216 protein-coding genes, 3 pseudogenes and 1 riboswitch (1 of these 220 cut by a window edge) are annotated in these 230686 nt (G+C 51.8%); of the genes and pseudogenes, 103 read left to right on the top strand and 116 right to left on the bottom strand.

Features of this window, described 5'->3' with window-relative positions; all coding sequences use genetic code 11:
• The 3 genes from NDA02_RS03045 to NDA02_RS03035 form a co-directional block, all read left to right on the top strand.
• Nucleotides 1–736 carry the 3' portion of a metallophosphoesterase gene (locus NDA02_RS03045; RefSeq protein ID WP_190790594.1) on the top strand. The gene continues 839 nt to the left of window position 1, outside the view, so only the last 736 of its 1575 coding nucleotides appear in the window; the start codon falls outside the window, past its left edge; it ends in the stop codon at nt 734–736.
• Nucleotides 737–928: 192 nt separating this feature from the next.
• Nucleotides 929–1723, top strand: coding sequence for a histidine kinase (locus tag NDA02_RS03040; protein WP_190790595.1), 795 nt, complete (start codon nt 929–931; stop codon nt 1721–1723).
• A 304-nt stretch (nt 1724–2027) separates the two neighbouring features.
• Nucleotides 2028–2429, top strand: a complete 402-nt coding sequence (locus tag NDA02_RS03035; RefSeq protein WP_348247222.1) for a Fur family transcriptional regulator — start codon at nt 2028–2030, stop codon at nt 2427–2429.
• Between the two features lie 37 nt (nt 2430–2466).
• Here the strand turns inward: NDA02_RS03035 and NDA02_RS03030 are convergent, their stop codons facing one another.
• Nucleotides 2467–2976, bottom strand: coding sequence for a hypothetical protein (locus tag NDA02_RS03030; RefSeq protein WP_348247223.1), 510 nt, complete (start codon nt 2974–2976; stop codon nt 2467–2469).
• A 167-nt stretch (nt 2977–3143) separates the two neighbouring features.
• Nucleotides 3144–3842, bottom strand: coding sequence for a hypothetical protein (locus tag NDA02_RS03025; RefSeq protein ID WP_348254381.1), 699 nt, complete (start codon nt 3840–3842; stop codon nt 3144–3146).
• Between the two features lie 183 nt (nt 3843–4025).
• Between NDA02_RS03025 and NDA02_RS03020 the strand changes: the two genes are divergently transcribed.
• The 3 genes from NDA02_RS03020 (at nt 4026) to NDA02_RS03010 (ending at nt 6667) form a co-directional block, all read left to right on the top strand.
• The gene (locus NDA02_RS03020; RefSeq protein WP_190790433.1) at nt 4026–4643 is read left to right on the top strand and encodes a class I SAM-dependent methyltransferase; all 618 of its coding nucleotides are present in this window, start codon (nt 4026–4028) and stop codon (nt 4641–4643) included.
• A 205-nt stretch (nt 4644–4848) separates the two neighbouring features.
• Complete coding sequence (locus NDA02_RS03015) at nt 4849–5955, top strand: Gfo/Idh/MocA family oxidoreductase (protein WP_190790432.1); 1107 nt, start codon at nt 4849–4851, stop codon at nt 5953–5955.
• Nucleotides 5956–5959: 4 nt separating this feature from the next.
• The gene (locus tag NDA02_RS03010) at nt 5960–6667 is read left to right on the top strand and encodes an HAD family phosphatase (RefSeq protein WP_190790431.1); all 708 of its coding nucleotides are present in this window, start codon (nt 5960–5962) and stop codon (nt 6665–6667) included.
• Nucleotides 6668–6720: 53 nt separating this feature from the next.
• Here NDA02_RS03010 and NDA02_RS03005 read toward each other — a convergent pair whose 3' ends face one another.
• Nucleotides 6721–7077, bottom strand: a complete 357-nt coding sequence (locus tag NDA02_RS03005) for a signal peptidase I (protein WP_190790430.1) — start codon at nt 7075–7077, stop codon at nt 6721–6723.
• 469 nt (nt 7078–7546) lie between these two features.
• Between NDA02_RS03005 and NDA02_RS03000 the strand changes: the two genes are divergently transcribed.
• The 4 genes from NDA02_RS03000 (at nt 7547) to galK (ending at nt 13358) form a co-directional block, all read left to right on the top strand.
• Complete coding sequence (locus NDA02_RS03000) at nt 7547–9505, top strand: glycoside hydrolase family 2 TIM barrel-domain containing protein (protein WP_242067160.1); 1959 nt, start codon at nt 7547–7549, stop codon at nt 9503–9505.
• Nucleotides 9506–9802: 297 nt separating this feature from the next.
• On the top strand, nt 9803–10906 hold the full coding sequence (gene galT, locus NDA02_RS02995) for a galactose-1-phosphate uridylyltransferase (RefSeq protein ID WP_348247283.1): 1104 nt from the start codon (nt 9803–9805) through the stop codon (nt 10904–10906).
• A gap of 199 nt (nt 10907–11105) precedes the next feature.
• Nucleotides 11106–12236 (top strand): M24 family metallopeptidase, encoded by a 1131-nt coding sequence (locus tag NDA02_RS02990; protein ID WP_190790429.1) that lies wholly within the window; start codon nt 11106–11108, stop codon nt 12234–12236.
• A 39-nt stretch (nt 12237–12275) separates the two neighbouring features.
• On the top strand, nt 12276–13358 hold the full coding sequence (gene galK / locus NDA02_RS02985) for a galactokinase (RefSeq protein WP_348247229.1): 1083 nt from the start codon (nt 12276–12278) through the stop codon (nt 13356–13358).
• A 130-nt stretch (nt 13359–13488) separates the two neighbouring features.
• Here the strand turns inward: galK and NDA02_RS02980 are convergent, their stop codons facing one another.
• Nucleotides 13489–14334, bottom strand: a complete 846-nt coding sequence (locus NDA02_RS02980) for a basic amino acid ABC transporter substrate-binding protein (RefSeq protein WP_348254378.1) — start codon at nt 14332–14334, stop codon at nt 13489–13491.
• Between the two features lie 706 nt (nt 14335–15040).
• Nucleotides 15041–15970 (bottom strand): allantoinase PuuE, encoded by a 930-nt coding sequence (gene puuE, locus NDA02_RS02975; RefSeq protein ID WP_190794389.1) that lies wholly within the window; start codon nt 15968–15970, stop codon nt 15041–15043.
• Nucleotides 15971–16156: 186 nt separating this feature from the next.
• Here puuE and NDA02_RS02970 point away from each other — a divergent pair, with 186 nt between their 5' ends.
• Nucleotides 16157–17071: a hypothetical protein gene (locus NDA02_RS02970; protein ID WP_190794390.1), complete on the top strand. Its 915-nt coding sequence runs from the start codon at nt 16157–16159 to the stop codon at nt 17069–17071.
• Nucleotides 17072–17319: 248 nt separating this feature from the next.
• Here the strand turns inward: NDA02_RS02970 and NDA02_RS02965 are convergent, their stop codons facing one another.
• Nucleotides 17320–18348, bottom strand: coding sequence for a glycosyltransferase (locus NDA02_RS02965; protein ID WP_190794391.1), 1029 nt, complete (start codon nt 18346–18348; stop codon nt 17320–17322).
• A 357-nt stretch (nt 18349–18705) separates the two neighbouring features.
• Entirely contained in the window at nt 18706–20334 is a 1629-nt protein-coding gene (locus tag NDA02_RS02960; protein ID WP_347277929.1) for a radical SAM protein, read from the bottom strand.
• A gap of 351 nt (nt 20335–20685) precedes the next feature.
• Here NDA02_RS02960 and NDA02_RS02955 point away from each other — a divergent pair, with 351 nt between their 5' ends.
• Entirely contained in the window at nt 20686–21726 is a 1041-nt protein-coding gene (locus NDA02_RS02955) for a tetratricopeptide repeat protein (protein ID WP_190794393.1), read from the top strand.
• Between the two features lie 23 nt (nt 21727–21749).
• On the opposite strand, the gene NDA02_RS02950 is transcribed toward NDA02_RS02955, so the two are convergent.
• On the bottom strand, nt 21750–22400 hold the full coding sequence (locus NDA02_RS02950; RefSeq protein WP_190794394.1) for a YqiA/YcfP family alpha/beta fold hydrolase: 651 nt from the start codon (nt 22398–22400) through the stop codon (nt 21750–21752).
• Nucleotides 22401–22592: 192 nt separating this feature from the next.
• On the opposite strand from NDA02_RS02950, the gene NDA02_RS02945 reads away from it, so the two are divergent.
• A complete protein-coding gene (locus NDA02_RS02945) occupies nt 22593–23495 on the top strand; it encodes an SDR family oxidoreductase (RefSeq protein ID WP_190791594.1) in 903 nt (300 codons plus the stop codon).
• Nucleotides 23496–23653: 158 nt separating this feature from the next.
• A complete protein-coding gene (locus NDA02_RS02940) occupies nt 23654–24151 on the top strand; it encodes an ureidoglycolate lyase (RefSeq protein WP_190791595.1) in 498 nt (165 codons plus the stop codon).
• A gap of 22 nt (nt 24152–24173) precedes the next feature.
• On the opposite strand, the gene NDA02_RS02935 is transcribed toward NDA02_RS02940, so the two are convergent.
• Together NDA02_RS02935 and NDA02_RS02930 are read right to left on the bottom strand one after the other, a co-directional pair.
• Nucleotides 24174–24539 carry a hypothetical protein gene (locus NDA02_RS02935; protein WP_190791596.1) on the bottom strand — a complete coding sequence of 122 codons (366 nt, stop codon included), beginning with the start codon at nt 24537–24539 and terminating at the stop codon, nt 24174–24176.
• 664 nt (nt 24540–25203) lie between these two features.
• Entirely contained in the window at nt 25204–26184 is a 981-nt protein-coding gene (locus tag NDA02_RS02930; RefSeq protein ID WP_242067290.1) for a pentapeptide repeat-containing protein, read from the bottom strand.
• 400 nt (nt 26185–26584) lie between these two features.
• Here NDA02_RS02930 and ilvB point away from each other — a divergent pair, with 400 nt between their 5' ends.
• Nucleotides 26585–28474 (top strand): biosynthetic-type acetolactate synthase large subunit, encoded by a 1890-nt coding sequence (gene ilvB / locus NDA02_RS02925; RefSeq protein WP_190791597.1) that lies wholly within the window; start codon nt 26585–26587, stop codon nt 28472–28474.
• A 154-nt stretch (nt 28475–28628) separates the two neighbouring features.
• On the opposite strand, the gene NDA02_RS02920 is transcribed toward ilvB, so the two are convergent.
• Both NDA02_RS02920 and hisC read right to left on the bottom strand, forming a co-directional pair.
• Nucleotides 28629–29492, bottom strand: a complete 864-nt coding sequence (locus tag NDA02_RS02920) for a sugar ABC transporter permease (protein WP_190791598.1) — start codon at nt 29490–29492, stop codon at nt 28629–28631.
• Nucleotides 29493–29648: 156 nt separating this feature from the next.
• Nucleotides 29649–30710 carry a histidinol-phosphate transaminase gene (gene hisC / locus NDA02_RS02915; RefSeq protein WP_190791599.1) on the bottom strand — a complete coding sequence of 354 codons (1062 nt, stop codon included), beginning with the start codon at nt 30708–30710 and terminating at the stop codon, nt 29649–29651.
• 516 nt (nt 30711–31226) lie between these two features.
• Between hisC and polA the strand changes: the two genes are divergently transcribed.
• From polA to NDA02_RS02895, 4 genes are all read left to right on the top strand, one after another.
• Nucleotides 31227–34187 (top strand): DNA polymerase I, encoded by a 2961-nt coding sequence (polA, locus tag NDA02_RS02910; protein WP_348247243.1) that lies wholly within the window; start codon nt 31227–31229, stop codon nt 34185–34187.
• Between the two features lie 121 nt (nt 34188–34308).
• The gene (locus NDA02_RS02905; RefSeq protein WP_190790630.1) at nt 34309–34665 is read left to right on the top strand and encodes a hypothetical protein; all 357 of its coding nucleotides are present in this window, start codon (nt 34309–34311) and stop codon (nt 34663–34665) included.
• Between the two features lie 374 nt (nt 34666–35039).
• Nucleotides 35040–36149 (top strand): glycosyltransferase, encoded by a 1110-nt coding sequence (locus NDA02_RS02900; RefSeq protein WP_348254375.1) that lies wholly within the window; start codon nt 35040–35042, stop codon nt 36147–36149.
• A gap of 247 nt (nt 36150–36396) precedes the next feature.
• Nucleotides 36397–36888 (top strand): SRPBCC family protein, encoded by a 492-nt coding sequence (locus tag NDA02_RS02895; protein WP_348247245.1) that lies wholly within the window; start codon nt 36397–36399, stop codon nt 36886–36888.
• Nucleotides 36889–36902: 14 nt separating this feature from the next.
• Here the strand turns inward: NDA02_RS02895 and NDA02_RS02890 are convergent, their stop codons facing one another.
• The 4 genes from NDA02_RS02890 to NDA02_RS02875 form a co-directional block, all read right to left on the bottom strand.
• Complete coding sequence (locus tag NDA02_RS02890) at nt 36903–37526, bottom strand: TenA family transcriptional regulator (protein WP_190792674.1); 624 nt, start codon at nt 37524–37526, stop codon at nt 36903–36905.
• A 136-nt stretch (nt 37527–37662) separates the two neighbouring features.
• Complete coding sequence (locus tag NDA02_RS02885; RefSeq protein ID WP_190792675.1) at nt 37663–39021, bottom strand: trypsin-like peptidase domain-containing protein; 1359 nt, start codon at nt 39019–39021, stop codon at nt 37663–37665.
• Nucleotides 39022–39123: 102 nt separating this feature from the next.
• Nucleotides 39124–40062, bottom strand: a complete 939-nt coding sequence (locus NDA02_RS02880; RefSeq protein ID WP_347277890.1) for a glycosyltransferase — start codon at nt 40060–40062, stop codon at nt 39124–39126.
• 209 nt (nt 40063–40271) lie between these two features.
• Entirely contained in the window at nt 40272–40883 is a 612-nt protein-coding gene (locus NDA02_RS02875) for a hypothetical protein (protein ID WP_190792677.1), read from the bottom strand.
• Between the two features lie 211 nt (nt 40884–41094).
• Between NDA02_RS02875 and argG the strand changes: the two genes are divergently transcribed.
• Nucleotides 41095–42339 (top strand): argininosuccinate synthase, encoded by a 1245-nt coding sequence (gene argG, locus NDA02_RS02870; protein ID WP_190792678.1) that lies wholly within the window; start codon nt 41095–41097, stop codon nt 42337–42339.
• Nucleotides 42340–42545: 206 nt separating this feature from the next.
• Here argG and NDA02_RS02865 read toward each other — a convergent pair whose 3' ends face one another.
• From NDA02_RS02865 to NDA02_RS02830, 8 genes are all read right to left on the bottom strand, one after another.
• Nucleotides 42546–43181 carry a VTT domain-containing protein gene (locus NDA02_RS02865; RefSeq protein WP_190792692.1) on the bottom strand — a complete coding sequence of 212 codons (636 nt, stop codon included), beginning with the start codon at nt 43179–43181 and terminating at the stop codon, nt 42546–42548.
• Nucleotides 43182–43305: 124 nt separating this feature from the next.
• Nucleotides 43306–43962: a hypothetical protein gene (locus tag NDA02_RS02860; RefSeq protein ID WP_190792679.1), complete on the bottom strand. Its 657-nt coding sequence runs from the start codon at nt 43960–43962 to the stop codon at nt 43306–43308.
• A 190-nt stretch (nt 43963–44152) separates the two neighbouring features.
• Nucleotides 44153–44698, bottom strand: a complete 546-nt coding sequence (locus NDA02_RS02855; RefSeq protein ID WP_190792680.1) for an Npun_F5560 family protein — start codon at nt 44696–44698, stop codon at nt 44153–44155.
• 30 nt (nt 44699–44728) lie between these two features.
• Entirely contained in the window at nt 44729–45742 is a 1014-nt protein-coding gene (locus NDA02_RS02850) for an NAD(P)/FAD-dependent oxidoreductase (protein WP_190792681.1), read from the bottom strand.
• A 204-nt stretch (nt 45743–45946) separates the two neighbouring features.
• Nucleotides 45947–46600 carry a Uma2 family endonuclease gene (locus NDA02_RS02845; RefSeq protein ID WP_348254374.1) on the bottom strand — a complete coding sequence of 218 codons (654 nt, stop codon included), beginning with the start codon at nt 46598–46600 and terminating at the stop codon, nt 45947–45949.
• A gap of 25 nt (nt 46601–46625) precedes the next feature.
• Nucleotides 46626–47801 (bottom strand): tetratricopeptide repeat protein, encoded by a 1176-nt coding sequence (locus NDA02_RS02840; RefSeq protein ID WP_190792683.1) that lies wholly within the window; start codon nt 47799–47801, stop codon nt 46626–46628.
• A gap of 9 nt (nt 47802–47810) precedes the next feature.
• Nucleotides 47811–49148, bottom strand: a complete 1338-nt coding sequence (locus NDA02_RS02835) for an ATP-binding protein (protein ID WP_199296636.1) — start codon at nt 49146–49148, stop codon at nt 47811–47813.
• A gap of 414 nt (nt 49149–49562) precedes the next feature.
• Nucleotides 49563–51602, bottom strand: coding sequence for a hypothetical protein (locus tag NDA02_RS02830; RefSeq protein WP_190792684.1), 2040 nt, complete (start codon nt 51600–51602; stop codon nt 49563–49565).
• A 397-nt stretch (nt 51603–51999) separates the two neighbouring features.
• Between NDA02_RS02830 and NDA02_RS02825 the strand changes: the two genes are divergently transcribed.
• Entirely contained in the window at nt 52000–52143 is a 144-nt protein-coding gene (locus NDA02_RS02825) for a hypothetical protein (protein ID WP_190792685.1), read from the top strand.
• Nucleotides 52144–52377: 234 nt separating this feature from the next.
• Here the strand turns inward: NDA02_RS02825 and NDA02_RS02820 are convergent, their stop codons facing one another.
• From NDA02_RS02820 to NDA02_RS02810, 3 genes are all read right to left on the bottom strand, one after another.
• Nucleotides 52378–53535 carry a metallophosphoesterase gene (locus NDA02_RS02820; protein ID WP_190792686.1) on the bottom strand — a complete coding sequence of 386 codons (1158 nt, stop codon included), beginning with the start codon at nt 53533–53535 and terminating at the stop codon, nt 52378–52380.
• Nucleotides 53536–53622: 87 nt separating this feature from the next.
• Nucleotides 53623–53838: a hypothetical protein gene (locus NDA02_RS02815; protein WP_190792687.1), complete on the bottom strand. Its 216-nt coding sequence runs from the start codon at nt 53836–53838 to the stop codon at nt 53623–53625.
• Between the two features lie 95 nt (nt 53839–53933).
• Nucleotides 53934–54512 (bottom strand): GAF domain-containing protein, encoded by a 579-nt coding sequence (locus NDA02_RS02810; RefSeq protein WP_190792688.1) that lies wholly within the window; start codon nt 54510–54512, stop codon nt 53934–53936.
• A gap of 410 nt (nt 54513–54922) precedes the next feature.
• On the opposite strand from NDA02_RS02810, the gene NDA02_RS02805 reads away from it, so the two are divergent.
• Together NDA02_RS02805 and NDA02_RS02800 are read left to right on the top strand one after the other, a co-directional pair.
• Nucleotides 54923–55120 (top strand): hypothetical protein, encoded by a 198-nt coding sequence (locus NDA02_RS02805; RefSeq protein WP_190792689.1) that lies wholly within the window; start codon nt 54923–54925, stop codon nt 55118–55120.
• Nucleotides 55121–55261: 141 nt separating this feature from the next.
• Nucleotides 55262–55741: a Tic20 family protein gene (locus NDA02_RS02800; RefSeq protein WP_190792690.1), complete on the top strand. Its 480-nt coding sequence runs from the start codon at nt 55262–55264 to the stop codon at nt 55739–55741.
• Nucleotides 55742–55834: 93 nt separating this feature from the next.
• On the opposite strand, the gene NDA02_RS02795 is transcribed toward NDA02_RS02800, so the two are convergent.
• Nucleotides 55835–56650, bottom strand: a complete 816-nt coding sequence (locus NDA02_RS02795) for a fumarylacetoacetate hydrolase family protein (protein ID WP_190792691.1) — start codon at nt 56648–56650, stop codon at nt 55835–55837.
• Between the two features lie 179 nt (nt 56651–56829).
• On the opposite strand from NDA02_RS02795, the gene rpsF reads away from it, so the two are divergent.
• Nucleotides 56830–57147 carry a 30S ribosomal protein S6 gene (gene rpsF, locus NDA02_RS02790; RefSeq protein WP_348247258.1) on the top strand — a complete coding sequence of 106 codons (318 nt, stop codon included), beginning with the start codon at nt 56830–56832 and terminating at the stop codon, nt 57145–57147.
• A 76-nt stretch (nt 57148–57223) separates the two neighbouring features.
• Here rpsF and NDA02_RS02785 read toward each other — a convergent pair whose 3' ends face one another.
• On the bottom strand, nt 57224–58081 hold the full coding sequence (locus NDA02_RS02785) for a neutral zinc metallopeptidase (RefSeq protein WP_348254370.1): 858 nt from the start codon (nt 58079–58081) through the stop codon (nt 57224–57226).
• 449 nt (nt 58082–58530) lie between these two features.
• Nucleotides 58531–59808, bottom strand: a complete 1278-nt coding sequence (gene eno, locus NDA02_RS02780; protein ID WP_190791854.1) for a phosphopyruvate hydratase — start codon at nt 59806–59808, stop codon at nt 58531–58533.
• 748 nt (nt 59809–60556) lie between these two features.
• On the opposite strand from eno, the gene NDA02_RS02775 reads away from it, so the two are divergent.
• A complete protein-coding gene (locus tag NDA02_RS02775; protein ID WP_190791855.1) occupies nt 60557–61189 on the top strand; it encodes an HPF/RaiA family ribosome-associated protein in 633 nt (210 codons plus the stop codon).
• 506 nt (nt 61190–61695) lie between these two features.
• Nucleotides 61696–61974: a hypothetical protein gene (locus NDA02_RS02770; protein ID WP_190791856.1), complete on the top strand. Its 279-nt coding sequence runs from the start codon at nt 61696–61698 to the stop codon at nt 61972–61974.
• 203 nt (nt 61975–62177) lie between these two features.
• Here the strand turns inward: NDA02_RS02770 and NDA02_RS02765 are convergent, their stop codons facing one another.
• On the bottom strand, nt 62178–62549 hold the full coding sequence (locus NDA02_RS02765) for a lysozyme inhibitor LprI family protein (protein ID WP_190791857.1): 372 nt from the start codon (nt 62547–62549) through the stop codon (nt 62178–62180).
• A gap of 294 nt (nt 62550–62843) precedes the next feature.
• Between NDA02_RS02765 and NDA02_RS02760 the strand changes: the two genes are divergently transcribed.
• From NDA02_RS02760 to NDA02_RS02730, 7 genes are all read left to right on the top strand, one after another.
• Complete coding sequence (locus tag NDA02_RS02760; RefSeq protein ID WP_190791858.1) at nt 62844–64034, top strand: NAD(P)/FAD-dependent oxidoreductase; 1191 nt, start codon at nt 62844–62846, stop codon at nt 64032–64034.
• Nucleotides 64035–64040: 6 nt separating this feature from the next.
• Nucleotides 64041–64718, top strand: a complete 678-nt coding sequence (locus NDA02_RS02755; protein WP_190791859.1) for an HAD-IA family hydrolase — start codon at nt 64041–64043, stop codon at nt 64716–64718.
• A 155-nt stretch (nt 64719–64873) separates the two neighbouring features.
• Entirely contained in the window at nt 64874–66106 is a 1233-nt protein-coding gene (gene ispG, locus NDA02_RS02750) for a (E)-4-hydroxy-3-methylbut-2-enyl-diphosphate synthase (protein WP_190791860.1), read from the top strand.
• A gap of 144 nt (nt 66107–66250) precedes the next feature.
• Entirely contained in the window at nt 66251–67549 is a 1299-nt protein-coding gene (ctpC, locus tag NDA02_RS02745; protein WP_190792043.1) for a carboxyl-terminal processing protease CtpC, read from the top strand.
• Between the two features lie 616 nt (nt 67550–68165).
• On the top strand, nt 68166–68993 hold the full coding sequence (locus NDA02_RS02740) for a protein-glutamate O-methyltransferase CheR (RefSeq protein ID WP_348247265.1): 828 nt from the start codon (nt 68166–68168) through the stop codon (nt 68991–68993).
• The gene (locus tag NDA02_RS02735; protein WP_190793856.1) at nt 68993–69556 is read left to right on the top strand and encodes a chemotaxis protein CheB; all 564 of its coding nucleotides are present in this window, start codon (nt 68993–68995) and stop codon (nt 69554–69556) included. The genes NDA02_RS02740 and NDA02_RS02735 overlap by 1 nt, the downstream gene beginning before the upstream one ends.
• 13 nt (nt 69557–69569) lie before the next feature.
• Entirely contained in the window at nt 69570–71726 is a 2157-nt protein-coding gene (locus NDA02_RS02730; protein ID WP_348254368.1) for a response regulator, read from the top strand.
• 4 nt (nt 71727–71730) lie between these two features.
• On the opposite strand, the pseudogene NDA02_RS02725 reads toward NDA02_RS02730, so the two are convergent.
• The 3 genes and pseudogenes from NDA02_RS02725 to NDA02_RS02715 form a co-directional block, all read right to left on the bottom strand.
• A pseudogene (locus NDA02_RS02725) lies at nt 71731–72072 on the bottom strand (FKBP-type peptidyl-prolyl cis-trans isomerase); the annotation flags it as partial.
• A 1029-nt stretch (nt 72073–73101) separates the two neighbouring features.
• Complete coding sequence (locus tag NDA02_RS02720) at nt 73102–73488, bottom strand: four helix bundle protein (protein WP_190793635.1); 387 nt, start codon at nt 73486–73488, stop codon at nt 73102–73104.
• Nucleotides 73489–73534: 46 nt separating this feature from the next.
• A complete protein-coding gene (locus NDA02_RS02715; protein ID WP_348247268.1) occupies nt 73535–74449 on the bottom strand; it encodes a branched-chain amino acid transaminase in 915 nt (304 codons plus the stop codon).
• A 329-nt stretch (nt 74450–74778) separates the two neighbouring features.
• Here NDA02_RS02715 and NDA02_RS02710 point away from each other — a divergent pair, with 329 nt between their 5' ends.
• The 3 genes from NDA02_RS02710 to NDA02_RS02700 all read left to right on the top strand — a co-directional run bounded on the left by NDA02_RS02710 (nt 74779) and on the right by NDA02_RS02700 (nt 77934).
• Nucleotides 74779–76515, top strand: a complete 1737-nt coding sequence (locus NDA02_RS02710; protein ID WP_190792542.1) for a SpoIIE family protein phosphatase — start codon at nt 74779–74781, stop codon at nt 76513–76515.
• Nucleotides 76516–76518: 3 nt separating this feature from the next.
• Complete coding sequence (locus NDA02_RS02705) at nt 76519–76959, top strand: anti-sigma regulatory factor (protein ID WP_190792541.1); 441 nt, start codon at nt 76519–76521, stop codon at nt 76957–76959.
• Between the two features lie 108 nt (nt 76960–77067).
• Nucleotides 77068–77934, top strand: coding sequence for a hypothetical protein (locus NDA02_RS02700; protein WP_348254366.1), 867 nt, complete (start codon nt 77068–77070; stop codon nt 77932–77934).
• A gap of 313 nt (nt 77935–78247) precedes the next feature.
• On the opposite strand, the gene nblB is transcribed toward NDA02_RS02700, so the two are convergent.
• From nblB to NDA02_RS02635, 13 genes are all read right to left on the bottom strand, one after another.
• Nucleotides 78248–78910, bottom strand: coding sequence for a phycobilisome degradation protein NblB (nblB, locus tag NDA02_RS02695; RefSeq protein ID WP_190792539.1), 663 nt, complete (start codon nt 78908–78910; stop codon nt 78248–78250).
• 28 nt (nt 78911–78938) lie between these two features.
• Entirely contained in the window at nt 78939–79415 is a 477-nt protein-coding gene (locus tag NDA02_RS02690; RefSeq protein WP_190792538.1) for a CBS domain-containing protein, read from the bottom strand.
• Between the two features lie 126 nt (nt 79416–79541).
• Complete coding sequence (locus NDA02_RS02685) at nt 79542–80600, bottom strand: M42 family peptidase (protein ID WP_190792537.1); 1059 nt, start codon at nt 80598–80600, stop codon at nt 79542–79544.
• A gap of 1 nt (nt 80601) precedes the next feature.
• Nucleotides 80602–81786: an aspartate aminotransferase gene (locus NDA02_RS02680; RefSeq protein ID WP_190792536.1), complete on the bottom strand. Its 1185-nt coding sequence runs from the start codon at nt 81784–81786 to the stop codon at nt 80602–80604.
• Nucleotides 81783–82985 (bottom strand): iron-containing alcohol dehydrogenase family protein, encoded by a 1203-nt coding sequence (locus tag NDA02_RS02675; protein WP_190792535.1) that lies wholly within the window; start codon nt 82983–82985, stop codon nt 81783–81785. Before NDA02_RS02675 ends, NDA02_RS02680 begins: the two co-directional genes overlap by 4 nt.
• A gap of 102 nt (nt 82986–83087) precedes the next feature.
• The gene (locus tag NDA02_RS02670) at nt 83088–83618 is read right to left on the bottom strand and encodes a Ycf51 family protein (RefSeq protein WP_190792534.1); all 531 of its coding nucleotides are present in this window, start codon (nt 83616–83618) and stop codon (nt 83088–83090) included.
• 57 nt (nt 83619–83675) lie between these two features.
• A complete protein-coding gene (gene sufU, locus NDA02_RS02665; protein ID WP_190792533.1) occupies nt 83676–84146 on the bottom strand; it encodes a Fe-S cluster assembly sulfur transfer protein SufU in 471 nt (156 codons plus the stop codon).
• Between the two features lie 114 nt (nt 84147–84260).
• Nucleotides 84261–84662: a hypothetical protein gene (locus tag NDA02_RS02660; RefSeq protein WP_348247274.1), complete on the bottom strand. Its 402-nt coding sequence runs from the start codon at nt 84660–84662 to the stop codon at nt 84261–84263.
• 201 nt (nt 84663–84863) lie between these two features.
• Nucleotides 84864–85925, bottom strand: coding sequence for a uroporphyrinogen decarboxylase (gene hemE / locus NDA02_RS02655; RefSeq protein WP_190792531.1), 1062 nt, complete (start codon nt 85923–85925; stop codon nt 84864–84866).
• A 157-nt stretch (nt 85926–86082) separates the two neighbouring features.
• Entirely contained in the window at nt 86083–86550 is a 468-nt protein-coding gene (locus tag NDA02_RS02650) for a hypothetical protein (RefSeq protein ID WP_348254364.1), read from the bottom strand.
• 112 nt (nt 86551–86662) lie between these two features.
• On the bottom strand, nt 86663–87595 hold the full coding sequence (locus NDA02_RS02645; RefSeq protein WP_190792725.1) for a retroviral-like aspartic protease family protein: 933 nt from the start codon (nt 87593–87595) through the stop codon (nt 86663–86665).
• A 95-nt stretch (nt 87596–87690) separates the two neighbouring features.
• Nucleotides 87691–88407: a 5'/3'-nucleotidase SurE gene (surE, locus tag NDA02_RS02640; protein ID WP_190792724.1), complete on the bottom strand. Its 717-nt coding sequence runs from the start codon at nt 88405–88407 to the stop codon at nt 87691–87693.
• A gap of 28 nt (nt 88408–88435) precedes the next feature.
• Nucleotides 88436–89032 carry an SRPBCC family protein gene (locus NDA02_RS02635; protein ID WP_242067416.1) on the bottom strand — a complete coding sequence of 199 codons (597 nt, stop codon included), beginning with the start codon at nt 89030–89032 and terminating at the stop codon, nt 88436–88438.
• Between the two features lie 319 nt (nt 89033–89351).
• On the opposite strand from NDA02_RS02635, the gene NDA02_RS02630 reads away from it, so the two are divergent.
• The 5 genes from NDA02_RS02630 to NDA02_RS02610 all read left to right on the top strand — a co-directional run bounded on the left by NDA02_RS02630 (nt 89352) and on the right by NDA02_RS02610 (nt 92234).
• Nucleotides 89352–89534 carry a hypothetical protein gene (locus NDA02_RS02630; RefSeq protein WP_190792723.1) on the top strand — a complete coding sequence of 61 codons (183 nt, stop codon included), beginning with the start codon at nt 89352–89354 and terminating at the stop codon, nt 89532–89534.
• 99 nt (nt 89535–89633) lie between these two features.
• Entirely contained in the window at nt 89634–89816 is a 183-nt protein-coding gene (locus NDA02_RS02625; protein WP_190792722.1) for a hypothetical protein, read from the top strand.
• Nucleotides 89817–89881: 65 nt separating this feature from the next.
• Nucleotides 89882–90256 carry a hypothetical protein gene (locus NDA02_RS02620; RefSeq protein ID WP_190792721.1) on the top strand — a complete coding sequence of 125 codons (375 nt, stop codon included), beginning with the start codon at nt 89882–89884 and terminating at the stop codon, nt 90254–90256.
• A gap of 126 nt (nt 90257–90382) precedes the next feature.
• Nucleotides 90383–90679, top strand: a complete 297-nt coding sequence (locus NDA02_RS02615; RefSeq protein WP_190792720.1) for an acylphosphatase — start codon at nt 90383–90385, stop codon at nt 90677–90679.
• A 184-nt stretch (nt 90680–90863) separates the two neighbouring features.
• Nucleotides 90864–92234 carry an HlyD family type I secretion periplasmic adaptor subunit gene (locus NDA02_RS02610; RefSeq protein ID WP_190792719.1) on the top strand — a complete coding sequence of 457 codons (1371 nt, stop codon included), beginning with the start codon at nt 90864–90866 and terminating at the stop codon, nt 92232–92234.
• 20 nt (nt 92235–92254) lie between these two features.
• Here NDA02_RS02610 and NDA02_RS02605 read toward each other — a convergent pair whose 3' ends face one another.
• The 3 genes from NDA02_RS02605 to NDA02_RS02595 all read right to left on the bottom strand — a co-directional run bounded on the left by NDA02_RS02605 (nt 92255) and on the right by NDA02_RS02595 (nt 95913).
• Nucleotides 92255–92572 carry a hypothetical protein gene (locus NDA02_RS02605; RefSeq protein ID WP_190792718.1) on the bottom strand — a complete coding sequence of 106 codons (318 nt, stop codon included), beginning with the start codon at nt 92570–92572 and terminating at the stop codon, nt 92255–92257.
• Between the two features lie 215 nt (nt 92573–92787).
• A complete protein-coding gene (gene mutS / locus NDA02_RS02600; protein WP_348254362.1) occupies nt 92788–95493 on the bottom strand; it encodes a DNA mismatch repair protein MutS in 2706 nt (901 codons plus the stop codon).
• Between the two features lie 252 nt (nt 95494–95745).
• The gene (locus tag NDA02_RS02595) at nt 95746–95913 is read right to left on the bottom strand and encodes a hypothetical protein (RefSeq protein WP_190792716.1); all 168 of its coding nucleotides are present in this window, start codon (nt 95911–95913) and stop codon (nt 95746–95748) included.
• Nucleotides 95914–96289: 376 nt separating this feature from the next.
• Here NDA02_RS02595 and bchB point away from each other — a divergent pair, with 376 nt between their 5' ends.
• Both bchB and NDA02_RS02585 read left to right on the top strand, forming a co-directional pair.
• On the top strand, nt 96290–97816 hold the full coding sequence (bchB, locus tag NDA02_RS02590; protein ID WP_348254360.1) for a ferredoxin:protochlorophyllide reductase (ATP-dependent) subunit B: 1527 nt from the start codon (nt 96290–96292) through the stop codon (nt 97814–97816).
• An 86-nt stretch (nt 97817–97902) separates the two neighbouring features.
• On the top strand, nt 97903–98178 hold the full coding sequence (locus NDA02_RS02585; protein WP_190792714.1) for a hypothetical protein: 276 nt from the start codon (nt 97903–97905) through the stop codon (nt 98176–98178).
• 2 nt (nt 98179–98180) lie between these two features.
• Here NDA02_RS02585 and NDA02_RS02580 read toward each other — a convergent pair whose 3' ends face one another.
• The 13 genes and pseudogenes from NDA02_RS02580 to NDA02_RS02520 all read right to left on the bottom strand — a co-directional run bounded on the left by NDA02_RS02580 (nt 98181) and on the right by NDA02_RS02520 (nt 111360).
• Nucleotides 98181–98543, bottom strand: coding sequence for a VOC family protein (locus NDA02_RS02580; protein ID WP_190792713.1), 363 nt, complete (start codon nt 98541–98543; stop codon nt 98181–98183).
• 33 nt (nt 98544–98576) lie between these two features.
• A complete protein-coding gene (locus tag NDA02_RS02575) occupies nt 98577–99578 on the bottom strand; it encodes an aromatic ring-hydroxylating dioxygenase subunit alpha (protein WP_190792712.1) in 1002 nt (333 codons plus the stop codon).
• 24 nt (nt 99579–99602) lie between these two features.
• Nucleotides 99603–100595, bottom strand: a complete 993-nt coding sequence (locus tag NDA02_RS02570) for an ABC transporter permease (RefSeq protein WP_348254358.1) — start codon at nt 100593–100595, stop codon at nt 99603–99605.
• A gap of 120 nt (nt 100596–100715) precedes the next feature.
• Nucleotides 100716–101759 carry an ABC transporter permease gene (locus NDA02_RS02565; protein ID WP_190792710.1) on the bottom strand — a complete coding sequence of 348 codons (1044 nt, stop codon included), beginning with the start codon at nt 101757–101759 and terminating at the stop codon, nt 100716–100718.
• 17 nt (nt 101760–101776) lie between these two features.
• Entirely contained in the window at nt 101777–103321 is a 1545-nt protein-coding gene (locus NDA02_RS02560; protein WP_348254356.1) for an ATP-binding cassette domain-containing protein, read from the bottom strand.
• Nucleotides 103322–103418: 97 nt separating this feature from the next.
• Nucleotides 103419–104711 (bottom strand): BMP family ABC transporter substrate-binding protein, encoded by a 1293-nt coding sequence (locus tag NDA02_RS02555; RefSeq protein WP_242067415.1) that lies wholly within the window; start codon nt 104709–104711, stop codon nt 103419–103421.
• 803 nt (nt 104712–105514) lie between these two features.
• Nucleotides 105515–106069 carry a DNA starvation/stationary phase protection protein gene (locus tag NDA02_RS02550; RefSeq protein WP_190792708.1) on the bottom strand — a complete coding sequence of 185 codons (555 nt, stop codon included), beginning with the start codon at nt 106067–106069 and terminating at the stop codon, nt 105515–105517.
• Nucleotides 106070–106345: 276 nt separating this feature from the next.
• Nucleotides 106346–107305: a bestrophin family ion channel gene (locus tag NDA02_RS02545; protein WP_348245959.1), complete on the bottom strand. Its 960-nt coding sequence runs from the start codon at nt 107303–107305 to the stop codon at nt 106346–106348.
• A gap of 37 nt (nt 107306–107342) precedes the next feature.
• Nucleotides 107343–108500 (bottom strand): glutamine-hydrolyzing carbamoyl-phosphate synthase small subunit, encoded by a 1158-nt coding sequence (carA, locus tag NDA02_RS02540; RefSeq protein WP_348254354.1) that lies wholly within the window; start codon nt 108498–108500, stop codon nt 107343–107345.
• A gap of 250 nt (nt 108501–108750) precedes the next feature.
• Nucleotides 108751–109485: pseudogene (locus NDA02_RS02535) on the bottom strand (class I SAM-dependent methyltransferase).
• A 225-nt stretch (nt 109486–109710) separates the two neighbouring features.
• Entirely contained in the window at nt 109711–110031 is a 321-nt protein-coding gene (locus NDA02_RS02530) for a hypothetical protein (protein ID WP_348254352.1), read from the bottom strand.
• 127 nt (nt 110032–110158) lie between these two features.
• Complete coding sequence (locus NDA02_RS02525) at nt 110159–111013, bottom strand: DNA-formamidopyrimidine glycosylase (RefSeq protein WP_190789732.1); 855 nt, start codon at nt 111011–111013, stop codon at nt 110159–110161.
• Nucleotides 111014–111111: 98 nt separating this feature from the next.
• Nucleotides 111112–111360, bottom strand: coding sequence for a photosystem I reaction center subunit IV (locus tag NDA02_RS02520; RefSeq protein ID WP_190789733.1), 249 nt, complete (start codon nt 111358–111360; stop codon nt 111112–111114).
• A 505-nt stretch (nt 111361–111865) separates the two neighbouring features.
• Between NDA02_RS02520 and NDA02_RS02515 the strand changes: the two genes are divergently transcribed.
• Nucleotides 111866–113329 carry a hypothetical protein gene (locus NDA02_RS02515; protein WP_348254350.1) on the top strand — a complete coding sequence of 488 codons (1464 nt, stop codon included), beginning with the start codon at nt 111866–111868 and terminating at the stop codon, nt 113327–113329.
• A gap of 37 nt (nt 113330–113366) precedes the next feature.
• Here NDA02_RS02515 and queA read toward each other — a convergent pair whose 3' ends face one another.
• A complete protein-coding gene (gene queA, locus NDA02_RS02510) occupies nt 113367–114512 on the bottom strand; it encodes a tRNA preQ1(34) S-adenosylmethionine ribosyltransferase-isomerase QueA (RefSeq protein WP_190789622.1) in 1146 nt (381 codons plus the stop codon).
• A 155-nt stretch (nt 114513–114667) separates the two neighbouring features.
• On the opposite strand from queA, the gene NDA02_RS02505 reads away from it, so the two are divergent.
• Both NDA02_RS02505 and NDA02_RS02500 read left to right on the top strand, forming a co-directional pair.
• Complete coding sequence (locus tag NDA02_RS02505) at nt 114668–115057, top strand: hypothetical protein (RefSeq protein WP_190789621.1); 390 nt, start codon at nt 114668–114670, stop codon at nt 115055–115057.
• A gap of 275 nt (nt 115058–115332) precedes the next feature.
• Nucleotides 115333–116802: a phospholipid carrier-dependent glycosyltransferase gene (locus NDA02_RS02500; protein ID WP_348245946.1), complete on the top strand. Its 1470-nt coding sequence runs from the start codon at nt 115333–115335 to the stop codon at nt 116800–116802.
• On the opposite strand, the gene trmB is transcribed toward NDA02_RS02500, so the two are convergent.
• On the bottom strand, nt 116799–117437 hold the full coding sequence (gene trmB / locus NDA02_RS02495) for a tRNA (guanosine(46)-N7)-methyltransferase TrmB (protein ID WP_190790283.1): 639 nt from the start codon (nt 117435–117437) through the stop codon (nt 116799–116801). The genes NDA02_RS02500 and trmB overlap by 4 nt on opposite strands.
• A 419-nt stretch (nt 117438–117856) precedes the next feature.
• Here trmB and NDA02_RS02490 point away from each other — a divergent pair, with 419 nt between their 5' ends.
• The 7 genes from NDA02_RS02490 (at nt 117857) to NDA02_RS02460 (ending at nt 125478) form a co-directional block, all read left to right on the top strand.
• Nucleotides 117857–119020, top strand: coding sequence for a metallophosphoesterase (locus NDA02_RS02490; RefSeq protein WP_348254348.1), 1164 nt, complete (start codon nt 117857–117859; stop codon nt 119018–119020).
• Between the two features lie 216 nt (nt 119021–119236).
• Entirely contained in the window at nt 119237–119620 is a 384-nt protein-coding gene (rpsL, locus tag NDA02_RS02485; RefSeq protein ID WP_190790286.1) for a 30S ribosomal protein S12, read from the top strand.
• 332 nt (nt 119621–119952) lie between these two features.
• On the top strand, nt 119953–120423 hold the full coding sequence (rpsG, locus tag NDA02_RS02480; protein WP_190790287.1) for a 30S ribosomal protein S7: 471 nt from the start codon (nt 119953–119955) through the stop codon (nt 120421–120423).
• Between the two features lie 263 nt (nt 120424–120686).
• Complete coding sequence (gene fusA / locus NDA02_RS02475; protein ID WP_348245939.1) at nt 120687–122807, top strand: elongation factor G; 2121 nt, start codon at nt 120687–120689, stop codon at nt 122805–122807.
• A gap of 25 nt (nt 122808–122832) precedes the next feature.
• The gene (gene tuf, locus NDA02_RS02470; RefSeq protein ID WP_190791333.1) at nt 122833–124062 is read left to right on the top strand and encodes an elongation factor Tu; all 1230 of its coding nucleotides are present in this window, start codon (nt 122833–122835) and stop codon (nt 124060–124062) included.
• 292 nt (nt 124063–124354) lie between these two features.
• Nucleotides 124355–124672 (top strand): 30S ribosomal protein S10, encoded by a 318-nt coding sequence (rpsJ, locus tag NDA02_RS02465; RefSeq protein ID WP_058882368.1) that lies wholly within the window; start codon nt 124355–124357, stop codon nt 124670–124672.
• A 164-nt stretch (nt 124673–124836) separates the two neighbouring features.
• Nucleotides 124837–125478: an LON peptidase substrate-binding domain-containing protein gene (locus NDA02_RS02460; RefSeq protein WP_190791332.1), complete on the top strand. Its 642-nt coding sequence runs from the start codon at nt 124837–124839 to the stop codon at nt 125476–125478.
• A gap of 178 nt (nt 125479–125656) precedes the next feature.
• Here NDA02_RS02460 and pheA read toward each other — a convergent pair whose 3' ends face one another.
• The 3 genes from pheA to NDA02_RS02445 all read right to left on the bottom strand — a co-directional run bounded on the left by pheA (nt 125657) and on the right by NDA02_RS02445 (nt 129057).
• On the bottom strand, nt 125657–126517 hold the full coding sequence (gene pheA, locus NDA02_RS02455) for a prephenate dehydratase (RefSeq protein ID WP_190791331.1): 861 nt from the start codon (nt 126515–126517) through the stop codon (nt 125657–125659).
• A 195-nt stretch (nt 126518–126712) separates the two neighbouring features.
• Entirely contained in the window at nt 126713–128101 is a 1389-nt protein-coding gene (gene mnmE, locus NDA02_RS02450; RefSeq protein WP_190791330.1) for a tRNA uridine-5-carboxymethylaminomethyl(34) synthesis GTPase MnmE, read from the bottom strand.
• Nucleotides 128102–128388: 287 nt separating this feature from the next.
• Nucleotides 128389–129057, bottom strand: a complete 669-nt coding sequence (locus tag NDA02_RS02445) for a hypothetical protein (RefSeq protein ID WP_348254346.1) — start codon at nt 129055–129057, stop codon at nt 128389–128391.
• A gap of 219 nt (nt 129058–129276) precedes the next feature.
• On the opposite strand from NDA02_RS02445, the gene rbsK reads away from it, so the two are divergent.
• From rbsK to NDA02_RS02425, 4 genes are all read left to right on the top strand, one after another.
• Nucleotides 129277–130200, top strand: coding sequence for a ribokinase (gene rbsK, locus NDA02_RS02440; protein WP_190791328.1), 924 nt, complete (start codon nt 129277–129279; stop codon nt 130198–130200).
• 66 nt (nt 130201–130266) lie between these two features.
• Nucleotides 130267–130923 carry a DUF938 domain-containing protein gene (locus tag NDA02_RS02435; protein WP_190791327.1) on the top strand — a complete coding sequence of 219 codons (657 nt, stop codon included), beginning with the start codon at nt 130267–130269 and terminating at the stop codon, nt 130921–130923.
• Between the two features lie 140 nt (nt 130924–131063).
• Complete coding sequence (locus NDA02_RS02430; protein ID WP_190791336.1) at nt 131064–131210, top strand: hypothetical protein; 147 nt, start codon at nt 131064–131066, stop codon at nt 131208–131210.
• A gap of 83 nt (nt 131211–131293) precedes the next feature.
• The gene (locus tag NDA02_RS02425; RefSeq protein WP_190791335.1) at nt 131294–133060 is read left to right on the top strand and encodes an ABC transporter ATP-binding protein; all 1767 of its coding nucleotides are present in this window, start codon (nt 131294–131296) and stop codon (nt 133058–133060) included.
• 98 nt (nt 133061–133158) lie between these two features.
• Here NDA02_RS02425 and NDA02_RS02420 read toward each other — a convergent pair whose 3' ends face one another.
• The 8 genes and pseudogenes from NDA02_RS02420 to NDA02_RS02385 form a co-directional block, all read right to left on the bottom strand.
• On the bottom strand, nt 133159–133335 hold the full coding sequence (locus NDA02_RS02420) for a chlorophyll a/b-binding protein (protein WP_190791326.1): 177 nt from the start codon (nt 133333–133335) through the stop codon (nt 133159–133161).
• A gap of 161 nt (nt 133336–133496) precedes the next feature.
• On the bottom strand, nt 133497–133841 hold the full coding sequence (locus tag NDA02_RS02415) for a hypothetical protein (protein WP_190791325.1): 345 nt from the start codon (nt 133839–133841) through the stop codon (nt 133497–133499).
• Between the two features lie 736 nt (nt 133842–134577).
• A complete protein-coding gene (locus NDA02_RS02410; RefSeq protein WP_190791324.1) occupies nt 134578–135354 on the bottom strand; it encodes a hypothetical protein in 777 nt (258 codons plus the stop codon).
• Between the two features lie 844 nt (nt 135355–136198).
• A pseudogene (locus NDA02_RS02405) lies at nt 136199–136651 on the bottom strand (ferritin family protein); the annotation flags it as partial.
• 61 nt (nt 136652–136712) lie between these two features.
• Nucleotides 136713–137552 carry a M56 family metallopeptidase gene (locus NDA02_RS02400; RefSeq protein ID WP_190790795.1) on the bottom strand — a complete coding sequence of 280 codons (840 nt, stop codon included), beginning with the start codon at nt 137550–137552 and terminating at the stop codon, nt 136713–136715.
• The gene (locus NDA02_RS02395; RefSeq protein ID WP_190790796.1) at nt 137552–137971 is read right to left on the bottom strand and encodes a BlaI/MecI/CopY family transcriptional regulator; all 420 of its coding nucleotides are present in this window, start codon (nt 137969–137971) and stop codon (nt 137552–137554) included. Before NDA02_RS02395 ends, NDA02_RS02400 begins: the two co-directional genes overlap by 1 nt.
• 74 nt (nt 137972–138045) lie before the next feature.
• Nucleotides 138046–139428 (bottom strand): tRNA (N6-isopentenyl adenosine(37)-C2)-methylthiotransferase MiaB, encoded by a 1383-nt coding sequence (gene miaB, locus NDA02_RS02390; RefSeq protein ID WP_190790797.1) that lies wholly within the window; start codon nt 139426–139428, stop codon nt 138046–138048.
• Nucleotides 139429–139566: 138 nt separating this feature from the next.
• Nucleotides 139567–139722 carry a hypothetical protein gene (locus tag NDA02_RS02385; protein WP_190790798.1) on the bottom strand — a complete coding sequence of 52 codons (156 nt, stop codon included), beginning with the start codon at nt 139720–139722 and terminating at the stop codon, nt 139567–139569.
• A 594-nt stretch (nt 139723–140316) separates the two neighbouring features.
• Here NDA02_RS02385 and NDA02_RS02380 point away from each other — a divergent pair.
• The 4 genes from NDA02_RS02380 (at nt 140317) to accD (ending at nt 143022) form a co-directional block, all read left to right on the top strand.
• Nucleotides 140317–140835, top strand: a complete 519-nt coding sequence (locus NDA02_RS02380; RefSeq protein ID WP_190790799.1) for an orange carotenoid protein N-terminal domain-containing protein — start codon at nt 140317–140319, stop codon at nt 140833–140835.
• Nucleotides 140836–141181: 346 nt separating this feature from the next.
• Nucleotides 141182–141685 (top strand): nuclear transport factor 2 family protein, encoded by a 504-nt coding sequence (locus NDA02_RS02375; protein WP_242067200.1) that lies wholly within the window; start codon nt 141182–141184, stop codon nt 141683–141685.
• 171 nt (nt 141686–141856) lie between these two features.
• Nucleotides 141857–142078 (top strand): hypothetical protein, encoded by a 222-nt coding sequence (locus NDA02_RS02370; RefSeq protein WP_190790800.1) that lies wholly within the window; start codon nt 141857–141859, stop codon nt 142076–142078.
• Nucleotides 142079–142086: 8 nt separating this feature from the next.
• Nucleotides 142087–143022: an acetyl-CoA carboxylase, carboxyltransferase subunit beta gene (accD, locus tag NDA02_RS02365; protein WP_190790801.1), complete on the top strand. Its 936-nt coding sequence runs from the start codon at nt 142087–142089 to the stop codon at nt 143020–143022.
• 174 nt (nt 143023–143196) lie between these two features.
• Here accD and NDA02_RS02360 read toward each other — a convergent pair whose 3' ends face one another.
• Nucleotides 143197–143817 carry a DUF305 domain-containing protein gene (locus NDA02_RS02360; RefSeq protein WP_190790802.1) on the bottom strand — a complete coding sequence of 207 codons (621 nt, stop codon included), beginning with the start codon at nt 143815–143817 and terminating at the stop codon, nt 143197–143199.
• Here NDA02_RS02360 and NDA02_RS02355 point away from each other — a divergent pair.
• Nucleotides 143816–144028 (top strand): hypothetical protein, encoded by a 213-nt coding sequence (locus tag NDA02_RS02355; RefSeq protein ID WP_190790803.1) that lies wholly within the window; start codon nt 143816–143818, stop codon nt 144026–144028. The two genes, NDA02_RS02360 and NDA02_RS02355, sit on opposite strands and share 2 nt — an antisense overlap.
• Before the next feature lie 137 nt (nt 144029–144165).
• Here the strand turns inward: NDA02_RS02355 and NDA02_RS02350 are convergent, their stop codons facing one another.
• Nucleotides 144166–144360 (bottom strand): heavy-metal-associated domain-containing protein, encoded by a 195-nt coding sequence (locus NDA02_RS02350; protein WP_190790804.1) that lies wholly within the window; start codon nt 144358–144360, stop codon nt 144166–144168.
• Between the two features lie 373 nt (nt 144361–144733).
• Here NDA02_RS02350 and NDA02_RS02345 point away from each other — a divergent pair, with 373 nt between their 5' ends.
• A complete protein-coding gene (locus NDA02_RS02345; protein WP_190790805.1) occupies nt 144734–145450 on the top strand; it encodes a DUF2993 domain-containing protein in 717 nt (238 codons plus the stop codon).
• A gap of 63 nt (nt 145451–145513) precedes the next feature.
• Nucleotides 145514–146845, top strand: a complete 1332-nt coding sequence (locus NDA02_RS02340; RefSeq protein WP_190790806.1) for a nucleotide disphospho-sugar-binding domain-containing protein — start codon at nt 145514–145516, stop codon at nt 146843–146845.
• Between the two features lie 13 nt (nt 146846–146858).
• On the opposite strand, the gene NDA02_RS02335 is transcribed toward NDA02_RS02340, so the two are convergent.
• Complete coding sequence (locus tag NDA02_RS02335) at nt 146859–148358, bottom strand: glycosyl hydrolase family 57 (RefSeq protein WP_190790807.1); 1500 nt, start codon at nt 148356–148358, stop codon at nt 146859–146861.
• Between the two features lie 310 nt (nt 148359–148668).
• Entirely contained in the window at nt 148669–149775 is a 1107-nt protein-coding gene (locus NDA02_RS02330) for a pentapeptide repeat-containing protein (protein ID WP_347277835.1), read from the bottom strand.
• Between the two features lie 12 nt (nt 149776–149787).
• Here NDA02_RS02330 and NDA02_RS02325 point away from each other — a divergent pair, with 12 nt between their 5' ends.
• Together NDA02_RS02325 and NDA02_RS02320 are read left to right on the top strand one after the other, a co-directional pair.
• Nucleotides 149788–149910, top strand: a complete 123-nt coding sequence (locus NDA02_RS02325; protein WP_277879056.1) for a hypothetical protein — start codon at nt 149788–149790, stop codon at nt 149908–149910.
• Nucleotides 149911–149986: 76 nt separating this feature from the next.
• Complete coding sequence (locus NDA02_RS02320; RefSeq protein ID WP_190790808.1) at nt 149987–150976, top strand: CHAD domain-containing protein; 990 nt, start codon at nt 149987–149989, stop codon at nt 150974–150976.
• A gap of 108 nt (nt 150977–151084) precedes the next feature.
• Here the strand turns inward: NDA02_RS02320 and NDA02_RS02315 are convergent, their stop codons facing one another.
• Together NDA02_RS02315 and NDA02_RS02310 are read right to left on the bottom strand one after the other, a co-directional pair.
• Nucleotides 151085–151834, bottom strand: coding sequence for a GNAT family N-acetyltransferase (locus tag NDA02_RS02315; protein ID WP_190790809.1), 750 nt, complete (start codon nt 151832–151834; stop codon nt 151085–151087).
• Between the two features lie 158 nt (nt 151835–151992).
• Nucleotides 151993–152196, bottom strand: a complete 204-nt coding sequence (locus NDA02_RS02310) for an ATP-binding protein (protein ID WP_348254570.1) — start codon at nt 152194–152196, stop codon at nt 151993–151995.
• Between NDA02_RS02310 and NDA02_RS02305 the strand changes: the two genes are divergently transcribed.
• Nucleotides 152095–152478, top strand: a complete 384-nt coding sequence (locus NDA02_RS02305) for a hypothetical protein (RefSeq protein ID WP_348254341.1) — start codon at nt 152095–152097, stop codon at nt 152476–152478. The genes NDA02_RS02310 and NDA02_RS02305 overlap by 102 nt on opposite strands.
• 84 nt (nt 152479–152562) lie before the next feature.
• Here the strand turns inward: NDA02_RS02305 and NDA02_RS02300 are convergent, their stop codons facing one another.
• Nucleotides 152563–152898, bottom strand: a complete 336-nt coding sequence (locus NDA02_RS02300; RefSeq protein WP_190790810.1) for a DUF4278 domain-containing protein — start codon at nt 152896–152898, stop codon at nt 152563–152565.
• Nucleotides 152899–152940: 42 nt separating this feature from the next.
• Nucleotides 152941–153118: riboswitch (Glutamine riboswitch) on the bottom strand.
• A gap of 72 nt (nt 153119–153190) precedes the next feature.
• A complete protein-coding gene (locus NDA02_RS02295) occupies nt 153191–153742 on the bottom strand; it encodes a 2'-5' RNA ligase family protein (protein WP_190790392.1) in 552 nt (183 codons plus the stop codon).
• A 100-nt stretch (nt 153743–153842) separates the two neighbouring features.
• On the opposite strand from NDA02_RS02295, the gene NDA02_RS02290 reads away from it, so the two are divergent.
• On the top strand, nt 153843–154667 hold the full coding sequence (locus NDA02_RS02290) for a pentapeptide repeat-containing protein (protein ID WP_190790391.1): 825 nt from the start codon (nt 153843–153845) through the stop codon (nt 154665–154667).
• A 2-nt stretch (nt 154668–154669) separates the two neighbouring features.
• Here the strand turns inward: NDA02_RS02290 and NDA02_RS02285 are convergent, their stop codons facing one another.
• Nucleotides 154670–155503 carry an ABC transporter permease gene (locus NDA02_RS02285; RefSeq protein ID WP_190790390.1) on the bottom strand — a complete coding sequence of 278 codons (834 nt, stop codon included), beginning with the start codon at nt 155501–155503 and terminating at the stop codon, nt 154670–154672.
• Between the two features lie 85 nt (nt 155504–155588).
• On the opposite strand from NDA02_RS02285, the gene NDA02_RS02280 reads away from it, so the two are divergent.
• The 4 genes from NDA02_RS02280 to NDA02_RS02265 all read left to right on the top strand — a co-directional run bounded on the left by NDA02_RS02280 (nt 155589) and on the right by NDA02_RS02265 (nt 159170).
• Entirely contained in the window at nt 155589–155711 is a 123-nt protein-coding gene (locus NDA02_RS02280) for a hypothetical protein (protein WP_277879035.1), read from the top strand.
• Between the two features lie 6 nt (nt 155712–155717).
• The gene (locus tag NDA02_RS02275) at nt 155718–156620 is read left to right on the top strand and encodes a MoxR family ATPase (RefSeq protein WP_190790389.1); all 903 of its coding nucleotides are present in this window, start codon (nt 155718–155720) and stop codon (nt 156618–156620) included.
• A 93-nt stretch (nt 156621–156713) separates the two neighbouring features.
• The gene (locus tag NDA02_RS02270; RefSeq protein ID WP_190790388.1) at nt 156714–157202 is read left to right on the top strand and encodes a DUF2062 domain-containing protein; all 489 of its coding nucleotides are present in this window, start codon (nt 156714–156716) and stop codon (nt 157200–157202) included.
• 258 nt (nt 157203–157460) lie between these two features.
• Nucleotides 157461–159170 carry a metallophosphoesterase family protein gene (locus NDA02_RS02265; RefSeq protein WP_348254568.1) on the top strand — a complete coding sequence of 570 codons (1710 nt, stop codon included), beginning with the start codon at nt 157461–157463 and terminating at the stop codon, nt 159168–159170.
• 97 nt (nt 159171–159267) lie between these two features.
• On the opposite strand, the gene NDA02_RS02260 is transcribed toward NDA02_RS02265, so the two are convergent.
• Together NDA02_RS02260 and NDA02_RS02255 are read right to left on the bottom strand one after the other, a co-directional pair.
• Nucleotides 159268–160401, bottom strand: coding sequence for a geranylgeranyl reductase family protein (locus tag NDA02_RS02260; protein WP_190790386.1), 1134 nt, complete (start codon nt 160399–160401; stop codon nt 159268–159270).
• 406 nt (nt 160402–160807) lie between these two features.
• Nucleotides 160808–161449 carry a glutathione S-transferase family protein gene (locus tag NDA02_RS02255; protein WP_348254566.1) on the bottom strand — a complete coding sequence of 214 codons (642 nt, stop codon included), beginning with the start codon at nt 161447–161449 and terminating at the stop codon, nt 160808–160810.
• 236 nt (nt 161450–161685) lie between these two features.
• Here NDA02_RS02255 and NDA02_RS02250 point away from each other — a divergent pair, with 236 nt between their 5' ends.
• On the top strand, nt 161686–162261 hold the full coding sequence (locus tag NDA02_RS02250) for a hypothetical protein (protein WP_348254340.1): 576 nt from the start codon (nt 161686–161688) through the stop codon (nt 162259–162261).
• Nucleotides 162262–162290: 29 nt separating this feature from the next.
• Here the strand turns inward: NDA02_RS02250 and NDA02_RS02245 are convergent, their stop codons facing one another.
• A complete protein-coding gene (locus tag NDA02_RS02245) occupies nt 162291–162638 on the bottom strand; it encodes a DUF2203 domain-containing protein (protein WP_190790383.1) in 348 nt (115 codons plus the stop codon).
• A gap of 122 nt (nt 162639–162760) precedes the next feature.
• Here NDA02_RS02245 and NDA02_RS02240 point away from each other — a divergent pair, with 122 nt between their 5' ends.
• From NDA02_RS02240 to NDA02_RS02210, 7 genes are all read left to right on the top strand, one after another.
• A complete protein-coding gene (locus tag NDA02_RS02240; protein WP_348254338.1) occupies nt 162761–163093 on the top strand; it encodes a DUF6439 family protein in 333 nt (110 codons plus the stop codon).
• A gap of 73 nt (nt 163094–163166) precedes the next feature.
• Nucleotides 163167–163853, top strand: a complete 687-nt coding sequence (locus tag NDA02_RS02235) for a hypothetical protein (RefSeq protein ID WP_190790382.1) — start codon at nt 163167–163169, stop codon at nt 163851–163853.
• A gap of 40 nt (nt 163854–163893) precedes the next feature.
• Nucleotides 163894–164712 (top strand): glucosamine-6-phosphate deaminase, encoded by an 819-nt coding sequence (gene nagB, locus NDA02_RS02230; protein ID WP_348254337.1) that lies wholly within the window; start codon nt 163894–163896, stop codon nt 164710–164712.
• A gap of 490 nt (nt 164713–165202) precedes the next feature.
• Nucleotides 165203–165580 carry a hypothetical protein gene (locus NDA02_RS02225; protein WP_190793804.1) on the top strand — a complete coding sequence of 126 codons (378 nt, stop codon included), beginning with the start codon at nt 165203–165205 and terminating at the stop codon, nt 165578–165580.
• 407 nt (nt 165581–165987) lie between these two features.
• A complete protein-coding gene (gene nagA, locus NDA02_RS02220) occupies nt 165988–167130 on the top strand; it encodes an N-acetylglucosamine-6-phosphate deacetylase (RefSeq protein WP_190793803.1) in 1143 nt (380 codons plus the stop codon).
• A gap of 10 nt (nt 167131–167140) precedes the next feature.
• Nucleotides 167141–168022: an MnmC family methyltransferase gene (locus NDA02_RS02215; RefSeq protein ID WP_190793802.1), complete on the top strand. Its 882-nt coding sequence runs from the start codon at nt 167141–167143 to the stop codon at nt 168020–168022.
• An 18-nt stretch (nt 168023–168040) separates the two neighbouring features.
• Nucleotides 168041–168982, top strand: coding sequence for an alpha/beta hydrolase (locus NDA02_RS02210; protein WP_348254335.1), 942 nt, complete (start codon nt 168041–168043; stop codon nt 168980–168982).
• On the opposite strand, the gene mtnC is transcribed toward NDA02_RS02210, so the two are convergent.
• The 5 genes from mtnC to NDA02_RS02185 all read right to left on the bottom strand — a co-directional run bounded on the left by mtnC (nt 168979) and on the right by NDA02_RS02185 (nt 173782).
• Nucleotides 168979–169746, bottom strand: coding sequence for an acireductone synthase (gene mtnC, locus NDA02_RS02205; protein ID WP_190793800.1), 768 nt, complete (start codon nt 169744–169746; stop codon nt 168979–168981). The two genes, NDA02_RS02210 and mtnC, sit on opposite strands and share 4 nt — an antisense overlap.
• A gap of 121 nt (nt 169747–169867) precedes the next feature.
• Entirely contained in the window at nt 169868–170422 is a 555-nt protein-coding gene (locus tag NDA02_RS02200) for a cupin domain-containing protein (protein WP_190793799.1), read from the bottom strand.
• A gap of 36 nt (nt 170423–170458) precedes the next feature.
• Nucleotides 170459–171076 (bottom strand): methylthioribulose 1-phosphate dehydratase, encoded by a 618-nt coding sequence (mtnB, locus tag NDA02_RS02195; protein ID WP_190793798.1) that lies wholly within the window; start codon nt 171074–171076, stop codon nt 170459–170461.
• 185 nt (nt 171077–171261) lie between these two features.
• Complete coding sequence (locus NDA02_RS02190; RefSeq protein ID WP_199296760.1) at nt 171262–171450, bottom strand: S8 family serine peptidase; 189 nt, start codon at nt 171448–171450, stop codon at nt 171262–171264.
• Nucleotides 171451–171841: 391 nt separating this feature from the next.
• The gene (locus NDA02_RS02185) at nt 171842–173782 is read right to left on the bottom strand and encodes an ABC transporter ATP-binding protein (protein ID WP_190793797.1); all 1941 of its coding nucleotides are present in this window, start codon (nt 173780–173782) and stop codon (nt 171842–171844) included.
• 279 nt (nt 173783–174061) lie between these two features.
• Here NDA02_RS02185 and NDA02_RS02180 point away from each other — a divergent pair, with 279 nt between their 5' ends.
• Together NDA02_RS02180 and NDA02_RS02175 are read left to right on the top strand one after the other, a co-directional pair.
• A complete protein-coding gene (locus tag NDA02_RS02180; RefSeq protein ID WP_190793796.1) occupies nt 174062–174343 on the top strand; it encodes a YiaA/YiaB family inner membrane protein in 282 nt (93 codons plus the stop codon).
• Between the two features lie 445 nt (nt 174344–174788).
• On the top strand, nt 174789–174980 hold the full coding sequence (locus NDA02_RS02175) for a hypothetical protein (protein ID WP_190793795.1): 192 nt from the start codon (nt 174789–174791) through the stop codon (nt 174978–174980).
• A 54-nt stretch (nt 174981–175034) separates the two neighbouring features.
• On the opposite strand, the gene NDA02_RS02170 is transcribed toward NDA02_RS02175, so the two are convergent.
• Entirely contained in the window at nt 175035–176627 is a 1593-nt protein-coding gene (locus NDA02_RS02170; protein WP_348245873.1) for a glycoside hydrolase family 57 protein, read from the bottom strand.
• Nucleotides 176628–176797: 170 nt separating this feature from the next.
• Here NDA02_RS02170 and NDA02_RS02165 point away from each other — a divergent pair, with 170 nt between their 5' ends.
• On the top strand, nt 176798–181261 hold the full coding sequence (locus tag NDA02_RS02165) for a hypothetical protein (protein WP_348254334.1): 4464 nt from the start codon (nt 176798–176800) through the stop codon (nt 181259–181261).
• 241 nt (nt 181262–181502) lie between these two features.
• On the opposite strand, the gene hemJ is transcribed toward NDA02_RS02165, so the two are convergent.
• The 3 genes from hemJ to NDA02_RS02150 form a co-directional block, all read right to left on the bottom strand.
• Nucleotides 181503–182105, bottom strand: coding sequence for a protoporphyrinogen oxidase HemJ (hemJ, locus tag NDA02_RS02160; protein WP_190790627.1), 603 nt, complete (start codon nt 182103–182105; stop codon nt 181503–181505).
• A gap of 232 nt (nt 182106–182337) precedes the next feature.
• Nucleotides 182338–182562 (bottom strand): DUF2811 domain-containing protein, encoded by a 225-nt coding sequence (locus tag NDA02_RS02155; protein ID WP_190790626.1) that lies wholly within the window; start codon nt 182560–182562, stop codon nt 182338–182340.
• Nucleotides 182563–182892: 330 nt separating this feature from the next.
• Nucleotides 182893–183186: a hypothetical protein gene (locus tag NDA02_RS02150; RefSeq protein WP_206755038.1), complete on the bottom strand. Its 294-nt coding sequence runs from the start codon at nt 183184–183186 to the stop codon at nt 182893–182895.
• A gap of 221 nt (nt 183187–183407) precedes the next feature.
• Between NDA02_RS02150 and NDA02_RS02145 the strand changes: the two genes are divergently transcribed.
• The 3 genes from NDA02_RS02145 to NDA02_RS02135 all read left to right on the top strand — a co-directional run bounded on the left by NDA02_RS02145 (nt 183408) and on the right by NDA02_RS02135 (nt 185667).
• A complete protein-coding gene (locus tag NDA02_RS02145; RefSeq protein ID WP_190790625.1) occupies nt 183408–184130 on the top strand; it encodes a pyridoxine 5'-phosphate synthase in 723 nt (240 codons plus the stop codon).
• A gap of 246 nt (nt 184131–184376) precedes the next feature.
• On the top strand, nt 184377–184706 hold the full coding sequence (locus tag NDA02_RS02140; protein ID WP_348245864.1) for an MgPME-cyclase complex family protein: 330 nt from the start codon (nt 184377–184379) through the stop codon (nt 184704–184706).
• Between the two features lie 139 nt (nt 184707–184845).
• On the top strand, nt 184846–185667 hold the full coding sequence (locus NDA02_RS02135) for a hypothetical protein (RefSeq protein ID WP_348254331.1): 822 nt from the start codon (nt 184846–184848) through the stop codon (nt 185665–185667).
• Nucleotides 185668–185709: 42 nt separating this feature from the next.
• Here NDA02_RS02135 and NDA02_RS02130 read toward each other — a convergent pair whose 3' ends face one another.
• From NDA02_RS02130 to folD, 4 genes are all read right to left on the bottom strand, one after another.
• Entirely contained in the window at nt 185710–186270 is a 561-nt protein-coding gene (locus NDA02_RS02130; RefSeq protein WP_348254329.1) for a dihydrofolate reductase family protein, read from the bottom strand.
• Nucleotides 186271–186297: 27 nt separating this feature from the next.
• Nucleotides 186298–186753: a divergent PAP2 family protein gene (locus NDA02_RS02125; RefSeq protein ID WP_190793290.1), complete on the bottom strand. Its 456-nt coding sequence runs from the start codon at nt 186751–186753 to the stop codon at nt 186298–186300.
• A 30-nt stretch (nt 186754–186783) separates the two neighbouring features.
• Nucleotides 186784–187698: a geranylgeranyl diphosphate synthase CrtE gene (gene crtE, locus NDA02_RS02120; protein WP_190793289.1), complete on the bottom strand. Its 915-nt coding sequence runs from the start codon at nt 187696–187698 to the stop codon at nt 186784–186786.
• A 115-nt stretch (nt 187699–187813) separates the two neighbouring features.
• Nucleotides 187814–188677, bottom strand: a complete 864-nt coding sequence (folD, locus tag NDA02_RS02115) for a bifunctional methylenetetrahydrofolate dehydrogenase/methenyltetrahydrofolate cyclohydrolase FolD (RefSeq protein ID WP_190793288.1) — start codon at nt 188675–188677, stop codon at nt 187814–187816.
• Nucleotides 188678–188917: 240 nt separating this feature from the next.
• Between folD and NDA02_RS02110 the strand changes: the two genes are divergently transcribed.
• The 5 genes from NDA02_RS02110 (at nt 188918) to NDA02_RS02090 (ending at nt 194040) form a co-directional block, all read left to right on the top strand.
• Nucleotides 188918–189352 carry a hypothetical protein gene (locus tag NDA02_RS02110; RefSeq protein ID WP_190793287.1) on the top strand — a complete coding sequence of 145 codons (435 nt, stop codon included), beginning with the start codon at nt 188918–188920 and terminating at the stop codon, nt 189350–189352.
• Entirely contained in the window at nt 189349–189852 is a 504-nt protein-coding gene (locus NDA02_RS02105; RefSeq protein WP_190793286.1) for an NUDIX hydrolase, read from the top strand. The genes NDA02_RS02110 and NDA02_RS02105 overlap by 4 nt, the downstream gene beginning before the upstream one ends.
• On the top strand, nt 189852–190598 hold the full coding sequence (locus NDA02_RS02100) for a SprT family zinc-dependent metalloprotease (RefSeq protein WP_190793285.1): 747 nt from the start codon (nt 189852–189854) through the stop codon (nt 190596–190598). Before NDA02_RS02105 ends, NDA02_RS02100 begins: the two co-directional genes overlap by 1 nt.
• A 267-nt stretch (nt 190599–190865) precedes the next feature.
• Nucleotides 190866–191870 (top strand): GTPase Era, encoded by a 1005-nt coding sequence (era, locus tag NDA02_RS02095; RefSeq protein ID WP_190793284.1) that lies wholly within the window; start codon nt 190866–190868, stop codon nt 191868–191870.
• 259 nt (nt 191871–192129) lie between these two features.
• Nucleotides 192130–194040 carry a GAF domain-containing sensor histidine kinase gene (locus NDA02_RS02090; RefSeq protein WP_190793283.1) on the top strand — a complete coding sequence of 637 codons (1911 nt, stop codon included), beginning with the start codon at nt 192130–192132 and terminating at the stop codon, nt 194038–194040.
• A 5-nt stretch (nt 194041–194045) separates the two neighbouring features.
• On the opposite strand, the gene NDA02_RS02085 is transcribed toward NDA02_RS02090, so the two are convergent.
• Nucleotides 194046–194981 carry a serine hydrolase gene (locus NDA02_RS02085; RefSeq protein WP_190793282.1) on the bottom strand — a complete coding sequence of 312 codons (936 nt, stop codon included), beginning with the start codon at nt 194979–194981 and terminating at the stop codon, nt 194046–194048.
• A gap of 161 nt (nt 194982–195142) precedes the next feature.
• Between NDA02_RS02085 and NDA02_RS02080 the strand changes: the two genes are divergently transcribed.
• Complete coding sequence (locus NDA02_RS02080) at nt 195143–195886, top strand: C40 family peptidase (protein ID WP_190793295.1); 744 nt, start codon at nt 195143–195145, stop codon at nt 195884–195886.
• Between the two features lie 653 nt (nt 195887–196539).
• On the opposite strand, the gene NDA02_RS02075 is transcribed toward NDA02_RS02080, so the two are convergent.
• Entirely contained in the window at nt 196540–197511 is a 972-nt protein-coding gene (locus NDA02_RS02075; RefSeq protein WP_190793281.1) for a hypothetical protein, read from the bottom strand.
• A 283-nt stretch (nt 197512–197794) separates the two neighbouring features.
• Between NDA02_RS02075 and NDA02_RS02070 the strand changes: the two genes are divergently transcribed.
• On the top strand, nt 197795–198487 hold the full coding sequence (locus tag NDA02_RS02070) for a Crp/Fnr family transcriptional regulator (protein ID WP_190793280.1): 693 nt from the start codon (nt 197795–197797) through the stop codon (nt 198485–198487).
• A gap of 45 nt (nt 198488–198532) precedes the next feature.
• Here NDA02_RS02070 and NDA02_RS02065 read toward each other — a convergent pair whose 3' ends face one another.
• From NDA02_RS02065 to NDA02_RS02055, 3 genes are all read right to left on the bottom strand, one after another.
• Complete coding sequence (locus NDA02_RS02065; RefSeq protein WP_242067471.1) at nt 198533–199294, bottom strand: lecithin retinol acyltransferase family protein; 762 nt, start codon at nt 199292–199294, stop codon at nt 198533–198535.
• A 103-nt stretch (nt 199295–199397) separates the two neighbouring features.
• On the bottom strand, nt 199398–201551 hold the full coding sequence (locus NDA02_RS02060) for a PPC domain-containing protein (RefSeq protein WP_190793279.1): 2154 nt from the start codon (nt 201549–201551) through the stop codon (nt 199398–199400).
• Between the two features lie 177 nt (nt 201552–201728).
• On the bottom strand, nt 201729–204176 hold the full coding sequence (locus NDA02_RS02055; RefSeq protein WP_190793278.1) for a GH116 family glycosyl hydrolase: 2448 nt from the start codon (nt 204174–204176) through the stop codon (nt 201729–201731).
• A 166-nt stretch (nt 204177–204342) separates the two neighbouring features.
• On the opposite strand from NDA02_RS02055, the gene NDA02_RS02050 reads away from it, so the two are divergent.
• Nucleotides 204343–204891 carry a gamma-glutamylcyclotransferase gene (locus NDA02_RS02050; RefSeq protein WP_190793277.1) on the top strand — a complete coding sequence of 183 codons (549 nt, stop codon included), beginning with the start codon at nt 204343–204345 and terminating at the stop codon, nt 204889–204891.
• 666 nt (nt 204892–205557) lie between these two features.
• Nucleotides 205558–207051, top strand: a complete 1494-nt coding sequence (locus NDA02_RS02045; RefSeq protein ID WP_190793276.1) for a GAF domain-containing sensor histidine kinase — start codon at nt 205558–205560, stop codon at nt 207049–207051.
• A 193-nt stretch (nt 207052–207244) separates the two neighbouring features.
• Here NDA02_RS02045 and ilvD read toward each other — a convergent pair whose 3' ends face one another.
• A complete protein-coding gene (ilvD, locus tag NDA02_RS02040) occupies nt 207245–208930 on the bottom strand; it encodes a dihydroxy-acid dehydratase (protein WP_190793275.1) in 1686 nt (561 codons plus the stop codon).
• A 474-nt stretch (nt 208931–209404) separates the two neighbouring features.
• Between ilvD and NDA02_RS02035 the strand changes: the two genes are divergently transcribed.
• From NDA02_RS02035 to NDA02_RS02015, 5 genes are all read left to right on the top strand, one after another.
• Nucleotides 209405–210244: a pentapeptide repeat-containing protein gene (locus NDA02_RS02035; RefSeq protein ID WP_190793274.1), complete on the top strand. Its 840-nt coding sequence runs from the start codon at nt 209405–209407 to the stop codon at nt 210242–210244.
• Between the two features lie 66 nt (nt 210245–210310).
• A complete protein-coding gene (locus NDA02_RS02030; protein WP_190793293.1) occupies nt 210311–211393 on the top strand; it encodes a low specificity L-threonine aldolase in 1083 nt (360 codons plus the stop codon).
• A gap of 158 nt (nt 211394–211551) precedes the next feature.
• Nucleotides 211552–211893, top strand: a complete 342-nt coding sequence (locus tag NDA02_RS02025) for a DUF4870 domain-containing protein (protein ID WP_190793273.1) — start codon at nt 211552–211554, stop codon at nt 211891–211893.
• Nucleotides 211894–212199: 306 nt separating this feature from the next.
• On the top strand, nt 212200–212481 hold the full coding sequence (locus NDA02_RS02020; RefSeq protein WP_190793272.1) for a YkvA family protein: 282 nt from the start codon (nt 212200–212202) through the stop codon (nt 212479–212481).
• A gap of 143 nt (nt 212482–212624) precedes the next feature.
• Nucleotides 212625–214412: an ABC transporter ATP-binding protein gene (locus NDA02_RS02015; RefSeq protein ID WP_190793271.1), complete on the top strand. Its 1788-nt coding sequence runs from the start codon at nt 212625–212627 to the stop codon at nt 214410–214412.
• A 30-nt stretch (nt 214413–214442) separates the two neighbouring features.
• Here the strand turns inward: NDA02_RS02015 and NDA02_RS02010 are convergent, their stop codons facing one another.
• The 4 genes from NDA02_RS02010 to NDA02_RS01995 form a co-directional block, all read right to left on the bottom strand.
• Nucleotides 214443–215765, bottom strand: coding sequence for an MFS transporter (locus NDA02_RS02010; RefSeq protein ID WP_190793270.1), 1323 nt, complete (start codon nt 215763–215765; stop codon nt 214443–214445).
• Between the two features lie 360 nt (nt 215766–216125).
• Nucleotides 216126–216287, bottom strand: a complete 162-nt coding sequence (locus tag NDA02_RS02005; RefSeq protein ID WP_190793269.1) for a PsaJ protein — start codon at nt 216285–216287, stop codon at nt 216126–216128.
• 112 nt (nt 216288–216399) lie between these two features.
• Complete coding sequence (locus tag NDA02_RS02000) at nt 216400–217140, bottom strand: gamma-glutamyl-gamma-aminobutyrate hydrolase family protein (protein ID WP_190793292.1); 741 nt, start codon at nt 217138–217140, stop codon at nt 216400–216402.
• Between the two features lie 70 nt (nt 217141–217210).
• A complete protein-coding gene (locus NDA02_RS01995; protein WP_348254325.1) occupies nt 217211–217378 on the bottom strand; it encodes a hypothetical protein in 168 nt (55 codons plus the stop codon).
• Nucleotides 217379–217460: 82 nt separating this feature from the next.
• Between NDA02_RS01995 and NDA02_RS01990 the strand changes: the two genes are divergently transcribed.
• Nucleotides 217461–218267 carry a bacteriorhodopsin gene (locus NDA02_RS01990; RefSeq protein WP_190793268.1) on the top strand — a complete coding sequence of 269 codons (807 nt, stop codon included), beginning with the start codon at nt 217461–217463 and terminating at the stop codon, nt 218265–218267.
• A 92-nt stretch (nt 218268–218359) separates the two neighbouring features.
• Here NDA02_RS01990 and NDA02_RS01985 read toward each other — a convergent pair whose 3' ends face one another.
• The 3 genes from NDA02_RS01985 to NDA02_RS01975 all read right to left on the bottom strand — a co-directional run bounded on the left by NDA02_RS01985 (nt 218360) and on the right by NDA02_RS01975 (nt 224024).
• Entirely contained in the window at nt 218360–219133 is a 774-nt protein-coding gene (locus NDA02_RS01985) for a glucose 1-dehydrogenase (RefSeq protein ID WP_190793267.1), read from the bottom strand.
• A gap of 88 nt (nt 219134–219221) precedes the next feature.
• Nucleotides 219222–220658 (bottom strand): aldehyde dehydrogenase family protein, encoded by a 1437-nt coding sequence (locus tag NDA02_RS01980; protein ID WP_348245837.1) that lies wholly within the window; start codon nt 220656–220658, stop codon nt 219222–219224.
• Nucleotides 220659–221171: 513 nt separating this feature from the next.
• Nucleotides 221172–224024 carry a response regulator gene (locus tag NDA02_RS01975; RefSeq protein ID WP_190789687.1) on the bottom strand — a complete coding sequence of 951 codons (2853 nt, stop codon included), beginning with the start codon at nt 224022–224024 and terminating at the stop codon, nt 221172–221174.
• Nucleotides 224025–224848: 824 nt separating this feature from the next.
• Here NDA02_RS01975 and NDA02_RS01970 point away from each other — a divergent pair.
• Nucleotides 224849–225337, top strand: a complete 489-nt coding sequence (locus NDA02_RS01970) for a response regulator (protein ID WP_190789585.1) — start codon at nt 224849–224851, stop codon at nt 225335–225337.
• A gap of 299 nt (nt 225338–225636) precedes the next feature.
• Nucleotides 225637–227961 carry an ATP-binding protein gene (locus NDA02_RS01965; RefSeq protein ID WP_348254323.1) on the top strand — a complete coding sequence of 775 codons (2325 nt, stop codon included), beginning with the start codon at nt 225637–225639 and terminating at the stop codon, nt 227959–227961.
• A 216-nt stretch (nt 227962–228177) separates the two neighbouring features.
• Here NDA02_RS01965 and NDA02_RS01960 read toward each other — a convergent pair whose 3' ends face one another.
• On the bottom strand, nt 228178–228558 hold the full coding sequence (locus NDA02_RS01960; RefSeq protein ID WP_190794359.1) for a response regulator: 381 nt from the start codon (nt 228556–228558) through the stop codon (nt 228178–228180).
• A 200-nt stretch (nt 228559–228758) separates the two neighbouring features.
• Nucleotides 228759–230537, bottom strand: a complete 1779-nt coding sequence (locus NDA02_RS01955; protein WP_190794360.1) for an ATP-binding protein — start codon at nt 230535–230537, stop codon at nt 228759–228761.
• Nucleotides 230538–230686: the final 149 nt, after the last annotated feature.

The raw sequence follows: 230686 nt of genomic DNA, 5'->3' as shown, positions 1-230686 counted from the left end.
GATGATTGTTGAACGGCTTTCAGGCTTTCGCGCCGATCTGCCCCATGATTCCGAACTGATCGACGACCAGCGCACTAAATTAGAGCAGCTTGAAGAAGTCGAACGCGATATTGATCAACAGCTTGAAACCCGCACCCCGCCGCTGGTGGATGACGAGCAATTAAAGTGGCTTGAGCAAGGCTTGATCGAATCCTGGAATACCGATGACGTGCGAGGAAGAGTGCTGTTCTTTCACCATCCGCCCTATGTCACTGAAGCCACAAAATGGCATCAAGCGCAAACGCTAGCAGTGCGTCAACGAATGCGGCAGGTGTTTGAAAATGTGGCAAAATCAATCGCAGAACGAGCGGCAAATCGATCGATTGTGGATTTAATTCTGAACGGACACGCCCACTGTTTAGAACATTTGAAAACCGAATCAAACGGGCTGGCAGACGCAGGAATTAACTGCATTGTGTGCGGCGGCAGCGGCTACAGCCTACGGCGGCAGCGCATTGAAGGCACGATGCTTAACGAAACTCTGGTGGTGGATGGCAAAGTTAAAAATTTGAACGTTGCCCAATCGCATCTCTATGTCGGACGCACCGGGCAGGGTTTAGAAAAGCGTCGCCCGTATTCTTTCCTCCGAATTGATGTGCAGGAGGGCAATCCGCCGCGCTTTGTGGTTCGTCCTTTTGTCGCGGAGCGATATCGCAAACAGTGGGAAAGTTACCCGCTTCAGCCGTTTACGATCTAACCTGCAAAAGTCTTTCCTGCGAAGGGTGTCGATCGCCTGGCAACTCTTAACAATAGAAATTAGAGACAGTAGAAAAATTAGGTAATCATTGCAGTTTAAAATCTGCCCTCTGCTTTGAATTGAGCGGAGGAATTCTGGTATTTTAGCCAATCAAAAGTTTCGACAATTAATTTGGATTCTGGAGTAGAAACAATGCCGAACTCGGTAGAACAGAACAATATTAAAGAACAAATTAAGGCAGATCTGGACAAAGCACGGCAGGAAGGACAGCTTAGAAGCGATCGCATTCGAGAAATTGTGCGAAATGCGGTTGTGGAAATGCGCCAGGAAGTAAAAGCCGGATCGGGAGAAGCTCGATCGCTGATCAAAGATGTAATTTCAACCGTGTTTGAAAGCCTGCAAAGCAGAGGCAAAGAAGTCAAAGAAGAAGTTACTGCGTCGATCGAAGGCGTAATTGACGGCATTAGCGAAAGTCGCCGCGCTGCCATTGCAAAAACAGAAGCGGAGATTCAAAAGCTGCAAGCCCAGGTTTCTCAAGAAGAAAACGAACTGCACACCGACGTTGAACAAACGCTGCAAGAAATTGAAACGACCAGCAAGAGCAGTCCGGGTATGCTGCAAGAAGCCGTGAATACGGCAGTGAACGCACTCAAGAACACGGAAGAAGGCGAAATGCTGCAAAAGCGATACGCTCAGCTTCAAGCACAGTTGGCGATCGTAAAAGCCAATCTTGCAGCGCGGTATGGCGATCAATTTGATGAAGTGCAAAAGCATCTCGATAATGCAAAAGAATGGTACGAAAGCGCACGCGAATCGCAGCCCGAAGGCACAACACTGGTTCAGCAAAAACAGTCCGACGTTGAAGAAAAACTGGGCGAAGCGGGGTCTGCCCTGGCACGCGGCGAAAAGCGAGTGAAACAACTGTTGCGCGAACTGCTGCATACCGCAACGACTGCTTTTGAAGAGCGATCGAATCGCTCGAAGTAAAAGAACCCTTGCGGAATCGCGATCGTGACTTGAACTGTCTTCCTAAGAGGTGTTTTGAAACTGAACTCCTCAAAGTCGCTCCTAAGCAGGATCGATCGCGAACTCCAGAAGACTAAAACTGGGGTAGGGCATCTTCACCCTGCCCCTTTTGAGTGCATGGCATTTTGAGTGAATGACCTTTTTAATAGCAAATGACATTCGTTGACCCAGCTTAAATGACAAATCTTTTTCTGCTCATCACAGCCGTTTTGACCGAACGGCATTCCCTCCAGATAAGCTAGAGAAACAGGTTTGTCTTGAGACTATGAAATCCCACCGGACCCGCAACCAGGACAAGATTCTAGACTTGCTTAAAGCACTGAATCGGTCAGTTTCCGCACAAGATCTCTACATCGAGCTGCGAAGTCGCAGTCACAGTATGGGACTGGCAACTGTTTATCGATCGCTTGAGGCATTGAAACTCGAAGGCGTGATACAGGTGCGAACCCTGGCAAATGGCGAATCGCTCTACAGCTTGGCCCAGGAAGACCGTCATCACCTGACCTGCCTTCAGTGCGGCACTTCGATCGCGATCGACGAATGCCCGGTACATGAGCTAGAAGCAGAGCTGCACCAGTCCTATCGGTTCAAAATTTTTTATCACACGCTGGAGTTTTTCGGACTCTGCGATCGCTGTCAGTTGCCCCAGGCAGCCGGACAGGAATAAGCCAAGGTTCAAAAATCTAGAAGTTTCTAAAAAGTTTCTAAGCCCTTCTGCCAAACCGGTCTCGCAGCCTCACCCGACTGGCAATGTAAATTGGAATCTGGTAATGCTCTGCCAGCAGCCAGCTCACCATCAGTAAATGAATTCCAAACGTGCAGCCCAGCCACGCGCCCGGCAACCACTCCCAGCGACTTCCCGGCAGCGGCGGAAACACATAGGTAGAGAGCCAAACGATTCCGGTGGGCAGCGTCACCAGCACCATACCAATTAGCCAGACCACAAGCGTCAAACTTGGATCGTCGTGATAGGCAGTCTGCCAGTTGCGCCCTGTCCATTTCCAGGTCATCAGCTGGGAGCTATCGACTACCTGCACGGTTCGCATTGCCAGGTTTGCAGTGAAAATATGCCGACAGAAATTGCAGGCAAAGGCATCCATCAGGGGCAGCCCGGTAATTTGCCCGTGACGACAAATCGGACAAAGATAGCTCTCTTGATAGCTAAGGTTGTGAGGTTCTAGCAGGGGTGGATTTTTACGATCGGGCTGCATCATGGACGTTTCGGGGCACTTTCGCGGTAGAGGCACGATGAGACATGGGACAAAGTGTATCGCCAATCGGAGAAGAACTGTTCCCGCTCATGGTAGATTCGAGTGCCCTTTAGCGAATCGCCAGACTATAGATTAAGCAGATGCAATCCAGCAGGCTTAGAGCAGCCCCATCAGCGTACCCGAACCACCGATCGCGTCACTTCTCTGCCATTTTGCTCCAGCACAACAATCGGCTCCATACCCATCTCGACCCGCTTGACTCGCACTTGTCCGTTTGCCAGAGAGTCACCCACTCGTACCGATCGACTGGTTCCCTCCTCTGGAACTTTCACAATAATATTGGTCTTGCCGCCAACCTCCAGCACGCCACTAATTTCGATCGCTTCTGCCAGTCCAGTTGGAGAAACAGGACGAGGCGCAGGTGGCACAAGCAAAGGACCAGGCATCGCAGGCTGGACGATCGGCAAAGGTGGGGCAATGGTCACAGGAGGTAAAGGAATCACCGTGGCAGGCGCATTGGCGGCTACCGTCGCAGGTGGAGCTGACTCTGCTGGGGTGGCTTTGGAAATCAGCGTCGGTGTTACAGGCAGCGCAGCAAAGGGATCAGAACGTCCGACTTCAATCTGCGGCAATCGCTGAATACCAGCCGTGGGCGGAATCAGTTCAGGGACAGGAATCGGCGCAAGCCCTTTTGCAGCAGCCTGAGCGTTTGCGGGAGCGTTTGGCGCAGTTTGAGACGTTGCGATCGGGGCTGTCCCTACTTCTGGGACGTTGGGCGATGGCAGCGTTGCGCTAGGGGTCTGACGATCGCAGGCAGTTGTTCCGCCGATTGCACTAATCAGCAGCAGCATGAACCAATGAATTTTCATACACTCACTCCTCAGTAAAACCTCACATTGCGTTCAACATTGCGTTCAATCGTTGTTCTTAACGATTGTGTTTTCAACGATTCTGTTCAAGCGCTCAATTCATGCCATGCCCGATACTCAATCATACTGAGCCTTACTGGAAATGAGATAGAAATTTTGATAGACAAGGAGAGATTAATCAGAATGGGATTTTATTCGCGCCGAATTTTGCCTTACCTGCTGGATTGGTCAATGTCCTCGACAGAGCTAGCCCAGTATCGACAATCGGTTTTAGCCGAAGTGACCGGAACCGTGCTAGAAATCGGGTTTGGCACAGGCTTAAATCTGTCCTACTACCCGGAAGCGATTCAGCAGCTTGTGGCGATCGATGCCAATCCGGGCGTTCATGCCCTGGCAGAAAAACGGATCGCAGCATCCTCAATCACTGTAGACCATCGGGTCTTAAACGGTGAACGACTGCCAATGGCGGATCAAACCTTTGATAGTGTGGTGAGCACCTGGACACTGTGCAGCATTGCCAATGTAGAACAGGCACTCGCGGAGATTCATCGAGTCCTGAAACCAGGCGGCAAGTTCTTTTTTGTGGAGCATGGTCTGAGCCGCGATGCCGCCGTGCAGGTCTGGCAAAATCGGCTGACCCCTCTGCAAAAGGTAATTGCTGATGGCTGTCATCTCAATCGCAATATTCGACAGCTGGTTGAGCAACGGTTTGGCGAAGTTCGCATCGAAGAATTTTACGGCGAGGGACTGCCAAAGCCCCTGGGGTATCTCTACAAAGGCAAGGCAACGCGATCGTCTTAACCACTGATCAAAATCGCGATTGGCTCAGGCGACAACACTGCCGCCCAAAAATTGTACGAGTCGCGAGGCTACGTCAAAGACACCGAGCAGCAATGCCGAAAAAGCACATCCGCAATCCAAACACCCCAGACCAGAAAATCGCTTCCCCCAATCCAGTAAAATCACTTTGAGCGATTTATTCTGAGGGGAATTCCGGGGCGGGCTTATGACAAAAGCATCGATCGGCGTAGCGGTCATTGGCACGGGGTTCGGGCAAAAAATTCATATTCCCGGACTGCAAATTTATCACCGAACCGACGTGAAAGCGGTCTATCATCGCGAGCGAGACAAAGCTCAGTCGATAGCCCAGACCTTTGAAATTCCCCAGGCTTGCGGCACGATCGATGAAGTCTTATCTCGATCAGACGTGCAGGCAGTCACGATCGCCACGCCGCCTTTTTTGCACTACGAAACGGCAAAGCAAGTCTTGCAGGCGGGAAAGCATCTGCTGCTAGAAAAGCCAACGACGTTGACCGTTCAAGAGGCGATCGAGCTGTATCATCTGGCGCGATCGAACCATTTGACCGTGACGATGGACTTTGAGTTTCGGTTTATTCCCGCCTGGCAGCGATTGGCAGAGCTTTTGGCAGAAGGCTATGTCGGCGAAAAGCGATTGATCAAAGTAGACTGGCTGGCATCGAGTCGGGCAGATGCGTCGCGTCCCTGGAACTGGTATGCCCAAAAGGAATTGGGCGGTGGTGCGCTGGGGTCGATCGGTTCTCATTTGTTTGATTACCTATTCTGGCTATTTCCGCCCGTGACGCGGCTTTGCGGCTGGTTGACCACTTCGATTCCGCAGCGTCCTGACCCCGTCAGCGGTAACCTTAAGCCCGTCGATGCGGATGACACCTGTTCGCTAATGCTGGAGCTGGCAGACGGAACTCCCTGTCAGGCAGTGCTGAGCGCAGTCACCCCCCAGGGACGGGGACATTTTGTGGAGATCTATGGCGATCGCGGCACCCTGATTTTGGGCAACGACAACCAGAAAGACTATATCCACGGCTTCAAGCTGTGGGGCAGTCAAAACGGTGCGCCCCTGACCGAACTGGAAATTCCCGATCGCCTCGCGTTTCCCACGACCTATCCTGATGGGCGACTGGCTCCGTTTTTGCGAGTGATCGATCGCTGGGTGCAGGGCATCGATCAGGGCGAATCGCTCACTCCCTCGCTTTACGAAGGCGTGTATGCCCAGCTTTTAATGGATTTAGCGCACCAGTCCAACGAAACCGGAACCTGGATCACGGTTCCCCGCCTGGAAAGCGTTTTAGGATAAGACAATGCTAAAAGCCGTTCTCTTTGACTTTAACGGAGTCATCATCAACGATGAGCCGCTGCACGATCGCCTGCTGGAACAAGTTCTGCTGGAAGAGAACCTGCGAATCAAGCCAGAAGAATATCGTGAAGTGTGCTTGGGACGAAGCGATCGAGTTTGCCTAAGCGATTTGCTGGCGCGGCGGGGTCGAGTTCCTGGCGATGACTATCTCGATAAACTGGTTGCCCGGAAATCAAGCCTGTATCAGCTTCAAATTCAATCGATGGAGAAGCTGCCCATTTATCCCGGCTTGAACGATCTGCTATTTCAAATTCGGGCTGCCAGGTTGCCTCTCGCCGTTGTCAGCGGTGCAGTGCGGGCAGAAATTGAGCAGGTGCTAAAGCAGGCAGACCTGGCACAGTATTTTTCCGTGATTGTTGCCGGAGACGAAATCAAAACCAGCAAGCCCGACCCAGAAGGTTATCTGCTCGCAGTCGATTGTCTCAATCAGCAGTTTTCCGAACTCCAACTTCAGCCGCAGAATTGTTTGGCGATCGAAGATACATTTGCCGGGATTGAAGCCGCCAAAAAAGCAGGAATGCAGGTTGTGGGCGTCGCCAATTCATACCCGTTTCATATGATGCAGCGATGCTCCAATTGGGCAGTAGATTATTTGAATGATTTGGAATTTGATCGAGTGAAGGAAGTGTTTGCGAAAAAGCAGGTGGGGTAGCGTATTAATCAACCTGATCAGCTTGATCACCCCTGATCACCCCTAATCACCACTTAGGGCGATGGCATAGAGGGAAAGCGAACTGTCAAAATAGTAGTATCTGCTTCAGCTTCCCACCAGTGTTCAACGCCAGGGAGCCACATCGCATAATCGCCCTGCTGCGCCAGAAGCACTGACCGTTCCGAAAACTCCAGCCGAAAGCGTCCACTGATCAGAATTGAAAGACTGGTGACTCGAGTGTCCTTTGTCCAGTCCTCTCGACGATCGCCCTGCCGATGCGTTCCCCACTTCAGTTCCACAGTGTTGGTCGATCGAGGGTCACTGGAGGGAGAGATAAAGTGTCCCATAAACCAGCCTTGGTAATCTTTTCCTTCTGCAATGGAATTTCCAATAATGACGCCTGAAGACATGATTTAATCCTCTAGAGGGATAGACTGCTGGTATATCGCCTGTACGGGTGATTTAAATTACAGGCGGAAGTGTTTTCAACAAACTAATATCTCTTCAACGCCTGATTTAAACCCGTTAGAAAGCCATTTCAGCGATACGTGTAGTTTTATTTGCTGAAGAAAATACTGTGTAAATTCATTTATGAAATCTCCCAGTATTTGAGGTTGTCATCTAACTTAAGAATGATTCAGTATGAAGAGGTTAAGGGCAGATTCGTTTTTGCTGAGAGTCTGTTTTTAGAAGCGGATTAATTGCAAGAAACTGTCGCGGTCTCTCTTCTTTTCGTTTCGTTAAAGAAATCACCCCCAGATCTTCTTTTTCTCCCAACGCACAGCAGATCTTTAGAGTTACTAGGATTCAAGTTTGATGCAATTACTGGGTAGAGATTTAGAGAATCAGCACCCCTCTGGTTCCGTTCCGATATCATCAATGTTCCGACAGCTTGAAACGGGGTATCCGCGTCCACAGCTCCAGCGCTCGAATTGGATTAACCTGAATGGTACCTGGCGATTCGCCTTTGATGATACCGGACAGTGGCACAAGCCCGAAGATGTGACCGAGTGGACGCACGCGATCGAGGTGCCTTTTGCGCCCGAAGCTCCGCAGAGCGGCATTGGCGATACGGGCTTTCATCCTAACTGCTGGTATGAGCGCGAGTTTGCTGTCGTCATTCAAGAACACTGCGATATTCCAGAGCAAGGGTCTGATCAGAATCATCAGCCTGCCTGCCTGACCCTTCGCCCCGGTGGTCGGGTGCTGCTGCACCTTGGTGCAGTAGACTATTACACCCGCGTCTGGGTGAACGGTCACTACATGGGCGAACACGAAGGCGGACACACTCCCTTTAGCTTTGACATCACTGCAGTTCTGAATCCGGGAGAGATTCAGCGCGTCACCGTTTGGGCACAAGATGATCCGCATGAGCTGGCAAAGCCTAGAGGCAAGCAGGACTGGCTGCTGGATGCACACAGCATTTGGTATCCCCGCACCAGCGGTATCTGGCAAACCGTCTGGCTAGAGAGCCTGCCGGAAACCTATGTCAAGCAGCTTCGCTGGACGCCTCACTTTGAACGCTGGGAGATTGGGTTTGAAGCATTCCTGGCAGGCACGATTCAGGAAAATCTTCAGCTCAAGGTGCGGCTGACCGTAGACAATCGCCTGCTGGTGAATGACATCTATGAGGTGATTAACAGCGAAGTGCATCGCCGCATTGCCCTGTCTGATCCGGGAATTGACGACTATCGCAACGCGCTGCTGTGGAGTCCTGAAAAGCCGACGCTGATCGATGCTCAGGTGCAGCTCTGGCATAACGGCGAAATGATCGATGAGGTCAAGTCCTACACGGCAATGCGAACAGTGGGCATTCAGCGCGATCGTTTCATGCTGAACGGGCATCCCTACTATCTGCGGCTCGTTCTGGATCAGGGCTACTGGACCGAAACACTAATGACCCCGCCCTCGGACGAAGCCTTGCGTCGTGATATTGAACTGACCAAGCGCATGGGCTTCAACGGCGTTCGAAAGCACCAGAAAATCGAGGACCCGCGTTTTCTCTACTGGGCAGACGTGATGGGACTGCTGGTGTGGGAAGAAATGCCGAGTGCTTATCGCTTTACCCAAAAGGCAGTCGAGCGAATCACCAAAGAATGGATCGAAGTGATTGAGCGCGACAGTAGCCATCCCTGTATTGTGGCGTGGGTTCCGATCAACGAATCCTGGGGCGTGCCGAACCTGACCGAAAACGCTGCTCATCGCTACTACGTGCAGGCACTCTACTACCTGACCAAAACCCTTGATCCGACTCGTCCGGTGATTGGCAACGACGGTTGGGAAAGTGCAACGACGGATATTCTGGCAATTCACGACTACGACAATCAGCCGCAGCGACTCGCCAACCGATATGGCTCGGATGTCAAACTGTCCGATTTGTTTCAAAATCAGCGTCCGGGTGGGCGAATCCTGACCCTCGACGGCTACCCGCATCAGGGACAGCCCATTATGCTGACTGAGTTTGGCGGCATTGCCTACACGCGCCCCGAAGAGTCTGCTCATACCTGGGGCTACGCCCGGTCGCAGGATGCCTCGGAACTGCAAGTGCAATACACTGCGCTACTTTCAGCGGTCAACCGCACCGAGATGTTTGCTGGATTCTGCTACACCCAGCTCACCGACACTTTCCAGGAAGCCAACGGTTTGCTGTACACCGATCGCACCCCTAAGTTTCCGCTAGAGGCGATCGCGGCGGCAACCCTGGCAAGAGAAGAACTCCCGGTTGCAGGGATGATTTCCTCTAATTCCGATGGATACGGCGGCACTCCTAGCTGGCAAGACCCGAATCAGGTTCAGCAAGCCCCGCACTGTAGCGGACATCCGGGGCAGCCCTGGTAGGAAATCATCTGGAATTTGGAATTCGCACTGATGGGTTGGGGGCGAAAGTCCCCTTCTTTGTGCTGTTGCCAGGAGACAGGAACCCTACCTATTTACCCAGTGCCAGCACCAGATCAATGCTTCAGATAAATGCTTCAAGACGATCGTTCAGCTTTCAAAATTGCGAATTCTGAATTCGTATTACGCTTGCCTCTTTAGATAGGGGCTTCGATTCCCTGCTGAACGTTATGCTCTGGCTATCTGCTCAACCAACAGACATATCTTCCGGGGTTGTAGACGCAGCGCATGGCTCCTCAAATGTATTCCCAAGAGTTCACGAAGCCCGACGGTCGCAGGTTGACCCTTTACAGTCGTCAGCCCATCGATGCAGGAATTCAAGCCCCCAGTCCGGGCAATGATCCGATTCAGGCAAATCCTCATCTGCGCTGGCATCCTTTGCGGGGTGAGTGGGTGGCGTATGCGAGCCATCGTCAAGGACGCACCTTTATGCCGCCGCCGGAATATAATCCGCTCGCGCCGACGATCGATCCCAGCGTGCCCACCGAGCTGCCCCAGGGACACTATGACGTGGCGGTATTTGAAAATCGCTTTCCGTCGATGGCTCCCTCGGCACATGATGCCCCCCCAGCGATCGTCGAAACGGTGCCTGCGAACGGGGCCTGCGAGGTCGTTGTGTTTACCCAAGACCCCAATACCTCGCTGAGTCAGTTACCGCTTGATCACCTTGATCTGCTGCTGCAAGTGTGGGGCGATCGAACTCGGGCCTTGGGCGATCAGGCTCAGATTCAGTATGTGCTGCCGTTTGAGAATAAGGGCGTGGAAGTTGGGGTAACGCTGCACCATCCCCACGGACAAATTTATGCGTATCCATTTGTGCCGCCTGTTCCAGCTCGCATGCTAGAGCAGCAGCAGCTTTACTACCAGAAGCATCAGCGTGGCTTGCTGCAAGATCTGATTCAAACCGAAATTGAAGATGCTCAGCGCATTCTTTATCAGGATCAAGCAGCCGTTGCGTTTGTCCCGGTGTGTGCCCGCTATCCCTACGAGGTCTGGGTTGCGCCAATTCAGCCCGTGGCAACCTTTATGGATCTGTCGCCCTCACAGCGATCGAGTCTGGCAAAAGCTCTCAAAACCGTAACGCTTAAGTTTGACGGGCTGTGGCAGCGTCCTTTCCCGTATCTAATGGCGTGGTTTCAGGCTCCGACCGATGGGCGATCGCACCCAGAAGCACACCTGCACGCTGAGTTTTATCCGCCCTACCGCACCCGCGACAGGCTTAAATATCTGGCAGGAACCGAACTCGCCGCCGGAATGTTTGCCAACGATGCCTTGCCCGAAGAGAAAGCCAAAGACCTGCAAGCCGTTGTAGTGACGCTGGAAGAACCGAGCCTCAGCGTATAGCAAGGGGTTTCCACTGGTAGATGCGTTCCGTGCAGGGTAATACGTGCTTTCAGGGATTGATGCATTGCCGCTCTGCCTAACCTATCCTGCGATCTCCAGTCGTTTCCTGCGACCTACAGTTATTTGATTGATTAGGCTATCTGATTGACCAAGCTCGTTTCAGAAATGCTTTTAGAAATTCTTATTTGAGGACAGTCTGATGGTGACAGCACTCCCCTCGGCGATCGATCAACATGCAGCAACGGCTTCAGAAATTGCTGATAAATTGGGTAAACTGCGGCAGGCTTTGCAGGAAAAGGGCGCGTCGGGCGTTCGCTTGCGGGGCACAGACTGGTTTGCCTGGGCGACAGCGGGAGGTTCCCATACCGTTTTACTGGCGGCAGAAGCGGGTGTTGCGGATGTGCTGATCACGCAAAATGGCGCGTACATTCTCACCAACGAAATTGAAGCGCAGCGACTCAAAGACGAGGAACTGTCTGGAAATATCTACCAGGTTGAGGCAAGTCCCTGGGCAGATGAGGAACCGCAAAAAGCCTTTATCCAGGAGGTGACTGGAGGCGGCAAAGTTATTAGCGATTGTCCCGCGTCGGGCGAGTTTCCCTTACCCCATTCCCTGATTCAGCAAAAGCGGATTTTATTGCCCGGTGAGATCGATCGCTATCGTCAAGTCGGACGACTCGCCAGCGAAGCGATGACCGAAGCAATGCAGCAGGCACAGCCCGACTGGACTGAGTATGAATTAGCAGGCGCAGGCGCAAAAGCAATGTGGGCAAGAGGACTTCACCCCACCCTGACGCTGGTTGCCGGAGAGCGACGCTTGCCGCTGTATCGCCATGCCGTTCCCACCGGAGAAGCGATCGGACACCGGGCAATGATGGTTTTTTGTGCGCGAGGCTTTGGGCTATACGCCAACCTCACCCGCTTTATTTCCTTCGGAAAACTATCTGAGGAAGAGCAAAACCGCCATCGCCAAGTGCGCGAAATTGAAGCTGTCGCCCTCGATCTGTCTAAGCCCGAGACCCCTCTGAATCAGGTTTACCAGACGCTCAAGCAAACCTACGAACAGCACGGCTATCCCGACGGTATTTTGAAACACCACCAGGGCGGCACCACAGGCTATCTCTCCCGCGAAGTTGTCGCCACCCCAACGACTACTGACCAACTCGCTGCCAATATGACGATCGCCTGGAACCCAAGCCTCCCTGCTGCCAAAGTCGAAGACACCTTCCTGATCCACCCTGATGGAACTCTGGAAAACCTCACCCTTGACCCTCGCTGGGTAAGCATCCCAGTCCACGATCGCTCCAGACCCCTTCCCTTAGAACTCTAACCCCCTTATCCCCTCACCCATCCCCTCATCCACCCCTCCATGTCCGATTTCAAATCCATTTTCTCTACCCCTCTTGAAGTCGAAGCGGCTGCCCCCGGACGAGTCAACCTGCTGGGAGAGCATACTGACTATAACGATGGCTTTGTCCTGCCGACGGCAATCCCGCAGCAGACGATCGTGCAGTTAGGATACAGCGCAGACCAGGCGTTTCATTTTTATTCTCATGAGCTGAAAGAGCAGGTTGATTGGCAGCCTTCAGGCACGACGCCTGCTGAATTTGCTCGCTATCTGGTGGGTTGTATTCGATCGCTCGAAGAAACCGGAATCTCCGTGCCGCCGCTCAATGTGTTTGTTGCCTCGGATGTGCCGATCGGCTCTGGACTTTCTAGCAGTGCGGCTTTGGAAGTAGCGATGCTGCGCGGACTGCGATCGCTCCTGAATCTGAAACTCGATGACGTGCAAATTGCCCAGCTCGGCCAGCAAGCCGAAATTCACTATGCCGGGGTGCAATGCGGCATTATGGATCAAATGGCGTCCAGCCTTGCCGATCCGGTTCACATGCTGTTTCTGGATACGCGCAGCCTCGATCGCCAGATTCTCGATTTACCCGAAAACAGCGAAATCCTGGTAATCGATAGCGGCATTCCCCGAACGCTAGCAGGCAGCGGCTACAATCAGCGACGGGCAGAATGCGAAGCAGCGGCTAAACAGCTTGGTGTTAAAGCACTCCGCGATATTAGCGACCCCGCAACTGTAGAATCCTTACCAGAACCGCTGCGCCGTCGTGCCCGCCATGTGGTGACGGAAAACAATCGCGTTCTGGAAGCTAAACAGGGTGTTTCTGCCGATCGCTTTGGAGAACTGATGAATGCCTCTCACGCCAGTTTGCGGGATGACTACGAGGTGTCGGTTCCGGGACTGGATCAGCTTGTGGCAATCCTTCAGCAAACGCCAGGAGTTTTTGGTGCACGTCTGACTGGAGCCGGATTTGGCGGAGCCTGTGTTGCCCTGGTGCAGCCGGGACAGGCTGAGACGATCGCTCACCAAACCCTCGAAAAATACCAGCAGCAGGGATTTCAAGGAAAGATCCTGGTTCCTGAAAGCGATCGATCGATTCGGTAATGGAATGCAGGCGACTACGCAGATGTCTGTTCAACAGATAAGTTTAAGAGATTAAGTTCAACAGATAAACAGAGCTGTCTATCACCTTAGAGCACGGCTAGGACAGCTCTGGAAAAAGCTCGAGCCTCGCTTAGATAGGAGCAGCTTCGGGCAAGGTTGGCGGCTCGCTGCCGAACCACTTCTGGTAGATCTCGTTGTACTTACCGTTTGTAAGCAACGTGTTCAGTGCCGTATTTATCTTTTCTGCGTTAGGCGAGTTTTTGGGCAAAGCAATGCCGTAATACTCCTCAGTCAGCAGCGTACCTGCGACCTTGATACCGGGAATATTGCCGCTCTTGATCGCGTATAGGGTGACTGGCGCATCGTTGATCACTGCATCTACGTTTCCGTTTGCAAGTTCCTGAAGGGCAAGCGGAGCAGAGTCAAAGCTGCGAACCTGTGCGCCCTCAATCTTTTGTGCCTCCTGTGCGCCCGTTGTGCCGAGCTGAACTGCAATTTTCTTATTGCGAAGTGAATCAAGCGAAGTGACATCGCTGCTATCGTCTTGAACTGCGATCGCCAGCCCTGCCTTAAAGTAGGGACGCGAGAAAGAAATTGCCTGCGCCCGTTCTGCAGTAATGGTCATTGAGCTAATGGCAGCATCAATGGTTCCTGCTTGCAGTGCCGGAACTAGCCCGTCAAAAGGAAGGCTTTGAAACTCTACCTGAACGCCTGCTTCCTCGGCGACTGCATTCATCAGGTCGATCGAGAATCCTTCCAGGTTGCCATCGGTTCCCTGAGACTCAAATGGAGGAAAGGCTGGCTCCGTGCCAACGCGCAGGGTGGTTGCTGCTTCCCCTGTTCCGCCTGCTGGATTGCCCACCGTTGCCGTTGGTGATTCGCCGCCGCAAGCTGCAAAGGTCAGGGCACAAACCAAGCCTAAAATGCTCAGAGTAAGCTGTCGCAAAAAACGTGATCGCGTAATGCGTACTATCATCAAATTTTCTCCTAAACCCGAACTGATGAGAATGAAAAGAATTCAGGGAATTGAATGCCGGAACTATCGCTAAGTCAATTGTTTACCAAGCGATACATTCGATAAGAACAAAAGTGTATCGACTTTGTTGAAATTGGGCGACCAGCAATCGGGGGATTATTAAAAATATCAACCTTTTGGTAGAGCTTTAGTCTATCTTTGGTAATAGAAATTCGGCTGTTTGATCTTTATCCTGGTAACTGCATTCGATCGCTTTTAGTAGCTAATCATGCTGTTCTGAGCATTCAATTGTGCTGCTTATTCCGTACAGTACTCTCTACAGCTTTGACGAACCGAAAAATAAATTGCTGCTTTAGAAAAGGTTTGCAAACAGAATTTTTCGCTGCTTTTTGAGAGGAGAAAAATTTTGTAAACTGCTTACATTGTGTGTCAGAAGATGTGAGTTAGCAAGGTAGAGCGTCTACTGGCAGAAGCTTGGATAAAGCTTAAATAAAGTTTGATATTCTGCTTATTTTGGATGCAGTGTCACTTCAACTTCACTTCTTGTTTGCGCTTCGTGGGGAGAGAAGTGCTTGCCACCCTGCGACAGCGACCCGAAGCAGGCATGACGATGGTAATGATAACGCGAGGCAGGGCTCAGGTGCATGAGTTTTGCTAACGCCTGAGCCGCGCTTTCTATCCTGGTGATTTTTCCTAAGGCTGAATTCTAAAGCTGAGTCGGCGGATGGTGCTGATGCCAGTGACGCGCAATCTCGATGCGACGACAAATCCAGACGCGATCGTGCTTTTGCACATAGTCCAGGAATCTTGCCAGCGCAGCCGCCCGTCCGGGCCTACCGACCAATCGACAGTGAAGCCCAACGCTCATCATTTTGGGAGCAGTTTCGCCTTCAGCATAAAGGGTGTCAAAGGCATCGCGCAGGTAGGCAAAAAACTGATCGCCAGAATTAAAACCCTGATACGTCCCAAACCGCATATCGTTGGCATCCAACGTGTAGGGAATAACCAGATGCGATTTGCCGTAGTCATTGTTCCAGTAGGGCAAATCGTCGGCGTAGCTGTCTGCATCGTAGAGAAAACCGCCTTCTTCCACGACGAGTCGGCGTGTGTTGGGGCTGATGCGACCCGTGTACCAGCCGAGAGGACGACTGCCTGTGACGCGAGTATGAATCTCGATCGCCTTTTTGAGATGTTCTCGCTCGGTTTCCTCGCCAAAATACTGATAGTCGATCCAGCGATAGCCGTGGCTGGCAATTTCCCAGTCTGCTTCCAGCATTGCCGCAACCGCTTCGGGATTTCGCTCCAGTGCCATTGCCACTCCATAAACCGTGACCGGAAGCTGGCGATCGGTAAATAGCCGATGCAGCCGCCAAAAGCCCGCCCGACTGCCGTACTCATAGACCGACTCCATATTCAGATTGCGAACTCCCATCAGCGGTGTTGCGCCGATCGTTTCAGACAGAAAGGCTTCTGAAGCTGGATCGCCGTGCAAAATGCAGTTTTCGCCGCCTTCTTCGTAGTTGATCACAAACTGAACGGCAATTCGCGCCTGATTTTGCCATTGGGGATGGGGAGGAGTGCGCCCGTAACCCACCATATCTCTGGGATAGGAGTCGCTGGGATAAAAATTTTGCATATCGAGTCAGGCAATCCCTTGAGTGATGTCTTGAGCCGTTTACTGTTACGCCGATCCGAAGATACTTTGGCAGTCTTTCAACTGCAAGAGAACCAAATTTCCTCGTCATCAAAAAGCAATAATTCGACCCCCTGGGCAACGTGATAGACTTCCAGCAGATTTTCTGTGTTAGAGGAGTGTATTAAAATGCGCTTGACGAAAAAAACCTTCAGAAGAGCCGGGATTGTGCTTTCGCTTGCTGCCACCGGAGGACTCACTGCTCCAGTTGCCCAGGCAACAACGATCGAGCTAGGTAGCGTTACTCCAGCAGCGGTCAGCTCTGTTCCAGCCAGTGAAGCGACGATCGCTCAGACTTCTACTCCGGCTCCCACTCCGGTTCCTGCCCCAGCTCCGGCTCCTGCCCCGGCTCAAACTCCCGCTCCGGCTCAAACCCGCCCTGCCCCGGCTCCCGCTCCGGCTCAAACTCCCGCTCCGGCTCAAACTCGTCCGGCTCCCGCTCAGGCTCCGGCTCCAACCCCATCTCCGGCTCCAGTAGCCCCCGCAGCAGCTCCCCGTGCAGGCGAACCTCAGCTTTATGAGCGTGCCAGTTTCATTGGAGTTTGTCGATCGAGCGGTTCCCAACCGATCAATCTCTCTGCGGACGTGACCCGCAATACGTTTGTCAGAACAATTCAACCCTTTACCCGAATTACGCTCACAGGAGTTATTGCTTACAACAGTTCCGGAGGAGTACAGTATGTGCAGATTAGCGCACCCCAGCTTGGCTACGTGCCAACCTCAACTCTATTAACCGACTGTAATGCGGGTCCGTCTCCCAGCCCCACCCCGACTCCCACCGGACGTTCCTACCGGGTTGTACCGTCTACAGGTTTGGCTGCCCGCACATCTCCAGGCGGAGAATTTCAGACGATAAACGGTCAAATAGATGGTCCAGCAGGGGGTTCAACCGTTACAGATGTCGCCCCACCTCGCCAGCAGAACTTTAACACTCGCTCTTGGCGGCTAGTGCGCTACACCAGCATTAACGGCTCGCCCCGCGAAGGCTGGGTAACAGAAACCGGGGCAAACTTCCAGGGACAGAACCTCCTTCCGTTGCCTTAACCAGCGCATCTGGTAAAAGTCGATTAAAAGTCGATCGGGAGTTTGGCTGGATTTCCTCAGGCAGTTCCTAAAACAAGGGCAAGTTTGCTTGCTGCGGTTAGGAAACGCCTCAGAATTTTGGCAGGGCGATCACGCCGAGGAGATGTTGAATGTCGGATTTATGAGATCCATCTTCACGAATGCTCAGTCTGCCAAGGAACCAGAACGCCTCCGATCGACCGCTCCTATTCACCTATCTACCGACCTCTTTACACCTCTGCCTGATACTTCGCCACCTGTGGGGCAGCCTTGTACTCAATCAGCGTTGCCTGTTTCCCCTGCCACCGTTGCAGCCAGTACTTGAATTGCCCGATCGCCTGAGGAAACTTGGACAGCACACAGAACCTGCTATAGATTCGCGCTGCCGCGGGTTGATCTCCAAAATTGCGCCGATAGCGATAAATGCGCCACATCTGGTAGGGGTAGCCCAGCAGCAGCATGAGACTAAAGCCCTGCGTGATAGGAACAAGCCCGATCGCCAGACTCGGCACAATTGCGCCCCAGAGCCAGCCACTACGGCATTCTTTGACTCGGAACTTTTCTGGTGAGCGACCGTGCATGGCTGCCCCCGCTGCTGCCGCCCAGCCTCCCCGCACCGATCGCTTCCACCACTGGCTAAAGCGGGTCATCGCCGCATCGTGCAGCGTCATCTTCACATCAATCCGCCAGATTTTCCATCCCTTTTGCCGCAGCCGCATACACATATCCGGCTCTTCTCCGGCAATCAGGCTTTCGTTATAGCCATTCACTTCTCGAATTGCACTGGCTCGCGCCAGAATATCGCCGCCGCATTCAGTTGCTTCCCCGACGGGTGTATTCCACTCCAGATCTGCCAGCAGGTTATAAATCGAAGCTTCTGGATATCGCTCTATCCGCCGTCCTGTGACGATCGCGAGCTGCGGATTGCTATCGAGAAAAGAAACGGCTTGCTCGATCCAGCCTTCGATCAGTTCGCAGTCACCGTCAATAAACTGCACGTACTGAATCTCAGGACAGTGCTCGATCAAATAGCGAAATCCAGCATTGCGCCCGCGTGCCATCGTGAAGGGAATCGTCATATCCAGTTCGACCACCTGCACGCCCAGAGCTTGAGCGGCTGCTACACTGCCGTCTGTAGAACCTGAGTCAACATAGACGATCGGCGTGCCTGCGGGAAGTTGGGCAATCAAGGAATTGAGACAGCGTATCAGCCGTTCTCCCTCATTACGACCGATCGCCACAACGCCAATACTGTTCATGTGCGCCTGATCCTGCTGCATTTAAGCGGAAAATTCCACTGAAATTGTAAGCATCTCTACTGAAAATTCGTGATGTGATCGATCCGGACTCGTCGAGTCTTTACGGAGTGGCGCGGGTTGATTAAGATTCGCTGAGGGTCAGGGAATCTCTATCGATCGGCTCATGCATGGAAGTAGAAGGCAGAAAAGGGAAGTCAGGAGTTTGAAGGTGGTTTGAGCAGTGGCAAAACTCCAAACACCTGCTCAGGAACTGATAGGTACTAATAACCAATGGGTACCAATAACCCGAATTGAAGAGTCAGGGGTGGTTTCAGGGGGTCAATACAGACTTTCAAACATCCTTTTCAATCTTTTCAATTAAGCAGGCTGAAGGAAGGGTAAACCTGCTGCCTCGATCGCGCTTTCTCGGTGCTTGATTAGCGTTGCCAGCGGAAGCGGACCCTGAAGATGCTGCCAGGGAAGGATCTGCTCAGTTGACCAATCTGCATGAACGTAGAAACTCAAGTCGGGCAACTGTCCTTTCATTTCCTTAAACACCCGTCGGTAGCTGCCCAGAGAATCACCATAGTGCCGCACTCGCTCCAGCAAGCCCGATAGCCGCCGATCGCCTCTTGAAATCAGAGCTTGAATTACTGACCAGTTATAGCTTTCAGGACGAAAATCAATCCCGTGAGGACGAAGCTGTTTTTGCAGCAGTTTGAGCCGCTTTTCTGCATCGGGATTTACCCCATGCCACTGAAACGGCGTGTGCGACTTGGGCACAAAGGTACTGCATCCCAGGGTGAGCCGCAATCCGGGCGTGGATTTTTGCAGGGTTCGCATCAGGGAAACGGTCTGCTCCAGGTCTTCGGGTTCCTCCGTGGGAATGCCGACCATGCCGTAAAGCTTCATTGCGCTCAGTCCTCCAGCTTTGGCGTTTTGCGCCGCCTGAAGAATCTCGTCGGTTTCTAGCTTTTTGTTGATCACGCGTCGAATACGATCGCTGCCGCTTTCGACGGCAATGGTGATCGAGCGCGTATCGTGCTTCACCAGGGCTTGTGCCAATTTGGGTGTCACCGTATTCGTACGCACCGAGGAAATGCTGACCCGTACCGAATCATACTGAGGCTGATCCAGGTGGTTTAACAACGCTTCAAATTCGGGGTGCTGTGTGACTGAGGCTCCCAGTAAGCCCAGACGATCGGTGACTTGTAGCCCACGATCGATCGCCGGAATCAGAGATTCTTCCAGATTTGCCGTTCGGAAGGGCAGGGTTAAATAGCTGGCAAGGCAGAAGCGGCACATCTCCGGGCAACTCCGCACCACTTCCACCATGTAGATATTTTCCCAGGCGGCTTTCTCAGTAACGATCGTTGAGGCAGACAGTGTATTGCCCCGATAAGTCTGCTTCTGGACGATTGACGGAATATCAGCGGCAATTGGCTCGATCGCTTGAATCAGTCCATCTGGAGACTCATAGGTGACGTGATACAGGCTAGGAACGTAAATTCCCGGAACCTGCGCCAAATGACGTAACTGGGTAGCGCGATCGGCAGTACGGACTTGCTGATAGGCATCGATAAACGCCTCTAGCAACAGCTCTCCATCGCCCAGCAGCACCACATCAAAAAAGTCAGCAAAGGGTTCTGGGTTCGCAGTTAGCACGGGTCCGCCGCCAAAAATCAGCGGATCGGCATCGGTGCGATCGGCAGCGCGAATCGGAACTTGCAGCGACTCCAGCAGCCCTAGAATATTCACATAATCTAGCTCCCAGGATACTGAGAATCCTAGCAGTTCTGGGTCAGTGGGCAGGGGTTCGTGCAGGTCGGTAAATAGCCGCGCCACTGCCAGATCAGAACGCGCTGCCAGTGTTGCCCAGACCACCTGATAGCCCAGGCTGGTGATACCAACACTATATTCGTTTGGAAAAGCAAAAATGAGCGGAATCGCATCCAGGGCAGGAGCCGCAGGCGTAAACAGGAGCCGTTCAGCAGCAAAAACAGTCACAGGTTGATTTGACAATGGGGCATTAGTTCCTTTCAGCCTAGCATTTCAGCCGAGTCGATCGCTTTCATCCGTATTTATGCTTAGCCCAATTCCTCCGCTTCATGAAAGAGGACGGGAAATTCAGAACATCCACCGTGGGTTTTTTGAGGTCTTCTTATTTAGATCAAAGATAGTTGTGAGTTGTGCAAGATCATCCTTTCAAGCCGTTCTGCTGACAGGATCTCTGCTAAACCCTCTTGCGGACAATCTTCTGTTCCCTGGCTCTGTTTTAGTCTTTGCTGCATCTACGAGCGACAGGTTGTTTATTTCGGCAGTGAATCTGCTATCTCTTGAGCGTGAAGGGCAATTTCAATGAAACCATTTGATGAGCAGCACGGGACTTACGTTCCCTTATCCGAACGGGTTTTAAACGTTCAGTCAACATTTGCCCAATCGCTTGACTCGTGTAAAACCGGAGCCGACTGCCTGCTTGAAAAAGGCATCGAGCAATACCAGCTTCGCGAGTTTCAGCCAGCCCTCAAAACCTTCCAGCAAGCTCTGGGGATGTATCGTGCTCTTCAAGATCTCCAGGGAGAAGGGCGCGTATTGGGAGGCATGGGCTTGACCTATTACGGACTCAGCAACTATCCAGAGGCGATCGCCTGTTCCCACCAGAGCTTAGCCATTGCTCGCCAGATCGAAGACCGCCCGACGGAGCGGCAAGCACTTGCAAGCCTCGGAAACGCTTACCGCCACCTGGAAGACTATAGCAGAGCGATTTTCTACAAGCATCAAAGCCTGGATGTCGCGAAAGAAATCGGCGATCGGCGCGGCGAAATGGCAGCCCTGAACAATCTCGGTATGGCATACAAAGCGGCGGGGGACTATGCTCGCGCCATCGACTCCTACGAGCAGGGCTTAGCGATCGCCCGCGAGCTTCAGGATTTGCAGGTCGAAGGACAGGTACTCCGCAACATGGGCAATGCCCACCATGCCGTTGGCAACTTTGTGGAAACCGTCATTTGCTACGAGCATTTACTCACGATCGCCCGCCAGCTTCCCAATCGCCATACCGAAGCGCAAATTCTTCGCAATCTTGCCAGTGCCTGCTACCGCATGGGCGATGCTCTCAAAGCGATTGCTTATCATCATCAGCGGCTTGCGATCGCCCGCAGCCTGAGCGATTTAGATCTCGAAGAGCAAACCCTTGATAGTCTTGCCATTATTCATGACAGCCTGGGACATCATCGCCTCGCGATCGAGTTTTATGAGCAGCGCATCACCGTTTTAGGAGTGCTGAAAAATAGCCGCCAGCAGCAGCAGGCCATTCTCAGCTTGAAAGCCGCCTGTCAGGCGATCGGGGATTATGAAAAAGCAAACCGCTATCCTAACGCTACCCTTCTAGCTCCTTAGCGACGGTTCAAACCCGTGACGGCTCAAACACTCGCTGAGGGCAACTGGCAAAATCCACAGATTGCCTTCCAGATCTCGTCGGTCACATTGCCCAGGCCATGGTCGCTGTCCAGTTCGATCAGCCGCACTTTCGATCGCCTTTTGGCATAGTCTCGGCTTGCCTGAATCGAAATCACGTCGTCCTGGGTTCCGTGCAGGAGCAGAGTGGGAACCGATCGCTGAAGCTGAGCATCGTCATACTGTTTGAGATCGGCAACAAACGAATACGTTAGGGGCAGCATTTTTTGTTCGGCATGGTGGTAGACCCCGAGGAAATTCTGCGCCTGCCACTGCTGCACGGTAGACTCGCCTAGTTGGGGAAGCCACTGCGCCAAAAACTGAAACGCTGGAGCCAGCAAAATTAACCGCTCAATCTGCGGATGTCGCTCGGCAAGCCAGACAGCCGTAAGTCCACCAAAGCTGGAACCAATGATTGTGACGGGCTGATCGATCGGCAAAAGGGCGGCAACCTGCTCAAGCTGGCGGCTCAGGGTAAGCTGGGCAAAGTCAGGCTGATTCAGGTCAGGTGTGATCAGCGCAATGCCAAATGCCTGAAATCGATCGCGCAAATCCTGAGCCTTTGCCGATCGGGGACTGGATGCAAAACCATGCAAGTAAATAAAGGGACTGCTCACGCGATCGTTTCTTCCTGGTTGTTTTGCTGATTGTGATTTTGCGAATCGTTATTTTGCTTATGACGATGGGCTTATATCAGTTGAAAGACGGTTTTTAAAGCTTCAGCGGCTATAGTCAATTAATCTCATTTTTGATTCCTTTTGTTTCATTTTTGATTTCTGCCTTTTATTTCTTTATTTATCATCCCTACCATGACTTCTCCTCTCGCCCAACAAGTTGTCCTGATTACTGGTGCGTCGGCTGGCATTGGTGCAGCTCTGGCGATCGTCCTGGCAGAGAGACATCCGGGAATTCGTCTGGCGATCGCAGCTCGCAGTAAAGACAAGCTGGAGGAAGTTGCCGATCGTGGTCGAGCTGCAGGCGCAGAAGTGCTAACCGTTCCAACCGACATTCAGGTAACCGAGCAAGTCACTGCATTAGCCGAAACGGTACTGGCTCACTATGGACGAGTGGATGCGCTGGTCAACAATGCCGGATATGGACAAATGGGACCGAGCGAGCTAATTCCGGCAGCAGCAGCCAAGCGACAGTTTGAGGTCAATGTTCTCGGTCCTCTGGCACTGACCCGAACGCTGATTCCCACGATGCGCGAGCAGGGCGGCGGCAGAATTGTGAATATCAGCTCCCTTGGCGGACGCATTACCTTTCCCTTTGGTGGGCTCTATAGCGCATCAAAATTTGCTCTGGAGGCATTGAGCGACGCGCTGCGAATGGAACTGGAGCCGTTTAATATTCAGGTCAGCGTAGTTGAGCCTGGACCCGTTCGCACTGAGTTTTTTGGCGTGATTAATCAGGGCGTGCTGGAAACGATCGCTAACCCGCTCGACACCCCCTACCGTGCGGCTTTTCAGAAACTCGAACAGCTCGATCAGCAGGTCGATCGTCGTGCCTGGACTTCCGAACAGGTTGCCGAAGTAATTATTCGTGCGCTGACCGATCGCCAGCCCCAGCCCCGCTACATTGCCGCTACGGGCGGTCACTTTCTGGTGAACCTGATGACTAAGGTGCTGTCTACGAAGCAGGTCGATCGCTTCTGGCAGCGGTTTTATGGCATCGACCAAGTGGCGAGGGACTGGCAGAATCGGAGTCGGTAGGGGTGCGAACCACTTTTCTTTACAGGACAATTTATAGGACGATTTCCAGGTCGCTTGCCCCTGGGGAAACTGCAAAGCGATCGAGCTTTGAAATTTTGCTGAGATTGGCGTACTGTGAAAATTATGCTGTCGTAGCCTGTTAAAGCAGTGCCTGAGCCATGTCTTCATCGGTTTCCCTGGAATCTCTGATTGCTCAACCTATTACTGCCGAAGCATTTCGACCCTATGGTCAGGTAATTTTTGCCAGCCAGGACGGAAACGCGTACGACGCAGCAGATGCTCAGCTTCAGCTCGATCGGGGAATTCCTCGGTTTTACATTATGCGGCTACAGCAGCGGGGACGAAAGTTTTCTCGCATTACCCGCCACCAACAATGTACCCAATGCCTTGGCTCGCTCGAAGGTAAACCCTGGCTGATTGCGGTCGCGTCACCAGGTTCAGCCACCTGCCCCTTGCCGGAAGCGATCGCTGCCTTTCACATTCCGGGAAACTGCTTTATCAAGCTGAACGTGGGAACCTGGCACGCCGGCCCCTATTTCGACCCAGAGTGGATTGATTTTTACAATCTGGAACTCAGCGACACCAACCTTGTGGATCACGATACCTGCGACCTTAAAGCCGCCTACGGGCTGGAGTTCCTGATTGCTAATTCCTGATTTGCTTAAAAGGCTACAAAGGCTAAAGGGAATGGTTCATCGCGCCAACGAGCTTTCCCAATCCGGCGCGTGAAGGTTTGACCTCCAGGTAATACCGCAGGCTATACCCAACGCTGACGCCATTAACTTCCACGTCCGCTGCTCCGCTCACACCCATTGCTACCCGAACCAGGCGGATGAGAAGCCACTGATTGACGATCGCGCCCAGAATGACGACAACTGCGCCCCGCTGCGTGACCCGAAGCCCCTGAATTTCGTCCAATTCAAAGTGTTGCTTCAGGGTAGCGGTGACTCGCTTTGCTAAACCGTGGTAGTCGTACTCGCCACTGATTCCAATCCGTTCAGGCGGAATGGTGCTGAACAGCAGATTTGAGGTAGGTTGACCCATGGAAATCTTGTCACGCTCCACAATGTCCATCCCTGATTCAAAAGGGACAAGAGTTGACAGAAAATGCCGCCAAATACTGCCGCTTTCGCGATTGGCGATTACACCCTAATAAAATCCATTCATGCACCCTGCCCTGCCATTCACCGATCGCTCACACCTGTCAATAAGTCGCTGGTGCAATCAGACAAGGGATAGCTTCCAGAGTAGCGGGAGTAGTTCTGCTCGCTAGGGCTTTACCCCAAACTCTTGGCTTACCTCGCGGTGAATGCAAACCACCGACCTAAAACCTGGACCGTAAACTTTTGATGAGACAAGTTTCAAATATAGTTAAATTACCATAAAGTTCCTGCAAACGCATTACTAAATATTGCAGCTTCGCAAAGATTTAGAGTCAGGCAAGCAAACACTCCGAACCAGAGAACCAAAGCTAAAGAACGGCTGCAATTGCCTGCGGACTTCGGAGAAACTGCCTTTCATCCTGGCTTCAAAGCCCCCTAAAGCCAATCAGCCTCAGTGACCTAACGGCCGTGTAGAGCCAGGACTGCTGACGCAAATGTTCTTGCGTCTCTTGTGCATCTCTTGTTAAGTGCGCCTCTTAAATAAATAAATGCGCTCTTGAATAAGGGTGTCTCTTAAATAATCCGGGTTTCTAAATTTTGCAGTATCAGGAACGAACCGTGCCATCTGGCATTGTTGCGCCCTGAAGCCGGGTTCCGGTGAGCTTTACCATCAGGCGATCGGAGACGGCGATTTTAGCTCCTCGCAAATTTGCCCCGCTCAAGTCTGCCCCGCTGAGGTCTGCCCCGATCAAGTTCGCGCCTTCCAGGTTGGCGTTAGTCAAGTCTGCCTCTAGCAGGTTTGCCCGAAACAAATTTGCGCCGCTGAGGTTTGCGCCTGACAGGTTAATCCGGTGCAGAAACGCATCGCTGAGATTTGCGCCGCTGAGATTTGCCCGGCTCAAATTGCGCCCAGCCAGATCCTTTTCTTTCAGATCTGCCCCGCTCAAATCGGTTCCGCTCAGGTCCGGAGACTGGGAACGCGGCTGCGATCGAGGCGGTGACTGATAGCTTGATGAGGGTGGGGGCGGTGTCGCAGGACGAGACGGCTGATAGGAGCGATAGGACTGCGGATTAGGCGGATAGCCGCTCGGACGATAGGTTTGCTGATGAGATTGCTGATGCGGCGACTGATGCGACTGTGGCGGCTGATGGGATTGCGGCGGCTGATGCGACTGTGGATTCGATCGGTGTGACTGAGAATCCGATCGGGCTGAACTTGAACTATTGCTTGCTGCCGGATTGGCATGAGGACGGGGCGGCGGCTGGTAGTAATAGTAGCGAGGTGGAGCCGACTGGGCAGAAGGCTTGGGCGGAGAAGGGGGGCGAGCAGGCGAGGACTTGGGCTGGGCTTTGTCGTTCTGTCGCTCATTCTGCCGTTGGGAACGCAGCAAATCCCGCGCCTGGTTAATTTCTTTAATTTTCTCCTGTGCCTTTTCCTGGAGTCGAGGATTGTCTTTGGGAATGCGATCGGGATGCCAAATGAAGACCAGATCTCGATAAGCCTGGTTCACCTCTTCTAGAGACGCGCCAGGCTCCAATTCAAGAACTCTATAGTAGCGATCCAGGTCACCCATTCCTTTCAACATCACTCTTACTGGTTTAGCGGCTGCGCTGTTTTGTCTTCGACAAGCTGCGCTGTTTTGTCTTCGACAAAGGGACGCTCTGATAAAGTTACGCTCGGACGGTGACCCTCACGCTCCAAAGAGTCACTCTCTGCCAGTGTATCGACTCTAGCGATTGAATGGATTTATCAAGGAGTAAATCTTCTTATCCAGTCTAGAGCCATGTCCTTGCTTGCGTTATCAAATCCTGACCGATTACCCAGCGACCGATCTGCGGCAGAGGCCTGTAGGCTTGACAATTCCTGCAATTGCGCCAATCTAGCATAAATTTATTCTGCTGCTGGAGCCTCGACAGGAATCCCCTTTCGGAATTAGACTAAATTAATTATTCCTAATTGCAACAGCAGATACAGAATTCATCTTTATGGGTAAAGTTCTCCCTGTACCCTCTCAAGCCGCCACGATCGCTCAAACGATCCGTTCCGCCGCTCAAACCAAGCCTATTGAAGCCACTGGAGCCTTTGCGCTGATTGACAGCCTCAGACGACAAGGCGTGAGCCACATTTTCGGTTATCCCGGTGGGGCGATTCTGCCAATTTATGACGAGCTATATCGGGCAGAAACTGCCGGACATGTGCAGCATATTCTGGTTCGTCACGAGCAGGGGGCTGCTCACGCGGCAGATGGCTATGCCCGCGCCACAGGCAAAGTCGGCGTTTGTTTTGCGACATCGGGACCGGGAGCAACGAACCTAGTGACTGGGATCGCGACTGCTCAAATGGATTCGATTCCACTGGTGGTTATCACGGGGCAGGTTCCGCTGAGCGCGATCGGGACAGATGCGTTTCAGGAAACCGATATCTACGGAATTACGCTGCCGATCGTCAAGCATTCCTATGTGGTGCGCGATCCGGCAGATATGGGGCGCATTATCGCTGAAGCTTTTCACATTGCCAGTACGGGTCGTCCGGGTCCGGTGCTGGTGGATGTGCCGAAAGATGTGGCACTCATGAAGTTCGACTATGTTCCGATTGATCCGAGCGATGTGAGGCTGCCGGGCTATCGTCCGACGGTGAAGGGCAACCCGCGCCAAGTCAATCAAGCATTAAGGCTAATTCGGGAAGCGCGTCGTCCGCTGTTGTATGTCGGGGGTGGGGCAATCGCCTCTGGTGCCCACGGAGAAATCAAGGAACTGGCAGAACGCTACAGCATCCCAGTTACCACAACGCTGATGGGCATTGGCGCATTTGACGAGCATCACCCGCTCTCAGTGGGAATGCTGGGAATGCACGGCACTGCCTACGCAAACTTTGCCGTGACAGAGTGTGATCTGCTGATTGCGGTAGGGGCACGGTTTGACGATCGCGTTACGGGCAAGCTCGATGAATTTGCCTCCCGGGCGAAAGTGATCCACATTGACATTGACCCAGCAGAGGTGGGCAAAAACCGCATTCCTGATGTGCCGATCGTGGGCGATGTGCGAACGGTTTTGCTTGACCTGCTTCAGCGCGGCAGCGAAGACGGCACTCCGGCAAACTCGAATCAAACCCAGGAATGGCTACACCGAATCGATCGCTGGCGGCAGGACTATCCGCTGATCGTGCCTTCCTACCCAGAGGCAATCTCGCCCCAGGAAGTGATCGCTGAAGTCGGGCGGCAGGCTCCTGATGCTTACTACACCACCGACGTGGGGCAGCATCAAATGTGGGCGGCTCAGTTTCTCAAGAACGGTCCACGCCGCTGGATTTCGAGTGCAGGTTTGGGCACGATGGGCTTTGGAATGCCGGCGGCAATGGGGGCGAAAGTAGCACTGCCCAACGAGCAGGTCATTTGCATCAGCGGCGATGCTAGCTTCCAGATGAATTGTCAGGAACTGGGAACACTGGCGCAGTTTGGCATTGCCGTGAAAACGGTGATCATCAACAACGGCTGGCAGGGCATGGTGCGGCAGTGGCAGGAAGCCTTTTACGGCGAGCGGTACTCTTCGTCGGATATGCAGCCGGGAATGCCCGATTTCGTCAAGCTGGCAGAAGCCTTTGGCGTGAAAGGCATGATCATTCGCGATCGATCTGAGCTAGAGGATGGAATTGCCGCGATGCTGGCATATCCGGGGCCGGTACTGCTCGATGTGCGAGTCAAGCGCGACGAAAACTGCTACCCGATGGTGGCTCCGGGCAAGAGCAATGCTCAGATGGTAGGTTTACCCAAGCCTGCCCCCTCTGAACAGCAAGCTGAGCCAACGCTCTGTGTCAACTGCGGTACGAAGAATCTGCCCGATAGCAAATTCTGCCCGGAGTGCGGCACAAAGATTTAGGCTAAAGGGCACATTACGGTGCTGCGTCGCCTCCTAAATCTCCCAATCTTGGGAAACTTTGAAAGTCCAAAAGAAGGTAAAATTTAGGGCTTTTCAAACATCTGATCCCCGATTTCTTACAGGAGTCGGGGGTCTTTGTTTTATCAGTCAGTGATTACTCGCTCGCCTGCGAGCCACGTACCTGAAAATAAACTAGCCCCAGCGTCACCAGCAGTAACCCGATCGTGATTGCGGCGGCGTAGCCAAAATCAAACTGAGCAAATGCTTGCTCGTACAAATAAAACACCAGCAGATTTGTGGAATTAAGTGGACCGCCACCGGTCATGATGTAGGGCTGCTCGAAGCTGCGGAGCGTAAAAATCACGGTGGTGGTGGCAGCAAAAATCAGGGTCGATCGCAGTCCGGGCAGGGTGATATACCAGAACTGCTGCCAGTCGTTTGCGCCATCCAGCTCGGCGGCTTCGTAGCGACTCTGAGGAATGTTTTGCAGCCCTGCCAGAAATACCACCAGATTAAAGCCAATCTGCTTCCAAACGCTTAGGAGAATCAGCACGGGCATTGCCCAAACCGGACTGCTCAGCCAGGGTACGGCATTGATGCCAAACCAGCCCAGAAAGTGATTCACTGCTCCATCGGTCTGAAATAGCCAGCGAAATCCCAATCCAACTGCGGCGATCGACGTTACCGAGGGAATGAAATAAGCCGTTCGCAGCGCATCCCGCAAACCTATAGGCATCAGGCGATTGAGCAGCACTGCCAGTCCTAAAGGAAGCACCAGGCTGGGAATGACAGTGGCGATCGTAAAGTAAACCGTGTTGCCGACGATCTGCCAGAAATCAGAATCAGTGATCAGCCTTGCGTAGTTCTGCACTCCAACCCAGTGAACCCCTGCCCGCGTGAAGCTGCCCGTCGTAAAGCTGAGATAGACCAGATAGGCGATCGGATATAGGACAAAAATACCGAGCAGCAGCAGGGCAGGAGCCAAAAACAGCCAGGGGATAATTTGCTCATTCCGCATGAGCCACCGGAACTTGGGAAGGGGTGGGAGGAGTGTTCGAGCGATTGCATTGCTCCCTAAATCCCGCCGAATTGAGGAACTTTAAGGAGAGGAACTTTGAGGATTGGAGAAGGCTCCGTTTCATATCATGAGGCTCCCTGAATTCCTGAATTCTTGCTATTTCAGTAGACTAATCAGGGCTTCAATGAGCGTTTGGTTTTGCTCGTCGGTTCCGATCGTGATCCTCAGTTTGTCTTCCAATCCGGGCTGCTTAAAGTAGCGCACCAGAATGCCTCGCGCCTTGAGTGCCAGATAAAGCTGTTCGGCGTTGGTTTGCGGTGAAGTGGGCGGCGTTGCCAGGACAAAGTTTGCCTGGGAGTCCAGCACGGTGAAGCCGAGATGCTTTAAGTCGGTTGTGAGCTGAGCGCGAGAAGCTTTTACCTTTTCGGCACAGGCATTTTTGTAAGCCTGATCGCGCATTGCGGCAGCTCCGACGATCGTGGCAATGGCATCAATGTTGTAGCTGTCTTTAATTTTGAAGAGTCCTTTTAAAAGCGACGGTTGGGCAATGCCAAATCCCATTCGCAATCCTGCCAACGAGTAGCCCTTCGATAGGGTACGGAGAACCAATACATTGTCAAACTCCGACACAAGCGGCAGCGCAGAAGATTCTGCAAAATCCACATACGCCTCATCCACGACCAGCACCCCAGAAACCTGCTGAGCTAGCTTCCGCAAATCATCCAGCGGCACAGTATGACCCGACGGACTATTGGGCGACGCGATAAACGTGATGGCTCCCTTTGCTTCTGCTAAAGCCTCGATCGGCAGCGAAAAGTCTTCAGGATAGGGAACTTCGACCACTGCCGCAGGCTGCATTGCCGCCAAAGTTTGATAGAGCACATAGGTGGGCATTGGGTAAATGACTTTGCGATCGCCCCCCTCGGCACAGGCACGAATCAGCACGTTCAAAATCTCGTCACTGCCGTTGCCCACAATCACCCAGTCTGGCGGCACACTCAGAGCTTCACTCACTGCCCGACAAAACTCTTTCGCAAACGGATCAGGATAGCGGCGCAGCCATTCACCGTCGAGTTGACGCAGAGCCTCGATCGCCTGAGGAGAAGGGGGATAGGGGTTTTCATTGGTGTTGAGTTTAATAATGGGCGTACCGGGTTTGGGTTGTTCACCGGGAATGTAGCCCGTCATCTGGTCAACGGCAGTGCGAAAGTAGCTCATGGTCTGTTCGGCAGTAGAGGAAATGGGGAATAGGGAAGGCGATCGCAAAACTTTTATTGTAAAGCACACCAGGTTTGAGTAGAAATTAGCGCGTATCGCTGGTTCTGATTTACCCAAGTTTGACGTTTATGCGATCGGTCAGGCACAAAGCGGTGATTGGTTGAGTGTCTCAACAACTGTGATTGGGACATAGGACTCAGATCCTGAGGGAATCAGGTAATTGTCCAATCACCCTTCAATACCCTGAAATCCCTGACCAGTTTCGCTATTCTGAATACAGAACATTTGTATTATTGGCGTAGGACTGATCTCACCTGATCGCCTCCTGCAAAACTTGAGACTTTCGATACTGGGCAAACGCGATCGAACTCACCAAAGTAAAATCTAGGCAGCATTAAGAAGCCTCGAAAAAAGAAAAACTTCGTCCACCCTGACTCAATCTGATAAACTCACGATCGCCCTTCTGTCCTTCTCACTCCCTGCTTCCCTGCTCCCCACATCCGACCCGCCCTCATCATGTCTTCTGCCACCTCCCAGCCCAAAATTATTCTGATTGACGGACATTCCCTCGCGTTTCGCGCCTATTTTGCCCATGCCAAAGGGCGAGATGGTGGCTTGCGAACTTCGACCGGAATTCCGACCAGCGTGTCCTACGGCTTTCTGAAAGCTCTGATGGATACGATCGAGGCAGAAAAGCCAGATCACATTGCAGTTGCCTTTGACCTGGGCGATCCGACCTTTCGGCATGAGGCAGACGAAACCTATAAGGCAGGCAGACCAGACACGCCCGAAGATTTTATTCCTGATATGCACAATCTGCGGGAACTGTTGACGGCAATGAATCTGCCGATCGTCACTGCACCGGGCTACGAAGCAGATGATGTGATTGGGACGCTGGCGCGACGGGCGGCTTCAGAAGGGTGGCGGGTGAAGATTTTGTCGGGCGATCGCGATTTATTTCAGTTGGTTGACCCCGCTCAGTCGGTGACGGTGCTGTATCTGAGTACCACGTTTGGCAAAGGTACGCCACCGCCAAAGGAATTTGGGGTGGATCAGGTGAAGGATAAGATGGGGATTTTGCCCTCGCAGATTGTGGACTTTAAGGCACTCTGCGGCGATCCTTCAGACAACATTCCAGGCGTGAAGGGCATTGGTGAAAAGACGGCTGCCAGTTTGCTAGGTACCTATGGTTCGCTCGATCGCATTTATGCCTCGCTAGACGAGATTAAAGGCGCAACGAAAAAGAAATTAGAAGAAGGCAGAGATGCCGCGCTGCACTCGCAGTATATGGCGCAGATTCACCTGGACGTGCCGCTCGATGTCTCGCTGGAAGATTTCAAGCTGCACGGGTTTGAGCCAGAGGCGATCGTCCCCATATTGGAAAAGCTGGAGTTCCGTCAATTTCTCGGCAATCTAAATAAGATTCAGCGACTTCTCAACGATCCAACTGCGGAGAATACTGATCCCGCCAATCGCCATTCTGCTGATCCAGAAATTGCAAACGCCAGGCTTGCTCCCGGCAAAGGTAACTCTAGCCTGTTTGATGCACCCGAAACTGATGATATGTGGTTCTTTAGCGCAGAAGAAACCGCTGAAAGCCAGCAAATGAAATCGGCGATCGTGCAACCGCACATCATCGATACCCCAGAAAAATTAAAATCGCTGGTCGATCGCCTCCAACAATTCACCAATCCAAATCAGTTCGTTGCTTGGGACACGGAAACAACCGCAATCGATCCGCTGGATTCCGAGCTGGTCGGGATTGGCTGCTGCTGGGGCGAAAAGGCGGACGATGTTGCCTACATTCCGCTGGGGCATCGATCGGGAGGAAATCTCGACCAAAAATTGGCTCTAGAGTCGCTGCGATCGATTTTGGAAAATACAGACTATCCCAAGGTGCTTCAGAACACGAAGTACGATCGCCTTGTGCTGCGAAAACAGGGCATCGAGCTTCGAGGCGTGGTGTTTGACACGATGCTAGCAAGCTATGTAATTAACCCGGAGCAGAGCCATAAACTGAGCGACCTGGGGATTCGCTACTTGAGCTTGACGTCTCTGGGATACGAGGATTTAGTTCCAAAGGGCAAGAACATTGCTGATTTAGAAGTAGAGCCAGTTGCAGACTATTGCGGCACAGACGCTTACATCACTTATCAACTTGTGTCTAAACTGCGCGCCGAACTGCACGACTACCCCGAACTCGATCGCCTATTACGCGAAGTAGAAGTGCCGCTCGAACCCGTGCTGGCAGACATGGAATGGACAGGTATTCGCATCGATACGGACTATCTAAAACAGTTTTCCGAAAAGCTCGAAACCGACCTGGCAGCGATCGAACTGCGTGCCTATGAAGCGGCAGGACAAAAGTTTAGCCTCGGTTCACCCAAGCAGCTCAGCGATCTGCTGTTTAATGGGCTGGGACTCGATCGCAAAAAGTCGCGCAAAACTAAAACGGGCTACTCTACCGACGCTGCTACGCTGGAAAAACTTCAGGGCGATCACCCCGTTGTCGATGCCATGATCGAACACCGGACTTTAACGAAGCTGAAGTCTACCTACGTGGATTCGCTGCCGACGCTGGTGCATCCCAGTACGGGCAGGGTGCACACCGATTTTAATCAGGCAGTTACCACCACCGGACGACTTTCTTCTTCCAATCCCAACCTGCAAAACATCCCCATTCGCACTGCCTTTAGCCGCCAAATTCGCGCCGCCTTTATTCCCGAACCGAACTGGCTGATGGTTGCTGCTGACTATTCCCAGATCGAACTGCGAATTCTGGCACACCTGAGCCGCGAACCCGTGCTGCTAGAGACGTATCAAAACGATCGCGACGTTCACACTCTGACAGCCCAGCTTCTATTCGAGAAAGATGACATCACCCCCGAAGAACGACGGCTGGCAAAGGTGATCAACTTCGGCGTGATCTACGGCATGGGTGCCTCACGATTTGCGCGAGAATCCGGTTTCTCGACCAGCGATGCGCGGGTGTTTATCGATCGCTTTAACCAGCGGTATCCCAAAGTGTTTGCCTATTTGCAGCAAATGCAGCAGGAGGCGATCGGGCGAGGCTACGTCACCACGATCAAGGGTCGTCGCCGCTACTTCAACTTCGGCAGCGATAGCCTGAAGCGATTAAAAGGCAAAGATCCGGCAAAGATCGACCTGGAGCAAATCCGGCTGCGCGATCAGTACGATGCTCAGCTGATGCGGGCGGCTGCGAATGCCCCAATTCAAGGATCGAGTGCAGACATTATCAAAATCGCAATGGTCAAGCTGCACGACTTGCTGCGTGGCTATCAAGACAAAGCACACCTGCTGCTGCAAGTTCACGACGAACTGGTGTTTGAAATTCACCCCGATACCTGGGAAGAACTTCAGCCTCAGATTAAAGACACGATGGAATCCGCGGTGCAGCTCGATGTGCCGTTGCGCGTTGAAGTAAAAGCAGGAAAAAACTGGATGGATGCAAAATAACCTTCAAAATCCCGTGTAAACCACTACCTGAAATGCCGTAAAACCCGCTTCTACTCTTGATCCTATCGATTCTGTAAATTGTCTACCATAGAGAGTAGAGGTAGCAGTAGGCACAAGCAGTATGAAGATTCAATCATCCGTATTGGTGCATTTAGGGTTTGGGAAGTATGTGCGATCGGATCAGGTGACATCGCTTCAGCCCGTGGAAGAGGAGCGTGGACCCGGACGGCGGACGTTTGTTTATCTCGAAGGGCAGCCTGACCCGATTGTGGCATCTCGTGCCGAAGATACGATCGTCCGCGATCTGGTACAGGAGCCGCGTGAAGTGATTCAGTCTCGCCAGCAGCAGGAGATCCTGACTGACCTGTTGCAGGATTTGTCGAAGGTCAATTCTACGGTTCGGCGAATTAGCCGCGACGAAGGCGGACTCGATCTCGACCAGCTTGAGCGTCGGATTCAGCGTGTGCTGGAAGCATAGTTTCGGATCGGGCAGTTGAGCAGTATTTGCGGGGTGTGAATTTCAATAATTCTGAATTTCAACAATCGCTAAAGCCATTGCTAGAGCAGGGGTTCCTGAGGCAAAGCCTCGCCCCTTTTTTTGTGGAGCAGGAGTAGGCGTTGAGGGGAATTCGTCCACAGAAGTCGAACGATCCCAGGTACATTCCCTCGCCTGAGCCGGGCAAGGGTTAATTTTTTAGCCTACTCAACCGACATCCATTTGAGCGACTACCGTTTGGTGCAATTCGATCTACCGTTCCGCTCAGATTTTCCTTATAAAAAATTCTCTTAAGCTTCATAGGCTGCTCATTAAAATTCCCTTAAGCTATGCGTGGTTCCCCGGGGTTCTTTACCATGAAATCTGTGTTATTCGTTGGTTATACAAACGACAAGATTGTTACGGCTCAGCAAGAACCTTTTCTCTATCACAAACGTGAATTAAGACAAGAGTTAGGGTTAGAGGTTGCTGTTAAAAATGTTCCAACCTTGAACGAAGCAGTGAATTTGTGCTTGGGCGATCGCTCAGACATTTTCTTTCTGATGCCAAGCTGGCGAGAACAACCCGAAGTCGTTGAAACCCTTATCCGAACCCTACGTCAGCAAAAGCCCCACGCAAAACTTTTCTTTGTTGATCCATTTGCCCAAGCAAGTAGCCGCTTTCTGAGCGTATTGCCCTATGTAGACGGGTTTGTTAAACGTCAGCGGTATCAGGATCAGTCCCTTTATACCCAAGACCTGATAGGTGGCTCAGTTCTCACGCAATATCTGGTACAGCAGCAGCATTACGAGCTAGGAAACTGGCACGTCGGCTCAATTGCACCTCGGGGATATGCATCTCAGATCAAGACAGGCTGGAGTTTAGGAACATCCAAATCGTTTAAGAGACTCCTCCAACGTCCCCGATGGCTCTTTCGACCTAAAGCGAAAACAATGGATATTTTCTGCCGGATGTCCCTCAGCCCTGAAAAAGATAGCTGGTATTACAAGTATCGCTTATCGGCATTGGCTGCTCTCGCTCCTCTGTCTGCTGATTATCGTGTTGCAAGCAATGGCGGCAGTGATAAAAGTAAAGAAGTGTCCCAACGCCAATATTTCCGCGAGCTCCAGCAAAGCCGGATTGTCTTCAGTCCCTTTGGCTGGGGAGAGTCCTGCTGGCGAGATTTTGAAGCCATTTGCTATGACTGCCTGCTGCTCAAACCCTCGATGGAGCATCTTGATGTTCAGCCGAACCTATTTATTCCTGGAGAAACCTATGTGGCGATCGCGTGGGATTTTTCTGATCTAGAGCATCAGTGTCGATATTATTTGCAAAACCCAGAAGCAGCAGCACGAATCGTTAGTAATGCTCGGGAAGCTTACCTGGAATACTTTAAAACCAGGTCATTTGTAGCGCAGATGAAACAGCTCATTCAGGGAGCATCCAGAACTGCGCGTCTGGAACCGGGGACAATGACGCTGTCCTGAAGCTCAGGTATCTCTATCCGAAATCATTCCGTATCTTGTGGAAAGCGATGCGAGAGTACCTTTCAGGAATACCTTTTGGGGGGTACGTCTCAGGAGCACGTTTCAGCAGTACCCCTAAAGTAAGAGGCTTCAGATTGGCAGGCTCTTTAGGATCGAGGCGTATTGGGTTCAGGCATTGATTTTATGGAAGCATTGGCTTCATTCGCTTCGCAATGCCCGAACTGTTCTGATCCTGAGTGGAAGAGCTATGACTTCAAGCAATCCTCGCACCGTTCGCACCACCGAGTTTGAGCAGTCTACGACAATCGCCGCTCCCGCCGATAATGTGTTTGATTTTATGGCAGACGTGAACAATCTGCCGAAGTATTTGCCCACCGTTCGCAGTGCCCAACCCCAGGAAGGCGAGCGCGTTCGCACTCAGGGACAGGCAGGTGGACATTCCTATGACTCCGATGGCCATTTCCGCATCGATCGCCTCAGTAAACGAATTGAATGGGGTTCAGATGGCGAGAATGACTACGGCGGCTGGATGGAAGTTGACGGAGACCGTGAACAGTGCAAGGTCACAGTGCATATTCACTACGCACCTCCCGCAGAGATGGCGCAGAAGATGGCAGAACAATCGCCCGAAGGCAGTTTTGAATCTGCAATCAATGAAGGAATCGGGAAAGCTCTCGAATCGATTAAAAATATCTGTGAGGGCAAAGGCGGTAAACAGGAAATTGAAGCTAACCAGTAATACTTAAATCGCCTCTAGACTGCTGCAAATGCCATTTGCCAAAAGTCCTTTTCAAGCTGTGCGACTTTGATAAATGCGAGTTCTGCCTGCTGCTGCACTTCTTCAGATGCCGATCGCAGCATTTCGTCTGCCTGGTGTTCCAGCAGTTTTACATATTCCGTAAAGCCCGGATTGCCCCAGCGATCGGCAAATTCAGTATAAGGTTCGGGCATTTTGCCGGGGAGCTGCCACCCCTGGTTATACGCCAGTTCGATCGCCCAGAAAGCCGTTGCCATTGCCGCATAGGGAGCCGTTCCCATGTTGACCATAAAGGCGCAGTAGGTCTGACAAGTGGGCTGCCTAGGCGTATCCAGATTGAGCTGACGCTCTGAAGCCTTTTTGCGAAACCAATTTAGCTCGTCTTGCAGTACCGTTAGACCGCTTAGCAATACGTCGAAGTGAGCGATCGGTGACCAGGTAATTAGCGTCGCCGCGAACCGCGTGAACTCCAGCACAAACAAATAATCCTGTACCAGCCAGGTGTTGAATTGATGCGGCTGAATTTCTCCTGTTTGGCACTGCATCAGGAATGGATGAACGGTTGCATCTCGCCAAAGATCGGGATACTTCTGAAGAAGTTGCTGGCAGGAAAGGGACATAAAAGCTTTAAACGCAGGTAGACAAAACAATGAACGAAGTAGAGACGATCGATTATGTCATAAATAAAGCCCCTCGCCCAGGCTGGGAAAGGGGTTGAAATCAGGGCGATTCATAGCTTTGACCTTGTTACTGTCGTTACTGCGGTATCTGATTGACAGCCAGCATCGTTGAACTCCCGCAGGAATTCAGGGCTGTTTGAGTGGGGTGAATTTTGACATTGAGGCGATCGAGCGATTCGGCGATCGGGAGCGCAAATCCTAACCCTTCAATGCCACGACTGGCAATTTTTTCAGTGACAATGCCAATCACCGCACCGTATCGGTTTAGCAAGGGACCACCGCTGTTGCCGGGATTAACTGCTGCATCGGTCTGGATCAAATGGTGCGCTTTGCGGGTGCGAATGCCGCTGACCACGCCCTGCGTCACGCTGTTGGAGAGTGCTAGCGGATTGCCGATGGCCACCACGTCTTCCCCTACTTTGACCGACACAGGGCACACAGGCAAACTCATCAAATCTGCGGCATCTGCTTCCAAACGCAGCAACGCGACATCCAGAGCTGCATCTCGCTTGATCACCTGTGCTTTATGGGTTGAACCGTCATACAGGTCGGCTTGCACCGTATGGGCAGACCCAACAACATGATGATTGGTCATGATCAAGCCGGAAGCATCAACTACAAAACCCGTTCCCCGTCCTTCTGGGGTGCGAATTTGCACGATCGAGGGAATCGATCGACTGACAATCTGTTCTGTGGAAAGGGGCGTTTCTGAGCTAGAAACTGCCGCAATTTCGTAGCGGGTAGGAACCGTTATGGGTAGATTGGCGATCGTGGGCTGAGACAGGAAATCGGCAAGATCAGCCTGGGTCAGCAACCCCTTAAAACTGTTGCGAATTGCTTCATAGGTGGCGGCAGGGTTGTCTACGCCTTCTGCCTCGGCGCGTCCGGTCACGGTCTGACGGTAGATTACTTTTCCGGCAGTGCGATCGAACAGTTCCCAGCGAATGGTGCGCTCGTCCTGCGTTTTTTCGCCCAGCAGTGAACTGTAGGAATTGAGCTTAACTTCGGTAATTGTACCGCCGATCAAAAATTGTCCCGGTTCCGGGTTATCGACAAGCTGATCTGCAAAGGGCGATCGGCTCGAACTGGCAGCGACAGGATAGCCTGCCTGCATGAGTTCGTCTTCGATGAGCGATCGGGCAGCATTTTCCAGGCGGGTGTCGATTTCTCCGCTTGCTGTGTATCGATCCTGCAACAGGTTCAAAATTCCGTCATAGCGTCCACCCAAAATCACACCAGGCATAATCGCCGATCGAATCCGGGCAACTTCAATGCGGGGTTGAGGGGTCGTAAAAGCTGTGTCATCCGGCAGAAAATGGTTTTTTGCCGCAGCCACGACCTCAAAGGGCGGTGGAGTGGACATCGGAGCAGCAAAAGCAGGATAGGGCAGCAGCAGCCACAGCAGCACCGCCTGCACCAAAAAAGCTCTGATCATAGATTAAAAGCATCACAGCGAAATCGTAGATTTCACCAATCTGCGGAATTTATTCCTGTATGTAAAGGGGAGATTTACATAAGTTATGAGCAGGTTAAATTTTTAACTTTGCTGCATCTCCGCATAGGCAGCATACACGCCGCGTACGTTGTACCAGTTAAGAAAAATCCGGGCGATTTCCAGAGCAAGCTGAGGCTTACCGCGATCGATCAGCCATTGCAGCAGGGGAGCCATTGTTTTTTCGTTCAGTGTGCCACCCAGAGACAGCAAACCCCACAACAGCCGATGAATCCAGGTCATCTGAATCATCATTCGCACTTCCCAGGTCGGATGCTTTTGGTAAAACAACACCCCCATCCGTCCCCGCTGAATTTCCTTGTCTATCAAATTGGGCAACTGGCTCAAGCTAAACGGCGGATGCCAGTGATAGCCTGCCGCTTCAGGACACTTGATCAGCTTTAGCCCCAGCTGTTTTAGCCGAACGCCCAGCTCCAAATCTTCCCAGCCGTAAAGCTGAAAGCGCGTGTCAAACAGTCCAGCTTCTTCCAGCCATTTTCGGTCGATCGCCACATTCCCGGTTGCAAAATACGCCGCCGAAAAGTCCGTAATCTTGAATGGCTCTGAAGTCGGATCGTCGAAATCGCAGGTGTTGATCACGCTGCCATAGGTAAAGACGCGATCGGTTCCCAGGTTTTTCTCTGCCTCAGTGAGGGCAATGGCATGAGCTTGAAGAAATCCTTCCAGCACTACCAGATCGCTGTCAATAAAAATAATCGTGTCGCCCTTTGCCTCACGAACACCCAGATTTCTCGCGGCAGACGGTCCCTGATGATTTTGCTGAAATAGCCGCACATGGGGCAGCTCTGCCTGATGGGTTTGCAGCCATTCCACAGTGCGATCGGTTGAGCCATCATCCACGACGACGATTTCATAGCCAGCGATCGGACTATCAGCCGGAATCATCTGATTTTCCAGTGCCCACAGGCATTTCTCCAGAATCGGCAGACGGTTATAAGTGGGAATGACAACGCTAAAAAACACGGCAGCAATCTTTTTGAACGATATTTTTGAACAATCTGGGGGTTGATGCGCTTTAGAACACTTTCCGTCGAGGACGGTTTTTTTAAGCATCCAGAATGAGCAGTGCTCTGACTGCATCCTATCGTTGACCCGCTTAACCGTCAAAAAGTTCTCTGTAGAGGTGTGGACGGGTGAGTGAATAGACAAACCAAATTATGAAATTGGAGTGATTAGATCGAGCTTAAGTGTTTGGGAAGTGCAAACTCTCTTGTCCAGCCACAATCGAGTAGCGAACCTCCCTTTAGAGGAATGATTGCAGCAGCCAGGCTATGAGCAAAGCTAGCTACATCTACTTGAGTTCGTTTAAAGACCTTGTCAGCAATGAAGTGAAGTTCTGGCCCCCACTTCATCCAATAATTACCCTCGCCTCTTTGAGTAATTGTATTTTCATTGTGATTGACGATTGTTGGCGGAAACGATCCTCGATTAAATGAGTGCGTTAGGAAAGGGTAGGGTTCAGGATTTCGCGTTGAAAGCAACAACTCTGCAAGCTCGACGTTTTGGTGATGATTAAGGAGATAAATAAAGACTTGCTCGAATGCTGAGTACCCTTCATCCCAACTTATCGCGGACTTGACTGTCGCAACCAAGTGATTCTCAGTTTGAGGTGTTAGTGCGGCATACACTTTATGTTGATAGAGTGCTACGCGATTCCAAGAGTCTTTCTGAGAAGGTGGCACCTTGACCGGAGTAAACCCTCCAGTAGCGAGACCATCGCGAAGCATCTTAGCCGCAATTTCAGGTGCAGTATTGTGAAACCAGGCTTCTACTACAAATCCCATAAAGTCTAATAGAAGAAATTGTCCATCTAACTACAGTTCAAGCAGCCTAAAAAGCCCTACTTACCCACTCACCTACCTCCTCTCATGCCATCATTCTCTAACAATCGGTTGTCCCCGAACAAAATGGGAACCATTCAGCCGATAATATGATGTTTGCCCGATCGGGGTTTTGTTCTCCCGGTCTGGAGGTTGGCTGAGAGAGAAAAACGACATGAAAGCGCAAGACTTACAGGGAAAGACGATCGCCTTTGCAGGATCAGGTGGACTCGATAGCTGCACGATTACGCGATGGCTGACGGATCAGGGCGTGAACGTGGTTTGCTTTACGGCCGATTTGGGACAGCCCGACGAGGATAATCCGGCGGATATTGAAAAGCGAATGCTGGCAGCGGGAGCTTCAGAATTTGTGCTGCTGCCTTGCCGAGAAGGAATTGCCGAAGCGGGGCTTCAGGTAATCCAGGCGCAGGCGTGCTACGAGGGACGCTACTGGAACACTACAGGTATCGCTCGCTGTGTGCTGACCGAAGCGATGATTCGCGAAATGAAGCAGCGTGGACTGACGATCTTTAGCCACGGCGCAACCGGACGCGGTAACGATCAGGTGCGGTTCCAACTGATTACAAATATGCTGGCTCCTGAGTTTGAGGTGTATGCGCCTTGGCGAGACGAATCTTTCCTGGCACGCTTCCCTGGACGCAGCGAAATGATCGATTTCTGTCAGGATAACGGGTTGAGCGTAACTGCTACTAAAGACAAGCCCTATTCCACCGATGCTAACCTGCTGGGGCTGACTCACGAATCGGGAATGCTGGAATCGCTCACGACTCCGGCTCAGTTTGTCAAGCCGATTATGGGCTGCTATCCGATCGCTGCTCTCGATCAGCCCGAAGAATTCACAGTGCGGTTTGAGGCGGGTCGTCCGGTGTCTATTAACGGTCAGTCGGTCAATCTGGTGGAAGCCTTCCTTCGGGCAAACGCGATCGGCGGCAAGCACGGCATTGGCATCGGTACGCACTTGGTGGAAAACCGCTTTGTCGGCATCAAGTCTCGCGGTGTGTACGAAAGCCCTGGCGTTGAGATTCTAGGAACCTGCTATGCCTATCTGTTGCAGCTTATTCTCGACCGCCGCGCCCGCGAATTTTACGATCAGCTTTCGCTCCTGGTTGCCAGACAGATCTACCAAGGCTACTGGTTCGATCTCGCGACCCAGATGGCACAGCAAGCGCTCGATCGCACCGCTGCTCTGGCAACCGGAACTATCACCGTCTCCCTTTACAAAGGAACGCTCTCTTTCATCGCCGCAACCGACACGCCCCACTCCCTATACTCCGAAGAAAATGCCTCAATGGAAGGCGTGGGTGACTACAACCACTCCGACTCCGAAGGACTGCTGCGCGTCTTTGGCGTGAGTGCGCGGGTGCTGGCAACGACGGGGCAAGTAAAGCTTGAAGGGTAGATGAGTGGATGGGGGGATGGGTAGGTGAGTGATGGGTAAGTGGGTAGAAGGAGGTAGGTTTGTTCGTTAAGGTGAGCGATCGTTGAATGAACAGAAAGGAACTCCTGTCACTTAGACATCAGCGAGACGCTTACCAGTCAGTGTAGTTTGGATAGAGCAATCATCCTGCTCTCATCCCCTATCTCCTTATCCCCTATCCGCTCACCTCAATCCTGCTGCTCCAGACCTTTGCCAAACTTGCGATGCTCCAGCCAGTAGGAGAGGGCAAACCAGGCAACGACGATCGCCACGACGACAGCGGCAAACTGAGACATCCACTGCACCAGGGTTTCCAGGGCAATTAGCCTTCCGGCAAAGTAGGCGGCGGTAATGGTGACACCTGCCCAGATGCTTGCACCAACGAGGTTGCAGAGAAGAAACTGCGCATAGGGCATTCTTACCGTTCCTGCTAAGGGTCCGGCAAAGATGCGAAGCAGTGCGACAAATCGACCAAAAATTACAGCTTTGGCAGCGTTCTGAGCAAACTGATCGCGGACGCTGATAAGCTGTTCTTCCTTGATGCGGAACAGTCTACCCACACGAGTTACAAGCGACCAGCCGCCGTAATACCCAACCCAGTAGCCAAAGTTGTCGCCGAGGATCGCTCCGCCTAGCGCACTTGCCAGCACCAGCCAAAAATCCAGCTCACCGCTGCCTGCCAGAAAGCCGCCGACGAGAGTAATCGTTTCACCGGGAATAGGAATCCCTGTATTTTCGAGGAGAATGCCGCCGAACACTGCCCAGTAGCCGTATTCGTGAGCGATGTTCTGGATGGTTTCCAGGGGAATCAGTTCCACGGTAATGAGTAACCTTAGAAATAGGACTTTACAAAGATTTGTGACAGCCTTTAATGATTCCCATCTTGACGTAATATCAGCGATCGTGTCAATTCGCGAAGGGCGATTACTCCTACGAGAGAAGTGCTTCTCATCGCCACACCACATTCCCTGGAATGTACACATCGAAAATTGGCTGAGACGTTAAGCATTGCCAGTGACAGGCAAAAAGATCTGGGGTTTGAACCTTCAGACTAGCAATCGCCGCTTCTGCCGGAAAGGGATACAGGCGATCGAAGCCAATCTGCCCATCTGTCCAACCAAACTGAAGCAGGTAAACCGACGGCGGCGCGTTCAGTTCCTGCAAAAGGCGATGGGCGAGGCGATAAAGAGCCTGACGGTGCAGATCGGGCAAATGGAGCGGCTGATAGTAGCGAGAATTTTCACGACAGATGGCTTCGGCGTAAAGTGCGCCTTTTGCCGTCAGGACGATCGGCAACCAGAATTCTCCTGTCGCGATCGGAACCAGAAGTGCCTGCTGGACGCGATCGCGTAATCCCTCTACGTCTCGACAGACTTTATAAATTGCCTGACCCTTCCAGTCCAGGGAATCCGGTAGGTTGAGCGTTAGCGGACAGAGCAGATCTGCGGGTTGAAGTGCGATCGGCTGATCGCTACAAACGATCGAAACTGAAGACTCCGTAGAAACGGGAAATTGTTCGATCGCCTGTTCGATCGCAGAAATAGACTGGGCCTGCAAATCATCCTGATCAGCAGGCAGCGGATCGATTATGAGCAGGACATGCACCAATTTCTAAGCTGAGAAACTATCCGTTTATCGTTTGTCTTCTTGTGTACGGCCTGTCTTTTTGTGGGATGGAGGTCTTCGCTCGCTCAGACCAGCAGACGGGCTATCTTCCGCGCCAGAAGTTCTGATGCCATCCCACAAGAGAGGGGTAATCCACAGAGGTAACTCACAGTTCTGGAGGGAACTGGAATTAGACGTTGCTCAGATCAGGCAGCGTTGCGCCCATCCGAGGGAAGCTCGGCAAATCTAAATGACTCACACGACGACTTCTGACCGCAAGGCGATAGCTGACGCTCTGAAGTTCGGCGTGCAGGCGACGGTTCTCCTGCTGAATCAGCGCGACTTTTTCCTTAATCGGCGCGAGACGCTGCTCAAACTTCTCTTTGTAAATCCGGGGCAGTTCTTCGACCACCTGTTCCAGCATTCGGGCGCGATCGGTCATTTCACGACCGGACTGCCGCAACTGATAAATCTCCGTATCTTTGGCGGAAAGCTGCTCCTGGTAGAACATTGCCTGCTGCTCAAAGCCCTGCACCTGTTCACGAAGGGCGCGGATTTCGGCTTGCTGCCGCTCAGAAACAGCGGGAGTCGGAGTCGTTGCAGCATTCCCTTTTACCAAGCGGAAAAGTTCTTGTGAAAGCTGCTGCACAAGCTGGTCGCGCATCTGGAGTTCATCGCGCAGATGGGCAACTTCCGATTGCAGTTCGGGAATGGTGAGGGTATCAGTTCGTGTCACAGTCTTGCTCCAAATCAGATCGCGTTGTTATTAGGTCGTCTCAACCATGGGGTTTTCCCCAACCAAGTGTTCTTCCCAGCGACGCGGCGGAGCAGCCCTGCGAATGTCCCGCCAGATTGCTGTTGCCGCTAATGTACCATCTGCGACGGCAATTGACACTTGATTGATGCCTTCTTTAAGATCGCCTATCGCAAACAGACGCGGATGGGAGGTGCGGCACATGGAATCTGTTACCAGATTGCTGCCTTTCCACTCCAGGTCGAGTCCCTTGAGGTACTCATTATAGTAATGCGATCCCATTGCGACCAGCCCTGTTTCAAGCGGAATGATCTTCCCGTCTTCTAGCTCAACCCCGGTCATTTCGTGGTCGTGCCCCAAAAGCTGTGTGATTGGCGTTTCAACGAGCGGAAAGCCATGTTCCTTCAGCTTGTGCCGCATCTCGTCGCCCACTTCAAACAAACCGTTGGTAAAGACGGTGACATAAGGCGTAAACCAGTTCAGCACAAATGCGGTATTGATTGCTCCTTCAGTGCCCACGAAGAGACCACACTGCTTATCTGCCATTTCGTAGCCATCGCAGATCAGGCAGACGTGCAGATTATAGCCCGCGAAATCAAAGACATTTTGCATCTTCTCCAGCTTTGGCAAATGATCCATAATGCCGCTCGCGGCGATGACATACTTCGATCGAAACACAGGGTAGATACTGTCTTCCTTGCCCACCCTGACCTTCACGGTAAAGGTTTCGCCTTCATCGCGCACTTCCTCCACAAAGCCACGCAAATGATCTGCCCCCAGCATCAGGGCGTGTTCCTGCCCGTGCTGAATCACGTCGCGTCCGGGGGTTTCCGGCGGCAAACCAAGATAGTTTCGCAGTTCTTGCATCCAGAACGATCGCCCTTTGCCCTTTTCGATAATCAGACAGGAGAGGCGATATCGCTGAAGATAGATTGCTGCGGAGAGTCCGCCCATGCCACCGCCGACAATAATTACGTCGTAGAGATGATCGAGCCGCTGATCTAGATTCTTCTTTGATAGTTTCATCAGTCCTGTTTCCCTGCCCGGAGTCCTCTTCTTTCTCTATTATCGCGATTCTAGGAATTTGGGAGGAAGTTTGAGAAATCGTAAAAGCCCTACAACGCCCCCGTTAGCTGAGGCTCACGTCAAAGCCTTTATTTCTCGCTTAGGGACACTTTGAGTGATTGAGAAGCGAGAACTTGGTATAAGGGCGAAGGGCGATCGACCCAATCACTGCGTCAGCAGCCCAAGAAACCATCGGCTCACCGCACCATCGTCTTCGGTCTGGGCACGTTTCAGGGCAGAATCGACCCAATCAATTTCTAGTCCAGGTAAAACCTGCGATCGGCGGAGTTGGGTTGCCTTGCTAGGCTCAACGGCAATCACCTGGCTCACATTCACATCCACCACCCAATATTCTCGAATGCCTGCTCGCTGATAAAGTGGCTGTTTGCGCGTGCAGTCGTCTTCTAGCGAAGAGGCAACAATTTCAATCACCAGTGAGGGCGGGTCAAATTCGTTGAGGTCTACTGCAGCGTTCGATCGGGCTGGAAACGTCACAGCCTCGCCAGGTTCACCTATATAAAACGCCAGATCAGGCTGGAATTCCCGCAGTCCTGCTTTCCGAAACGTCGTATTGATGAAGCTTTTGATCGGAATCGCTTTGACCGTGGCATAGAGATTAACGACTGTGAGAACGATCGAATTATCCTGACCGTGCGCCGAACCCAATGGACTCATCTCAATCCTCATCTCACCCTGGTCGTAATAAAACCTGCCGCCCACCAGCGTCGGATCATCTGCAAAGGTCAAAAAGTCTTCCCAGGCAGCCGGAATCCAGGTTTCAAGCGCGATCGTTTGCAGGATTGGAACGGGGTTAACCATCGTGAATTCTCCTTAGTCGATCGCCTCACTCTGAATCGGAATCTTCGATTAGTGCTTTGAATCGATCGTCCGATCGAATGTTGTCAAAGTCTGAATCTGTTTTAGCCATTTCCCGATATTTAGGATTAAGCTCGATCGCTTGTTGTAGAGATTCGATCGCCTTATCCACTTGATTCCACAACGAATAACAACAGGCTTTGTTGTTCCAGGCTTTGTGATAGTCCGGTTTGAGTTTGAGTGCTTTGTTCCAGGAGTCGATCGCTTCCTCATAGCGTTCTAGATTCACCAGGGCAATGCCTCGGTTGTACCAGGCTTCGTAAGAGTCCGGTTTGAATTCGATTGCTTTGCCCCAGGAACCAATTGCTTCTTCATAGCGTCCTAATTTAGCGAGGGCAAGCCCTCGGTTGCTCCAAGCTACACCTAAATCGGGTTTGAGTCTTAATACCTCATCCCATGTGTGAAGAACACTTTTGTGTTCTCCGGCTGCTTGAGAAAGCACAGCTAGTTCAGAAAGTAGATTTACTTTCCCATCTAGAGGGAGTTGTGGTTCTTCCAGGAGGTTTTGGATTTCGGCAAGTTTGCGATAGCGTTGAGCATCTGTCCAGATAAGGTAGTCATTGTAATCTCCTTCCAACCAGACCCGATAGACCTCTCGATCGAGCGTGTCCTTCTCCATCGGAAACTCGAAGATGCCTGATCGCCAATCATAGAAATCAGGGGCGCGATGGATCAGGTATTTGATGGCAAAGAGAGGTAACAGGAAAACGAAGCAGATTTTGAAGTCATCGCGGAATCGATCGCGCTGTTGATTCAGGTTGGCAAGAATTTTTGGGACACCCTTCCAGCTATAGGAATGAGTTTCATCAGCCCTCCAGCGTAAGATCTGCTTGGTTTGTTCATAGGCGTAGAGGGAGTGTTTCAGTCCACGTACAAACAGGATGTTGGTTTGCTTGTAGTTGGGCAGGCTTTCTACTGCTTCATAAAAGTTCGTGCTGTCTGCAGTGAGCTGCAATTGATCGATCGTTTTATGGGGCAGGTCTGCTTTTACCTGACGAATCAGGCTTTCCTCATCAGCATCGTTGCAGCGCACGAAAATAATGCCGAAACCCTCGATTCTACGAAGTGCCCGGACGAGTGCTTGATATTCTTCTGCTGGAGTGCTGGGTAAATCCTCGTCCCAATCGATCGAATTTGCAGTCATAGGGTTTCTCTACTGCTTTACTTTTTGAAGTGCCGACTTAAACTCGTCAATGCCTTTAATTAGAGGGTGAACATCGTACCAGCACTGCATCTCGTCGTCATCATCAAAGTAGCGATATTCCAGGATGCAGCGTGAATACAACAGCTCTCGATATGCCTCATCATGGGGGCATCGATAATTTACCGCTACATTTGCAAGCAATGCCCACTGGTTGCTTTGAACTGTCCGTCGATACGTGTCTCGCACTACGGTAATTGCTCTTCGCGCTGCTTTTGCCGTAATGGGTAGTTCATCAACATTGTTGCTTGCCTCTTTACACAAGCGAACTAATTCTCGAATATGCCCACCGCTCATCAAGCACAGTTGCTCGATTACCTCCGCACTTTCAAGGATTTCTTGGTCAATAGAGGCTTGCTCATATGTTGTCCCTGCTGTTGCTGCCCGAATCCGTCGAACAATCACCTCTTTTATTTTCTCAAATCCAGACGGGTGAATGGATCCCTCCTTTGTTCTCACCATAATCATGGGCAGCACTTGAGCATTGCCATAGGTGTCTTTCAAGTCGTTAGCTCGACTGGAATAGAACATCGAGATTGGAACGGTGTAGATTAAATGGCACTTCAACGCTTTGAGCTGTCCGCTGCGCTCCAAGAAGATGTGATCGTGATTCGTGCGTCCAGTAGCGTCAGGAATTGGCACAATCCGATCGAGGTTATCCGCAATCACCACAAGCTGCGTTTTTCCATTTGGCAGTTTCTTCTTCGCGTCGGCAATAAACTGATTCAGCGCATCAATCAGTGATGGAGTATGAGGATTAACCTGCTGCCGGATCTTCTGTCGCTCTGTGGGCGTTGCCCGAATTGCGGTGCTGAGTTTACCAAACTGGCTTAACTGCGCCTCTGCCTTCAGCTCATCAAAAGAAATTTCGGTGAGCATCAGGTCTTCTAACGATCGCCATCGATCGCGCAACCAGCTTCGTAGAGGCTGAGCGTCCGCAGCTTTTAATTCCTCTAGCAAATGGCGCGTACAGGCGAGCAAAACATCCACGTATTCTGCATCTTCCGGGTCAACGTCCTCCGCATCCGCCGCGAAATACACGACAAAGCAGCCCTTCTCTTCAAGATCTTGCTTCAACCGCAGTAATTCAGTAGACTTTCCCGCCCCCCGATGCCCCACATAAAGCTGACAGGTTGCTTTGTCCTCCGATCGTCGGATGCCATTTCCCAAATCCTTCAAAATGTTATTCTCGCCGCGCACCTCGCCACACTCGACATAGGCTGGATCATTTGCAGGCAAAGGATTATCTGGATCAAACGAGTTATAAATTCGGGTTAGTACGTCGCTCATGGTCAGCAGCCTCGATCGTTCCTTAATCCTACTGAGAAACTAATAAAGGCTGCTATGTTGATGCTTCGAGCATCAGAGCCAATACGCCAGGCTCAGGAAGCAAAGAATCGAGTGCAAATCACAATGTATTGCCTTGCAGAAGCAATGGATCGGGTGCAATTAGCAATGCGTCGAGCGACAAAGGCAATGGATCGGGTCACAGAAGCAATGCATTGAGTGCAACTGGCAATGAATCGGGTGCAAGAAGCAATGTATTGACTCATATCGCCAATGTATCCAGTGCCAATGGCGATCGTTCATATCCAGATCAGAAAATGTCGAGTGCCAAAGGCGATCGGTTGAGTTTAGAAGGCAAATTTTGGGGGTTAGAAGGCGATCGGTCTACCTCAAACCCTCAAAAACTAGCCCCTCCTTTCAAAGTCCCCCATTCGTCGCGACGATCGGCTCTCCCTCTTTGGTAGGGAGAACTGCCGGATCATCATCGATCGCCAGCATAAACTGCACGATCGCGGTTTGGTCTTCGGGTGTGAATCCGGCTTTGCGATCGACCCAGTAGTTATGTCCGCTGCCGTCGGAGTGAATGTTTTGCAAGGCTTCATTCTTGCGGTTTGCCTGCACTGCTGCCTCGCGCAGGTTGCGATCGACCAGCACCCGCAGACTGGCTTCCGGGTCGGGTTCAACACGCCGCATCCAGGTTCCTGCCAGTCCCATTTCTTCTGGTTCTACCACCTGATACCAGCCGTCTTCGTTAGGGGCGATCGCTGCCTGGGTTGCAGCCACGCCACCGTCATGCAGATAGGGCGCACTCAAATACAGCCCGATCAGGTGTTGCACTTTGTAGCCGCCTGCCGGATTGTTTTGGGCAAAGGCAAGCTCGCGATCGGCTAATGGCGCAATCTCGGTTGGCACTTTCAGCACGGGCGGATCGGCAGGTAGGGGAACTCTGAGGCTCGGCGGGTAGGTTTTTGGCTCGGTGAAAATCCCCGGTATTTTTGCCAGCGCTTTAGCGCGAGACGGTTGACCCTTGATTTCAATTTCACCAATCACTTGATGATTATTAAAGTAGCGTCCGCTGTGGCAGCTAATGCAACCCGCCTCGGTAAAGACTTTTGCGCCTCGTTGCAGGGTTTCGCTATCTGCATCAGATTCGTGAGGGGGTGGAGCCAGCGTATTTTGATAAGCCGACATTCCGTTGAGCTGCTCACCTACAGGTAGACCCGGCGAGCTTGCCATCAATCCATCGATCGCAAACAGCGAACCTTTTGGAAATCCCGGCATCCGAATCACCTGATTCATCCCCGGTTCGCCTGGAGTCGGGTCAATTTGATCGAAAAATTCAGAGGGCTTTGCTCCTTTTGGCAACCGAAACTTTGGGTTCGCGGCATTTTGCAGCATCGAGCCAAGATAGGTTTCTTTATCAATGCCCAGCAGCGGTAAACTGGCTTCGAGAGCCGTAGACGGGTCGGAATTTGTCGCGTGAACATTGTTATTCAGCGTCGTCAGTCCGTGGAACCAGCCGATCGATGAAAAGCCGCTCCAGCCATAGGGATACGCCTCGTGGGTATAAGACGAGGGATTCTGTGCCGGGTTGTCGACGTTATCGGGCGAAGAGTCAAAGTTACCGGGTGCCCAGGAAAGAAAGTCTGCGTCTACGGCATCTTCAAAGGCTTTTGCGTCCACTAGCTTCGCTGTTTTGCCTGCGGCATTGATGTAGGTATGCTCTCCGCCGGGCAGTTTGAGTGGATTCACTCCCGTTTGCCGAAACATTGCCGCTGAGTTGGTCGCAAACGCCAGCAGCAGTCCCGAATCTAGATCGATGTTGGGTGCACCCTCAATCACTAAGCCCGATCGCTGATCAACCGCCGCATGGCAAGCTGCACAAGTAATGCCAACCTGAACTTTGCCTCCTTTTTTATGAATTTCCATTCCAACTGGAATCAGCGACCCTGCCGGAACATCCAGACCTGTATTCAGCACTGTGCCTTTGGGAAAGGCTCTGCCACCCACGGTGTAATCGCGATCGAGCTTGACTTGAAGATTCGTGGTTGCCTTGCCGCCCAGCGCGACGATTGCCCGACTGAGATTCACCAGGTTAATGCCGCCGTCGATTGCCCCCATCACGTCGGTAAAGAAATACTCGTTGCCAAAAGTTTCCGTGTAAAACGCCTTGCGTCCCAGGTCGATCAAATCCTGCGTAACTTCGATCGCGCCATTTTCGCGGCTGAGCTGCTGCTGACCTGCCTCGGTTTGCAAAAGCTGTTCGGCTTCCGGGCGATCGACCACGATTCCCAGCACATCATAAGAGCCAATTCCAGCAGGAGCCAGGGTTGTAATCGGCGTGAGTGTTTTATTCAAACTGGGACCCCTGCGCGGCAGCGATAACTCCACCCCGTACCCCAGCAGTCCGATTAACCCAATGAAAGACAGTAAAACTGCAATTCGACCCAGCCGCATAATAACGATCGCCTGCGTAAAAATAACCCAAACAGTCTAGCGACCGGGCGGTCGGTCAACATCTATCACGTGAAGGGAATTGGGGATGCGCAGCCGTGTGATCCTGGTTCACCGGGTACGTGTAATAAATCACATCGTCATGATTTGCAGACCCCTGTGACATTCGCTTTATGAAGTTCAAGTTAAACCCAGTGGAAATTACGCAAGGGGCTTTCGCATCCCTCAAAACACTGAAAATCCGCTTAAAATCGTCTATGGGGAGGATTCGCAATCCCTATCATTTCCTTTAAGTTTCTGTAACGGTAGATACGGAACTTTTTGACTTCTGCAGAAGGTCATCTAGAATCGTGAGTGACGCGATTGACCCTATTAATCAGTGTTTCTGGAGATAGCCCATATGAAAGCCCATTTAAATTCCTCGCAGTCGTCTTCTCAAGCTGCTACCCCTGCAAACGGCGAATTTGACTTCGATCAGTGGGCAAAGCTTGTGCGCCAGCAGATGATTGCCTCGCTTCGCAAGCGTCAGGCTGAGATTGAGTAGAATTGCACTTTAAGCGATCAAGCTCCTCAAGCAATAGAGATCCCCGTAATCTCCCTGCAAAAGGGAACGTTGAGCCGTCAGGACTTCCGGTTGCAAAAGGACTACCTACAACGATTCGGTTTTCCCTTTTAGGAGGTCGGGGAATCTTAGAGGCTTCTCATACCTACCTTTTCACTGATACTTACCTTTCCACTGGCAGATTTTTGCTGACCAGTTTCTACTGATAAACCTTCTCTAAGACCTCGGCGCATACCGACTCGCCCTTTCCGCCCCAGACAAATCAGCCCACTGCACATCTCGCCTCAGAATCTTTGCAGTTGGACTATCAATGAGTCGGGGCAGGCGATGCTGATCGACGACCTGCATTGTTTTCGCATCATAAGTCGTGTAGGTGGTCTCAGCCTGATTTAGATTGACGTCGATGACCGTGACCGTCTTGATCATGGGCGAGTTGCCGTTTAACAATTGCCGCGCTCCGCTTCCTAATAACCCGCTGTGGAGCGTTTGCAGCTTGCCCACATAGCCCGGAAAGTAAGCGTGGTTGTGTCCGCTGATATAGGTATGGACGCCATATCTTTCCAGCATTGTTCGCAGGCGATCGGCTCCATCCAGATACTCACCCGGTCGATCGCGCCCGATCGCCACCGCATACAGGGGCAGATGCCCGACCGCAATTCTTAGCTTCGCCGCTTGAGACTGACTCGATGCCAAACTGCGCTCTGCCCAGGTCAGCTGATCGTCAGGAATCTGGGACGTAGAAGCATCCCAGACCAGAAAGAAAATGTCGTTTTGCTGAAAGGAATAGTAGAACGGGTATCTGGCGCGATCGACAAACTGAAGTCCAGGATTGTGGCGCGGATTATTCCAGTATGCTGCCGCCAGATCGCGCTCTTGAGCAAACAAAAAGTTTCCGTTCGATCGGGCTCCAGAGGCGTCGTGGTTGCCGATCGTAAAGCCAAAGGGAATGTTTGCTTGCCGCAGGGGGGCGCTGACGTGCTGATCAAACGCATTCCACATCGCCTGAATTTGCGATCGAGTGAGTGAAGCTTTTTGTCCTGCCACCATATCGCCGCCGCACAGCACCAGATCCGGCTGCCAGTCAGGAGCAAGGGCAATCACGCGATCGACTTCTGGCTCATAGTCCGTTGAGCCATATTGACTGTTCAAATCGCTGATCACCAAAATTCGAGTATCCCCGCGTGGAGGGGCAAAAATACCCTGCTGGGTCAGGCGACGCACCGCCGTTTCTCCTAAAGTTGGGGAAGCCGTGGGCGGAGCAGAGGGTGTAGGCTCAGGAAGTTGACTGGTCGCCGCCTGCTGAATACAGGCAGAAATTCCGCTAATTCCAGCTAAACCCAGCAGTCGTAACGTGTTTCGACGAGTGAAAGGCATTCCACAACTGTCCTCAGGAGTCAACGCTTTGTTGAGCTACGGGTATTGTAGCTGGACAGTGAGGAATCGTACGGCAAAGCAGTTTGATTACGCAGTCTGACCTGAAAAGACCGGAGCCAGCAGACGGCGAACCGTGGCAACCCTCTTGTAAATGACAGAGGGTAGGCAAATAAACCAGAGCAGGGAACCGACCAGGACAACAATCCAGGAAGAAAGGTCTGAATTTGAGGTGGACTCATCTTTCAGGAATGCGCTAAGCAGCAGACCAAAGGTGAGCGTAGCTCCAATCAGATAAAAGACCATGCTGATTCCTCTGAAAGTACTAGTCCCTAATACGGAGGCTTCTGTAAACTTCCGGTAAATTTTATGACTAAAGATCGTTTTTTTTTGCGAATTCTTCAGAACTTCTTCACATCGCTACTGTTAATCGCCTGTGGAGCAGCAGCTTTCACAGATTCTACCACGATCGGAATAAGCATTTCGACAACTCGATCGATTGTCTCGCGATCGGCTTTGCTCCACATTCTGGGATGCCCAAACACCGCAGGCTGTAAAATGCCCCAAAGCTGCTGATTCTGACAAACGTGGGCGTGAACCAAGGCACGATGCCCAAGATACTGCCGCTCAAAGTCGCGGTTCAGGCGATCGGGGCTTGCCGTCTCAATATCCTCGATAAAAATACTGGGCTGAGTTGCCAGTGCCGCTGCAAACATCGGATCGTCCTTTTCCCATTCATCTTCGGGCTGCCAGCCATCAGTACTGGTATCCGGCAGGTTTGGATCGCGCCGCCAGCAAATCACCCGATGAATGCGCGTATCGGGATTGCGAAGCAGCAAAAAGCAGCGATCGACGTTTAGCACCTCGCACAAAGCAGGCAACAGGGCAACAAAAACTGCTTCTGGCTCCGGTTCTGCAAATGCCCGCAGAATTGCATTTGGGAGGGTTTGAGCATCATTCGTTTGCGGATCATTTGACATAGAAATTCCTTACAGGGTCGCCTGCACATCATATTCAGACGGGCTAAGGATTCCTACGGTGGTAGGGATGAGTTTTGATTTTGCAAAGAATTGACCCAAAGTCAAAAGGTGAGGGGATGGCTCAAAAATGCTGCTTTTCACGAACTGCCCCCTGACAGGATGATTCTGGGGGAAACTTCGCTTGCTTTAGGGAATTCAAAGGCCCCCAAGGCTGCGGGATTTAAGGGGTAAGGCCGCACTTTCTGATCCTTTTCAAACCTCTTCTTAAAACGGTTAGTTTAAAAAAATGTTGAAATTAATGAAACTCCTTCACAAGGCGTATCAATTGCTATAGCAATCCGGGAAGCCTGACATAGAATAAAGCTACCGTGCATACTCACGGGCAAAGCTCAGCCTGTGGAGGAAGTCCTATGCTAGTCATCCTCATGGAAAATCAGCTCGTTTCGCCCCAGCAGGTTTGTCCGACTTGCTTGATGGCAGATCAGGGCGGACAACCACGCTGGCAGCAGGGAAAGCTCCGATGTGGTTGGGCAGTTGGTAAACAAGAGCAGGGACAGCCCAATCAATACGAATGCCAGATGGGATTTCGGATTGCTGATATTCACTAGCGGCTTAATGATCTGCCTGCCAAAGTAGAAGGTCGCCCCAACCCAGGAGTGAGAGCGTCGCCAGGGGAATTACGCTATTCTATGCTTATCAAATGTTGCATAGAACCCCCCATCCTGGGAAAAAATATTGGGAGAAATATCATGAGCTGGCGCAGTTCCACGAGTCCAACCGATCGCATTTTTGCCTGCTTACCTTACCTGCTGCCGCTGATTGAAGCCCTGGCTTTTGGAGTGCCTTTTTTCACTCAGTTTCCTGCACTTAGCGTTGTTCTAGTGCCGCTCTTGCCGATCGTCAGTTTGTATGGCGCGATTCCCTTTGCGGGGCTGATCGTGTTCTTTGGGCTTTACTTTGGCGTGGTGCGGAATGAGAACATCAATCACTTTATCCGCTTCAACGCAATGCAGGCAATCTTGATCGACATCGTGCTGATCCTGTGCAGCATCGTGATTCAATATCTGCTGCAACCTGTGCTGGGCGGCGGACTGATTCTGGAAACCCTGTTTAACGTGATCTTCCTGGGCGCGATGGCAGCCGTTATCTTTTCTGTAGTGCAGACCGCTCTGGGACGATATGCCGAAATTCCGTCGCTGTCGAACGCAGTTCATATGCAGGTTCGCTAGCTACAGAGTTGGTAAGCCGATTGAGGGTGAACACCTCTCTAAAATTCTGCCCGGCAATTCGGCTCGGTAATTCGGCTCACTAACTCGTCTCGGCTATTCCTGGAGTTGCTGAGCTTTCGCCCCAATCGGAGCAGGCTCTCGGACGGCAACCTTGTTTTCAAGAGAGCCAATGCCTTCAATCTCAATCCTTACCCGATCGCCGGATTGCAAAGCCCCCACCCCTTCGGGCGTTCCGGTCAAGATCACGTCGCCTGGCAGCAGCGTCATCACCTGACTGATATAAGACACCAGCACTTCTGGCGCAAACACCATCTCGGCAACCGTCGCCGACTGAACGGGCGTTTCGCTGTCGTTGAGGAATGTCTGGAGCCGCGCCGCGCCGCTCAGTTCCCGCACAATCCACGGACCTAAGGGACAAAACGTATCAAATCCCTTTGCCCGGGTCCACTGTCCATCTTTTCGCTGCAAGTCGCGGGCAGTTACATCATTGGCGATCGTATAGCCCCAAATCTTGCTGCGGGCTTCTTCGGGAGTGCAGTAAAAACACCGATCGCCGACCACCAGAGCGAGTTCTCCTTCGTAATCGACTCTTTGCGACTGAGGCGGGTAGTAAATCATGCCGTCGGGTGCGGTGAGCGTGGTCGAAGGCTTGAGAAACAGCAGTGGCTCTTTCGGAACTTCTCCGCCCATTTCGGCAGCATGCTTCTGGTAATTTTTTCCAACCGCTACAATTTTGGAAGGAGCGCAGGGAGCCAGCAAAATATAGGTTTCAGGTTCAAGCTCCTGGTCAGTCGGTTGCCCTTTCAGCCAGGGAGGAGCATCTAAAACCTGCACCCGGCGATCGAGATGCAGCAAACCGTAATAAAGCTGCCCAGTCGTTGTTTGAACCCGGACGAAGCGTTGTGCCATAATAGGAGACTGTTCTTAACTGGTATATGATTGTAAATCCTTGCTTCTGATTGCAATACCCGATCGGTGAAGTTGAAAAGATTTTCTTCCGTTTCAGCTCCATCGTCGCCAATCTAGGTCGCCATGCGATTAGAGGGTTTTGCAGCAGCAGCCATTGTCCATAAGGAGACTTTCTTGTCATGAATTACTACGAAACGATGTACATCCTCCGGTCTGATCTGGGAGATGAAGTGGTCGATCAGGCGATCGCCAGATATCAAGGAATTTTGACCGAGCAGGGCGCACAAGGTCTGGACACCCAGCATCGCGGCAAGCGCCGTTTGGCATACCCGATCAATAAGCAGCGTGAGGGAGTTTATGTGCAAATGAACTATAGCAGCAGTGGAGCCGCCGTTGCTGCTATGGAGCGAGCCATGCGCCTGAGCGATGAAGTGGTACGCTTCCTGACCATCAAAGTAGATGCCCCTGTCGTCGAGTCTGAAGCGGTCGAAGCGTAAGGCTAGCTCACCCTGATATAAAGATACAAATCTGTGAGGTGGGTCATTCCCACCTTTTTTTGTGTTTGATCTAGATTTACGGGTTTGCCACCTCAAACGTATTGCACTGGTCGGGCTCACCCGTTTGCAAGCCTTGTTCAAACCAGCGGACACGCTGTGCTGAGCTGCCGTGGGTAAAAGAGTCTGGAACCGAGTAGCCTCTTGATCGCTCTTGCAGGTGATCGTCGCCGATCGCGCTGGCGGCATTTAATCCTTCTTCGATGTCACCCTGTTCGAGGGCAATGCCAATCTGATTGCGATCGGCGTGGTGTGCCCAAACTCCGGCAAAGCAGTCTGCCTGAAGCTCTTGCCGCACCGAAAGTTGATTTGCCTCTCGTTCTCCGACCTGCTGCTGGAGGCTCCGTATTTGATTGGAAATCCCAAGCAAGTTCTGCACATGATGCCCCACCTCGTGCGCGATGACATACGCCTGAGCAAAGTCACCGGGCGCACCTAGACGAGTTCGCATCTCGTTGAAAAAGCTTAAATCAATATAAACCGACTGGTCACGCGGACAGTAAAACGGACCCATTGCCGATTCTGCTGTGCCGCAGGCAGATCGAACCGCATCATTAAACAGCACGAGCTTTGGCTCAACATACTGTTCACCCGATTGCTGAAACAACGCGCCCCAGGTGTCTTCAGTGCTGGCTAATACTACAGAGGTAAACTCAGCCTGCTGATCCTGTCCGGGCTCGAGGGGTCGATTGGTTTGAACGGTGCTTGGGCTCTGAGCCTGCTCAAAAATCGCGCTCGGATCGCCACCCAGCAAAGCAACCACCAATGCCAGCAGCACTGCACCAATACCGCCTCCTACGATCGGTACACCTGCACCCCCTCCTATTCCGCGCCGATCCTCTACATTTCGGCTTCGCCGACCAAAATCCCAACGCATAATTTATCTCCGCAATTCAGCAGGGCAACTACAACCAATCGGTTCAATCAAAATTTACTATAGGTAAAAGAAAAATTTGATTAAACCTATTGTGCGATCGTCCAACGCGGAAGAAATCTATATCAGGAAGCAAAATTAGGCGGAGTGTGTCCTTCTAGAAGGGTGTTTTGTGGGGCTGCCAGGGAATTATGTGGATGCTAGGGAACAACGACCGCTCTTAGCCTGCTAATTCTGAGCTTTGTTTCAGTCCTTGCAGTTCCTTAACTCCCCCAACTTTTAACCTGCCGCTCTAAAAGAGCAAGAGGGGACCTTGAACAGGTTTAGTTTCCTGGAGGCTATGGGTGGTTCGTCAGGTACGACTGAGCAAACTCGATTACCACCCTGGGGAAACTGCTTCACATCGCTTGTTTCTACACCGTAGCTAACCCTATCAAAACACCCCCAAACTCCTACAGAAACGCGCTCCGACCCGCAAACCGGGCAGATTTACCAAGCTGACGCTCAATACGAAGCAGTTGATTGAACTTGGCGACGCGCTCACTACGGCAGCCCGACCCAGTTTTGATCTGTCCTGACGTGGTTGCCACTGCCAGGTCTGCGATCGTCGTATCTTCGCTTTCGCCGGAGCGGTGAGAGACAAAGCACTTGTATTTGTTTTGCTTGGCAAGCTCGATCGTGTCCAGGGTTTCGGTGAGCGTGCCGATCTGGTTTAACTTGATCAGGATTGCGTTGGCAACGCCTTTGTCAATTCCTTCTTTCAAAATGCTGGCATTGGTGCAGAACAGGTCATCGCCGACAAGTTCAACCCGATCACCGATTGTCTCGGTCAGCATTTTCCAGCCATTCCAGTCGTTTTCGCCCATGCCGTCTTCCAGTGAGACGATCGGATACTGGGTTGCCCAGGAGTGCCAGAGCTGCACCATTTCCTCGGAGGTTTTGGCGGGCGCGTTGGACTTAAAAAAGACATATTTGCCGTCCTGCCACATTTCGCTGGAGGCGGGATCAAGACAAATCGAGATGTCGTCTCCGGGTTTGTAGCCTGCTTTTTCGATCGCCTGCAAAATCACCTCGATCGCTTCCTCGTTGGATTTCAGGTCAGGAGCAAATCCGCCTTCGTCGCCGATCCCAGTGCTGTAGCCCTTGCCCTTTAGGAGCGATCGCAGCGCATGAAAAGTTTCTACACCCATGCGGATTGCCTCGGTAAAGGAAGGAGCATTGTGCGGCGCGATCATGAATTCCTGAAAGTCCACCGTGTTATCTGCGTGTTTGCCGCCGTTGATCACGTTCAGGCAGGGCACGGGCAGCACGCAAGCATTGGTTCCCCCCAGGTAGCGATAAAGGGGCAGACCCAGCGAAGTTGCCGCCGCCCTGGCCACCGCTAGGGACACTGCCAGAATTGCGTTTGCCCCTAAAACGGATTTATTAGGTGTGCCGTCTAGCTCTAGCATTGACAGATCGATCGATCGCTGATCGGTCACCTCCATGCCTTCCAGTTCGGGGGCAATTTTGTCGTTCACGTTTGCCACGGCAGTGAGAACCCCCTTGCCGCCATATCGCTTAGGATCGCCATCGCGCAATTCGACTGCTTCTTTTTCACCCGTAGACGCGCCAGACGGAACGATCGCCGTTCCCACTGTCATTTCATCTTCGAGCAGCACGGTTGCTTCTACCGTAGGATTTCCCCGCGAGTCCAGGACTTCAGCCGCATTGATGGCAAGAATCTGCATTGAGTTGATGCTCCTTCCAAGGAAAATAGTGAGGTTCGATCGAAGCCAGATCAAAATTTATCCAAAAATGGCACTTGCGCCAATCATAGAAACTGCTGAGAGCATGGCTTCGGCATCTTGAAGGTCAGAAATCATGACAGAGAGGTGCAGAGAATTTTACCCGAACTTTGCACTCTGTTCTGCATCGTATCTAACGGACGACCCAAAGACGAAGGGCGTAAAAAATGGCTGCGATCGATGAAGCGATGAATTTGTATTGTCAAACCTTGTACTATGTACTATCAAACTTTGTCCTGTCAAACCAGAATCGATCGTAGAACTGATTTGAGCTGGGATCAGGATTGATTGGAATTTTTTAACCTGCTTTTGATAATTCAATCAGTAAGTCAATCAGGTCGGAGTTGGGAAAATCCTGATTGTGGCCTGAACTGTCCCTTCGCTTTCCCATTCTGGCTGGGTGTCCCTCTAAATTTTCTCAGCGGTGTTTAAAGCTTTGAGTTCCCATCACTGTTTTAGCCTCTGCTGGATCACGCTGATTCGATGCAAGCTCTCATTAAGGGGGATAAGACCCTGGTTTTGTCCCACTCTGTCAGTACGATCGCGAAATATCCGGCATAAGAGCAGAGGTTTAATAGCAAATCCAATCTTCTGATAGACGTTCTCCTGTTCATATCACCGTCGAGAGTGAGAGGTTAATCAACCTGTAGCCTTCTAGGATTAATACACTCTTTTTCTGTGGAGATCAGGCATGAAGGTTCCACCCGAAATTACTTACCGTGACGTTGAAAAAACCGATGCAGTTCAAACCCTCGTGGAGGAGAAACTTGCCAAGCTAGAACGGATGTGCGATTACATCAATGGCTGCCACATCGCGATTGAAAAAATCAACGATCGTCCCCGCAGTGGCTCTCCCTATCGCGTTCGGATCGATCTGACAATTCCGCCGAATCATGAACTAGTGGCAGATTGCCATCCGAGCGAAGAAAACCAGTACGTCAAGCTAGATGCTGTGATTCGAGATGCATTTAGCAAAATGGAAACTCAAATTCGCAAGCTCACCAAACAACAGCGCGAACATGAGCAATCAAAAGACCATAATGATGCAACTGAAGTCACGGCTTTGGTGACAAAAGTATTTCACGAAGACGGCTACGGCTTTATTAAAGATCTGACTGGTGCAGAAGAAGTTTATTTCCATCGCAACAGTGTTCTGCATGATGATTTCGATCGTATTCAGATCGGAACCGGAGTGAGATATAGCGCGACCGATGGCGACAAGGGCTTGCAGGCAACGAGCGTTCAAATTGTCGATAAACCCGGAGCAAGAGCAGGTAAGGCTGAAGAGCAGCTTGTCGAACCGCCGCTCGGCTGGCAGTCTTAATGTTCAGGAACGCTTAAACCATTCACTTTTAATTTGATTAGGGGGAAACCCCTTTTTTTATTGAAATTCAGTCTTGCTAAACAATCTGAATGGGCGGGGTGATTCGATCGCCGTTTGCACTTTGAAAACTCCTTCTGATTGGATGTGACCAAGCAGAATACCCTTCAAAACGACGCGATCGATTAAACATCAAATTACTAATTGAACACTATCTTTCAGCAGAGGATAAACCGCTTTCCAGCTCATTAGGCTCTATCTGCCTGGGCTTGCAGCAGTTTTGTTTAGACCAAACTAATTTGAGTTGGTTGCTTCAGCCTGAGCAAATTTAATCTGAACCCTATATCAGCGATTATGCAGCCGGAGATCTCGATCGCTGGCTCGCCAATGCCGGATTTGAATCTGTTCCAACTCACCCAATTTGGCGGATGCAGCAAGTATCTCGCGACGTTAAATTACATCACTAATAGTGCACCTATTTCTACAAATTTCTACAAACAAGAAAGACGATGAACCCTGAATCAATTAATTCCCCTTCTACCGAGCAACAGGATTCAGCCGAAGTGCGGCAGCAGGTGGGTGAGGTGAGTCAGCAGTCTGACAACCAGCCTCATCAGTCTGATATTGTCAATCCAGCGGAGGATCTGGTGTACAAAGGCGGCTATACAGTAGACCCAGTGACGCTATTGGGAAATCCTGCCGTTGCTCCCCAAACGCTAAGCGACGCGCGTGACTTGCGCCCTGATATTTTTCAGGAGGCAGAAGAAAGTACGCCAGGCGAACAGTAAATTGAATGGGCGACTCACCCTCGCCCGCTCAGAGCGTACTTTAGACAAATTCAGATTTGAAAGAAATCAGAGTGCTGCATTCGCTCCCCAATCTCCTATTTGTAGGAGAACCTATTTTGTAGGAGGGACTCATCATTCTTCATCATACTAACTGGTTAAACGCCCTTCTAAAACGGAATAACCGCATTTCAATTGGTTTCTGATCAATTTACAATTTGCCGCTTTACATTAACCTGTTCCTGAAGTTGCTTCATTCGATCGCGAGTTACTCGTTCCATACAGCGATACAACACCGTCGGATACATCGAGCCCCCTTCATTGGCTTTTGCTTCGAGGTGGCACTCTGCCGTACGAAACTCAACCCATTCTTTTTGAGCGGTTTCAAGCTGAGATCGGGCGTTGTCACTCATTTGCCCCTGCATTTGCTGGTACATTGCTTGCAGTTCGCGATCGGCGTTTTCATAACCTTGCGCTGCGCACTGATTCATTTCCTGCTGCGTTTGCGGGTTACTGCAATCGATCGCGCCTGAACGAGGATTAGACTGACTGGAAGAATTTGCGGAATTGGCTTGCATAAAAGTTGAAAGTTGTTAGAAGTTGAAGGATGAATTGGGATTATTGCCGAAGTTAAAATTCTAAGAAGTTCAAAGATGAATAGAAATTTTAAATTAATCGCGTTGATAAGGGCGAATATCGATCGAATATCTTCAACTGAATGTCCTCAGCATAGAAAATCCTGAAACTTTTTCCCTCTCTCGATCGCCACATTTATTCGATCGCGTCTCCTGATCTTCGACGGGCGGAAACCCGTCTCAGGAATGGCTGAAAGTTATCGTTACAATAAAAACAGTTGCCTCGTCTTACCAGTCATGACTCAACCGACCCGCATTTGCATTCTAGGAGGGGGCTTTGGCGGACTCTACACCGCGCTGCGCCTGAGCCAGTTGCCCTGGAATCCGTCTGAGAAGCCGGAAATTGTTCTGATTGATCAGCGCGATCGATTTTTGTTTTCGCCGTTGCTCTACGAACTGTTAACAGGCGAACTGCAAACCTGGGAAATCGCGCCGCCTTACAGTGAACTGTTGGCAAATACAGGCATTCGCTTTCTGCAAGAAGCCGTGGCAGGGGTAGATGTTGAGGCGAAACAGGTTCAGCTTCAAGATGCGGCAGCGTTGTCCTACGATTATTTGGTGCTGGCGATGGGCGGTGAAACGCCGCTTGATCTGGCTCCGGGCGTGGCAGAATCTGCCATTCCGTTTCGGACGCTGGCGGATGTCTATCGGTTGGAAGAACGGCTGCGATCGCTTGAAGAGTCAGACAGAGAAAAAATTCGGGTGGCGATCGTGGGAGGCGGCTATGCAGGGGTGGAGCTTGCCTGCAAACTGGCGGAACGCTTGGGCGATCGGGGACGACTGCGGCTGATCGAAGCGACCGAGCAGATTCTCAAAACCTCGCCGGAATATAACCGGGAAATGGCGCAAAAGGCACTCAGCGATCGCAAGGTCTGGATCGACCTGGAAACACAGGTGAAATCAATTTCTGCGGAGTCGATCGTGCTGGACTATCGCGGACAAACGGATGATTTGCCCGTGGACGTGGTGCTTTGGACGGTGGGAACTCGGGTTAGCGACGTGGTGCAAAATTTGCCGCTCAAGCACAATGAGCGCGGGCTGCTTGTGGTGAATGCTCAGTTGCAATCGATCGACCATTCTGAGATTTTCGCATTGGGCGACTCGGTGGAATGTCGAGATGCTGAGGGTCAGCTTGTTCCCGGTACGGCTCAGGCAGCGTTTCAGCAGGCAGAATGTGCTGGATGGAATGTTTGGGCAAGTATCACCGGACGACCGCTGCTGCCCTTCCGCTATCAGGCACTCGGCGAAATGATGACCCTGGGCAAGGATGACGCAACGCTGACCGGGTTAGGAATTCGACTGAATGGTCCCTTTGCCTACATTGCCCGGCGGCTAGTCTACCTCTACCGGATGCCAACGCTCGATCACCAGCTCAAAGTCGGGTTAAACTGGATTGCCCAACCGCTGCGGCAATTGCTGTTGCCCTGATTTCTCATGCCTTCCTCACTGCCTTCTCGGTTAACTCTGGAACCTCGTCCGCAAGTCATTTTTCTGGATGCTGTCGGAACGCTGTTCGGGGTGCGGGGCAGTGTGGGCGAAATCTATGGATCGATCGCCCGTTCGTTTGGCGTAGCCACTGATGCCGCTCTGTTGAATCAGGCATTTTTTCAGAGCTTTAAGGCGGCTTCGCGGATGGCGTTTCCGGGAGTTCCCCCAGCGCAGATTCCTCAAAAAGAGTATGCCTGGTGGGAGTCGATCGCCTATCAGGCTTTTGCTCAGGTAGGGGCGATCGAGCAGTTTACCAACTTCCAGGAATTCTTCTCAGTCCTGTACAACTACTTTAAGACCGCCGAGCCCTGGTTTGTTTATGACGAGGTGCGGCAGGCTCTCGACTACTGGCAGCGGGAAGGCATAACGCTGGGCGTCCTGTCTAATTTTGATTCGCGCCTGTATCCGGTGCTGGATGTTCTTGGACTAGCGGATTACTTTGCCTCGGTTACGATCTCAACTGAAGTGGGGGCCGCCAAGCCAGAAGTGGCTGTATTTCAAGCTGCGCTTGCCAAACATGGAGTTTCAGCTGATCGCGCCTGGCATATTGGCGATAGCTTCCAAGAAGATTATGAAGGCGCAAAAAAAGCGGGAATTCGGGCATTTTGGCTGAAGCGTGATTAGCCACAAAGTTTGCTCATAAAGTTTGCTCATAAAGTTTGCTCATCGAGTCAAGATGTGTTTTAGCTCACCACCCGATCGTCCCCGATCTATGGCACTCTGGACTTAGACAACTCCGCATCCTTTGACTTGAAATAAAAGCTTTAAATAAATAAGGTATGCAAACGCTTCCTAATCCGGTTGCTTCTAATTCTTCCGCTTCGTCGATTTGTCTCTCTACCGACGGCACGATTCGGCGACGCAAAACCCGCGCAGTTCCTGTTGGCAGCATCACGATCGGCGGCGGGAATCCGGTTGCGGTGCAGTCAATGATCAACGAAGACACCCTGGATATCGAGGGGTCGGTGGCGGCAATCCGGCGACTGCACGAGATCGGCTGTGAGATTGTGCGCGTCACTGTGCCCAGTATGGCTCACGCCAAAGCGATGGAAGAGATTCGCAGCAAGCTGTTTGCCTCTTACCAGCCTGTGCCCTTAGTGGCGGACGTGCATCACAACGGACTCAAGATTGCCCTGGAAGCCGCAAAGCATGTGGATAATGTGCGGATTAATCCGGGTTTGTATGTGTTTGAGAAACCTCGGCTCGATCGCACCGAATACACCAAAACCGAATTTGATGAGATTGGCGATCGAATTCGCGAAACGCTGGAACCGCTGGTGATCAGCCTGCGCGAGCAAAACAAATCGATGCGGATCGGGGTCAACCACGGGTCGCTGGCAGAGCGAATGCTGTTTACCTACGGCGACACGCCTGAGGGCATGGTGGAATCCGCGCTAGAGTTTATTCGGATCTGCGAATCGCTGGATTTTTACAATATTGAGATTTCTCTGAAAGCCTCGAAAGTGCCCGTGATGATTGCGGCAAATCGGCTCATGGTGCAGCGCATGGATGAACTGGGTATGGATTACCCCCTGCATCTGGGCGTTACGGAAGCGGGCGACGGTGAATACGGACGCATCAAATCCACAGCGGGGATCGGCACGCTCCTGGCAGAAGGCATTGGCGATACGATCCGGGTGTCGCTGACCGAAGCTCCCGAAAAGGAAATTCCGGTATGCTACAGCATTCTGCAAGCCCTGGGGCTGCGACGCACGATGGTGGAGTATGTTGCCTGCCCGTCTTGTGGTCGCACGCTGTTTAACCTGGAAGAAGTGCTGCACAAAGTCCGAGAAGCCACTAATCACCTGACTGGACTCAATATTGCCGTCATGGGCTGCATTGTCAACGGTCCTGGCGAAATGGCAGATGCGGACTACGGCTATGTGGGTAAACAGGCAGGCTACATTGCCCTGTATCGCGGACGCGAAGAAATCAAGCGAGTCCCTGAAGAGCAGGGGGTCGAAGAGCTGATTAATTTGATTAAGGCAGATGGCTGCTGGGTTGATCCCTAGCTCTCTTTTGGGGCTCACCAAGCCGAGAATCAATTTGGTTTTTCAGAACAGTGGATCACAAAATTTTTACGCCTGCTCCCGTGACCCTGTGCTAGATTGGGCGTACCTGCCCTACAGTCTATTCCCTTCGGTTCAACCCAGATTATGGCAATTACAAAGCGTGGTCTCCTCCTCGGCGCAACAGCAGCAGCAGTGACGGCGGTAACGGTGACGGGTGCAGGACTGCATCTGTCTCAGGGACAAGCCTTTTTTCAGGAAAGCCCCAAAGAGCTGGTCGATGAAGTTTGGCAGCTGATCGATCGCAATTATGTAGACGGAACGTTTAACCAGGTAGACTGGCGGGCAGTGCGGAAAGAGTACCTGGGTCGGGCTTACAGCAGCCGTGAAGAGGCATATACCGCGATCCGCGAAATGCTGGAAAAGCTGGATGATCCCTACACCCGCTTTATGGACCCGCAAGAGTTCCGCAATATGCAGATCGATACCTCTGGTGAGCTTACCGGGGTTGGGATTCAGCTTTCGCAGGACGAAGAAACCAAAGAACTAATTGTTGTCTCACCGATCGAAAATTCGCCTGCCTTTGAAGCCGGAATTATGGCGCGAGATGTGATCGTCAAAATCGACGAGAAAAGCACTGAGGGAATGGACACCAATCAGGCGGTCACCCTGATTCGTGGACCTGTGGGAACTGAAGTTCGGCTTACAATTCGTCGGGGTGGCGAGGAAAAAGAATATACGCTGAAGCGCGATCGCATCGAAATCCATCCGGTGCGGGCTGAGGTGCGGCAGGAAGACGGCAAGCAAATTGGCTATATCCGCCTGAACCAGTTCAGCGCAAACGCCGCAGATGAAATGCGATCGGCGATCGAAGACCTGGAGTCAAAGAAAGTAGACGGCTATGTGCTCGATCTGCGGATTAACCCCGGCGGATTGCTCTACTCCAGCATTGATATTTCCCGGATGTGGATGAACGACGGCATCATCGTTTCGACGGTCGATCGCCAGGGCATTTCAGAGCAAGAGCGGGCAAACGGCACAGCCCTTACCGATAAGCCGCTCGTAGTCATCGTAGACGGCGGTTCTGCCAGTGCCAGCGAAATTCTTTCTGGCGCACTGCAAGACAATAAGCGAGCAGTTCTTGTGGGCAGCAAGACGTTTGGCAAGGGACTGGTGCAGTCGGTGCGCGGTCTGGGCGATGGTTCTGGACTGGCGGTGACGGTTGCTAAGTATCTCACGCCAAGCGGACGCGACATTAACAAATCGGGCATTGAACCCGATATCAAGATCGAACTCACCGACGAGCAGCGCGTCAAACTCTTTGGTGCAGATAACGAAATTGGTACAGAAAACGACCTTCAGTACACCAAGTCGCTTGAGGCACTCAATCAAAGAATTGCTCAGTCTCAGCAGGGCAATCAAAACACGGCTGCAACACAACCTTAATCCGTCTGCGTCTGTTTTTTGTATCTGCTTTTTTGCGTCTGCATTATTGCAGCAACAGTTGATCGGGGGTTTCAGGCTCCCGATTTTTCATTTGCAAATGAACTGCTGCGTTTGCGCTTTCACTTTTGCATCTAGCGTTTTCATGCTGCGTTGCTGCAAAATTCGCACAAAGATTGCCCTTGCCTTTGCGCTTGGGCTAACCGCCATTCGCACGATCGGATTTATTGTCTATCCGCACCACCCGTAAATTTAATGGGTTTTGCAATTTGCCAATCATCGCGCTCGCGGCAAAAGCAATGCAGGTCGATCGAGAAAAGTGCATCGAAGCGGCAGCCGCGGACAATATGACGAAGCCTATGGATACAGAGTAGTGAATTTCCCTGTTGCGGGTGTGGCTGGGTTGGTTGAGGGGTGGATGAGTTGATGAGCAAATGGTGAGGCGGTAAGGAGGAAGTAGGAAGGGGCAGCGGTAAGGGGTAAGGTTTGTGAGGAATGCCAGACTTTCGGTAGAGTGAAAATATACTTTGAGAACGTCGACTTTTGGGAGAGCGATCGACAGACTAAAGACTACGCAACTATCACTCATCGATTTCTCGCCGTGTTTTCAACCATCTTCATGACGACTCCTGCCAGCCTGGAGGATATTGAGGTTCAACTGCTGCTTGAAGCGATCTATCGCTACTACGGGTATGATTTCCGTAACTATGCACCATCGTCTCTGAAGCGGCGAGTTCGTCACTTTTTGCACAGTGAGGGGTTGCCCACGGTTTCGGCACTGCAAGCAAAGATTTTGCACGATCGCACCTGTCTCGATCGATTGCTGCTGGGGCTAACGGTAAACACAACGAGTATGTTTCGCGATCCCAGCTTTTATGTTGCCTTTCGCGAACAGGTAGTGCCACTGCTGAAAACCTATCCGTTTATCCGCATCTGGCACGCGGGCTGCTCAACCGGGCAGGAAGTTTACTCAATGGCAATTCTCTTGCAGGAAGAGGGCATTTATCATCGCTGCCGCGTCTATGCCACCGATACCAACGAGCAGGTGCTACAAACTGCCCGCACTGGGATTTTTACCTTAGATAAGATGCAGGAATATACGCAGCTTTACCTGAAAGCAGGCGGCAAGCAATCATTTTCCGAATACTATACTGCCGATTATAAAAATGCTATCTTTCGATCGTCTTTAAAAGAACATCTGGTGTTTGCTCAACATAATCTTGTAACTGATGGATCGTTTAATGAATTTAATGTCATTTTGTGCCGCAATGTTTTAATCTATTTTAATTCCACTCTTCAGCAGCAGGTGCATCAGCTTTTTTATAACAGCTTGTGTAAGTTTGGCATCTTAGGCTTGGGCAAACAGGAATCAATTCGTTTTACCCCCCATGAGGCAGATTATGAAGAAGTTGCCCAGGGGCAGAAACTATACCGGAGGCGGAATTAATGACGGCGGGGCTGATCGTCATGGGTACTTCTTTGGGGGGATTATCCGCACTACGAACTGTGTTAGGAAGTTTACCAGGAGACTTTTCAGTACCCGTTGCGATCGTGCAGCATCGTCATAAGGAGTCAGACTATACCTTGAGTTGCTATTTGCAGCAGTATGTTTCCTTGTTGATTCGGGAAGTTGAAGACAAAGACGAAATCCAGCCTGGACAGATCTACCTCGCGCCTGCGGACTATCATTTGCTCGTCGAACCCGGACACTTTTCCCTGTCAACTGATGATCCTGTCTCTTATGCCCGTCCGTCGATCGATGTGTTGTTCGAGTCTGCGGCAGAGGTTTATCACCGTGACTTAATTGGCGTAGTGATGACGGGTGCGAATCAGGACGGTGCAAGAGGTTTAGTACAAGTGAAAGCCAAGGGGGGTGTGACCGTTGTGCAAGACCCGCAAACTGCCGCAAGCTCAATTATGCCCAAAGCTGCGATTGCCTCTGTTTCGGTAGACTGGATCTTACCCCTTGAGCAAATTGCTCCCTGTCTCGTTCGCCTCTGCGATTCTTAACCCGAGCTAAGCTATGCCGCTTGAGTCCAGCGTAAACATTTTGCTTGTTGATGATCAGCCGGAAAATCTGCTGGCACTGGAGGCGTTGTTAGAGCCTTTAGGAGAAAATCTGGTACGGGCGCACTCTGGGGCAGAGGCATTGCGCTGTTTGCTCAATCAAGATTTTGCCGTCATTTTGCTCGATGTCCAGATGCCTGATCTGGATGGGTTTGAGACCGCGACACTGATTCGCAACCGTACCCGATCGCGCCAAACGCCGATTATCTTTCTGACGGCATTTAGCAACAACGAGCAGTTTATGTTCAAGGGTTATGCGCTGGGCGCGGTCGATTACCTGATTAAGCCGATCGATCCGGCAATTCTCAATTCTAAAGTGGCAGTCTTTGTCGATCTGTTCAAAAAAACAGAAGCACTGCGACAGCAGACCGAACGGCTTAAAGTCATGAATGCGGAGCTGCGGGTAACTGAAGAACGGTTTCGCTTGCTGAGTACCTGTTCGCCTGTGGGTGTGTTTATCACTGACACCGCAGGACGCTGCACCTATGCCAATCCGCGTTTTCGAGATATCTGCGGCTTGAGTGAGGCAGCTTCTTTGGAGCAGGGCTGGCTTCCGACAGTTCATCCTGACGATCGCGAACGGGTTGCGGCAAGCTGGACGATGCATCTGCAAGAGCCAGAGGAATATACGGAACAGTTCCGATTTCAGACGACTCATCCCGATCATTATCAAGCGGATCAACATCAAGTGGATCAATCAGGTCGGGCTGCTGAAACCACCGCGCGCTGGGGCTATGTACGCTCTGCTCCTCTCCTGTCAGATCAGGGAGAGATGATCGGCTATGTGGGGACGATCGAAGACATTACCGACCAAAAGCAGGCAGAAGCCATCCAGGCACAAATCATTCGTGAGCAGGCAGCCCGTCAGGAAGCTGAAGCTAGTAACCGAATGAAAGATGAGTTTCTCGCCATTTTGTCCCACGAACTGCGAACTCCGCTGAATGCCATGCTGGGCTGGTCAAAGTTGCTTCGCACACGCAAATACGACGAATCAATCACGCATCGCGCCCTAGAAATCATCGAGCGCAACGCCACCTCGCAGGCACAGCTCATTGATGACATTCTCGACGTTTCGCGAATTATTCGCGGCAAACTTCAGCTTAACTGTGTTCCAACCCTGCTCAAGCCGATCGCAGAAGCCGCCCTAAACTCTGTTCAGCCTGTTGCCGCCTCAAAGTCGATCGCGCTTATTCCCCAATTTGAAACCACCGCCACTCAGGTCTGGGGCGACTCGATACGGCTCCAGCAGATTATCTGGAATTTGCTTACTAACGCAGTGAAATTCACGCCTGAGAAGGGAGAAGTTACCCTGCGGCTGGCAGTCGAACTGCTTCCTGACCGTCTGAAGCAAACCCTTCAGATTCCGAGTTCAAAGGCAAAAGTCTTCTTTGAGTCCGATCGCTGTGCCGTGATCGAGGTGATCGATACCGGAGTGGGCATCAGTGCAGAGTTTTTGCCCTATGTGTTTGAGCGGTTCCGGCAGGCAGACAGCACCACCACCCGATCTCACAGCGGATTGGGGCTGGGCTTGGCAATCGTGCGACATCTGGTCGAACAGCATCACGGCACGATCGAGGTAGACAGTCTCGGCGAAAATCAGGGTGCGAAGTTTACGGTGCGGCTTCCCCTGCTTCAGTCCACTTCCCCTGGCTCTCCAGCGGGGCGATCGGCTTTTGGGGAAACTGAGAGCCAATCGGCTCCTTCCCGACTGGACGGCTTAAAAGTGCTGGTTGTAGACGATGAGCCAGATGCCCGTCAGTTCCTCACCTTTCTGCTAAGGGAAGCGGGCGCGAACGTTACAACTGCCGATTCCGTCGAAACTGCCCTGACTGCGCTCAACGCTGCCGAACCCGATTTGCTGATCAGCGATATTGGGATGCCGGAACAGGACGGCTACTCTCTGATTCAACAAGTTCGCACTCGCGGTTCTGCCATTCCTGCCATTGCCCTGACTGCCTATTCTAGAATCGAAGACCGCACCCAAATTCTCTCTGCCGGATTTCAGCAGCACCTTTCAAAGCCGATCGACCCCACTAATCTGCTGACAGAAGTCACGGCGATCGTCACCGGGAAACTCCGGGGCAAGTTCAGCGGCAAATTGGCTCAGGCATAAGCGGTTAAACCGGAATCACGCGCAGCAGCTCCACATCGAAAATCAACGTCGCGTTGGGCGGAATCACCCCCGGAATGCCCTGCGACCCGTAGGCTAGATTGGGTGGAATAATGAGCTGCCGCCGACTGCCCACCTGCATCGTACTGATGCCCTCTTCCCAGCCCGAAATGACTCGCCCCGCGCCCAATTGAAACTCAAAGGGACGATTGCGATCGAACGAGCTATCAAACTTTGTGCCGTCCACCAGTGTACCCGTATAGTTGACGACTACGGTTTGCCCCCGCTGAGGCGTTGCCCCGGAACCGTTCACCAGATCGACATACCGCAACCCAGATGGACTGGTAATCGGGGTATCGAACGTCAAGCTGTAGTTGAGCGTAAAAGGAGTTTCGCTGCCGGGAGTTTGGGCAACGCGGATGTAATAAGTCGAACCGTAGTCAATGAGGCGCTGGGACAGAGCTTCGGTTGCAGTTCCAGGATTGGCAGAAACCCCGATCGAGTTACGGTTGCGATCGAACAGTTCCAGAGTGGCATCGCTACTGAGCCCGGTCAAAGTCAAGTTCATCGTTCCTGGCGCAGGCAGCCTGAACCGGATGTAATCGGTCGGATCGCTGTTGCCGACAAAATCGCTGATGCTGTTTGTTACTGCGCCTACCAGCGGCGTTGCAGCCTCAAAAGAATTGCCGAAACGATCGCCCTGCGGAGTCTCCGAAGCGGTCAGCCGATAGCGGGTATCATTGCTCTTTCGCTTGAGCTGCACGCGCACGTAGTAAGTTCCCGGCTCCAGCGAAATATCATTCAAATTTTCCACTTTGCGCCCGCTTTTTCTGGAGGAAGCGAAAGCACGACCGTTTTGATTAACCAGAAACAAGTCCGCATTTGCCCCTCGCCCCAAATCCCGCAACGAGACACTGAAGCTGCTTCTCGTACCGATCTCCAATCTCCAGACGTCAATCAAATCTTTGGAGCTAAGGCTTTGTTTGACACTGGTGGACGTATTACCGATCGCCAGCAATCGCGCACGGCCTAAGGTACTTCCCGGATCTTTTGCACTTCCCGAATTCTTTGCCATGAGCCTCCCTCCTGCAACGTGGGCTTAATCATTACCCAAATTAGTCTCAAATTAGCAGAAAAGATGCAGGTGCCTTCAATCTTCTAAGCATTCTAGGAATAATCAACCGTGGCAGCCTTGAACCTTTTCCATTCGTATCTCAAGTTGTCTACCTTTTTTATCATCAGATTTTATTTGATCATTCCTGGTTTAGCCGGAAACAGAATCCAAGGCAAAGCACAACATTAAACCCAATCTAATAGAATTGCTTTCCCGCAAGACGAAAACCCATTGTATTAAGTGTATTAAATGACGTGAAATGAGTTAATTTCCCGTTGTCAAGGATTTGCTTGAGGACTTGCTTGAGGATTTCCCGGAGGACTCCCTTGGGGATTCACGCTCCGCGATCAAATGCAATAGCTGCTTGACTTGCGTGATCTCTGGTGTAACATCTACATCGGCTAATCGAGACGCTTGCAGGAGCCGGAGCCAGTAGTAGGTTTCACGAGCTTCCTGCTTGGCAATATCGATTTGTTTTGACTGCTGCGGAACTGGAGCCACAAAAGCTTCTTCAATCAACAAGCCAATGCGCGTCCCGCTTCTAAGCAACTGAGGGGAAATGATTAGCTCTTGTCTTGCCTGGAGCTTTTTGTAGAGCCGGACAATGCTAAGGGCAAACTCAAAGCTCTGCTGTTGGAGGCTGTCATCCATATGCCCATCCATACGCTGCTTCGATAGCGGTCAGGATTCATAACAATCACGCGATCGAAACCGGAAACACCCAATCTTGATACTCTGGAGCGCGATTTTCAGTGATGGCAGTCAGTTTTTCTCTTAGTTTCAGGGTGATGGGGCGATCGACAGGCAGCTTATAGTTTTCGATTCTGGAGACAGGCGCAACTTTTGCAGCCGTGCCGCTCAGGAAGACTTCATCAGCGATGAACAGTTCAGTTTTATCAACCGGTCGTTCAACGACGGGAATGCCAAAATTACGGGCGATCGTCAGCACGCTATCGCGGGTAATACCCTCCAGGATGTCCTGATCGAAGCCAGGAGAAATAATGGTTCCATTTCGCACTACGAAGATATTCATGCCAGATGCTTCGCTGACTTTGCCCTGAGAGTTGAGTAAAATGGCCTCATCAAAGCCAGAATCCACTGCTTCGGTTTTTGCCAGGGAGGAGGTGATATACGCACCGCTCACTTTGCCGCGCAGAGGCAGGCTGCGGTCTTCCTGACGATGCCATGAGCTAATCCGACAGGTCACCCCTTCGGGGGACAGGTAATCGCCCAACTCTAAGCCGTACACAAAAAAGTCTTTGTCAATATTGTGCAGGCGAGGGGCAATGCCCAGATCAGAAGTGTAAACAAACGGACGAATATAAAACGAAGTGCGCGGCTGATTCTTTCTAACGAAATCGATAATGATACTCTGAATTTTATCGGCGGGAAGGTCGTAGTGCAGGAAGCGAGCACTGTTGCTGAGGCGTTGACAGTGGCGATCGAGCCGAAACAGCAGCACTTGATCAGGATTTTGGGGATCAGGAATGCCGCGCAGCCCGCCGAACGCGCCTGTACCGTAGTGCAACGCATGCGTTGCGATCGAAATCTTCGCATCGGTAAACGGCACAAATTGGTTTTGAAAATATGCGATCGGCAAAAAGTTGTGCATCGTCCTAAACCCTAACTCCTATAGCGTTCACATCATAGCTTTGAACAGAGGGTGTAGAAGCCTTGTTCCCGCGCAGGGGTAGAATGCCTGCACCCTGTTCAACCTCCATAAAGGATTGCTATAGACCCTATCAGGAGACCCCAGACAACCCGACTGTCCCATTTTTTAGATTGTTTAGCATTATCCCATACGGTTGCCAGCAGAGTTCAAGGGACAGCGATTTCAAGAGCAGCCATGAAACCCTGACCTCGCTCTGTTCGTGCTGGTGTTAGTGCTGGACTAATCCTGGGCACAATCGCAGTTAAGTTTCCATTTTGTGTCCTGATTTCATGACTCATTCTGCGTCGGGTAAGCTGCCGTTAATGATTGTGGATGATGAATCCGATAATCTTGATTTGCTGGATCGCACCTTTCGGCGATCGTTTACGGTGTATCGGGCAAATAGTGCGCTAGAAGCCCTTCAACTGCTGGACGAAGCGGGCGAAATGGCGGTGATTATTTCTGATCAGCGAATGCCGCGAATGAACGGCACCGATTTTTTGAGCAAAACAGTCGATCGCTTTCCCGATACGATGCGAATCCTGCTCACAGGCTATAGCGATGTGCAGGATCTGGTTGGAGCTATCAATTGCAGCAAGGTCTTTAAATACATCACCAAGCCCTGGGACCCAGAGGAACTGCGGCAAACGGTGCAGCAGGCGGGCGAAATTTATCAGGTTGTCAAACAAAGAACTGCCGAACTGCATCGTTCCCTGCGACGTGAATCTGCCCTGAATGAGGTCATGTCTGCCATTCGCGAATCGCTGGATTACCGTGCTATTTTGCAGGCGATCGTCCGTACCTTTTATACTACCTTTGCCGTAGATGCCTGTTTGCTGTACCCGGTGGATGCCGTTGAAAGTTCCCCAACGCCTGAAGGTGATCCAGAAGAAAAAGCTGATCTAATGCCGTTTTGTTTTCCACAAACGTTTTCAGACTTTCTCTCAGAAGAATTCTCAGAAACATCCCTGAAATCATTCTCAGTGGCATCGCCTCACGGGCTGTCTTTGAGCGAGGAAACCAGTGGTATCCAGCCAGAGATTCTGTCTTCGGCAGCGGGAAACGTCTACGTGCTCACCGTACCCCTCTGCGATCCTCGCAATGCTCAGGAGCGGCTTGCGGTTCTGCGATTGCTTGGCAAAAATGCCTGGTCAAACGAAGACCTTGATTTAATTGAGACGGTCGCGGCACAGGTCGCCCTAGCCCTCTCTCAGGCAAAGCTTTATCAGCAGCTTCAGGTTCAAACTGAACAGATGCGATCGCAGCTTGCCATTGCCCGGCAGGTGCAGGCGAGTCTACTGCGGCAAACCCTACCGGAACTAGAGCAGGCAAGAGTCCAGGCGGTAACGATTCCGGCGCAGGAGATCGGCGGTGACTTTTTTGAGGTGTACGAGCATCCCGACGGTCATGTATGGATCGCAGTGGGCGATGTTTCTGGCAAAGGTGTTCCGGCAGCCCTGCTAATGGCAAGCGCGATTTCGCTGCTGCGGCGAGAACTGAGCCAAGACATGCTGCCCACGCCGGATGAAGTGCTGCAAAAGTTAAACCACAGCCTGTTTCAAGAGCTAGTTGGCAGCAGTTGCCTGATCACGATCGCGATCGGCTGCTACACCCCAGAAACGGGAGAGTTTGTTTATGCGAATGCGGGTCATGTCTATCCGATCGTCTGGTCTCGATCGCGACAGGAGGAAACTGCACCCACCTATCTCAAAGTACGGAGTGTGCCGCTGGGCATCTTGCCGCTTTGGCAGGCCGAGTCTGGCCGGCAAATGCTCAATCCGGGCGACGTGGTGCTGCTGGTGAGCGATGGCATTACAGAAGCTGAGTTGAGCGACACCGCAATCCAAAGCAGTTCTCCTGGAGCCAGCGATTTTCCTAGTGCTCTGCCGCTGCTGCGGTCAGCCGGACTTTGGGAGATCCTGCGTCAGCGATCGTCTTTTGATCTGGGCGATGTTTTAGCAGAAATTCGCGGTCACTGCCCAGTGCAGGACGACGACCAAACGCTACTTACTCTGGAGGTGCTTTAGCGTATGAGAACCGAGATTCAAGTTCCCAGCGACTTGAGATTTCTAACAATTATTGAGAACTGGCTGCTGAATTCTCTCGCACTGGAGCTTGAGGAACAGGTTGATTGGCAGCGTCACTCTTGTCGGCTGCGGCTGGCTCTGGTCGAAGCTTACTCCAATGTTGTCCGTCATGCTCATCAGGGTCAGCCCGATCTGCCTGTCATGATCAAGGTCGAACTGAAAGCACGAAACCTACAACTCGAAATTTGGGATCACGGGCAGGGATTTGACCTTTCAACCTATTTGCCGCCAATTCCTCAAGATAAGCAGGAAGGGGGCTATGGCTGGCTGATTCTCAATCGTTTGATGGATCGAGTTGAGTACCGGCTGCGGGTGAACGGGCGCAATTGCCTGAGGCTAGAGACAACGTTGCCAGAACGCGAAGTGGTGTCAGTCAACAGCTAAAGTTGCCGACGGTTATTCTGCAAAGCAAGCTCCTTCTTTGAGCAGATACTCAAATCCTGAACAGTCTGCCTATGCTGTGAGAAAATCTGTTTTTCTCTTACAGAACTGATGAAGCGGGCAATTTTTGTTTTAGGGGCACAGCGCAGCGGCACTTCTGTCACCAGCCATGTACTGTCAGAACTTAGCGTGCAGTTTGGAGACCGCGATCGATTTATTCAGTTTGATCACAATCCGATCTTCTTTGAGTTGCCATGGGTAAACGAACTGAATAATCAGATTGTGAAGGCGATCGGTCATCAGTACATCGATTTTTTTCTGCCACTCGAAGCTGACTTTATGGCTCCTAAAATCCAGCCGCAGATTCAGGCGATTCAGGCAGACATTCATCGATTGATTCAGAATGAATGGCACGATCAGGTGGTGCGAACCAGTTTCCCTTTCAAGCCGATCGCAGCAGCAGATTCGCAAGACTTCATCATCGGTATTAAAGATCCAAGAATTTCACTCACGTTTCCCATCTGGGAGCCTGTTTTGCTAGCGCGAGGCTATTCAATTCAGGTTGTTCAACCGTTTCGATCGCCCGCTGGATTTCTACACTCAAATCAGAAGTTATTTCATCAATGGGAAGGGTGGACGATCGATCAACATCTGCATCTTTGGCTTCAATTTAATCTAGCAGCAGTCTATTTCACACGACGTTATCCGCTTCACCTCCTGAACTATGATCGTTTGATGCAGTTTTCGTTAGAAGAAGTTGTCCAGCTTGTCACTGCACTATCACTGAATGTTTCTCTCGCTGAGAAAGCAGCAGCTGTGGTTCAAACTGAGCATTATCATCATGGTGATCGATCAAAAGACGTTCAGACGGATATTCCCTGGGTCAATGAGGTTTATTTAAAACTTTGTAACAAAACTATTACAGCCAACGATTACCTGAACTACCGTCAGCAAATGCGATCGATGTCACTTGTCTAAGTTTTGATGGGTGAGAGGAAGTTTGCGTTGCAGCTTCCTAAATCTTCTATAAATGGGGAACTTTGAGCAGTGGAAAGCCTCCAGCATGAGGTTGAAAGGCTAACAAAATTGGGAGGGCAATCCACAGATGATTGTATACGGTAGCCACCCTTGGGAGAACCCTACTCTTCCGAATTTCAAAGTCCCCCAGCATTAGGAACTTGGGGGCAAGGCAGGACTGCTACGACTGATTAATTCTACGAGTGATTAAACAGATCGGTAATAAGCCATTGCCACCCTACAAGATTGCGATCCTGCTAAGAATTGACCCAGTCTACTTTGCCAGATAGCTCTGAGCTTCCTGAGCGACTGCCTGCATCTCGTCCTGAGCAAGCCGCCCCAGTGCAGACCGCGCTTCAGGATGATTGAAACGGCTGAGTGCTTGAGCCACTCGGTAGCGAATTTGCCAGTCTGAATCTGAGATATAGGGTAGAAGTAAGTTAACTGCCCGATCGTCTCCCAATTCCCCAAGCGAGCCGATCGCTGCCGTTTTTACCAGTTCATTCTCGGATTGGAGAGCGGTTTGGAGCAGATCAAACGATTGCGGGTCACCCAGTTCGCCCAGTGCCGCAATCACGCTGAACTGCACCAGCCACTCTGAGGAGCGATGGTAAAGCTGCTGAAGATCATTGAATGCTTCTGTTAGCTTTAATGCACCGATTGAGTCTGCGGCGGCTGCTTGCACATCGGGTTCAGGGTCTTCGGTGAGGGCACGACGTAGAATTTCGAGCGCTGTGGAGGGATTTTGTCGCCCCAAGCTCGAAAGCTGGCTCACTGCCGCATATCGCACTCGTACATTGCGATCGACCACCAGCGGCTGGATCAGGTCAAAGGCGATCGACGGTTCGATCTGACGAAGTTGATTGACACCGCTCAACCGATGTCCAAAGTCTTCTGAACTTAAAAGCTCCTGAACAGATTCGGGGGTAACGCTCATTTTTTAATCGTCAATTTTGAGTTTTTAGCTATTCTCCCATACCCTGCTGCGCTGCCATAAAGCGCACAATGTCGCCGCGGGTGAGAATGCCAATTAATTTACCGTCGTTGCTGAGTACGGGCAATCGATGAACGCTGCGATCGTGCATGAGCTGAGCTGCCTCGCGCAAGGATTTGTCGGGCTTGATCGTGACAATATCGCGATCGGTCATAACTTCGCCGACCGTTTGCCCCAGGGCTTTGTGCAGTTCGCGCTCGTAGCGGGCAGGATTTTCCAGATAAATGACGCTGTCCAAAATTTTGATATAAGCGGGTGGGGTAGCTCCGGTTTCCTGCCACATCAGGTCAGTTTCAGAAATAACGCCCACCAGACTGCCGCTGTCGTTAACCACAGGCAGACCGCTGATTCGTTTCTCTGCCAGAATTTGAATCGCTTCATTAAGCGGTGTTTCTGGCTTGACCACGATTGGATCTGCGGTCATAACATCTGCAACGGTTGTAACCATAAGCACTTAGCGATGCGGTTCGCAAGGAATTAAAATTGCCTTCATTCTAGAGAATTGTAGCCGAGGCAGAAACAGCCCCCTGGAGGATTTCCCCTCACGATTTAAATAACAATTTATGCCAGAGATTCATCGTTGAGATTCACAGAACGATCGCAGCACCGCCACACAGTGGTCGATCGCGCCCAGATGGGCAATCTCATAACCGTGCGTGTTTTGTGTCGGAAAGCTGAGACAGGCAGCACGGGGCACATGACCAAATTTCATCGCGATCGAGCCATCGCTGCCAAACCCGCTCAGAACTGCCATTTGCAGCGAGAGATTCTGGCGATCGGCAGCTTGTAGAAGCTGGGCGTTGAGGGCTTCATCATAAATGCCGTAGCTATCCTGCACCAGCAACACGGGGGTTGTACCGTCTTCGATCGGGTATTCCGCCGAGAGGGGGCAGATTTCGAGAGCAATCAGGGCATCTAAAGACTGTTTTTGGGTGAAATACATTGCACCGATCGCCCCAACTTCTTCTTTGGCAGAAGCCACCAGATACACATCCATTGCAGGCTGCTTGAGCGTCTCCGCCAGGGACAGCAGAATGGCGATCGAGGCTTTGTTGTCCAGTGTGTAGCTGGCGATGTAGTCGTTCAGGCGAAAAGGCTGCTTGCGATGTTTTCCGATGACCACTCGCGTTCCTGGTCGCACACCCGTCTCCGCCAGCTCTGCCGCAGATCGTTTGGTTTCAACCCAGGCAGCTTCCCAGGTCAGGGGCTTATCTTCCTGCAATGCCTTCTGAGGGGACTCGTGCGACACATGACGCGACCCAAAGCTGAGAATGCCGCTCACCGTCGATCGATCGCCCAAAATATCAACCACGCCTTCGCCATAAACCCAGGGATACGCGCCGCCCAACCTGCGAACGTGCAGCCGCCCGTCTAATTCAATCGATTTCACAATGCCGCCGATCTCGTCTTTGTGGGCGGTGATGGCAATCGATCGCTTTGCCTCAGCAGAATCCCCAGTGGAACCTGCTGAAATTTTCGCGATCACATTATCCGCCGCATCGATCCAGGCTTCGATTCCCAGTGCTTCAAACTGCCGCAGTAAATAGTCGTTGATTTCCTGCTCTGCACCGCTGGGAGAGTGGCAGAGGACGAGTTCGGTAATGGTGTCGAAGAGGCGATCGAAGGAGGACATTTTACGAATAGCGGATTCCGGCTTGCTTTAAGCGATCGAGTGCTTGCTGAAGCCGATCGCAGTCTGCAATCAAGCTAATTCGCACATAGCCCTCGCCGCCCGCACCAAAGGCATTGCCCGGAGTGACAACGACGCCCGTCTGCTGAAGCACGGATAGGGCAAAATCAGTGGAGCTGATGCCAGAGGGACAGGGAATCCACAAATACATCGTGGCTTTGGTTTTAGGGATGTTCCAGCCCAGGTCTGCCAAGCCCTGAATCAGGAAATCACGGCGGGTACGGTAGCGCTCCTGAACTTCATGCACATAGTGATCCGGAAGTTGAAGAGCGGTTTCAGCAGCTGCCTGAAGGGCTGCAAAAATGCCGTAGTCCAGATTGGTTTTCAGCGTACGAAGTCCCTGAATCACATGGCGATTGCCCACTACAAAGCCGACTCGCCAGCCTGCCATGTTGTAGGTTTTAGACATGGTGTGAAACTCGACGCTAATATCTTTTGCGCCCGGAATTTCTAAGAGACTGGTCGGCTGGAAACCGTCAAACGCCAGCTCTGCATACGCCTGATCGTGAACCAGCAGAATTTCGTAGCGACGGGCAAAGGCGACAATCTCTTCAAAGAATTCGCGGGGGGCAGTCGCGGTGGTAGGGTTGCTGGGATAGTTGAAAAAGAAAATTTTTGCCTGTTCCGCAACGGCATCGGGAATCTTGGTTAAGTCAATCAGCCAGTCGTTTTCTGCTGACAGAACGATCGGATGAATCTTGCCGCCTGCAATCACCGGACCCCGAAAATGCACCGGGTAAGACGGACTGGGAACCAGGATTAAATCGCCCGGATTGATATAGGCAATCGCCAAATGTCCTAGCCCTTCTTTGGAACCCAGGAGGGGCAGTGCCTCACCGTCCGGGTCAAGTGCCACATTGTAGCGGCGATAGTACCAGTCGGTAATGGCGCGACGAAAGCTTGCCGTGCCTTCAAAGGGCGGATAACCATGGTTTGCCGGATTTTTGAGCGCCTGAACTGCCGCTTCGACGATCGGTTCTGGGGTGGCTCCATCGGGGTTGCCCATGCCCAGATCAATCAAGTCCAGACCTTTTTCGCGGGCGCGGGCTTTCAGTTCGTCCAGTCGAGCAAAGACGTAAGGAGGCAGGGCTTGCAGCCGTTCAGCCGGGGTGATCCAACTCAGCGTCATGGCTTCACCTCGTTTACAGAAGATGCTTCAGAAGGGGAATCGATCGCATCTGCCGCAACCGAATTTCTAAGGTGGCTGATGCTCTGGTTTCGAGCCTCACTGGGAGCCGTTGTAGACACCATCGCCGCCATAAGCTGATCGGGCGTGACAGTAAAAGGCAAACGGTGGATATCTGAACTGGGACGACAGGCAATTTCTGCCGATCGCTGAAGGTCTGCCAGCGTTACGTTAATCAGTCCCAAATCTGCCAGCGTTTGCGGTAGCCCAATTTCACCGTAAAACTTCAAAAGCTGCTGTCTTGACGTGGCTGCCAGGATACTGCCCTGCACCATTTCTTCCAGCCGAAGCTGCACCAGAATGCCAAAGGCGACTTTTTCCCCGTGCAGTGTGCCGTGACTTTGCAAGAGATGCGTCAGCCCGTTGTGAACCGCGTGAGCTGCCACAGTTCGACACTGCGCTCCACCCATGCCGCCAATGACCCCCGCCATCAGCACCGAGGCATCGACCACTTCTCGCCAAACGGCACTCCCCGGCAACTTCAGAGCCTCGATCGACTTTTGCAGCAGCAAATCTCGCAAGACCCGTGCCTGCTGTACTGCCCCAATAATTAAAGTCTGGTCAGAATGTCCGCTGCTCACCGATGCTTCATACCACTTCGCCAGTGCGTCCCCGATCCCTGCAACCAGGGTGCGGCGCGATGCCGTTTCGACAATCGAGTAGTCCAGAATCAGCAAATTTGGGCAGTGGGGCAAAGGCACATCGTAGAGAAACGCGCCTTCGTCAGAATATACATTTGAGAGCGCAGTCCAGGCAGCGCAGGTTGCCCCGGAGGTCGGAACGGTGACGATCGGCAAATTGCACTGATGCGCCACGAGCTTTGCTGCATCCAATGCTTTACCGCCACCAACCCCCATAATTACTTCTGCCTGATGGTCTGCCGCCGCCTGCCGCAGTGCTGCAATTCCTGCCTCGCTACAATCCCGTCCGTAGGATGCTTCTGCCAGGGCAAGTCCCTGTTCGATTGCGATCGGCTCCAGCAAAGGACGCATTACCGCCAGCGATCGATCGCCGCCAATCACCAGAAAACGCTGACCAAACCGGGCAATCGCACTTCCCATCTGCGCCAGAATTCCTGTGCCTCTGGCAACTTGAGCAGGTGCGATCGTCAACACAGGAAGCGATAAATCAGAATCAGTCATAGAACAGGCAAAAGGTACAAAAATCAGGTAAAAGTCAATCGAAACTATAGACCACTTTACTACAGGGCAACGGAATCTCGCCTCGGCAAGTTACTGGATAAATCAGCTTGCAGCACTAGATTCAGGCTGCGGTAGCTTTGCCAGATTTTCAGTAAAAACGTGAATTGCCATCTCCTCATCGTCTCGCACTTCGAGCGATCGCCGCACTTCGCCCACAACGAGCAACTGGCTTAATCCTGGCTCTGGATGCACGATCGTCCTTGCCCGAATCAGCAATTTCTCATCGCCCCGGCTGAGCCGTCCGTAGGAATACAAATCATACGCTGCCTGTTTGAGCGTTGCTTCAAGCTGCTCCTCAGTCACGGTGGGTGGTACGGCAATCACCGCCAGCGTCGAACCCGCATCGTACACCGTCGAAAAGCGCACTGCTCCCGGAATCCTTACGCGGGTAAAGGGAACCACCCCTAGCGCAAACAGACCGACTGCCAGCACCAGCGTAAAGCCCGTCACGCCCACCAGACGGAAGCGAATGCCCCACTTCAGCAGAAAAGCCAGCCCCGTCAAACCTGCTAGCACCAGCGCGGCGATCGCAGTCCATTGAGCGTATTGAAGGAAAGCAGAAGTCGTTAGCATGACTCAATAATGATCAAAAGAAAGGAAACAGAAGAACCGAGAACTTATTCTTAAAAATTATTCGTTACTGACAAAGCCCGCAGGCTGAATGTCCTTGGCAAGTTCGATCGCCGCCTTCAGGGTATGCCAGGACAAATTCGCGCATTTAATCCGTACGGGAAACTGTGCTACGCCCTGCATCACGTTTAGCTTGCGAAGCTCCTGCGGAAATTCGGCTTCGCCGCGCATCATTGCCTGGAACCGCTGCACCATTTCTAAAGCCTCAGTGACAGTTTTGCCACGCAGCGCGTCTGCCATGAGATCAACTGATGCCATTGCGATCGCACAGCCTTCGCCCTCAAATTTCACGTCCTCAATGCGATCGCCTGCCTCACTCAGATGCAGGGTTAGCTCGATCGTGTCCCCGCAAGAGGGATTGTGACCTTTTTGATAGCGATCGATCGGGTCAGTTTTACCGCGATTCCGGGGCTTTTTGTAGCGTTCCAGAATCACCTGTTGATAAAGATCGCGCAGGTTGTCCAGGGACATAGATCTATTGGCTGTGATGACTCTCCTTTCTCATCGTATCAGCGTTGCGGAGGTTCGGGGAAAAAGGAGAACGAGGGGGTCAGGGGATGAGGGGATGGGGAGGGCAGGGAGAGTTTAGGCGGCGGCGGCGGCTTTTTGATGCTGATGCTGACGAACTAGTTCATACGCAGGTTCATAAATCGCTTCGCGAAATGCTTCAAGGGAATAACCTGCAGTTTGTACGGCATGCTGAACAAGCGGCATATCTTCTGTCTGAAAGTAAATGAGCAGGTCGCGATCGTCGTTCTCGGTCGGTTCTGCCCCAACGACCATAAACTCTACTTCTCCTGTTCTCAGTAACGCCCAGCTCAACTGCCCCTCAGCCTCGTAGCAATTGAGGACTTCAAGCTTCAGCACGTTTTGGTAAAAGTTGATGTTGCGGCTCATTTCCGGCATTCCATGATTACAGCAGATGATTTCAGTCCGATTCTTCAGGCAATCCAGCAGCTTGTTTCCTCCCACCGCTTTATAGTTCAATTGTACTGCTTAAAGTTATCCTTTGCCTACCGGGATATAAAAGGTTAGTCACGGATTGCTTAACACCGATTGCTTAACGAAGCGAATTAGGGCAATTTCCCAATAAAAAATCCCCCAGGTGTGGGGGACTAAGGGGATGAGTACAGCAGAAACACCGCTGCTTACATCGTTTGTTTTACGGGAGTCTAAAAGACCGATAGATTATGCACTCACCAGAAGCTTATCGATTTGCTTTGCCGTCTCAAAGAAATAGGCAGCGTTTTCTTCTGGGGTTTTGGGCAGAATTCCGTGCCCGAGGTTGAGGATATGTCCCCGGTTTCCGGCTTTCTTAATCGTGTCGATAATTCGATCGCGGATAAACGGCTGCGAACCAAACAGGACACAGGGATCAATATTGCCCTGAACGCCCACATTCGGTCCTAACCGCCGCCGGGCATCTGCCATGTCTACTGTCCAGTCGACGCTGACAATATCTACACCCGACTGACCCATCAGTTCCAACACGCCTGCGCTGCCGCTGATGTAGAGAATCATAGGTGTATCGGGGTGAGTTGCTTTCACCTGCTGCACAACACGCTGCTGATAAGGAAGGGCAAACTCCTTGTAGTCTTGAGGGCTGAGCTGGCCTGCCCAAGAATCAAACATCTGGACGACTTGTGCGCCGCAGTCGATCTGATAGCAGGCATAAGTGGCGATCGAGTCTGCGATTTTGCCCAGGAAGGAGTGCAGCATTGCAGGCTCCGAGAAAGCCATGCTCTTGATAATGGTGTAGTCCTTAGAGCTTTTGCCTTCAATTGCATAAGCCGCTAGCGTCCAGGGTGCGCCGACAAAGCCCAGCACAGCAGCTTCATTGCCAACTTCCCCGCGCAGCGTTTGCAGAATTTGGCGGATAAAGGGCAGCGAAGCGTCGGGGTCGAGCGGAGTGAGTTTGTCGATCTGCTCTTGAGAGCGAATGGGCGGGTCGATGATTGGTCCCCGGCTTTCAATGATGTCAAAGGGAATGCCAATTCCGGGAAGCGGAGTCAGAATATCGGAGAACAAAATCACGCCGTCTGGACGGAAAGCACGCCAGGGCTGAAGCGAAATTTCTACCGCAATGTCGGGATTCTCCGATCGCTCCCGAAACGAGGGATACTTGTCGCGCAAATCCCGATAGACTTTCATATAGCGTCCCGCCTGCCGCATCATCCACACGGGCGGACGATTTAACACTTCACCTCGCGCAGCCCGCAGCAAGTAAGGAACTTGTTGTGATCCGGTCATCTCAACTCCACTTTTGTTAAATCGATCGTTCAGCACGTTTGTTAGCTTATCACTCTCAGATCCCTCGCCTGGAGTGGGGACTTGCAGAACCGTTACAAAACGTTAGAGCAGTGAAAATCCTGGAAACAAAACTTTAGCAAAACAAACTTATGCCCGGTTAATTCTGCTCCGGTCTTTCAGATAATTCTGTTTCATGTCTGGGCGAAGCAGGCTGGGCAGGAATTTTTTGGCTGTAGAAGCAGTACAGCACTTGCCCTTCTAGCGTCGTTTTAAACTGCGCGTCAAATTCGATCGCCTTTCGATCGAGAAACTGCTTGGCAAATTCGGCAGATGAATGGGTTTCCATTGCAAAATCAAGCACAGACAGTTCACCGCGATGCTCCTGCACCAGACGGTAAAAAATTCCGTCAAGCTGTCTCTCCCTCGCCTGTCGGGCTTCCTCCTGTTCCTGACTTCGCTGCTGCTGCCACTGCCAAAATCGCCAGCCTATGTAAGCTACGCTACCCAGCATCAGAAAAGGCAACAAAAGCCGGAGCAGCGCGATCGCAAAAGCAAGAACAAATAGCCCCACAACCAGCACGGTCAGGGGTTGAGCAAAAATCCGGCTGGAGCGGCGGCGAGACATAGCGCGTTTGAGGGTGGGTTGTTTTTTGATCCTATCCCGCTTCTTAAGAATCGTCTTGCCTATGATTGTTGCTCATACCCGACGTTCATGCCTTAACGCTCATCGCCTTCGCTTATCCCTGGCTCTGCCGCTCTCGAAACTCCACGCGATCAGCACGAATCATAATGTCATAGTGACCAAAGAAATCGTGTCCCAGCAGTCCAAGATCCAGTTCGGGTCCGGCGATCGCCACCAGAACATTTTGAGCCACTGCCCCGCCTACCTCGATCGACTGCACATAGCCCAGCGGAAAAGAAACGCTGCGATCGCTGGCAGTATTGACGACTGCTTCACTGACTGGAACAACGCCCAAAGCATTTGCCATCTGCCGCGTAATCAATGTGCCGCTTGCTCCCGTATCTAGAATCATCTCAAAAGGCTGACTACCATTAAACGTGACGCGAATCACGGGCGTATTGCCTGCTCGCCGCACGATCGGGGCAGAAAAGGCGCGAGGACTGGATGGATTGGCTGCCGCAGGAGGTCGAGCCGGAGTTGCAGTAGCCCGTGTCACCGGACGAGGAGCGGGTGGAGGTGGAGGAGCAGGCAAAACAATGATCGCATCGGGATCTTTCGGCAAATTAGCACGGTTCGCTTGCTGCTGTGCCTGAGCTAGAGCGCGGCGATAGTCCTTCAATTTTTGCTGTGCCTGGGAATATTCTTTGCTAGACTGGGGCACGGTTTTCATCAGATCGATCGCCTGCTGCCAGCGATTTGTCACCAACTGCCAATCGTCTTTTGACTGGGCAGACTGCGCGATGCCAGCGGCACTTTTTGCCCGATCGAGTGCTTGAGCATAGGCTCTAGAGGTTTGACCCGCAGCCGCGGTTGTTGGAGCCGCAATGGTTTTTGTCTGAGAATTTGCTGGGGAATTTACTGGAGAGGCTGACACCACAGGCGGCACGGGAGAAAATGCCTGAATCAAACGACGATCGCATCCTGTCAGCAGCACCAGACCCAGGCTCGACAGCAGCAGAGCAGTTCGACCCGAAAAAGCATTCGTCATAGGAAGAGAGACGGCGCAGAAATAAGAAACAAACATCCAGCCCAGGAACAGCAGTTTAGAACAGCCGAAACCCAAACTTTTCTATTAGTTTGCCCTCAAACCCGAATTTGCGACACAGCAATCTGTCCATCAAAGCAAACAGCAACATCTGAATCTGCATCTCGATCGCGCTGGCTGTAGTCCCCAGCGTAATACAGATACTCGCCCTCTTGCCGATAGCTTGTGGGCAAAGGCTGGGTGCAGAGCGGACAAAAGACGATTTCCGGCTCAGGCATTCCCGCTTCCAGATGGGGCAGATTGACATTCCAGAACGTGCCGAGTTCGAGCGGCAGCGACATCAGCTTTTCCAGGACGCGCACGGTGAGCCGCTCTGCCAACGCCCAATCGATCGCCCGTCTGCGGTGAATGTAGTGAGAAATCGCAATTCCCGGAATCCGGTGAAACGCTGCCTCGCGGACTGCCGCAACGGTTCCAGAGATATATACATCTGCCCCCAAATTGCCCCCGGCATTGATCCCTGAAATCACCCAGTCCACAGGAGAAAAGAGCTGCGTCACCGCAATCCGGGTGCAGTCTGCCGGAGTTCCTTCGATCGCAATTTCCCGATCTGGTTGCTCCGCAGTTTCTCCAGGAGGGAATCGTCGCTCGACGTGAATGCCGCGATGGGTTGTCACCTGATGCCCGCAGCCAGAATGGGGCAATTTGGGCGCAACGACGATCGCTTGTTGGCTTGCAGCCTCACTCACCGCCCGTTTCAGCGATCGAATTCCGGGCGCGTCGATGCCGTCGTCGTTAGTAAGAACGATCGTCATGCGGGTAACTGGTTATGCAGGTAGCAGGTCATGCAGGTAACTGACAAAGGACACGCCGCATTTGCCGCATATTGTTGGGCAAATCTAGCTTGATCGCTTCCTGAATGAACTGGGTCGGAATCGGGATCATCGGCGTTGCCTGTACTGAGTAGGTGAGCAGTGTACCTTGATAAAAATCATGCAGCTTCAGGGTTGCGCTAAAGTCGTTAAAGCTGCCTTGCTCTAGCTGAAACTGAATTTGCTGCCAGGTTGTCTGCGCCGTTTCAAACACTTTAAGATAAATTTCGACCTGGGCTGCGAACAGGAAAAACGCTTTGCGGGCAACCTGATACAGTCGTTTATCCTGCCGGGAACTGCTGACGCTCAGAACTTCGCTACGCGTCATATCGGGGAAATACTGCACCCAGCGCGGATAGTCTGTAATTTGCTGCCATGCCAGCGATCGATCGATGGGCAAATAGATTTGCGTGGTAACGGCTCCGCCCCAAAGCGAGTGCGATCGAGTTTGCAGCAGCACCTCACCATTGAGCAGCCTGTCCTGATTGCGACGGGAATCAATCCCCAGCGTGTCTGAATCGTTGAACTGCACCGGATCGATCAAGGCAGATGCCAGCATACTTCCCATACATTTCTCCTCACTGCTCTCCTCACTGCACGATCTGCCAGACTCAAGCGGCTTATTCACGAAACCCTTTCTTGCTATCAGGCTGACCTACAGTCCGTTGTAGTCGCTGTCAACTGAAGATACAACCGCCAATCGGGTGAGCAATTGTAAAATTCTCGCAAACTTTCTGCCGCTAACACAGCAATTCTATCGGGGGATCGCCTTTTAGTTTCGATCGCCGCTGGGCAAATTGTCTGCCTGTCCTGCTCAATCTCTACACCCCCATGTCAAAATAGGTTGCGTCAATTCCCGTCTATTTCCTGTTTGCAGGAGGCATGGTGTGAGGCATTCCCCCAATCTGGGCGTTACGATCTTTCTGTATATTGCTGGAATCTTGCTGGTCATGATGGCGATCGTGCTCATGCTGCAAGCCTTTAATGTCCGAGTACCAGAGCCTGCAATCTGGGCAGTGGTGCTGCTGTCGATTGGTGCAGGCATTCTGGCAGGCATTCGCAATCGGTAGAACCCTCCTCTAGTGTTCCCTGCCAAAAATTGCCTAATGATGCCTGTTAGCCTTCCGCGACTTAGAGCCAAAGCCCAAGAAATGTCCCAATAATGCCCCATGCTGAAATCCCTGCGTCCCGAGACCACCATTTTTCTTGCCTGTCTTTTGCTCACCGTTTTCATTTGGGTATTGCGCGGTCTAGGCATTCTCACTTTCGTTCCAGGTAGCCTGATCTGGTTCCTTATCCTTGCCACCGTCGGCACAGCGATCGTCAACGGCTTACTGAGCACCCGCCGCTAACCCCCTCATCTCCTCACCTACTGCTTTACCCCTCTATCTCTCTACCCCTCTACCCCTCCGCCTTCATGTTCATCCTTACCCTCGCCGAAATTGCCCAATTCCGATCGCAGCTTGCCGCAGACCCGATTGCCCTGCGTACTCTGGACATGATCGAAGACTGCGACGGCGATCTCGAAGATGCTGCGATTACACTGGCACTCCAGGTTGGACAGGAGCCGAATCGATCGGATCAGTGGCTGGATGGATTGGCGAAGCGGTGGCGCGTGTTTATCTGCCAATCGGACGCAAAACCTTCGCTTGCCAAGGGGTCAGTGGTTGAACTGGTACGGGCACTCTCGGTCGAAACGACGCTACCCTCGGCTTTAGCAACGCCGATCGCAATTTATGTGGTGAAGACGGGGATTGAAGCGTTTTGTAAGCCGTTGGAGGAGAAGTTATAGGGGGATGGGAGCGGGAGGAAGTGGGAAGTGGGGAGGCGAGGAGATGGGGAGATAAGGGGATGAGCAGGTGATATGGAGCATTGGCAATCACGGTAGTTCTGGAATGGTTTGAGTCGGAGGCGATCGATGAGTTTATCTTTAGACGATCAGATTCGCGTTCATGTATTTGTGGCGGGCAAAGTGCAGGGGGTGGGGTATCGGGCTTCAACCTGGGACATGGCGCAACTGCTAAAGCTGAATGGCTGGGTGCGAAATTTGCGCGATGGGCGAGTCGAGGCAGTGTTTGAAGGGGCAGCCTATCAGGTTGAGGAAATGCTGCGCTGGTGTCATCAGGGTCCCCCTGCGGCGATCGTGAAGGAAGTGACGGTAAACCACGAACCATTCGAAGGGTTGAAGCAGTTTGAAGTCATGCGCTCGGCTTAGAAGATGAACAGAACGCGCTGAAGAACTTAACCAGCTCAACGATCGTCTACTAATTCGCAGCGAAGCCAAACGACGGCGATAGAATGGGTGGAACGCTGACGCCCCCGTTTTATTGCAGCAGATATGGGTACACTCTGCCTGACTCCCTTGTTTTCCTCCCCATTCCTTTTCTCGCCTGAATCCTATGGATGCCAACCAAAACAATCCGGCTCAAGCTCGCCAGACGCGACAGCAGTTTGTCAACCCGGAAGATTATTTGTCCTATGAGCTGGGCAAAGCGGTACGAGAACTGCCGCCGCTCTATACTCGTCTGCTGGCAGGAACGCTAACGGCACTCGTTTTGGGAGCTTTGGGCTGGGCATACTTTAGCAAAGTAGACGAAGTAGCAGTGACTCAGGGCGAACTGATTCCGGCTGCTCAAGTGCGACCCGTACGGGCACTGGAAGGTGGCGTAATTCGAGAAATTAAGGTCAAAGAGGGCGATGAAATTAAAAAGGGTGATGTGCTGATTGAGCAAGACCTCACCCTGTCAGAATCTGAAGTGACGCGACTGGCTCAGGCAGCAAACTTGATTAAGCAAGACATTGCCCGTCTGGAAGCCGAGCGATCGGGCAAAATGGATGCGGGCAGCAATCTACAAAATCAGCTCCTTGAAGCCCGGCTGCGAGAGTTTGATAGCCGCCAAGCAACCGCCGCCACCGAAGTTCAGAGACAGGCTGCTGCGATCGAAGAAGCCCGCACCCAGCTTGCTAAACTGCAAGAAAATTTGGTAAATGCTCGCACCCAGCTCACCAATGCCCAGGAGCGAGAATCCAGCCTGCGCGGATTAATTGACGGCGCAATTCCCCGCTTTGATTATCTGGAGGCAAAGGATCGGCTCACTGAAGCTCAAGATCGGGTCTCCACACTGCAACAAGAAATCGCAGGGCAACAGCAAGCAATTCGCCAGGCAGAGCAAGCATATCAGGGCGCACAACAAGCCCGTCAGCAGCTCGGCTCCCAGCGGCAGAGCGAGATTCTCACCCAGCTCAACCAACGGCGTGAAGAACTCTCAAACGTGGAAGGTCAACTCAAGCAGGCACAGCTCCGCAGCGAGGGGCAAGTAATTACCGCTCCCATTGCCGGCAAGATCTATAACATTCAGACGAGTGTGGCAGAGCGATCGGTTGAACCTGGGGAGGAACTCCTGTCCATTTTGCCGGAAGGTCAAAACTTGGTGCTGGAAGTCAAAGTCCTGAACCGTGACATTGGTTTTATCCATGAGGGAATGCGGGCAAAAGTAAAGCTAGCAACCTTTCCGTTTCAGGAATTCGGTGTGATCGATGGAGAAGTGCTGCAAATTAGCCCCAACGCCACGCTGGATAGGGACTTAGGCTTGGTTTACTCAGCGCGGGTCAAGCTTAACCAAGTAGCGATGCAAGTGCAGGGTCGCGAGGTTCCGTTTGCGCCCGGTATGGCGGCAACCGCAGAACTTGTGACTCGCCAGCGATCGGTGTTGACCTTCCTGCTAGAGCCGATTACTCGCCGCTTTAGTGAGGCATTCTCAACGCGCTAGGCAAGCTACTTTATCAAAAGTTATGTCTCTGCCTTAAAGAAAGCCTCAGACTTGCCCAGCATTTCGATCGCTTGGTCTGCATCGATCAACCGTTTCAGCACTACCTGACCGATCGATCGCGCTTCGGGCTTGCTGCTGTCAGAGTCGATCCGCTTAACTTCGACCATGATTACCTCATCCTCAACTCGATAGAGCCACAGCTTTTCGCTGTTTTCGATGATGCAAAGATTGGTTTGCTGAATTTCTGGCTTACGCCGCCAGGCTGCTTCATTCCATAGACCTCCAAATTCCCACACGCGCCCGATCGTCCATCCTTCTGAAAGAAAAAAGTATTTCACGGCGTTTCACAGTGTTGCTGCAAGCTGAGTCATTGCTCATTTTGCCACCTCTGGCTAGGAGCGGCATTGGCATTGGCAAAAGTTTCTATCCTTTTTACTCAAGGCAAAGCTTTTATAGCCACGATCGCGGCAGGGAAGAATGCGATCGATCAAAATAAACGACAAAGGAAGTAGCCCTAGTCTTTCACCCCCAATCTCAAAATCTCCCCGCAGCTTCAACCAAAAATATCAAGCTGTTCACTCGGCTCAGCCACCGTTCGATAGTGACCATTGCGCTCCTGCGCCTTTCGGTCTGCTTTGGGCAGTGTTCCCTGCCGTAGACCCACCGCAATCCGGGAATGCTTCTCGATCTGCGTCATCACCTGACGGGCACGATCGATCACCGAGGCAGGCAGTCCGGCGAGTCGTCCGGCTTCGATGCCATAGGAGCGATCGGCTCCACCAGGACGTACTTGATGCAGGAAGATGATTTGATCCGGCAGCTCCTTCACCGTCACCTGATAGTTGGCAACGTTCGGCAGAATTGAGGCAAGCTCATTGAGCTCGTGATAGTGGGTGGCAAAAATTGTGCGGGCGCGAAGCTCGCTGGCTAAGTGTTCCGCCACTGCCCAGGCGATCGACAGTCCATCAAATGTCGCCGTTCCCCGGCCGATTTCATCCAGCAGCACCAGCGAATGCGCCGTGGCATGATTGAGAATATTTGCCGTTTCGTTCATTTCCACCATAAAGGTCGATTGTCCGGTTGCCAGGTCATCGACTGCACCCACACGGGTAAAGATGCGATCGCATACGCCCAGCGTCGCCCCATTTGCCGGAACAAAGCTTCCTACCTGTGCCAAAAGCTGAATCAGCCCCACCTGTCGCAAATAGCAGCTCTTGCCGCTCGCGTTTGGGCCTGTCAGCACAATCAGATCTGGCGCAGTTTCGCCTTTTCCGCCTCCCATTTCCGTCGAATTCGGCACAAAGAATCCTGCCGGAAGCGATTGCTCGACCACCGGATGCCGACCGGCTGCGATCGTCAATTCACGAGTGGGCACGATCTGGGGACGCACATAGCCGCGAAACGCCGCAATTTCTGCCAGAGAACAAAGGGCATCGATCGCCGCAATTGCCTGCGCCACCTGCCGAATTGGAGCTGCCTGATCGCTGACAGTCGATCGGAGTTTGACAAACAGGTCGTATTCCAACTTGTTTGCCTGATCCTTCGCAATTTGCAGCGCGGTTTCTTTGTCCTTTAGCTCCAGCGTGATGTAGCGTTCCTCATTGGTCAACGTTTGCTTGCGCGTGTAGCCCTCCGGCACTTTTTCGCCTGCTTTTGCCTTGGAGATGCTGATGTAATAGCCAAAGGTTTTGTTGAAGCTCACCTTCAGCGTCGGAATTCCAGTGCGTTCTCGCTCGATCGTCTCCAGTTCCGCGATCCATTTCTGATCGGTGTCGATTTGCTGCCGCAGGCGATCGAGGTCTTCGTTGACGCCATCGCGAATGAGCTGACCGTCCTGCAAGTGGATTGGCGGATTTTCCTTCAGGTGTGCTTTCAGCTTGCCGCCTAACTCCTGCAAAATATCGGGCACGGTTTGCAGCGCAACCAGATAAGGAGACTTTGCCGACTTCACAAGGCTTGCCAGATCGGGAAGACGATCGAGCGAATCTGCCAGTGCCATCAGATCCCGCGCATTTGCCGTTCCTGATCCGGCGCGTCCGGTCAAGCGTTCCAGGTCATAAATCTGCTTGAGTAGATGCTGAAGCGACTGCCGCAGCGATCCGTCTTCGATCAGTTCCTGAATTGTGTCCTGTCGCGCCTCGATCGCCCCAATGTCTAGCAGCGGCTGAAGCAGCCAGCGACGCAGTGCCCGACTTCCCATTGCCGTGACCGTTTTATCGATCGCCCACAGCAGCGACCCGTGAAAGGTTCCGTCCCGCACGGTTTGAGTAATTTCTAGATTGCGCCGAGTCTGATGATCGATCGTCAAAAATTCCGTGATCGTATAAGTGCAGAGCGGCTGAAGCAGAACTTTTTGCGCCTGAGCTTCGCCAAACTTGCGCTCAGAAGTGTCTTCCAAATATTCCAATAATCCGCCTGCTGCCCGAACTGCGAGTGCCAGATGCTCACAGCCCATGCCTTCCAGCGATCGAACCCGGAACCGTTCCAGAATCCGCTGGCGAGCTTCGGTCAGGGTAAAAGGCGTTTGGGGGCGCAGCGTGTAGCAAAACTGAGGCGGTAGACATTCTGGCAAATGAGAAGATTTTTCGCCTGGTCGCAGCAGTTCGCCTAGATCCGGCGCGTTGGTGGGAACCAGCACTTCTGAGGGCTGAAGCCGCATGAGTTCCTGAGTGAGCTGTTCGAGTTCGCTTGCCTGCGTCGTCAAAAATTCACCGGTTGAGATATCAGCGATCGCTAACCCCCAGTGATTTCCGGCAATCACCACTGCTGCCAGAAAGTTATTGCGCCGCGCGTTTAGCATTCCTTCTTCCAGAACAGTGCCCGGCGTAATCACGCGGGTGACTTCCCGCTGCACTAATCGCCCCTGCGCTTCTTCGGCATCCTCGGTTTGGTCACACACTGCTACTGCATAGCCCCGCTCGACAAGTAAGGCACAGTAGCGATCGAGCGCATGATGGGGAATACCTGCCAAAGGAACTTTACCAATTTTTTGCCCCGCATCTTTTGCAGTCAGCAAGAGTTCCAGTTCGCGGGCAACAACGATCGCATCCTGAAAAAACGTCTCAAAAAAATCGCCCACCCGATACAGCAGCAGCGCGTGTGGATACTGATCCTTCATCTCGACATAGTGCCGAATCATCGGAGTCAGATCATTCCGATTCACTGCCCGATGGTTGGCGTAGCGCACGGCATACTTAATCAGGCGATCGGGAATATCTTTGGTGAGTTCTGAGAAATCGGGAGATGCAGAGTCCGTCATGGAAGGAGGATAGGCGACACGATGATCATTAGACCATAGACGCTCCAGCCTGGAAAATGCCTATTTTGGGCACGTTAAAAGACTAGAACGCCTGATCTAACCGATCACTCTCCATCCTAAAAGGGATGCCAGAAAACTGCATCTATCCGGTTTTAATTTTGTGATCAGTTCTAATTTTGTGAGTGAGATTTGTCCTCATCCCTAGCCCCTTCTTAGAGAGCTTTTTAGTTAGAGAGCGATTCCCGATAGCTGCTAACGTCCCTCAACTTCTCCCGTAAAAAAGGCGCGAATAATCGTCCAGCCCATCCAAGCCAGTACGCTAAACGCTGCAATCAGCATCAAGGGTGCAAGCGCAGCTAATGGAGAGACGATCGTAACCAGAATCAGAGCCAGCAAAATCACTGTAACGATCGGATTCATGAGGAAATTTTAGGACACGGCTCTTTCAGGCTAAAGGTTGAGTAAGGCGATCGACCTCTAACAAAGGGTCGGTTTACGCTCTGCCTCACTCGAATCGATGTTAATCCCGACTCTGCTAGCAATCTCTGAAAATCGGTAACGAAGCATCAAGAATTATTGCCCGATCGCCCTCCTTCTCCCCACATGTAAAACGCCGCAGCCGAACCAGGAGAACAGTTTGAGCGATCGTTTCCACGCCAAAATATGTGAAGCATCTGCAGAAGTGCTTTCCCCAGTTTGCCGTAGGTTTGAGACAATCAAGAACAGCTTCAACCTTGATCCTCAGCCTCGTTGCCTTGTCGAGTGAAGACCCTCAGCATACGGAGATTTTCGGTTTATGAAATTGGCTTACTGGATGTATGCCGGACCCGCTCACATTGGCACGCTACGCATTGCCAGCTCCTTTAAAAACGTTCATGCCATCATGCACGCGCCTCTGGGGGACGATTATTTTAACGTCATGCGTTCCATGCTGGAGCGAGAGCGCGACTTTACGCCCGTGACGACAAGCGTGGTCGATCGCCATGTATTAGCGCGGGGATCGCAGGAAAAAGTGGTGGACAACATCACACGCAAAGATGCCGAAGAGCACCCCGATCTGATTGTGCTGACGCCAACCTGCACCTCCAGCATTCTTCAGGAAGACTTGCAAAACTTTGTCGAGCGTGCCCAGATCGAGGCAAAAGGCGATGTGCTGCTGGCGGATGTGAATCACTATCGCTTCAATGAGCTTCAGGCAGCCGATCGTACGCTTCAGCAAATCGTTCGGTTCTACATCGACAAAGCTCGCAAAAAAGGTGAACTGATCACCGACAAAACCGAGAAACCTTCGGTGAATATCATCGGTATCTCAACCCTGGGCTTCCACAATCAGCACGACTGCCGCGAACTGCGAAAGCTGATGGGCGATCTGGGCATTGAGGTGAATGTCGTGATTCCTGACCAGGCTTCGGTGCATGAGCTGAAAACCCTGCCGCGCGCCTGGTTTAACCTGCTACCCTATCGTGAACTGGGCTTGATGACCGCTGAATATTTGCAGGCGCAGTTTGGTACTCCGTTTGTGGATATCACGCCGATGGGTGTCGTAGAAACGGCACGGTGCATTCGGGCAATTCAGCAAATTGTCAACGCACAAGGGCACAGCGCAGATTACGAACCCTTTATCGATGAGCAAACGCGATTTGTGTCGCAGGCGGTCTGGTTTTCGCGATCGATCGACTGTCAGAACCTGACTGGAAAAAAAGCGGTCGTGTTTGGCGACAATACGCACGCGGCTGCTTTAACGAAAGTTTTGGCAAGAGAAATGGGCATTCGCGTTGTGCTGGCGGGAACGTACTGTAAATACGATGCGGAATGGTTTAGGGAACAGGTCAGCGAATACTGTGATGAAATCTTAATCAGCGAAGATAACGCCGAAATCGGAAATGCGATCGCCCGTTTAGAACCTGCCGCCATTTTTGGAACGCAAATGGAACGCCACGTCGGCAAGCGTCTGGATATTCCCTGCGGCGTGATTGCGGCTCCGATTCATATTCAGAACTTCCCGGTTGGCTATCGTCCGTACGTGGGCTATGAAGGCGCAAACCAGCTTGTGGATCTGGTGTATAACTCCTTCACGTTGGGCATGGAAGATCACCTGCTGGAAATCTTTGGCGGTCACGATACCAAAGAAGTGATTACCAAAGGCATGTCGGCAGAATCTGACCTCAACTGGAGCAAAGATGGCTTAGCCGAACTGAATAAAATTCCCGGATTTGTGCGCGGCAAAGTGAAGCGAAATACCGAAAAGTTTGCCCGCGATCGAGGAATTGAATCGATTACGGCTGAGGTTTTATATGCTGCAAAAGAAGCAGTTGGTGCATAAGTTTTGAGACGGTGTTTGACATCAGAATGAGTGAAGTCCTTTAGAATAAGGGGTGGGCTAAGCCTGCCCTTATTTTTTGTTGAATGATGACTCCTGAAAACTTAGAATCTGAACGTCTCTATACTCGCTTTGTTGCGATCGCCAAAACCCTTCAAATTGTCGGCTGTTTGTTGATTGTAGCGATCGTCGTTTTCTTTTTAACCAGTGTTCGAGTGGTCGGCGCACCCGTTCCGCTGTCGCTGATTATGGTTTTGTTTTTGCTGATTGTCGTGCTGATTGGAATTATTTATTTAGCAACTCAGGGATTGATTGCGATCGTTGATTTACTGAGTCGAATCGAGCAGAATACGCGACCCGAATAGTATTACTCGCTGCGTCGAGTCCCAAAGAAACCTAACAAATTGCCAAACGGATCTTTGACCTGGCACATCCAGCTTCCATCGCCGCGATCGAGCGGACCGCGATATAAAACTGCACCCATTTGCATCGCTTTTTCCAGTGCAGTATCGAAACAGTCAACACGCCAGTAAGCGACCTGCCCGGCAGTTCCGGCAGAGACTTTGCGATCGGCTTCACTAAACCAGATTTCCTGATCACCCACCAACACAAAAAAATGATCGGGATGATCGAGATAGGTGATGGGAGCATCAAATAGTTTGGCATACCAAGCGGTTGCTTCATGACGATCGGGTACAAAATACATCAGTTCAACAATGCGCTGAAACATAGAATTTCTAACTCAAATTAATACGTTATTAGATCAGATCGTGCCATAAGTAACGCCTAACTGTTTGAGCCATTTGCGATAGGCAAGCGACCCTCGATCGCAGGGCAAATGAAATTCGAGCTGCGGGGTATAGAGCGGCAATTGTTGAGGCGAGTGGGATTCCAGGTTTGCACCATCTTGAGCAAAAACTTTTTCCTGAAATGCTTGGGCGGCAGCTTCATCCATTTCTTCTTTGAAGTTGAACGTGAGGCACATCCAGCCAATCATCTCAACTTCGCTGACCGGTGTAACAAAGTAGAAAATATTGAGCAAATGTCCATTTGGCATTGTCTTTCGCAGCACGGCAACGAGTGGACGCAGTGCCCAGTAGTCATACTGCACAAACGCACCCTGCCCTGTACCGTCGGGGTCGGGCTGCCAGTAGCGAATGTCGTGGAGCCACACGCCAGACTGATCGATCGTCACCTGGTAATCTCCCACTTCCGGCTTTTCGCGGCTGCCCAAAATGCCCTCATGCACAAAGGAGAAATGCGCCACGTCGAGGAAGTTTTCGATCGCCCGATAGCCGTTCGCGCTACAGGGATGAGGTCCAGTAATCACGCGACCGTACGCCGGATCATGCCACTCAGCAAAGTCGGGAATCTCCTGCTGCGGTTCTCCTAGAGAAACAAACACCAGTCCATATTTTTCCTGCACGGCATAGCGGCGAACGCAGGCTTGCTTGGGCGGAATGTAATCTGGATGAGCAGGCACATCAACACATCGACCGTCCGGGGCATAGGCTAACCCGTGATAGCTGCAAATGACGCGATCATCGACAATTTTTCCCTGAGAGAGCTGCACACTGCGATGGGGACAGCGATCGTCCCAGGCACAAACCTCACCCGATTCAGTCCGCCAAAGTACCACATTGGCATCCAAAAGACGCACAGGAACGAGAACCCCCGGCTGAAGATCGACGGAACGGGCAACCCCATACCAGTCATTCCAGATCACAGAATCCGCTAGAGCTTTCTGCTGAACAGTTTGCTGCATCGTGTTCCTCCTATTTAACCCTGTTTAATCCTGCTGAAACACCCGTCCCAAGGCGGCAGGCGGCGTACTGTGAATCATTTGCCCGATCGATCGACTGACAGCAGGCGGAAGACGTTTGAGGAGACGTTCGAGCCATTCACTCGAAGTCAATACGAGGAATAAAATCATCAATACAAATGGAGCAACGGTGAGAACCTGCGTGGGAACGTTGGGTAACGCACTTTGGGCAACGCTGGCTAAAGATTGGAGAATGCCAAACAGATAGCAGCCAAACGCAGCCCGTAACGGATTCCAGCCGCCGAAAATGACGATCGCCAATACAATCCAGCCATAGCCTGCGGTATGCCGATGACTCCAGCCCGCTTTGAAGTCGAGCGAAAACGCTGCTCCGGCAATGCCCATCAACGCGCCGCCCAACAGGGTATAAAGATAGCGCATCAGCACCACATTCGTTCCGCGCACAAATGCCGCTGCAGGCTGTTCGCCGATCGCCCTTAGCATCAGTCCTGGACGGGTGCGATAAAAGAAAAACGCCGTGCCAATAATCAGCAGATAGCTGCAATACACGAGCAAATCGCTTTGAAACAAAAGCGGTCCCAAGAGCGGAATATTTTGCAGCAGCGGCAGCTTGAAACTGGGCACAACCGGCCCCGGAATTCGCACAAACGGGTTGCCCAAAAACGAAGACAAATCGGCACAGAGCAATGCCAGCACAAACCCGATCGCCACCTGAGATTGCTGAAGCGTCAGTGCCCCAAAAGCCACGATGAGCGCGATCGCTGCCCCCGTAATCGCCGCCGCCCCAAATCCCAGCAGCAAGCAGGGCACTGTACCCATTCCTTCAGTGGTTTTCGCGACTGCAAAGCCGACCATGGCTGAAAGCAAAATGGTTCCTTCAGCAGAGAGGTTGATGACGCCAGCCCGTTCGGTAATCGTTTCGCCAACGGCAGCAAAAATCAGGGGCGTGGAGGTAGCGATCGCGACGGCGAGAATGGCGATGATTTGGGCAGGAGTCATGCGGGTAGAGAGGGGATGAGTGGAAGGGTGAGGGGACGGGGAAATGGGAGGAGCAGGGAATAGGATTCAGGATCTTGTGGAGTGGGTGTCCTGACGTGCCCATCGCCGCAAATTTTTGGGTTAGCTTGTGGGTTGCGTAGGCGATTGTTTGCGCTGGCTGAAGCCCCGTCCCAGGAGGGCGAAGAGAACGATCGTGCCCTGGATGACGCCGGAGAGAGAGGATTCTAGATCGAGCGCGAGGGGAAGTTGAAGGCTGCCAATGTTGAGGGCACTGAAGAAAAAGCCGATCGGGAGAATCAGCCACGCATTCGAGCCGATGAGCATGGCGATCAGCAGCGACAAATAGCCCAGATTGCTGGAAACGGTGGGAATCAAGCGATGGAAGACGGCAAGCACCTGCAATGCGCCCGCGAGTCCGGCACAGGCTCCGCAAATCGCAAACGCGCTCAAAAGCTGCTGAATGGATGGGATGCCGAGAACGTAGGAGGCTCGCAGGTTTTGACCCACCGCTTTGAGCTTCAGCCCGAAGTAAGTACCGCGCATGACCACGATCGTCGCTGCCAGCACCAGCAGAGCCAGAATTAAGGCGATCGGACTTGCTCCTGTGCTGCCAAAGGTAGGTAGCCAGAGGGATTCGCTAAACTGCTCTGTGCCGCTCATGGAGGCAACGCCCGGACGTTTCCAGGGACCAAAAATCAGATAAATTGCCAGCCCGTCGGCGACAAAGTTAAGTCCTAGTCCGGCAAAGATTTCATTGATGCGCCCGTAGACGTTGAGGATGCCTGTCAGCAGTCCCCACAATGCCCCGCCCACAATGCCTGCCCCAATTGCCAGCACAATCACCACAAACGGCGGCAGCACATCCTGAAACAATTGAATCGGAACCATGGAGGCGATCGCCCCGAAGGAAATCTGTCCCTCAATGCCCAGGTTATACAGCCCAGCCGTGAAGGTAAACAGCAGTCCACAGGTGCAAAGCACGAGCGGAACCAGCGTCATCACGACCCGCGCAACCTGATCAGAAGTGCTAAATGCCCCAGAAAACATATTCGTCAGCACCTCGATCGGAGAACCGCCCACCAGAACAATGACAACGGCAATAAACAGCAGCGATAAAACGATCGCGCTGGCTTGATAAACAGTCGATTGAGAAAGTTTGGGCATGGCGAGAAGATGGGAAACTAACCCATGACGTTTTGCTTGGTCGATTGCTTTGCAATTTCCGGTGTAGGGTAATCAGGCGGGCTATCTGCGTTGAGCAGCGCATCAAATCGACCGCCAATCATCTGTCCCAGGCGATCGACTGTCAACTGTGAAGCATCAATCGGCTGAGACATTTTCCCACTGCTGAATACAATCACCCGATCGCTGTACTGCATAATCTCATCGAGATCGGAAGAGGTAAACAAGATCGTTGTGCCGCCTTCGCATCGGGCAATCAACTGCTGCCAGACCCACAGCGTAGACTCAATATCCAAGCCGCGAGTCGGCTGTTCCATTAACAGGAGGTTGAGCGGGACAGGTAAAAGCGAAAGCTGGGTACGCTGCTGGTTGCCGCCGGAAAGCCGCTCGACTGTGCTGCTCGGTTTGCCACGAATGTTAAACAGGGCGATCGATCGCTGGGTTTTGTCCAGAATGTCTTTCCAATCAATAAACCAGCTTTTCGCAGGAGTCCGCAGGGCAACGTGCTCTTGAATGGTTAAACCCGGAATCAGTCCTTCTCGGAGGCGATCGGCGGGCGAGTAGCCAATTCCCCCATTCAGATACGCCGGATAAGGCTGCTGCGTGAGGTTTTGTCCGTTAACGCAAATTTGTCCGGTAGGCGTTTTGAGCAGTCCGGCGCAAAGCTGAAGCAAAAGCTGTTGACCGCTGCCTTCGAGCCCGGCTAAGCCAACGACCTCGCCCTGATTCACCGTGAGCCGATCGATCCGAATCTGAAGCCGATCGCTGATCAGCATCACGTTTTCCAGATCGAGGGCAATTTGGTCTCGCTGGGTCGGCGGTTTGACGGGAGGAGCCAGTTCATGTCCAAAGATCAGGTTAATTAGCTCAGCCTCAGCACAGGGCACGGGCAAATTTCCCACCACCTGACCCTGACGCATCACAGTGAGGCGGTCGCACAACTGATTCACGTCTTCGAGCTTGTGCGATACAAAAATCACCGATTTACCCTGGTCTGCTAACTTGCGCGCTGCTGCAAACAAAGCGTCTTTCTGGGCTGCCGAAATGCCAGTTGTTGGCTCATCCAAAATCAGCGTATTCACGCCCAGTGAAAGCAAGCGCAAAATCTCAAGCTGCTGCCGTTCGCCGACGGTAAGATTGCCCACTTTGGCGTAGAGATTCAAATCAAAATTAAATTGAGCTGCTAGCTCCCGAAACTGCCGCACGACCCGCGATCGAGCCATTAGCAGACTGCCCGACTTGCCCACCATAAAATTTTCCAGGACGCTTAGGGGCGGAAAATCGAGCGGATCTTGGTGCAGCATTCCGATTCCGACCTTCATCGCATCGGCGGGTGTGCGAATCTCGGTTTCCCTACCGTCCAGCAGCAATCGACCGGAATCCTTGGTGATAAAGCCGCTGAGAATCTTGACCAGTGTACTTTTTCCCGCACCGTTTTCGCCCAGCAGTCCGTGGATGCTCCCTGCCTCGACCGTAAGCGAAATGCGATCGTTTGCCTGAACCGTGCCGAACCGCTTGCTGATGTCCTGAAGTTCAACTCTCATAGCAAATCCCTGAAGAGGCAAATTCCTGAAAGGCGGCAGAAAAAAGGCAAAGGGATCAGCCATTGGTCTGACCCCCCTTTCTTTATTATGAGCTGATTTACTTGCTGGCTCCTTCCATTCCCTCTAATAGCTGGGGCATATACCAAATCTCTTGATCGGTTGCCGTCTTACCATCTGCTACAAAGGTGCTGCCGTCTTGGAGCTTAATCGGACCCTTGTACGGGTTAATGCTGCCATCGCCCAAGCCCTGAATGAACTTGTCCAGCGAGGCTTTCTGGTCGCCTAGCGCGTTCCCCGGCAGGAAGCCAATCATCGAGGCTGGGGCGTTAATGTCCTTCCAGTCGGGACCGAGCCAGACAAACTCACTTGGCATTTCACCGCCCATCGTTTTCTGGATCGCCGTCTCATAAGGAATTCCCCAGTTGTAGTAGGGCACGCCTAAGCAGATATCAGGAGCCAGATCGCAGCCGCCCTTAAAGTCGTAGTGGACATACTTCACGGCTTTGCCTGCCTCCGCCGCTTTCTTCGCCTGGGCAGACACTTCGGGCGTGTCAATTCCCGACATCACCACATCGTAGCCGCCGTTGTAATAGTCATCTGCCACTTTAGTCGGGTCGAGCGTTTTACCCGGAATGTTAAACCAGAAGCCGATCCAGGTGACTTTGAAATCCAGGTCAGCCGCTGCCTTGTTGCGATAGTTTTCCCAGCAGTGCTTTGCGCCCAGATAAGCCGCGGAAGTGTATCGACGAGTTTCATCGTTGATCAACGGACCAACGTAGCCGATCTTGCCGCTCTCGGAACCCAGGGCAGCGGCACAGCCTGCAATCATTTTGCCGTACTCCATCCGCCCCATGATATTACCCAGGTTCGGCTGATTCTTGAAGTTCTGACCCTCTTTCCAGGCATAGTCGCCCGACGCATGAACGACCGCCACATCAGAATGCTTTTTTGCCGTCTCCAGCGCATCGTCTTTAAAGTCATCCGAGTTGAAGATGACCATTTTTGCGCCTTTAGAAATCAGATCATCAGCAACCTGTGCGCCTGTGATGTTGGGGCGATCGGCAGGGTTGACCTTATCCACATACTCAAACTTGAGGTCGGGCATTCTTTGGAGAACTTCCTGCATTCCGTCGTAGTGTGCCTGGTTCCAACCCGAATCGTTGCGCGGACCCACCAGCACCATCCCGACCGTAAAGGGATCACCGCCCCCCGCCGCTGCACCATCCGCCGCCGGACTCGAAGTGGTTGCCGTGGGGGAGTTTGAAGAAGTACCGCAGCCGACAATTAGGCCAAGCGTAATGGAAAACAGCGCAACGCTGCGCCAGAACCCACGCAGATAAAACCGTACCGGAGAAACTATTTGCTCTAACAAGCGAATCATCTTGTTCATTGAATTAGTTTGAGACGCAAAAACCAACGAATGGCACAATTGCAGAAATTGAACAGAACTTCGTTACAAAACTTTTAGGATACGATGCTCAACCCGCTTTGGCAGAGCAGCAGGATTCGCAGATGGTTTAAAGGTCACACTTGACTTACGCACAGATTGTTCACGCACAGATTGTTTACGAATGATTTAGGGAAAGCAATCTAATAAACCCCGATCAAAACTTTACTATCCTGCCCAAGCACCCTGCCCAAGCACCCTGCCCAATTGCCTCGCCCAATCAACTGACGGTCAGCAGACGTTTGGACAAGCGATGTTGTCGATCGCCGTAAAACGCATGCATCACCCGTTGATTATAGGCTGCACTAGGCTGGCACTAGGCTGATCATAGGCGAAAAGTTGAGAACCTGGCAGCAAAGGAATTTTAATCTGTGGAAGCCAGAAATTACCTAACTTTGAGATTCCTTTCGATCGCTTAATCTGCCTTTTCAATAAACGGTAGTGATCACAACAAACAGCCTCATTATGATTGCTGACCCAGTCGGAAATTGTAGTTCAAATTACAGTCGTACAAACTGAATGAGTCGCTCGATCGGATGAAGTGTGAGCATCCCGGTTCTACAAAAAAGCCGCCCATCCCATCACGGGAGAGACAGCTTATTTTCTCTACTTATTTTCCCTGGGGAATTGGGCTAAGGACTTGAGGAGTTACTGTTGCCCTTGACCAAATATCTACAAGGGGAATCCCTGTAAGGGGGAACTGCTTCGCCTTGCAGCGTTACTCTGGGAGGTTAACCCAAAAACGGCTAATTGACACTCGCTAGCGTAAATGCCGGAGTCAGGCTGTCATGCGCCAGGAAGTGATCCAGGTGGAACGCTCGATCTTCGGTTTGCAGCAAGATTTGCTCATAGAGCAGGCGCGTGGCTCGATCGCCTAAACTCTCTGCTTGAGCTGCCTGCTGCCGAATGACTCCAATGATTGCCTGCTCTGCTGCTAAGTCATGGACAACCATATCTCGACAAGAGAAAATACCGTCCGGTTCTACAGTGAAGCAGCAGAGTTCTGCCAGTTTGGTGAAGCTTGCTGCTGGAACGCCGCCCAGACCGTTGAGCCGCTCACCAATGGCGTGAACGTGATCCTGCACTTTTCCGTATGCCTCATCAAAGAACTGATGCAGCGAATAAAATTCTGCACCTTCCACCACAAAATGATGCTTTTGATATTGCAAATAGAGGGCTTGAAAGCTCGCTAAAGTGATATTTAGTCCTTCACAAATCGCTGTGGTAACGTTTTTCTCCAGCAGGATTGGATTGTCCCGAACCTGGTCGAAAGCTTGAATAGCGGATGCGATCGTTACCATATAAGTTTCCTCTCTCAGCAGATAGAACTGCTAGCTATCGTTGGCTGTTATCCGGGTGAGGAAAGATCAACGATTCAACATTGATAATTCCTGCTTTGCCTTTAATCTAGAGGAGAGTTTATCGAACCGTCAACTATTAAAAAATACTTTGCAGTAATCTAATAGAAATCATTTGCAATTATTCGCAAGGAGTAATTATCTACCAAACAGCAGATGCTTCTTCTTCAGCCTTTTCGTCGAGCGATTTCCTTACATCAAATTCGATTGAGCTTAAAGTTAACTCACGCTTTCACGCTGAGAAGTTTGCTCTAGAAAAGGGGGAATATGCCGCTTTCTTTGCAGGGCGCTGCTTGGCTCCAGCAGCATCAGTTCCTCAATGTTTTGTTGGATGGTGGCACAAATGCTATCGAGCGGTAAGTCGTTTGCGTCGTGACCAAAAGGATTTTCAATCTCAATTCCAATTTCCTCGATCCCAAACATAATGAAGCTAATTAAAATGACGATCGCCACTGTCCATCCATGCAGCTCTGCCACAAATTGAAATGGCAGCGTCAGGGAATAAAGTAGCAAAACCTGCTTGAGGTGAATTCCGTAAGCCAGCGGCATGGGCGTTTTCAAAATGCGTTCGCAGCCTCCCAGACAATCTACCATTGCATTGAGCGACTGCTGCATCTGAGAAAACTGATAGACATTCAGGCATTCCCGCTGATATTGATACTGCAAATAATCCTGAATCCAGAAGGCAATTTCGAGCGGCGGATTATGCAGTGTTTTAAGCGTGCAGTACTGCGAATGAGGCACTAGTTTTTCTAGCTCCTCATTTACCGGTTCCTGCCTCAGATGCCGCTTCACTGCAACTGAAAATCCAGCTAGCAAAGACAAAATAATTTGCTTATTCTGGCGGTCTTGCAGATCTTTTTCAATAACCGAAACCCAAATTTGTCGTGCCAAATTGCGAGTGGCGTTCACAAGACTGCCCCACAGCTTGCGTCCCTCCCAAAACCGCTCGTAGGCAGTATTGGTGCGAAACACCAGCATCAGCCCCAGGACGACATTTGGAATCACGCCCGCTAACACAGGCAGACCCACTGGATAACCTAATCGATCGAGCAGCACAACGCCGATCGCAAAGAGCCCACACACCAAGGTACGCGGCAAAACCGCCGGAATCACCGATCCTCGCAGCCGCAGCGCCGATCGAAACCAGGATTGCTGCGTTTTCTTAACTTTATGCATGGTCAGGAAACCGGATTAAAAATAAGCAAGAATTACCCTATCCTGCCCTTTGCTGGCGATGTTCGCGCATGGACTGCACAAAGTTATCGAACAAATAATCTGCGTCGTGGGGACCAGGGCTGGCTTCCGGGTGATACTGTACCGAGAACAGCGGCAGCGACTTGTGACGCAATCCGGCAACTGTACGATCGTTCAAATTCAGATGCGTAATTTCTACGTCTGCATCTGGCAGGGAGTCTGCGTCGATCGCAAATCCATGATTCTGACTGGTAATTTCCACGCGCTGATGCAACCCGCAGGGCTGATTTAAGCCGCGATGCCCAAACTTGAGCTTAAACGTTTCACCCCCCAGCGATAGACCGAGAATCTGGTGTCCCATACAAATGCCAAACATCGGCTTCTCGCTTTCCAGCAAGGCTCTTGCCGTCTCGATGCCCTCAGTTACTGCGGCAGGATCGCCCGGTCCATTCGAGAGGAAAATTCCGTCTGGATTGAGCTTGAGGATTTCCTCTGGCGGCGTATCTGCCGGAACCACAATTACTCGACACCCGTAGCTTGCCAACCGTCGCAGGATGTTGCGTTTGATGCCAAAGTCGATCGCCACTACGGTCAACTGTTCCCCAGTAGCACTGTCTAACGTGGGGCGAAACTCCCAGGACGATTCAGTCGGGTCAGCCCATTCGTAGACTTTTTGCGTTGTCACTCCCCGCACTAAGTTCAAGCCTGCCATGCTCGGAGCTCTCTGCACCTGAAGCAGCAAATCCGCCGGATCCAGCACTTCGGTTGAAATTGCCCCGTTCATTGCCCCCGTTGCTCGAATCTTGCGCGTCAGCGCGCGGGTATCAATGCCGTAAATTCCAATAATGTGATGTCGCTTCAGATAGTCGGGCAAGGATTCAGTCGATCGCCAGTTGCTCGGACGGTAACAGATGTTTTTGGCGATCGCCCCCCGCACATGAGGACGAATTGATTCTTCGTCGTCCGGGTTTACTCCGGTATTGCCTAGCTCTGGATAAGTAAAGGTGACAATCTGCCCCTCGTAGCTGGGGTCGGTCAGCACTTCCTGATAGCCTGTCATGCCCGTATTAAAAACGACTTCACCGATCGTCGTTCCGGTCGCCCCAAACGACCATCCCTGAAAGCTGGTTCCATCCGCAAGGACAAGCAGGGCAGGTTTGGCATCTGAAAAGAGCATAGGTTCCCATGAAAGTCAGCGTTATCTATATTAGAGCGCGATCGGTGGGAGTGGGACAGGGAATTGTCAGGATTACAGGATTTGTGGGGAGCAGAGGAGCAGGCGGGCGAGAAAGGTGAGGGGCGATCGCTTGCTCTATCGGTCTAATGACCAAGATAAGCGGTTGCAAAAATTTCTAAGACCACATCAGGACTTCTTCAATCCGCTCTAACACGGTTGTTATACGGCGATCGCTTGCTCATTTGCAATTTCATCTTGATTTATGTGCAATAAAGGCAGCATGGGCTTTTGGTAGTTTATATTGACCATAACTACGCATGACTGGAATCTGGAACCCTATCTCACGAAGTTTTTCAGCCATGTCTTTCGCCTTGTACAGTCGTAAATGATGTACTTCTTCATCTCGCCTGTAATGTTCTCCCACTTTTCGTAAAGTGATAATGCGACGAATCAATATTGACTGCTCTTGATTCTCCTCCTTCTCAACAAGAACTATTCAGTCTTTCCCTTCAGTAAAACTCTGAGTTTTATTTCCTTGCATCCCCTATCCTGGTTCTGCAATATCAAAGAGGAACACACCTCCTGGAGTTAATGCGCTGTAGATGCGATCGAAGAGTTGAGTCAGCGTGTGGCAATTGTTATCTGTATCAAATAGATAGTTGAAACATTCACCAATTGAGACAACAGCATTGCAAGACGGGATGTTGGTCTTAAACAATGACTCCACTCGAAACTCAGCACCCGGAACTCTGGTTCGAGCAATTGCAACCAGAGGCTCAGAAATATCGATTCCAAGAACATGATAATGAGCCTTGCTAAGCTCTAAGGCTGATAATCCACTTCCACATCCCAAGTCCACTACTAAACCTTCTCGAATCCTATTTTGATCCAAAATATCAAGGATGCCAGGAGCGGATTTGAGAGCATATTCGCTGTGACCAACATCATGAATGTATGCAAGGTCTTCCTTGTACCAATTTTGCATCTCTTCACTCCAGCAAATTATTGCGTGAATTTCTACAATTGCGTCTCACCAATAACTAATAACTGAAGGGTACTGTCTCCACTCAGGGCTGAGTTGTATAACGGCGACATTCACCGGCTGCCAGTAGCCTCTCATCCTAGCCGATCGCTTTCAACAGTCCGGTGCAATGAAGGGTTGGGGTACGGTAACTAGGACTGAGCCTCACCCAACATCTAACCGACAACATTACCCCTCGGAAAGAATGAGCAGAAGAACGACATTTAGCAGCGCAGTTACAATACCTCCCAAAGCTGCACCTTTAACTAAATCCCACTTTCGTGAGCGAGCCGCATAAATCAGTAATGGAGTAAGATACAGGGCTTGAGATACCCCTATAAATATTCCTGTAAAACCAACTAGGTTTATGTCAACACGGTTGGGACGTATAGGATTTCCAGGGGTGTAATACCATGCAAAAAGAGCAATTCCGAAGCAGGCAACAACTAGATTAAACACGACTATCAGGAAGGCATTGAAAACAATTTTGCGTTCATCCTCCACTTGCATAAAGATTTACCAACCACAGTTACTAAACTGTAGCTATCTTGCCGATCGCCGTAAAGTGTTGCCCTATTACTTCACTGATCCTCTATTTCATTACGTTGAACCAACCCATTCTGCATTAGGGAAATGGTTAAGCAGAGGGCTGACAGGTCGGGCAATAATGCGCCGATCGCCCCGCTAATTTAATTCGCTCGATCGGGGTTTCGCAGTTGCGGCAGGGTTCGCCTTTGCGATCATAAACCCAGGCAATGCCGCCGTAGTTACCGTTAATGCCCTGGATGTCTCGAAAGTCGCTAAAGGTGGTTCCGCCTGCGCCAATGCTGTCTTGCAACACTTTGATAATTGCCTGATGAAGCTGTTTGACCTGCTCTGGAGTGAGATTGGCTGCCAGCGTTTCCGGGCGAATCTGGCTCAGAAACAGGGACTCATCTGCATAAATATTGCCAATGCCTGCGACGATCGCTTGATCCAGCAGCGCGTTTTTGATCGGACGCTTGCGGTTTTGCAGTCGCTCTGCGAGATACTCAACCGTGAAATCCGGTGAAAGCGGCTCTACGCCCAAGCCTTGCAGTCCAGAAATCACCGATCCAGGCGATCGATCGGGCGGCACGTACCACATCTGACCAAAGGTGCGCTGATCGACAAATCGCAGTTCACGATCGTTGGGGAAAAAGAGCCTGACGCGACAGTGCTTTTGCAGCGGCTCATCCTGCAACATCCAGAGCAACTGTCCGGTCATTCGCAGATGAACTCCTAGCCAGCCCGCAGGTTTTCCAGCATCGTTTACCAGTTCTGCCAGCAGATATTTGCCGCGACGCTGCCACTGGACGATCGATTGACCCATTATGCCTTCTACAAATTCCGCAGCAGAAAAGGGGTAGGCGATCGTGCGATCAAGCAGCACAGTCCCACCCCTGATCGATTGATTCAGGGTCACGCGATTTAGACCCCGACATACGGTTTCAACTTCAGGCAGCTCAGGCACGGCTAAACAAAAATGGGAACAGGACTGCTAGAAAACTTTACAGCGATAGGCTGCAATGCTTTAGACAAGTTCCGATTCCCATTCTAGCCTTTAGTAACTTAAGCTTTGGCGGCTGGCTTGGTAGCAGGCTTTGCCGGAGCTTCAACTTCTACTAGCTCGTTGAGGGCGAAATTGTTGGTGTTCACGCCGCCTGCCGAACCGCTGTATCCGCTGTAATTCACGGAGTCAAACCGGACAACTACTGGATAGCGAATGCCGCTTTGATCGATCGAGGCGACCGTTCCGACTTCGTTGTACCAGAAGGACGTTTGGCGGAGGACTCGAACCTTTGAACCGCGTTGAACCATGGCTCTTTTCCTTTGGGATTTGCTTTGATTAAAAATCAATTCCGCCAGATTCAATCCATTCCAATCAATAGAAAATCTATCGAAAGGTCGATGATCTGGGGAAGAAAACAGACAGGAATCGTCTTACACCTTAAACCGTTTTTGATCGGACATCAACCCGATCGAAAATTGATAATTTGCTGAGTTTCGACACAATTCTTCAAATCAATCTAAACCTGCAATAACGCTGCCCCTAAGCCTGCTAAAAGCTGCAATTCTGTGCCAGTTTCCTAACACTTGCGCCCTGCCGATGGGAATGCGATCAATCCCAGTTCATCACTCAATGCTAGGAAAGAGCAATGAATCAGGCAAACAATGCCAAAATTGCTGCCTGCGTGCTACGTCAACGCTTCCTGATTAAGGCAAAATGTTCCCTAGTGATAAATCATCACTTTGATACTTCGATCAATCGGGGTTGATTGACTCGTTTTGTTCACACAGGCGATCGTTTAGGGAGCGGGACAGGATGAAATGGCGGAGTGTGGTGAAGCGCGTACTGGCTCCGATGCTGGTGCTGGTGTTGAGTTGGGCAATGGTGAGCTGTAGTCAGTCTGGCAGTATCGCCCGCAAGCCGCTGCTGTCGCGATCGGGAAATCGACTGGCAGAAATTGCGCCGCCTAGCATGATTCAGGAACTCAAGCAGTACACCGACATTTATCAGCCGCAAGTGACGATCTTGAGTCCACGTTCTGACGAGGTGCTGGAAGACACGCAAACCTCTGTTAAGCTTCAGGTGCGCGATCTGCCCTTGTTTAAGGACGAGGAATTTGAGCTGGGCTATCATCTGCACTTTATTTTGGACAACCAGCCCTATCAGGCGATTTTTGATGTCGATGAGCCGATCGTTCTAAGCGACCTCGAACCCGGAACCCATACCATCCGCGTTTTTGCCTCCCGTCCCTGGCACGAGAGCTTTAAAAACGAAGGAGCCTTTGCTGAAACTACCTTCCACATCTTTGCCAAAACCCCTGAAAACAATCCCGACCCTCACCAGCCCTTGCTGACCTACAGCCGTCCCAAAGGGAACTACGGTGCGGAACCTGTCCTGCTTGATTTTTATCTTACGAACGCACCGCTTCACTTTGTCGCTCAAGAAAATAGTGAGGACGCGATTCCCGACTGGCAAATTCGCTGCACCATTAACGGAGAAAGCTTTACTTTCGATCGCTGGGAGCCGATTTATCTACAAGGCTTAAAGCCTGGAAGAAACTGGGTTCAGCTCGAACTGCTGGATGAAAACGGCAACCCGCTGCCCAATGCGTTTAATAACACGATTCGCATCGTCAACTATCAGCCCAACGGCACCGATGCCCTATCCCGCTTGATTCGGGGAGAAATTCCGCTGACGATCGCCCGTCGCCTTACCGACCCCAACTACACGCCACCTGCCCCCGAACCCGCTGCGGTCGAAGAAACGCTCGAAGAAGTGACCCCCGCAAAAACGCGAGAACCAGATCAGGAAACTTTGCCCGAGAAAACCGGGAACGAAATGACTGAACTGCAGCCCCAAGCCATCCCCAATGCTTTCGATCGCGCAACTGAACAGACTCCCGTAGAAATTCCGGCTGAATTAGAGCAGCCCGACGATGAGGAAAGTATTCGAGAAGAGTTAGCCGATGAAGTGAAAGAGCAGCTTCAAAACGAACTTGAAGCATCCCCATCGGAAGCAGCAGGGAAAGCCAAGGACGATCGCTCGCCCCTCCTGATTCGCCCGGTAGAGCAGCCTGCTCCCGAATCCGCTCAACCCAATGCTCCGGACGCAGCTCCCCAGGCAAAACCGCCTGTCCTTCCCTCAACGCCTAAGCAAGACGACCTGCCGCCTACCCTGCCCGAAATCATTGAGGAGCCGGACATTCCGACAACGCCTGCTCCCCCCCCTTCGCGATTGCCTGCCCCGATTCCACGCTTCCTGACCTTCCTAAACCGATAAGTCCTGAACCGATAAGTTTTGATGAACTAATCAGCTCTCAGGTCAAGCGGGCTTCTGGCAAAATCAGCATCGCATCTCCAAAGGAATAAAAACGATACTCCTCCTCGATCGCCATTTGATACAGATCGAGAAGTCGTTGTCGCCCAATCAAAGCACTCACGAGCATCATTAAACTCGACTTGGGCAAATGGAAGTTGGTAATTAGCCCTTCGACCACGCGCCACTGAAAGCCGGGATAGATGTACAAATTCGTTTTGCCGCAGTAGGGTTGCAGGGTTCCGGTTTGAGCGGCTGCCCCTTCGAGCGATCGCACGGCTGTTGTGCCGACTGCAATCACTCGTCCTCCGTTCGCCTGGGTTTGCTGAATCTTGTCTACGGTTTCGACAGGAATCTCCAGCCATTCGCCGTGCATCTGGTGCTGCGTAATGTCGCTCGACTCGACTGGACGAAATGTGCCCACTCCCACATGGAGCGTAATAAAGGCGCGCTGAATCCCGGCTTCATCTAACCGTTGCAGCAGTTCTGGGGTAAAGTGCAGTCCTGCCGTTGGAGCCGCCGCAGAACCGGGGCGATCGGCATAAACAGTTTGATATTGCTCCGCATCCGCTTCAGACTCATGGATATAGGGCGGCAAAGGCACATGACCCAGATCCGCCAACAGCGGCAGCAGCGATTGACCGGGCGGCAAGTCAAATTCCAGATAGCGTCCCCCGGTTGCGGGTTCAACGGCTAATACCTTTGCTGTTAGTTTGGGGCGAGGTCGATCGGTTTCGTTTGCGGCAAAACCAGGAGAATTTTCATCTGGAGAATGCTCAGATATTTCGGGAATTTCGTTGCCCCAAAACTCGATTTGCGTCCCCACCTTCACCCGCCGACCTGGTTTTACCAGAGCAAGCCATTGATTGATCTGAGGCTGTTCTTCTAACAGCAAAACTTCAACGTTGCCGCCATTCGGCTTTCGTCCAAACAAACGGGCAGGAATCACGCGAGTGTTGTTGAGCACTAGCAAATCTCCCGGCTGAAGCAGTTCGGGCAGATCGCGGAAACTGCGATGCTGATAGTCTTTCGTACCCACAACCAGCAACCGGGAACTATCGCGCGGCACGGCTGGATTTTGAGCAATCCGCTCTGGTGGCAAAACGTAGTCGTAGGATTCCAGCAGGAGATCAGAATTTTCAGGCATTGCGTCAGGTCTTTTTGAAACGATCGATAAACTAACCCAATGGTCATCAAGTTGGGTGAAATTCCCTATGCAGGTTAGGGGGCTTTTCCCCTATTCCTTCTGGGACTATGACGAGAAGATTAAAGAGTAGCATTTGCAGGATACGACAAGAAGTTATGGATTATATCTACTACCTCGCAAATGCCAGCCTGACATTGAGAATCGTGGAATATCTCCATTCAATGCCCTGGCTCCCTGTTCGCTTTGTCACGGTGATTCATCAAATTGATGGTTGGGTCATTAAGGTAAAGCTAAGCCGCCCACTCGACGCTCAAGACGATGGAGACTTTCGATCGTTTCTCAACGAGCTAGGTATTCCTTACGAACCTGAGATTCGCGTAAGAATGGCGCTCTGGGGACTAGAGACCGGGCAGACTCCAGTGGAGGTAATGCGTCGATATCAGGTGGCAGTTGTGTCGCATGGAAACCCCGATCGCAGCGAAATTGAGGACTTCCGCAAACAGTTTGTGCAGGGCTTAGGCTATTGTCCCGAAACGCTTGCTTAATAACTGGTTCTTAACCCCAGATTGAGCATTATTTTAGAAATAGCCGTTAACAATCTTCTGCTTTCTGGTTCAACGATCGATTCAGAAATTAAAGTTTGGGTGGTGAACTTTGGGCACACAGAGAGTGTGCCTTTCCTTTTTTAAAGGAGAAAAATTGTTCAGGCCAAACTGCTTGCGATCGACCCAAACGACTTCCGGTTATTCCCCGAAGAAGGCACAATTGGGATGTTTGTTTAGGGTGTTTTTCCCTAGCCGTTTCCTCCCTTGTTGCGACCATGCCTTCGATCGCCTTAAAACCCAAGCCTGGCTCTGACGCTTTTCCCTGGTTTAGCTTGGGTCTCGTTTTAATCTTTCTTGGTTCTCTGGGGCTGCGGTTCTGGGAATTGAGCCGTTTTAATACCCTGGTGTTTGATGAGGTCTACTACGCCAAGTTTGCAAGTAACTGGTTGAAGGAAGAAATCATCTTTACCGGACATCCGCCCCTGAGCACCTACATCATTGCTTTTGGCATCTGGCTGGGCGAAAAGCTGCCCTGGAGCGGCGAAGTCAAAAACGGCTTGGCAGGTCTGACGGTTTCTCCGTTTAGCTATCGCTGGCTGAATGCGGTGACTGGAGCTTTCATTCCGCTGATTGGGGCGGCGATCGCCTATCAAATCACCCATCGCCGTAGTTTTGCCCTGATTGCCGGGTTTCTAATGGCGATCGACGGTTTATTTCTGGTCGAGTCTCGCTACGCGCTGAATAATATCTACCTGGTGCTGTTTGGACTGCTGGGACAGTCGGCGTTTCTGGCGGCTCTGCAAACGGAATCGCTCAGACGATGGCTCTGGCTAATTTTTGCAGGCGTTTGGTTTGGCGCAACGGCAGCGATCAAATGGAACGGGCTGGGCTTTCTGCTGGGAATCTACCTGCTTTGGATAGGGGCATGGCTCTGGCAATGGCGATTCCCAACTCAAGGTTTTGCTGAAACGCAGCTTCCTCTGCAAAAGCTAACCCAGCTCCACCTCGGACATTTTTTGATTCCGCTGGCGATCGTCCCCGCGCTTACTTATTACGTAAGCTGGATTCCCTATATGCAGGTCGATGGCTCTGCTCTCAATTTCTGGGAACTTCAGTACCAAACCTATGACTATCACCGTCGTGTTGGCGGTTTAGAGGCGCATCCCTATTGCTCGCTCTGGTTTAGCTGGTTAGTGATGTTTCGTCCGGTTGCCTATTTTTACCAGGTCGGTTCCTCTCCGAACGATCCGGCAGTGATTGCGGGAGTGGCTGCGGTTCCCGGTCAGAGCAACTTTGTCTTTGATGTTCATGCAATGGGAAATCCCCTGCTCTGGTGGTTTTCCACGCTCGCCATTCTGCTCTTTTTGGGTGTGTTTCTGGTTCAGCTTCGGCAAATGATCCGCCCTCAACCGGATGAATCAGGGTCAGCCTTTCGACCTAACTCAACTCGCTGGATCGTTGCCTATCTTGCCCTCAGTTGGGCAGCGAACCTGCTTCCCTGGCTCAGCGTCAAACGCTGCACGTTTCTGTATCACTATATGCCGTCGCTGATATTCGCGATTCTGGCACTCGCCTTTATCCTCGATCGCTGGCTGCAAAGTTCGGTTTACTGGCGGAAAGTAACTGCGCTTGGGGTTTTACTAACGCTGCTGATTGCCTTTATCTTCTGGATGCCGCTCTACCTCGGACTGCCGCTGACCCCTGAAGCGATCGCCCTGCGTCGGTGGTTTCCCTCCTGGATTTAACGACTTGCCCGCTCAAACACAGCACGATAAACAGGTTCTCCTCGCTCCAGGGTCGATCGCTCCCGTTCGGTCTGAATTCCCAGCGGATTCTCTGCTAGCCACTCCTGACTCTGCCGCACAAATGCTGGATGCTCCTGAAACCGATCGCTCATCTCGATCGCCACCGCTTCCACATCCGACTGCAAAAACACTGTTCCCCCTGGAATTAAAAATTTTGCCAGTTCTGCCACAAGTTCTGGCTGCACCACTCGCCGCTTCTGGTGTCGCTTTTTAAACCAAGGATCGGGAAACTGAATGCTGACACGCTGTAAAACGTTTGCCGGTAGGGACTGAAGGAGCGATCGCGCTGAATTATTCGCATTACAAAACAAATAGTGGAGATTCGTCAAACCCACTTCCTCGCGCAGCTTATTTGCCTGGATGACGAGCGGTTCCCTGATTTCGAGTCCTAGAAAATTCCACTGGGGAAACTGCTGCGCCATCTCCAGCACAAACTGACCCCGCGCGCAGCCAATATCCAGATGCAGCGGCTGATTCAGATCCGCATAAACCTTCTCCCACTCAGGCACAGGCGCAGGCTGCTGATACTTATCGCTAAGCGGATTAACATGCTGACGCACTCGAACGGTTGCCACAAATCTACCTCAACGTCTCTCACTACCAACGTCTTTCGCTACCAGCGTCTCACGCTTTCAAAGTCCCCTGGTGTTGAAGGATTTGGGGAGCAATGGAGTACCCTTCACCTCCTCAAATATCCCTCATGCCATACCAGGCTGCGTTCATACCTTTCCTAGCCTAATCGATCGCTGAATCGACCAATGCAATCCGCTCCCTCAGAATGCATGTAATCAACAACCTTATCCGGGCTTCTTGTGAAGCTTCAATTCGGGCTTCTTGTGAAATGATCATCTTGCCTTTTGGAGCGGGGCATTCAAGCAACCGATCCGACAAGCCATCGAGATTCAAATCATTGCAACTCGCACGATATCCCTAATTTTCAAGCTCCCCGTCCAGAAGTTATACTCGCACCAAGCCTTTTAATATTCAAAATTTCATGTCGCTCCGCTTTCGTTTTGGAATTATCAGCGATCCTCACATCGCTTTACCTCACACAATTTGGGATTCGCCCCACCGCTTTCATCTGGTCGAAGTCAGCATTCCGGCGATCGAACAAGTTCTGGATCACCTCACCCAGCTCGACTTAGATTTCCTGCTGCTACCTGGTGATCTGACTCAGCACGGTGAACCGGAAAATCATGCCTGGCTCGCCGATCGCCTTTCGCGGCTGCCGTTTCCTGCCTATGTGATTCCTGGCAATCACGATATTCCTCACGCTTTTGCAACTGATAAATCGATCGGACTCAAAGAGTTTCCCCACTACTACCAGAAATTTGGCTACAGCGATCCCAACCAACCCTACTACACCTGCAAACTGCTGCCCGGAGTGCGGCTGATCGGGCTAAATTCTAATTTCTTCGATGCTGCCGGACAGCAAATAGCCACAGGTCGTTTAGACGACAATCAGTTCGCCTGGCTTCAGCAGGTGTTATCTGAAACAGCAGGCGAATTTGTTCTGGTGATGGTACATCATAATGTCCTAGAGCATCTGCCCGGACAGTCCCAAAACCCGATGGGGCAGCGATATATGCTATCCAACGCGCCGGAACTGCTGGCTCTACTGCGACAGGCAGGCGTACAGCTTTTATTAACCGGGCATCTGCACGTTCAGGATGTCGCGCAGCAAGGAAATCTCTACGAAATTACAACGGGTTCTCTGGTCAGCTATCCCCATCCCTATCGAGTGCTCGAATTCTACCAGGATGATTCCCCTAACGGAGAACTGCAAAGCACGCACGACACCCAGCTCGAAATCCAATCCCATCACATTACATCGGTTCCCGGTTTCCCAGATTTATCTCACACTTCGCGGGAATGGATGGGCGATCGATCGCGCTCCTTTATGCTCAAGCTTCTGACCCAACCTCCTTTGAATTTGCCTCTGGAAGCGGCTGAGCAATACGTACCCTCCCTCAGATATTTTTGGGCAGATATTGCGAAGGGAGACAGTCAATTTTATTTCCCAGAATTTCCACCGCGGCTCAACCGATACTTTGCTCAGTTTGGTGCGATCGCTCTTCAGGAGAATGAAGAGGTTGTAGGTGAGGCGATCGATAATCAGGCAGTTCTCTCACTGGGAGGTAGGTTGAGGAGTCTTTGACCTCCTGAATTGCTCTCGAAATTCCCGATTTGGGAGAACTTTGAAAGCCAGTAGTGCTCTGGCTCACTTCTTTCAGAATGAGGGGGTTAGGGGAGCAGCTTGAGATGACCACACAAACCCGATCGGCAGAATTGACGGATTTTCAATAAAATTGATATATTAGTAGACTGTGAAAACTTTAGGAAAATACTCAAGCGGCAAGACCTGCTCTAACTCATGCCAACGATTCAGCAGCTAATCCACACCGAACGCCAGAAAATTACTAAGAAAACCAAGTCCCCAGCTTTGAAGAGCTGCCCTCAGCGTCGTGGCGTCTGCACGAGGGTTTACACGACTACGCCCAAAAAGCCGAACTCAGCCCTGCGGAAGGTGGCGCGGGTTCGCCTTACTTCGGGATTTGAAGTTACGGCATATATCCCCGGTATTGGTCACAACTTGCAGGAACACTCGGTTGTTATGATTCGGGGTGGACGGGTTAAAGACCTTCCGGGCGTTCGCTATCACATTATCCGTGGAACGCTGGACACCGCAGGCGTGAAAGACCGCAAGCAGGGTCGATCGAAGTACGGCGCGAAGCGTCCCAAGGCAGCAACTAAGTAGATAGTTCATCAATGTTTCGCTGCGTCTCGTCGCTGTCTGCTGAGCAATCTGAGTTCTGCAAATGCCTGCAGTCTACTGCTCAGCTTTATGCTCTAACTGTTTAACGTTCGACTCTTTAAGCAGTCCTGATTGCCTGGGCTGCTTGAAGCAATGTGTGGGACCATTTCCTGCTCATGCGGCTGAGCGGACAAAAAAACTATTGGGGAGACCAGCCGAAGCGATGCGTTTCCTGTATTTCTTCGGTAAACTGTACTCCCTGTAAAAACCTAAAAACCTGCTGTCCTTAAGGGCGGCTCCGCAATCAAAGTCAAGCAAGATCAAGGTCAAAGCTTATGTCTCGTCGTACAACTGTTCAAAAACGCCCAACTCCGCCCGATCCGGTACACAACAGCCGCCTCGTTAATATGATGGTCGTCCGCCTGATGAGAAGCGGCAAGAAATCCATCTCTTACCGAATTGTTTACGATGCGTTCAAGATTATTCAGGATCGCACGGGCAACGAACCGCTTGAAGTGTTTGAGCGGGCAATCAAAAATGCCACTCCCCTGGTCGAAGTGAAAGCTCGCCGGGTGGGTGGTGCAACTTATCAGGTTCCGATGGAAGTTCGCTCCGATCGCGGCACGGCACTGGCCCTGCGCTGGCTTACGACCTATTCCCGAGCGCGTCCCGGCAAATCGATGGCAAGCCGTCTGGCAAACGAACTGATGGATGCCGCTAACGAAACAGGCAGCACAATCAAAAAGCGGGAAGAAACCCACCGGATGGCAGAAGCTAACAAAGCGTTCGCCCACTACCGTTACTAAATTTGCTCTGGCGAGATTGCGATCGCAGTCAGGCGAGTGATTTGCACCAGCAGTGTTTCCTGGGGAGTAGGCATCTTGCCCGCCCAGTTCACTAAGCTGAATCACTTGCCGCTTGCGATTGGTGAGGATACCCATCCAATAAGGTTGGAAATCCGCAATCGTGAGAGTTCGCAGAAACTACACAGAGCCAGGGACAAAAGTATAGAATCTTAACAGTGCTTGTCGCTAAGCATAAAGATGCAGCAGAGACTAAGGAGGTAGCTGTGGCACGGACCGTCCCGCTAGAACGGGTGAGAAACATTGGCATTGCCGCGCATATCGACGCGGGTAAAACGACGACAACTGAACGAATTCTGTTTTACTCCGGTGTGGTTCACAAGATGGGTGAGGTTCACGAAGGAACTGCCGTCACCGACTGGATGGAACAGGAACGGGAACGGGGCATCACGATTACGGCTGCTGCAATCAGTACGCAGTGGACTCGTCGAAATCCTGATGATCCAACTCAGCCGATGCCCGGTGAACCCGAATATCGCATTAATATCATCGACACGCCGGGTCACGTAGACTTCACTATCGAAGTCGAGCGATCGATGCGGGTGCTGGACGGTGTAATTACTGTGCTTTGCTCAGTCGGCGGCGTTCAACCCCAGACAGAAACTGTTTGGCGGCAAGCCGATCGCTATAGAGTGCCTCGCTTCATCTTCGTTAATAAGATGGATCGGACGGGCGCGAATTTCTACAAGGTTTACAGCCAGGTAGTCGATCGCCTGCGGGCAAACGCTGTGCCGATTCAACTTCCGATCGGGGCTGAAGACCAGCTGCGCGGCATTGTAGATCTGGTGCGGATGAAGGCATATATCCACGCCAACGATCTCGGTACGGATGTTCAAGTCACGGATATCCCGGAAGAGATGCAAGATCTGGTGCAGGAATATCGCACAAAGCTGATCGAATCTGTTGCCGAAACTGACGACAAATTAATCGAAAAGTACCTGGGCGGCGAAGAACTTACCGAAGACGAGATTCGGGCAGGTTTAAGAAAGGGAACTATTGCGGGAACGATCGTCCCCATGCTGTGCGGTTCTGCCTTTAAGAATAAGGGCGTGCAGCTCATGCTGGATGCGGTGATTGACTATCTGCCTGCGCCTTCTGAAGTCCCTCCGATTCAGGGCACCCTGCCCGATGGCAGCGAAGCAGTGCGTCATGCAAACGACAATGAGCCGCTGTCTGCGCTGGCGTTCAAGATCATGGCAGACCCTTACGGTCGCTTGACCTTTGTGCGCGTGTATTCTGGTGTTCTGACGAAGGGCAGCTATGTCTACAATGCAACGAAGGGCAAGAAAGAGCGGATTTCGCGCCTGATCATACTGAAGGCAGACGATCGCCAGGAAGTAGACGAACTGCGGGCAGGCGATCTCGGTGCAGCTCTTGGACTGAAGGACACCTTTACCGGAGACACGATCTGCGACGAGAACTCAACCATCATCCTGGAATCGCTGTTCGTTCCTGAGCCCGTGATCTCGGTTGCAGTTGAGCCGAAGACTAAGCAGGACATGGACAAGCTCTCCAAAGCACTGCAAGCTCTGTCGGAGGAGGATCCCACCTTCCGCGTTACGGTTAATCCCGAAACGAATCAAACCGAGATTGCCGGAATGGGTGAGCTTCACCTGGACATCCTGGTCGATCGAATGAAGCGGGAATACAAGGTTGAGGCAAACATTGGTGCGCCTCAGGTGGCATACCGTGAAACCATTCGTAAACCTGTTCGGACGGAAGGCAAATTCGTGCGTCAGAGCGGCGGTAAGGGTCAGTACGGTCATGTGGTCATTGAGGTCGAACCGGGTAAACCAGGATCGGGCTTTGAATTTGTCTCGAAGGTCGTCGGCGGTGCGATTCCAAAAGAATATGTTGCCCCGGCTGAGCAAGGGATGAAAGAAGCCTGCGAGTCCGGCATCATTGCTGGGTATCCAGTGATTGACTTGAAGGTAAGATTAGTAGATGGGTCGTTCCACGAGGTTGACTCTTCTGAAATGGCTTTCAAGATTGCTGGCTCAATGGCAATCAAGGATGCTGTGATGAAGGCATCGCCTGTTCTGTTAGAGCCTATGATGAAAGTTGAGGTCGAAGTTCCCGAAGACTTCATTGGAAACGTCATTGGCGACCTTAACTCTCGAAGAGGTCAAATCGAAGGACAGGACACCGAGCAGGGAATTGCAAAGGTGACTTCTAAAGTCCCTCTCGCAGAGATGTTTGGATATGCTACCGATATCCGGTCTAAAACCCAGGGTCGCGGCATATTCACGATGGAATTCAGCAACTACGACGAGGTTCCTCGTAACGTGGCTGAAACCATCATCGCAAAGAGCAAAGGGAACGCATAGTCAGTAAAGAGGAACGGATAGATACATGGCACGCGCAAAGTTTGAACGGACTAAACCCCACGTCAACATCGGTACGATCGGTCACGTTGACCACGGCAAAACCACGCTGACGGCTGCGATCACAATGACCCTGGCTGCTCTTGGACAGGCGCAAGCGAGAAAATACGATGAAATCGATGCGGCTCCCGAAGAGAAGGCACGGGGTATTACGATCAACACCGCTCACGTAGAGTACGAAACTGAAAATCGGCACTACGCCCATGTGGACTGTCCGGGACACGCTGACTACGTGAAGAACATGATCACGGGTGCAGCACAGATGGACGGTGCAATCCTGGTGGTAGCAGCGACCGACGGTGCAATGCCCCAAACCAAGGAGCACATTCTGCTGGCGAAGCAGGTCGGCGTACCCAGCATCGTGGTCTTCCTGAACAAGGTAGACATGGTGGATGACGAAGAATTGCTCGAACTGGTTGAACTCGAACTGCGCGAACTGCTCAGCGAATACGAGTTCCCCGGTGATGATCTGCCGATCGTGCGTGGTTCCGGCCTGAAGGCTCTGGAAGCGATGATCGCTAATCCGAAGACGGGTCGCGGCGAAAATGACTGGGTTGACAAGATCTACGAACTGATGGATGCGGTAGACTCCTTCATTCCCACGCCTGAGCGGGATGTGGACAAGCCCTTCCTGATGGCGGTTGAGGACGTATTCACGATCACGGGTCGGGGAACGGTCGCAACTGGACGGATCGAGCGTGGAAAGGTGAAGATTGGCGACAACATTGAATTGGTTGGCATTCGCGACACCCGTAATACAACTGTGACCGGAATCGAGATGTTCAAGAAGAGTCTCGAAGAAGGGATGGCAGGGGACAACGCGGGTCTGCTGCTGCGGGGTCTGAAGAAAGAAGACATCGAGCGTGGCATGGTGCTGGCGAAGCCCGGTTCGATTACGCCTCACACCGAATTTGAGGGTGAAGTGTACGTTCTGACCGAGAAAGAAGGTGGTCGTAAGACGCCGTTCTTCGCAGGCTACAAGCCCCAGTTCTATGTACGGACAACTGACGTGACGGGTTCGATCGAATCCTTCACCGCAGACGACGGCAGCAACGCCGAAATGGTGATGCCTGGCGATCGTATCAAAATGAATGTGAAGCTGATCAACCCGATCGCAATTGAGCAGGGAATGCGCTTCGCAATCCGTGAGGGCGGTCGGACGATCGGTGCAGGCGTGGTTTCTAAGATCCTCAAGTAATTCAAGATTGAGTCTTAGGGCAATCGTTTGAATAAAACATGGGCAGCAGTTGGTCTTTGGGCTGGCTGCTGTTCTTCTTTGACGCCGTGAAAGTCCCATTCCCCTAGTATTGAGGGATTTAGGGGGCGATGCAGGGTGTACCCATCCTGTGGCAATACCTGCTCAGACAACTCCTCTCCAAAATTTCCATAAAGCAGTACACTAGATCAGGCGACACGCTGCAAAGCCGCCTCTCTGGATTAAACCAGATTGAACCGACAAACTGAACCTAGACAACTTAACGGGAACGCTCATGGCAACGATTCAACAGCAAAAAATTCGGATTCGACTGAAGGCGTTCGATCGCCGCTTACTGGATACTTCCTGCGAAAAGATTGTAGACACGGCAAACCGCACCAATGCGACTGCGATCGGTCCAATTCCTCTCCCCACGAAGCGTCGGATTTACTGCTTGCTGCGATCGCCGCACGTAGACAAAGACTCGCGGGAGCACTTTGAAACCCGGACGCACCGCCGTATTATTGACATTTACCAGCCTTCATCTAAGACGATCGATGCGTTGATGAAGCTGGATCTGCCCGCAGGCGTGGACATTGAAGTGAAGCTGTAAATCGTCGAGCTCTCCGCTTGGGATTGCCTTCACGAATACGATAGACTGTGAAGAGTAGCTTAATCTTTCAAGATGGCTACTCTTTTTGCATTAGACCTTTGCGGGTGCGAAGCTGCCCACTGGGGTTAAAACGTATCTGTTTGCCGTTAGGGATAGAGACTGCAATGACTTTTTCCTCATCGATCGCCGTTCGTGAACTGCCCCTCTTTCCCCTTCCCGAAGTTGTTTTATTTCCTGGTCGTCGCCTCCCCCTTCATATCTTTGAGTTTCGCTATCGGATCCTGATGAATACGGTTCTTCAGGGCGATCGTCGCTTTGGAGTGCTGATGGTTGATCCGGCGGAGGGGAATGTTTCTGGAATTGGATGCTGCGCCGAGATTGTTCAGCATAAGCGTACCTCAGACGATCGAATGTATGTTGAGACGATCGGGCAGCAGCGGTTTCGGGTGCTGGAATACGTGCGGGAGCGACCCTATTACGTGGGCTTGGTCGAGTGGATCGAGGATCACCCGTCAGAGCAAGATTTACGAGGTCTTGCAGGAGATGTGAATCAGCTTTTAGAAGATGTGGTGAAACTTTCCACAAAGTTAACCGGGCAGGAAATTGAACTGCCGGACGATATTCCCAGTTCGCCGATCGAGCTGTCCTACTGGGTGGCGTCGAATCTGCAGGGCGTTCCTCAGGAACAGCAAGCTCTTCTGGAATTGCAGGACACGGTAGCCCGACTAGAGCGAGAAGCTGAAATTCTTACTTCGACTCGGAATCATCTTGCTGCTCGGACTGCGTTGAAGGACGTGTTTCAATAGCATTCGACCTGCTGCACTCAGGAAGCCAAATTGATTAAGAAGTGCGAAACAACTTTTGTCACTCAATTTCTGTGACTTGATTTCTATGACTCGATCGCCTTCTGCTTAACCAACTACAGCGTTAAGAAAGCCCGGTGTTAAGACTGTTGTGCCCGTGTGTGATCCTGTTGTGATCAACTCACTCTGGCTTTAGCTGTCCATTGACTACGGTCTGAATGTTGTAGCTGCCGAAGATCTTCAGAGTTTCGGTGCAGCTTCTTAGTTCTGCTAGGGCAGACTGCACTGCCTCGGACTGCAAATCGGCTTCTAGATCCACAAAAAACAAGTAATCTCCAATGGCTCGCTTTGTGGGGCGAGATTCAATGCGGCTAAGGTTAATATTGCGTCTTGCCAGCACATCCAGCGTCTTCACTAAAGAACCGGGCACGTTGGCAGGCAGATTGAAGGCAAGCGAAGTGTGTTTTCCAGTAGAGGCAGGTTCGAGGCTGATAATCCAGAAGCGGGTGCAGTTGTCAGGCAGGTCGTTAATGGGATGAGCCAAGATTGGCAAATTATAAAGGTGAGCCGCTCGCTCAGACGAAATTGCACCGATGTGCGGGTTGTCCAAGTGCTGGAGTGCTTCTGTGGTGGAGTTGGTTGGAATCAGCTGAGCCGTGGGCAGAAATTTTTCGAGCCAGCCCTGACATTGGGAAATTGCTTGTGGGTGAGAGTAGACGATTTCGATCGCCTCTAACCCGGACGCACGGGACAGCAGCGCATGGGAAATCGGCAAAACAAGTGCCTGCTGAATTTGGAGCGCGTCAAACTGCCAGACCGTATCAAGCGTCATCCGAACACTGCCCTCGGTTGAATTTTCGACTGGGACGACGGCAACCGGGACTTCTTGCTGTGCGACAGCACGAATCGCTTGAGCAATGCTGGGGTAAGGCATTAAAGGCAGCGTTATGCCCTTGGTTTGGGACAACCACTGAGCGCAAGCAATCGCAGCACTCTCGGTATAGGTTCCTGTGGGTCCCAGATAAGCGATTAATTCTGGCATAGGAGATATCGGGGCAATCAGCGAAAGAAGAAACGCAGATCGTGCTGAAGCTATGCAATAGCATACCTTGTTTGGGCAAAAAGCAATCGGGGGCGACGAAGCCTGCGGTTTGCCTGAAGTTTCCTGGCTGTAAGGGCACTGCGAAGCAGCTTTCTCGACCCATCTAGGTAATCTGGGACGGTTTAAAGAGTGAAGTTACTTGCCGATGCAGAACTTGCTAAAGATTTGATCCAGCACAGCTTCGGTCACTTCTTCTCCGGTAATTTCTCCTAGAGCCTGGATTGCTGAGCGCAAATCGATCGTCCAAAAATCGAGTGGCAATTGAGCGGCGATCGTCTCCTGAACTTGGGCGAGTGCGCTCTGGGCGCGGGTGAGGGCGGCAGCTTGTCGCTGGTTGATGGCAAAGTCGAGGTTCGCTGCCTGAAGTTGATCTGCGTGAATAATAGCAACGATCGCCTTCTCTAAATCTTCAATACCTTTTTGCTGGGCAGCGGCGGTTTTAACGATTGGGTGTCCGGCAGGAAGGTCGGGCAGGGTATCAATGAGGTCAATTTTATTGAGCACCAGAATGAGCGGACGGTGCTTGACCTGCTGATAAATTTCGAGGTCTTCTGCGGTCCAGCCTGCTTCAGCATCAACGGTTAGCAGAACCAGATCGGCAGTCTGGGCGGCTTGGTGCGATCGTTCGACGCCGATTTGCTCGACGCGATCAGCGGCTTCCCGAATGCCTGCGGTGTCGAGTACCTGAACCGGAATGCCCTGCACCACCAGATAAGATTCCACCACGTCGCGGGTGGTTCCGGGTAGATCCGTGACGATGGCGCGATCGGTACGGCTCCAGGCATTGAGCAAACTGGATTTGCCGACATTGGGACGACCCACGATCGCCACCTTCACGCCCGTTCGCAGCAGTTCTCCTCGATCGGCTGTCGCAAGAATTTGCTGAACCGATCGCCGAACTTCATCAATTTGTACCCGAATCCAGTCTTCGTCGAGCGGCGGCAGATCGTCCTCAAAATCAATCCGGGCTTCGACTTCTGCCAGAATTTCCAGACCGATCGATCGCAGGTGGCGAATGGGCTGGGCTAGCTTGCCCTGAAGTCCTGCCAGTGCGGTTTGGGCAGCCTGGGTAGACTGTGCCCCTACCAGATCGGAAATGCTTTCTGCCTGGGTGAGATCGATCCGACCATTGAGAAACGCTCGCAGTGTGAATTCTCCGGGCTGTGCCAGTCTTGCGCCCTGCTCCAGGCAAAGCTGAAGCACCTGCTGCACTGCCATCATGCCGCCGTGACAGTGAAATTCCACCACGTCTTCACGAGTATAGGAACGGGGAGAGAGCATCAGCATCAGCAACGCTTCATCGATCCCCTGCCGGGTTTGGGGATGGCGCACCTGCCCATAAAGAATGCGGTGACTTTCCCAGGTCTGATTTCCAGGTGCATCAAACAGCGATCGGGCGATCGCCAGTGCCCCTCGACCTGAAAGCCGCACAATGCTAACGCTGCCCTGCTGAGGCACAACGGCTGTGGCAATAGCGGCGATCGTTTCGCCCTGATAAATTTTGGCTGGAGCTGGATGACCCATGCGGTTTGCTTGATTCCTTGATGCTGGGTAAATCCCTGACGAGATTGTCTCTTTCATCCTACTCCAGCCCCAGAGCGGCAATGGCACGAATGCAAGCTTCAGCCCTGCAAAAGCGAGGCAAAAGCGAGGCAAAAGACACAAAAAAGGAGATACAGCTTAGCCGTACCTCCGAGGATGGGGTTAGATGCAGTTTGATTGTTTAATCGCTAGACGAATCGCCGCACGAATCGCCATCTATTCAGGCTTAAAAACTTAAAAACAGTGCGGCTTAGGGTTCTCGCATTGCCTTAGATTTCGTCGTCTTCTTCGATTTCGTCGTCGTCCACATCGAGCGCTTCATCGATCGACTGAGCTGCATGACGGAACGCATTGCCCAGCTTGTGCAGTTTGCCCTTGTAGCCGCGCTGAGCCTCGTTAGCGAGTTCGTCGGTTTGTTCGCCCAGTTCGTCCAGTAGTTCGATAACGTCTTCGCTCTGGTCTTTCTTGCCCGACAGCAACTTTTTAAGCTGTTTCAGGTTCGCAGCAACTTCTTTGTAGGACTCGTCTTTGGACTTATGCAGGATGTCGTACCATTCGTCGATCATGCCGACTGCGACTTCCGCATCCATTTCGGTAATGTTGTGTGCGGCAAAGATTTCGAGCAAACCGTCTAGCTCTTGTGCTTCATCGATTTCGTTCTCAGAGTGAGACTTTTCTGCTTTCGCAGGGTCGTTCTTGCTGGCTTTTGTGTGATCGTCTTTTTTGCCTTTCGACTCTGGGCGCGATTCAGCCGTGTTTTCCTTTGCTTTTTGATTGTGCTTTTCTTTCTGATCGTCTTTCTCTACGTGCTTCGCTTCACCGTCAGTTTTGTCTTTTGCTTTTGCACGCGATTCAGCCGCATTCTCTTTGGCTTTTTGATTATGCTTTTCATGCTGATCTTCAGCAGTCGGCTTGCTCTTTTCTTCTTTAGCTGCCATGGGATAATCCTTTGTAGGAAGAACGGTACGACGATCAGCATAAAAAGCTTGATTTGCCTCAACCCTCTTTCCAAAGGTCTAATGTAAACAGCCCTCCGTCGAAAGAAATGCTTTTGAGTGCCGATCGCCCCTCAACTGCTCCATTCCCCGCTCGTTTGCCGTTTTCGATCGCGCTTTTTCCCAGTTTTGCCCCATAATTTTGCCGTATGAGTATTCCGCATGAGTGTCATTGTCTTTGGTAGCCTTAATCTCGATCTGGTTGCCCGAACACCTCGGCTCCCGATGCCCGGTGAAACATTGACCGGATACTCGTTTGAGACGATTCCAGGCGGTAAGGGCGCAAATCAAGCAGTGGCAGCCGCTCGGCTTGGCATTTCAACGCACTTGATTGGGCGAGTGGGGGGCGATCGGTTTGGGCAAACGCTGCTTCAATCCCTTCAGAGCGATGGTGTTCACTGCGAAGGTGTAGCGATCGATGAGGCGAGTCATTCGGGCGTGGCGCTGATTACCGTCGATGATGCCAGCGAGAATCAGATCATTGTGATTTCTGGTGCAAACGGACAGGTTGGCGAGGCAGAGGTGCATCGTCTGCGATCGGTTTTGTCGGACGCAAAGGTACTGCTGCTTCAGCTTGAGGTACCTCTGGCAGCCATCGAGGCAGCAGCTCAGGCGGCAAAACAGGCAGGCATCCCAGTAATTCTCGATCCGGCTCCAGCCCAATCGGATTTCCCCGCTGAACTTTACTCGCTGATTGATATTCTGACGCCAAACCAGGTGGAAGCCAGTCAGCTTGTGGGGTTTGCGATCGACACCGAAGCTGAGGTGGTTCGTGCCGGACAAATTCTACATCAGCGCGGCGTGCAGACAGTGGTAATCAAGCGCGGCAAACAGGGGGCATGGGTTCAGACCGCAACAGAGGCGTTTGCGATCGAAGCCTTTCCGGTGCAAGCAATTGATACGGTTGCGGCAGGAGATGCCTTTAACGGGGGACTTGCGGCTGGACTCGCAAGCGGTTTGTCGCTTCAAGCGGCTCTGATTCAAGCGGCTGCGGTTGCTGCCCTTTCTGTTACCCAGACGGGGGCGCAGCCTTCGATGCCAACCCGAGAGGAGGTTGAGCGGTTTCTTGAAGAGATGGGGAGATGAGGGGAGGAGGAAAGTAAAAGCGTTAGAACAGTAGGATGAGTGAAAACTATGCCACGCTAAACCCCAATGTCTTTTCCTGATGCCCGTCAATATGCCCCGGCAACTGAGCGAAACCGTGAGCCGATCTTAAATGTGCTGCGTCAGGTGTTGCCGCCGGATGGAACGGTTTTGGAGATTTCGAGCGGGACGGGGGAACACGCTGTTTTTTTTGCGCCCCGGCTTGCTCCGCGTTTGTGGCTGCCTTCTGATCCTAATCCGCAAGCCCGTGCCAGTATTGCGGCATGGCGACAGCAAATCCCGGCTGAAAATCTCTATCCGCCAATTGCTCTGGATGTCCGCGATCCGGTGTGGGCAGTAGAGCAAAATCCCCTCCCCGAGGAGCTGCAAGGACTTAACCTGAACCGAAATCCGATTCGGGCGATCGTCAACATCAATATGATCCACATCTCGCCCTGGTCTGCAACGCTGGGACTGATGGCAGGCGTGTCTCGTTTGTTGCCAGGGGGTGGAATTTTGTATCTGTACGGTCCCTATCGGCAGAACGGCAGGCATACGGCCCCGAGTAATGCCGCGTTTGATCAGAGCTTGCAGATGCAGAATCCAGACTGGGGCGTGCGTGATCTGGAAGCGGTGGTGGCGGCAGCAGCGGCAGAAGGCTTGTCGTTTCTCAAAACCTGGGAAATGCCTGCCAATAATTTTTCGGTGGTGTTTGAAAAGCTTTAAGCCGACAGCCGATCGTCTTTGGACAAGCGAAGCAGTTGAGAAATCTGCTGACCAATCATAATAGAAGGTCTAAGTAAGCAAAACGGTTTTAGACCTTGACCCCGTGCAACGCAACCTTCACACAGCGCAGGAGCAACCCCATGCCTAGCCTCGATCGAAAAGCGAACCGCAAGATGGAGCAAAATATTGACAAAAATACGATCCGAATCGAGCCAGTGACTGTCGTGGTGGCAATTTTCGCGCTGCTGCTGCTGCCCCTGCTGCTGTCGGGCTTTCTGTTTCAGTAAGTTTCAGTCAGTTTGAGTGAGTTTCAGTTATTTCGCGTATTGAGGCGTTTGCTTTGACTTCTTCTCCTCACCCCCAATCTTCCATGAATTCGCTGCTGCGCGTGTTGGGCAGTCTCAGACACTATCGTTGGCTGGCAAGCGGCGCGTTGCTCAGTTCTTTGCTGCTGACGGCTGCCTATGCAGTCACGCCTCAATTGTTTCGGTGGGGGATCGATCGCGGCATTGCAGCGCAAAATTCCAGGGTGGTTCTGCTGTGCGCTGGGGCAATGGTGCTGGCGGCGATCGCGCGGGGACTGTTCAACTTTGGGCAAAGCTACTGGGCAGAAGCGGCATCGCAGGGGGTGGCTTACGATCTACGAAATCGGATTTTTGGCAAGATTCAAAACCTTAGCTTTAGCTATCACGATCGATCGCAAACGTCCCAGCTTCTAACCCGCGTCACCAGCGATATCGAGCAGATTCGATCGTTTCTCAGCACCAGTTTGATCCAGGTGATTAGTGGCTTGGTGACGCTGATTACGATCGCCACCATTCTAATTTTGATGAACTGGGAGCTTGCCCTGATTACGCTCACCGTTGTGCCCATGTCTGCCTGGCTCATGGCGCAATTTCTCACCCGCAATAGCGATTTGTTTCGGCGGGTGCAGGAGCAGTTAGGCGATCTGAATGCGGTGCTGCAAGAAAATCTGTTTGGTGTGCGAGTTGTGAAAGCCTTTGTGCGTGAACAGCCGGAATCCGATCGCTATACGCGACTGAACGATCGCCTGATCCAAACCAATATGCAGACGATTCGGGCGATTCGCAATACGTTTCCCTACATTTTTCTGCTGAGCAATCTGGTCACGGTCGTGGTCATTGGCTATGGTGGCGCGGCAGTGATTGACGGCAGGTTTTCGATCGGTCAACTGGTGGCGTTTAATTCTTACCTGCTGCTGATTTTGCAGCCAATTTTGCTGATTGGGTTTGCGGCTCCCGCTATTGCCCAGGCGGTGGCTTCGGCAGAAAGGGTGTATGAAGTGGTTGATGCGGCGGTGGAAATTCGCGATCGCCCCAATGCCGTTTTGTTTGAGACCTGCGGCGGCAGAATCACCTTTGAAAATGTTTGGTTTCGCTATCCCGGTGCCAGTACGGAAGCACTCAAGGGGATTTCGTTTGAAACCAAACCCAGGGAACTGATCGCGATTTTAGGCATGACTGGATCGGGCAAAAGCACGATCATGAACCTGATCCCGCGATTTTATGACGTTACCCAGGGAGGCGTGCGAATCGACGGACGAGATGTGCGCGATTTTCAGCTCAACAGCCTGCGATCGAAGATTGGCACCGTCTTTCAGGAAACCACGCTATTCTCCGGCACGATTCGCGAAAATATTGCCTATGCCAAGCCCGAAGCTACCCTGGAGGAAGTGATCTCCGTCGCCAAAACCGCTCAAATGCACGACTTCATCACTAGCCTGCCCGACGGTTACAGCACGATCGTTGGAGAACGGGGCATTGGCTTATCTGGCGGACAAAAACAGCGAATCGCGATCGCCCGCACCCTGCTCACCAGCTACAGCATCCTCATTTTGGATGACAGCACCTCAGCTGTTGATGCTCGCACCGCTAACGAAATTCAAACCGCCCTCGATGATCTGATGCGCCGCAAAACCTGCACGTCTTTCGTGATTGCTCAGCGCATTAGCACCGTTCGCAACGCCGATCGCATTCTGCTGATGGACAAAGGCAGACTCGTCGCCCAGGGAACCCACGAAGAGCTAATGCGAACCAGTCCGCTTTATGGAGTCATTTTGGAATCGCAAGTGAAGCGGGGTAGAGCAGCAGAACTGTCCCAAGAGTTGAAATTTTGACCTGGTTTCACTCGGTTCCTGCGCCGTTCAACCTGTCATGATCCCCTTTCACCCGTTCGCTTCCTGACTCACCTACTCCCTTCCTTACTCACTCACTACTAAATTAATCCCAGCCAGGACAATAACCCTTGTCCCGTGAAATATTCGATCGCGATCGTTGCGACGAAACCAATCATCGCAGCTCGACCATTAAGCTTTTCTGCATAAGCGTTGAAGCCAAACTTGGGTTCTGGCAGGCTAGGATTTACGGTTGGTTGAGATTGAGAAGAGACCATCGACTAAGTTCACAAAACTTCATCCCTATTGTAGAGGGTCAGCTTCCGATCGTGAGCAGTCGCAACCCGGAAGTTTTTGCTTGTAATGCTGAACCGATCTGATAAAGCTGCTGTGAATTTGTTGGGCAGCAGAGAGGCTGCGCTGACTCGTCCGCCTGAAATTACTTTGAGATGAAGCGCAAATTTCCTTTTAGGCTGGTGGGTTCAAGTTGTTTTGCCCATTGAATAAACTGCGGATCAAGCTGAGCCTCGCTGCTGCGAATTAGCAAAGCGGTGTAACAAGCCTCCTGCCGGACAACGATCGCCTGAAACTCGATGCCATGTGCAACTGCATAGCGCAGTCCCTCTAATCGCAGAGAAGATCCAAGCAGGGACTGCAAGCCGAGTGCCTGAAAAATAGCCTGCACCCAGCTCAAATCAGGATTTTCCTGAGAGGCTAGATATTCTTTAGGCAGACCGCTCAGATCAAAAATTGCTGCACCAATAACAGCATCTAGATAAGGCATGGAGAATTCCTCTGCTAGAGGAGCTAGAGGAAGGGAGAAACCCGGGGAACGAATACTGAGTAAATCACGACTAGCAGTCATATTGGTTAAGCAGAGATTGCCAAAGCGAGGAAGTTACTTGCAAAGCAACTCGACTTCCAGTGTAAAAAGCGGGAAATCAACAACGCGACCGTAGAATCCCTCTGCGATCGTGAATTTTCGATTGAATTGGCAGCTTGGTCTGTCATAGCGGAGGACGAACCGTAGAATAACTCTGTTGGAGACGATCGGTGGAAAGGCTGCTAAATCTAGGAAATCAACTAATTAAAGCGTGCTTGTCCTTAGTTCAAGCTGCCATGAAGAGTGCTCAACCACTTTCTTATCTTTTATTGCGCTGCGATCATCGTTTTTGTCAACTTTAAACACAACAAATTCGGTTTTCTGCTTCTGACTGCTTATCTTATTTACACAATCGTAAGTTTTAGCAGCATTCAAACCCGCTCGTCGTCTACCCACTTCCTGACGCGATCGGGCAGGAAATTAGCGATTACCCTTCGGGCAACTGCGAAGTACCTGGGTACAGCGTGCAGCCCACCTAGATATTCAAAAAAAGATATTCACAAAAAATAAGGGGGCAAAGCCCCCTTTCAGGTAGATGACGAGCAAGCTGAATCAAGGAAACAGTTGCTACCAATCCTCTATTCAGCTTTTACTAGCCCGAATTACCACAGACCGCGAACTGGAGCCGCCGGGCGAGTTACACCTGTGCTGCCCGTGCCTGTACCCAGACCTGTGCCGCTCGTGCCTGTACTGCCTGTGCCTGTACCGAACCCTGTGCCAGATGTACCCGAAGTTCCGGTAGTGGGGTTTTGCTCAGGGACAACCCGGCGAGTATCGTTGTTGAACGTACCATTTGTTCCGGGAGTTGTCGTACCGGGTCGAGTAATGGTGCTGGGAGAGGTCGTCGTGCCACCTGCCCCTGAGCCAGAACCGAAGCCGCTGGACGAACCACCCGTATTGGTCCGGTTTTGGGTGCCAAAATCCGGTGAGTTGGAGTTTGGTACATTAGGATTGGACTGGGAAGGAATATTGCTGGGATTGTTGAAAACGCCCCGCGGATCGTTGGGTCCAGTGCCATCGGATGAGCCATCGCCATCGCTACCAACACCGCCATTATCGCCGCCACTGCTGTTGCCACCAGCACCGCCGCCACTGCTGTTGCCACCAGCACCGCCGCTGTCACCACCAGCATTGCCACCAGCACCGCCACCAGTAGCGCTACCGCCGCCACCGCCGCCGCCACTGCTGCCACCAGCACCGCCGCTGTCACCGCCAGCCGTGCCGCCAGCACCGCCACCAGTGCTGCTATCGCCACCGCCGCCGCCACTGTTACCGCCGCCAGCACCGCCGCCGCTATTACCGCCGCCACCAGCGCCACCGCCGCCGCCAGCACCGCCGCCACCACCACCAGCACCACCGCCGCCACCGCCAGTAGCGATGAGCTGACTTTCATCAGCATGAGACGGAGCTTCATTTAACTGCCCCAGTGCCAGTGCTGGGAGGCTGACTAACACACCTGCACTCAAAAGTCCTACAAAGCTAAGCAGCTTCTTCACCGCCATTCGATCGCGCTTCTGATACATAAAACGTTCCTCAAGAAAAGTTGCTGAATATGTGTGAAATCCGCTCATGAACCAGGATGAGCAGAAAAGGTTTGCTGACAGAATTAATGGCAAGTCAGCCGCTGAAGTAGCCTAGAAGAATGAACAAAGGAAGTCTTCTTTGTTATCAGCTTGCAGTGCAGAAACATCTTTCCTTCTCTTGGAAGTTAAGGACTATAGCACTGCCTTCGCTCCTATTAAGACACGATAAAACAGCCCGTTCTTTTATTTGTCTATCGAAAGAATGAATCTCTTGCTTCTCGCTATAAACCCTCTGGCAAAGGGCCTATTCTGAGTATGTTTTAAGTGTTGACTACTTAGAAGAACCAAAGAGAAGAACCAAAGGTTTGTATAAACAAACTACAGTTTTAATTTAAATAATTAGGACAGTTTAATGACTGTAATACAATTCTTATCTCTGTAGAAACAGCAATAAAAGGGTGTAATTAATACAGCCTCCAAAGTCCGCCTTTAGATAGACGCTGCTTTATTGGCAGCCTGTAGATCGTTAACAGTTATTTTTTACCGAACTGTTCCTTTTAATGCTTTTGTGTTTTTGGATGCAAGTAGATAGAACCGGAGCAAATGACCACCGATCGCCCACTGGAAGCAACTTTCGCAGCGATTTAAGCCATTTGGGGTAGTCTGCCTGCTCGATCGCCATGCGCTTTAAGTTCAAGTCAGCGCAGTGATACAGGCGGCGGAAAAACTGCGAGCAACCGTGTAAATAATCCAATCGATCGGGAAGAAGGTGTCGCTGCGGGCTTTTGTGAAATAGCCCAGGTCAAGCGTGCGGTTGAAATCTTCCATCGGTTTATTGAAAAATCCAGCAGGGCGAGCTTCATCTCGTACTATCAAATGAAACATTTCAGCCAGGACAAGATTTCGATTTTTTAGCTTACGAGACAGTTCTTTAAACGGCAGAAATCCTGAAGATTCAGAAACACTCGATCGCTTTAGATAGTGAACAGATCTTTGTCGAGTTTTGCCGTCAATTTGTTCCCGGAATTTTTCAAAAGTAGCATCGCATCCGCAATGATTAAGATTGTAGTCTGCTCACGTCTCTGCCCACATTGCTTCAAACTCAGCCGCCTGAAGAGATAAACCAAGGTTTGCAGCAACGCCAAAGTTTGTAGTGTAAACGCGGGGAGTGATCAGCGTTTCTCCGATCGCTTTGCCTTTAACGCGATCGAGTCCAGGAGCCGTTAGCAGCCCATTAACCCTAATGAACTTAGACGTGAAGCGGCAGCGTTAGCAGCGGTAGCAGTCCCAGTCCCAGCCAGAGCCACGATCGCCCCTGACGCCCTATCTGCTGATCAGGAGAGAGCAATGCCTCGATTCGTTCTTCCAAACGATCGAGCGTTAGATCAGTGTTGAAGCCTGCCTGTAGGGTGGGAAACGGAGTTTGGATGTTCTGGACAATTTGCAGCAGAGATTCTGCAACGACGATCGGATCAACGCGCTGAGCTGCCCAAGCGTCTGCCCGCAGTTCTCGCAACAGCAGCAGTTCTTGCCAGAGGGCTTCGGTTTGGGGCAGCCAGAAGGTGATTTGTTCTAACCAGCCCAGCCAAAAAAACCAGAAAGTATCGCGATAGTGGGCGTGTGCCCGCTCATGGGTGAGGACGGCTTCGAGCTGTTCGGAGTTGAGCTGATTCAATAAGCCGCGACTGACCACGAGTTTCGATCGCCAGAAGCCTACCTGCGCTGCAAACGGAATCTCGGTTTCAAGCAGATGACCGCTCGTTTGAGCCACGGCTTCACAGGGGTAGCATTGAACCTGCTGCGCCGATCGCCAGCCTTGCCACGTCCGGTAGAACAGCGTGAGCAGCGCAAATCCGACAACGGCAATCGAAAACAGATAGCCAATCCAGCCCGTGGAAAAGCCCAGCATTGCCCCATCCATGCCCATCCATACCACTGCCCCACTCATCGTCAAGAGCAGCAGCGGTGGCAGAATCAACCGAGTCAGGGCAAATTGCCAGCGCGTTGCCCAATTGCCTTCGCCCGGAACAGAACCACAGCGCAGCAGCAAACCGATCCCGATCGCCAGTCCTGTCAGCAAAAAGTGCATCAGTTTCCCTCCTTGGCTTGGCGGGCTGCTTTTAACCGTTGGGCAATGGCATCTAGCTTTTCGATGCTGGCACAATCGAGCTGATCGGCAAAGGCAGCGACCACATCAGGATTGCCTACTGCTAAAAATCGCTGAAGCTGATCGTGTGCCTGAAACATCTGCGCCTCGCTCCGAGACACAAGCGGTCGCCACTGGAAGGCTCGATCCTGCCGATCGCAGACCAGCCAGCCCTTTTCGCTCAGCCGCCGCAAAACCGTTGTGACAGAGGCATAGGCAAGCTCACGATCGGGATCAGTGAGAATGCGATCGTGAATTTCCTTCACCGTGGCCGAGCCAAGCTCCCACAGAATTTCTAGAATCTCGGTTTCGAGGGGTCCGAGGGACAGGTGTTTCGGGCGACGGGGCGGTAAGGCAGACATGAGAGGTGAATCACAGAATGAAATTCGTATCTCCCAAAGTATAGCTGCGGAATGTCAGCTACTGAGCCAGACCCTTAAACACAAGCTGGCTGAACATTCCCCAGGCGTTCCCCTTGCGGGACGATCTCCCCGGTGAGGCTAAATGCGCGTGCTTCAGTGATCTTGACCTGCACAAGCTGACCCCGCAACTGCTCGATATTGCCCTCAAAGAAAGTGAGTCGATTGCCGCGTGTCCGCCCCATGACCTGCGCTGAATCTTTGGGATTGGGTTCTTCCACCAGGACTTCTTCGATGCGGCCGCCATAGCGCAGCGATCGTTCTGCCGCTTTGGTTGCCACCAGATGATTCAAACGTTGCAGGCGATCGGCTTTCCCGTCTTCAGAAAGCTGATTGTCCCACAGGGCGGCGGGAGTGCCGGGGCGGGGCGAGTAGGCAGCCGTATTGAGCTGATCGAAACCGATATCTTCGACGAGCTTCAGCGTGTTCTCAAACTGTGCTTCTGTCTCGCCAGGGAAGCCGACGATCGCATCTGCGCTAATGGCAGCATCGGGCATATAGCGACGAATCATGTCGATAATCCGGCGATATTTTTCATGGGTGTAGCCGCGTGACATTGCCTTCAGCACCTCGTTATCGCCCGACTGAAACGGAATGTGGAAATGCTCGCACACCTTAGGCAACTCAGCGCAGGCACGAATCAGCCGTTCAGTGAAATAGCGAGGGTGGCTGGTGGCAAATCGGAGGCGATCGATTCCCGGTACGTCATGCACAAAGTAGAGCAGATCGGTGAGCGTGTGCAGATGCCGCCCGTCTGCGGTCGCTCCCGGTAAATCGCGTCCGTAAGCGTCGATGTTTTGCCCCAGCAGCGTCACTTCTTTGTAGCCCTGCCGTCCTAGCTCCTCCATTTCTGCGCGGATTGCCTCTGGAGTACGAGACTGCTCCACTCCCCGCACATTGGGAACTACGCAGTAGGTGCAGCGTTCATTACAGCCGTAGATTACATTCACCCAGGCAGTCACGGCACTATCGCGGCGCGGCTTGGTAATGTCTTCAAAAATATGGACAGGCTCGGTTGCCACAATCTGATTTCCGGCAAACACCTGCTCTAGCAAATCTTGCAGACGATTGGCGTGCTGTGGTCCCATTACGAGATCCAGTTCAGGAACGCGACGCAGCAGCGATTCTCCTTCCTGTTGAGCGACGCAGCCTGCCACAATCAGCGTCAGGTCAGGCTGTTCGTGTTTGCGCTTTGCCTGCCTGCCCAGGTAGGAATAAACTTTTTGCTCGGCGTTGTCCCGAATTGTGCAGGTGTTGTAGAGGATAACGTTTGCCTCATCGGGAGACTCTGACCACGCAAACCCCATGTTTTCTAAAATGCCTGCCATCCGCTCGGAATCAGCTTTGTTCATCTGACAGCCGAACGTGGTGATGTGATAGCGACGGAGAGAATCAGTCATAGGTTTGTGAAATGGTTTGTGAAATCAGAGCGTGCTGAATCAGAAAAGAGAAATGAACTGGGGAATTGTCCGTTTCTTATTATAGGTTTTGTGGTAGGTTCCTCTTTCCCTGGCGATCGTTTCCCCTCCGAATTCCTTCTAAAAATTTCCCACAAAAAATCCCGGCAATAAAACCGGGAGATGTCCAATGGTGTGCTTGAGTGGCAGTGTTCCCACGTCTGTCCAGAAACAAACAGCAGTATCCAGCAGTAGTATCCGAAGCCCACAAAAAACTTGCCCCCGCATGACTGCCATGAGGCGGCTCCCCGATTTGCAGGGCTGTTCTATGTATGGCTCACGATCGCGCTATGCCTCAAGATCGCGACGCTCAGTCTGTTGCCTTCAGGGATTTCCTGCTGTTATTGGTTCTGGAAAAGCTACAAACCAGTGGTTTTCCTTCCTTAACCATCCTTCCTTAACCCAATTGAATCCACTCACTATTGGAGAATGAAGCTGTAGACGTTTGTAAATATTGTTTGCGTTTTGTAAACAATTCGTGCAATATATGCGTAGAGGTGAGTACGCAAGAGTTCTTCTCTTGAGTCCAAATCTCAAGTTCAACTTTGGAGCCAGTATGGTTCGGAATCGGTGTGGTTCAGAACCAGTATCGTCTGGAACCAGTATTGTCCAGAGCAGCAATTCGGGAGGTTGAAATGGGGAATCGATTTGAGGAACCCATTTAAGACTAGTTCTCAGGACTCGTTCACTCCCTTCTAGAACTTGAGATACGAAAACGATTCGGCGATCGCTGAACGAATTTACTGCAAACTCACTGCAAATTCACAGCTCAGCTCCATTAGGAGCGATCGCAGCCACTCTTGCAAACAAGCACTCTTGTAGATAAGCACTATGACTTACAGCACAGATTTTCGTCTCTCTATCGTTTCCAACCCTTACTTATCAAGCAATCTAGCGGATCCCGTTACCGCAACCACTGCTCAGTTTAAGCAGCTCACCGTTGACGACCAGCTTGCTGTGCTCTGGTATGCCTATACGGAAATGGGACGATCGATCACGCCTGCCGCTCCGGGTGCTGCACGGCTCCAGTTTGCAGAGGGCATTCTGGCACAGATCAAGAAAATGGCTTACGACGACCAGCTTCAAGTTATGCGCGATCTGGCAAGCAACGCAAACACCCCGATCAGCCGCTCCTATGGGGTTCTCAGCGTCAACACTAAGCTGGCTTTCTGGTATCAGCTAGGCGAAATGATGGTGCAGGGCACAGTGGCTCCCATGCCTGCGGGCTACCAGCTTTCTGAGGCAGGGCGATCAGTGCTGGAGATGATCAAGCAGCTCGATATGGGTCAGCAAATTACCGTCCTACGAAACACCGTGGTTAATATGGGCGTTGATCCGCTGGCTGACTAAGCTCCGGCGCATTGTTCAGCAAACCAATTGCTTAATCCAGCGGGGTGGGTGAATGCCTGCTCCGCTTATTTCTTGATCGACAGGTTTCCCTCGAAGGCAGGATGTTTGCAGTCGCTCAATCGCGTTTGATCAGAAAAACAAAATTTCGATCGGGCTGTTTGAGAATTCATTGCCGTTACCCGGACTGCTCCCTAACGCCACTTCTTGGGGAACCGAGCCTGCTTTAGGGATTCAAAGTCCCCTAAGGTTGACGGGCTTTAGGGGGTGTAAAACTTTTCCCACTGCTCAAACATCCTCTAAGACTCTTGCCCTCGAATTTTTCCGACCTCAAATTTTTCAGAAAGGAATGGAGAACCGCATGGATCGCGTTAGCCCTGCTGATCAAGTTACTGCTGACCAGACCTATCCAGATACTGCACAGCCGATGCTTACCCCTGATCAACCTGATCAAACCGATGCTCAGCCTGAGAGCCAAATCGACCGTGAGACAGAAGCCGTTATTCAGCAGTATTTTGAGACGTTTAACACAGGAAACTTTGCCGCGATCGCAGGACTTTTTGCCCCAGAAGGTGCGCTGTATCCTCCGTTTGAATCGGCTGTAGTCGGACCGGATGCCATTGCTGCTTATCTGAACCAGGAAGCGCAGGGAATGACGATCGAGGCGCGGCAGTGCGTTCAGAACCTGACGGAAACGGGCGAAATCGAAGTTCAAGTGGCAGGCAAGGTGCAAACGCCTTTGTTTGGGGTGAATGTCAGGTGGTTGTTTGAGTTGAATGATCGTCTCGAAATCCTTAGCGTTCGCATCAAACTACTGGCTGCCCTGGAAGATCTGCTAAAGCTAAAGCAGTAGAGGACCAAAACAGCAGGAACAAAAGAGGCTGAACTGGCGTAATACACTTTATTACTAGTTGCTATTTCTGGTACTGTCGCTTCAATCCTGCTCGATCGTCCTCGTGTCTCATCGGAGTCAAATCGTGCGACGATAGAATCTCTGGTGTTTTTGCTTTGATAGGATTATCCTGTGAACTGGATCACGCTAAGAACAGCCAGTACGCAGTGGGAGGCGGAGCTAATGCAGCAAATGCTAGAAGCTCAGGGCATTCCGACTCGCCTTGTGTTTGACCGGGCAATGCCGCACTGGGGTTGTGGTGTGCCTTTTACGCTGCAAGTCCGCGTTCAGGATCAGTGGACTGCTCTCTTCCTGCTCAGCCCCATCGAAGAAAACCTTGAAGAAAGCGTTTGAGAAGCTAAATGTCTCTATTTGACTGGTTTGCCAATCGACGAAAATCGGGTTCGACGAACACGGAGCGACAGGAGCGCGAAATCGCAGACGGCTTGTGGAGTAAATGCCCTGACTGCAGCGTTCTGACCTATACCAAGGACCTGCGGGCAAATCAAATGGTCTGCGCCGAGTGCGGTCATCACCTAAGAATTTTTAGCGAAGAACGCATTTACCAACTTATTGATCCAGGAACCTGGAAACCGCTGGATACCCAAATCTTGCCAACCGATCCGCTGTCGTTCCGCGATCGAAAATCCTATGGTGATCGACTGCGAGAAACCCAGGAGCGGATTAAGCTTACCGATGCCGTTCAAACCGGACTGGGACAGCTCGACGGTCTGCCGATCGGCTTGGGCGTGATGGATTTCCGCTTTATGGGCGGCAGTATGGGATCGGTGGTGGGCGAAAAGCTGACCCGCATGATCGAGCGATCGACCCGCGAACGGCTGCCAGTCATGATTATTTGCGCGTCGGGCGGAGCCAGAATGCAAGAAGGAATGCTGAGCCTGATGCAAATGGCAAAAATCTCTGCTGCCCTGGAGCGACACCGGGAATCTGCGCTGCTGTACGTTCCGGTTCTCACCCACCCCACGACGGGCGGCGTGACGGCAAGCTTTGCCATGCTGGGCGATGTGATCCTGGCAGAACCCAGTGCAACGATCGGCTTTGCGGGGCGGCGCGTCGTAGAACAAACCCTGCGCGAAAAGCTGCCCGACGATTTCCAGACTTCGGAATATCTGCTGACTCACGGCTTTGTGGATGCGATCGTCCCCCGCACTCAGCTCAAGAAAACCCTGGCACAGCTTATCCGCCTGCATCAGCCCTACCCCTCGCCAACCGCAACCCATCCGAATCATTTTGTCCATGTGCCGGAGACGATGCCAGTGAATAGCAGAGTACAGTAGGGGCGATTGCTAATTTAATTTACGGTGACGTAGGATGTGTTAGCGCAGCGTAACGCGTCACTAGAAACCAATCTGCCTCGCCCCGTGTTTCCTGCCGAGTGCCCACCCGATCGAACAGGTTTTAGATTCAAATTTTCTGCCGCAGTAGGACGATCGCATCCAAAGTTAATTGGATTAGTGGTGCGTCATGCTACTTGCGCCAAACCATTCTTTCAGCCAAGCCTGCATCTGCTGAATTTCCTGCTGCTGGCTGGAGGCAATCTGTTCGGCGAAGGGGCGGACGGGTTCGTGCTTCACTAGATTTTGGCTAAGGAGCTGTTGCGACATCGTTACGGCTCCCTTGTGATGCATGACCATGCCTTCAAGGAATGCTCGATCGAGCGCGTCTCCTTGAAGCTGGGTTAGATCGCCCATCATCGGCTGATAGTTTGCCTGGGTTGGCTGTCCGGGATACCATTCGCTCAGCCACTTTTGCATTTGCTGAACTTCTGTGGACTGCACCCGGATCACTTCTTGAGCAAACTGCTTCATTTCAGGACGATCGCTGCGCTCCAGCATGATTTTGGCAGAGTCGATCGCTTCCTGATGGTGCGGGATCATTTGGGTCAGGTAGTCTTGCTCGCTGCTCACCTGCATTTCGTGCATCATTTGATTGTGAGCATTCCCGCCCTGAGCCTGCATTTGCGGGGAGTGGTTGGAATGATCCATCTGCTGAGCCTGATTTTGTTCGGGCATTGCACAGCCCATCAGGGTGGTGAGGGCAGTTGCGGTCATTAAAATGAGTTTCGATCGCATGATTCTTTACTCCACAGAAATCTACAAGTCGGGTCAGGATGCACTTTTGCGGCTGAATTTGCCCACCGATCACTTCATCGCCCTGCCAATCAGCTTGCGAATTGCCTGGGAGGTTTGTCTTTTAGCGCAACTTGCCAAGAGACAACCGAGGAGAACACAAGCGATGGCGATCGCAGACGTTTTATCATACCCCTGGAAAACGAGTTTCTGAACGGTAAAAAGAAACAGAAACAGCGTGACAAATAACAAAGAAAAGTACGCCGCGCTTGTCCCCAGGACAATCAGCATATCCATCGTTGTGGAATGTCGCTTGAACGTTTTAGAAGTTAGTAAGGAATGAGAAACGGATTAGTTAACGGTGTAGCCTGCGGCGACGATCGCTGCTTTCACAGTCGTTTCTGGGGCTGCAGTTTCGATATTCACCTGCTTGGTTGCTGGATCAGCCGCCACTTTTGCACCCGGATCGATCGCTGTTACCGCATTTGTGATTGTCGTTGCGCAGGCAGAGCAAGCCATATCGGGAACCGTAAATTGTAGGGTCATGATTTTGTCTCCACTAAAAAAGTCTTCGATTCAGGTCAAATCACTGCTTCAGGAAAGCTCGATCGGCATGACTTGAACTCCCACTTCTATCCTGAAGGCTCCAGTCGGGTGGAGAGTCAAGGGGGAGCTGCAAAAGAAAATGGGTCGGGGGAGCAAATGGGTCGTTTGTTGTTGGCAGAAGCCAAAGAAGCACAACTTTCAGCACTCGCTGCATAGCAGAGCTTCATTAAAGTTTACTTTTTCGGCGGTTCAAACCTGTTCTTCCGGCAGACGAGAAATGGTGAGAAATTGCTTAATTTACGATCGACAAAGGTTCAAGCGGCGTCTTCATTTCTCTAGGAAATGGGGATTCAGAGGGTGTGAGGCAAACAGCATGAAGCGGGAATCCAGTCGTTTTTCGCAGCAGGCCATTAATCGCATTGCTGAAATCGCGATCGCCAGTCAGTTAAAGCAGGACGTTGACCTCAGCGTTAATATTGCAGCAACACTGAAGCAATTGGCAAAGGGGCAAATTGATGCGATCGTCATCTTGATCGAGAGATTAGTGCTGTCTAGAAACTTGAAGACCGAGGCATTTCAGCTTGATATCGGTGCGGTGACGGTGAAACCCCTAAGTGCGCTGAAGGGACAGATCAAACTGCTGCATCCTTCGCAGGGAAAGCTGAGCGTTGTAATTAACGAGAACGATCTGACCACTGCGCTTAACCAAGCAATCGCGCAAAATTCTCCTCAATTGAATCAAATCACTTCACCTGTTCGCTGCTCACTGGTTAATAATACAATCACGATTCAACTCAAGCCGAATCCCTTGTCTGATGAAACAGAATCGATCGTGTTAATGGCATTGCCCCCTTCAGAACAGAAATCCAAACAGGGAATTGTCTGGCAGCATTCACTTTCTTCTCATCCGTCTTCTCAGCAGTCAAATCCAAGCTGGGCTTCTGACGTGATTGCCAGCCTCGATCGGCTTTTGAATCTAAAGGACTTTGAACAAAAAGGGCTATTTCTCACCGTCCAAGAAATACAAATTGCTGACGGTAAGCTGCGGCTTAATGCAGATGCATTTATTCAAGAGTTTCCTCCTGATTAAGCGCGAGCGTCTTTTATTGTTTTTGATTTAATCCCCTTTAATCTCCAATTGATTCACCTGGCTATGACTCACTTTGGTATTATTTGCCCTCCGTTGTCCGGTCATCTTAATCCCCATGCTGCGCTAGGACGAGAGCTACAGGCTCGTGGGCATCAGGTCACTATGCTGCAAATCCCCGATCTGGAACTCAAGGTGCGATCGGAGGGCTTGCAGTTTGCGCCAATCGGCTCTCGCTATCAGCCCGGAATGCTGGCAAAGACAATACAGCAGCTTGCAACGCTAAGCGGTATCCCGGCACTGGAACAGTCGGTTACGTTTTGCGCTGAAATCGCCACGATTTTGTGTGAAGATGCTCCTGCTGCGATCGCTGCTGCCGGAATCGAATTTTTGATTGTGGATCAGCTTGAGATTGTGGGGGAGACGATCGCCGAAGCGATGGGACTACCGTTTGTGTGCGTGAGCTGCGGTCAGCTCATTCATCGTCGTGCCGAGATGCCGCCTTTTTTCATGGGCTGGAGCTACAATCTGGCAGCCTGGGCAAAACTCCGCAACCAGTTGGCTTACTGGATTTTCGATCGCCAGTCTCAGCCGATTTTGCAGACGATTAATCGCTATCGAGAGCAGTGGCAGTTGCCGCCTTATCGCCAGCTTTATGCGTCTCGCGCTCGATTGGCGCATCTGTGTCAGCAGCCTGTCGCCTTTGATTTTCCCTGTCCTGATTTGCCGCCACATGTTCACTATCTGGGACCGTTTCGCAATCCGTCTCCCCGCGCTGTGCCGTTTCCGTTTCATCGTTTGACAGGACAACCGCTGATTTTTGCGTCGCTGGGCAGCATTCAAAACACCAAGCAGGAAATTTTTCGTCAGATTGCGGCTGCCTGTGCCGAACTCGATGTGCAGCTTGTGATTGCTCACGGAGGCGGCATGAGCGAAACCGCGATCGCAGAGCTTTTTGGAGAGCCGATGCGAAGCACTTCCCCCGATAAGGTAATTGTCGTCGAATATGCCCCCCAGTTTGATGTGATTGCCCAGGCAAGTCTAACCATTACCCACGGCGGATTAAATACGGTACTGGATTCGCTCAGCCACGGAGTGCCGATCGTCGCAATTCCGATCACGTTTGAGCAGCCCGGAACTGGGGCACGCATTCGCTGGACGGGCGTAGGCGAAGTTATGCCGGTCGATTACTCCTTACGAGGAAGTGCGCCGCATCAACTTGATGTGCCAATGCTCAAAGCCACGATTCAGCAGGTTTTAACCGAACCGGTCTATCGCCAAAATGCCCGACGAATTCAGCAGGCGATCGAACAGGCTGGAGGGGTGCGCCGGGCAGCGGATATTATTGAGCAGGTCATAGGACGGAATCGAAAGGCGATCGCCGTCTCAGCCGTTTAACCATTTCAGCCGTTTAATTGGACAGCAACGCCATTCCCCGATCAAACAGCATCCGCGCATAGTCTGTCCAAATTCCCTGCCCCCAGTAGCGAAAGCAGCTTGTTTGCAGCAGCAGGTTGTAGAGCAACGCTTCCTGATAGTCAGGCTGGCGCGTGACCGCAGGATCTTGTTCGACTTGCCGATCGTATTTCTGATGAAAGGCGACGCTGAGCTGTGCCATTGGCTCCAGCACGTTTTCATAGCCCTGAACCCAACTCAGATGATTCGTCCAGGAGGCTCCGTCCATGTGAAAGTGGGGGTCGGTTTGCTGGAAGTGGGCGATCGCTTGTTGGACTGCTTCAGGCGTGGTGTGCTCCAGGTCAATAGACTGCCAGATTTTGTGCTGCTGCACTGCCTGACAGGTCGGGAAATCTGCGGGATGAATGCCTGCCGCTTCAATCAGTTCTAAATACTCTGTGCCGTTCATCGGAACTGTTCCTGTTGTGCCGCCGCCTCCGTCACGAATCTCGTGATAAACGCGAAACAAATCACGCGGATACTCATTCATCATCACGCCGCCATTTTCGCCGTCTGCAATTTGGGTGACGAGTGAGGGAATGGCTTTATCTTGTAGGGTTTGGCTATTTTGGATAACCTGTTTACCGCGTCCTTTTGCCTCAAAATAGGGCTGCATCTGGGCGACTAGTTTGGTATCCGACCCCTGCGTTTTGACCAGAGCTGTAATGCTAATGATTTCACCGTGGGAGTTTCGCGCAACCAGGCGATTCGGCAAATATTTCTGATCCTGAGACAGCGGCGAACCGTCCAGATTTTCGATCGAATGTTCCTGCACCATCAGCCAGCGATAGCCGCAATCGAGCAACGCTTGAATATAGGCATACAGCGTATCGGGATGATTGGGCAGGTGCATTTCGGGCGGCGAAAAACCTTTGACTCGCTTTAGCGCATCGATACCAAAGATTGCTGCAAACTGATGCTGCCATGCTTGAAGATGTAACTTTAAATCGGCGATCGGCGTAGAAGGTACAACGGCATGACTCCACAGCGTTCCCAGCCATTCCACATGGAGGTAATAGGCAGGATCACAGGCAATTCGCTTCAGCTTGTCTAAAACGTCCGATCGCCCCATCTGGTGCAGTCCCCAGAGCAAGTTTCCCGAATAGTCAAGCATAATGCGCGGATTGCAGCCCTCACTCACCAACTGCGGAATGAAATCCCCCATGCGCCCATAGCACCAGGCAAACGGATCAGCGTTGTGGTTATCTCCTTCGTGAGGATGTTCATACATATGTTGGAGATTGCTAATTAATCCTCCGTTGATACCTGCGGGAATAGTAGGCTGGTGCATATGTAGGGCACAAGCAAATCCAGCAGTGATATTTTCCAACGATAAATTAGTAATGGGCAAAAATAATGGTTCTTGATGGTGGGTAATCGATCGCAGTTCGTTTTCCCATCCACTAATTTGAGGAAAGTTCGATCGCAGTTCAGGTGATGAAGAGAGGGATAACATAGAAATTCTTAGTGTGCAAAAAGAGGTGAATCAGAGTGGAGAGAGCGTGAATCAGGGTGGGAAGCGTGTGGAGAGAGAGATGAATCGAATCGCCAAACGAGTAGATTTAAGAAATTGAAATTTTAGAAACTGATGGGTATTTCTGCGGCGATCGGTTTCAGCGTTCTACTTAACGATACAGACAATTCCTGATTCTGGCTGAATCTTCCCTGCTCTAAGTCCTAATCTGGATTTCAAAGCCCCCTAGCATTGGGGAATTTAGGAGCAATGTAGAACCTCTGAAACTCCTCAACCAGCCTCTCAAGCCTCGCTAACGTTTCAGCAAATTCGGAATTCCCTCACAGCCGCCGGGAATCGTTTGGCGTGTTTTGGAGCCACCCCAGGCACAGCAGTAAAATCGCTGTTCATCCGAGAGCCGCTGTACGCCTGTAAAGTCAGCATCTTCGATCACGGCTCCGGTGTATTCACCTGTTTCGTAGTCTGGAAAGTCTTTCGGCGTGCGCGGCGTGGCAGTTTTGACCGAACCATAGTAGAACCGGACATGAGACAAGTCAGACCCGGCAAAGTTGGCTTCACAGAGAACCGTCCGGGCAAAGTTGGCACGAACCAGCTCACACTGGCTCAGATTCGCTCGAATCATATTGATGTCGCTGAGGTCAGCCCCCCGCAGATCTCCCCCTGCCAGATTTGCCCCCGCCAGCATTACCCCCAGGTTAATCACGCGAACGCCCGTCAACCGATCTTCGGCATAGCCACCGGAGCCATCGAGAATGGCGCGTCCCAATCGCTCATCGCGTCTTAAAGGAGTAAGCAGTCCAGCCCCAGAGAGAAAGCGAAGAACTTTTGCTTTACCGCCTGCATCAAGGCTGCCCAAAATCGCGGCAGTGCGCCCTTCTGCGATCGCCCGCTCCATTGGGAAATCTTCCAGTAAGCCGTCGTCGTTGAGGGTGAGTTCGGCGATTCCCTGAAAATAGGCGTCGATCGTCTGCTGCTGCGTAATGATATTTTGCTGGCTGGCAAGGCGATTTTGCTCGATCGTCAGCCGCTTCGAGGTAGTGTACTGCTCCCAGGTGACATACAGCGCAACAATCGCAATCAAAATTTGACCGATCGCACTTAAAAGATTGCTGAACACATCAATGCGCTCCCAGCCAAGCTGAGCAATCTGATTTCGCACCGATTCAGCCCACGGACTGGTCCAGAGTAGCACCAGCGTTGCAACAACGACTCCTGCAATAGCAGTAATCAGCCGTCTGTGCGATCGAGTCACCTTTTCCAGATGGGGCAGCAGCGTCACTGCCAGCACCCAGAGCGATAGAAACAAGGCAACTCCGGCGGCAATTTCTCCCAGCCAAATCAGCCCAAAGCTGAAGCTAATCACCATCAAAATTAGGGCGATCGAAATCAGTAAACCCACACGCAACTCCTCATGCCAACTGTCCTTGTGTTTTGGATTAATGATCTTGATGGGTTTATTGTGCAGGAATTTCGTGGCGATCGGAAAATCGTTTTGCAAAATCAATCCAGCGAAGCAGTTCCGATGAAGGATTAGCAATAGACAGGTTCGCGTTAAAATAATTCTTTTCTAGAAGTCCAGGTAGGGAAGGTATCAAAGTATGAAAAAAGGTATGAAAAAAGAAGAAAAAGAAAAACTTTCCTTTAACAGTATTCATGAATTAACGGAAAATTTAACATTAGGTGAACTGGCTCAGCAAGTGATTACCGAACAGTTCCACCGAATGAGCAAGCCTGCAAAACGCGTTCTGGAAGATACCGATCCTGAACACCTGCATCAAATGCGGGTCAGCACACGCCGCCTCAGAACCGCAATGCAAATTTTCGATCGCGCCATCCTACTGCCCAAAAGAGCTGACCGCAAACAAGTTCGTAATCTGGCTCGAATTTTAGGCGCAGTGCGCGATCTCGACGTGCAAATTGCCAGCCTGCAAAATGAGTATCAGCCCCAATTTGAACAGACTGAACAAAAACAAATCCAATTTGCAATCAAGGCATTAAAAAAGCAGCGAGTTACCGCGTTTCAGGCGATGAAAACTGCGCTGAACGATCGCCCCTACAAAGCTCTACAAACTGCGTTTACAAACTGGATTGAGCAGCCCAAATTTCACCCGATCGCTCACCTGCCGCTGCTCACCGTGCTGCCGGATGTACTGAGTCCTTTAGTTGCTGAAGTGCTGCTTCATTCTGGTTGGACAATTGCACAAGACAACATTGCCGTTGAAAGCGAAACGCTGCACGACCTGCGAAAAGTCTGCAAACATGCCCGCTATCAAACCGAATTCTTCAAGCCGTTTTATGGCGAACCATTCCATAACTGGATCGAAGAAATTAAACAAATTCAAGATCGGCTCGGCAGCTTCCAGGATACACAAGTGCTGCAATCGTTACTAAATGAGGCGATCGGCAATCAGGCTGAATTACCCCAGCTCCAGGAAAAAATTCAGCAAACGCAAGCCGAAGCCCTCTCCACCTGGGATGCAACCCGCCAGAAATATCTGGATCAAAACTTCCGCTATCACCTACACCAAATGCTGTTGCACCCCACGCTGCACCGCGATCGAGTTCATCCAGAACTTGTGGGGGAAATTTCCTCGAATTGAGAGAAGACATTGCAGCGAAAACAGTCGATTCCCATTGAATGGGAGCGGGCATCCAATCTGCCTGACCAGGCAGCAATGTAGGAGCTTGGCGGCTCCGCAAATCTCTTCTCAAGTTCGCGGAATCGATTTGTGTAGAAACATCTGTCGCGATCGTCCCAGCAGAACCGAAGTTAGGGTGGTGTCAATTCGTTCTACTTCATAGCCTGCTTTGCTATAGAGCCGTCGGGCGCGGGCGTTGTCCTCAAGAACGTGCAGATACAAATCCTGATAGCCCCAGTCGAGCGCAACCCGCTCGCAGACCCGCAAAAGCTGCTGAGCTACTCCCTGCTGCCGATATTCTGCTAGCACCGCCAGATTTGACAGATAGAGATAGGGCGATTGGCGCAAAAAGGGCGATCCGGTCTTGAGCGAAATTTCGACCGTGCCGACCAGTCGATCGCTGCCCGCTACAGCAAGCTGAGGCGACTCCGAAGCCCGCGACTCAAACACCGCCTCTTGCGAAGACATCCGCCGCACTGCCACTAGACAGGCGTAATGAGCCTGAGTCGATCGCTTCGCAGTTCCCCCCTGAGATAATCGCATCCGCATTCGCATATCTTCGTAGATCCCCTGTCGCAGCAAGGGATACAGCCAACCCATCGTCCCTGTGGAACTATGAAAGCTGCTGGTCAAAACTTCTGCCAGGTTGGTTAAATCCTGCTGTCTTGCTGCCCGCACGTAGAAAGGCGAACTGCCAGACGAATCGATTGCCCGATCGATCGCCGGATTGGCAGCAGCATGGACCAGTTCCTCTTCTTGCGAATCTGGCAGTTGGGAATCAGAAAAATCTGGGAAAGCGTCAGTGGGCAAGGTAGACATCTCGCAACGGAAAACAGGGGCAATATTCAGGACTCGGCGAAGAGACTGAACCGGAAAAATGAGAATGGAGGGGAATTTCCCTATTCTAGTCTCTGAAAAACTTGTCCTGACTGTGCAATGCTGCCAATTTTTGATGTGCTAGGAGAAATCTGATGAATTTATCTATAAGCCCATCGCTTCTTATACCGCAGCCTTAATTGCAGTTCGATCGTAAAGGTTGTGCCCCGCCTGACTTCAGAGGCAATGCTCAGTTTGCCCTTATGTTTCTCCAGAATAATCTGATGGGCGATCGCCAGTCCCAAGCCTGTACCTTTGCCAGCAGGCTTAGTCGTAAACAGAGGCTCAAACAGTTGCTTTTGGATGGAATCAGAGATGCCATTCGCGTTATCGGCAATTTGAATTACAGCTTGATGATCCGTGGTCGAGGGTCAGTCTCCTGTGCCCTTGAGTCGATGTTGCAAAATCAGCAGCGTACGCGCAAAGGCGGGATGTTGCTAACGATGCCGAATGTTGCTGACAATAAAATTAATGGGGTTATTAATTTCATGGACAATTCCTGCCACTATTTCCCCCAGGCTAGAGCGTTTTTCCTGCTGCACGAGCTGCACCTGTGCCTGTTGCAGGGCTGTAGTTCGATCGGTTAAACAAAAACACCCCCATTAAGGAGGTGTCGTCAACCAGCTAACTTAGATCAAACTTGAAAGAAGATCGAACTTGAATGAGGAACTCTAGTGGCTTAACCCCATTCGCTGATCAGAACGAGTCAGCATGGACTGCTGCCGCTGCTTTTCAGAGCGATGGTGATTCATCATCAGCACCCGTGCCCGCTCTTGAACCGACTGTGCAGGAGTCTGCTCGGTTTGAGTTTCAGTGGCAGGAGTTGGATTTGCCGTATAAGCCACGCCGCGATAAAGCAGATCTAGCGTTGGCTGAAGCACCAAAGCCTTGTTGGATTTACGGAACCGAATGTCTAGCCCGCGATATTTGCCAACTTGGGTGGCATCGCCATATTCAACTTGAGGAGCGTTGTATTCGTAGCTCACGCCGCGATAGGTCAGTTTCATAGTCTTCGCCTCTTTTCTGCGTAGATGATGGGAATGAAATGAGGCGCGTTCCTTCAGGAAAATTTTTGGGCTTTTGTCTTTTTAGCTTCTAGTTTTTTCCCTACTTCCGTCCTTTTCGATCGCCCCCGGTGCTTTGCTGACAATCTAGCTTTAGCTGATCTAGCTTTAGCGGTCTAGCTTTAGCAATCCAAAATTTACGACCTAGATTAGGATGAACGATTCACTTTCTGTATCTATTGTTACGGTTTCAGATTCTCCTGTCAACAAAAACTCGATCGGTTGTCACGAATCTTTAGTATCGGGTTGCCCCCCCTAATTCAAACTCCGATCGCACCTGCCACCGCTGCCCCTCATGAATCAGCAAAATTAGGCGATTGCTTACAAACTCAAATTCAACCGATCGCGCCTGAAGCTCTGCCCAAGCAGCCTTGAAGATCAGCTTGTTGATATTCCGTGAAGCCACCGTGAGATGGGGCGAAAAGCCGCGCTGTTTGTTCTTCGGGTCACGAATGCCAATCTGCTCTAAATCCTGTATAAGGACAGCCTGAAGGGCTAGGAGTTCCGGGGTTTTTAACACGTTCAGGTACAGCACCCTCGGCGCAAATGCTCCAAAGCCAGAGATGGTCACCGGGACGGGCGAGCGGGTTTGGGCAAACTGCCGCAAGCGATTCTCTAACTCAAAAACCTGCTCGAATTCCCACAGAAAAGGTGGCTGAAGCGTGACGTGGGGCGGAGCCTTGGCAGTGCGAGTCTGAAAGCGCTCGGTCAGCTCCTGAATAGTGCGATCGGCGTAATCCTGGACTGCTTGAGGGGGAATGAGGGCGATGAAGAAGCGGGTAGACATTGGTGCGTCTCTCAAATTTTGAGTACACTATGATAGCCCTACAGTTAATTGCCCACACTGTAAAATCAAGCAACCTTACTCTACACCTAGCGTATCAGTCATGAAACTCACTCTGTTGCCTGCACTCGCCGTTCTGACCGTTACTGGCTGGGGATCGGCTGCACTCGCTGAAAACTTGGAGCACGTTCAGCAGTTGATTGAGACCAAGCAGTGTTCGCAGTGTGAGCTAAGCCAGGCGGGATTAGTTTATGCCAGTCTCTCAGGGGCAAATTTGCAAAATGCGAATCTGGTGCAGGCAAACCTGAGCCGATCGAATTTGAGTGGGGCAAACCTGCAGGGGGCAAATCTGGCGGGGGCGGCACTGGTGAACGCAAACTTAAGCGGAGCCGATTTGAGCGGGGCTGACTTGAGAAATGCAGATTTGCGGGGGGCAATTTTGAACGGGGCAATGATTCAGGGGGCAAACCTGGACGGGGCAAATGTGCTGCAAGCGGTAGGACTTCCGGCGATGATCGCCACCCCTGAAAATCTTTATCGCTTTGGGCTGGCAGAGGCGCAGCGCGGCAACTTTCGAGGTGCAATCAGTAATTACGATCAGGCTTTAACGCGGAACCCTACCTTTGCTCATGCTTACCTGGCGCGGGCAATGGCACGGATGCGCTTGAGTGATGATGCGGGGGCGATCGGTGATGCTCAAAGTGCCCAAGAACTTTACACCACCCAGGGCGACAGCCAGGGACAGGAGCTTTCAGCTCAATTTATTACCAGCGTTCAGGCGTATCAGGAAGCAGAGCAGCAACGGCTTAAGGCGGCAAACGGTCAGGGCGGCGGCGGGGGCGGCAATTTCTTCAGCTTCCTGGGATCAGTGGCAGGACTGGCACTGCAAATTTTTCTGCAAGGTAGCATGGGTGGCTTGGGGCTGTAGAGCTAGCTAGACGCGCTGGTATAAAACCGCAGCGCAAACCGCCAGAAAGAACGGGCAAACAGCAAAAGCACGATCGCCAAAATCCCCGCGCCAGCGATCCACAAAACCTGCGCCCGGCTCAGCAGCACTTCAGCCGGAATCGTGGTCAGGAACGCAACCGGAACCACAAAGGTAAAAAAGACGCGGTACGCCACTGGATAAGCCGCCATCGGATATCGTCCGGCTTCTAGCAGCCCCCGCAGCACTTCGGTGACGTTGTAGATTTTGACAAACCAGATGCTCGTCGCGCCCAAAATAAACCACAGGCTATAGAGAATCAGCAGCCCAAACAGAATCGGAATCACACTGGCAACATAGGCGATCGGCGGCAGATTTAGCCTTGTTCCCGCATAGCCAATCAGAATCAGCCCAAAGATCAAATCAGGCAAACCCCAGGGCGAAATCCTCCGCAGCGACAGCCAAAACTGAGAGCTGATCGGTTTCAGCAGCACAAAATCGAGCGTGCCTTTTTGCACCTGATCCACAATTTGATTCAGGTTCGGAGCCAGCAGCGTTGCGGAAAATCCTTGAAGAATGGTAAACACGCCCAGCACCAGCAGTGCCTCTTCCCAGCTCCATCCCTGAAACTGATAGCCCGTCTGATAAAACAGCGACAGACTGAACAAACTACCTGCCAGACTGCCAAAACTAGTAAGGGCAGCAATCAAAAAATTAACCCGATACTCTAGCTCGGCTTCCAAAGCGGTTGACCAGAAAAGTTTGAGGACGCGCCAGTATTGCTTTAGGGGATTTGGCGATCGATTCGATTGCTTTTGAGTCGCACGGGCTTGAGTCATAAGGAAATGAAAAAATGTTAGGGCGGTTTGGTCGCCGATTAATTGGGGGTGAATTCAGTGTGAGATTTCCTCCTATTATCAATCTGTGACCCGGCAACCTGATCTACCGCTCTGCACAGCTTCCGTAAATTTGCTGCCTTCAGGTGCAATCGATCGCTGTCATTATGGAGCAATGCCCAAGGCGTTAGCCAGTCTTACCCCATCGTAAAACCCCATGCGAGAACGGATTGAACAGCTCGTTCAGAATTTAGGACAAACGATCGTCGGCAAAGAAGAGGCAATTCGGCTAGTGCTGGTGGCTCTGTTGTCGGGTGGACATGCGCTGCTGGAAGATGTGCCCGGAGTGGGAAAAACCCTGCTGGCAAAGTCTCTGGCGCGATCAATTGAGGGACAGTTTCAGCGAATTCAGTGCACGCCGGATCTGCTGCCTGCCGACGTGACGGGGACGAATATCTGGAATCCGCGATCGGGCGAGTTTGAGTTTTTGCCTGGACCTGTGTTTGCCAATGTGCTGCTGACAGATGAAATTAACCGGGCAACGCCTCGCACCCAGTCCGCCCTGCTGGAAGTCATGGAAGAACATCAAGTGACGATCGACGGCAAATCGCGTCTGGTTCCCCATCCATTTTTTGTGATTGCGACTCAGAATCCGGTGGAATATCAGGGCACGTTTCCCCTGCCCGAAGCGCAGATGGATCGATTTGCGCTGTCCTTTAGTCTGGGCTACCCAACCGAAGCAGAAGAACTGCAAATGCTTCAGCGACTCGGACAAAAACCCGAAGCCCTACATCCCTGTATTTCTCTGGCAGAAGTGCAGTCGCTTCAACAGCTTTGTGCCCAGGTGCGAGTCGAAACGCCGCTTCAGCAATACATTCTCGATCTGGTGCGCGCCACCCGTGAAGATGAGGAAGTCTTACTCGGCGTGAGCCCTAGAGGCACAGTTGCACTGCATCGGGCAGTCCAGGCACTGGCGTTTCTGGAAGGCAGAGAATTCGCGATTCCCGACGATGTAAAATTCCTCGCGCCCTATGTCCTTTCCCACCGCATGATTCCGGCTGCCGGACGCAAATCGCGGATCATTGTCGATCGTCTGCTGCGATCGGTTGCAGTGCCATAACAAGCAACTGCTTATCCTTCGAGACTGGTCATTGATCGAAACAAAATGTTATGAAGTTTGTAGAGTTGATCTGCTGATAATCCTAAGGACTTCATGCGCTGGAAACGATTGCTGCGCTACTTTTATCTGCGTTTTTTGCGACTGCGTGGCACACCGCCCGAAATTGCCCGCGGATTTGCTTTTGGTGTGTTTTGGGGAATGTTTCCGCTGCCGGGGCTGCAAATGGCGATCGCAATTCTCACCGCAGCAGTTTTTCACAGCAGTAAAATTGCTGCCGCTGCCGGAACCTGGCTCAGCAACCCGATTACCACGCTTCCCTTTACTGCGCTGAATTTTCATGTCGGGCAAACCTTGCTGGGGCAGAAGTGGAGTGATTTACCAATCGATAGTTTGCGATCGATCGAGGGGTTTCTGGCATTGGGAGGGGATATCCTAGTTGCCTACTTGCTGGGCTGTGCGGTGGTCGGTTTCTTTGGCGGTTTGCTCAGCTATGGTGTTGCTTTGCCTGTCGTCCGTCGGATGCAAAAACAGGTGGCAGAACGGCGGCATCAACGACGCATGCGTAAGTATCGGGCAAGATAAACACCGCACGATCGAAAGCGTGAAGCCCAAACTTCAAGCCCAAACTCCAAGTCCAAACTTCAAGCCCAAACTTGTATGAACGACTCTTGCCTTGGGCAAAATAAAGTGGTCTGATTTTCAGAGACCAAACCTACTGCATCTACGGGGACTAGGCGACTGCTGCATCGAATGAAGTGGAAGGAGTTATCGAACGGTCGCCTGGTGCTGTGGGTGACGGCGATTTTGAGCGTCCTGGCTTACGGAGTTTTCTTTGTCCGAATGCTGCTGGCTCCGTTGTTTCCGGTGGGCGCGGGCTTGCTGACCGATCCGTTTCTTCAGCTCCCAACCGCAAACTCGGTGCGAGTGGTCTGGTTCACCGAATTTGCCGGGCGCGAGAGCTTTGTGCAATATGGCAGCAATCTTGACCAGACGACGATCGCCCAAACCACTCAGCTTTCTCGGATGCGGGAAGACCAGCGATCGCGAGTGGACAATCAGGAAGAAGACGGGCAGGTTTACACTCAGCCGACCGATCGCCCCATCTGGCGACACGAAGCTGAGGTGCAGGGACTCACTCCCAGCCAGCGCATTCCTTATCGAGTGGGCAGCATGCGCGATAACGGACGGATGGAATGGAGCGGTCGCTATACTCTGGCAGCCGTTCCCGCCCCCGGACAGCCGCTCAAGATTCTGCTGACTTCTGATCATCAGCTCATGCCCATGACCCCGGCAAACCTCCAAAAGGTGACTGAAACGATCGAACCGATCGATGCCGTGTTTCTAGCGGGCGATCTGGTGAATATTCCCGATCGCGCTTCGGAATGGTTTGACGACAATCGGGGCGGCGCGTTTTTCCCCAGTTTGCAGGGACGAGCAAATCGGCTGTTAGAGCAAAACGGGGTTGGGACTCGCTATCGCGGCGGCAAGATTTTGCAGTCGGCTCCGCTGTTTCCGGCGTTGGGCAACCACGAGGTGATGGGACGCTTTTCAACCGAACTGCCATTAAATGAGCAGTACAACGATCCCGTGCCGATCGAGAATGCAGTCGCACTCTACGCCAAAATTGCCGCTCAGATTAACCCTGGAAATGATCCGGCAATCGCCCAAACCTGGATCAAGAATCATTCCTTTAACAGCGACACCTACGAAGAAATCTTTTCCCTGCCGAATACCAGTCCGGGTGGCGAAAAATACTATGCGATCACGCTGGGCGATGTGCGGCTAATTTCCCTCGATGCCTGCAATACCTGGCGTGTCCCCAGCTTGGAGCCCAATGCACGCGGACGCTACCGCGAACGAGATGTCGATCTCTCGGATGCCAACAAATGGGGCTACGGACAGCACATCTTTGAGCCGATCGCCCCCGGTAGTCCGCAATATAGCTGGCTGGAAGCAGAGCTAAACCGCCCCGAATTCCAGCAGGCGAAATACAAAATCGTCATGTTTCACCATCCGCCCCATTCGCTGGGGGATAACGTGGTTCCGCCCTACACGAACCCGACGCAGATTATCGATCGCTTCCCGGACGGGCAAATTAAATCCGTGCGCTACGAATACCCGATCGGTCGCGACTATCTGCTGCGAGATCTGATGCCGCTCCTGGAAAAGGCAGGCGTACAGCTTGTGTTCTATGGACATTCGCACCTGTGGAATCGGTTTGACAGTCCGGGCGGAATGCACTTCCTGGAAAGCTCGAACGTGGGCAACACCTACGGAGCCTTTCTGGGTGAAACTCGTCGCTCAATTCCGATCGGTTTTCAGCCCAACTACGTGCCTAGCGGAGATCCGGGTGGACTGACGGCGATCGTACCTTCGATTAGTGCTCTGCTCGATGAAAATGGCAAACCCCAGCCCTACATTGCCAGCAACGAGATCACCGTCTTCAGCATTCTAGACACCGCGACCGGGCTTGTCAGCAGCTACCGATTTGATGCCCGCCAGCCCGAGGGGGACGTGGTGCGCTTTGATGAGTTTCAGATTGTTCGGTAGCACTCAGGTGCAGAGAAAAGCCATTCCCCAGAAAACCTAGGAGAATGGCTACCGATGAAAGGAGTTAATCGTATCCGCACCCAAACTTAAACGCTTGCTAGCCACCCATCCCGGGGATCAAGCCTGCTGTCAGCCGCTTCAGGGCACGGCTTGCGACGTCGCTATAGCGCAATTGACCACAGAGAATTTGTCCCATACGCTCGGTTGCAGTCGGACGTTTCACACCGATTTTGTAGCCGAAGCTAGGAATCCGGTAAAATACGCCTGCCAACCGCTGTGCCCAAACCATATCTGCGCCCCATTCCTGGTTCATCACTTGGGAATAGCCAGCGAGCGCGTTTGCATTACCGCCGATCGCCTGATCGATCGCTTCGGCTGCCTTGACCCCGCTAAAAATCGAGGGACGAATACCTTCTGCCGTAAAGGGATCAACCACACAGGCAGCTTCTCCTGCCAGGACGGCATTTTGGGTATGTAGCTTTTGTTCGCCGTCCCACAGGCACAGAGGATGCCCATACTGCTTGCAGGTTTGCAGGTCGATACCAAACAGCGTCGCGTATTCGGTCAGAATGCTCTTAAAGTCCTGCGGCTCACCGCCTCGGAAGGTCCCCACACCGATCGAATAGCCCTCTGCCTTGGGAAAATTCCAGATGTAGCCGTTTTTGACCATGCCAAACTCAAAGTGAGCGGTATCTGAATTTGCAACGGTAGCTTTTGCTTCGGCTTCTAAGGCTCCAGCGAGGCGACGCTTGCGATCTTTAAAGCCCAGCCATTTTGCTGTTTGCCCCTTTGCACCGTCGGCAGCAATTAAATAGCGTCCTTCAACTGGACCCTGCGCTGTGTTCACCTGCCAGCGATCGCTCTTAAACTCGATGCCTTTGACTTCGGTATTGTCTCGCAGTTCTGCGCCTTGCTTTTGCGCCTGTTGAATCAGAAAATGGTCAAATACATCGCGCCGCACCATCCAGATCGGCTCCAGGCTTTCGAGCTTGGCAGTCACCGGATCGTCCATTTTCCAGGTATAGCGGATGGTGTCTACCTTGAGGGAAATGGCAGGCGAAAAGTCAAAGTCAAACCATTCGGCAATTTGGGGGGAAACGCCACCTCCACACGGCTTATAGCGCGGCAGCGACTCTTTTTCTAAAACCAGAACCGATCGCCCTCGCTTTGCCAGATGGTAGGCAGCCGATCCGCCTGCGGGTCCTGCGCCGACGATGATGCAGTCATACATAAAGCTTCAATCTCACTTCTAGATACGCCAATTTGCTGTGGAACTAGAAAGGGATTCCCCCTTAACGAATAACACTCAAACCAGTGTCCCTGCTGAAGTCACTCACGGTCAATCCGCAACCGACAACCCCCATCACTCCAGAGCAATCGACAAGCTTCAGCACAGGCTGAATTCAGAGGACGTTTGAGCCGTATTCTTTGTTCTACACTGTCCCTTAAATTGCCCCAATCTTGGAAGACTTTAGAACCCCAGAGCTAGGGCAAGTTCTTCAGAATTGAGAGGATAGGGCAGGTCACAAGCATTTATTTTCATAACATCCTGCTAGGCTTCTCCTCAGTGTAAATTCCACCTCTCTGTTTTGCTGTGTTTTTCTAGGTAAGATCGCTGGGATTTCTTTAAAGCTTACTTAAACTGCAAAGAGCAAATCCGGCGGGATTACTTCGAGTTCCTGGGTTGCAGCCTCGACCCATTCCTGCATCAAAGGAAGCGTCCAGATTGCGTCTGCGTAGGTTTGCGCCTCTGAGTCCAGCTTGACGTTATAGGTGACAAATCGAGACACGACGGGAGCGTACATGGCATCGGCAATCGTGAAATTTCCAAACAAAAACGAACCCTGCTGCCTATACTGCTGCCGACAGTCTCGCCAGATCTGGCTGATGCGATCGATATCTTTCTGAACACTGGGTGTCACGCGATCGGTTGAATAACGCGATCGACAGTCCATTGGGAGATTCCGGCGCAAATCGAAAAATCCTGCGTGCATTTCTGCACTGACTGACCGGACGACTGCCCGAACTGCCGAATCCGCAGGCAACAAGCCAGAAGCAGGGGCAAGCTCAGCAATGTACTCGCCAATCGCGATCGATTCCCACACCCTCAAATCATCGTGCAGAAGAACGGGAACTCTGGCTGAGGGGGAATATTGGGAGATGCGATCGTAGAATTCTGGCGTATCGAGCGGCAGCCGAATTTCGGTAAACGGTAAGCCCGAATATTTCAGCGTCAGCCAGGCTCGCAGCGACCAGGACGAGTAATTTTTGTTGCCAATGATTAAGAGTCAGCATGAGGAGTTGATTGTTTGAGGGTCGTTCGGGTTTAGCTCGTGCTGTTACTTGTTCGATTGCTTAGGAGCTGCGCTGCTGTCGGGATTACTCGAATTGACCATTCTATAAAAACCGTAGCATTACCCTCCCTTGCCTTAACAAATTTGTTTAGACTGACTCTGTGTCTTTCACCAGTTTCTAAGTTCGCCAGAAGACAAAATAGAGCTACAAAACAAAGATAATGGACAACGATAGGCTGCCAGAAAAGCTGCGGAGAAGTTTGGAAAAAGAGCTTTCGCCAAATGAGCAGATTCAATGGATTGAGCAGCCTATTGCTCGTTTTTTTACTCGTTCCGTCCTGGGTGTTTGTTTAGTTCTATTCGTTTCCTTACTATTTTTTTCTTTTACCAGCTTTAGCACCTATCAACAAGCGAGAGACATGGGAAGATCTCTGCTTGAATTTGTAGGTGTTCCAGGTGCTCTAGTTTTTCTCATGGGAACTGTTATTCCGCTATTTCTTATCTTTTTTATTCCCTTCCTGAATTGGCTCACAGCACGTCAGTCTGTTTACGTCATAACCTATGAACGAGCCTTTATTCTTACAGCGGGACGGTCGACAACAGTAACATCTTTTATGCCTTCTGAGCTAAGGGTTGTCTCTCGTCGAGAAGATCGCGATGGCAGTGGTGACATTATTCTTTACGTCCACAGATCAAAAGATTATGACGGCGATATCCAGACTCAAGAGATAGGGTTCAAGCAAGTTCGTAATGCAAAAGCCTTTGAAAGGATGTTGCGCCAAATTGACTTAGGATAACCGATCGCCCTTTATTGGGTGCTTTCAATCTAAAGCGCGATCGACCGCAATACCCAGCCAATCACAATTCCCAGTCCGCCAAACCGCACCGCCTGCCAGAATACTTCTTTTAAACCGCTCCAGGAAAAAAGCTGACTTTCCAAGGCGACTTCCAGTGCTTCGAGCTGCTGCTGGATCTGTTTGAGTTCAGCTTTCAGTTCTGGGGTTTTATCACGGCGTAGATTACCGCGTACATCATCCAGGCGGTTCTTCAGCTCGATCTGTCGCTGCTGGTCTGCCTGCACCTGGGCGTAGCGAGCTTTGAGGCGCAGTAAATCAGCTTCGGCTTGGCGTAAGCCTTGTTCCAGGTCGATCGCTTCATCGGGGGCAGGAGCCATTTGGGGAAGGAAAAAAAGTGAGGAACAGGAGAAGACAATAAAGAATTTTGGGAAGGAACCAGATGCTCGAACCTGCATAGTACATTAGGAGAAAGAATCCGTCTTCCTAACCCGATCCTAATATGCCCCAATCTCCCATGTCTCAATCTATGCCCGAACCACTGGCATCCGAAGGCTCTGCGCTAACGGCATCTGCCCCTGCGCCCAAAGCCGCCCTCGCCGAACTCAGTACCCTGGAACTGGTACAGGCACTTGCAGAACGGCTCTCGATCGCCCCGCAGGATTGGCATCGGCTCAAGGCAAACCGCAACGCACGGGCAAGCGAACAGGCTGCGATCGCGCTGGTTTATCTGCTGCGAAACAACCCACAAGAGGCACTGCCCCGACTTCAGCAGGCAAGCGGCTGGCTCGATCGATCCGTTTCTGCACCGCCCTGCCCAACTCACGGACATTGACTGATTACAGCGGAAAAGCCATAACTGAAGAAATGACAGCAGAAATGGCAGCAGTCGAAATTGAGGAATTGCGATGGTTGGACGATGGCTTGACATCTACCCTGACGGGCGCGTGTTTGAGATGGAAGGCGGTAAGCCGCTGCGCGTGTTTCAAACCAACGGCGAGGTCAAAAAGCTGCTGAATGCTCTTCAGCAAACCAATGCCGGACGCTATGCCATTGCTCCACCCGCAAAAGTGCCGCCGACGATCGAAACCGAACGCCGCGTGATTCGCATTACCCGCACGAACCGCACCAATCCCAGTGGTTTGGTGTTGCTGAACGTCGCGCTGATTCAAGGAAATCGGGCGATCGATCAAATTCCAGCAATATCGGGTCAACCGAGAGAGCAGAACTTTCGCACCGTCAATCAAAGCCGCGCCGGCTCGATGGAACCTCTACCCGAAGGCTACTGGCTGGTGGGCAATGTGGAATGGGCAAGCGGGGTGCGCGACGATTACTCTAAAAGCTGGGCGGATGATGCAAACGGTTTAGGTCCAGTCTGGGTGGGAATGCGCTGCAACTCTCCGACTGAGCGAACGGCGATCGGCTTTCATTTGGATAACAATGCGGCAGCTTCTCCTGGTACAAATGGCTGTGTGGGAATTTCATCGCTGGCTGATCTGAAAAAGTTTGTCGGCTGGTTTAACGATCCGCGCTATGCGCCCAGGGTTGCGATCGTCAATTGGGGATTGGGAACGGTGGAGACACTCAAAAGTTAAATCAGGGTGAAATGAAACGCGAACTACGGACGATACAACCATGCGCCTGATCATCTGCGATTCCGCGGATGGCGTCGCGAATTGGGCAGCGAATTATGTGAAACATCGCATCAAAACCTTTGCACCCACGATCGATCGCCCCTTTGTGCTGGGATTGCCGACGGGCAGCACACCGCTCAAAATGTATCGCTGCTTAGTTGAATTTTATCAGCAGGGCGAATTGAGCTTTAGAAACGTGGTGACATTCAATATGGATGAATATGTCGGGCTTCCCGAAGATCATCCGCAAAGCTATCACGCCTATATGCACCAAAATTTTCTTGATCACATTGATATTCCACGAGAACAGATTCATATCCTGAATGGAAATGCGATTGATGTTGATCAAGAATGCGATCGCTATGAAGCGAAAATCAAAGCATTGGGCGGCGTTGAATTATTTATCGGCGGTGTGGGCGAAGATGGGCATATCGCATTTAATGAGCCAGGTTCGTCATTACAGTCAAGAACGCGAATTAAAACCTTAACCTACAGCACCAAATTAGCAAACGCTCGTTTTTTTAATCAGGATGTCAATCAAGTACCGAAATTTGCGTTAACGGTCGGAGTCGGCACGATTAACGATGCAAAGGAAGTCATGATCCTGGTGCAGGGATATCACAAAGCGAATGCACTGCAACACGCGATCGAGGATGGTGTAAATCACATGTGGTCGGTTTCTGCGCTTCAGCTTCATCCCCGGAGTGTGATTGTGTGCGATGAAGACGCGACGCTGGAATTGAAAGTGAAGACGGTAAAATACTTCAAAGAGCTGGAGCAAGACAGCCCGACGCTGGAAGGCAGAGAAACGCATGGGTGAAAAGGTTTGAGGAATGTTCGAGGTGCAACATTGCCTCTGAATCCCTCAACTCTGGAGGTTCTGAACGCGATAGATTCCTAACACATCCTCCAAGTCTAGATTACAAACTTCTTCAGGCTAACAAAGTAGAAAATTGGGGGGCAGGGGTTTTACCCTGAGCGAGGGCGAAGCCTCCACACCCCCCCGTCCCTTGCGTGAGTAAAAAGGCTGTAAGAGCGCAAAGCAGCCCAACTTGTTAATCATTTCACTAATGGATGTTAGGTGTCAGCGGACGAAAGCCAGCTTTATGTTGGAATGAAACAGCAATCTAGGGTAATACTCCACTGCACCACCAAGCGCATCGTTGCGAAACGGTATTCTGCTTCTATTTGTGTTGGGGTAGGGCAGTCGCCAGCCAGGGAGTAATTTCTCTGTTTTTCACAGGGATTGCTTTTGTTTCAAAATCCTTTTTCTATCAATCATCCAACCTATCCCTTCTACGGTGAATATTATGTCAAGGGCAAAATCGATTGCTCAAAAGCTTGCTGCATTGGTGACCCTGTTGCCTTTTAGTGCTGGAATTGCCTTGAGTCCCATTCACGAGGATCAAGCAGTGGCTCAGCCAACTCAGGGGGCTTTAGGGCAATGTATTTTAGATCTACGAGAAGCTAACATCTATGGTTCTAACGCAGCCGATCGCTGTATTAATCAACTGCAAAATCTGCCGCCTACGCAATCACTAGGGCAATGTATTTTAGATCTACGGCAAGCTAACATCTATGGTTCTAACGCAGCCGATCGCTGCGAACGCTTGCTTACTGCTCAGCAACGCAATGGAGGTCAAAGTTCTGTTAGCCGCCCAAGTTCAAGTTCGCGTCGAACAGTGTGAATAAACAACAATACAGGAGGCAACATCATTGAGCTTTATCTTTCTCCTGCAAGCAGTGATGATTGGGGAGCTAATCGACTAAATGGCACTTTTAATTCCGGCTATTTTATCAACTTCACTTTGGGCAGTTCTGAGTGCATTTATGACATTAAGGCAGACTTCGATGACGGTAGCTATGTCCAGGATCAGTTTGATTTCTGTCGCAGTAATACCTATAACCTGAACTAAGTTTCGTGAAGTAATCAGTTCTTTGCCTAAAACCTGATTTCACCCCTGATACAGCCTTTTTCTAGCCTTTTTCTAGCCTAATGAAGTATAAGAAATGGGGGCAGGGGTGAAACTCACAGCAAGGGAAGCAGACCCCCACGCCTCTATTTTACTAGAGCGAAAAAGGCTGTATTAGTGGAATGCTGGCTTTAACGAACGCAACGATCTTCACCTCAAAAGATGTTTTTGACGATCGCGCACTGCTGATCGATCGCGATCGAATTGTGGATCTGGTTCCGGCGGATGCGCTGCCCGAAGTAGATGCGGTGATTGATCTGCATGGACAAATTGTTGCCCCTGGGTTTATTGATTTGCAGCTTAATGGCTGTGGCGGGGTGATGTTTAACGATGCAATTACCGCCGAAACGCTGGACATCATGCACCAGACGAATCTCAAAAGCGGTACGACCAGCTTTTTGCCTACGCTGATCACTACCTCTGATGAAGAGATTAAAGCGGCGATCGATCTAATCAAAACCTATCGCAAAACGCACTTCGCCTCAGTGCTGGGGCTGCATCTGGAAGGACCATTTCTGAACCCGAAACGGAAGGGAATTCACGATGGAAATTACATTCGTGCTGCCGATCGCATAATGCTAGACATCATCGCAGCTGCCGGAAAAGAAGTCGTGTGTCTGGTTACGCTTGCACCGGAACTGGCAGCGGTAGAAGAAATAAAACTCCTGACCGATCGCGGCATTGTGGTTTCGGCAGGACATACGGATGCGACCTACGAAGAGGCGATCGATCGATTTGAGGCCGGGGTGAACATGACCACCCATTTATTTAATGCAATGTCGCCCTGGCAGGGACGTAAACCGGGCATGGTGGGAGCCGTGTTCGATCACCCAGAGGTGTATGCAGGCATTATTGCAGACGGTCATCATGTGCATTTTGCCTCGATCGCCCTTGCCCATCGGCTGAAGCAGAACAAGCTGATTCTTGTCACCGACGCGACGCCGCCCGTTGGCACAGACATGACCTCGTTTATCATCGGCGGCAACGAAGTGTTTTACCGGGACGGCAAATGTGTCTCGGCAGATGGAACCCTGGGCGGCTCAGCCCTGACGATGATCGAAGCGATCGCCAACTGTGTGCAGCACGTCCGAATTCCCCTTGCAGAAGCTCTCAGAATGGCATCAACCTATCCGGCTCAACTGCTCGGACTGCATCACAAACTCGGTGACATTGCTCCCGGATACGTGGCAAATTTGGCAATTTTTGATCGCGAGTTTCAGATGGGTGGTGTGGTCGATCGCGGCTGGTTTTACGGATTGCGATAGCATGGGTTTCATGGCGCCTTCCTGGATTCCGCAAGCCACCGACGACGGCTCTTTCACCTTCTTCTCGGAAACCTTTGGTGAAACGTTTCACAGTACGCAGGGCGCAAGGGCAGAGGCGTTTGTCAAATTTGTAAAAGCGACCCATCTGGCAGAAAAAGCGACTCGCGATCGGCTCAACTTGCTCGATGTCTGCTACGGTTTGGGCTACAACACAGCAGCCGCTTTGGAAACAATCTGGACGGTGAATCCAGCTTGTCAGGTGCAGGTGTATGGGCTGGAGTGGGATGCGACTGTTCCTGCGGGAGCAATCGAGCCGCCGCTAATTCAGTCCTGGTCGCCTGCGGTGCAGACCGTTCTAAAATCCCTGGCAGAACAGCACGTTTGTCAGACCGATCGACTGCAAGCCACGCTGCTAATTGGCGATGCCCGGCAGACGATCGATCCGGTGATTCAATCCGGCTTTGCTGCCGATGCCATCTTCTTTGACCCCTTTTCGCCCCGTCGTTGTCCCCAGCTCTGGACAGTGGATTTTTTTCAACGAATCGTGCGCTGTCTTGCCCTCGACGGAACGCTGGCAACCTACTCGCGCTCTGCCTGTGTTCGATCGGCTATGGTTGAAGCCGGACTGACGATCGGCACAATTCCCATGAACGACGAACTGCATCCCACCCACGAATGGTCACAAGGGACAATCGGCGCGTGGACAACAGCAGGTCTGCATCCCCTGACACGAATGGAGCAGGAGCACCTCTGCACCCGCGCTGCCATTCCCTACCGCGATCCGAATTTGACCGACTCAGCAGAGGCAATTCTGAGCCGCCATCAGCAGGAGCAGAAAATCTGTAGGCGAGAATCTACGTCAAGCTGGCGCAGACGATGGAAGATTACCTGAAATTACAGGAGAAGCGTCATGGTTCCTGACTTTTTGCCTGTCTCAGCGAATGAAATTCAAGACCCGTGGGCGATCACCCTCCTTCATCAGATTCAGCGGCAGACCGTTCAGGTTGCTTTTCCTCAGGGCATCACCGCAATCGATACTGCTTTTGTTCACGCACGTATTTCTGAATTTCGATCGGGCATTCATTCACCGCTCTTATTTCTGAATGGCTTCGACAGTTCCCTGTTAGAATTTCGGCGAATCTTGCCGTTGTTACCTGCTCAAGATATCTGGGCGATCGATTTATATGGCTCTGGATTTACAGCGTACTCTGCTCAAGTTCCGGTGAATCGTCAAACGATCCGTCTGCATCTTCAGCGTACGATTGCTGATTGGATTCATGAACCCGTGATTTTGATTGGCGCATCTTTGGGTGGAGCAGTTGCCCTTGATTTCGCGCTGCATTATCCAGAGTGGGTGAAGGCGATCGTTTTAATGGATAGCGTGGGATTTTCAGGGAGTTTTCCAATCGGTCAATTTCTGCCTGTCCCGCTCATTGAATTGGGAACCACATGGCTGCACTTTCGCAAACAGGCTGCGCTGACGGCTGCGACTTTATTGTCGGCAGGAGTTCTGCCCATTTTTCCGGCGCTCGATCCCGGATTAGCAGATGATTTGCGCTGTTTGCTGCTGCATCAGGAAATGCCGGACTGGGCAGCCGCAATCCGCTCTTTTACCCTGAGTGGTGGGTATAGCAATCTCGCTGAGCAAATTTCTCAAATCCAGCAGCCGACGCTGATTTTATGGGGAACCGCAGACGATATTCTCGGTATCGCCGATGCAGAAAAATTCAGGCGAGCAATTCCCGGCAGTCAGCTCGAATGGATTCAAAAAGCAGGTCATGCCCCTCATTTGGATCAGCCGCAGCAGGTCAGCGATCGGATTCTAGATTTTTGTCGGTTGCAGACTCGCTAAATCTCATCAAACGATCGCACGACTCCAAAACCCTCAGAATCCGAGGAAGAATTGCCCGGACGCAGCGAAAACAACCCCTGCATTCCCGCCAATCGCGCTGCTGTCAGTTCTGCGACCACATCAGAAACAAATAAAATTTCGGCAGGTGGAACTTCGATCGTTGCTGCAATCTTGTGATAGCTCTCCGGTTCGCGCTTCATGCCGATCTGCGTATCAAAATAGCCGCTCAAAAACTGCGTCAGATCGCCTGCTTCCGAGTAGCGAAACAAAAGCTGCTGCGCCTGTACGCTTCCCGACGAGAAAATATACAGCCGCTTGCCTGCTGCTATCCACCGCTCAAACGCGGGTTTGACATCGGGGAAGATCTGCGATCGCAGTGTTCCATCCTGATAGCCCTGATTCCAAATTTTGCCCTGCAACGATTTGAGTCCGGTTGATTTGCGATCGATCGCGATCAGGAAATGAATGTAGGGCACTGCCGCCGCAGGCGCGTTTCCCTCCCAGGCAGGCAAGTTTTCTGCACGATTATCCCTTTGGGGAACTGCATCTCTTTGAAAAGCTGCCAAGCAATCGGCTTCATACTCCTGCCGCAGCCGCTTCAGATCCGCCTGAACCGCTTCCTCCTGCCCGTGCTTCTGTAAAAACGCTTCAACCTGTTCTTCTGCATAGGGAAACAGCACCCCAAATACATAATCGACGGGGGTCGTCGTGCCCTCAATATCCAGGAGAATCACGCGGACTGCCTGAGAAATGCGATCGATCATACCAACCCCGAAAAGAGCCTAACAAACCAAAGTCCCCCCTCGCTCTTTTAGAGCGGCAAGTCAAAGGTTGGGGGATTTAGGGGGCGATGGAGAACACCCCTGAGACTGTTCAAACCACCGCTTAAACCGCTGCCATCGCAGGCGCACTAAAACAAAGCGGCGCAAACCCCTGCTCTTTACCGCTCTCGGTATAGTGAGGCGTCCAGCCTACGGAGTCTTGGAATAGCCGAATTGCGCGAATTCGCCGATCGCCACAGAGATCAAACCAGTGCAGCGTTCCCTGGGGCACAACGAGCAGATCGCCTGGTTCTACCTGAATGCTGACCACTGGGCCCGATTGGGGATTGATGTGGAACAGTCCGTGTCCCTCGATCGTGAAGCGTACTTCGTCTTCGGCGTGAGCATGTTCGCGGCTAAACTTTGCCAGCATGGCTTCCAGATTGGGCATGTCGGGCTTAATGTCGATCACATCTGCGGTGACGTAGCCGCCCTGCTGCTTTAACACCTCAATTTCTGAAGCGTAGGCGGCGAGAATTTCTTCGCTGGTTGCCGCTTCGCTCAGCGGGTGGCTCGGCTGCCACCGGGCAAAGCCAATGCCGATCGCCTTCAAATATGCCTCAATTTCGCCAGCGTCTTTAATTTGCCGATTTTCCTCTGGAATGGTGAGAACTGCCATTGTTTCGTCCCTTAACGCAAGTCACAGTATTCCAGCTTAGCGAAGTGTGAGCTTACGATAGGTCAACTCAAACAAAAATTCGAGAATCTCAAGATGCCGCCGGGCGTGAAACAGGGTATCGCCCCAGGTGTATAGCCCGTGCCCGACCACCAGAAAACCGTAAGAACGCGCCGTATCCGACAAAAACGGACGCACCGACTGACTCAGGATTTTCATGTCCTGCGAATTGGGCACAACGGGAATTGTTATCGTCTCTTCGTGGCTCTGGATGCCTTCTAAGCCCTTTAGCATTTCGTAACCAGAGAGCATGATTTTGCCGCGATCGGCATAGTATTCCGACAGCAGCGTATTAAAGACTGAATGGGTATGCAGCACGGCTCCTGCTCCTGTTTCTTTGACGACCGTAAGGTGCAGCAGCGTCTCCGCAGAGGTGCGCCCTTTCCCCTGCACTACGGTGCCCTCACCATCGACTTCGATTAAATCTTCTGGCTGCACCAGCCCCTTATCTATCCCACTCGGAGCCATCAAGAGCGTGAGCGGGGTGCGGCTGATCACTGCACTAAAATTACCCCCCGTGCCCTGTGCCCACCCCTGAGAGTGGATGTCTTGAATCACCCAGCTTAGCGTATCCCGCAGGTCTAACGAGTGCAGCATAGCGTATGACATTGTTAACCCAAACATTGTTAACCCAGTAGTCCAACCTAACGAGTCCAACCTAACAATTCACGAATTTCAGTCTGTAAATAAGCCCCATCGTCGATTAACAGTATCGTAATCGGGGATCAAGCGCAATGAGATAATTGAGCCGGATGCCAATTGGATTGGTGTTTCTGGGGAATTTAGCCAGGCAGCATATTCCCAGCAGTTTGGGTGAGAGTTGCTTTGATTTGAGCCGGAGCCAGGATCGGGTTTGCGCTGAGCATCAGAGTCGCAATGCCAGCCACAAAGGGAGCCGCAAAAAACGTACCGCCGCTGAAGCTGATAAGATTGCTGCTGAATAGAGGAATAGGTCGAGAAGAGGTCTTCACCAGGAGCCGTTATATAGTCGAAGTCGATCGCCTGGTTGCCCACCGGATTTGAAAAGTCTGCTGTCCAGTTCTAAGGGCTGGGGGACAGTGGGAGAATTGTCTACCGAAGTGACCTGATAGCGAAGCTGATACCGACCTAGCCGGGACGATCGCTCAAGACGCGCAGCTTATACAATTCGCAAATGAAGCTGACTGTGCGGCTAGCTTGAACGGCTTGAGTTCTTAAAACGATCGGGGCTTGAAGCTCAAAGTGTTTCTGCTGAAGTAGGTTTTGATGCTACGGACGGCAGTAGATTCTCAACGATCCCTGAGTTTGGAAGCAGTATGGACTGAGTTCAGTGAATGACCTGCGCTTCCTGGCTCGCTTGTTCCGGTTGCCGCATTGCCGCTTTTAGCTCACTGCAAATCCTCGCCGGGTCTGCCGATCGCGGATCGTGTCCAAATTGCCTAAGGGAATTGCCGCAATCAGGTGCTTGGTATATTCCGTTTGTGGACGGCGATAAATCGAATCGGCAGTGTCAATTTCTTCGATCCTGCCCCGGTTCATCACCATAATGCGATCGCTCATAAACTTAACCACGCTCAAATCGTGCGAAATGAAAATATAAGTGAGCTTAAATTCTTCCTGAAGTTCTTTCAGCAAATTCAGCACCTGCGCCTGCACCGACACATCCAGCGCAGAAACCGATTCGTCGCAAATAATAAATTTCGGGTTCAGTGCCAGGGCACGGGCAATGCAAACTCGCTGCCGCTGACCGCCGGAAAACTCGTGGGGATAGCGATTGCTAAATTCTGGATTGAGTCCCACCCGATCGAGCAGGTAAGACATTCGCTCCAGCCGATCGCGCCGGCTCTTGCCGACCTTGTGAATCATCAGCGGTTCCATGATTGCTTCGCCGATCGTAATGCGCGGGTCGAGCGAACTAAACGGATCTTGAAAGATAATCTGCATTTCGCGTCGAAGCTGCCGCAGCTTGCCACCGTTGGCGCGAGTAATGTCTTTGTTTTCAAAAACAATTTGTCCTGCCGTTGGCTTGACCAGGTGCAGCAGCGTTCGCGCCAGGGTCGTTTTGCCGCAGCCGGACTCGCCCACCAGACCCAGCGTTTCCCCCGGATACACCTGAAATGAAACGCCGTTGACTGCCATCGCCAGTCGCTGTGCCCGTCCAAAAATACCGTGAATCGGATAGCCCACCTGCAAATTCTGCACCGACAAGATGGGGGACTGCTGCTGAAGGGCGATCACCCGCTGATGGTCTTCTTCCGGGCTGATTGCCGCATTCGATCGCAATGCCTGATCCACACTCAGTGACTTCTCGCGAATGATCATTTCCCCACTGGGACTGGTGCTCACTTCCATAAAGTCGGTGATGGTCGGCAAAACTCGCAGGTGGCGCGTGGGCTGGGGACGGCAGGCAAGCAGTCCTTTCGTATAGGGATGCTGCGGATTCGAGAAAATATCCCACACCGCACCCGACTCCACAATCTTGCCCTGATACATCACCGCGACCTGATCGGCAATATCGGCAATTAAGCCCAGATCGTGCGTGATAAACATGATCGACATTCCCCGTCGATCGCGCAGTTCCCGCAGCAGATCCAGAATTCGCGCCTGCACGGTGACATCTAGCGCAGTGGTTGGCTCGTCGGCGATCAGCAGTGCCGGATTACAGGAAATCGCCATCGCAATCATGACCCGCTGAATCTGTCCGCCCGAAAGCTGATGGGGGTAGCGTTCCAGCATGGCGTACTTTTGCTCGTTGACCAGACTGGTAATTTCTCGATCGCCCAAACTGCCCTTCACACTGTCTCTCGAACTACTGCCCAGATGCTCTTTTTGCCAGGAGTCAATCGCCTGCTGCTGAAGTTCTTCATCAGAAGGCACGAGCTTCACTTCCTGCAATAAGCCGATCGCCCGTCGTCGCGCTTCTGAAGGGGAAATATTTGGTTCATGCTGCCGAATTGCCTCGACCAATTGAAAGCCACAGGTGTAGACCGGATTGAGCGAACTGAGCGGCTCCTGAAAAATCATCGATACCCGACCGCCGCGATAGTGCTGCATCTGCTCTGACGTGAGCGATCGAAGGTTCACAGGCTCCGCTTCAGGGTTGGGCTGAAACCAGACTTCGCCCTCAGGAATCCGCCCCGGCGAGGGAATTAGCCCCATGACTGCCAGCGAAGTCACTGACTTTCCAGAACCAGACTCGCCTACAATTCCCAGGGTTTGCCCGCGTTTGACCTGAAATGAGATGCCGTCTACGGCTTTAGTAATGCGATTAGAGGTCTGAAACTGAACGTGCAGGTTACGAACATCAAGAACAGTGTCATTCATGGCGGCAGGCAAACAGTGAGCAGAAAAAAGTGGGCAGTGAGCAGCAAAGTAACGTGGGCAAAAAAGCGAGCAATGGAATGAAGCGGATTAGCAGGATCTTAGCAACTTAGCAGCATCATATCGAGATTAAGGACGAAGCGAAGCAGTTCCCCACCTCTGGCATCACCCAACAGGCAATGTCACACCCAAAAGGCAATGTCGCAACTGTCACATTCTTGAAATTAGGCAAAAAATCCAATCGATAAGATGAAAGTCACCTCGCTTCTACACCTCACTCGTATGAAAGAACTTCGAACCGCTCAATCTCATAGCCAAGCCTGGATTATCCAAACCTGGCTTTCGTTTGCGATCTCAACTTCTGCTACGGCGATCGGCATTCTTTATTTGCCTGTGGATGGCTGGGTGAAGGGCTATCTCGGCATGGGCATGGCGTTCACGCTCGGTTCCACGATCAGCCTCACTAAGACCGTGCGGGATGAGCATGAGTCGAAAAGACTGCTGGCAAAAGTCGATGAAGCAAGAGTCGAAAAACTGCTGGCTGAGCATCATCCACTGCGCTAAACAACCGAATTTTTGGGGAAAACCAGAACATTTTGAGCGAACAGGGTGGGTATCTCCCACCTTTTTTAATCCTTTTCAAAGGACAAAACTATAAAAGTCTTTTCGCTCTTGTAATACTTTTTTTGCGATCGATAAATCTGCTCAAACAGCAAACTAATCTGAACGAATTACAGCAAGACGCAATTTAGTAGGGGAGTTTCTGAAAGCAACTTTGCCATTTCCTAGTTGATTGCCGCTGATTAAATTGCAATGATCGAGTTAGCTAATTGTTATCCAACTTTTCGATCGCTTCTCCTTTGAAATCAACCAATTGCGCGCTTTCTAGCCTGCCTGGAGCGAATCTGGAAATTCTTATTGATCCCTTGTATAAGAACAGAAATCAATCAGTGTCTTGTCGAATAGAATTGAGTGCAATTGAACTAATTTTAAGAAGGAGTTATTACCCGTGGAAGCGATATTACTCTCAGTTCTGGCAATCTTTGGAATTGTTTTTTGGCAAGATACGGCTCCTAAGAAAAAAGATGAAAAACCAAAGACCCCAGAACAAAAACTTCTGGAGGCACTGGCTGAATACGAACAAAAGAAAGACGGCGGCAAAAAAACCACCAAAATTGTGGTTGAGATTAACGATCGCTAGCTGATGCGCGGGTAGGAGGATTGATCAGGTCTGTTCGAGGATTAGCCAGGAGGATTAGCCCAGCGGTCGATAAACCCGATAGTTCACCTCTGGAAAGATATTGTCGATCGCTTCAACCTTTTCTAACCAGCCCGAATCAATTTTGCCCTGGTTTAGGTCTTCCCACAGTTTGTTAAATCTTTGGAGGTGCGATCGGGTGCGGCGGACAGCGTAGGGAACCATTGTTCCGGTTCGCATAATAAATGCCCAATCCGAAGATTGCGCCAGCAGCAGTTCTCTTGCCGCCTGGTTTAGGGCACGCCATTCGAGTTCGTCGCTCGGTTCGCGGTGCGATAGATCGATCATGCGCTCGGCAGCTTTGTGCAGATGGGGATAGATCCAGGCGTTGGTTTCATTCAGCCAATACTCGTGGAAACCACGAAAACCCCAGCTCGACTGCGACGGACGACAAACCTGCTGCGACGGATGACGTTTCAGATAGTCCGCCAAGTGAATCATTTCGTAGGCTTTCTGGTCGTACCAGGTTTTGCGGAACAGGTAGTCGAGAAACCACGGACCTTCGTACCACCAGTGACCAAAAAGCTCTGCGTCATAGGGCGAGACGATAATCGGCGGACGCTGCATAATGCCGTAGAGGTGTTCGACCTGCTGTTCGCGGTTATACATAAAGTTGCCCGCGTGTTCGGCGGCTTTTTCCCGTGCCCAGTAGGGGTCGTAGAGGGATTTGTCGCTCAGTCCCAGTCCGCGTCCGGTGATTTTGTGATATTTAATCCCTGTGTTTTTGCGCTGCCCGTTGGGCATGATGTAGGGCTTGATGTACTCGTAGTCCGCATCCCAGCCTAGATCGCGGTAAAACTCGCGATATTCCGGCGCACCTGGATAACCCACCTCTGAAGACCAAACCTGCTGCGATGATTCGTGATCGCGCCCAAAGACTGCCACACCGGTTTCAGTGAAAATGGGCGCATAGGTTCCAAAGCGGGGACGGGGACGGGCGTAGAGAATGCCGTGACCATCAGTGAGAAAGTAGCGCAGTCCGGCATCGGCGATCATGCGCTCTAATCCGTCGTAATAAGCACACTCCGGTAGCCAGATGCCATTTGGCGATCGTCCAAAATGCTGTTCATAATGTTCACAGGCAACTTGAATCTGTGCCCAGACTGCCTGCGGGTACATTTTCATTAAGGGAAAGTAGCCATGGGTCGCCCCACAGGTAATAATCTCCAGATTGTTACTGTCTAGAAATTGCTTAAATCCGGCGACTAAATCATGGTTATAACGCTCCCATGTTTCGCGTACCTTGTTAAACTCAGTGGCATAGAATTCAGCCAGATATCGGAGATGTCCATTTTGGGCGTAATGCTCGACTTCTCTTTCTGCTAATTCTTCGAGTTGAGCCAAATGATGATCGTAGCGTTCTTGGAGTAATGGATCTCGCAGCATCGACACAAGCGGCGGTGTCATGCTCATGGTCATTTTGAAATCGATTCCGTCTTGCTTGAGTCCTTCAAAGACGTGCAGCAGCGGAATGTAGGTTTCAGTAATCGCCTCAAATAGCCACTCTTCTTCTAAGACATAGTCGCTTTCAGGATGTCTGACGAAAGGCAAGTGGGCGTGCAAGACCAGGGCAAGATAGCCAATACTCATAGGTTTAAGGTCTGACGGTTAAGACAGGCAATGGAACGATTTAGCAGACAAGACAGCAAACAAGGTATGTAGGGAACGTAAATCGGGCATCCTATACCGGATCGGGAAAAGCCGTTGCCAAGATTGTAAAGCAAAAGTTAAGCAAAACGATTGATGGGGCAAAGGGAGTTATGGCAGAACTACGTTTAATCGAACTGGCACAGCAGGGTGATCCGCAGGCGATCGCAGCTCTGATGAATCAGTCGCTTCAGCCCAAGGGCATGACGGCAACAGTGGAGCGGCAGGGCAATGCGCTGGAAGTTACCCTCGAAGCCGATCGCGTCCCCAATCGTCAGGCATTGACTGCGTTTGTCGAGAAGGGCATTCACAATCTCGGGATTGAGTCGATTCGATCGATTCGCATTATGGGACAGCAGACGGGCGCGAGTTTTCCTGCCTGGATGCAGGAATTGTATCTGGAAGTGTCCCCGGCTGATTTGCTGGGTGATGTGCCGAATCAGTCCATCACCGAAGCGGGTTCCCTGGCCGATGCCTCAGGGGCTTCACAGTTTTCCGAAGAGACGATCGCGCCCAGTTTAGAACCCGATTTCCCTGAATCTGATTTCGCTGAAGGCATGGCTTCACCGTCTGCCGCATCTGAGCCGTTGCCGGATTTGCTCTTTCCAGAAGCTTCCGACGTTCAGGGTTTAGCAGGCTCAGACTTATCCGCTGCTTTAGAGGGATTGAGCGAAACGCCGCTGCCGCCGTCGAGCAATCAGGCTGATCTGGAAGCCGAACTCGGAGCAATTTGGGATGAGCAGGCGCAAGACCAATCGAATGATCTTCTGCAAGATCTGTTTGCCGATTCAGACGCGACCCGTTCAGAAAGCGATCTGGATCAGTTTTCGGCTGAATTGGATGTCAGTCCTGACCCTGCCGCACCCAGTGCCCTCGATGACCTGAGCAGCTTGCAAGACTTGTTTGCCGACGAATCGATCGAGACGAAGCTGCCCGACCGTTCCCCTGACCCGGTGCTGACTGACCCCTGGGAAGACCTGCCTCAGGCTGATGCTGCCGGGTCCGATCGTCCTGCGGCTGGAATGATCGACGATCTGTTTGCAGACAGCCCCAATGACCCGGCAACCACCGACGAGATGGAGTTTGAGGCTGCCGCAGTTCCGTTGACGAGCGTTGATGATTTGCTGGCGGCACTTGATGGCGAGGAAGACACTGGAATGAGTGCGGATGAGGGTGGTCGCAGTGAAATTGGCGATAGCAGCGATGAATCTGCTGATGCGTTTGAAGCTGCATTCGGGGAAACGCAAAATCCTGATGACGCGCCTGATTCCACCACTGTCCTGGTCGATCTATTTTCCGTAGATGTCTCAGCAGAAAATGGAGAACCGCTTTTTACAGAAGAAGTAATTCTGATTGAGGAAACGATCGTCTTCGATTCATCTGATGATTTTGCTGGAGATGAGCTTGTCGGGAATGACGCTAGCGAGGACGTTTCGGCTGACTTTGGTGCGGGCAACGAAGCCGCCATGCTTGATCTGTTTTCTGAAGACGCTTTTTCTGAAGACGCTGCACCCGAAATCCCGCCAGACGAAGCCGCCATTGCCGATCTGTTTTCAGAAGCGGCAGCCCCAGAAGAAATCGCTCCACCTGAAACAGCAGACGACGCACTCGATCGGGCACTGTTTGGCTCTGACGATTTTGAGGCTGGTACTTTTGAGGCTGGTATTGATCAAGGTAACGACCCCGGGATGAGCGAAGCAGATTTCGCGATCGATGAAATGGGCTTGCTGCAAACCGATGACAATTTTGCGTTTCCAGCGCAGGAAGAAGGGGACAGGGCGATCGATGATCCAGCGATGCCTCCAGGTCTCTCAAGCGCGATCGATGAGAATTTGTTTATGGTTGCCTCTGAGCCTTTAGACTTTGACAGTCTGGAGTTTGGCATTTCAGAATCCGAAGCGTTGGATGCGAATTTGATCGATGAGCTAGGTTTTGAGTCAGAGTCTGAGTCAAATTTTGATCCAAATCTTGAGTCAACTTCTGAGTCGCTCAACTTTTTGGATGAAATGGCAACCGAAGCCGAAATGCTGCCCGAGGTGATGCTCCAGGATCAGTGGATCGAATCTTCGCCCTCTGAGGAGTCTCTTGCAGGGGAACTCGGACTAGAAGGATTTGCCCCAGAAGAATTCGTTACTACGTCTGAGCAGGATGTTTTGGCTCAGGAGTTTCCCACGGGCTCCGACCCGATCGATTTCCCAACTGATTTTTTCCCCGCTGAAACGCCTGCTGAATCGGTTGGTTCGCAGTTTCCTACAGCGGGAATTGAGGAATCTGCTGCCACCGCAGAACCTTTTGCAGATTTTGGGGAAGCAGGCGATTTGGAAGCCAGCAATTCAGATGTGGGTGATTCGGACGTAAACAATTCAGACGTAAGCGATCGAAATAATAATGACAATCTCGATCTGACCGATTGGTTTGCAGATCAGATCGATTCGGGCGATCCGGCGGCAGAACTCTCGACTGCACCCTCCGAGGACTTTTTGATCCACGAAGATATGCCCAATTTTGGCTTCAGTGGGGAAGCTAGCTCCGAAGCCGCCGCTGATGCTCTGTTTAACGATGTGCCTCCCGAACCCTCGTTTACCCCCGAAGCCGATCTTCTGGAGGAGCTGACTTTTGAGGAAACGTCTGAGGACCCTTCAGAAAACGCTTCAGCTGAATTTGCTCCATTAGAATTTGCCCCATCAGACATTGAGCCCGAACCCGCTCAGCCTGAGATTACCCAGGAGCAGCTCGAAGCCCAGATCGAAAACCTGTTTGCCGAGGAAGAAGACAGCGTGACCGAAGACAGCTTCCAAAACTCCTGGGAGCTTGCATCCGATGATGTGTCTGACGACTCTGCTGATATCGCAGCTTGGGGCAGCCCACTGGATTTAGACCTGGGCGAACCTGCTGACCTGGAAGAACCTGCTTTGCCCGATTTTGCAGAGCAATCTAGTTTTCCTGAAGACCTGACAAATGCGGATCTCATCCTGGAGCCGCTTGTCCCGGAATATTCCGAAGAAATCATTGCTTCGGACTCTGTTCTGGATGATGCGCCCTCGACCGCAGAAACCGTCCTGCCGGATTTGAGCTTTGAAGACGAAGTGACGATCGTAGAGCATGATTTGGCCGATAACGATCTGCCTGATTTGGCAGTCTTGACCGATATGCCAGACATCGACCTCCCCGATGATCAGGTCATTCCTTCGCACGAAGACCCGTTTGCAGCTGACCTCGCAGGCTTTGACGCTGCTTTGCCCGAAATGGCTACCGACGATGCCGATACCTCGCTGGCAAATACTCTGAGCTTGTCGGAGGCGATCGATCCAGATCAGCTTGTGAATGATTTACAAGGTGACGATTTACAGCGTGACGATTTACAGGACAATCCGTTGGAACTGTCGCTCGGCTTCCAGAACAGCCTAAATCAGGAAGATTACGGCGATCTGACCACGCTGGAGGAGCCTTCCTTACTGGAGGAATTAACCGACGAACAGCTTCAGGAGTTGCTGGGCAACCAGCCGGAGGATGTCGCGCCTAATGACTTTGCCCTGGATAATCCTGCTCTAGATAACCCTGTTCTAGATGACCCTTCAGAAGACCCTGTGCTTCAGCAGTCCTTCTCGGAGCCATTTGCCGATTTCAACCCGGAACCCGTTTCAGAAACCCCGGCAGATCTTTCAGATCCCGTTTCAGCTTCCCCTGAGAACGAACCTCTGCTCGACTTCCTTAATCGACAGTTTGGCCTGGAAGAAGAGCTGTCCCCGGTGGAAGAACCGGAGCTAAGCTCGGAGCCAGTAGCCGATCGCGAAATCCTCGCGGAAACCGAGTTCCTCGATCGATCGGAGAATGCACACCAGCCCACACAAATTCCGTTTGCAGCGACCCCGTTTGCAGCGGCTTCAATGGCTGCCTCTGACGTGCCTGCTGCTGTCGAACCGAATCTGGATCTGTCTGACGATTGGCTGGATGATACCAGTCCCGCAATGCCTGCCCATTCTGAAACTGCTCCTGCGATCGAGGCAGACGATTCAGAGTGGCAGGAACAGTCTCAGGAAGATCTGGAACGCCAGCTTGAATCTTCTGATTTTGTCCAGCCTGTACCAAATCAGGTGTACCCTCCTGCTGAGCCGAGTGCTGCTCCGCCCAGAGTCGTCGTGTCTTCCTCACCGTCTCGCCCAGCCTCTAGTTCAACCGGGATATTTACGCTCATTCTGTTTTCGATCGTCGGATTTATTGCCGCGCTGCTCGGATTCTCGCTCTGGTCAGAGCTTTCTGCTCCGCCTGAACCTCAACCGCAGCCTGTGCCTGCCCCCACTGATCCCCCGGCTTCTCCGGTAGCTCCCCCGACAGCTCCCACCGCGCCTCCGGCAGCCCCAGCGGTTCCTCCTGTCCAAACTGCTCCTCCTACTGCTCCAGTGGCTCCTCCGGCAGATGCTCCCGCCGCGCCCCCGCCAGCTCCGGCAGATGCTCCAGTGGCTCCCCCGCCTGTTGCCCCCGTGGTAACACCTGAAGCATCCCCAGTTCCTCCTGCTGCTCCAGTGGCTCCTCCGGCAGATGCGCCCGCTCCTCCAGCGGCTCCTGCTTCACCGTAGAAGAGAAATTCTTAAGTGGGGGCAAAATCGCCCTCACACCTCTTCCTCTTTTGATGCCTCACGCAATCGGGTAACAGTAATCCGGCAACAGCAAAGAACACAAAACAAAAATCCCCCGATCGACTCAAAATGGATCAGGGGATTTTTTCGATTAAGACGATCGCTAACGTTTGTTGTTATCCCTTATTGTTGTCCTTCTACCGAGAATTGTTCAAAACTAAACCGTTCAAAACTCGATCGGCTACACCGAACTTTTTGCGCCCAGTTCACCTAAATTAGCCGTTGAGTCAGCATTCGCAGCCCGCTCTTTTTCAAGCCGCCGCTTCCGTGCATAGAGCTGAATAATTGCTGCCATTGCCACAATCATTGCCACAATGCCCCAAGCCGTTGCTGACGTCGGTAAACTATTCTTAAAGACTGCCAGCAGCACAATTAATACAAGAAATAAAGTTGGTACTTCGTTGAGCCAGCGAAACTTTTGTCCGCTCCACTGCATATTTCCGGCTGCAAGCTGTTTCATCCAGCGACCGCAAAGGTGATGATAAACCACCAGCAGCGCGACCAGACTGAGTTTGACATGGAGCCAGGTTTCGTGTAGCAGGCTTGGCGCAGTAACCAGCATTGCGATCGCCATTGCCACGGTCAGCACCATTCCAGGCGTGGTAATCAGGTTATAGAGACGCTTCTCCATAATCTGATACTGCTGCTGCAAAATCGTGCGAGCGGGTTCGGGCTGCTCATCTGCCTCAGCGTGATAGACAAACAAACGCACAAGATAGAAGAGTCCGGCAAACCACACTACGACTCCGATGATATGAAACGCTTTAAACCAGAGATATGTCATGGGATGTCTTTATCTATTGTCCAGCCCTCATTGTATCGAGTGGGAAGGGGATCAAGATAGATGAAAAAACAGCCGCAGCGACAAGCCGATCGTTAAGTTTAATGCGTACTCAGATACCAGGGAGATAGAGATTTTGACAAGCGAATCGCAACTAGAAATAAGCGAGACACGATCCAAATCGGAGTCAGTGAAAGATTAAGAAGTGAAACAATTCAAACCGCGTTAAGCCACGTTAAACCGCGTGCTTAAACAGCGTATCTAGATAAACCCTGGCAGCCCGTCGATAACTGCGGGAAGAATCGGGAGTCGAGCTTGTGCCGTTTTGCAGCAGGAAGAGCGAGAGCGCGGCGCAGAAGACCCGGTCATGATCCCAGTCAGGGTGGGTTTCTAGATAGCCTTGAAGCGACTCGTGCAGTTCTTCCGGGATTTCTGCCAGGATGCTAACCGTTGCTTGCATGGGAACCTCGTTGAAGATGAGTAACTGTAAAAGATACCTCTAGTTGCTTCAAATGAAGCAAATTTGCTCACAGCTATCGGTACAGGGCGATTAACTCAAAGGAAAACGGCTTTGTACCGCAGCAGAAAGCTGAGCGAACCTCATCTCGTCCAACCCTACCGAATCCTTGCTGGAAGCGGCGGGAATGGCTTCGGTGAGCTGCCCTTAACTTTGGTGGTCGCATCATTTTGCGCTATGGGGGGGTAGGGTTGTCAATGCCAATTTTTTGTGGCATGAAACAGGTGACGAAATATCCTTCACGAAGGAATGAGGGTTTCAAGCTAATTTTTGTTACATTTCTTCACAAAATCCAGGAAAAATCTTGTGAAATGCTTGTCTGCTCCGTAATCCACAGGAATTCCCCAACCCCCGATCGCACCGTTGCTGCCTGTGGAAAACCCAGGTTAAGCCTGTGGAAAACTGCATCATGCCTGTGGAGAACTTGTGGAATGGGTGGGGAAAAGCCCTTCTTCTGTAAAGTTTTGTAAAGAATTCCTCAATCTGTTCCGGTTCACCCCTGGCAAACCCTTTGGTTAAAAGCATTGCCGCGATCGAGCCTCCTTCAAAACAATTGTGCTGAGTCATGAATTCTTAACTTCGCTGCACGATTTGGGAGCATTGTATAACAGTATTGTCAAGATTCACATGAACTATCCCTCACCTCTTCACCCACCTTTTCACCCATCCCCCTCCTCAACCCCTACCTTCCCTGCTAAGCAAAACACCATCCGCTAAGATATAAAGCGGAATTGCTCAGACAAGACTGAATCAAACGATCTCATTTAGGCTTAATTCGGGAGGAAAGATTGCCTACACTCGGCGTCAATATTGACCATGTGGCGACTATTCGGCAGGCACGCCGCACCGTTGAACCCGATCCTGTTGGGGCAGCCGTCCTTGCGGAACTGGCAGGAGCCGACGGCATCACCGTTCACCTGCGGGAAGATCGGCGGCATATTCAGGATCGGGATGTGCATCTGCTGCGTCAGACCGTGCGAACCCATCTCAATTTAGAGATGGCAGCGACCGATGAAATGGTGTCGATCGCCCTGGAGATTCGCCCGGACTATGTGACGCTGGTTCCCGAACGGCGCGAAGAAGTGACGACCGAAGGTGGGCTAGACGTTGCAGGGCAGATCGATCGAATGCAGCAGGTGGTTGATGCCCTTCAGGAGGCAAATATTCCCGTGAGCCTGTTTATTGACGCTGATTCGGCTCAGATTGACGCGGCCGCGATCGTTAAGGCAAAATTCATCGAGCTGCACACCGGACGCTATGCCGAAGCCAAAGACGATGCCAGCCGTGCTCAGGAACTTACCTTCCTCAAAAAGGGCTGTCAGCAGGCACTTGCTGCCGGAATCCGGGTGAATGCAGGGCATGGCTTGACCTATTGGAACGTCTACCCGATCGCCTGTCTTCCCGGTATGGAAGAACTGAACATTGGGCACACCATTGTCAGCCGTGCTGTTTTGGTCGGGATGGAGCGAGCCGTGCGCGAAATGAAGCAGGCAATTCGAGGGGAGTTTTAGAGGAGGGTAGAAAAGTATGATTAGACTCGCGCCCCCTGAGTCCCCTGGGTACTGGATGGAGCCGAGCTAGCTTTCTCCTGAATTTCAAAGTTCCCCAGCATGGGAGGATTTAGAAGGCGATGCAGAATCGCTGCGGCTGATCAAACTGCCTGCTGCCATTCCGCTTATTTCGCCCTAGTTCGAGCAATTTCATCGATCGTTTTTTAACCTGTTATCACTTGTAATCAAAACTTAAACTTCAAGCCAATGCAAACCTACTACTATGCTGTAGCAAGCCAGCGATATCTGCTGGAAGAAGAGCCGACCGAGGAAGTTCTCAAAGAGCGGATTCGCTACTATCAGGAACAGGAAAAAGAGCGCGACTTCTGGCTGGTGCTTCAGCCCGCCTTTCTGGATGCTCCTGAACTGGCAGAGGTAAAAGCCAAGTGTCCTCAGCCTGCGGCAGCGATCGTGTCGACGAATCCTCAGTTCATTACCTGGCTGAAGCTGCGGCTAGAGTATGTGGCAACGGGAGAATTTCAGGCTCCTTCGGCAACGATTCCAGACCCGCTTGCATCCCCTGCTCCCACCGCCTAACAATATCGCTCGACTGAGCGCAAAGCAGCGATAACTGTCCTAAACGGGAACCGTCTTAAACGGAAACTGTCCTGAACGGATACAGGCGACGGAGAAAAGGGTAGACTACGAGTCCCTTTTGGTTTGAGGAGTTTGAGCAATGAGGCAACGTTGGATTGCGCGATCGAGTTTCGTTACGCCGCTGATTCTGGTCGGAATTCTGGGCAGCACGCCGGGACGATCGATCGCGCAGCCCTTGCCAACCTGCAACCCGCCTCGCCCAGATGAATATCTGCTGCTGGTTCGCAACCCGAATGCCGATACGCAAAATCAGCTTCGGCAGCTTCTTCCCAGCAATGCTGTACTCACCGACTGTCGCTACGACAATAACCCGGTGGTGCGGGTCGAAGGGTTTGTCAGTGCGGACATTGCCGGCGCCTGGGCGCAATATCTCAGCACTTCTTCAGGGCTTGAGGCGATCGTTGCTCGTCCACCTGCCGCTTCCTCGACGGCGACGAATTTCCCCAGCCCAACCCAGACAACTCCTAATTCCCAGATAGCTTCTAATTTAGGGACAAGCCCGGCAACTACTCAGGCAGCAAATCCGGCGACTGCACCGAGCAATCCGGCTCCTGCCGCTCTGCCTACTACTCCTGCGGCTTCGGCTCCGGCTCCTGCCCCGGCTCCTCAGACCACCGCAGCGAGACCAATACCTGCGTTTAATCCTCAACCGCTTGGCGGGGGCTATGCCGTGGTGGTGAACTATTTTAATCGTCCTGAAGTGGCTCTAGACATGCAGCAATTCACCGATGGCGATGTGGGCTTGGTCGCGTTTGAGCAGCGTCCTTATTTGCTGGTTGCCTACACACCCGATCCGGCGGCGGCTTCTGCTGTGCTGCGAAGCTTGACCGAGCGTGGATTCACAGCGTCGATCGTGGATAGCCGGAGAGCAATCTTGCTTACCCCGGCAGTTGCTCGATAAGACGCAGTGATGCTTAAACAGGTGATGCTTAAACAATCCGTGTTATTGGGTGGGACGGGAAACCTCATAGCGCAGCTCTGCAAAGGCGTTTCCATAGGCCTTTGCCGACAGAAGCTTTAGCGGAGGGGTGACAATTCTGCGGGGGAGGAGCGGTGCCCCACTCCCCAGCGTCACGGACGCGATCGTCACAATAATTTCATCCAGCAATCCCTGATCATAAAACTGACCGGCTAAATCTCCTCCGCCCACGATCCAGATATTTCGATCGCCCGCCACCTGGGTCATTTCTTGATGCACTGAGCGGACATCCCCTTTGACAAATTGAATATCTGCGCCTTCAATCAGGGGCAAACTGCGCGAGGTAAAGACCCAGGCGGGTTGTTCATACGCCCATGCTGGCGATCGATCGGCTCCCTCGCCCGTTGGATGGTTGAGAATCCATTCGTAAGTCGTCGAACCCATTGCGATCGCCCCAACGTCACGAACGAAATCTGGATAGCTGCTGCTGTCGGGTTCGCCAAACTGAAAGAGCCACTCCAGGGAGTTCTCTGAATCAGCAATAAAGCCATCTAAACTGGTGGCAGTGTAATACTGAGTTTTCATTGGAACATGCTTTCAGTGAAATACAACTTAATAGGCAGGCGAAGCGATCCAGGAGATTGCTGCTCCCAGGGCAGAACCCACAATGACCTGCACGGGCGTGTGTCCCAGAAGCTCTTTCAGCCGATTTTCATTAAAGGTAGGATGCTCACGAAACAGCTCATCAACGATTTGATTGAGAATTCGCGCCTGCTTTCCGGCTGCCTGCCGCACTCCGGCTGCGTCGTACATTACGATCACCGCAAACACAAAGGCGATCGCAAATTCGCCGCTTTCCCAGCCTGCGGTTTGTCCAACTCCGGCAGCCAGAGCCGTGACGAGCGCAGAATGGGCACTGGGCATTCCTCCGGTTTCAACCAGGGTGCGGAAGTTAATCTTACCGTCGCGAATTAAATCAACAAAGACTTTGATAATCTGCGCCAGCACAGAGGCAAGCAGCGAGACGAGCAGCACGTGATTGTCAAGGATGGCGGGAAAGTCCTGCATGATGGCGGGTAGCGAGTTTTTGCGAATAGCCTAGTTTTTGCGAGCAGTAATGTAGTCAGCCAACGCCATCAGCGGATAGGCACTTTCTCCATAGGCTGCGAGATTTGCCTTTGCCTCGTTCACGAGCTGATCTGCCTGACGCTTTGATTCCTCAATGCCCCAAAAACTGGGATAGGTCGCTTTTTGGGCTTGCAGATCTTTGCCTGCAGTTTTGCCCAGCTCTTCTTGCGTGGCGGTGATGTCCAGCACGTCGTCAATAATTTGAAACGCTAGCCCAATGTTTTGAGCGTATTCTGCCAACCGCTGGCGATCGCCTTCATTTGCCCCCGCCAATATTGCGCCGCACACCACCGCTGCTTCCAGCAGTGCTCCAGTTTTGTGGCGATGAATATAGGTCAGCGTGTCCACCGTGACATCCGATCGCCCTTCGCACTCCAGATCGACCACCTGACCGCCGACTAGACCCGCTGCACCCACCGCACGGCCCAATTTAGCAATGACTTGCAGAACGCGATCGGCTGGGACATCCTGAGTTTGGGCCGCGATAAATTCAAAGGCATAAGCCAGCAGCCCATCGCCTGCCAGAATCGCAATATCTTCGCCGTAAACTTTGTGATTCGTAGGTTTGCCGCGCCGGAAGTCGTCGTTGTCCATTGCGGGCAAGTCATCGTGGATCAGCGACATAGTGTGGATCATTTCCAGGGCGCAGGCGGTTGACATTGCCATTGCAGTCGTACCGCCGATCAGCTGACAGGTTGCTAGACAGAGAATTGGACGCAGCCGCTTGCCCCCTGCCATCAGTGAGTAGCGCATCGCCTCATAAATTTTTTCGGGATACACCACGTCGATCGAGCGAGCGAGGGCTGCCTCAACCTGTGCCTGCTGTGCTGCCAGATAGCGTTTGAGGTCGAATTCGAGATACTGCTGACTGTTGGTTGCAACCATGCTTTAATCCGCTTGAGCCACTAAACTTGTCATTCCTACACCATGAACGCGCATTTCTGAACGCGCACTTTAAACGCACAGCGGCAATGCAAAGCAGTTCCTGTTTGGTAATCGGCTACAGGCGCTGGCGATAACTCCATACTGTATTGTGCAACAGCATGGTCACAGTCATCGGTCCAATTCCGCCCGGAACCGGAGTAATCCAGCCTGCAACAGCTTTGACCGCTTCATAATCCACGTCTCCAACCAGCCGGGATTTTCCCGTTGCCTCATGGGTGACACGATTGATTCCCACATCTACCACAACCGCGCCCGGTTTCACCATCTCCGGCGTAATCAGATTCGGGCGACCAACTGCCGCGACCAAAATATCTGCGCTGCGGGTGACTGCGCTTAGATCTGGGGTGCGAGAGTGGGCAATCGTCACCGTGGCATCTTCTGCAAGCAGCATCAGGGCGATCGGCTTGCCCACCAGAATGCTGCGTCCGACCACGACTGCCTGTTTGCCTTTTGCCGAGATGCCGTGTTCCTGAAGCAGACGCATTGACCCGGCAGGCGTACAGCTTTGCAGCCCTGGTTCCCCACGCATAAGACGACCCAAATTCACCGGATGCAGCCCGTCTGCGTCTTTGTCGGGATTGATTTGATTCAGCAGGGCGACCGCGTCCAGATGATCGGGCAGGGGCAACTGCACCAGAATCCCGTCTACGCGATCGTCTTCGTTTAAGCTCTGAATCGTCTGCTCTAAATCTGCCTGGGTCGCGTCTGCCGGAAAATGCTTGCCAAATGAAGCGATCCCCACCCGCGCACAAGCCTGCTCTTTATTTCGCACATAGGCAGCACTGGCAGGATTATCGCCCACCATCAGCACTGCTAAACCGGGCGGTCGTCTATGGCGATCGCTCAAGGATTCTACCTCGTCGGTCAGTTCTGCTTGAATTTTGGCTGCGAGTGCTTTGCCGTCCAGGATGCCTGTCATAGTGAGTTGAGGGTGAGCGTCAATGGGCAAAAATCCCTTTGATTATCCAAGGTTGATTCGCGACTGCTGAATGCTCAAAGTCCTTAGTTTAGCGTCTATTGTCGCCCTCGTATCTCGATCGCAGCCGGGAGTTAAGATTCGTGATTCCTGGGCAGCTCATTCTGGCTGTCAACGTTACTTCAATCAGAATAAAATCTTCAGTCGGAGCAGTCGTACAGAATTCCCTGGTGTGGAGGTGACGTGAAAAGCCGCAATCATGCTGTCCTGTTGCTTAAAAGCCTTGCCTCCTCGCACCGATCGATCACCCTAACCGGAAAATGGTTTCGCGTTGCTCCGGGTCTTGCCGCCGGAACCCTTCTTCTTGCCCTGCTGCTTAATAGCTGTAGCCGCTTGACAACAGTACAGGATGTGCAAACCCGTCCCCGTCGGTGGTCTTCTACAGTGCAACTTGAGGGAACAGTGGGCGATCGAGTACCGCTGATTGGGGCAGAAGTGTACGAGCTGAAAGACCCGACAGGCGAGATCTGGGTCTTAACGGACGATCGCACCCTGGAAACAGGGGAGCAGGTGAAAATTCGAGGAAAAATTCGGATTGAGGAAATCACGATCGAGGGGCAAACTGCGGAGGAAGTGTACATTGAGCAGCAGCACCTGATCGAAAAACAGCCGCGATGATTGATCCCACAATCCAACTCGACTCAAGTTCCCAGGTGGCGATCGCCATTTTGCACCAGAACAATGGCTCCTCGAGGGGAACGGCTTCACTGCGATTTTTGATGCAGCTGCGGGATGACAAGCCTCAGATTCGCTATCCGGGCGTATGGGCGTTTTTTGGCGGACATCTCGAACCGGGGGAGTCTCCCGAGCGGGCAATCTGGCGCGAACTTCAAGAGGAAATTGGCTATCAGCCGCCCTACGTTCGATACTTCCGCGCCTACAGGACAGAGATGCAAGTGATTCGGCACGTTTTCGCGGTTCCGCTCACGGTTCCCATCACCGATCTCGAACTCAATGAAGGAATCGACTTGAGACTGCTTACCATAGAAGAAGTAAGGCGAGGCGACTGCTATTCCGATCGTATCGGGCAGATTCGCGCCCTTGCCCAACCCCATCGGCAAATTCTGCTAGATTTTCTTAGAGAGGGATTCTCGATCGCAGACGAACCTGAGACCTAATGGCAGCGAAATTCTCTAAATCGAAACCCTATCGCATCCGGGAAAGCACCAAAGCAAAGCACGTCAGCATCAAAGTGACGCATCTGGGCGACGTAGAAATTGTCGTGCCGAAGGGATTCGATCGCCGTAAGCTTCCCGAAATTTTGGAGAAGCGCAAAGATTGGATTGCGAAAACCACCCAGCGGATTGAAGCTGAGCGGCAGTCTTTTCCGGGGGATGCAGCAGAGCTGGGCAGCGACGGCATGATTCCTGAGCGGTTGTGTCTCCGAGCGATCGATGAAAACTGGACGGTGCAGTATCAGCCCGGCAATTCTTCGGTGAAGACGATCGCTGCTAGCTCCCAGATCCTGCTCTTTGCTCCTACCCAGGAACCTGCTGTTACCTACAAACTCCTGCGCCACTGGCTCAGCCGCCGAGCCGAACAGCAGCTCGTTCCCTGGCTTCGTCAGCTCAGCTCCGAAATCAATCTTCCGTTTCAAACCGCAGCCGTACGTGGGCAAAAGACGCTGTGGGCAAGCTGTTCGGGCAAGAAAAATATCAACCTCAACTACAAGCTGCTGTTTCTGCCGCCGCATCTGGTGCGTTATGTTCTGATTCACGAACTCTGCCACACCATTCACCTGAATCACTCAGCAAGCTACTGGGCACTGGTCGCCCGTAAGGAACCGCAGTATCGGGAGCTTGACGCAGAGCTAAATCGTGCCTGGGTTTATGTGCCGGAGTGGGTGGAGCGGTTTTTTGAGTAGGAATGTGGATAGGTGGATGAGGAGATCAGAAGATGAGGCGAAGGCGTAGTTGGCGAAGGCATAGGATGGGTTAGCGTAGCGTCATGCATTGAATCTAGAGATGGGGCTGTCGCTCAAAAAGCCGAAGACAAGCTGTTTCTGGTAGTTCTGGCTATCTATTTACGCTGCATTGTGTGAATCTTCGCTCTCAAGAATCGATCGATGCGAACATAGAACATAGTGTTCCTGTTGCTTATCAGTACAACTCAGTACAACGTACGACCTGCTATGACCGATCGCCCCCTAGAGGAAAGTGCTTCGCACCCTGCTGCTCCTGACCAATCTGATTTGCTTGCTGCACTGGGTGAACCACTCATCCCGATCGCCCCGCCTGGCTATCGGTCGGGCTTTGTGGGCATCATTGGCAGACCCAATGTGGGCAAATCAACGCTGATGAACCAGCTTGTCGGGCAAAAAATCTCTATCACTTCTCCGGTTGCTCAAACGACACGCAATCGCCTGCGGGGAATTCTCACGACTCCAGACGCACAAATTATCTTTGTCGATACCCCAGGGATTCACAAGCCCCATCATCAACTAGGCGAAGTCCTGGTTAAAAATGCTCAAATTGCGATCGACTCGGTCGATGTGGTGCTGTTTGTGGTTGATGGGTCTGTGCCGTCAGGCAAGGGCGATCGGTTTGTGACTGACTTGATTCGGCGTACCGAAACGCCTGTGATTTTGGGACTTAACAAAATCGACCAGCAGCCTGAAGACCGCGAGGCGATCGAGCAAATTGATCAGACCTACGCCGAAATCGCTCAAGAGCGCGACTGGTCGCTGGTAAAATTCTCAGCGTTGTCGGGAGCCGGGCTAGAGGAACTGCAAGCTACCCTGGTTGGCGCACTGGAACCCGGACCCTATTACTACCCGCCCGATCTAGTGACCGATCAGCCCGAACGCTTCATTATGGGCGAACTCATCCGCGAACAGATTTTGCTGCATACCCGCGAGGAAGTGCCCCATTCGGTTGCCATCGCGATCGATCGCGTCGAAGAAGCCCCTGACATTACCCGGATTCTGGCAACAATTAATGTGGAGCGAAACTCCCAAAAGGGGATTATCATCGGCAAGAGCGGACAAATGCTGAAAACCATTGGGTCAGCCGCCCGGCAGCAGATTCAAAAGCTAGTGATGGGCAAAGTGTACCTGGAGCTTTTTGTTAGGGTGCAGCCGAAATGGAGACAGTCGCGTAACCAGCTTGCCGAGTTTGGCTACCGCGTTGAGGAATAAAGTTAGATTGGCAAAAACTTTATCTCGTCCATGCTCCGTGGGTTTCACCCGGATCGTCCGGTTGATGAATTGCGACCGTGATTTCATTTCACCTGTGGGCACTCTAGACCGGGAAGCTCATTCGATGACTGGTGCGCCTAGCTGCTACCTGACGCGGTGAAACGCCACACTTGTGAAGTCGCGCAAGGCAAGTACTCAGCCGCTTTCGCTCTCGCCTTAATTTCGCTTTCCGTTTCATGCTGTATTTTTCGCTGAGCCTGTGTCTGATCATCACCTTGAAGCCGATTTCAATTTGCCTTTGAGACAGGGTTTGACGCCTGCACTGTCTCCCATTTCCGCTACGAATCCTGAACCGAGTATTTCTTCTCAAGACTGGGAGCGACAACAGGCAGAATGGCAAAAGCTCGTCCGGGCGATCGCCCGTTCAGCCAATCAATCGCTGGATCTGCATCGAATGTTGCAAACCGCGACCGATAAAGTGCAGCAGGTTCTCCAAACCGATCGCGTCCTAATTTACCACTACAAACCGCGCAGCAAGGGCGACATCCTGGCGCAGTCGGTTACAGAAGCGCGCTGGCAAGCAGAGCCCCGGTCCGACCTGACGCGTCAGTTTCGGGCACTCTGTCGTCAGATCAACCGATCGAAGGCACTGGTGCAATCGGGCGGATTTAATATCGACACGTCGAGCCGCCATCACTTTCAGATTCAAGCAGAGGTGAGCATTCCGGTGATCGTGCAGGATTCGCTCTGGGGTCTGCTGGTGGTGCATCAGTGCCGTGCAGATCGCCAGTGGAAAGCCTGGGAACTCAACTTGCTGCATCAGCTTGCAATTCACCTGGAAAGCTTAATCCAGCAGGCAGAACTGTATCAGGAAGTGCAGCGGCTCAACACCAACCTGGAACGGCAGATTCAAGCCCGCACTGCAGAACTTCAGCTCGCGTTTGAGTTTGAGGCAACGCTGAAGCGAATCACCGACAAAGTGCGCGACAGCCTGGACGAAGATCAGATTCTTGAAACCGTCGTGGCAGAGCTGGCAAAAGCAACGGGCGTTGTTGGCTGCAATGCTGCCCTCTACGACCTGGAAAAAAGCACATCAACTATCCACTACGAATACACCAACGATCTTTCTCCCTATCAGGGGCGGAGCGTCTCTCTGGAAGCCTTTCCCGAAATCTACAATCAGCTTTTGGAAGGTTTATCGTTTCAGTTTTGTTCGCTCATGCCCAACCCAGTGCGGGGGCGAGTTGCCATGCTCACTTGCCCGATCGTTGATGACCAGGGAGTTCTGGGTGATTTGTGGCTGATTAACCAGGCGTTTTGCCGCTATACCGAGCAGGATATCCGGCTGGTGCAGCAGGTAGCAAACCAGTGCGCGATCGCCATTCGACAGGCGCGGCTATTTCAGGCAGCCCAGGCGCAGGTCAAAGAGCTAGAGCGGCTCAATCGGCTCAAGGACGACTTTCTTAGCACCGTGTCTCACGAACTCCGCACCCCGATGGCAAACATGAAAATGGCGATTCAAATGCTGTCGGTCGCGCTCAAACAGGCAGGAACTATGGAGGGGCAGGAGCAGCGCATCGCTCAATATTTCCAGATTTTAAGTAAAGAGTGTCAGCGTGAAACCAGCCTGATTAATGACCTGCTCGACCTGTCCCGCCTCGACTCTGAGAGTCAAACGCTCAACCTCACTCCCGTTGACCTTAAATCCTGGCTACCTGCCATTACGCAGTCCTTTACTGAGCGATTGGAGGAACAGGAGCAGCAGCTCAAAATTCAGGTCTCTCATCCTTTGCCGCCGATCGTCACCGACCTGGGCTATCTGGAGCGAATCCTGCTCGAACTGCTGCAAAACGCCTGCAAGTACACCCCAGCCAGGGAAACCATTACGATCGCTGCCTCTCTCCTGCCTCCTAAAGAAGCCGATCAGCCCTGGATTTCGTTGAGCATCAGCAACACAGGTGTACAGTTGCCCGCTCCAGAACTATCCCGCATCTTTGAAAAGTTCTACCGCATTCCCAACAACGATCCCTGGCAGCACGGCGGAACTGGACTGGGACTAGCACTCGTGAAAAAACTCGTTGAACACCTGGGCGGAAAAATCTGGGCCGAAAGCAACACCAACGAAACCTGCTTTTCCATCCTCCTCCCAACCCCAAAAAACGCCCTCTGACCCCCTCACCCCTCCATCACACACTCAGCCACCTGTCCTGAAATAAACGGAAGCAGCTTCTCGTTCTGACTCTGAGTTTTTCCTTCTGTAAACACGACCAGCACATAGGGCAGAGCATTGGGCAGTTCCACATAAGCGGCATCGTGGCGCACCTGGCTTGTCCATCCTGCCTTTGACCACAGTTTTGCCTCGGTCGGCAAGCCTTCCCCTAAAAAGCCCGTCACCTGGTTTTCAGGATCGGCAGCGAGATCCGCCGCATTCAGGCTGCGCTGCATCAGAGTCATCATTGCCTGCGATCGGCTAGATGAAACTGCGACTCCTCCAATTAGACTGTGCATGAGTCGTGCGGTCGCCTCGGTGGTCAGGGTATTGCGATTTTCCCGCAGTTCACCCAAGAAAGCCCGCTCGCGTCCGTAAGGTCCATCACACCAGGTTTTCTGATTCACATTAATGCCTTCTAGCTCAATCCACCCCAGGGATTGAAAGTAGCGGTTTACAAGATTACGCTGCGATTTCCAGGTCTCAAATGGCTCTGGCGGCAGTTCTGGACCGCTCGTGGTTCCGGTCAGCATATCCATCACCAGGCTGGTCGCATCATTGCTCGAATCCACAATCATGTCTCGCACGGCGCGATCGAGTTCTGCCGAGGGCTGAATCATGCCCTGCTCCAGCCATTCTGCTACCGCCACCAGGTAAAACAGCTTCACCACGCTCGCCGGATAAATTTGCTCTACTCCCCGATAGGAAAACCCCCGCACCGGATATTTCCAGAACTCTTCTGGCGTTAACGCTCCGCCTGTATTCACCGGGATCGGCTCATCGTAGATCAGCCAGGTTATCGCAAGCTGTGTGCGCGTCAGTCCCGGAAAAGCAGCCCAGGTCGCCTCCAAAATCCGATCGCCCCACTGCTCAAGCTGTGCATCTCGATAGAAGAAAGGCATGATTAGACCTCACAAGTTCACCCACCAAAGATTACATCAGGAGTAGGAGATATGGCGTGAGGGAATAGGAAGGGAGTGGATGAGTGAAGGAAGCGGGGTAAGGGGGTGAAGAGGTGGAAAAATAGAGGGAGTGGACAAGTAATGGGTGAGAAACTGCTGTGCTGACGCTTCCTTTGCTAAAAGTGGCAATCGACAATAACCCGGCTCAGGAGTATGAGTGTCAGGGCAATCTCAATTTGTATGATTCGCCTGATTTGCGATCGCTGGCAACCCAAGCAATGCCAGGGCGACAGCTCAAAATTTTGGCTTTGCCCTTTGACGAAGCAGGACAGGTCAACGGCACGGTGATTCAGGTGCGGCTCTGTGAAGATGACTATCCGGGCTGGATTGCGGTTGAAGATCTGGATTTGTTAGAGGCGGCTGAGGCAGCTTATGAACCGCTTTTTCTACCCGAAGCTGAGACTCGTGCCCGGATGTCGCAGGTAATCGCCTTTACCTACAGCGCAATGAATCAGCCCAATCGCTATTTGTGGGGCGGGACAGTGGGACCGAACTACGACTGTTCTGGGCTCATGCAAACTGCCTTTGCCTCGGTGGGAATCTGGATTCCCAGAGATGCCTATCAGCAGGAGGGCTTCGCCCAACGGATCGCCCTTCAGGAGCTTGAACCGGGTGATTTAGTTTTCTTTGGGACTCCCGATCGTGCCACTCATGTCGGTTTGTACATCGGAGAAAGCTGCTATCTGCACAGTTCTGGCAGGGATCAGGGCAGAAACGGAATCGGCATTGACACCCTGGCTGAAACCGAAGATCGAATCAGCCGCACTTATTCTCAGCAGTTGCGGGGAGCCGGACGCATCTTGAGCAGCTATCAATCGACGCTTTCGATCGGTAATCTGCTTTAGTTTGCTGTTTCCAGATTGAGTGCAAGGGGGTGTTTTAGCAGGATCAATCATGCTGCATCGCCCCTCAATGGTTCAACGTCAGGGGACTGCGAAACTAAGCGATGGTTTGGTTCCCCAGCCTTGATCCGCGCGGGGGTGGTTCGGGTCAGGATGATGACTTTTCAGACAGCCTCTCGAACACCCTGTCACCAACCTGCTGCGAACGATTACAAAAAAGCCGATCGAATCGCGCCAGACCGGACTCAACCAGAACTCAAATTAGGGATTGATTGAGTAATTTATCGCAGGATCTGTGCTGCTGATCTAACTCTAATTATTTCTCGCTCGTCACGATCGCCACTTAAATTTCTTGTACTTAAAACGGGTTCTTAAAACTTAATTGGAACCAATCTAATACTAATTAACTTTTTTAATAAAAAAATAGCAAAGTATTAATAAAAATCCGACAAAGTGAGAAAAAATTGATATCAGAAAGGGCATCGACGACTGACCGTGTTTCGTCTCGATGCCCTTGCTGGTTCGCTCCTCACACATTGGATAGAATAACAAACCTGTTTTGATTTGTCACGCTTTTGGAGAAAATCCGTCAGAGGCATGATGTCAGATTAATAATAGAAGTAAGCGGCTGCCTCTCAAGAATGATGCTTGAGCTGTTAGAGAAACAGGGGAGTTGGCAGTTCGATCGAGCGCAGCAATTCGTGCAGCAACTTTTGAGTAATCCAAGTTAATCCCAGTCGAAGCTGTGCCTGCGCGGGGTCGTTTTGCCCTACTTCGTCGGCGATGCGACACGCCGCATAAAATAGTTGCCAGCTCTGGCTGAGGCGATCGGCTTGCTTAAGAGTTTCTTTTATATCGGAGATTGGGTTGAACTGAGCGTCTAGCTCCGCTCGTTGATCCAGAGTGGCGCAAATTTGCTCAACAAGCTGCCACTCTGCGGGCTGGCTGCCGCGAAAGCCTCCGGTGGGCAGCAGCCAGGGAAAGGGCTTCGGAGCCTGAATTTGCCAGCCGCAAAAGGAAGCGTCAGGTTTAACGATCGCCGACGGAGAACAGCTTGCGATCGCCTGTATCAGCCCAAGTTGCTGACCGAGACGAAGCACACTATGACATCGGGCGTAGGTGTGCAGTATCGGAAAAACACTGGTAGAATTACGGGCAGACGCAGCCATTGGAATCAAAGATCGGGACTCCAGCAGCGTTGTTGAGGTATCCTCGGCAACTGGTAATGGGTAATCGACGAGGCATTGCAGCCAAATTGCCAAGCCAGGATCTGCAAGCCGAAAGAAGACCCAGCCGGGAGGTGCGACTTCAAGATTGAAATGTTTCTGAAGGTCGTCCAGGGTCGCGTCAGACAGTGTTCCTTGCAAAGTTGCATCGAGTTTTTCGAGCGGTTTGCTCAGCTTCTCCATCAGGTCTTTCGCCAATTGTAGTGCTGGCTTCTGCAAGGGCTGTGCATATCTCAGAGCAACCGCTGAAACGTACTCAAGCTGCTTTTGTTTACCTTGTCGGGTCTGCTTAAGCGGAAGCGTCTGGCTTTTTCCATCCTGCTGAAGCTTCTCAGTATGGAGTGCTTTTTGTATCCGATGAACTAGTCGCGATCGGAGAGCAGCAGATAGAATGGTATGCAATCTAACACTCCCGGTAGAATTATTGTGCTTCCTGAGAAGCGGGTCGATTTCGCTGAACTCGATTTTTTAACTTTGGTTGTAATATATCAAGATTCAGATCAAAGTAAGGCTTAAAGAAGCCGTTCTACGGGTATTAACTGATGCAATTAGCACAAAGCACAACTCAAAGAAATCGATTTTGTATTCTCTTCGGCCGTTCTCCCTGTTGATTATTCTCTCTGTTCATTATCGTCCAGTTCAGTTCAGAGTCCCCCATCTCTACTGATTGTTGTAGTCACCCCTTATGTATTCAGTGTCTTCACCCTCAGAAACCTCCCGTCCATTTCTTACCTGGCAGCGTATTCTCGACTGGGCACAGGAGCATTACCGCTACCGTACCTTTAGCAAAGACGAAAAAATTCCGGCACGGGCAGGTTTACTTTACCTGGTACAGCGTGGAGCGGTTCGTCTGGTTGGCGAGGCACAGGTGAGTGCTAGTGTGAGCAGCGGGTCCTCCCGTTTACCCCGGATCAATTCAGAAGAAGCATTTCTGGGATTTGTTGGGGCAGGTCAGCCCTTTGAGATTGTGGCGCAGTCGCCGTTCACCCTCCAAAGTTTTGCTCATGTCGATCAAACGGCGGTGATCTGGCTCTACTGGCACGACCTGGACAACTGGCCCCACTTTCGGCGCGAAGTTCTGGATGCCTTTCGCTATCAGCATCAGCGGAAGCTGCTCTGGCTCAGCACGCTGGGACAACGCCGCACGATCGATCGCCTGCTCGGATTCCTCACCCTGCTAATTGAAGAATTTGGCGAACCCTGCGATGAAGGCTACGGGCTGCCCTGGTCACTCACCCATGCTCAGATTGGCAGCGCGATCGGCTCAACCCGGGTTACGGTCACGCGCTTGATGGGCAAACTGCGCCAGCGCGGGCTGATTCGCACCTACGGTGATAATTTGCTGTGCTTGCCTGCTGAGGCGGTTGCGAATAAGTAGCATTCGGCTTTCTGATAGAGCTGCAGCCGTCCAGCAGCCCGATGGTTAGCTAACCGGGGTGAGCCGCTGCTTAATTTGCAGGCTGTTGCGATCGAGCGTAGTTCGAATACCAACCAATTCTGCAAGCTGATTTTTGGCGGCTTCTGCCTGTTTCTTCGCCTGCACTTTGCGTTCCAAGGCTGCTCGCGCCAGGTCTTCTCGGCTTTGCTTTAACGCCAGCGTTGCCACTCGTTCCCAGGTGGTCATGTCTTGCTGTGCCCGGTTGTATTGATCTTGCAGGGTCGATTGAGCAACAGAAATATTGCTCTGGGCGTGGTTGAGCAACTGCATCGCAGTCACCGGATCGCCTCCCTGGGCAGCTTCTTCGATCATGCGGCGGGAGTCAAGCGATCGAATTTGGGACAAGTCTAAGCCGTAGTTGATGAGCTGCTGGCTTTCGTTTTTGCCTGTTTTGCACCAGTTAGCAAAATGCTCACAGTTGTTGGTTAGCAGATTGTACTGCCGTTCGCCCAGCCGGCTCTCTGCCCGCTGAAGCACAATATCGGGAATAAAAGCAAGCGGCTGCTGTTTGGTGTAAACAGGGGTGCCTCTGGCAAATGCCTCCATCGTGGTGCGCGTAATCACGGCATCATCGCCTTTGTGGTAGTGAATTATCGTGCCATCCCCACAATCAATTCCATGATGTTCGTAAACGCCCTCAACGCTGAGGAGGGGTCGCATCACGTAAATCTGATCGCCTCTTGCCATTGCTAATTGCTTAACCTGAACGGGTTTGCCTGAAAAAGAAAAGCCAGGAACCATTCGCATGAATGACTCCTAGCCACAATCTAGCATCCCGCTTTTGCTTTCAGCAGGGTCAGAAGGAGGAAACGATCGCGGATCAGGCAACCCTGATGTGAAGCAGTGCTCGCTACGCGGTAATCGCTGCCATCAAACTTCCAGACCCAATTTCATCCAGTCCCGCAGCCGAGCGCACGTTGGCACACATCGAACAGCCGCAGCCACTTACCGTCGTGCCGCTGGGAACCAGACCCTCAGGAGCCAGCACAGACTGGGTAACGGAAAAACTATCTGCCGCGCCGTAGTTGACGTTCCAGCCAATATCTCGTAGCGAAGCAAGCGTAACCTGGCTCAGCGGCATCTTCACGGTTGCACCTTCCGCAAAGGGAGTCAGCAGCTCATCGCCAAATTTACCTTCGTCCCAGTGACCGAACGTGCCCGCTTCAACCGGAATGGCTTTAGGCGCAAGTATGCCGGAAATTTCGCCATAAGCCCTGCCTGCGTAGCTGTCTGCTTTGTAGGTGTTGCTGCCGCGATCGATCAGGCTGCGTCCTTGCTTCTCCCAAAGTGTGCCGATGCCCAGAACGTGACCCAGTTCGTGAATCACGAGCGTTTTCAGGTAGCTGGGATCAGAGTTATAGGAATTGCTGTAGCTGGTGTTGATACGGACAATTCCCGTGGTGGGCATCCAGTTCCCTTTCGCATCGGTCGCGCCCGATCGATTGGTTGCGGCTGCCAGCCAGGCTTGGGGGCTATTCACGCCCTGAACGTCAATTTGGAGCAGATGGGAACCGTTAAAGCTGCTGTGGGTGATGGCATTTTCCCAGAATTTAGCGGCTTCGGTAATCGCATTACGAACGTTGAAGTTGAGGCTTTCTATCCCGTCTGCGAAATTAACCTGCATCGAGAATTTGCGATCGTCGCTACCGGAGGGCGTGAAGTTGGTGTTGACGGTGTAGTTCATGGACTGGTTACCGTAGCCCATTACCTGCACAAAGTAGTTTCCGGCAGACAAAAAGCGGCGAACTGATTCCCCGGTAGCTCCCCATTCCCACTGCCAGCCCAGCACCTCACCGGGATCGATCGCGCCGTTATTGTTTTTGTCCTGAATCAGCCGCACATCGGCATCGCCCGTTAAGCCACTCAGGTTTGCCGTGAATGTCCCAGATTGGGAAAGGCTGAAGCGATAAAAGTCTTCCCGATTGCTGGCACTAAGCTGGTCACTGCGTGAAAAAGCGGCAGATTGAACAGATGCGGTGCTGAGCGAGGTTCCAGGAGCACTACCGCTCGAAGTGGCTCCCCCACCCGGAGTTGGACTGGGTGCAGGAATCGGGGAAGGACTTGGCACATAAGCGGCTGATGCCCCAGTGCCGCCTGTCATCGACAGCGTATAGTTGGCGCGATCGGAGTCGAACGGAGTGACTCGCACAAAATAGCTGCCCACATTAAGCTGCTGCTGAATCGTTTCCTCTGTTTGTCCATCGCTGCCCGATCGTCCCAGTTCTGCCCCGGTGCTGCTGAGCAACTGAATATCGGCATCCTCGGAAAGACCCTTCAGGTTCAGCGCGACTTGCCCAGCTTCGGATAGGGAAAACTTATAGACATCGGCGTTGTCTTTTGAATCTACCCGTCCCTGGTAACTGCGCTGAAGGCGGCTAATGTTCCCGGCATCCAAGGCAGACAGGGTAGTATTTCCGGCATCGCTGGCAAATCCTGATCCTTTCAGCTTCAGCGTGTAGTTGGTGCTAGTGGTGCCTGCCGAAACGCGAATAAAATAAGTTCCCGCCCGCAGGTTGCCTTCGATTCGCTCATCTTGCCGATCGCCTCGCAACGATCGCGCCACGGAATCGCCGTTTTGCCGCACGATTGACAGATCCGCATTGGCACTAAGCTGACTCAGAGTAAGTCGAAACCGCAGCGATCGAGACAGATTCATCCGAAAATACTGATCCGTCGTGCTGCCGCCGATCGAGCCATTCCAGGTGAGTTCCGCTCGTCCGCTCAGGTTGCCCAGATTATTGGCAGTCGATAAGCTGTTGCCAGCTAAGCCTTGATTTGCCGTTGCCGTTGCGCTAATGGGCTGAATCTTCAGACTGCCAGTACTGTTGCCTGACTGAGCAAACCGCATCTTTTGGAAGGGCGAATTTCTTGAACTGCTTACTTTCAGAAACTTGCGCTGAGTCTCTGGCTGAACTTTCTGGAATAGCGGCGAATCCGTTTGTAGCTGAAACGACGCATTCGAGCGAGCCTGAGGGAACGCCCCAGACGCAAAACGATTTGACATAAATCCTCCTGATGACCTAAGCAGGGGCAACCCGGCAAAGCAGCAAACGATATAAGGACTGCAAGAAATCCTCTCCCCGATGGGGGATGCTAGCTTCAGTAAATAAGCTGCTACCTATGACTTGAGGAGGAGCCGAGTGTTCCGCGATTCCAGAAAAAAACTTAGAATCGCTGAAAATCAAAATAGCCAGTAAATCGCCCAAATTGCCATTGCCCGCAGATAGTGGCTCGCCCTGAAGGTTCCTGCTGCTGTAATCGCCTCCGGCGTGCGAAATTGTAGTCCGTTCTCGTAAACCTGCCGCACCACTGCCTCCGTAATTGCCATCGCTTCCGATCGCATTCCCATTTGCAGCATAAAAGCTGCCAGCCCAAAATTAATCCCCGTCCAGACTTCGAGCGGATGCGTATCATTAGGATTCACCGGAGACCCATCAGCCAGCACTCCATTTGCCGCCCCGATTGCCACAAATGCCTCTCTTGATTCCCCTGATTTTTCACGGCTCGCCGCGACATATTGATTAAAGTTGACAAAACAAGCTTCATACACCGACTTTAACGCCGATCGCACACAGTCCTCTGGCACAACATCTGGCAAACTCAGCAACCGCGCGTAAAACTGCCCGCAAAGCTGATCCGCCATCACCACTGCTGAACCGCTGCCGCTATCTAGACGGTAATACTGTCCGTTCCACAGCTTTTCCTGATAAACCGATCGCGCTTGCCCCAACCAGCCCTGATAAATCTCGCTTTGTTGTTTTCGCCCGTCTACCGCTCCATCTGCTTTGTCTAGAACTTGCCCGATCGCGATCGCTGCCTCTAACGCCGCAATCCACAGTCCGCCACAGTACGCGCTGACTCCCTGCAATCGCCAGTCATCAAAGGTCTGATCGGGTGCGCCGGAGTTTTCGGGAATGCCGTCATTGTCCAGGTCAAAGGTTTTCAGGTAGTCCAGCGTGGCGACGATCGCCCCCCAGCTTTCCCGCAAAAACGCTATATCCTGGCTGCCCGTAAACACAAAATCGCGATACACTTGCAGCACAAAATCGGAGCCGAGGTCTTTCCATAGGTTGCAGTCTTGATAGCTGGTGTAGTTGGTCTTCTCCCAGACGTGCTCATTTGGCGCACCCAGATCGTGGGGCGTTGCGTTCGCCGTTTTGCGCTGGGCGATCGGGCTTTCCATTTTCTGAGTGAAGTAATAGCCAATCACGCGGGGCGTATCGTCTGCGGTCGGAATTGCTCGGGCAAAGGCCCGCATCACCGCTTTATCCAATTCTGGAAACAGCAGCAGCAGCGCAAACGAGCCATAGAGCCGCACGTCCAAGCTTTCATACCAGCGATAGTCCAGACATTCCAGAACGGCAAATTGCCCGATCGGATCCCGATCGCTTGCCGCACTCCACAAAGTTCCGCCGCTGGTCAGGTCGTACAGCTCGTTAAACAACGCCATCTTGAACCACTGCGGCAAATCCGAGCGATCGAGGATCGGCTGCTGCCACTGCTGAATCTGCTCGCGCCACTGCGGATATTGAGCAAGGGCCATTTGAGCGATCGACCCGGCATTGTCTCCACTCCGCCCGAAGAAATCGGTATAGCGACGAAAATAAGAAGTTCCCTCAGCAAACTCCGTCACCGGAAAATCCCACGCCAGCACAAAGGGAATCTGCTTCACCTCACCGGGAGCCAGCGTGATTCGCACTGCGACGGCTGCGCCAATTTGTTCGCCTGTCCCTGCCGGAGTTTCGTCGTGAGTATTGGGCAATGATCCATCTCGACCGAAGGACTGCCACAGATCCGCGCCATCCCCGATCGGATTCCATCGGCTGTGATAAAACACTTCGCCTGCGTTGGCATCAGTGACGATCGCCCATTGCCCATCGCCTTCTGCCGGATCACTTGTGCAAACCCGACCCATCACACAGCCAATTCCGCCCCCATCGGCCTGAACCTGATTAAAGTTCCCGACACTTTCCCCGATGCGCGGCTGATACTCATACACCGGACTGCCATCATCTCGCACTTTGACTTCGGGCGATTTTAGCGCGTTCGTAAACCAGCCCGTCATATTTTGCCAGGACAGCATCACGCTCAGCGTTAAGGGACGATCGCCCGAATTTCGTACCGTCCACAAAAACACCGCCACCGGATAGCTGCTTTCTCGATAATTTTCTGCCCAGATCGGGGAAAACTGCTCACACACTATCTCCGCTCGAAACCTGTTGCGGTAAGTAAACCAGCTTCGCGGATACAGCGCAGCATAGTCTCCCTTGTCCTGTTCTTCTGCCATTTCCCCGTACCATTGCCATGCCCCTAATGTTCCATCTGTAGGGGCTTCAGTACAGAGCGCGTATGCTTGGGTTTGATTACCCTCCTGCTCAAACACACTAAATTGGCAGGCAGGCATCGACCCAAACCAGTGTTCGCCGCCGTCGATATGCCACAAATTAAAATCGCCGCGGGACGATTGCCCAATACAGCCCGCCCCAAAACCGCCTAACGGCATTCCGTGCCAGGGACCATCATCGATATTGCTGGCATAGCGAACGGTGTAAGGATGATCCCAACCAGAACCGATCGATCGCGTCCAGGCAGAATCAGGAATTTGGAAGAAAGAGTCGGAATTGATCATCAGACGATTTTACCGAACACCTGCCCCCAATCTTCACTCTTCCCATACTCCGGTTCATTGGTCGGGATATGTGGCAATCCTCCGATATATCTGATACAATTCCTGGGTAATCAAGGCTTTAGGATCAGGTTATTTCTTAATCTCTCTTTCCTGACTCGCATCCCGTATGGAATCTCTCTCGTCGCATCGGTTTTCCCGCAGCCTCCAAGCGATCGAACCGTCCTTTTATTACTTTGCCTACGGTTCCTGTATGTGTCCGGTAGACCTGAAGCGATCGCTCGGCGAGAAAATGCACCCTTACGTCGTCGGTCATGCAACGCTTAGCGGTTATCGACTGGGGTTTTTCCAACGATCGCAGCTTCGCAACTGCGGTGTATTGGATATTGTGAAAGACGGGCGATCGCAGGTGGAAGGCGTGCTGTATCGGCTCCCCCAGCGGCTGAGCGATCGGCTCGATGAGCGAGAAAAAGGCTATCGTCACGAAACGATCGAAGTGGTGAGCCAGGGACACCGCTATGCTCACGTTCGCACCTATACCGTGATCGAAAAGCTCACCGAAGAACACGCACCCAACGACTGGTATTTTAATGTCGTGCTGCGCGGCGCGGTTACTTGCGGCTTGCCAGAGCAATACTGCTGGAAGCTGTTTAGCCACATGCACCAACTCCAGCAAACTGAAGCCAGCCAAGCCTGCACCAGTTTGCGATCGGCATAGTTTGCCCCCTTTACCAAAAAGCGTCCTCTGGCGATCAACGGTGTTCTACAGGGGCGCAATTGGGCTGCCAGTTCTGTTGCTTCAAGGGAATATTTGAAGGCCTAATTGTTTTCCGAATTGCCTTCAGTCGTGCTGAAACGATGTCTTATTCTGGTTCTGAAGTCCTCCGTAATTCGAGGATTAAGGAGGCAATAGAGCAGCTCGAATCCTTCTGAAATCCTACTCAGAATCTCAAATATTTCTCAAATTTCTGCAATCGATTACCGCATTTCCGCTGTAAACCTTTCCTTGGGGAAACAGCTCACTAATAAGTTGTAAACATCTGTTATATCTATTCGTTACTAACTAGAGCGAGTAGCGACTGCGCTTTGCATCAAGGGCAGGGTCTTTGTAATGCCTTGGGCTGCCTAAAAAATGGCTATTGTTCGCTCGATTCACTCCATTTCACCCTGCTCTAATCTTTTTTTTACTAAACGGTGCAGGTAATTTTACGGAACCTTGATCATCACTCAACCAATAAAAGATCCTGGAAAGCTCGGAAATTCACAATCGCTTTAATTCATCTGTTCAAGATGCAATCCGTCCGGGAAGTATGGATTTATCGCACCCCCCATCGATCCCTCTCGATTCGATGGCTTAAACCTGCCTACCAAAGGAAGGGTTGTTATGAAGAACCCTGAGCATAAACCGCAATACTCGATCGATCCAGCCGTCCATTTGGAATCAGAGCAACATCGGATGCAAGCCTTATTAGAACTAGGACTTTTAGAAGCAGAAACAATGCCCATCTTTGATGAGGCAACTCAAACGGCAGCTCATTTTTTAGAAATGCCAATTTGTACCTTTGGTTTGCTTGATCGCGATCGAGTCTGGCTAAAGGCAGCAGTTGGTTTATCGCGAATTGGCTTGATGAACCAGCTTGCGGCTTCTCGTCAGCTTCCACGCACCGAAGGTTTATTTCTCCAGGTAATTGAGAGTCAGCGTCCTTTAACGGTTCCTGATACGGCAGCAGACGATCGATTTTCCAGCAGCGTTCTTTTCCAGCAGTATGGCATTCGCGCTTATCTGGGCGTTCCGGTTGTTGATTCTCGTGGTCGCTGTTTGGGCGTGCTGGCAGTAATGGATCTGGCTCCACGCCAGTTTACCAGTCGCGATATTCAGTTTCTAGAACTCATGGCACGCTGGAGCATCAGCGAATTTGAGCGAAACTGGCTGCTCAATCAGCAACTCCATCCCGGTTCTAGCGAAATCAAAGAGACCGCTCTACTGCTTCCCTCTGCTGCCAGCGAGCCAGCTTCGTCCAGTCCATCTGAGAACCCGACTCTGGTGAAAGCAGATTTGATCAGCCAGATGACGCAGGAGCTCTCGACACCGCTCACCTCGATCCTGGGCATGGCGCGGGTGCTGAGTCAGGGAATTTACGGCGCACTGACCGATAAACAGCAGGAGTACATTGACATTATCCATAACAGCGGACAATATCTGCTATCGCTGGTTAATGAAATCGTAGAACTGGGCGTGTTGAACGATCGCAGCACCACACTGACGCTTTCACCGGTCGATGTAGAAATGCTGTGTCAGCTCACCATCAGCAGCCTCAACCAGGCAGCCCACCGTCGGGAACAGCGCATTCAGCTCACGGTAGAGCCGGGTCTTCGCTTCTGGATGCTTGACAAAGACAAAGTTCGGCAAATTCTTTACCATCTTGTCTTTAATGTGATTCAGTCTTCTAGTTCTGACAGCGTGATTCGGATTCACGGTTCGCGCCGCCAGAACGCCCTTCATCTCATGATCTGGACTTCCCATCCCTGGTTAGGAGACGGCTTGCCGATTACTGACCTCGCTCCCCTGTCTTATCCTGGCTCAAGCTCCAATTCCTTTTCCTCGGAGCCGTGGAAACAGCAGTCAAACTCAGACTTAAGCTCTGGCAAGCTTTTTGCCAATCATGCTGGCAGGCAATCCTCGCTCGGGCTGCTGGATTCTGAGCCGCACAGCAATCTTTCCAACCAGTCTCGATCGCGTGAAGGTCTGAGTCTGATGCTCAGTCATCAGCTTGTCGAGATGCACCAGGGCTGCATTACGATGCAGGGATCGCCCGAAGAAGGCTTCCGCTATGTGATTCAGCTCCCGCAGCTCCAAGAAAGCACGGCTAAAAGCTAGAGCATCGGTAGGGCATCGTTATAAGGGGTGAAGCAGTTGCGGTCGTGTTTTTTACACCAGGAGATTTGTGCCCGGAGAACAGCCTGGTCAAAAGTCCTGTCGCAGCCGCCTCGCCCTTACAGCTTTTCTGGAGCAGAGGATGAAGCAACTGACGCTGCCCTTATCTCCTCATCTCTCCATTCCCTCATCCTTTCTACGGCACATTCAGATCCGTCACGGCCCCCAGACTGCTGGTAGAAACCAGCTTGGCATACTTCGCTAAAACGCCCCGTTGATAGCGAGGTGCGGGTGGGGTCCACTGAGCGCGGCGGTCTGCCAGGTCTTCATTAGAGACGTGCAGGTGCAGCAGGCGTTGGTCGGCATCGATCGTAATCTGATCCCCTTCCTGAACCAGGGCGATCGTCCCTCCCACATAAGCTTCTGGGGCAACGTGACCCACGACCATGCCGTAGGTACCGCCAGAAAAGCGACCGTCAGTAATCAGTCCGACTGCATCGCCTAAGCCAGCGCCAATGATTGCAGACGTGGGAGCCAGCATTTCGCGCATGCCGGGACCGCCTTTTGGACCTTCGTAGCGAATCACCAGTACGTCTCCGGGCTGAATCTTGCCTGCCAGGATTGCGTCTAGACAGGATTCTTCGGATTCAAATACCCGTGCAGGTCCGGTAATTTTGCGGTTTTTGATGCCCGTCAGCTTGGCGACTGATCCTTCCGTCGCAAGATTGCCTTTGAGAATGCCTAAGTGTCCCTGCGGATACATCGGACGATCCCAGGGGCGAATCACATCCTGGTTGGGGCGCGGGTTATCGGGAATGTCTTTGAGCAGTTCGGCGATCGTCTCTCCGGTGATCGTGATGCAGTCGCCGTGCAGCAAGCCCTGGTTCAGCAGCATTTTCATCACCTGGGGAATGCCGCCTGCCCGGTGCAGATCCGTGGCAACATAGCGACCGGAGGGCTTCAGGTCACACAGGACGGGAACCCGTTGCCGGATGGTTTCAAAGTCATCAATCGCCAAAGGCACTCCAGCAGAATGGGCGATCGCCAGAAAGTGCAGCACCGCATTCGTCGAGCCACCCACTGCCATAATGACCGAGATGGCATTCTCGATCGACTTGCGCGTAATGATGTCTCGCGGACGACGGTTTGCTCGAATCGCCTCGACCAGTGCTTTGCCTGCCAGCAGCGTGTTGTCTGCTTTTTCAGGATCTTCCGCTGCCATCGTCGAGGAATACATCAGGCTCATGCCCATTGCCTCGAATGCCGAAGACATCGTGTTTGCCGTGTACATCCCGCCGCAGGAACCCGCTCCCGGGCAGGCGTTGCGCTCGACTGACATCAGCCGCACTTCGTCAATTCTGCCTGCGCTGTACTGTCCCACGGCTTCAAACGAACTCACCACGGTCAGGTCTTCGCCTTCGAGATGTCCGGGTTTGATCGTGCCGCCGTAAACGAAAACTGCCGGAATGTTCATCCGCGCCATTGCAATCATCGCGCCCGGCATATTCTTGTCGCAGCCGCCGATCGCCAGTACACCGTCCATACTCTGGGCATTGCAGGCTGTTTCGATCGAGTCAGCAATCACATCCCGCGACACGAGCGAATACTTCATGCCCTCGGTTCCCATCGAGATGCCATCGCTAACAGTGATTGTGCCGAAAATCTGCGGCATTCCTCCTCCAGCCCGGATTCCTTCCTGGGCGCGTTCGGCAAGCGGCGCGATTCCCATATTGCAGGGCGTGATCGTGCTGTAGGCACTAGCGACTCCCACGATCGGTTTCGTGAAGTCTTCGTCGTTAAACCCGACTGCCCGCAACATGGCTCGGTTAGGCGATCGCTGCACGCCTTGGGTAATGATTTGACTGCGTAAATTGTCAGGCATTCGCTTTTCCTTCGCTGTTCGATATTTTGAATCTAGGTTTGAGTTCGGCGCTCCGTTTTGAGTCGGTTGCTTCGCAGTTCGCCGAAGGGGTCATCGGTCAGGTCTGTTTCTGATTTTCTCAGATTCTCATGCGCTCAGAGCTTGTTTCCCGGAACACGCATTGCTAAAAACGAGTCCTGTGCAGGCACGCTAAATCTTCCGTACATCCATTTCTCCTGAAGCGTGAATCAGTATGGTTCTAATTTGCGCTGACTTTCTTCTGGAGAGAAGGTACAAATCGATCGACTTCTGCTAGGACAGTTCAAGTTTTTTGACGCTGTTCTAGTCAAAATTGAACCCATTGTACCAGGGCACTTCAGAGCGCACAGGCTTTTCGTCTGCTCCAGATCCTCCTTAGAAAAAGCGAGAATTTGCAGCGTTTCAGGGCAAGCTAAAGTTCATTCAGCTTCATTACCGCCCCCATCATGCTGCCTTATGCAAACCGAAGAACTGCTAGACCGCTACGCTGCAGGAGAGCGAGACTTCCGAGAACTTGTGCTGGCAGGATGTGATTTAAGCGATCGTGATTTACGCGGCATTAACCTGCGCGGAGCAGATCTGAGCCAGGCAATTTTGAAAGGGGCAGACCTTAGCTCAGCTAATCTGCGCGAAGCCAAGCTGATCGAAGCCAATTTGAGCCATGCAACGCTTTTAGAAGTCAATCTGATCGGGGCAGATCTGACACAGGCAAATTTGTTAGAAACCGATTTGAGTCGAGCCGGACTGCGGAGCGCGAAGCTGATTGGGGCAAACTTCGATCGCAGCAATTCACCCGAAGCTAACTTTGGGGAGGCAAACCTGAGCCGGGCAAACTTTGTCGAGGCAAATCTCAGTCACACCAGTTTTCACCGGGCAAAGCTGCTGGCAACCAACCTGACCCGCGCCATTTTGGAAGGCGTCAACCTGTCGAACGCCAATCTCACCGGTGCCATTTTGGAAGGGGCGACTTTAACGAATGCAATGGTGCATGGAGCCAGTCTGGAAGAAGCCGATTTGCGGGAAGCCGACCTGAGCCGCGCCCGCATTATCAATGCCAATTTAATCAACGCTAACCTGGGACGGGCCAACGCCAGAGGCATCAATCTAAGCTGGACTTCGCTGCGTGGAGCAAATTTGCGGCGGGCAAATCTGTATCGGGCAAACCTGTGTTGGGCAAACCTGAGCGAAGCGGATTTGAGTGAAGCTGTTTTAGTCAGCGCGAATATCAATCAGGCGAATCTTCAGAATGCAGATTTGACAGGTACGCTAATGCCAAGCGGGACAACTCACGGATAATTGCTCTCCTGCATAAATGGCTGCGATATCGTGAAGAAGTTCCTCCCCTGCAAGCAATCCGTCATTATGATCTCGATCGATCGCCCTTCTGCCCTACCCGAACAGTTTGCCAGCGATAACTATTCCGGCATTTGTCCTGAAGCCCTGGATTATATGCTGCAAGCCAATCAGGGAGCTGCGCCTGCCTACGGCAACGATATCTGGACAGAGCGAGCAACGGATCATTTTAGGGAGTTGTTTGAGACGGATTGCGAAGTCTTTTTCGTATTTAACGGCACGGCAGCCAATTCCCTGTCGCTGGCGGCTCTTTGTCAGTCTTATCACAGCGTTATTTGTCATGAAGTCGCCCACATTGAAACCGATGAATGCGGCGCGCCGGAGTTTGCGTCCAATGGGTCAAAGCTGCTCCTGGGCAAGGGCGCAAACGGTAAGTTAACCCCAGAATCGATCGCCAGTATTGCCGCTCGCCGCGATGATCTTCACTATCCAAAGCCGAAAGTGGTGAGCATTACCCAGGCGACTGAGTTAGGGACGGTATATTCGATCGCCGAACTGCAAGCCATTAAACAGGTTGCTCAGCAGCACCATTTGCGGGTGCACATGGACGGCGCAAGGTTCGCCAATGCGGTCGCTGCCCTGAACAAAACTCCGGCAGAGCTAAGTTGGAAGGCGGGAGTGGATGTACTGTGCTTTTGCGGTACAAAAAACGGCATGGCGATCGGCGAAGCGATTCTCTTTTTTGACAAAGCTTTGGCAGAAGACTTTGCGTTTCGCTGCAAACAGGCAGGCCAGCTTGCCTCCAAGATGCGCTTTATTGCTGCTCCCTGGCTGGGTCTGCTAGAAACGGGCGCGTGGCTGCGAAATGCCCAACACGCCAATCGCTGCGCGGAATACCTGGAAAAACAGCTTTTACAGCTTGAAGCAGTTGAAATACTTTGTCCGCGTCAGGTGAACGGCGTATTTGTGGAGCTGCCGCAGCCTGTAATTGAAACACTGCAAGCGAAAAACTGGCAGTTTTATACTTTTATTGGCTCTGGCGGCGTTCGCTTTATGTGTTCCTGGGCGACGACGTTTGAGCGAATTGATCAGTTGGTGGGCGATATTAAAGCAGCAATTGCAAGTTCTCGTGTAACTTATTCCCTGCGATAGAGCAAAATTGAGCGAGGATTGTGCGGCTATTAAAATACGGTTAATCAGTACGGTAAGCCTTACCCTTTCTGCCGGATGCTGCGATAGAAAGGCGAAAAATCGATCGCTAAAATAAAAATATCTCAGCAAGATACTTAATGCGCTTGGAGGACACAGGAATGCAAGGTCTTTACGACACAGATAAGCGAAAACTGCTATCAATTTTGGCTCACGGCTCTATTTTCTTCAGCGGTTTGCTGGTATCTGTGATTGTTCCTGCTGCCATTTTGTTTGCTGTAGAAGATCCAGTCGTGAAGCAAAATGCGAAAGAAGCTCTGAACTTTCACTTCAACGTCTGGCTATACGGCATTCTTCTGGTTCCGCTTTCGTTTATTACGTTTGGCTTAGCGGGTGGAATTTGGTTCTTGGTTCACTGGGGTTTGACGATCTGGGCAATCAGCCAATGCCTTGGCAATCCCGATCAGGGAGTTCACTATCCGTTTATCTTTAGACTTCTGTAGTCTTTGTTGCGATCGTTAATTGGCTTGAATTGGATAAATGGGTGGAGTCTCAGCAGAAAAAATCTTTGCTGAGGCTTTGCATTTTGTTCGGCGAATTCTTTTAGAGAATTGATCTACTTGGAGAGAGATTTTCTTTTAATCAGGTTGCGTTAAGATGCCTGGCTTGCAATCAGTTTAATTGCTTCTTTCCGCAAACGCATTCCATCGGGTTTCTCCATAAAGGACGATCGGCTTTCCAGCCTTTTTTAAGATGTTTAATTCATCGAATTCTTGTCAGAATTAAAGAGTAGTTTAAGGAGCTGAAGCATGTACGACTGGTATCGCAACACGATTCGTAATCCGAAATATCGCTGGTGGATTATTGCCGGAACGCTGGCTTATCTCTTCATGCCGTTTGACTTTTTGCCTGATTTTATTCCGATTATCGGACAGCTTGATGATGCGGTGCTGGTCACGCTGCTGTTTGCCGAAGTGTCTCAGCTCGTTCTCGATCGCGTCAAAAACAAAGGTGAGGTTGCATCCCAAACGAGTTCCAGCACGAGTTCATCGGCTGATCCCGTAGATGTTAACTCTATCCCGATCGAGTAGGGCATGGTTTTATCAGCGACGGTATTGCTGACGGTCTATCTGTGACGGGGCAGACGCATAAATCGATCGATATGCCAAAGGATTCGAGATTTCTGGGTTTTTGATCTACGATCGCTAGAGTTAATCGATCGAGTAACCGCTTCATGAGAGGGACTGCCCCCGTCATTGCCTCCGATCAGAAGGTGAACCAGCAGATTTCTACGCTGCATCGCTTTTTGCAGTACCTTCGCCCTTATCGCAAAGAAATTCCGATTGCGCTGCTGCTGGTTGCGACTGGGGCAGCTTCGCTATCTTTGGGACCGTTTTTGATTGGTTGGTCGATCGATCACCTGATCACGCAGGGAAATTTGTCCGGGCTGCTGCTACTGCTAGCGGGGTTGGCAGGGATTTATCTGCTGGGCGTGATCGCAATTCGCGGGCAAATTATTCGCGTCGGCTGGATCATGCAGCGATTGCTGGCGCAGCTCCGGCAAGATATTTTCAACAAAATTCAAGCCCTGCCGATTAGCTTCTTCGATCGCAGTGAAGCCGGGGATTTAATGAGCCGCCTGCTGAATGACGTAAACACGGTGAATCAGGCGTTTGGCCAAACGATCGCCCAAATGCTGGGCAATTCATTCAGCCTGGTTGGCATTGTGATTGCGATGTTTGCGATCGACTGGCGGCTGGGATTGCTGAGCAATCTAGTTGTGCCGCTGATGATTGTGACAACGGGGCTGTTTGCGCGTTGGGCAAGAGCCAGATTTCGCGTTACCCGTCAGACGATCGGCGAACTTTCGACCAAGCTAGAGGAAGACATAACCAGCGTTCGCGAAGCGCAGGCATTTAACCGGGTGCAGCTCAACATCGAGGAGTTTGAAAGCCTGAATGCGGCAAATCGTGATGCGAATGTGGAAGCAGTGGCAATTACGGCGGCGTTTCTCCCGTCGATCGATTTTCTCAATACGCTGGCAACCGCGGGTGTATTGGCCTATGGCGGTTATCTGGCAGTGCAGGGAACGGTCACGGTGGGAACGGTGACTTCGTTTTTGCTGTATGTGCAGCAGTTTTTTCGCCCGATTCAGATTCTCAGTCAGTTTTATACGCAGGCGCAGTCGGCTCTGGCAGGGCTGGAGCGAATTTTTCTGCTGCTGGATGAACCGTCTCAGCTCAGGGATGCACCGGATGCGATCGAGATGCCGCCCATTCGAGGAGAAGTCCGATTTGAGCAGGTGCAGTTTGGCTACAAGCCCGATCAGCTGGTGTTGAAAGGCGTTAATTTGCAGGCAGAACCGGGACAAATGATCGCGCTCGTGGGGCAAACCGGAGCCGGAAAAAGTACAATTATCAACCTGATTCTGCGGTTCTATGACGTAACGGGCGGCGCGGTCAAGATCGACGGGATCGACATTCGCTCTGTGACCCAAGCCAGCCTGCGTCGTCAGATTGGGATTGTGCTGCAAGATAACATCCTGTTTGGCGGCACCGTGGCAGACAATATTGCGTTTGGCAATCCCTTTGCGTCTCAGGCAGAAATTGAGGCGGCAGCCCAGCTTGCCAACGTGCATGAATTTATCACCTCGCTGCCCGAAGGCTACATGACGCAACTGGGCGAACGTGGCGCACCCCTGAGTCAGGGTCAGCGACAGTTGGTGAGCATTGCCCGTGCTGTGCTGATCGATCCGCGCATTTTGATTCTGGATGAGGCAACCAGCAGTATTGATACCCGAACCGAGGCACTGGTGCAGGAGGCGATCGCCCGATTGCTCAAAAACCGCACCAGCTTTGTGATTGCCCATCGCCTGAGTACCGTTACTCAAGCTGATCAGGTGCTGGTCGTGCAGCAGGGACAGATCGTTGAGCGCGGAACCCATGCCGAACTGATGCAGCAGCACGGCATCTATGCCAATTTGTATGCGCTACAGCTTGGAGCCGCTACGGTCAGCGTGTAAGCTAGCACTACATCAGCTGATTGGCGATCGCTAACGCCCATCCTCGACTGGAAAGCCGCCAGCTACTTGGATTAAGCTGTCTGGTTCAATCTGTGTTTCTGGCTCATCCGGCAAGGTAAAATTCTGGGCAGGATGCCGCGCAAGCCGTTGAAGCCCAACCCAACCGAGCAGCGTAGTTCCGGCAGCCCAAAGCCAGCTCTGCTGACCCACCCCCTGATCGATCGCCCAACCTCCCACGATCGGTCCCACAAAATAGCCGATCGACCAGCACTGATAGCTGATTGCTAGATAAACGCCCCGCAGCGCAGTAGGCGCAAATTCTGCCACGATCGCCGGAGCAAAAGGTTTATAAATGATGCTTGCGATCGACAAAACCGCAAGAGCCGCAATCATTCCGCCTAGAGGAAGCGACGCTGCTCCTGTTAGCCAAACCAGCAGAAAGCCAGCCCCCCACAGCCCCATCGAAAGCATCAGGGCACGAACCTTGCTCCAGCCGCGCAACCCCTGCACGAGTGGGAGTTGCAAAACTGCTCCCAGCCCGATATAACAGCCGGTAAAAAGCTGTGCCACATCACTCACGGTTTGTTCTGGGGAAACGGCATTGGCAGCACTCAGGCGAGTCAAATAAAGCGGCAGTGTACTGCTTACCAGCGCAATGTAGGTCGTAAACAAAATATTCACCAGGACAAACAGCAGCAGCGATCGATCGCGCAGGGCAATTCCAAACCCGCTCAGCGGATCGGCTCCCGGCTGAAATTCCTGAGTTTCGCGCATCGCAAATTGAGTCAGGATGAGAAAGAACACGATCGGCACTGCACTGAGTCCAAATAGCCATTGCATTTGTTGAGCGATCATCCCGCCGCCCCAAACGCCTAATCCGCCCCCCACGCTATCTGCCAGAACCAGCAGTGCGAATGCAGCCTGTCGCTGTTCGGGCAGGGTGACATCCACCACAGTCGCATCTGCCGCCGTCCAGTAACACCCCGCACTCAAACCCAGCAGCAAATTCGCAACCATCAGCATCACAAAGGTGGGCAGGACTGCCAGCATCAGGGCTGAGACGATCGCCAACATTGCTGCAAACAGCAGGGCACGCTTTCGCCCATAGGCAGGAGCATCCGCCAGATACCCGCCCAGCAAATGCCCGACCACGCCTGCAAGCGAGCCGACTCCAAGCGCAACCCCAACCGTGGTAGCAGACAGCCCCTTTTGACTCACAAACAGCAGCGGCGTGTAAAACTGAATCGCCGTATAGCCCACCTGATACAGCAATCGCCCGATCGCCTGTACCCAAATTGGACGGGCTGCCGCATGGCGCAGAAAGGCGATCGAGTTTGGGGTTTGTGCTGCCATATTGGTGCTGCCATCCAAGTTGGTTTCGCAGGTCTGCTTAACAGAAGTTTACTTTGTTAATTCTATCGAGAAGGCAAGGCGGCTGGCGGCAAGTTCCTGGAACCTTAAACGATGTTTTTCTAAAAGCATTTAGCAAGGCAAAAGTGTACTTAGACAGACGGATTAAGCATGTATTGGGTAAAGTTTAGAGCGTTTAGGCTGATAGTCAGTTTTGTAAGCAGACGCTTGCTGGGATGCAACTTAGAAACATAAAAAATTAGAAACATAAAAAATGGGAGAAACCGAATTTCTTCCGTTCTCCCATTGATGAATCGATCGTTGAGTTTTAAACAAAATAGAAGCTGAAGTTGAATCTACGGTCTACGGCATGGGGTGGAACAGTAGATCGGGGAAGTAGGAATTAATAATGATGAAGGTGGAGAGCGCAACGGAGACGGAGACAACAGCTAAAACAGGAGCAAGCGACAGATATTCAATGAAATAGTTTGGTTGATTGTCTGCTCTTTTACCAGAACGTTGCATAGCGAGTTTTCCCAGACACAGTAATTGTGATAAGACTACTCTCCTGGTCGATCGCATTCTTCTATCTAAAGGCGGACAGGCTTATTCCTAAAAATGAGCCGATCGATGGATTTTAACCCCGCTTTGAATCTGCTACTGCTTGCTTTGAATCTGCTGCTGCCTGCACAAACGCCTGAAAAATGCGCTGATGAGCAGGATCTTCGGGAGACAGTTCGGGATGCCACTGCACCCCAATTTGCCAGGGTTGGTCGATTCGCTCGATCGCTTCCACCAGTCCATCGGATGCGGATGCCGCCGATCGCCAACCGGGAGGAACCTGCCGCACTGCCTGATGATGCCATGACATAACGGTGACTTCCGAATTGGCCATCATTTGAGCGATCTGGCTATCAGGGACAAGCATGACTGGATGATGAATCGGGCGACGAGGATGATCTAGCCTGTGGGCGATCGACTCTCCATAAACATCAGGTACATGGGGAATCAGAGCTGCCCCGCTTGCCACGCTCAAAATCTGCATTCCTCGACAAATACCCAGCGTGGGTAAATTTCGCTTCAGCACAGCACGGGCTAACGCCAGCTCAAACTCATCTCGCTCTTGATCCATCAGATACAGCGTCGGATGATTTTCGCCACCATACATCGACGGATTGATATCGCCGCCACCAGCAAAAATCAAGCCATCGATCGAATCTAGAATGCGATCGACCTGCGCTTCGGTAATCGGCTGAGGTGGCAGAATCAACGGCGTTCCACCTGCAAGCAATACGGCATCTAGATAAGCTCCGGGAAGGGAAACTTCTCCAGCTTCGTTGCGGCTATAGGCAGTGATTCCAATCAGAGGGACAGACATATTACTTGACAGTTTAGAAGAACGTTTTTGAAGTTGCGTGAGCGACAGCGTTACATCACAAATTCTTCCTCTAGCAAATTCTTCCTCTAGAAGGTAGTAGCCCGATCGCATCATCAGGCATGATAGCCGAAATCAAAAGATCTGGACTGCACGAACGGCGATCGCGCATTTTAAGCAGGCTCACGCTTATGCCCTGTTTTGCGATCGAATCTTTAACCGGATATCGAGCCCGACCCATAACGCAATCAAACTCAATTAAATTAAACCCAATCAATTAAACCCAATCAATTCAATACATAACCCTGATAGAGGAGATCACGATGGATTGGCAAACGGTGATGCACTGGAGCTACGTTGCGGTGATGGCGATCGGTGCGCTGTATTTCTGGATACTGAGCCGCAATCCCAAGGGTGTGCCGCAGTACGAATATCTGGTTGCTATCTTCATCCCGATCTGGTCAGGGTTGGCGTATATGGCAATGGCGATCGGGCAGGGCAAGCTCGAAGTGGCAGGACAAATTACCCACTATGCCCGCTATCTCGACTGGATTGTGACTACGCCTTTGCTGTTGCTCTCCCTGTCCTGGACGGCAATGCACGATTTGAAAAAGAAAGACTGGACGCTGATTGGCTTTTTGATGAGTACGCAAGTAATCGTGATTGCGACCGGGCTAATTGCAGATTTGTCAGAGCGCGATTGGGTCAGATACCTCTGGTATATCTGCGGGGTGGTCGCGTTTCTGGTTGTGCTGTGGGGCATCTGGAATCCGCTGCGGGCAAAAACTCAGCTCCAGACCAGAGAACTTGCCAGGCACTATGACAAGCTTGTCGCTTACTTTACCGTGCTGTGGATCAGCTATCCGACCGTCTGGATCTTAGGTCCGTCCGGCTGGGGAGTATTTAATCAAACGATCGATACGTTTCTCTTTTGCTTGCTGCCCATCTTCTCGAAAGTCGGATTTAGTGTTCTGGATCTAAACGGTCTCCGCCGACTGAAAACCTATGATGCTGAAGGGATAGAAACGCCACGCGAATCCGTCCGAGATGCCTTTCGCCTTTCTTTTTTCAATTTCGGCAGGAAGCCTCAACGATCGAGTCCACGCAGACGATCGCCCTATCTCTTTTAAGAAACGTAAGAAACGGGAATTGTTCAGTTGTTCATTTAGCTTGGCAGGCAAGATGTCCACCTCACAAGCGGCCAACCGATTGGAATTTTAGGCTATTCGGGGGTGACGTAAGCCGAGGTAATGCCACCATCCACCAGGAAGGTTGTGCCGTTAACATAGGCAGCGTCATCGCTTGCTAGAAACAGAGCCGCCTGCGCGATATCGGTTGCCTGCGCGAGTCTACCAGGGGGGATGTGAACCATGCGCCGCTGCTTCCGTGCCGGATCAGATAAGAGTTCTTCCAGGAGCGGTGTCTGGACAGGACCGGGGCAGAGAGCATTGGCGCGAATCTTCTGACGGGCAAACTCGATCGCGATTTCGCGGGTCATTGCCAGAACGCCGCCCTTGCTGGCTGTATAGGCGATTTGAGGCGTTGCCGCACCCATCACTGCCACAAACGAAGCCATATTGATAATTGAGCCGCCGCCCGATCGCAGCAGTGCTGGAACGCCATATTTGCAGCCGAGAAACACGCCTTTCAAGTTAATATTCATTGTCAAATCCCAGATATCTTCTTCGGTATCCAGAACTGAGTTATCGGCTGCGTGAAAAATTCCAGCATTGTTAAACAAGACGTTGAGCTGACCGTATGTATTTTCAGCCGCTTCGATCATCGCTTTGGCATCGGCAGATTGAGACACATCGGCTTTTACAAAAATCGCTTCCCCGTTATTCGATCGAATCTTCTCTACCGTCTCCTGTCCAGCCGTTTCATTAACATCTGAAACAACGACTTTTGCACCTTCTTTGGCAAAGAGTAAGGCAGATTCGCGACCAATGCCGCTGGCTGCCCCGGTAATTAGAGCGACTTTATTTTCTAGACGCATTTTCGGTTCCTGAATAATTAACTGATTAACTTAACTGATTAACTTACGCTAGCCCGTTGCCCAACTTGTGAACTGGTAGCCCAGAATGCTATTCCGCAATAAACACGCTCTTAAATTCGCTGTAGTGATCCAGCACGTTTAAGCCCAGTTCTCGACCCAATCCGCTGCGCTTGACACCGCCAAAGGGAGCTTCCAGGTGAACGCTGTGCCCCGTATTGATCGACAGCACCCCCGTTTCGATTGCCTTTGCCACCCGCAACGCCCGACTGATATCCCGCGTCCAGATCGAGCCGGACAAACCATAGAAACTATCATTGGCGATCGCGATCGCTTCTTCTGCGGTATCAAATGGAATGATGCAGACCACCGGACCAAAGATTTCCTCTTGAGCAATTCGCATTTTCGGATGCACATCAGTAAAAATCGCAGGCTCTAGATATGCGCCGTTTGCCAGGAAATCCGCTGTCGGAGCGTTGCCGCCACAAACCAGCGTTGCACCCTCGGATTGACCGATTTGGATATATTCCGCCACTCGATCGCGATGCGCCGCAGAGACAAGACAGCTTAACTCGGTGGAATCGTCCAGCGGTAAACCGATCTTCAGCGATTTAAACTGCTGCGTTAATTGTTCGATGAACGAATCGTAGATTGATCGCTGGACGAGAATTCGTGATCGAGCACAGCAATCCTGACCCGCATTGCCCAACACACTCCATACGGATTTGGGAACGGCTTTTTCTAAATCAGCATCTTCAAAAATCAGATTGGCAGATTTGCCGCCCAGCTCCAGCGTGACGCGCTTAATGTCGTCGGCTGCCAGCTTCATGACGTGCATTCCGATCTCGGTCGATCCGGTAAAAGACACCTTGCGGACTAACGGATGCCGCACGATCGCATCGCCCACCGTTGCCCCCGCTCCTGGAATCACGTTAAACACCCCGGCAGGAATTCCCGCTTGCAGTGCCAGTTCTCCTAGTTGCAGAGCAGTCAGCGGCGTTTGAGAAGCAGGTTTCAGCACGATCGTATTGCCCATTGCCAGCGCAGGCGCAACCTTCCAGGCAGTAATGACGATCGGAAAATTCCAGGGCGCAATCAAACCACAAACGCCGATCGGTTCGCGAAACGTGAGATGGGTTCCCGCTGCCGCGACGGGAATCGTTTGTCCACCAATTTTGTTAATCGCTCCCGCATAGTATTCAAAACAATCTGCTGCCAGGTTCACTTCATCCCGTGCATCGCGAATTGGTTTACCCACATTGCGGCTTTCCAACTGCGCTAGCGATTCCCCGTTCTCGCGAATTAGGTTTGCCAGCCTGAGCAGCATTTGAGTTCGATCGCGACTATTCACCCTGCGCCACTCCGACCGAGCGCGATCAGCTGCCCGCACTGCCGTATCTACATCTTCCACATCTGCCGAGGCGATCGTTGCCCACACTGCTCCGGTTGCCGGATCAGTCAGAGGGGTAGTTTTTCCCGCAGCAGCTGGACGACGATCGCCGTTAATCAATAGCTCTGTTAATACCATTTGCCTTCCCTACTTCCCCAACACATCCGGCTACCCCTTGCTCCATGTTGTGCAAATGACAATCCATCCCTTGTGCAAATGACAATTCATCACGACTTCAGGCATCGCTGTCCACATTCAGCCAGAAACCTGAGGGCAGTGCTTGATACAACTGCTCTATCCAAAACAACTGCTCTACCCAAAACAAAGGTGAAATCCCTGTACTTTGCCTTCAGCCGATTGGCTACAGCGATACCGCTCAACCTGGGCGAAATCAGACACACTCAGAAGTGAATACCTTAATCAATAAAGGTTTTCCTTAACAGCCTGACAATTTGGCGACTCGAATATAGCCACCTTCAAATAATTTATCGATCTAATCTATAGGTAAACCTTTACGCCAAAGGGTTACTATGACTACTTTTTTACCCAATTTATTCGATTTATCCGATTTATCCGACTTGTTTAACCAGTTCAACCCGTCCGACTTGCTCGATCGCCCTGTTTAACTTCTTGCGGGCAGCAGGCAAACAACTACTGGGGTTGGACTAGCTCCTGGATTAGGGCAATCATTTTACCGGGATCGATCGGTTTCGTTGCGTGTCGCTGAAAGCCTGCGGCAATGGCTTGCTGCTGATCAGATTTGCTGGCGTATGCCGTCAGGGCAATTGCCGGGATCGATCGCGTTTGTTGAGAGGTACGGAGTCTTTGCATCAACATATAGCCATCTATTTCAGGCATTCCAATGTCGCTGACAATCACATCAGGGCTGAACTGCTCCATTGTTTGCAAGACATCAGCAGCACAGGTGGCTTCTGTCACCGTCGCGCCCTCATCTTGCAGCAGAAACGCCAGAAACTCGCGTGTATCCGGCTCATCATCGACGATCAGCACTCGTACCCCAGCCAGGGGATGAGTAGAGGGATAAGGGGATGCGGGGTTAGGGGAGGTAGGCGGGGTAGAGGAATTGTTTTCTCTCCATCTCCTCAACTTTCCATCTCCCTGACTCCTGATCAGGGGCAGGCAAACTGTGAACGTGGCTCCCTGTCCCTCACCAGGGCTGGCAGCCGCGATCGTTCCTCCGTGCATTTCCACCATCTGACGGGCGATCGACATTCCTAAGCCCAGTCCTCCAAACTGACGCGTTGTGGAAGCGTCTTCCTGCCGAAAATATTCAAACACAAAGGGCAGAAATTCGGGAGCAATGCCTTTTCCGGTGTCGGTAATGGTGACTTGGGTGAAGGGAGGGATGAGTGGAGGGGCGGAGGAGTGGAGGGGTGTGGAAGTGGAGGAAGGGTAAGTGGCTGATCTGCGGGTATCACGACTTCCCATCTCCCCATTTTGAGCTGCAACCTGTTCTAGCTTCACCGTAACTCTGCCGCCGTTTGGCGTGAATTTGATGGCATTAGACAGGAGATTCCAGAAGACTTGCTGAAGGCGAGTGGCATCGCCAAAAACGCGGTTTGCTGCCAGATGAGTTGCTGCGTTGTTTTCCGAGGGGAGAATTGCCAGATCAAGCTGAATTGATTTTGCGATGGCTGCCAGCCGCACCGTTTCGAGCGCTGCTGAGAGGACGGTTGCTAGATCGACCGGAGCTGCGTTTAGAGTTAGCTTGCCGCCCATAATGCGGGAGATGTCGAGCAGATCTTCGATGAGCTGTGCCTGAAGTTTGGCGTTGCGCTCGATCGTCTCCAGGGCAACCGTTGTTTTTTCTGGGGCAAGCTGATGGCTCTGAAGCAGTTTAACCCAGCCCAGAATGGGGTTGAGCGGCGATCGTAACTCATGGGACAGCACAGCCAGAAATTCGTCTTTGAGGCGATTTGCCCGTTCTGCTGCGGTGCGGGCGGCTTGCTCTTGCTGTAATAAATGCTCTCGTTCGGCTTCTGCCTGTTTGCGTTCGGTGATGTCTCGAATCAGCCAGCGCAGCCCGGTGAGCTGTCCATTGCTGTAGATACCCGTAATAGTAATTCCAGCGGGAAACGTCCTGCCCTGCTGCGATCGAAGCTGCAACTCTAGCGACTGCACCTGCTGAAAACAGTGAGGCTGATTAAGCTGGATAAAAAACGCTTGCTGATCTTCAGCACTCGCCAGATAACAAGCAAGCGGCTGGTTCAGCAAAAACTGCGGCTCAACGGCTAATAAGTCTACGATCGCCTGGTTTGCCTCCTGAATCTGCCCATTTGAATTTGTGACGACATAGCCATCGGGCGCGAAGTTAAACAAGTCCTGATAGCGTTGCTGCTCGTGGGCAAGCTGTTCGTGCTGCTGCCGCAGTTCTTCTTCGGTCGTCTGCAACTCTTTCAGCGTGACTTTCAGCGCTTCGTTCACTTCAATTAATCGATTGTTCCACTCTGCCATTTTGGCATAGGCGTTGGCTTGCTGAATTGCAGTACCCACCTGAGTTGCAAGCTGTTTTAGCAGATCGACATCGGCGGGTTTCCACTCACGTGGAGCAGCACAGTTTTGGGCAATGAGCAGACCCCACAGCGTCTCTTTCTGCAAAATTGGCACGACCAGATTGGCTCGCACCTGCAAGCTTTCGAGAAACTCAAGGTGACAGGGTTCCAGCCCTATCGTGCGGATATCTGCTGCCGCCATAACCCTTCCCTGGCGATATCCTTCAGCGTAGCCCCGATGAAAGCAAGGATCGTGAAACGTGTTTGATAAAACAGAATCCCACGGCGACACGACGGCTTCTGCCACGACTGCGCCCCATTCCAGCTCTGGTTCGAAGCTGAAAATCAAGACGCGATCGGTATGCAAAAACTGCCGCACTTCCTGCACCGTGGTCTGCAAAATGTCATCTAAATCAAGCGATCGATGAACCTGCTGAGCAATCCGGTTAATAATGCGCTCTCGTTCCAGGTTTTGTTGTCGTTCGGCTTCGATCTGGCGAATTTTGCGTTGAAGTTGAGCCTTTTCGATCGCGCTTTCAACTGCAAACTGCAACTCGTCTGACGAGAGCCTGCCCTTGATCAAATAATCTTCTGCCCCGGCTTTCATCAGCTGCACGGCGATTGACTCATTGCCCTGCCCAGTGATCACAATGACCGGAGGCGACAGATGACCACTTTGGGCTTGCAGTGCCTTCAGAAACTCCAGTCCTTCAAAGTCGGGCAGGCGATAGTCAAGCAGCACTACGTCTGGCTGAAGCCGACAAAAATCAAGAGCTTCCTTCCCAGTGACAGCTTCCAGAACCTGATAAGTCTGCTCGGAATTTCGCAGCAGGTAGCGTCGATACAACTCTCGATCGATTTCGTTATCTTCTGCAATTAATACGGTTCGGTTCAGGCGCTGTGAAGATGGGTCTGGGGATGAATCTGAGAATGGGTGTGAGGATTGCTTCGGGAATCGCTCATCCTCAAGCGCGTTTAATAATTCGGACACAGAATTGCTCCTACTCCCCCTGCCGCAGGCGATTGCCTTTATACTTCAGGCCGAGCTCTAAGCTAGAGAGCAAGATCTGCTCAAACAGCATTCTCAACCTGTTGCACCTAGCTCGTTAATTATCCTAGCTACTTATCAAAAGCCTTTTTTGACTGAATGAACATCCCTCTAACGGCAGAGGATGAGTGAGAACCAACTTAGCTCAACTCATGCTTAATTCATTGCAAACCTTATTGCAAATTAGACTGCGTTAAAAATATGTCACGAAAATATAGTTAATAGAATAATTTGTTGCGGATTTATTTACATGAAAATATTGCTAAAAATATCATTAAAAATACCGCTAAAAGTATTGCTGAGAAGACTAAGAACTGGAATTTTGGGGTGATTAAACTGAGCATTTATCAAGCTTCGCTCTGAGAGAAAAATTATCAAGCTAGAACAGGAACCTGGCTCTCTTCCAGCATTCAAAGCCGCTTCACGTTGCAAGCTAGAAAGCAAGGAAAGCAGCGCAGGCGATGTGCCTCCCTGGATACTTTGTCAATTGCACTTTGTCAAATGCTCTGTCAGAACTCTACCCTATGGCTAATTTCCTAAGGTTGATTTATTGAGTCAGGGATTACAGCGATAATTCCAGCATTATTAGTTAATTTATTAGTCAATTAAAATTGTTGATTCTAAGATTGCTAATTCGTGCATTGGCGATCGTGGCTGGAAATTCTGCCTTTAAACTCTAATAGCCTCTTTTGTTAAGCAAAACCTTGTTGAGCAAAATCGGTTAAGCAAAATCAGCACATTCGCTAGAACCCAACTCATTCACTGACATGATGGATAGCCTTACTCGTCCCCTTCTCGTGGTTGATGACTCTGACATCGACTTTGAGATTCTGCAATCTGTGGTCAGCCGGACTGTGGTGGATCAGCTTGTCTTTCGCTGCACAGATGGCGATGAAGCACTCAGCTTTTTGTTTCAAACGGGCGAGTACGCTGATCCTGATACTGCGCCCCGTCCTGGGGTCATTTTACTGGATTTGAATCTGCCCGGAACCGAAGGGCTAGACGTGCTGGCGCGAGTCAAACAAGACGACCAGCTCAAAAGTATTCCGATCGTCGTTCTCACTAGCTCCACCAATCCTGACCACATCAAACAGTGCTATCAGCGCGGAGCAAGCAGCTATGTGGTCAAGGCAATGAATACCCAAAAATTTATTGCAACTCTGCAATCCCTGATTCATTTTTGGCTAGAAAGCGCAGTTTTATCTTATAGTGAGCAGCCCTGGTTATCGCATCGTTCCGCATTCCCTCAGTGTTGAACCACGATTGAACCAGTGTTGAACTGCTACTGCTGGAAGTTAAATCTGCGCGATCGTCGCCTGCCATTCACTGCATTCTTCTAAGTAGGAAAGCAGATAGAATAGGGACACAATGATTGCTTAGAGTAAGTCTTATGTCTATCGACTGTCTATCGAAAGGTACCCGAGGTAAGGATGCCTGAATTTTGCTTAAAAAAAGTGCGCTTGAAAAGTATTTGATAGTTTCCCTTGCCCTCGCTAATTTCCCGTTTTGGGGACTTTGAGATGTCTCTCGCTTTCTACTTAATCGCAACTCAAGAATGGTACAGAAGCCGGTAATTGCCTCGGAAGTGCTTGATCTCACTAGCTGCGAGCGTGAACCTATTCATATTCCCGGCTTGATCCAGCCGCACGGCTGCCTGCTGGTGCTCAAAGAACCCGATCTCACCCTTATCCAGGTCAGCGAAAATACGGTTGCCTACCTGGGCAAGTCGCCAGAGCAGCTTCTGAACACTGCCCTCACTGATCTGCTGGGGGCAAAGCAAACGGTCGCGATCGAGCAATGCCTGACGGAGAATTTTGAGACCGTCAATCCCTTAAAAATCACGATCGAACGATCCGAAGGCGCGGCTATTTTTGACGGGGTAATTCATCGAGCGGATGAGCTGCTTCTGCTGGAGCTAGAACCGAGCCAAACTGAGGCTTCTGCAAATTCTCTTCAGCTCTACCCTTGGGTTAGGGGTACGATAAATAAGCTCCAGAGTGCCACCACGCTTCAAGAAATGTGCAACTTTGCGGTGGCTGAAATTCGTCGTTTGACAGGCTTCGATCGCGTCATGGTCTACCAGTTTACCAAGACAGGCGCGGGCAGAGTGATCGCAGAGGCAAAGCGCGACGACGCGACCCCTTATCTGGGCTTACACTATCCGTCTACCGATATTCCCCAACAGGCAAAACAGCTTTATATCCTCAATGGGCTGCGGCTCATTCCCGATGTCGCCTATCAGCCTGCGGCTCTGGTTCCGACGCTGAATCCTGTCACCGATTGCCCCACAGATCTGAGTTTAGTTGGGCTGCGGAGCGTCTCGCCTGTGCATCTGGAATATTTGCACAGTATGGGTGTGAGTGCGTCGATGTCGGTATCGCTGCTGAACCACAAGCTGAATCAAAAAACGCTGTGGGGCTTAATTGCCTGTCATCACCATACGCCCAAGTTTCTGAGCTACGAAGTCCGAACGATCTGCGAATTGTTAGGACAGGTGGTTTCCTGGGAACTGGGAGTGAAGGAGGAAAATGAAGATCTGGAATACAAGGTGAAGCTGCGATCGACGCTGGCACGGTTTGTTGGGCAAATTTCGCAGCATAGCGAGTGGGTGAGCGGGCTGGATTACGCTTCAGCAGATTTGCTGGATCTGGTCGGTGCCCAAGGCGCGGCAATCCTCTGGGACGATCGCTGGATGCAGATTGGGCAAACCCCTGACCTCGCCGACTTGTCCGCGCTGGTGGAATGGCTCGAAACCCAGGTCGAAGACAATTTGTTTTATACCGATGCCCTGGCGCAGGTTTATGCTGACGCAGCTCGATATCAGCAAATGGCAAGCGGGCTCATCGGCTTAGCCATCTCAAAAACGAACCGGAACTATATTCTGTGGTTTCGCCCAGAGGTCGTGCAAACTGTGAACTGGGGCGGCGATCCCAATAAGCCTGTGCAGGTCGAGCAGGACGGCTCCGTGCGGCTCTCGCCTCGCAAATCCTTCGCGCTGTGGCAAGAAACGGTGAGGGGTAAGTCGCTACCCTGGAAGCCCTGCGAAGTGGAGACCGTGATGGAACTGCGAAGTGCGATCGTTGGCATTGTGCTACGGCGAGTCGATGAATTAGCGCGAATTAATTTGGAGCTACAGCGCAGCAATCACGAGCTAGATGCCTTTGCCTACATCGCGTCTCACGACTTAAAAGAACCGCTGCGGGGCATTCACAACTACTCAAATTTTTTGCTAGAAGACTATGCCAAAGTGTTGGACGAAGAGGGCGTTGCCAAACTGAAAACCCTGGTGCGACTAACCCAGCGCATGGAAGATCTGATCGATACGCTGCTGCACTTTTCTCGCCTCGGACGGGTTGAACTGGAGCTGCAAAAGATTGACCTGAATGAGCTGGTGAAAGCGGTGATCGAGGTGCTGCGCCTGTCGCGATCGAACGTCAGAATTCAAATTCCCAAACCGCTGCCGACGATCGAGTGTGACCCGGTGCAGGTGAGCGAAGTATTTAGCAATCTGATCAGCAACGCAATTAAGTACAACGATACCCTGGATAAACTGGTTGAGATTGGCTGGACAGACGAAATCACGTCATCCTGTCCGGCAATGCAAAGCAATTCTCCCTTCGGGGGCATTGGTCAGGGGCGATCGGAAAAGCTATCCAAACTTGTTTTTTATGTGCGTGACAATGGCATTGGCATTCCAGACCATCACCGGGAGAATATCTTTCGCATTTTTAAGCGGCTGCACAGCCCCAAAAAATACGGCGGCGGCACAGGGGCGGGTTTAACAATTGCCCGAAAAATTGTTGAGCGGCACGGCGGGCAGATTTGGGTCGAATCTGAGGTGGGCAAAGGCAGCACGTTTTTCTTCACCTTACCGACGTAAGTATGCTCGATTGGGATGACTGAGGAACTTCTAAAACACCCAAAGCTTTCTGGCGATCGTCTTTATAAATTGGCGAAGTTAGTAGCGTGCGATTGCGTCCCCGAAAACTGGCGCGCCTGCTAGAAGGTTTACTGATGCTTAACCTTTAGCTATCTTCGGGTTAGTCTGCTTAGCCTATCCCTAATCTATTCCCAGGTGAAGAGAATTCTTACCGCCCTAAATCTGCCAGTCCAGCATCTCAGCGACCTCATCCGCCAGCTTAAACGGATCAAACGGCTTATAAATCACTCCAGCAATCTCAAACTCCAGAATTTGGGCGGGTGTGACCACATCGAGCTTTGCCGTAAGCAAAATTACCGGAATCGATCGCGTTGCAGCGTTTGCTTTGAGCTGCTGAAGTAACCGCAGTCCATCAATGTCGGGCATCATGACATCCAGCAAAATTGCATCGGGCTGCTCTGCTTCTGCCTGCAAAAGTCCTTTGCTTCCCGATCCTGCGATCGAAACACTCCAGCCGCCAAGCCTTCTCAAACAGACATCAACAATTCTCGCAAGGCGTTTTTCGTCATCGATTAGAAGAATTCGCTTTGCTGTCATTAGAGCAAGCTCTGTCGAACAACGGGGATTTCAATGGGTAGATCTCACCTAAACTAGCAGCGATCGATCACAAGCACATCGCCCCTCTGAGGGATTAGATTTTTGTCTAGGGCTGTATCAATTCAATGTTCATTTGCTCTTATCGCAACTTCAGCGCAACGAATCCTGTGGCACTTACCTGGAGTCCTTGCTTGTTGCACTCATTTGGATCGTGATGAATTGAGTGGCGATTGATTTTGCGGCAGTAGCGGCAGCGTGAAATAGAACGTGCTGCCCTGACCAAGGGTGCTTTCTGCCCAGATTTGTCCGCCGTGGAGCTGCACCAGACTACGGCAAATCGCCAGCCCCAGCCCTGTGCCATCTTGCTGTTGCGCGTCGGTAGAGCGAACCTGCTGAAACCGCTCAAAAATCAGCGTCAGTTTATCGGCCGGAATACCGCGCCCCTGATCTTTTACCTGAAAGCGAATCATTGGATTTCCAGCGATCGTCACTAGAGCGGCACTCAGATGCACTCTTTGATGTGGCGACGAAAACTTGATTGCATTGCCCAACAGATTCACCAGAATTTGGATCAGGCGATCGAGGTCTACATAAATTTGCTGTGGTAGCGGCGTAAATGTGAGAAAAATTTGCTCTTCTTCAGCAAGCGGCAGAAGGCTATCGATCGATCGCTGCATCAGGGTGGCAGCATCGCACCATTGGCGGGCCAAAATAATCTGGCGTGATTCCAGCCGTTCCAGATCGAGTAAGTCGTTGACCAGTCGCACCAGTCGCTCGGTGTCGCTGATAGCAATTTCCAGCACTTCCTGAGCCGTTTCTGGTTCGTCGTCAAATAGTCCGGTTGAAAGCAGAGCCAGCGCACCTCGAATCGATGCCAGCGGCGTTTTTAGCTCATGGCTGACGATCGACAAAAATTCTCGCTTGATTTGCTCAATTTCCTGCGCTTCGGTAATATCTTCGATCGTGCCAACGTGCCCAATAATTTCGCCAGAAGAAACGATTGGAGCCGTTTTTACTCGCGCAAACCGGACTGTACTGTCTTTATGCACATAGCGAATGTCGTCTGCGTATTCCTGACGAGAGAGCATCGCCATCCGCCACTTCGACCACTGCTGCTTGCGATCGTCGGGATGAATCGATCGCTGCCAACCCAGCCCCATTGCTTCTTCAAGCGTATAGCCGCAAATTGCCTGACCTCGCGGATTCACATAAGTGCAGTTTCCCATGATGTCAATCCGAAAAATGCCGATCGGTGCGGCTTCACTCAGCACTCGAAATTCGGCTTCACTCCGGCTTAGCAATGTCTCAGCCCGCTTGCGATCGGCAGACTCCTGATGAAGTTGCTGCTTGGTCTGCATTAGCTCAGCAGTTTGTGCTGCAACCTGGCGTTCACGTGCCTGGTTTGCCTGCTGAAGCTGGGACAGAGTTTCCTGGTGTTCGCGTTCAATTTGCCTGCACTCTGCAAACTGGGCAGTCGTCTGCTGCACGATCGATCGCAATTGCTCAGCCGCGATTTCGCATTTAATCAAACAATCTGCTGCGCCATGCTTCAAAGCTGCGATCGCTGTGCGAAGCAGTTCTCCGGTCGAAGTTGTCTCGCTTTCTACCAGCAAAATAATCGGTAAGCTCTGGCTTGGATTTGAATCTGGGTATGAATTTGAGTATGAATCCGAATCTGAATTTAAACGTGAGCTTGGATGCTGGCCTGAATATAAGCTTGAAGACTTGCTCTTGAACTGATTCTTGAACTGGTTCTTAAACTGACGCAAAAATTCCAGCCCCGTCATATCTGGCAGCACATTATCCAGCAGGATTGCATCGGGCAGTTGGCGTGAACAGCAAGCTAAGCCTTCAGTGCCGGACGTTGCCTGCCACACTTCATAACGATGCTGGTCATCTTCAGCCAGACAGCAGCGATACCGTTCCCGGTCTTCCAGACAGTCATCGACAATCAGAACCGATCGGATATCTCCCATCATCATGCTTTATCTAAAAATTCTATTTAAAATTCTTTAATCTACGGTGTTGTTTAAACCGCGATCGTTTTCTGAGTGCTCAGTTGCCCAACTTTTACAGAGAACTAATTCTCTTTTAGAATTCAAAGTCCTCCAGATTTGGGGAATTCAAG

The organism is Leptolyngbya sp. ST-U4 (genome assembly GCF_039962215.1).
GTDB lineage: Bacteria > Cyanobacteriota > Cyanobacteriia > Elainellales > Elainellaceae > Leptolyngbya_A.
This window is presented reverse-complemented; position numbering and strand designations above follow the sequence as displayed.

Coding starts and splice junctions, on each gene's coding strand:
- NDA02_RS03040 (WP_190790595.1), top strand. CDS start 929: ATGCCGAACTCGGTAGAACAGAACAATATTAAAGAACAAATTAAGGCA.
- NDA02_RS03035 (WP_348247222.1), top strand. CDS start 2,028: ATGAAATCCCACCGGACCCGCAACCAGGACAAGATTCTAGACTTGCTT.
- NDA02_RS03030 (WP_348247223.1), bottom strand. CDS start 2,976: ATGATGCAGCCCGATCGTAAAAATCCACCCCTGCTAGAACCTCACAAC.
- NDA02_RS03025 (WP_348254381.1), bottom strand. CDS start 3,842: ATGAAAATTCATTGGTTCATGCTGCTGCTGATTAGTGCAATCGGCGGA.
- NDA02_RS03020 (WP_190790433.1), top strand. CDS start 4,026: ATGGGATTTTATTCGCGCCGAATTTTGCCTTACCTGCTGGATTGGTCA.
- NDA02_RS03015 (WP_190790432.1), top strand. CDS start 4,849: ATGACAAAAGCATCGATCGGCGTAGCGGTCATTGGCACGGGGTTCGGG.
- NDA02_RS03010 (WP_190790431.1), top strand. CDS start 5,960: ATGCTAAAAGCCGTTCTCTTTGACTTTAACGGAGTCATCATCAACGAT.
- NDA02_RS03005 (WP_190790430.1), bottom strand. CDS start 7,077: ATGTCTTCAGGCGTCATTATTGGAAATTCCATTGCAGAAGGAAAAGAT.
- NDA02_RS03000 (WP_242067160.1), top strand. CDS start 7,547: ATGTTCCGACAGCTTGAAACGGGGTATCCGCGTCCACAGCTCCAGCGC.
- galT (WP_348247283.1), top strand. CDS start 9,803: ATGTATTCCCAAGAGTTCACGAAGCCCGACGGTCGCAGGTTGACCCTT.
- NDA02_RS02990 (WP_190790429.1), top strand. CDS start 11,106: ATGGTGACAGCACTCCCCTCGGCGATCGATCAACATGCAGCAACGGCT.
- galK (WP_348247229.1), top strand. CDS start 12,276: ATGTCCGATTTCAAATCCATTTTCTCTACCCCTCTTGAAGTCGAAGCG.
- NDA02_RS02980 (WP_348254378.1), bottom strand. CDS start 14,334: ATGATAGTACGCATTACGCGATCACGTTTTTTGCGACAGCTTACTCTG.
- puuE (WP_190794389.1), bottom strand. CDS start 15,970: ATGCAAAATTTTTATCCCAGCGACTCCTATCCCAGAGATATGGTGGGT.
- NDA02_RS02970 (WP_190794390.1), top strand. CDS start 16,157: ATGCGCTTGACGAAAAAAACCTTCAGAAGAGCCGGGATTGTGCTTTCG.
- NDA02_RS02965 (WP_190794391.1), bottom strand. CDS start 18,348: ATGAACAGTATTGGCGTTGTGGCGATCGGTCGTAATGAGGGAGAACGG.
- NDA02_RS02955 (WP_190794393.1), top strand. CDS start 20,686: ATGAAACCATTTGATGAGCAGCACGGGACTTACGTTCCCTTATCCGAA.
- NDA02_RS02945 (WP_190791594.1), top strand. CDS start 22,593: ATGACTTCTCCTCTCGCCCAACAAGTTGTCCTGATTACTGGTGCGTCG.
- NDA02_RS02940 (WP_190791595.1), top strand. CDS start 23,654: ATGTCTTCATCGGTTTCCCTGGAATCTCTGATTGCTCAACCTATTACT.
- NDA02_RS02935 (WP_190791596.1), bottom strand. CDS start 24,539: ATGGGTCAACCTACCTCAAATCTGCTGTTCAGCACCATTCCGCCTGAA.
- NDA02_RS02930 (WP_242067290.1), bottom strand. CDS start 26,184: ATGTTGAAAGGAATGGGTGACCTGGATCGCTACTATAGAGTTCTTGAA.
- ilvB (WP_190791597.1), top strand. CDS start 26,585: ATGGGTAAAGTTCTCCCTGTACCCTCTCAAGCCGCCACGATCGCTCAA.
- NDA02_RS02920 (WP_190791598.1), bottom strand. CDS start 29,492: ATGCGGAATGAGCAAATTATCCCCTGGCTGTTTTTGGCTCCTGCCCTG.
- hisC (WP_190791599.1), bottom strand. CDS start 30,710: ATGAGCTACTTTCGCACTGCCGTTGACCAGATGACGGGCTACATTCCC.
- polA (WP_348247243.1), top strand. CDS start 31,227: ATGTCTTCTGCCACCTCCCAGCCCAAAATTATTCTGATTGACGGACAT.
- NDA02_RS02905 (WP_190790630.1), top strand. CDS start 34,309: ATGAAGATTCAATCATCCGTATTGGTGCATTTAGGGTTTGGGAAGTAT.
- NDA02_RS02900 (WP_348254375.1), top strand. CDS start 35,040: ATGAAATCTGTGTTATTCGTTGGTTATACAAACGACAAGATTGTTACG.
- NDA02_RS02895 (WP_348247245.1), top strand. CDS start 36,397: ATGACTTCAAGCAATCCTCGCACCGTTCGCACCACCGAGTTTGAGCAG.
- NDA02_RS02890 (WP_190792674.1), bottom strand. CDS start 37,526: ATGTCCCTTTCCTGCCAGCAACTTCTTCAGAAGTATCCCGATCTTTGG.
- NDA02_RS02885 (WP_190792675.1), bottom strand. CDS start 39,021: ATGATCAGAGCTTTTTTGGTGCAGGCGGTGCTGCTGTGGCTGCTGCTG.
- NDA02_RS02875 (WP_190792677.1), bottom strand. CDS start 40,883: ATGGGATTTGTAGTAGAAGCCTGGTTTCACAATACTGCACCTGAAATT.
- argG (WP_190792678.1), top strand. CDS start 41,095: ATGAAAGCGCAAGACTTACAGGGAAAGACGATCGCCTTTGCAGGATCA.
- NDA02_RS02850 (WP_190792681.1), bottom strand. CDS start 45,742: ATGAAACTATCAAAGAAGAATCTAGATCAGCGGCTCGATCATCTCTAC.
- NDA02_RS02845 (WP_348254374.1), bottom strand. CDS start 46,600: ATGGTTAACCCCGTTCCAATCCTGCAAACGATCGCGCTTGAAACCTGG.
- NDA02_RS02840 (WP_190792683.1), bottom strand. CDS start 47,801: ATGACTGCAAATTCGATCGATTGGGACGAGGATTTACCCAGCACTCCA.
- NDA02_RS02835 (WP_199296636.1), bottom strand. CDS start 49,148: ATGAGCGACGTACTAACCCGAATTTATAACTCGTTTGATCCAGATAAT.
- NDA02_RS02830 (WP_190792684.1), bottom strand. CDS start 51,602: ATGCGGCTGGGTCGAATTGCAGTTTTACTGTCTTTCATTGGGTTAATC.
- NDA02_RS02825 (WP_190792685.1), top strand. CDS start 52,000: ATGAAAGCCCATTTAAATTCCTCGCAGTCGTCTTCTCAAGCTGCTACC.
- NDA02_RS02820 (WP_190792686.1), bottom strand. CDS start 53,535: ATGCCTTTCACTCGTCGAAACACGTTACGACTGCTGGGTTTAGCTGGA.
- NDA02_RS02815 (WP_190792687.1), bottom strand. CDS start 53,838: ATGGTCTTTTATCTGATTGGAGCTACGCTCACCTTTGGTCTGCTGCTT.
- NDA02_RS02810 (WP_190792688.1), bottom strand. CDS start 54,512: ATGTCAAATGATCCGCAAACGAATGATGCTCAAACCCTCCCAAATGCA.
- NDA02_RS02805 (WP_190792689.1), top strand. CDS start 54,923: ATGCTAGTCATCCTCATGGAAAATCAGCTCGTTTCGCCCCAGCAGGTT.
- NDA02_RS02800 (WP_190792690.1), top strand. CDS start 55,262: ATGAGCTGGCGCAGTTCCACGAGTCCAACCGATCGCATTTTTGCCTGC.
- NDA02_RS02795 (WP_190792691.1), bottom strand. CDS start 56,650: ATGGCACAACGCTTCGTCCGGGTTCAAACAACGACTGGGCAGCTTTAT.
- rpsF (WP_348247258.1), top strand. CDS start 56,830: ATGAATTACTACGAAACGATGTACATCCTCCGGTCTGATCTGGGAGAT.
- NDA02_RS02785 (WP_348254370.1), bottom strand. CDS start 58,081: ATGCGTTGGGATTTTGGTCGGCGAAGCCGAAATGTAGAGGATCGGCGC.
- eno (WP_190791854.1), bottom strand. CDS start 59,808: ATGCAGATTCTTGCCATCAATGCGGCTGAAGTCCTGGACTCGCGGGGA.
- NDA02_RS02775 (WP_190791855.1), top strand. CDS start 60,557: ATGAAGGTTCCACCCGAAATTACTTACCGTGACGTTGAAAAAACCGAT.
- NDA02_RS02770 (WP_190791856.1), top strand. CDS start 61,696: ATGAACCCTGAATCAATTAATTCCCCTTCTACCGAGCAACAGGATTCA.
- NDA02_RS02765 (WP_190791857.1), bottom strand. CDS start 62,549: ATGCAAGCCAATTCCGCAAATTCTTCCAGTCAGTCTAATCCTCGTTCA.
- NDA02_RS02760 (WP_190791858.1), top strand. CDS start 62,844: ATGACTCAACCGACCCGCATTTGCATTCTAGGAGGGGGCTTTGGCGGA.
- NDA02_RS02755 (WP_190791859.1), top strand. CDS start 64,041: ATGCCTTCCTCACTGCCTTCTCGGTTAACTCTGGAACCTCGTCCGCAA.
- ispG (WP_190791860.1), top strand. CDS start 64,874: ATGCAAACGCTTCCTAATCCGGTTGCTTCTAATTCTTCCGCTTCGTCG.
- ctpC (WP_190792043.1), top strand. CDS start 66,251: ATGGCAATTACAAAGCGTGGTCTCCTCCTCGGCGCAACAGCAGCAGCA.
- NDA02_RS02740 (WP_348247265.1), top strand. CDS start 68,166: ATGACGACTCCTGCCAGCCTGGAGGATATTGAGGTTCAACTGCTGCTT.
- NDA02_RS02735 (WP_190793856.1), top strand. CDS start 68,993: ATGACGGCGGGGCTGATCGTCATGGGTACTTCTTTGGGGGGATTATCC.
- NDA02_RS02730 (WP_348254368.1), top strand. CDS start 69,570: ATGCCGCTTGAGTCCAGCGTAAACATTTTGCTTGTTGATGATCAGCCG.
- NDA02_RS02720 (WP_190793635.1), bottom strand. CDS start 73,488: ATGGATGACAGCCTCCAACAGCAGAGCTTTGAGTTTGCCCTTAGCATT.
- NDA02_RS02715 (WP_348247268.1), bottom strand. CDS start 74,449: ATGCACAACTTTTTGCCGATCGCATATTTTCAAAACCAATTTGTGCCG.
- NDA02_RS02710 (WP_190792542.1), top strand. CDS start 74,779: ATGACTCATTCTGCGTCGGGTAAGCTGCCGTTAATGATTGTGGATGAT.
- NDA02_RS02705 (WP_190792541.1), top strand. CDS start 76,519: ATGAGAACCGAGATTCAAGTTCCCAGCGACTTGAGATTTCTAACAATT.
- NDA02_RS02700 (WP_348254366.1), top strand. CDS start 77,068: ATGAAGCGGGCAATTTTTGTTTTAGGGGCACAGCGCAGCGGCACTTCT.
- nblB (WP_190792539.1), bottom strand. CDS start 78,910: ATGAGCGTTACCCCCGAATCTGTTCAGGAGCTTTTAAGTTCAGAAGAC.
- NDA02_RS02690 (WP_190792538.1), bottom strand. CDS start 79,415: ATGGTTACAACCGTTGCAGATGTTATGACCGCAGATCCAATCGTGGTC.
- NDA02_RS02685 (WP_190792537.1), bottom strand. CDS start 80,600: ATGTCCTCCTTCGATCGCCTCTTCGACACCATTACCGAACTCGTCCTC.
- NDA02_RS02680 (WP_190792536.1), bottom strand. CDS start 81,786: ATGACGCTGAGTTGGATCACCCCGGCTGAACGGCTGCAAGCCCTGCCT.
- NDA02_RS02675 (WP_190792535.1), bottom strand. CDS start 82,985: ATGACTGATTCTGATTTATCGCTTCCTGTGTTGACGATCGCACCTGCT.
- NDA02_RS02670 (WP_190792534.1), bottom strand. CDS start 83,618: ATGCTAACGACTTCTGCTTTCCTTCAATACGCTCAATGGACTGCGATC.
- sufU (WP_190792533.1), bottom strand. CDS start 84,146: ATGTCCCTGGACAACCTGCGCGATCTTTATCAACAGGTGATTCTGGAA.
- hemE (WP_190792531.1), bottom strand. CDS start 85,925: ATGACCGGATCACAACAAGTTCCTTACTTGCTGCGGGCTGCGCGAGGT.
- NDA02_RS02650 (WP_348254364.1), bottom strand. CDS start 86,550: ATGTCTCGCCGCCGCTCCAGCCGGATTTTTGCTCAACCCCTGACCGTG.
- NDA02_RS02645 (WP_190792725.1), bottom strand. CDS start 87,595: ATGACGAATGCTTTTTCGGGTCGAACTGCTCTGCTGCTGTCGAGCCTG.
- surE (WP_190792724.1), bottom strand. CDS start 88,407: ATGACGATCGTTCTTACTAACGACGACGGCATCGACGCGCCCGGAATT.
- NDA02_RS02635 (WP_242067416.1), bottom strand. CDS start 89,032: ATGGGAAGTATGCTGGCATCTGCCTTGATCGATCCGGTGCAGTTCAAC.
- NDA02_RS02625 (WP_190792722.1), top strand. CDS start 89,634: ATGCTGAAATCCCTGCGTCCCGAGACCACCATTTTTCTTGCCTGTCTT.
- NDA02_RS02620 (WP_190792721.1), top strand. CDS start 89,882: ATGTTCATCCTTACCCTCGCCGAAATTGCCCAATTCCGATCGCAGCTT.
- NDA02_RS02615 (WP_190792720.1), top strand. CDS start 90,383: ATGAGTTTATCTTTAGACGATCAGATTCGCGTTCATGTATTTGTGGCG.
- NDA02_RS02610 (WP_190792719.1), top strand. CDS start 90,864: ATGGATGCCAACCAAAACAATCCGGCTCAAGCTCGCCAGACGCGACAG.
- mutS (WP_348254362.1), bottom strand. CDS start 95,493: ATGACGGACTCTGCATCTCCCGATTTCTCAGAACTCACCAAAGATATT.
- NDA02_RS02595 (WP_190792716.1), bottom strand. CDS start 95,913: ATGAATCCGATCGTTACAGTGATTTTGCTGGCTCTGATTCTGGTTACG.
- bchB (WP_348254360.1), top strand. CDS start 96,290: ATGAAATTGGCTTACTGGATGTATGCCGGACCCGCTCACATTGGCACG.
- NDA02_RS02585 (WP_190792714.1), top strand. CDS start 97,903: ATGACTCCTGAAAACTTAGAATCTGAACGTCTCTATACTCGCTTTGTT.
- NDA02_RS02580 (WP_190792713.1), bottom strand. CDS start 98,543: ATGTTTCAGCGCATTGTTGAACTGATGTATTTTGTACCCGATCGTCAT.
- NDA02_RS02575 (WP_190792712.1), bottom strand. CDS start 99,578: ATGCAGCAAACTGTTCAGCAGAAAGCTCTAGCGGATTCTGTGATCTGG.
- NDA02_RS02570 (WP_348254358.1), bottom strand. CDS start 100,595: ATGACTCCTGCCCAAATCATCGCCATTCTCGCCGTCGCGATCGCTACC.
- NDA02_RS02565 (WP_190792710.1), bottom strand. CDS start 101,759: ATGCCCAAACTTTCTCAATCGACTGTTTATCAAGCCAGCGCGATCGTT.
- NDA02_RS02560 (WP_348254356.1), bottom strand. CDS start 103,321: ATGAGAGTTGAACTTCAGGACATCAGCAAGCGGTTCGGCACGGTTCAG.
- NDA02_RS02555 (WP_242067415.1), bottom strand. CDS start 104,711: ATGAACAAGATGATTCGCTTGTTAGAGCAAATAGTTTCTCCGGTACGG.
- NDA02_RS02550 (WP_190792708.1), bottom strand. CDS start 106,069: ATGGTAACGATCGCATCCGCTATTCAAGCTTTCGACCAGGTTCGGGAC.
- NDA02_RS02545 (WP_348245959.1), bottom strand. CDS start 107,305: ATGCATAAAGTTAAGAAAACGCAGCAATCCTGGTTTCGATCGGCGCTG.
- carA (WP_348254354.1), bottom strand. CDS start 108,500: ATGCTCTTTTCAGATGCCAAACCTGCCCTGCTTGTCCTTGCGGATGGA.
- NDA02_RS02530 (WP_348254352.1), bottom strand. CDS start 110,031: ATGCAAGTGGAGGATGAACGCAAAATTGTTTTCAATGCCTTCCTGATA.
- NDA02_RS02520 (WP_190789733.1), bottom strand. CDS start 111,360: ATGGTTCAACGCGGTTCAAAGGTTCGAGTCCTCCGCCAAACGTCCTTC.
- NDA02_RS02515 (WP_348254350.1), top strand. CDS start 111,866: ATGAAATGGCGGAGTGTGGTGAAGCGCGTACTGGCTCCGATGCTGGTG.
- queA (WP_190789622.1), bottom strand. CDS start 114,512: ATGCCTGAAAATTCTGATCTCCTGCTGGAATCCTACGACTACGTTTTG.
- NDA02_RS02505 (WP_190789621.1), top strand. CDS start 114,668: ATGGATTATATCTACTACCTCGCAAATGCCAGCCTGACATTGAGAATC.
- NDA02_RS02500 (WP_348245946.1), top strand. CDS start 115,333: ATGCCTTCGATCGCCTTAAAACCCAAGCCTGGCTCTGACGCTTTTCCC.
- NDA02_RS02490 (WP_348254348.1), top strand. CDS start 117,857: ATGTCGCTCCGCTTTCGTTTTGGAATTATCAGCGATCCTCACATCGCT.
- rpsL (WP_190790286.1), top strand. CDS start 119,237: ATGCCAACGATTCAGCAGCTAATCCACACCGAACGCCAGAAAATTACT.
- rpsG (WP_190790287.1), top strand. CDS start 119,953: ATGTCTCGTCGTACAACTGTTCAAAAACGCCCAACTCCGCCCGATCCG.
- tuf (WP_190791333.1), top strand. CDS start 122,833: ATGGCACGCGCAAAGTTTGAACGGACTAAACCCCACGTCAACATCGGT.
- rpsJ (WP_058882368.1), top strand. CDS start 124,355: ATGGCAACGATTCAACAGCAAAAAATTCGGATTCGACTGAAGGCGTTC.
- NDA02_RS02460 (WP_190791332.1), top strand. CDS start 124,837: ATGACTTTTTCCTCATCGATCGCCGTTCGTGAACTGCCCCTCTTTCCC.
- pheA (WP_190791331.1), bottom strand. CDS start 126,517: ATGCCAGAATTAATCGCTTATCTGGGACCCACAGGAACCTATACCGAG.
- mnmE (WP_190791330.1), bottom strand. CDS start 128,101: ATGGGTCATCCAGCTCCAGCCAAAATTTATCAGGGCGAAACGATCGCC.
- NDA02_RS02445 (WP_348254346.1), bottom strand. CDS start 129,057: ATGGCAGCTAAAGAAGAAAAGAGCAAGCCGACTGCTGAAGATCAGCAT.
- rbsK (WP_190791328.1), top strand. CDS start 129,277: ATGAGTGTCATTGTCTTTGGTAGCCTTAATCTCGATCTGGTTGCCCGA.
- NDA02_RS02435 (WP_190791327.1), top strand. CDS start 130,267: ATGTCTTTTCCTGATGCCCGTCAATATGCCCCGGCAACTGAGCGAAAC.
- NDA02_RS02430 (WP_190791336.1), top strand. CDS start 131,064: ATGCCTAGCCTCGATCGAAAAGCGAACCGCAAGATGGAGCAAAATATT.
- NDA02_RS02425 (WP_190791335.1), top strand. CDS start 131,294: ATGAATTCGCTGCTGCGCGTGTTGGGCAGTCTCAGACACTATCGTTGG.
- NDA02_RS02420 (WP_190791326.1), bottom strand. CDS start 133,335: ATGGTCTCTTCTCAATCTCAACCAACCGTAAATCCTAGCCTGCCAGAA.
- NDA02_RS02415 (WP_190791325.1), bottom strand. CDS start 133,841: ATGCCTTATCTAGATGCTGTTATTGGTGCAGCAATTTTTGATCTGAGC.
- NDA02_RS02410 (WP_190791324.1), bottom strand. CDS start 135,354: ATGAAGCTCCGTCTCATGCTGATGAAAGTCAGCTCATCGCTACTGGCG.
- NDA02_RS02400 (WP_190790795.1), bottom strand. CDS start 137,552: ATGCACTTTTTGCTGACAGGACTGGCGATCGGGATCGGTTTGCTGCTG.
- NDA02_RS02395 (WP_190790796.1), bottom strand. CDS start 137,971: ATGTCTGCCTTACCGCCCCGTCGCCCGAAACACCTGTCCCTCGGACCC.
- miaB (WP_190790797.1), bottom strand. CDS start 139,428: ATGACTGATTCTCTCCGTCGCTATCACATCACCACGTTCGGCTGTCAG.
- NDA02_RS02385 (WP_190790798.1), bottom strand. CDS start 139,722: ATGGCAGTCATGCGGGGGCAAGTTTTTTGTGGGCTTCGGATACTACTG.
- NDA02_RS02380 (WP_190790799.1), top strand. CDS start 140,317: ATGACTTACAGCACAGATTTTCGTCTCTCTATCGTTTCCAACCCTTAC.
- NDA02_RS02375 (WP_242067200.1), top strand. CDS start 141,182: ATGGAGAACCGCATGGATCGCGTTAGCCCTGCTGATCAAGTTACTGCT.
- accD (WP_190790801.1), top strand. CDS start 142,087: ATGTCTCTATTTGACTGGTTTGCCAATCGACGAAAATCGGGTTCGACG.
- NDA02_RS02355 (WP_190790803.1), top strand. CDS start 143,816: ATGATTCTTTACTCCACAGAAATCTACAAGTCGGGTCAGGATGCACTT.
- NDA02_RS02360 (WP_190790802.1), bottom strand. CDS start 143,817: ATGCGATCGAAACTCATTTTAATGACCGCAACTGCCCTCACCACCCTG.
- NDA02_RS02350 (WP_190790804.1), bottom strand. CDS start 144,360: ATGACCCTACAATTTACGGTTCCCGATATGGCTTGCTCTGCCTGCGCA.
- NDA02_RS02345 (WP_190790805.1), top strand. CDS start 144,734: ATGAAGCGGGAATCCAGTCGTTTTTCGCAGCAGGCCATTAATCGCATT.
- NDA02_RS02340 (WP_190790806.1), top strand. CDS start 145,514: ATGACTCACTTTGGTATTATTTGCCCTCCGTTGTCCGGTCATCTTAAT.
- NDA02_RS02335 (WP_190790807.1), bottom strand. CDS start 148,358: ATGTTATCCCTCTCTTCATCACCTGAACTGCGATCGAACTTTCCTCAA.
- NDA02_RS02325 (WP_277879056.1), top strand. CDS start 149,788: ATGCCAACTGTCCTTGTGTTTTGGATTAATGATCTTGATGGGTTTATT.
- NDA02_RS02320 (WP_190790808.1), top strand. CDS start 149,987: ATGAAAAAAGAAGAAAAAGAAAAACTTTCCTTTAACAGTATTCATGAA.
- NDA02_RS02315 (WP_190790809.1), bottom strand. CDS start 151,834: ATGTCTACCTTGCCCACTGACGCTTTCCCAGATTTTTCTGATTCCCAA.
- NDA02_RS02305 (WP_348254341.1), top strand. CDS start 152,095: ATGTTTCTCCAGAATAATCTGATGGGCGATCGCCAGTCCCAAGCCTGT.
- NDA02_RS02300 (WP_190790810.1), bottom strand. CDS start 152,898: ATGAAACTGACCTATCGCGGCGTGAGCTACGAATACAACGCTCCTCAA.
- NDA02_RS02295 (WP_190790392.1), bottom strand. CDS start 153,742: ATGTCTACCCGCTTCTTCATCGCCCTCATTCCCCCTCAAGCAGTCCAG.
- NDA02_RS02290 (WP_190790391.1), top strand. CDS start 153,843: ATGAAACTCACTCTGTTGCCTGCACTCGCCGTTCTGACCGTTACTGGC.
- NDA02_RS02285 (WP_190790390.1), bottom strand. CDS start 155,503: ATGACTCAAGCCCGTGCGACTCAAAAGCAATCGAATCGATCGCCAAAT.
- NDA02_RS02275 (WP_190790389.1), top strand. CDS start 155,718: ATGCGAGAACGGATTGAACAGCTCGTTCAGAATTTAGGACAAACGATC.
- NDA02_RS02270 (WP_190790388.1), top strand. CDS start 156,714: ATGCGCTGGAAACGATTGCTGCGCTACTTTTATCTGCGTTTTTTGCGA.
- NDA02_RS02265 (WP_348254568.1), top strand. CDS start 157,461: ATGCTGCTGGCTCCGTTGTTTCCGGTGGGCGCGGGCTTGCTGACCGAT.
- NDA02_RS02260 (WP_190790386.1), bottom strand. CDS start 160,401: ATGTATGACTGCATCATCGTCGGCGCAGGACCCGCAGGCGGATCGGCT.
- NDA02_RS02250 (WP_348254340.1), top strand. CDS start 161,686: ATGGACAACGATAGGCTGCCAGAAAAGCTGCGGAGAAGTTTGGAAAAA.
- NDA02_RS02245 (WP_190790383.1), bottom strand. CDS start 162,638: ATGGCTCCTGCCCCCGATGAAGCGATCGACCTGGAACAAGGCTTACGC.
- NDA02_RS02240 (WP_348254338.1), top strand. CDS start 162,761: ATGCCCCAATCTCCCATGTCTCAATCTATGCCCGAACCACTGGCATCC.
- NDA02_RS02235 (WP_190790382.1), top strand. CDS start 163,167: ATGGTTGGACGATGGCTTGACATCTACCCTGACGGGCGCGTGTTTGAG.
- nagB (WP_348254337.1), top strand. CDS start 163,894: ATGCGCCTGATCATCTGCGATTCCGCGGATGGCGTCGCGAATTGGGCA.
- NDA02_RS02225 (WP_190793804.1), top strand. CDS start 165,203: ATGTCAAGGGCAAAATCGATTGCTCAAAAGCTTGCTGCATTGGTGACC.
- nagA (WP_190793803.1), top strand. CDS start 165,988: ATGCTGGCTTTAACGAACGCAACGATCTTCACCTCAAAAGATGTTTTT.
- NDA02_RS02215 (WP_190793802.1), top strand. CDS start 167,141: ATGGCGCCTTCCTGGATTCCGCAAGCCACCGACGACGGCTCTTTCACC.
- NDA02_RS02210 (WP_348254335.1), top strand. CDS start 168,041: ATGGTTCCTGACTTTTTGCCTGTCTCAGCGAATGAAATTCAAGACCCG.
- mtnC (WP_190793800.1), bottom strand. CDS start 169,746: ATGATCGATCGCATTTCTCAGGCAGTCCGCGTGATTCTCCTGGATATT.
- NDA02_RS02200 (WP_190793799.1), bottom strand. CDS start 170,422: ATGGCAGTTCTCACCATTCCAGAGGAAAATCGGCAAATTAAAGACGCT.
- mtnB (WP_190793798.1), bottom strand. CDS start 171,076: ATGCTGCACTCGTTAGACCTGCGGGATACGCTAAGCTGGGTGATTCAA.
- NDA02_RS02185 (WP_190793797.1), bottom strand. CDS start 173,782: ATGAATGACACTGTTCTTGATGTTCGTAACCTGCACGTTCAGTTTCAG.
- NDA02_RS02180 (WP_190793796.1), top strand. CDS start 174,062: ATGAAAGAACTTCGAACCGCTCAATCTCATAGCCAAGCCTGGATTATC.
- NDA02_RS02170 (WP_348245873.1), bottom strand. CDS start 176,627: ATGAGTATTGGCTATCTTGCCCTGGTCTTGCACGCCCACTTGCCTTTC.
- NDA02_RS02165 (WP_348254334.1), top strand. CDS start 176,798: ATGGCAGAACTACGTTTAATCGAACTGGCACAGCAGGGTGATCCGCAG.
- hemJ (WP_190790627.1), bottom strand. CDS start 182,105: ATGACATATCTCTGGTTTAAAGCGTTTCATATCATCGGAGTCGTAGTG.
- NDA02_RS02155 (WP_190790626.1), bottom strand. CDS start 182,562: ATGCAAGCAACGGTTAGCATCCTGGCAGAAATCCCGGAAGAACTGCAC.
- NDA02_RS02150 (WP_206755038.1), bottom strand. CDS start 183,186: ATGACTCAGCACAATTGTTTTGAAGGAGGCTCGATCGCGGCAATGCTT.
- NDA02_RS02140 (WP_348245864.1), top strand. CDS start 184,377: ATGCAAACCTACTACTATGCTGTAGCAAGCCAGCGATATCTGCTGGAA.
- NDA02_RS02135 (WP_348254331.1), top strand. CDS start 184,846: ATGAGGCAACGTTGGATTGCGCGATCGAGTTTCGTTACGCCGCTGATT.
- NDA02_RS02130 (WP_348254329.1), bottom strand. CDS start 186,270: ATGAAAACTCAGTATTACACTGCCACCAGTTTAGATGGCTTTATTGCT.
- NDA02_RS02125 (WP_190793290.1), bottom strand. CDS start 186,753: ATGCAGGACTTTCCCGCCATCCTTGACAATCACGTGCTGCTCGTCTCG.
- crtE (WP_190793289.1), bottom strand. CDS start 187,698: ATGGTTGCAACCAACAGTCAGCAGTATCTCGAATTCGACCTCAAACGC.
- folD (WP_190793288.1), bottom strand. CDS start 188,677: ATGACAGGCATCCTGGACGGCAAAGCACTCGCAGCCAAAATTCAAGCA.
- NDA02_RS02105 (WP_190793286.1), top strand. CDS start 189,349: ATGATTGATCCCACAATCCAACTCGACTCAAGTTCCCAGGTGGCGATC.
- NDA02_RS02100 (WP_190793285.1), top strand. CDS start 189,852: ATGGCAGCGAAATTCTCTAAATCGAAACCCTATCGCATCCGGGAAAGC.
- era (WP_190793284.1), top strand. CDS start 190,866: ATGACCGATCGCCCCCTAGAGGAAAGTGCTTCGCACCCTGCTGCTCCT.
- NDA02_RS02085 (WP_190793282.1), bottom strand. CDS start 194,981: ATGCCTTTCTTCTATCGAGATGCACAGCTTGAGCAGTGGGGCGATCGG.
- NDA02_RS02070 (WP_190793280.1), top strand. CDS start 197,795: ATGTATTCAGTGTCTTCACCCTCAGAAACCTCCCGTCCATTTCTTACC.
- NDA02_RS02065 (WP_242067471.1), bottom strand. CDS start 199,294: ATGCGAATGGTTCCTGGCTTTTCTTTTTCAGGCAAACCCGTTCAGGTT.
- NDA02_RS02060 (WP_190793279.1), bottom strand. CDS start 201,551: ATGTCAAATCGTTTTGCGTCTGGGGCGTTCCCTCAGGCTCGCTCGAAT.
- NDA02_RS02055 (WP_190793278.1), bottom strand. CDS start 204,176: ATGATCAATTCCGACTCTTTCTTCCAAATTCCTGATTCTGCCTGGACG.
- NDA02_RS02050 (WP_190793277.1), top strand. CDS start 204,343: ATGGAATCTCTCTCGTCGCATCGGTTTTCCCGCAGCCTCCAAGCGATC.
- NDA02_RS02045 (WP_190793276.1), top strand. CDS start 205,558: ATGAAGAACCCTGAGCATAAACCGCAATACTCGATCGATCCAGCCGTC.
- ilvD (WP_190793275.1), bottom strand. CDS start 208,930: ATGCCTGACAATTTACGCAGTCAAATCATTACCCAAGGCGTGCAGCGA.
- NDA02_RS02035 (WP_190793274.1), top strand. CDS start 209,405: ATGCAAACCGAAGAACTGCTAGACCGCTACGCTGCAGGAGAGCGAGAC.
- NDA02_RS02030 (WP_190793293.1), top strand. CDS start 210,311: ATGATCTCGATCGATCGCCCTTCTGCCCTACCCGAACAGTTTGCCAGC.
- NDA02_RS02025 (WP_190793273.1), top strand. CDS start 211,552: ATGCAAGGTCTTTACGACACAGATAAGCGAAAACTGCTATCAATTTTG.
- NDA02_RS02020 (WP_190793272.1), top strand. CDS start 212,200: ATGTACGACTGGTATCGCAACACGATTCGTAATCCGAAATATCGCTGG.
- NDA02_RS02015 (WP_190793271.1), top strand. CDS start 212,625: ATGAGAGGGACTGCCCCCGTCATTGCCTCCGATCAGAAGGTGAACCAG.
- NDA02_RS02010 (WP_190793270.1), bottom strand. CDS start 215,765: ATGGCAGCACAAACCCCAAACTCGATCGCCTTTCTGCGCCATGCGGCA.
- NDA02_RS02005 (WP_190793269.1), bottom strand. CDS start 216,287: ATGCAACGTTCTGGTAAAAGAGCAGACAATCAACCAAACTATTTCATT.
- NDA02_RS02000 (WP_190793292.1), bottom strand. CDS start 217,140: ATGTCTGTCCCTCTGATTGGAATCACTGCCTATAGCCGCAACGAAGCT.
- NDA02_RS01995 (WP_348254325.1), bottom strand. CDS start 217,378: ATGGGTCGGGCTCGATATCCGGTTAAAGATTCGATCGCAAAACAGGGC.
- NDA02_RS01990 (WP_190793268.1), top strand. CDS start 217,461: ATGGATTGGCAAACGGTGATGCACTGGAGCTACGTTGCGGTGATGGCG.
- NDA02_RS01985 (WP_190793267.1), bottom strand. CDS start 219,133: ATGCGTCTAGAAAATAAAGTCGCTCTAATTACCGGGGCAGCCAGCGGC.
- NDA02_RS01980 (WP_348245837.1), bottom strand. CDS start 220,658: ATGGTATTAACAGAGCTATTGATTAACGGCGATCGTCGTCCAGCTGCT.
- NDA02_RS01970 (WP_190789585.1), top strand. CDS start 224,849: ATGATGGATAGCCTTACTCGTCCCCTTCTCGTGGTTGATGACTCTGAC.
- NDA02_RS01965 (WP_348254323.1), top strand. CDS start 225,637: ATGGTACAGAAGCCGGTAATTGCCTCGGAAGTGCTTGATCTCACTAGC.
- NDA02_RS01960 (WP_190794359.1), bottom strand. CDS start 228,558: ATGACAGCAAAGCGAATTCTTCTAATCGATGACGAAAAACGCCTTGCG.
- NDA02_RS01955 (WP_190794360.1), bottom strand. CDS start 230,537: ATGATGGGAGATATCCGATCGGTTCTGATTGTCGATGACTGTCTGGAA.